Origin of the sequence: Streptomyces yokosukanensis, from assembly GCF_001514035.1 — a bacterium.
Taxonomy (GTDB): domain Bacteria; phylum Actinomycetota; class Actinomycetes; order Streptomycetales; family Streptomycetaceae; genus Streptomyces; species Streptomyces yokosukanensis.
In genome coordinates, this window is record NZ_KQ948206.1 from 115,071 (window position 1) to 345,756 (window position 230,686).

Below are 230,686 nucleotides of genomic sequence, written 5' to 3' on the forward strand. Positions count from 1 at the left end.
TGGTTGAGTTTCCAGACCTTGGGGACGTGAGCGGCTTTGCCGGCCACAGGGTCCTTACCGGCGCCCTTAGCGCCGTAGACACGACCAGCGCGGATGGGCGTCTGTTCTTCCAGATCATCGTGAGCACCATCGCTAACGCCCTGGGCGTGTCCAGGGCGACTCTCTACCGCCACCTCGGAGAGTAGAGCGCAGCAGCACCCAGTACGTACCCCCGTGCCTTCTCGGCCGGGGGTCTTGTTTCGTCGTCCCGGTACGACCGCCTGAGGGATCCACACGGTGCAAACCCCCGGCACACAGGGGAGTCGACAGGTGCCACAGCACAGCTGTCCCTTGCGCGACGGGGGTTACTCGGTCACTCGGAGTGGACCATGACGGCGAACGACGTACGGGGGCGAAAGCCGTAGATCTTGCTCTTCACGGTGGGAGGTCTACCTGGCGGCGGTAGTGGCTGGCTCGGGCCTGGTGGCGGCGTTGGACCGGCACGTAGGGTGCCCGGATGATCGGCGTACCAGAGGTCTTCGCGCGGGGCACTGTCGAGCGTGAAGGAGAGCCCGGAGCAGCGTGGCTTGCCGAACTGCCGAGGATTGTGGACGAGCTGCTGGGGCGCTGGGGGTGTGTGCCGGACGGCGAGGTTATGCACGGTGGTGTCGGGGTCATCGTCCCGGTGCGACGGCGGGGCGAGGGGCCCGCTGTGCTGAAGGTGTCGTTTCCGCATCCCGGCAACGTTCATGAGCCGGACGCATTCGCAGCGTGGGGTGGGCGTGGAGCTGTTCTGCTGCGCGAGCGCGACGACGAGCGTTTCGCGATGCTGCTCGAACGGGTCCAGACGTCGACTCTGGCAGAGGTCGCAGACGGCGATGAAGTGGTGACGGTCGCAGGGCGGATCAATCGCCGACTGGCCGTTCCCGCGCCGCCTGGCCTGCCTCGGCTGCGGAAGCAGGCCGACGCCTGGGAGAGGCAGCTACGCAAGGATGCTGAGGAGCTGACGCACACGCTGTCGCGTCATGTGGTGGACGCCGCCGTGGCGACCGTCCGCGAGCTGGGCCGTGTCCAGCCGGACATGCTCATTCATGGTGACCTTCACGCCCGAAACATCCTGCGCGCCGACCGTGAGCCATGGCTGGCCGTAGACCCCAAGGGGTACGTAGGAGACCCCGCGTACGACGGCGGCACACTGCTCAAGTCGCGCGCGCTGGCGCTCCTCGAAGCGGACGACCTGCGCAAGGCCGTCCACCGCACTCTGGACGTCTTTGCCGAGGCCGCGGAACTCGATCGCGAACGCGTCCAGCGTTGGGCCCAGTTCCATGCCGTCCAGGCTGCGTTCTGGGGCCGTCACCACGGATACCGTATTGCCCGCAGCGGACCACGATTGGACTGGCTCACCGCATTCGCGGACCGCCTGGCGGAGTTGCTCACGGAACACTCGTAGATAGTGATCTTGCCGGTGCGAGCTGGTGCGGAAGAGGCGCGGCCCTCGTTGAACCGTAGAGCGCGACGGTACGAGGGCCATGCACGGCCATCCTTGCGCACTCGCGGCTATGCGCGTTTTCGCCTTATCCGGGAGAGGGGCACAGCGGCGGCCTGCCTCCTGAGTGAGCCACTGGACGGGCTCCGTCGGGGTGAGAGCAGTTGCAACGGCGAGAGCCCCCGGCTGGGTGCCAGGGGCGCCACGCCGCTCAGCAAGGTCAGCTGAGCTTGGTCACGTCGAGCTGCCCCAGCCTATGTTCTTCGCGAATCTTCTTCTTGTCGAACTTTCCCACGCTCGTCTTCGGCACCGACTCGACGATCGTCCAGCGCTCGGGCAGCTGCCACCGGGCGATCTTGGCCTCCTCGGCGAGGAAGGCGCGCAGGGTCGCGAAGTCGGCGGTGGCGCCGTCCCGGAGGACGACCGTGGCCAGCGGGCGCTCGCCCCACTTCTCGTCGGGTACGGCGACCACCGCGGCCTCGGCGATGTCCGGGTGGGACATCAGCGCGTTCTCCAGCTCCACCGAGGAGATCCACTCGCCGCCGGACTTGATGACGTCCTTGGCGCGGTCGGTGAGCGTGAGGAACCCGTCGGGGGAGATGATCCCGACGTCACCGGTCTTCAGCCAGCCGTCCTCGCTGAACTTGTCGGCGGGGCGCAGCGGTTCGCCCTCGGGGCCGTTGTAGTAGGCGCCCGCGATCCACGGGCCGCGCACCTCCAGCTCGCCCGCCGACTCGCCGTCCCAGGGGAGGCGTTCGCCGCCGGGGCCGCTGAGCCGGGCCTCGACACCGGCCGGGAAACGGCCCTGGGTGAGGCGGTAGGCGAACTCCTCCTCGGTGCCGACCGCGTGGGCCGGCGGGCGGGCCACCGTGCCGAGCGGGGAGGTCTCCGTCATGCCCCAGGCGTGGCAGACCCGCATGCCGAGCTTGTCGAAGGCCGCCATGAGGGAGGGCGGGCAGGCCGCGCCGCCGATGGTGACCTGGGTGAGGGAGGAGACGTCCCGGGGGCGGGCGGTCAGCTCGGCGAGCAGGCCCTGCCAGATGGTCGGGACGGCCGCGGCGTGGGTCGGCTTCTCGCGCTCGATCATCTCGGCGAGCGGTGCCGGCTGCAGGAAGCGGTCCGGCATCAGCAGGTTCACACCGGTCATGAACGTGGCGTGCGGCAGGCCCCAGGCGTTGACATGGAACTGGGGCACCACGACGAGCGAGGTGTCCTGGTCGGTCAGACCCATCGACTGGGTCATGTTGACCTGCATGGAGTGCAGATAGATCGAACGGTGGCTGTACACCACGCCCTTGGGGTCGCCCGTGGTGCCGGAGGTGTAGCACATCGCGGCGGCCTGGCGCTCGTCCAGCTCCGGCCAGTCGTAGGTCGTCGGCCGGTCCGCGATCAGTTCCTCGTACTCGTGGATCCGGGCGTGCGTGCCCTGCAGCGGCGAACGGTCGCCGGGACCGGAGACCACGACGTGCTCGACCGTCGGCAGCTTGGACAGCAGCGGTGCGAGCAGCGGGATCAGCGAGCCGTTGACGACGACCACCCGGTCGGCCGCGTGGTTGACGATCCACACCAGCTGCTCGGCGGGCAGCCGCAGATTGAGCGTGTGCAGCACCGCGCCCATGGCCGGGATCGCGAAGTAGGCCTCGACGTGCTCGGCGTTGTTCCACATCAGGGTCGCCACCCGGTCGTCGCCCCGGATGCCGAGTTCGTCCCGCAGGGCGTTCGCCAGCCGCACCGCGCGCGTCCCCACCTCGGCGAAACTGCGCCGCTGCGGCTCGGGCTCCCCGGTCCAGGTGATGATCTGGGACCGGCCGTGCACCAGTGTCCCGTGCGTGAGGATGCGGGTGACGGTCAGCGGTACGTCCTGCATGGTGCTCAGCACGGAGTCCTCCCGGGGCGGCGTTGCCTACGCGGTGGTAGAGGTTCCGCTGATTCTGCTCACATACCACGCGGTATGTCACTAGGTGGAGGACAAATATGCCCGTCCGGCGGTTGCGGACGAGGCGGTCGAGGACACCGGGGCGCTAGCGAACGAGCCCCAGCTCAGGGTCTTCCCGGAGCTTTCCGAGCGCACGCGACACCGCCGACTTCACCGTGCCCACCGACACCCCGAGCACCTCGGCGGTCTGAGCCTCGCTGAGGTCCTCGTAGTACCGCAGGACGACCATCGCCCGCTGCCGCGCGGGAAGCTTGACGACCGCGCGCCACATGGCGTCGTGCAGCGCCTGCCGCTCGGCCGGGTCGTCGTCACCGGGCACGGGCTCCGGCTCGGGCAGCTCCTCGCAGGAGAACTCGTCCACTCTGCGCTTGCGCCACTGCGAGGTACGGGTGTTCAGCAGTGCACGGCGCACATAGCCGTCGAGCGCGCGCTGGTCCTCGATCCGCTCCCAGGCCACATAGGTCTTGGCGAGCGCGGTCTGCAGCAGGTCCTCGGCATCGCTCAGATTCGCGGTCAGTGAGCGCGCGGTGCGCAGCAGGACCGGCTGGCGGGCCCGCACGTACGACGCGAACGACGGGTAGGTGGGAGCCTCCCCGGCCGGACGGAGCCGCGAGTGGGGGAGGGTCTGCCGCCTTGGTGCGGCAGCGGCCGAGGCGCTGGTGCAGACGGGTGTGGTCATGGCTCCACGCTAGGAGCGGACCCCCCTCGCGCGGATCGCCCGCAGGTCCCGAAGCGGAGTCCCCCTCAGGTTGTAGGGGTGGGGCTCGCTGCACCTCCTGAAGGTGGACGGCGGGTGCACCCCGTGTGCGGGTACGACCCTGACACCGGGCCGATCGGACCTGGCCCCGTCCCCGCTCCGCCCCTGAGACCGAAGGCCTACGGGCCGCCTCCGGGCGACCGCATCAGCCCTCCCCTCCCCAAGCACTCAGCCGTCAGCCGTCAGCCGTCAGCCGTCAGCCGTCAGCCGTCAGCCGTCAGCCGTCAGCCGTCAGCCGTCAGGATCAACCCCGAGGTCGGCACCCCCGTACCGGCCGTCACCAGGGTCCTGGCCGCTCCCGCTATCTGGTTCACCGCCGTGCCCCGCAGCTGGCGCACCGCCTCCGCCATGCCGTTCATCCCGTGCAGATAGGCCTCCCCCAGCTGGCCCCCGTGCGTGTTGAGCGGCAGCCGCGCCTCGGCCACGAAGTCCGCCGCCTCCCCCTTCCCGCAGAACCCGAACTCCTCCAGCTGCATCAGCACGAACGGCGTGAAGTGGTCGTACAGGATCCCCACGTCGATGTCGGCCGGGCCGAGCCCGGCGGTGCGCCACAGCTGCCGGGCCACCACCCCCATCTCGGGCAGGCCGGTCAGATCGTCCCGGTAGAAGCTGGTCATCTGCTCCTGCGCCCGGCCAGCGCCCTGGGCGGCCGCCGCGATCACGGCCGGCGGATGCCGCAGGTCCCTCGCCCGCTCCAGGGAGGTGACGACGATCGCCTGTCCGCCGTCGGTCTCCTGACAGCAGTCCAGCAGCCGCAGCGGCTCCACGATCCAGCGGGACGCCGCATGCTCGGCGAGCGTGATCGGACGGCCGTGGAAGTACGCCGCCGGGTTCGTCGCCGCGTATCCGCGGTCCACCACGGCGACATGCCCGAACGCCTCCGGTGTCAGCCCGTACGCGTGCAGATACCGCTGCGCCGCCATCGCCACCCAGGAAGCCGGGGTGAGCAGCCCGAAGGGCAGCACCCAGCCGAGCGCCGCGCCCTCCGCCGACGGCTCCCGGTGCTGCACGCCCGCGCCGAACCTGCGGCCGGACCGCTCGTTGAAGGCGCGGTAGCAGACCACCACCTCCGCCAGGCCCGTCGCCACCGCGAGCGCCGCCTGCAGCACCGTCGCGCAGGCCGCGCCGCCGCCGTAGTGGACCCGGGAGAAGAAGGACAGCTCGCCCATCCCGCAGGCCTGGGCCACGGTGATCTCCGGGTTGGTGTCCATCGTGAACGTCACCATCCCGTCCACGTCCGCCGGCGCCAGCCCCGCGTCGTCCAGCGCGGCCCGCACCGCCTCCACGGCCAGCCGCAGCTCGCTGCGCCCGGAGTCCTTGGAGAACTCGGTGGCCCCGATCCCGACGATCGCGGCGCGCCCGCCCAGCGCGTCACGGGTGCGCACGCTCATGAGCGGCCCTCCGGGGCCGGGGCGGACGGCGGCGCCTGCGTCGGGACCGTGACCGTCACCGTGCCCGTCACATGTCTGCCGAGGGCGTTGGCGCCGACGACCCGCACGGTGGCGGTGTCGCCGTCGACCGCCTCGATCCTGCCCGTCAACACCATCGTGTCCCCCGGATAGTTGGGCACCCCCAGCCTGATGGCGACCTTGCGGAGCATCGCCGTCGGGCCGAAGTGGTCCGTGATGTACCTGCCGACCAGGCCGTTCGTCGTCAGGATGTTCATGAAGACGTCGGGCGAGCCCTTCTGCCTGGCCAGCTCGGCGTCGTGGTGCACGTCCTGGTAGTCCCGCGACGCGATCGCCCCCGCCACGATCAGGGTCCGCGTGACCGGGATCTCCAACGGCGGCAGCTCGGTGCCCGCCGTCGGCTGCCCCGTCGGCGCCGCCGTCATGTCTCACTCCCCATGCGCGATCAACTCCCCCAGCTCTTCGAGCAGTTCGGGCCCGCAGCCCAGATAGGCGTCCAGCTGCCGACCCCACAGAAAGTGCCGGTGCACCGGATGGTCGAGGTCGGCTCCCGCCCCTCCGTGCAGATGCTGGCCGGTGTGCACCACCCGCTGCCCCGCCTCGGACGCCCACCAGGCGGCGGTCAGCGCATGGGTGGCGTACGGCAGCCCGGCGTCCCGCCGCCAGGCGGCCTCGTAGGCGGTCACCCGTATCGCCTCGGTGTCCATGTGCGCGTCGGCCGCGCGGAGCTGGACGGCCTGCCGGGTGGCGAGTGGCCGCCCGAACTGCTCCCTGCCGCCGACATGCGCCACGGCCCGCGCCAGGGAGCCCGCGCACACACCGGCCTGGAGCCCGGCGAAGGCCGTACGGGCGCTGGCGAGGACATCGGCGTGGGCACCCTGGCCGCCGAGCGGCTCGGCCGGAGCCCCGTCGAGGGTGAGACGGCCCGCGGACCAGGGGGCCGTCAGCTCGACCGCGGTGACGTCGGCGCCCCGGCCGAGCGGGGCCAGCCACAACCGGCGCTCGGTGTCGGCGACCAGGACGTGGGTGGCGTCCCGCAGCCACGGGACGACCGGTACGACACCGGTCAGCTCACCCGACGCCGAGGCCCGGACCGCACCCTGCGCGGGGAACGCCCCGGTCACCACCGTCGAGCCGTCCGCCAGGGCCGGGAGCAGTCGGTCCCGCTGCTCGGGGGTGCCGTGGGCGGCGAGCGCCAGCAGGCCGTAGACACAGCTCGCGGCATAGGGCACCTGGGCCGTGGTGCGCCCCTGCTCCTCCAGGAGCAGCACCAGGCCGAGCAGGCCGAGATCGGTGACCGCGCCGACCAGGCCGGCCGCGCACAGGACCTTCCACAGTTCGGGATCGCTGCCGGTGCCGGCCGCCCGCAGGCGCTCGTGCGTGGAGAGGTCGCCGAAGACCCGCGCGGCCAGGTCACGGGCCTCGGTCTGGGCCTCGGTGGGTGTGAAGTCCATGTCAGCCCTCGCCCTCGACGACCCGGAAGACCGGCAGGACCAGCGCACCCTCCGTGTCCTCGTAGGTCCGGAACTCCACCCGGACCGGCAGCCCGATGCGCACCTTGTCGTAGGGCACCCCGACCACATTGCTCACCATCCGCACGCCCTCGGCGAGTTCGACGAGACCGACCGCGTACGGACCCGCCGTGCCCGTGCCCTGATCGGATTCCGTGAAGGCGGGGAAGGGCGGGTGGTGCATCACCACGTACGAGTGGACCGTGCCCGCGCCGCTCGCCTCGACCGTGTCCCAGTCCGGACCGCCGCAGGCGTTGCAGCCCGGCAGCCAGGGGTGGCGCAGGGTGCCGCAGTCCGTGCAGCGCTGGACGAGGAGCCTTCGGTCGGCGACGCCCTGCCAGAAGCCGGCGTTGTCCCGGTTGACCACCGGGCGGGGGCGCGGGGCCGGGGCTTTCCGGCGGGCCGGGGCGTACTTGAGGATGCGGAAGCGGTGCGTGCCGACGAGGTCGCCGTCGACCCGGACGTCCGTGCGGGTCGTGACGAAGTATCCGGTGCCCAGCTTCGTCGTCTTGCGGTCGGAGACCGACTCGATCATCGAGTCGAACGCGACCCGGTCACCCGGGCGCAGGGGGCGCAGATACTCCTGCTCGCAGTCGGTGGCCACGACGGACGTACAGCCCGAGGCGTCGAGAAGGCCGAGCAGTTCGTCGTAGGCGCCCGTGCGGGCTTCGTGTCCGGACAGACCGCCCATCGTCCAGGCCTGGAGCATGGTGGGCGGGGCGATGGCGTCGGGGCCCGAGTAGGCCGGGCTGGTGTCGCCCATGGCCTCGCACCAGTGCCGGATCATCGGCGCGTTCACCGGGTCCTTGCCCGCCCCGGCGAGGGCGGCCGGCGCCCCCTCGTACGCCTTGAGCCGCACACCGAGCGCATCCGCCTCCGGCCGCTCGCCGAGCCCGTCCGACTCCGGCCGCACACCGAGCGCGTCCCTTTCCATCCGCTCGCCGAGCGCGTCGGGATGCGTGCTTGCCGCCGTCCCGGCCCCCGGCACCGCGCCCTTCCCGGCCTCCCCGCTCACCGCCGCCCCCTCGTCATCCCGAGCCGCATCGTCGCGACGATCTCCCGCTGCACCTCGCTCACCCCGCCCCCGAACGTGTTGATCTGCGCCGCTCTGTTCAGCCGCTCCAGTTCGCCGTCCTCGAACGCACCCGGCGAGCCCGAACGGATCAGCCCCGCCAGTCCGTCCGTCCCGAGCACGTGCTGGCACGCCCGATACACCGCGACCGCCGATTCGGTTCCCGCGAACTTCACTCCGCTCGCGTCGCCGGGAGCGAGCCGGCCCGCCCCCACGTCCGCGACGAGACGCCAGTTGAGCAGGCGTGTCGCGGCCAGCCGGGCATGGGCCTCGGCCAGTTGCGAGCGCACCCACGGCTCGTCGATGCGGCGCCGCCCGGTCACCGGATCGGGGACACGGGCGGCGGTGAGCGCGGCGGCGAGGAACTCCTCGGCCTGCATGCCGAGGGCGGCGAGCGCGACCCGCTCGTGGTTGAGCTGGCCGGTGATCAGCGACCAGCCCTCGTTCTCGGCGCCGACCAGGTGCCCGGCCGGGACGCGGACGCCGTCGTAGTAGGTGGCCGTCGTCGTCTGCCCGCCCACCGTCTCGATCGGTGTCCAGGAGAACCCCGGCGCGTCGGTCGGGACGAGGAGGATGGAGATGCCCCGGTGCCGGGGCGCCTCGGGATCGGTGCGGCAGGCGAGCCAGATCCAGTCGGCGTGCTGGGCGCCCGAGGTGAAGACCTTCTGCCCGTCGATCCGCCAGCCGTCGCCCTCGCGCACGGCCCGGGTACGCAGCGAGGCCAGGTCGGTGCCGGCGGCGGGCTCGGTGTAGCCGATCGCGAAGACGGCCTCGCCGCTGAGGATGCGGGGCAGGAAGTAGGCCTTCTGCGGTTCGCTGCCGTACTTCATGAGCGTGGGGCCCACGGTGTTGAGCGTGACCATGGAGACCGGGGCGCCGGCCCGGTGCGCCTCGTCGAAGAACACGAACTGCTCGTCCGCGCCCCGGCCCCGGCCGCCGTACTCGACCGGCCAGCCGATCCCGAGCCAGCCGTCGGCGCCGATGCGGCGCAACAGGGCACGGGCGTCGGCGGGTTCGTGTGGATCGGGCAGCACGTCCTTGAAGTAGGCGCGGAGTTCGGCGCGCAGACGCTGCTGCCGCTGTGTGGGGGCGAGGTGCACGGCGGGGGCCCTCCCGGCCTCGCGTACCTGACGGGGACGGTTTCTGACTGTCCGTCAGATACCGGTGGGTGTCAAGGTGGGTCACCGCGCCCGCGCTCCGCGCCAGGGAGCACAACCGCGGCACAAACGTGTGCGCGGCGGCACCGAAGCACCGCCGCGCAGACGCGTTACGACCCCGAAGCACTCCCCACGAGGGCCCTCACCGGGAGGGACCTCGTCCCAGGGTCACCACAGGTGGGTGAAGTGGATGGCCACGTTCTCGTTGCCCTGCTGGATGGGTGCGAACGCGGAGTCGTTGACCTGAGCGGTGTTGCTCTGGTTCGAGGCGCCGTTGCCGACCGCGTTCTGCTGCGTGGTGGACGAGTTGCCGAAGTTGTCGTGGCCGACTCCGCTGCCGATGATGCCCGCCACACCGGTGTTGGCGCTCGATCCGTTGTCCGCGAGAGAGCCGTTGTCGGCGGTCGCAACACCACTGAAGAGGGCGGCTGCGAGCGGAAGCGCGGCGACGGCGGCGAGAACGCGGGCGGTACGGATGCTTGCCATGTTGTTCCTCCAGAACCAAGAACTCGGCGGCCCTAGGGCCGGAAGTACGTGAAGTACGGCTTGCGTCAGGGCAGTTGGCCGACCGCTCTGACTGTCGTGGCGACGTCGCGAGATCAGAGTTGCCCACCGAATCCCCGGCGAACCACCCTGGAAGACCCGATTCGCACGCAAGCGTGATGACAAGTCGATAAACCTTTATCGCCACCTTTTGCCGTCCACTACCTCAGGACGGTCCAGAGGCCGCTTTCACTCCTCAAGCGACACAACGGACGAATCGTTTCACCGTACATCCGGCCGTTTTCCCCGCCCTCGGCGCGTCACCACCGACCCCTCTTCCCTTTTTCGAACATGCGTACGAACATGGAGCCATGGCCACCACCGACCGGCAGGCCACGACGCTGGCCCTCGCACACGCGCTGTCAGCCGCCGAACGCGGCCTGGCCGTCATCCCCCTGTGCCGGACGAAGCTTCCGGCCCTGCGCTCCCCCCACCGCGACGAACCCGACCCGGCCGGACCGCGCTGCCACGGCGAGTGCGGCCGCTTCGGCCACGGCGTGTACGACGCCTCGACCGACCCGCCGCGCATCCGCGAGCTGTTCGCCGCCGCCCCCTGGGCCACCGGCTACGGCATCGCGTGCGGACTGCCGCCGTACCACCTGATCGGCGTCGACCTGGACACCAAGTCCGGCACCGACTCCTCGACCGCGCTGCGCGAACTGGCCCTGCGCCATCTGTTCACGATTCCGGAGACGGTCGTCGTCCGCACACCGAGCGGCGGGCGCCATCTGTGGCTCACCGGCCCGCCGGACATCGTCGTACCGAACTCCGCCGGCCGTCTCGCCCCCGGGATCGACATCCGGGGCGCCGGCGGCTATCTCGTGGGCCCGGGCTCCCGCACCGAGCACGGCGTGTACACGACCGCCCCGGGCACCACGCACCTGACCCCCGCACCCTGCCCGCCCTCCCTGCTGCGCCTGCTCGTGCCACCACCCCGGCCCCCGCACCCGGCCCCGATCCCGGCCTCGCCCGCTCCCGGCGACCACGGCCGCGGCCTCGTCCAGTTCGTCCTCTCCGCACACGAGGGGCAGCGCAACACCCGTCTGTTCTGGGCGGCCTGCCGCGCCTACGAGAACGGCATCGGCCCCGCTCTGGTCGACCCCCTGACCGAGGCTGCCCTCAACACCGGCCTGTCGGAACGCGAGGCCCGGGCGACGATCGCCTCGGCGGCACGCATGACGGGGCACCAGCCCTGACCACACCCGTACTCACGTCAGGTCCATGCCCAGCTCGGTGTCCGGCCGGCAGAACTCGCACGGCTCGATGTTCGGGTCGGTGAGCGCGGCCCGCGCCTCGTCGGCCCTGATGCGATGCACAGCGCCACCGATCATGGTGCAGTCGGCCAGATGGACGAGGGCGGGCTCCGGCCCGGACGGTGTCCGCTTCTGCTGGACGACGTAACCCGGCATCGCAGCGGGCGGGTTGAAGGCGGGCAGCGGGCCGCCGCCCTTGGCCTTGTGCCGCGGGCGGTGCTGCGGCGGACGCTCGGCCCGGACGAGCGCGGCGAGGATCGCGTCCCGCTGCAGGCGCAGGTAGACGGCGACCGTCTCGTTCGCCGCGAGCTGCTCGTCCAGGTACGCGAGGATCGCCCGCAGCCGGCGCGGATCAGGCGGCAGCAGGGACATCGCGCGCACCGCCCCGGCGCGGGAGGTCGTCGGGAATCCGTCGCATGACCGAATTCAAGCATGTGTTCGATTTTTGGGGCGAGCGGAGCCGTCACATGCCCGTCGTCAGATCGAGGACGTCCCGCGCCGACCAGTGACCGGCCGCACCGGGGCACGCGGCCACGTACGCGGCGACCGCATCCGCGTCCCAGGCGCCGGCCGACAGCAGACCCGTGGCGAGGAAGCGCACGTACGCGCGGGACGGGGCCACCCACGGGACGTCGTCCATCGCCCACGGGGCCGTGAAGGTCACGACCGGCAGGCCGTCGAGCTGACCGGCGCACACGAGCGTCTCGTAGCGGCCCTCGCCCAGGACGGCGCGACCGCTGGAGAGCACTTCCTCCAGGTCCAGCAGCTTCCCGGGGTCCCTGTACATCTCCTGGACGGCGATGTCGGAGAACTGTTCCGCCGTCACCAGATGCGCCCGCGCCATGACGCGCCCCTCGGCACGGGGATCGTAGAAGGCCCTGCCTCCGCCCCATACGGGCGACTCGGTGGCGAAGTACATCGCGCCCGTCAGTTCCACGGGGATCGACCTCGCGGGCATGGCACGGTTCCGGCATCCCGGATAGCTCCTCGCCGCCGCCGGCGGCCGGCCTCCCCGGATGTAGCAGGCGATTCGGTCCAGATGCATGTTGGAGCCGTACGACGTGTACCAGACTCGCTCGGGAGTCGGATCACTCGGCAACGCCGGGTCGATGCTGGGCAGGGCCTTCACGTTCGCCGCTCCCGAAAGGTGCGATCGGCTTCTCGAACTCGGCGCTCGATCTCGGCACTCGATCTCGGCGCGCGTCGCATCCGCGCGCACAAAGGGTGCCCTGGGGCGGGAGACACCCCTTCCGACCGGCACTGGAGTCGAGCTGCCGCGGTGGGTGTGGGACGTGAACCCACGGTGACTCGCGCCACGACGGATTTCAAGGCCTTTCGCCGATCACGAGCGATGGCCACTGCGCGGGCAGGCCGGACCGGACGGCTACGAGCGGCCCGCGGTCAAGACGATGCCTCCGGCGGGGGATCCGCCGGCACCGGGACGGAGCCGCCCAGCACCTGCGGGAAGTCGCTGGGGAAGTCCCCGGGCATGCCACCGTGTCATCGCCGGAAGCACGGCCTCCAACTCCTCAATCCTCAGCATGCCGCCTGCCCGTCCGTGCTGTTCTGGTCACGATGCCGTCGAACTGCACTGGCGCACCGGGCGTCCCGGCGCTTGCCGTCGCCCGGAATCGCACACGGCGAAGGCCTCTGACCTGTGTTGCTGGTCAGAGGCCTTCAACCTGTGCGGTGGGTGTGGGATTTGAACCCACGGTGACTCGCGCCACGACGGTTTTCAAGACCGTTCCCTTAGGCCGCTCGGGCAACCCACCTGGCCGCCGTCCGCCTGGGACGGAGCGGGTACAGCGTACCGGGATCGAACGCCCGGCGGGCGGTGTGGTCCACACCCGGGCCCGGGGAGGGCGCGTGGCCGCTCGCGCGGGCCGCCGTCACCGAGGTGCTCCGGCACGGATACGGCAGGGGCGCCCCTCTGCCGAGAGGCGCCCTCACGCGTGCGTGCCGTCCGCCGCAGGTGTCAGCCGTCGCCCATCCGGGAGCCCAGGGTCAGGTCGACCGTGCGCTCCTGGCCGCTGCGCTTGTAGGTGATCGTGACCTTGTCGCCGGGCTTGTGGGTCCAGATTTCGCCGATCAGGGTCGGGCCGCTGTCGATCACCATGTCGTCCAGCTTGGTGATCACATCGCCGGGCTTGAGGCCCGCCTTGTCGGCCGGGCCGCCCGACTCGACCGCGGCGGCCCCGGCCGCGCCCTGGTCGGTGATCTTCGCGCCGTTGGTGGACTCCTCCAGCGAGACCGAGGCCCCGATCTTGGCGTACACCGGCTTGCCGGTCTTGATCAGCTGCTGGGCGACGTACTTGGCCTGGTTGATCGGGATGGCGAAGCCCAGGCCGATCGAGCCGGACTGGCCGGAGCCGCCGAAACCGCCGCTGCTGCTCGACTGGATCGCCGAGTTGATGCCGATGACCGCGCCGGCGGCGTCCAGCAGCGGGCCGCCGGAGTTGCCCGGGTTGATCGACGCGTCGGTCTGCAGGGCGCTCATGTACGACGCCTTGCTGCTGGAGCTGCCGTCGCTGGAGGCCACCGGGCGGTTCTTGGCGCTGATGATGCCGGTCGTCACCGTGTTGGACAGACCGAAGGGCGCGCCGATGGCGATCGTCTCGTCGCCGACGGCCACCTTGTCGGAGTCGCCGAGGGCGAGCGGCTTGAGGTCCGACGGGGCGTTCTTGAGCTTGATGACGGCGACGTCGTAACCCTGCGCGTGGCCGACGATCTCGGCGTCGTACTTCCTGCCGTCGGGGAACGTGGCCGTGAGCTTGCCGCCGTCGACCGCGTCGGCCACCACGTGGTTGTTGGTGACGATGTGGCCCTGGGTGTCGAAGACGAAGCCGGTGCCCGTGCCACCCTCTCCGTTGTTGCTCTCCGCCTCTATGGTGACCGTGCTGGGCAGCGCCTTGGCGGCGACGTTGGCGATCGTGCCCGGCGCGCGCTTGACCTGCGCGGCGCTGCCGTCGGAGGCGGAGACGGTGGTGGAGCCGTTGTTGTCGTTGTCCTTGGCCAGGGTGTACCCGAGGCCGCCGCCCAGGCCGCCCGCGACCAGCGCGGCCACCAGGACCGCGGCGACGAGCCCGCCGCGCCCGCTGCGCTGCTTGGGGGCGGGCTGCTGGTACGACGCCCCCCAGCCGCCGGCACCGGCCGCGCCGCCGAAGCCAACGGCACCGCCGTGGACCGGGCCCTCGCCGTAGGGCGCGGTGGCCGGCGGCGGAGGCGGCCAGGAGCCGTCGGGCGCGGGGCCGGACGGGTGCGGGGCGGAGGCGGGCGGAGCGTCCTGGGGTACCGGTGGAAGGGGAGCCGTCGGCGCGTTCCCCTCGGGTGCGGAACCCTGCGGGGAGGTGGGAGAGGCCACCGGCACGGGAGGTGCGGACGGGGCCGGGGGTACCTCGTTGCCCTCGTTCTCGGTGCTCACAGCTCTTCTCCTCGATCCACGGCTGTTCCCGTTGTATGTATGCAGTCAGCTTTTCCCACAGGCCGTCAGAGCACCATAAGCGGTGGCTGTGGGTCCGCGACCTTTCCTTATAAGGGAAGTTTCAGGCAAAAGTTATATAAACGAGCAAGGTGGATGTCGTCGTTCGCCGCCCGGACGCATACGCGCCGCCGCGCGTACCCCACGTCGGTGGCACCATGACGCGGTGACCCACGCACCACAGCGCTCCATCCAGGTCGTCGCCCACCGAGGCGCCTCCGAAGACGCGCCCGAACACACTCTGGCCGCCTACAAGAAGGCCGTCGAGGACGGCGCCGACGCCCTCGAGTGCGACGTACGACTGACCGCCGACGGCCATCTGGTCTGCGTCCACGACCGCCGGGTGAACCGTACCTCCAACGGCCGCGGCGCCGTCTCCGCCCTGGAACTGGCCGACCTCGCCGCCCTCGACTTCGGCTCCTGGAAGACGCGCGAGTCCTGGCGCGCACGGGACGAGGAGCCCGACTGGGTGACCCGTCCGGAGGACCCGGCGGACACCTCCGTACTCACCCTGGAGCGGCTGCTGGAACTGGTCGCGGACGCCGGGCGGCGGGTGGAGCTGGCCATCGAGACCAAGCACCCCACACGCTGGGCCGGCCAGGTCGAGGAGCGGCTGCTGGCCCTGCTGAAGCGGTTCGGACTGGACGCGCCGGCCTCCGCCGCCGAGTCCCAGGTCCGGATCATGAGCTTCTCGGCGCGTTCACTGCACCGCGTGCGTGTCACCGCGCCGACCTTGCCGACGGTCTATCTGGTGCAGTTCCTCACGCCGCGACTGCGCGACGGGCGGCTGCCCGCGGGCGTACGGATCGCGGGGCCCTCGATCCGTATCGTGCGCAATCACCCCGCCTATGTGGCACGGCTGAAACGCGCCGGTCACCAGGTCCACGTCTGGACCGTGAACGAGCCCGAGGACGTCGACCTCTGTGTGGACCTGGGCATCGACGCCATCATCACCAACCGTCCGCGCGCGGTCCTGCGACAGCTGGGGCGCCTGTGACCTCAAGAGGGCGGTAAGGAGCCATGCGCACCCCTTGACCCGGCTGTGCGGCTGCTGAATCCTCCAGTCTCAGCCACACCGATGAAATCCAGCCATATGACGACCTGAGGAAGGGCCTTCGTCACAGGGAGTGCTCCGGCGCGTTCGCTCCGTGCAAGGCCGTTGCGAATGCGTCACCGGAACAGGACTGGCCGGTTTCCGGTACAGGCCAATGGGGCATCCACACCGTGGCGTGGGGCAAAGGAGGTCTCGGGGGTGGCGTTGGTGGTGGCACAGGAGGTGCCCACGTCGTCGAGCATGGCCGTACCTCATGGCCCTGCGGGCGTGGGGAAGGCGAGGCACCGGATGCGTTCGCAGCTGCGCAGCGGCGGCGTGTCCGAATCGGTCATCGACGATGCCGTACTGATCCTTTCCGAACTGTTGAGCAATGCCTGCAAACACGGGCGCCCCCTCGGTGACGCGCTCGCCGGTGACGGCGACGTACGCGCGACGTGGCGGGTCGACCCACGGGGACGGCTCACCGTCGAGGTGACGGACGGCGGCGGCCCGACCCGCCCGGCGCCGGCCACCCCTTCGGTGACGGCGCACGGCGGCCGGGGGCTCAACATCATCACGGCCCTCGCCGACGACTGGGGCGTCCGGGACGACGTCCGCGGCGAGGTGACGGTCTGGGTGGTGGTCCACGAGGACGTCCACGATCCCGATGCCGGCTACCGCCGGGACGGCTTCGCTACGCGCGTCACCGCCCCCGCGCTCGCGGACATGGCGGGCCTGGACTTCGCGGACGCGTTCGACGACCTGGGCTGAACGGCCACGGCTGCGGCCACGACCGTGCGGCCGCAGCCGGAGCCGACGGACACGACCGGGGGACACGCCCGAGAGCCGGAGCCGGCGGACACGACCGAGGGTCTGGACCGACGGACGCCGACGAGTCCCCGGGGCAGCGACCCGCTGGGGTCCCGGGAGGCCCAAAGAGGCCCGGAGAGGCCTCGACACGGCCCGGGAACGAACCGCGGGACGCCCCCGAGACCGTCCACAGGTTCACACCTCTGGCGCCGAGCCGACGTGCGTTGTCCACAGGTTCCCGCCGGTCACGGCCTGAACGGCTAGGCTCCCGCCCGTACCAGAAGCGCCGTAACCGGGAGACACCCACCATGGCCAAGAAGCGACCCCAGACGAAGTCCGAGCGGCCGACGCCGATCGACGGGGAGATCCCGGTGGTCGGCGCCCGTGAGCCCTGCCCCTGCGGCAGCGGCCGGCGCTACAAGGCGTGCCACGGCCGCGCCGCGGCACACGCGATGACCGAGCTGGTGCACCGCCCGTTCGAGGGGCTGCCCGGCGAGGGCGACTGGGTCGCGCTGCGCGAGCTGGTGCCGGCCGCGACCGTCGAGCTGACCCTCAAGGACGGCCTGCCCGAGGGCGTTCCCTCGGTCACGCTCGCCACAGTGCTGCCGATGGCCTGGCCGGCGCTGCGCCGCGACGACGGCTCGGTCCTGATCGGCCTGCAGAACGACACGGCCTCCGGCGACCTCAGCCGCGACCTCGCCGACACCCTCCTGCGCGCGCTGCAGGCCGAGCCCGGCACCCCGGTGAAGGGCCGCCGCGCCCCCGCCGACGGTCCGCGGCTGCAGGACGTGCTGGACCTCACGGCGCCCTTCGAGCCGGTCGTGCAGAGCGGCTTCGAGTTCTGGGTGCCGGACGCGGAGAACGCCACGCCGGAGGTGACCGCGTCCCTGGAGCGGGCCAACGCCGCCGCCATCCCGACGGCGAAGCTGACCGGTGTGGACGCCGCGTACTGGTGCGAGACCCCGGAGAAGAACCACCTGCGCTGGGTGATGCAGCATCCCGAGGAGCAGCTTCTGGACGCTCTCGCGCGGCTGCACGCGGCGGGCCGTTCCAACCTGGGCGAGGGCACCCGGCTCGTGGGCTCCTTCCGTGCTCACGCCCTCACCGTGCCGGTCTGGGACCTGCCGAGCGGGGTCACGGCGGACGACGTGGAGAAGCCGGCCGCCGAGTTCGCCGAGCGCCTCGCCGCCGCCCTCGCCACCACCGAGCCGCTCACGCCGGAGGAGCGCCGGGCGCGCGGCGGACTGACCAACCGACAGGTCACGCTCAACTGACGCCGTCGCGGGCGCGCGCCACGACTGAACGGTCGGTGAGTCGGGACCGCGCCCGCGGAACGGGTGACTCCTGTCACAACTCCCCCTGATGACAGGGAAATCGGTGGCCGAATGCCCCGGGCGGAATTTGCGAACCGCCGATCTCTTGTTACCGTTCCAGTAGCCCGGTTGCTGGTGCATCCCCCGTCGCCAGCAACCGGGCCTTTCCATGCCCGCTTACGGTCACAGCCCGTAGCGGAGCGTCAACTGCCGCCCTTGGCCTTGCCGTTGCCGGCGGCGTGCGCCGCGTCGCTGCCCGAGCGCAGCAGCAGCGTGCCGTCGGTCCCGCGCGTGGCGAACTCGTCGACGGCCGTGTAGGCGTCCGGTCCGCCCTTGGTGTGCTCACGGGGCGTCTCGCAGGTGGCGGGCTCGTCGTCGGTGCCCGTGACGCAGTGCATCTGCACACTGCGGCCGCCCGGACCCATCAGGCTCAGCATGGAGTCCAGCGGCTCGCCGGTGACGTTGCGGTAGTAGGTGCGGGCCCAGGTGTCCGTGCCCTGGGTCAGCACACAGGTCTGTGCCTCCAGGCCGTCGGGAGAGGTCAGCTGGGGGCCGCAGCGCGCGGCGGTGGCGAGGCCGAGCCCGAGCAGCCGGGGCGCCTCGTCGGCCGCGGGGATCTTCGCGTCCGCAGACCCGGCGGCGTCCTCGGAGCCGGCCGCCTCCTCCCGCGTCCCGGCGCCGCCCCGGCGGGAGTGGGACCCGGTGCCGTGCTCATGCCCGGAGTCCGCGCCACTCCCCGCGCCGCCCTTGCGCCCCGGCGTCCGTGCGCCGTCCCGCGACTCGCCGACCACCGCATGCCGGGCCGCCTCGCCCACCTGCCCCGCGGACGCCACCGCCAGCGGCAGTACGACCGCGGCCGCCATGACGGCGAGGAGCACGAGCAGCCACAGCGTGCGGTGATCCCGTCCGCGCGCACCCGCCTGCGGCGCGGCGCGCCGCGGCGATCGGCGGCCGTGCCGCCCCGTGTACCGACTGTCCCGTTCCCCCGAAGACCGACGGCCCTGACCCCCAGAAATTCGCAGCATGTGCGGAAGATAACGAGCCCGCGGGGCTCACCCGCCGCGCCCGCGCCGGACACCCTTACAACTCGGGCGCGCTCACACCCGTACGAGTGAGGGCGTCGACCACCGCGTCCACCACGGCCTCGACGTCGGGCACCCAGGGGGCGGCCGAGCCGGGCAGCGGAGCCCGCTCCCAGCGGACGGCACCCTGGCCGGTCTCGGAGGGGGGCAGGGCGAGATAGCCGCCCTCGCCGTGGAAGCGCAGGGAGCCGGGGACGAAGTCCTTGGCGTAGAGCAGTTCCCCCAGCTGCTCCATCGAGTACGGCTTGACCAGCAGCGACCAGCGGTTCGGTGAGGCGATCACCGGGCCGAGGCGCATACCGCGCCGGTCGAGCAGGGCGAGAGCACGCGAGGCGGCGAGCGCCGGCAGGCTGACCGCGCAGGGCGCCTTGCCTCCGGTGGCCAGGACGATCGGCGCGCTCGGCCGGTTGGCCCACCACCAGCGCACCATGCGCGCGTCGGTCGTGGCCGCGAGCAGGCCGGGGTCGAAGGGGTGGGCACCGGGCACCGTGCACTCCGGGTCGGGGCAGGCGCAGCGGGCCCGGCCCTGCGGATCCGGGGCCACGCCCGGGAGTACGGGCCACTGCCATTCGGAGGCGAAGGTCAGGGCCGCGCCGATCAACTCAGGCCTTCCGTCGTTCCGCCTGGACAGGAGCCTGCGTCGCCTTCCGAGGATCTCGCGCATGAGCGCTCGTTCCTTTCCGTTGCACCGCTGGCAACACCGTGGACCACATCACACCATGTGTCGATCACTTCACTGTGCGTACCTGATGGCGCATCACGCCCCTGCGCACGGCAGAGGGAACCCCAAAGGGTCGAGCATGGGCCGCGTCCGCGTCCCCGGTGCGTCTGCCAAAAGCACGGTTGCGGCGCGGGGGTGGCGAAGTGTGGCGTTTTGCCGTCGCGCGTGTTTCTCTCCGCCTCCGCCAGGGAGGATGGGGCTCGGCCGTCGGTGGCTATGACGCCCGGGTCCGTCGCCAGGTTCCGGGTGGCCCCCAACCACCCCTGGCCTTCTCCGAGTACGTACCCATCACGACCGCTGTGACGCTCCGTGGAGCAAGGCCAGTCGACCGCAATGAACCGATACCCGAGGCAGTTTTAAGCCAACTTGGCAGTAAGGCAAGGGGTTCGAAGGAATCCCTCGTCCGCCTCACGGACACCAGGAATCCTCGCAGGACAATGCTGGACATCCCCTCACGAGTGCGTGTACATGTGGAGACACTGCTAGCGGCGCAGAATGACATGGGGGTTTGCGATGCTTTTCAGCAATACGCACCGGTCTGAAGGCCGGACGCCATGAACGCCCCTCACCCTCCGAAAGTGGCCGGAATCGATCCCACGGTTCCGACGCCCGCACACACTGTCGCGCCCACTTCTCCCGCCGCAGGCGCCACCGACTCCCCGGACGCCCCTTCCGTCCCCGCCCCGCAGGCCCCCGCGCCCGGCACCCTCCTCCAGGACCGGCTGGCCGGCTGGGTCTCGGACCTCACGACCCTCCACGAACTCACCGAGCGCCTGTCCCGCACGAACGCGCTGGAACCGGCCCTGCACGAGCTGCTGCGCGCCGGAGCGGCCCTCGTCGGGGCCCGCCGCGGCCTCGTCGCCCTGGAACCCGGCGACGGACTCGGCCCCCGTACCACCCTCGGCCTCGGCCTCGGCCGCGCCGATCTCGGCCACATCGAGACCGTGCCGCGCGGCGCGCTGCCCTACGACACCCGCACGGCCACCGAGATCGTCCACCCCGATCTGCTCGCCGAGGACGGGCTCGACCCGCGCCACCGCGAGGTGGCCGCCCGTCTCGGCTACGCCGCCAGCTACGCCCTGCCCCTCGCCTCCGACTCCGCCGGGCGCCTCGGCGCCGCCGTCTGGCTCTACGACGAACCGGCCGAGCCGCACGAGCGGCAGCGCCACCTCGTCGGCCTCTACGTCCGGCACGCCACCGAGCACCTCGCCCGACTGCTGGAAGTGGAACGCACCCGCGCGCGCGTGGCGACCATCACCGAGGAGCTGCTGCCCACCCGGCTGCCCCGCGTGCCCGGCGTCCAGCTCGCCGCCCGGCACCGCACCGGCCCGCGCGGCGGCGGCGACTGGTACGACGCGCTCCCGCTGCCGGACGCCGCGCTCGGCCTGTCCGTCGGCTCGGTCACCGGCTCGGGGCCGAGCGCCGTGGCCGCGATGGGCCGGCTGCGCGCCTCCCTGCGGGCGTACGCCGTGATGGAGGGCGAGGACCCGGTCGCCGTCCTGTCCGATCTGGAGCTGCTGCTGCGACTGACCGAGCCCGCCCGCTCGGCCACCGCGCTGTTCGCCTACTGCGAGCCCGCCCTGCGCAAGGTCACTCTGGCCGGCGCCGGGCACAGCCCGCCGCTGCTGACCGGCGCGCGGCGCACCGAGTTCGCCGAGACCTCCGTCTCCGCCCCGCTCGGCATGCTCGCCTGCTGGGAGGCGCCCAGCGTGGAGATCCAGGCCGAGGCGGGCGAGACGGTCCTGCTCTACACCGACGGGCTGCTGCACCGTACCGGCGATCCGATGGACCGGGCCTTCGCCCGCCTGCACGCGGCCGCGGCGGGCGTCCCGCGCGCGCTGCGCCACGACCCCGGCGCCATCGCCGACCACGTCCTGCGCACCGTCCTGCCGGACGGCCGGGACAAGGGGGACAGCCAGGAGGACGTGGTGCTGCTGGCGGCCCGCTTCGACTGAGCGCACCTGTGATGACCGGGCATAACAGGGCATCCGGCCCCCACCCACTCCTGGTACGACCGTACGATGATGGAGGTCCCCGCTCGGCCACAAGCAGGAGCGCCGTGGGCCCCGGGGGAGATCACCAGGCGTATCGAGGAGGATCACGTGTCCGACGAGCTCAACCCGGTCGTGCCCGACACCGCTACCGCGGAGGGCCCCCAGACCGAGTCCGAGGAGCCCATAAAGCAGCGGAAGAACGGCCTGTACCCGGGCGTCTCCGACGAGCTGGCCGAGAGCATGAAGTCCGGCTGGGCCGACACGGAGCTGCGTGACCTGCAGCCGATCCCGCAGGCCGCCGAGACCGCGCGCCGCCGTGCCGCGCTCTCCGCCCGCTTCCCGGGCGAGCGTCTCGTCGTCCCCGCGGGCAACCTGAAGACCCGCTCGAACGACACCGAGTACGCCTTCCGCGCCTCCGTCGAGTACGCGTACCTCACCGGCAACCAGACCGAGGACGGCGTCCTGGTCCTGGAGCCCGAGGGGGACGGCCACCAGGCGACGATCTACCTCCTGCCCCGCTCCGACCGCGAGAACGGCGAGTTCTGGCTCTCCGGCCAGGGCGAGCTGTGGGTCGGCCGCCGCCACTCCCTCGCCGAGTCCGAGGCGCTGTACGGCATCCCGGCCGCCGACGTGCGCGAGCTGACGGAGAAGCTGAAGGAGGCCACCGGCCCGGTCCGCGTGGTGCGCGGCTACGACGCCGGCATCGAGACGGCCCTCACCGACAAGGTCACCGCCGAGCGCGACGAGGAGCTGCGCGTCTTCCTCTCCGAGGCCCGGCTGGTCAAGGACGACTTCGAGATCGGCGAGCTGCAGAAGGCCGTCGACTCGACGGTCCGCGGCTTCGAGGACGTGGTCAAGGTCCTCGACAAGGCCGAGGCCACGAGCGAGCGCTACATCGAGGGCACGTTCTTCCTCCGCGCGCGCGTGGAGGGCAACGACATCGGCTACGGCTCCATCTGCGCGGCCGGCCCGCACGCCTGCACCCTGCACTGGGTGCGCAACGACGGCCCGGTCCGCTCCGGCGACCTGCTGCTGCTCGACGCCGGCGTGGAGACCCACAGCCTCTACACCGCCGACGTCACGCGCACGCTGCCGATCAACGGCACGTACAGCGAGATCCAGAAGAAGATCTACGACGCCGTGTACGAGGCCCAGGAGGCCGGTATCGCGGCCGTGAAGCCGGGCGCCAAGTACCGCGACTTCCACGACGCCGCCCAGCACGTGCTCACCGAGAAGCTCGTCGAGTGGGGCCTGGTCGAGGGCCCGGTCGAGCGGGTCCTGGAGCTGGGCCTACAGCGCCGCTGGACCCTGCACGGCACCGGCCACATGCTCGGCCTGGACGTCCACGACTGCGCCGCCGCGCGGACCGAGACGTACGTCGAGGGTGTCCTGGAGCCGGGGATGGTGCTGACGGTCGAGCCGGGGCTGTACTTCCAGGCCGACGACCTGACCGTGCCGCAGGAGTACCGGGGCATCGGCGTCCGCATCGAGGACGACATCCTGGTCACCGAAGACGGCAACAGGAACCTTTCGGCCGGCCTGCCGCGCCGCTCCGACGAGGTCGAGGCGTGGATGGCCTCTCTCAAGGGCTGATCTGCGTTTCAATGGCCGGGTACCGGGGAGGTGCCCGGCCATTCGCGTGCCTGGGGGGAAGGTTCTCGTGAACGACTTCTGGTCCGGTGTCGGTGTCGATCTGCATCTGGAGCCGGACTCCGCGGACGGCCGCCGCACGGGGCTCGAGCGGGCCCTGCGGGACGCCGTGCGCGACGGCCGGCTCGCGCCCGGCACCCGGCTGCCGGCCACCCGGCGCCTCGCGGCCGACCTCGGCGTCTCACGGGGCACGGCGAAGGCGGCGTACGACCAGCTGGTGGCGGAGGGCTATCTGACCGCACGGCAGGGCTCGGGCACCCGAGTCGCCACGCTGCCCCCTTCCCTGGACACCGAGGCGCCGCAGGCACACGCACACACGCGTGCCCCGCTCTTCGATCTGCGCCCCGGCAGCCCCGACGTCGGCGCGTTCCCGGCGGCCGCCTGGCTGCGCGCGCTGCGCCGGGCCATCGCGACGGCACCCTCCCTGGCGTACGACTACGGCGACCCGCGCGGCCGGATCGAGCTGCGCACCGCGCTCTCCGGCTATCTGGGCCGGGCCCGCGGGGTGCTCGCGCCGCCGGAGCGGATCGTCATCACCTCCGGGTACGTCCAGGGTCTCGCGCTCCTCACGCGCGTGCTGGACGGCGCCGCCGTCGCCATGGAGGACCCCGGGCTGCCGTTCCACCGGGAGGTCGTACGGCGCAACGGCGGAACGGTCCTGCCGGTGGCGGTCGACGCGCGCGGGGTGCGCCCCGAGCGGCTGGGCGAGGCGGCCGCCGTGGTGGTCACCCCGGCGCACCAGTACCCGACCGGGGTGACCCTGCACCCGGAGCGGCGCCGGGCGCTCGGCGACTGGGCACGCGCGCGTGGCGGACTGATCGTCGAGGACGACTACGACGGGGAGTTCCGCTACGACCGCCAGCCGGTCGGCGCGCTGCAGGGCATGGCACCCGGCCAGGTGGTGTACCTCGGCACCGCCTCCAAGACGCTCGGCCCGGCGCTGCGGCTCGGCTGGATGGTGCTGCCGCCGCAGCTGGTCGACGCCGTCGCCGACGCCAAGCTGCACAGCGACCACCACACCGAGACCATCGGCCAGCTGGCGCTCGCCGAGCTGATCGACAGCCACGCCTACGACCGGCATGTGCGGGCGTGCCGGCTGCGCTACCGGCGCCGCCGGGACCAGCTGCTGGACCAGCTGGGGGCGAGCCGGAGCGTGCACGGGGTCGCGGCGGGACTGCACGCGCTGATCGACGTGCCCGACGAGGCCGAGGTTCTGGCCCGCGCGGAGGCGCAGGGCCTCGCCCTCGGCGCCCTCGGCGACCACTGGCACACCCCCGGCCCCGGCCGTCCGCAGGGCCTGGTCGTCGGCTACGGCACACCCCGCGAGCGGGCGTACCCGCAGGCCCTGGAGGTGCTGGGGAAGGTGCTGGACGCCTGAAAGGGTTGGACGCCCGAGGCGGTTACACGACCAGCAGCGGCACGTCCTCGCGCCACTTGAGGATCTTGTCGAAGCTGACGACGGTGCCGCCCCGGCCGGGCTTGGCGCCGATCTGGACGTGATCGGCGAGTTCCCGGATGAGACAGAGACCGCGGCCGTGCTCGGCGTCGGGGCGGGCGGGGCGGATCTCCGGGGGACGCGGCAGTCCCGGTCCGGAATCGGCCACTTCGATACGGCACTTCTCGCCGTCGAGATACGCCGTCACCCGGTACGCCCCCGAGGATCCGCCGTGCGGGGCGCGCCCGCCGTGCTCGACGGCGTTCGCGCAGGCCTCGCTCAGGGCGACGGACAGGTCGTAGGAGATCTCGGGGTCGACGCCCGCCGTCTCCATGGTGCCGATCAGCAGCCGCCGGGCGAGCGGCACGCTCGCAGCCTCGCGCCGCAGATGGAGTGACCACCAGATGCTCATGCTCCAGCCTCCTGGCCGCGGCTCGACATACCGTTACGTATTGCCGCCCATACGTGGCCGTAAGCACACCGTTGACGTGACTCCGCCCATACAGCCGATGCGCCGCGGGAGGAATCGGTGTATGAGGGGCGATCCCGCGACGCGGCCCTGCCGTAGGAGAGCGATAAGTCCAGTGCGATGATGGGCCCGCCATGACTGCCCCCCACCCGCGCACGGCGCGCCCCGGAGCCGGGCTCCGGATCCTGCGGGCCGCGGTGTTCTCCGCGGTCTGCGTCGCGCTGGCCGCGTGCGGGCACGCCCTCGCCTCCTGCGCGAGCGTGCCGCTGTGGACACTGGGCGCGGGATTCCTCGGCTGCCTGCTGCTCGTGGTGCCGCTCGCCGGGCGGACCCGCTCGCTGCCGGGCATCGCCGCGCTCCTCGCGTTCGGCCAGACCGCGCTGCACGCGCTGTTCGGGCTGGGCCAGCACGGGGTGGCCATGGCTTCCGGTCCGATGGCGATGGGGTCGACGGGGTCGATGAACTCCACCGGCTCTGCGGGCTCGTTCGGCTCCTCGCTCAGCGACACCGCGCTGGTCGAGCAGGCCGCCCGGTTCCTGTGCGGGGCGAGCCCCGGCGCCCTGACCCCCGGCCGCGCCTTCCACGTCCTGCTCGCCGCACATCTCATCGACGGCACGGGCCGGCCCCTGACCGGCACGGGTGGCATGCGGCACGCGTACGGCGCCACCGGCGCCGCCGCCGCGCTGCTGCCCTCGCTGCCGATGCTGCTCGGCCACGTCCTCGCGGCCGTCGCCGCCGGCTGGCTGCTGCGCCGCGGCGACCTGGCCCTGCTCCGGCTGATCGAGCTGTCGGCGCACGGAGTCGCGGAGGGAGCGCTCGTACGGTCCCTGCGCGCGGCGCTCGCGCTGGTGTGCGCCCTGTGCGCCGGGCTGCTGCCCACCGCCGGACCCGGCCCGCTCGGCCGTCGTACCGCGCGGGACGAGCCGTCCGCCCCGCACACCACCGCGCTCCAGCACACGGTGATCCGGCGCGGCCCGCCCGCCGACCGCTTCCTCCTCGCCGCCTGACGCGACGCGCGCACCACTCCACGTGGAGACCCACGGGAGAGGCAGCCGCCGTCGCGCGGCACGCACGTGTGCGCACCTCCCGCACGCCCGGCCCGGCGCCGAGCGGCACGGCCACGCGCACGCGCACCTCTCTTCGTCACCGGAACTCACCAAGAGTGGAGCTCCTGCCATGCAGGCTTCTCGTATCGCCTCGCGCCTCGCCGCCGCCACCGCCGTCGCGGGCACGGCCGTCCTCGCACTGTCCGTCCCCGCCTTCGCGCACGTCACCGTGCAGCCGGAGGGCACCGCGGCCAAGGGCGGGTACGCGGTCGTCGACTTCAAGGTCCCCAACGAGCGCGACAAGGCCTCGACCACCAAGGTCGAGGTCAACTTCCCGGCCGACCACCCGCTCGCCTCGGTCATGCCCGAGCCCGTCCCCGGCTGGACCGCGAAGGTCACCAAGTCCAAGCTGGACAAGCCGCTGAGCATGCACGGCGAGAAGATCGACGAGGCCGTCACCAAGGTCACCTGGACCGCCGCCGACGGCAAGGGCATCCAGCCCGGCTACTTCCAGAAGTTCCCGCTCTCCGTCGGCGCCCTGCCCGAGAACACCGACCAGCTGGTGTTCAAGGCCCTCCAGACGTACTCCGACAACGAGCTCGTGCGCTGGATCGAGGTGCAGCAGGCCGGCCAGGACGAGCCGCAGAACCCGGCACCGGTCCTGCAGCTGTCCGCCGCGGCCGACGGCCACCACGGCACGGCGAACGGCAAGGACGCCGCCGACAAGACCGAGAACGCGGCCGCCACCACGGACTCCGGCTCCCACGACACCGACACCACCGCGCGCGTCCTCGGCGTGGTCGGCATCGTCGTCGGCGTCGCCGGTGTCGCCTACGGCGTCCTCGCGGGCCGCCGCCGGACCGCCTGAGCCCCACCGTTCCGCACCGCGCACGGGGGCCGTGCCACGCTGTCGTGGCTGTCGTACGACCCCGGTGCGCGCCGGAGTACTCACATCTGGGACATTTTTCTATGCGCAAGAAGACGTTCGCCGCGGCCACGCTGCTCGCCGCCGCCACCCTGACCCTGTCCGCCTGCGGCAGCGGGACCGACGACAAGTCGCCGGTCTCCGTGGTCTCGGAGGAGTCCGACTCGGGCAAGGCCGCCACCGTCCTCGACCAGCCCTTCGAGAAGCCGGACCTCGTCCTCACCGACACCCACGGCAAGAAGTACGACCTCCGCAAGGAGACGAAGGGCCATCCGACCCTGGTCTACTTCGGCTACACCCACTGCCCCGACATCTGCCCGACGACGATGAGCAACATCGCCGTCGCCAAGAAGGCGCTGCCCAAGGCCGAGCAGAACGACCTCAGGGTCGTGTTCGTCACCACCGACCCCGGCCGCGACACCCCGGCCGGGCTGGGCAAGTGGCTCAAGGGCATCGACCCGCAGTTCATCGGCCTGACCGGGGACTTCGCCACCATCCAGGCCGGCGCCCGCTCGGTCGGCATCTCCGTGGAGCCGACGAAGAAGGACAAGGACGGCAAGCTCGTCTCCGTCCACGGCACCCAGGTCATCGCCTTCTCCCCGAAGACCGACAGCGGTTACGTCCTCTACGGCGAGGACGCCACGGTCGACGACTACACCAAGGACCTGCCCAAGCTCATGAAGGGGGCGAACCCGTGAGGCGCCGTTCCGCCGTCCTGACCACGGCCGCCGCGCTCACCGGTGCGCTGGCCCTCGCGGGCTGCTCGGACTCCGGGTCGAAGTCCGGCTCGGGCTCGGGCTCCGCGAAGGCCGAGCTGTCGGTGAGCGGGCCGTACATACCGCAGCCGGTCTCCGCCGACATGGCCGCCGGCTTTTTGACGATCACCAACAAGGGCGGCGCCAAGGACCAGCTGACCTCGGTGAGCAGTGAGGCCGCCGGCCAGGTCACCATGCACAGCACCATGGGCGGCTCGATGCAGGAGGAGACCTCCTTCGCCATACCCGCCCACGGTCAACTCGTGTTCAAAAGCGGTGGCAACCATCTGATGTTCGAGAAGCTGAAGCGCAAGCCGAAGCAGGGCCAGACGGTCACCGTGAAGCTCACCTTCGCCAAGTCCGGGCCCCTCACCGTCGAGATGCCGGTGAAGTCCGCCACGTACAACCCGTCGACCGGCCACTGACGGAGGGAAGGACCACCATGACACGGACCACCACCCCCGAGGGACACAGGCGCGGCCTGCGCATCCTGGTGCTGCTGTTCCTCGCCGTCACCGGCGCTCTGCTCGCGGGTGCCGGGCCGGCCTCCGCGCATGCGGCGCTGACCGGCAGCGACCCCGCGCAGGGGGTGGTGGTCAAGCAGGCACCCAGCCAGGTGTCGCTCACCTTCTCCGAGAAGGTGGCGATGAACGACGACTCCCTGCGCGTCCTCGACCCGCGGGGCAAGCCGGTGCAGAGCGGCAAGCCCGCCGACGTGAGCGGCACGACGTACGCCGTGCGCCTCAAGGGCAGCCTGGGCAAGGGCACCTACACGGTCACCTACCAGGTCGTCTCGGCCGACAGCCACCCCGTCTCCGGTGCCTACACCTTCTCCATCGGGGCGCCCTCGCAGACCGTGGTCTCCGGTACCGGGCCGGTCGCGGGCGGCGGGCTCGTCGGCGCGCTCTACGCGTTCGGGCGGTACGCGTCGTACGCCGGCTTCATCGTGCTCGCGGGCGGCGCCGCCTTCGTGCTCGCCTGCTGGCAGCGCGGCGCGGGGGTACGGGCCTTGCAGCGGCTGGTCGTCGGCGGCTGGCTCACGCTCACCGGAGCCACCCTGTGGCTGCTGCTCCTGCGCGGCTCCTACACCACCTCCGGGAAGTTCGCCGACGTCTTCGACCTCGGACTGCTCGGCCAGGTGCTGCAGACCAAGACCGGTGCGGCCCTGATCTCCCGGCTGCTGCTGCTCGCCGCCGCCGCGCTGTTCATCGCCGTCCTCTTCGGCGCGTACACCAAACGGGAAGAGGACGAGGAGAAGCGCGATCTGACGTTCGGGCTCGCGATCGGCGGTGTCGTCGTCGCGGCCGGACTCGCCACCAGCTGGGCCATGGCCGAGCATGCCTCGGTCGGGCTCCAGCCGGGCATCGCCATGCCCGTCGACGTCGTGCATCTGCTCGCCGTCGCCGCGTGGCTGGGCGGGCTCACCGCCCTGCTCGTCGCCCTCTACCGGGCGCCCGCCGAGACGCCGTTGGAGGCCGTCGCGGTCCGGCGTTTCTCCCGCCTGGCCTTCGGCAGTGTCGTCGCGCTCGTCGTGACCGGCACCTACCAGTCCTGGCGTCAGCTGGGCTCCTGGTCGGCGTTCACCGACACCCGGTACGGACAGCTGCTGCTGGTCAAGATCGGACTGGTGGCGCTGCTGATCGCCATCGCCTCGACATCCCGGCGCTGGACGGGCCGACTCGTCGACAGCTGCGCCGTCACCGCCGAGACGCCCGAGAAGGAACGGGTCGGCTCCGGTGCGGCCAAGCAGTCCGCCAAGGGCAGGACCAGCGGAGACCCCCGGCGCGCCGAGCAGCTCGCCCGCCAGCGGGCGGCCATGGACGCCGCCCGGCAGAAGCGGCTGCGCGACGGTGACACGAACCGCTTCGGGCTGCGCCGCTCGGTGCTCGCCGAGGCGGGCGTCGCGGTCGTGCTGCTGGCCGTCACCACCTGGCTGACCCAGACCGAGCCCGGCCGCACCGAGCTGGAGGCCAAGGCCGCCACGTCCTCCACCGGCTCGGCCGCGGCGCCCTCGAACGGCGCGCTGACCCTGGACATGCCCTTCGACACCGGCGGCACCGACGGCAAGGGCGTCGTCAGCATCGACCTCGACCCCGCGCGCGTGGGCGCCAACGAGATGCATGTCTACGTCCAGCGACCCAACGGCCGGGCCTTCGACATCCCCGAGGTGAAGGTCTCCTTCACCCTCGAGACGAAGAAGATCGGCCCGCTTCCCGTGACCCCCGACCACATCACGACCGGCCACTGGTCGGCGAGCGGCGTGCAGATCCCCATGGCCGGCGACTGGAAGATCGCCGTCACCGTGCGGACCTCCGACATCGACCAGGCGACCGTCTCCAAGAACGCGCAGATCGGCTGAACGACCCATGCCCGACCAGTCCGTCCCTCAGGCCCGCACCTCCGCCGAGGTCGCGCAGGCACCCGATTCCACCGGCGGCCACGGCGTCTCCCGGCGTGCCCTGCTGGGCACCGCGGGCGCCACCGGGCTCGTGCTCGGCGCGTCCGGCGGAGCCGTGGGGTACGCCGCGGCGCCCGCCCAGGCCACCCCTCTGACCTCGGTGGGCTCCGACCGGGGGATGTTTCACGGGAAACATCAGCCCGGCATCACCGAGGGGCTCCAGGCACGCGGCCATCTCGCCGCCTTCGACCTGACGGCGGGCGCGGGCCGCAAGGAGGCCGCGGCCCTGCTGCGCCGCTGGTCGACGACGGCCGAGCGGTTGATGGCGGGCGAGGCGGCTCCGCACGACGACACCGATGTGGCCCGCGACGCCGGACCCTCCTCCCTGACGATCACCTTCGGCTTCGGGCACGGCTTCTTCGACAGGACCGGTCTGGAGAAGCAGCGGCCGAGCGCGCTGGACCCGCTGCCGGACTTCTCCTCCGACCGCCTCGACAAGGCACGCAGCGACGGCGATCTATGGGTGCAGATCGGCGCGAACGACGCCCTGGTCGCCTTCCACGCCCTGCGCGCGATCCAGAAGGACGCGGGTGGCGCGGCGCGCCTGCGCTGGCAGATGAACGGCTTCAACCGCACCCCGGGCGCCACCGCCCATCCCATGACCGCCCGCAACCTCATGGGTCAGCTGGACGGCACCCGCAATCCCAAGCCCTCCGAATCCGACTTCGACCGGCGGATCTTCGTGCCCGCCTCGGGCGATCCCGCCTGGATGGCGAACGGCTCCTACGCCGTCGTACGCCGTATCCGGATGCTCCTGGACGACTGGGAGAAGCTGTCGACGGCGGCCCAGGAGGCGGTCATCGGGCGGCGGAAGTCCAACGGGGCGCCGCTGTCCGGGGGCGACGAGACGACCCCGATGGACCTGGAGAAGGCCGACGCCAAGGGCGAGTACATCGTCCCGCTCAACGCGCACGCCCGGATCACCCGGCCCGACAAGAACAGCGGCGCGGCCATGCTGCGGCGCCCCTTCTCCTACCACGACGGCTTCGACGCGGACGGCACACCCGACGCCGGTCTGCTCTTCGTCTGCTGGCAGGCGGACCCGCTGCGCGGCTTCGTACCGGTGCAGCGCAAGCTCGACCGGGGGGATGCGCTCTCGCAGTTCATCCGGCACGAGGCGAGCGGACTGTTCGCGGTGCCGGGCGGGGCGGCGAAGGGGGAGTACGTGGGGCAGCGGCTGCTGGAGGGGTAGTCCCCCGTTCGGCAGGGACACGGGTGCGACGAAGGTACGGGGTTTACGGCGCTTGCTGGGCTTTCCGGGGCCAAACCACTCGGTCGAGTGGTTGCCGTGAGACAGCGGAGCCGGAGTTGAGCGCGGCCATTAGGGTGAGGGACATGCCAGCGAGCTATGCGTATCTCGGCCCCGAGGGCACCTTCACCGAAGTGGCCCTGCGGACCCTCCCGGAAGCCGCCACCCGCGAACTCGTCCCGTATGTGTCGGTGCAGTCCGCGCTGGACGCGGTGCGGGCCGGCGAGGCCGAGGCCGCGTTCGTGCCGATCGAGAACTCCGTCGAGGGCGGCATCACCACCACCCTGGACGAGCTGGTCGCGGGCGAACCGCTGACCATCTACCGCGAGGTGCTGCTGTCGATCACCTTCGCGCTGCTGGTCCGGCCCGGCACGAAGCTCACGGACATCAAGACCGTCTCCGCGCACCCGGCGGCTCAGCCGCAGGTGCGCAACTGGCTGCGCAAGCACCTTCCGGACGCGGTCTGGGAGTCGGCCGCCTCCAACGCGGACGCCGCCCGCCTGGTCCAGGAGGGCCGCTACGACGCCGCCTTCGCCGGCGAGTTCGCCGCCGCCCGGTACGGCCTCCAGGCCCTGGAGACCGGGATCCACGACGCGGAGAACGCACAGACCCGGTTCGTGCTGGTGGGCCGCCCGGCCCGGCCCGCCGCGCCGACCGGCGCCGACAAGACCTCGGTGGTGCTGTGGCAGCGCGACGACCACCCGGGCGCGCTGCGCGACCTGCTCGGCGAGTTCGCCACGCGCGGCATCAACCTGATGCTGCTGCAGTCCCGGCCGACCGGCGCCGGTATCGGCAACTACTGCTTCTGCATCGACGCCGAGGGCCATGTCTCCGACCGGCGGATGGCGGAGGCGCTGATGGGGCTGAAGCGGATCTGTCTGCAGGTGCGTTTCCTCGGCTCCTATCCCCGTGCGGACATCACGCCGGCGGAGGCCAGGCCGACGCCGCCGGGGACATCGGACGAGGAGTTCATGGCGGCGGCGGACTGGGTGACGCGTTGCGAGGACGGCCGGTTCTAGCCAGTCGTACCTGCATATCATCGTTATCCACAGAAGTTATCCACAGGTCCGCTTCTCGACCTGGGGACAAGTCGACAACGGTATGTGAGTCGGTCGACAAATCACCTCCCACACCTCCCGGGCGGCCACCGCTCGGCACCTCACCCTTCGTCCACCCGTTTCCATTGATTCATCTTTCAGGGTGACCACTTTCCATCCAAAAGTGGGTGTGACCCGGGTTTTCCCTGGGAATTTCTCGATCCGGAGGCAACTTCCGGAGTGATCAATTCCGAAGTCCACAGATCTTCCACACAGCCTGTGGATAACTCTCGGGGGGGTGTGGATTCCTGTGGACAGCGGTGTGGGCAAGTCCCGTTCTCCACAAGGGAATCCGGTCAACCCCACGCCTGGCAGGTGCTCCGTCCCAGGGAGTGAGACACTTTTCCTTGACGCGTTCTGACACGTTCCGCAATTTACGCATAACGGAACGTAAGCGGGTGAACGGCGGCAAATCAGAACTCCACGGAATAGTGATTCGTGAGCCGCGAGCCCGCACCGGTAGCCTTGGCCTCGTGATTGACCTTCGCCTGCTTCGTGAGGACCCCGACCGTGTGCGCGCATCGCAGCGCGCCCGTGGAGAGGACGTCGCGCTCGTCGACTCCCTCCTGTCTGCCGACGAGCGGCGCAGGTCCTCCGGCGTCCGCTTCGACGAGCTGCGTGCCGAGCAGAAGCAGCTCGGCAAGCTGATCCCCAAGGCCTCCGGCGACGAGAAGGCCGAGCTGCTCAAGCGTGCCGAGCAGCTGAAGGCCGACGTGAAGGCCGCCGACGCCGAGCGCGACGCGGCCGACGCCGAGACCCAGCAGCTGCTGCTCCAGCTCGGCAACCTCGTCCACCCCGATGTGCCCGTCGGCGGCGAGGAGGACTTCGTCACGCTGGAGACGCACGGGACCATCCGTGACTTCGGTGCCGAGGGCTTCGAGCCCAGGGACCACCTCGAACTGGGCCAGCTGCTCGGCGCCATCGACGTCGAGCGCGGCGCCAAGGTCTCCGGCTCCCGCTTCTACTTCCTCACCGGTGTCGGCGCCCTGCTGGAGCTGGCCCTGGTGAACGCCGCGATCGCCCAGGCCACGGCCGCCGGCTTCACCCCCATGCTCACCCCGGCGCTGGTCCGCCCGCAGTCCATGGCGGGCACCGGCTTCCTCGGCCAGGCCGCGCAGGACGTCTACCACCTCGACAAGGACGACCTGTACCTGGTCGGCACGTCCGAGGTGCCGCTGGCGGCGTACCACATGGACGAGATCATCGACGCCGAGCGCCTGCCGCTGCGCTACGCGGGCTTCTCCCCGTGCTTCCGCCGCGAGGCCGGCTCGCACGGCAAGGACACCCGGGGCATCTTCCGTGTGCACCAGTTCGACAAGGTCGAGATGTTCACGTACGTCTCGCCGGAGGACTCCCGGGCCGAGCACCAGCGCCTGCTGGAGTGGGAGAAGCAGTGGCTGACCTCGCTGGAGCTGCCGTTCCGCGTCATCGACGTCGCCAGCGCTGACCTCGGCGCCTCGGCCGCCCGCAAGTACGACTGCGAGGCGTGGATCCCGACCCAGGGCAAGTACCGCGAGCTGACCTCGACCTCGGACTGCACCGAGTTCCAGTCCCGCCGGCTGTCGATCCGCGTCCGCGACGGCAAGCAGGTCAAGCCGCTCGCCACGCTCAACGGCACGCTGTGCGCCGTGCCGCGCACGATCGTGGCCATCCTGGAGAACCACCAGCAGGCCGACGGCTCGGTCCATGTCCCCGAGGTGCTGCGCCCGTACCTCGGCGGCCGGGAGGTCCTGGAGCCGGTCGCCAAGTGACCGGCTTCCCGTACCGCCTGATCGCCACCGACCTCGACGGAACGCTTCTGCGCTCCGACGAGTCGATATCTCAGCGCACCCGTGAGGCGCTCGCCGCGGCCACCGCGGCGGGCGCGGCCCACATCGTCGTCACCGGCCGCGCGGTCCCATGGACCCGACACATCCTGGACGACCTCGGCTACGACGGCCTCGCCGTCTGCGGCCAGGGCGCACAGGTCTACGACGCCGGGTCGCACCGCCTGCTGACGTCCGTGACCCTGGACCGGCAGCTGGCGGGGGTCGCCCTGGCCAAGATCGAGGCCGAGGTGGGCCCGCTGTACCTGGCGGCCAGCCGCGACGGCCTGGACGGCGAGGTGCTCGTGGGTCCGGGCTACGCGGTCACGGGCACACTGCCGGCGATCCCCCTCACGGACGCGTCCGACCTCTGGACGGCGCCGCTGAACAAGATCTACATACAGCATCCGACGCTGTCCGACGACGCTCTGGCGGACGCGGCCCGGCAGGCGGCCGGCGGCTTCGTCACCGTGGCCATGGCGGGCGAGGGCATCGTGGAGCTGCTGCCGCTCGGTCTGTCCAAGGCCACGGGGCTGTCCCTGGCGGCCCGCCGCCTGGGCCTGAAGGCCGCGGACACGATCGCCTTCGGCGACATGCCGAACGACATCCCGATGTTCGCCTGGGCCTCCCGGGGCGTGGCCATGGCGAACGCCCACGAGGAACTGCGCTCGGTGGCGGACGAGGTGACGGCGTCCAACGAGGATGACGGCATCGCGGTGGTGCTGGAGCGGTTGCTGGGCTGAGCTTTCTGCTTCTTCTGCGGAGGATGCACGGATCGAACGTGCGCGGGGTTGCCCCCGACCATGGCTTAGCAAGCCAGTGCCTTACCGCTCGGCCAATCCTCCGGGTGGGCGGCCCACGCAAGCGCAGCGCATGCGCTCACGTGCTCGAAGCGGCCGCCCCGGGCTGCCCCTCGGGCTCGACGGTGGCGTAACTACACCGGACCCGGCCTCAGGCTGCCCTGTCGGGAGCTGGACGTACTGTCGTGCATGGACATCGCCCGGCTCCTCTCCCGGAATGCGGCGCCGGGACGTTCCCGGCGGATGGGGTACAACCACTCTGCCCCGCCGCCGAGTTGGGGCGCCACCGAATTAACCGCGGCACGGAATCGACCGGTGTCCACCGATGCCGACCGGTGCGGAGAACTCGCGCTACCGGCGGCCCCATCTGCGCCTGCGCACCTTGCTGAAGAACCAGCCCGCCGGCGGCTCGTCGGAGCGCCACGGCTGCGGCTCGGGCTCCTCGGCCCGCCAGCGGGCGGCGAGCATCCGGGCTCTCGCGGACGGCTCGGAGGTCTCGGCGGAGCGGACGAAGGTCTCGTCCAGGACCAGATCGTCCCAGGCGTCCGCGTCGGACCGCCCGCGCCCGTCGTTCTGCGGTATCTCCTCTGCCATCACCGGCCTCCTAGCCGTACATCCGCTTTGTCCAGTCTGCCCGGGGCGGCGTGAAGTCCCCGTCAAAGCCACCGCGGCCGGACGGGGACCCGCCGGGCGTCTACTCCTCGCCCGCCAGCTTCAGCGTCCGCAGTTTCTGCCCGGCGTACCAGGTGGCCAGCGCGGTGACCGCGACCAGCAGCACGGTGGCCGTCGTCAGGCTCACGTCCGAGGTCACCAGGTCCCCGCCGGCGATCTTGTGGGCGACGGCCAGCGACCACTGCTGGACGCTGAGCGTGCGCGCACCGGGCACCAGCGAGCCGAACAGCGCCTCCCAGACCAACGCGTAGACGAGGCCGAAGACCACCGCGTGCCGGGAGACCGTGCCGAGCAGCAGGAACAGCGCCGAGTAGGCGATGGAGGAGACCAGGGCGGCGACCGTGTAGGCGACGGCGATCTGCTGGCCGTTGCCGTTGAGGATCAGGCCCGCGATCAGGGTCGGCACAGCCGAGAAGACCATGGTCACGGCGATGGCGACGATCAGCTTGGTGAAGATGATCGTGGGGCGCTTCAGCGGCTTGGACAGCAGGTAGACGACGGAGCCGTCGTCGATCTCCGGGCCGATCGCGCCCGTGCCCGCGATGACACCGATGATCGGCACCATCGTGGCGATCGCGAAGCCGCCGAGGACGTCGGAAGCCGTCTGGTCATCGGCCCCGGTCAGGGCACGCACGGCCACGGAGAGCACGATCAGCAACAGCGGCAGCGCGCCGAGAATGAGGGCCCGGCGACGGCCGAGCAGGGCTCGGTAGGTGAGCCGGGCGACGGTGGGGTCGTACATCTTCGGCCTCCTACGCCGCGACCAGATACGAGAAGACGGACTCCAGGGACTCGTCGGACGGCGAGACCGTGAGCAGTCGGATGCCGTGGTCCCGGGCGACCTTCGGCAGCAGGACGGTGAAGCGGCCGAAGTCGACGGCCTGGATGCGCAGCGCGCCCTCGGACATGTCGACCTCGATGCCGGCCGTCGACGGGTCGGCGATCAGCGCCGCCGCGAGGGCCCGGTCGTCGCTGGAGCGGACCAGGTAGCGGTGCGGGCGGTCGGTCATCAACCGGCGGATCTTGCGGAAGTCGCCGCTGGCCGCGTGCCGTCCGGCGACGACGACCTCGATGTGCCGGGCGAGCTGCTCGACCTCTTCGAGGATGTGCGAGGAGAACAGCACGGTGCGGCCTTCGTCGCCCATCTTCCGCAGCAGGTCCATCAGTTGCATGCGCTGGCGCGGGTCCATGCCGTTGAAGGGCTCGTCCAGCAGGAGCAGCGAGGGCTCGTGGACCAGCGCGCTCGCCATCTTCACGCGCTGGCGCATGCCCTTGGAGTACGTGGAGATACTGCGGTCCTGCGCGTACTCCATCTCGACCGTGGCCAGCGCCTTTTGAGCCGCCTTGGCACCGAGGCCGTGCAGCTCGGCGTTGGCGACGACGAACTCGCGGCCGGTGAGGAAGTCGTACATCGCCTCGCGCTCGGGGACGATGCCGATGTGCTGGTAGATCCGCTCGTTGCGCCACACCGGCTGTCCGTCGAGGGTGACCGTGCCGGTGGAGGGGGCGAGGAAGCCGCCCATCATGTTGATCAGGGTGGACTTTCCGGCGCCGTTGGGGCCGAGGAGGCCGGTGACGCCGGGGCCGATGGTCATGGTGATGTCGTTGACGGCGACCACGTTGCCGAACCAGCGGGAGACGTGGTCGATGCTGAGCGTGGTCACAGTCCCACCTTCTTGTAGCGGCGCATCAGCAGGCCGTAGCTGCCGGCGATCAGGGCGAGCACGACCAGGACGTAGACCACGCCCTGCCCGGCCGACGGGTCGACGGCTCCGGGGTTTCGGGCGGTCGCGCCCAGGAAGGCCGATTGGACGCCGTCGATGAGCGTGACGGGCGAGAACAGGCCGATCCACGGGATGGCGGAGGTGTGGTTCTGCACGTTGGCGATGGCCTGGAGCGTGCTGACCGCGCCGTAGGAGATGACCAGCACGGCGATCACGGCGGCGATGCCGAAGCCGCGGCGCGGGGTGACGGCGGCGATGACCAGGCCGATGCCGGCGAAGAGCAGGGAGAGCAGGGCCACGGAGACCAGTCCCTCGGCGAATTCCTTCGTCTGGTGGGCGAAGCCCAGCTTGGACAGCAGTGCGCCCACGTACATCACGAGCAGGGGAGCGGCGGTCAGGATGAAGATCGCCGAGGCGAGTGAGGCGAACTTGGCGCGGACGTAGTCGGCGGTCTCGATGGGCCGTGAGAAGTACAGCGGCACGGTCTTGAAGCGCAGGTCGCGGGAGACGGCCTGGGGTGCCTGCGCGGCGACGTACAGGCTGATCACGGCCTGCATCATGATCGCGTACCGGGTGTACTGCACCGGCAGTTCGTGCGCCTTCGTGGCGACCGCGACGGCCACCATGATGGCCGCGGGCACGCACATCACCGTGAACAGCAGCATCGGCAGCACCTTGGACTTGGCCGAGCGGCCGAGTCCGTAGGCGCCGCGCAGGGACTGCGAGTACAGCGAGCGGCTGGCGTAGGAGCGGCCGAGGCGAGGGCCGTCGTAACCGCGGTAGCCGATGTCGTGGATACGGGTCTGGTCGCCCGTGGGCGAGGTCAGGGGCTGCTCAACCGCCATGGCCGACGGCCTCCTTCCACTGCTCGTCGCTGCCGCGCTCGTCGCTGTCGCGCTCGTCGCTGTCGTTCTCTGCGCCGCTGTTCTCGGCGCCGCCGGTGAACACCTCGGAGATGTGGTGCCGGCGCTGCTCCATGCGGACCAGGCCGAGGCCGAGGTCGGCGACCACGTCCCGGACCAGGTCGTACGTCTCCTCGCCCTGGGCGGTGAGCAACAGGATGTGCCCGGCGCCGGGCAGGCCCGCGCCCTCGGCGTGCGTCTCCACCCCGCGCGCGTGGAGCGCGTCGCGGACCGCGCGGGTGCCGTCCGGGTGGGCGTCGCTGTCGGTGACCTCGATCGCGAGGGTGGTCGTGGTCTGGGTGAAGTCGGTGGTGGAGCTGGAGCGCAGGAGCTTGCCGCCGTCGATGACGACAACGTGGTCGCAGGTGCGCTCCAGTTCGCCGAGGAGGTGGGAGGTGACCAGGACCGAGATGCCGAAGTCGGTGTGGATGCGACGGATCAGGCCGAGCATCTCGTCCCGGCCGACCGGGTCGAGGCCGTTGGTCGGCTCGTCCAGGAAGACCAACTGCGGGTCGTGCACCAGTGCCTGGGCGAGCTTCACGCGCTGCTTCATGCCGGTCGAGTAGCCGCCGATGGGGCGGTAGCGCTCCTCGTACAGCCCGACGTGGCGCAGGGTGTCCGCGGTGCGCTCGCGGGCCGCGGTGGGCGGCAGCCCGGACATGCGTGCCATGTGGACGACGAACTCGGTGGCCGAGACGTCCGGCGGCAGGCAGTCGTGCTCCGGCATGTAGCCGACGCGCTCGCGGATGGCGCCGCCCTTGGTGGCGACGTCGAGGCCGAGCACCTCGGCGCGGCCCTCCGTGGCGGGGGACAGACCCAGCAGGATCTTGATCAGGGTGGACTTGCCGGCGCCGTTGGCTCCGACGAGTCCGGTCACACCGGGCCCGATGTCCACGGACAGCCGGTCGAGAGCGGTCACCCGGGGGAACCGCTTGCTCAGGCTTTCGGTCGCGATCACAGTCACGCATTCGAAGGTAGTGACCCCGGCCACGCGGGTCGTCAGACTTCAGAGCCGTCTTCACGTCAGACCCAGGTATTACGGGTCCCTAAGGGACACCCCACCTCAGGGGTTACCCAGGGTTTTCCACAGCCTGCCGCCGCTCCTATTGACGCCGCCTCTAACAACTGTCACATTCACCAGTGTCAAGTTACGGACGCGTACCGCAGTCGACGGGCGAGTCGGCGGCACGACGGGACGAGGCGGCATGACGACGGCAGTGAGCAGCGAACTCCCCGTGGAGCTGCAGGGATTCAGGCGGGTGCAGCGCCTCGCCTACGAATGCGCGGAGGCGGTCGCGGCGCGGCTGGAGCCGGGCGTGACCGAGCGTGAGGCGGCGCGGATGCAGCGGGAGTATCTGCGCGAGCGCGGGGTGCGGGACTGGTTCCATCTGCCCTTCGCCTGGTTCGGTGACCGCACGGCGTTCGTGAACTTCCGCATCCCCCTGCAGTTCTTCCCCACCGACCGGGCCCTGGAGCCCGGGATGCCCTTCATCCTGGACATGGCGCCGGTGTACGAGGGTCACACGGCGGACATCGGCTACTCGGGCTCGCTCGGTGTGAACCCGGTGCAGGACCGGCTGATGGCCGACCTGGAGGCGCATCGCGAGCTGATCCTGCGCGAGGTGCGCGAGCGGCGCCCGCTGCGCGAGATCTACGAGAACGTGGACCGGCTCATGGCCCGCCAGGGCTACGCCAACCGCCATCGCGCGTACCCGTTCGGCGTGATCGCCCACAAGGTGGACCGGGTGAAGCAGCGCCGCTTCTCGCCCCACCTGTTCGGGTTCGGCACGCAGTCCCTGAAGGGCCTGGCCGCCGACGCGCTGCACGGCCACCGCGAGGGCTGGTCGCCCCTGTGGTCGCCGTACCGCTTCTCGGACCATCCGCCGCAGCCGGGCCTGTGGGCGGTCGAACCCCACCTCGGCTTCCGGGGCACGGGCGCGAAGTTCGAGGAGATCCTCGTGGTGACCGACTCCGAGGACCCCGAGGAGAGCGCGTTCTGGCTGGACGACGATCTGCCGCACGTGCGGCGCTGGGCGGAGGAGAAGTGACGCTGAAAGGTGCGCGGGAGCGCCGGCTGGCGACCGGCGGGGTCGAACTGTGCGTGGCCGAGCTGGGTGATCCGGAGGCGCCGACGGTGGTGCTGGTGCACGGCTATCCGGACAGCAAGGAGGTCTGGTCGGAGGTCGCCGTCCGCCTCGCCGACCGCTTCCACGTCGTCCTGTACGACGTGCGGGGCCACGGCCGCTCGACGGCTCCGAAGCCACTGCGCGGCGGCTTCACGCTGGCCAAGCTGACCGACGACTTCCTGGCCGTCGTGGACGCGGTCAGCCCGGACCGCCCGGTGCACGTGGTCGGGCACGACTGGGGCTCGGTGCAGTCCTGGGAGTTCGTCACGGTCGGCCGCACCGAGGGCCGTATCGCCTCCTTCACCTCGATGTCCGGACCGTCCCTGGACCATTTCGGGCACTGGATCAACGCGCGCGTGAAGCGCCCCACCCCGCGCCGGGTGGGCCAGCTCCTCGGACAGGGCGCCAAGTCCTGGTACGTGTATCTGCTGCACACACCGGTTCTGCCGGAGCTGGCGTGGCGCGGCCCCCTCGGCAGGCGCTGGCCGAAGATCCTCCAGCGGGTGGAGAGGGTCCCGGCCGGCGACTATCCGACCGCCTCGCTGCCCTCCGACGCGGCCCACGGCGCCTGGCTGTACCGGGACAACGTCCGCGCCCGGCTGACCAGGCCGCGCCCCGACGCGTACGCGCACGCGCCCGTGCAGCTCATCACGCCCCAGGGGGACGCGTTCCTCTCCGAGCGTCTCTACGACGACCTGGAGCAGTGGGTGCCCCAGCTGACCCGTCGCACGCTCCCCGCCAAGCACTGGGTCCCGCGCACCCGCCCCGATCAACTCGCCTCCTGGATCGAGGAGTTCATCATGTCCGTGGACGGCGGCCGCCCCGCGCCGAAGGCAACAGGCCGCCACGCCGACCGGTTCGGCGGGCAGTTGGTGCTGGTCACCGGGGCGGGCAGCGGCATCGGCAGGGCCACGACGTTCGCGTTCGCCGAGGCAGGCGCGCGCGTGGTGGCCGTCGACCGGGACGCCGAGGCCGCCGCCCGCACCGCGGAGCTGTCCCGGCTGATCGGCGCGCCGCAGGCCTGGGCGGAGACGGCCGACGTCTCCGACGAGCAGGCGATGGAGAAGCTCGCCGAGAAGGTGCACCGCGAGTACGGCGTGCTGGACGTGCTGGTCAACAACGCGGGCATCGGACTGTCGGGCTCCTTCTTCGCCACCACGTCCGAGGACTGGCGCAAGGTCCTCGACGTGAACCTGTGGGGCGTGATCCACGGCTGCCGGATCTTCGGCGCGCGCATGGTCGAGCGCGGCCAGGGCGGCCATGTCGTCAACATCGCCTCGGCTGCCGCGTTCCAGCCCTCACGGGCCCTTCCCGCCTACAGCACCTCCAAGGCCGCGGTGCTGATGCTCTCCGAGTGCCTGCGCGCCGAACTCGCCGGGCAGGGCATCGGGGTGAGCGCGATATGCCCCGGGATCGTCAACACGAACATCACCTCGACGGCCCGCTTCGCCGGTGCGGACGAGGCGGAGGAGCGCCGCCGCCAGAAGAACTCCGCCCGTCTGTACGGTCTGCGCAACTACCCGCCGGAGAAGGTGGCCGAGGCGATCCTGGAAGCCGTCGTGCACAACAGGGCGGTCGTGCCGGTGACCCCGGAGGCCCGCGGCGCGCATCTGTTGTCGCGCTTGATGCCGGGGGCGTTGCGGGGGCTTGCGCGGGTGGAGCCGAAGGTGTGAGAGCGGCAGGGATCGCACCACGGGGGTGCGGGTCGAGGGCCGAGCGCGGATCCGCGGCCGAGTGCGGGTCCCCGTGACCGAGTGCGGGTCCGTGGCGGGCTGTTCGCGCGGTTCTCCGCACCCCCGGTGAGCTGCGGTGTTCCGTCGGCTCGACCGTCCCGGCACCCGCGAACGGCCCGCCCCGCCCGCACCCCGGCCACCAGCCAAGGGAGCCGAACATGAGCGACCTCCCGGCCCAGCACACCTACCGCATAGAAGACCTCGCCCACCAGACCCGCACCACCGTACGGACCATCCGCGCCTACCAGGACCGCGGTCTCCTCCCCCGCCCCGAACGCCGAGGCCGCGCGAACCTCTACGCCGAGACCCATGTCACCCGCCTCCACCAGATCGCCCACCTCCTCGACCGCGGTTACACCCTGGCCTCGATCAAGGAACTGCTGGACGCCTGGGACACCGGCCGCGGGCTGGGCGGGATCCTCGGTCTGGTCACCGAGGTGGAGGGGCCGTGGACCGACGAGCGCCCCGACCGCATCACCCGCGCCGCACTGGACGCACGCTTCGGCGGCACGCCCGATGACGACGCGGTGAGCGAGGCGGTCGAACTCGGCGTGCTGGAGCGCGTCGACGGCGACCCCGACACGTTCCTCGTACCGAGCCCGCAAGAGCTGTCCGTGGCCGTCGAGTTGAACGCGGCCGGGGTTCCGCTGACCGCGATCTCGGGCCATCTGCGGGAGTTGAGGGGCCAGGTCGAGCACATCGCCGCCCGTTTCCTGGAGTTCACCACCGAGTACGTCTTCGCTCGCTATCTGGACGACCCCGAGCGCCGCACGGACGCGCACGCGGCGGAAGCGGCCTCGCTGGTGCGCCGGCTGCGCCCGCTGGCCCGGCAGACGATGGACGCCGAACTGGCGCGCGCCATGCGGTCCTTGGCGACCCGGCATCTGCGCACGCGCCTCAGCGCGGAGCAGCCTGTTGAAGATCGCTCCGACGAGCGCACCGTGGCTCTTCCCACCAGCACGATCGACGCTGTGGAAAGGCTCGTTGGGCGGGAGCACGTCTGCGAATTCATCACACTGGCGACCGAACGCGAGCTGCGCGCACGGGCCTTGGACCATCTCGCGTCAGATGTCGCACAGGCCAGAGAAGTTCGCGAATCAACCTAAACAGTACGCCACTTGTCCACAGATCCGCCAATTCCCCTGTGGATAACCTCACTTGGTTGTGGATCAAACCTGCGACCAAAAACAACCTGCGTGATCCACGTCTCTCCCGCACGCTGGACTCATGGACGAACGCCACGACTCAAGACGCGAAGAAGGACAAGGCGAAGGACGAGAAGAAGGACAAGACGAAAGCCATATCGACGAGAAACGTACCGTGAAGGTGTCGAAGTACCTCTCCAAACACCTGCGGCACCAGCCCGAGCGCATCGGGCTCACCCTGGACCAGGGCGGCTGGGTGGAGATCGACGCGCTGATCGCCGCGGCCACCGCCCACGGCTTCCGGTTCACGCGCGAGGAACTGGACCATGTGGTGGCCACCAACGACAAGCAGCGCTTCGCGATCAAGGGCGGCCTGATCCGCGCCAGCCAGGGCCACAGCGTCGAGGTCGACCTCGGACTGCCCCCGGCGCCCCCACCGCCACACCTGTACCACGGCACCGTGGCCCGGAACCTGGACGCGATCCGGACGGACGGCCTCAGGCCCATGAGCCGGCACGCCGTCCACCTCTCCGCCGACCGCGAGACCGCCACCCGGGTCGGCGCCCGCCGTGGCCGCCCCGTGGTGCTCACCGTCGATGCCGCAGCCATGCACCGCGACGGCCACGTCTTCCGTGTCAGCGCGAACGGGGTCTGGCTGACCCAGGCCGTACCACCCCGCTACCTGCGCTTTCCCGCCCCCGGCTGACCCCGCTCGGCGCGTGGCCGAGCAGCCGCGTTCGGTGAGCGTTTGGTCCGTTGTCAGTCGGTCCCCTTACCCTCGAACGCATGAGTCTGCGTCTGAGCACCGTGATCCTGCCCTACCGCCGCTGGAGCGAAGGCGGCCGTTCGGCCTGGATGCGGGCCGAGCAGCTCGGCTTCCACACCGGGTACACGTACGACCACCTGTCCTGGCGCAGCTTCCGCGACGGCCCGTGGTTCGGCGCGGTCCCGACGCTGACCGCCGCCGCCGGCGTCACCGAGCGCCTGCGCCTCGGCACACTGGTGACCTCGCCGAACTTCCGCCACCCGGTGACCCTCGCCAAGGAGCTGATCTCCCTCGACGACATCTCCGGCGGCCGGATCACCCTCGGCATCGGCGCCGGAGGCACCGGCTTCGACGCGACGGCGCTCATGAACAGCGGCCAGGAGCCGTGGAGCCCGCGCGAGCGCGCCGACCGGTTCGCGGAGTTCGTGCCGCTGCTGGACCGGCTCCTCACCGAGGACGCGGTCTCGTACGACGGCCGCTTCTACGCGGCGCACGAGGCGCGCAACATCCCCGGCTGTCTGCAGCGGCCCCGGCTGCCGTTCGCGGTGGCGGCCACCGGCCCCCGCGGTCTGAAGCTCGCCGCGCGGCACGGCCAGGCCTGGGTGACCACGGGCGACCCGAAGCTGTACGAGACGGGCACCCCCGAGCAGTCCGTCGAGGCCCTGCGCGGGCAGATCGTCAAGCTGTCCGAAGCCTGCGCGGACGCCGGGCGGGACGTGACCGGCCTGGACAAGATCCTGCTCACGGGCTTCACCCCGGACCGCGCCCGGCCGCTTCAGTCGCTCGACTCCTTCGTGGACTTCGCCGGCCGGCACCAGGAGCTGGGCTTCACGGAGATCGTGATCCACTGGCCCATCCCGGACTCCGACTTCGCTGCGGACGAGAAGGTCTTCGAGCAGATCGCCATGGAAGCCACCGCCCAGCTGGGCTGACCAGGACCGCCGAGGGACCGCCGAGGGCTGACCGGATCGCCGCGGGGCTGAGCGTCATCTGCGTCTCATCTGTGCGGAGTCCCGCACGGTCGTGCTGGCATATGCGCGAGAATGGCGCGGTGACCTCAGCGACCAGACAGCCCGGGACCCCTGCCGCCGCCACACCCCCGCGGCTGATCGCCACCGATCTCGACGGCACGCTGCTGCGGGACGACAAGTCCGTCTCCCCGCGCACGGTCGCCGCGCTGGCCGCCGCGGAGGAGGCGGGCATCGAGGTCTTCTTCGTCACCGGCCGCCCGGCCCGCTGGATGGATGTCGTCAGCGACCACGTCCACGGCCACGGCCTGGCGATCTGCGGCAACGGCGCCGCCGTGGTCGACCTGCACGGCGGCCCCGGCGCCCACCGCTTCGTGAAGGTGCGCGAACTGGCCCGCAAGAACGCCCTGGACGCCGTACGGCTGCTGCGCGAGGCGGTACCCGGCACGGTGTTCGCGGTCGAGCAGACCTACGGCTTCCACCAGGAGCCGGACTATCCCAAGCTGCACATGGAGATACCCGACAACCTCCTGCCCGCCGAGCGGCTTCTCGCCCCCGACGGCCCGGACGCCGACCAGCCCGTGCTCAAGATCCTTGCCTACCACCCGGACCTCGACCCGGACGCCTTCCTCGCCCTCGCCCGGCTGGCGATCGGAGACCGCGCCAACGTCACCCGCTCCAGCCCCAGCGCCCTGCTGGAACTGAGCGGCCCCGACGTCTCCAAGGCCAGCACCCTCGCCCTGTGCTGCGCCGAGCGCGGTATCTCGCACGAGGAGGTCGTGGCCTTCGGCGACATGCCCAACGACGTCGAGATGCTGACCTGGGCCGGCCAGTCGTACGCGATGGGCAACGCCCACCCGGACGTCGTCGCCGCCGCGTCGGGCCGCACGGTCGCCAACAACGAGGACGGCGTCGCGCTCGTGATCGAGCAGCTCCTCGCCACCCGTCTGTAGCGCTCAGCGGGGCCGGAAGCCCTCGTCAGGCGAGCGCAGCCACCCTTCCCGCGCGCACCTCTGGCACGGCCGGCACCACGGGTCCGGCTGGTCCGGCTGGTCCGGCTTCCGGCCAGCACGGCTAATACGGCTAGTACGGCGCCTCCCACACCACCGTCGTCCCGCCGCCGCCCTCTCCGATGCCCGGGCCGAGCCGGCTGTCCCCGCCGAGCGAGTCGGCCCGCCGCTTCAGGTTCCGCAGCCCACTGCGCCGGCCGCCCTCGGGGATGCCGACGCCGTCGTCCGCGACGCTCAGCCGCACCCCCGGCCGACCGTCGGCAAGGGGGACCGTCGCATCGATCACGACATCGATCCGAGAGGCATCGGCATGCCGGAACGCGTTGGACAGCGCCTCCCGCAGCGCCGCGATGAGGTTCTTGCCCGTGAGATCACCGACGGTGTCGACGGGGCCGAGGAAGCGGTGCGAGGGCTTGAACCCCAGCGGCACGGCAGCCATGTTGATCTCCCGCAGCACCCGCGTCCGCAACCCCGACGGCACCTCCGCCGGACCCTGCTGCAGCGCGAAGATCGCGGTACGGATCTCCTGGATGGTGACGTCGAGTTCGTCCACCGCCTTGCCGACGCCCTCACGCACCTCCGGCACCACGGACCGCCGATGTGCGCTCTCCAGCATCAGCCCGGTGGCGAACAACCGCTGGATGACCAGATCGTGCAGATCCCGGGCGATCCGGTCACGGTCCTCGAACACCGCGAGCCGCTCCCGGTCGCGCTGCGCCTCGGCCATCATCAGCGCCAGCGCCGCCTGCGAGGCGAACTGCACGGCCAGCGTGCGCTCGGCCCGCGTGAACGGCCGTCCGCCGCGCGCACGGGGCGTGACCAGCGTGCCCAGCACCCGGCCGTCGCTCTGCAGCGGCACCATCATCGCCGGGCCGTAGCCGCTCGCGTACTGCGTCAGCATCCGGGAGTCGGTGGCCGCGTCGATGACGAACACCGCCTGCCCGTCCAGGAGTTCGGCGACGATCCGGCTCTCCGGCGGAATCACCGCGCCCAGCATGCCCGTCGGCTCGTCCGAGGCCACGGCCACGACCTCCAGACCGCCCTCCTCCGCGGGCAGCAGCACGATCCCGGCCGCCGCTCCGGACAGCCGGCGCGCCTGCTCCGCCACGACCTGAAGGGCGTCGTCGGCGTCCCCGCCCGACAGCAGCGCCGTGGTCACGGCCACAGACCCGTCGATCCAGCGCTCCCGCTGCATGGCCGCCTCGTACAGCCGGGCGTTGCCGACCGCGATACCGGCCTCGGTGGCCAGCACCTGGACCATGGCGAGGTCGTCGTCGTCGAAGGGACGGCCGCCGCGCTTCTCGGTCAGATACAGATTGCCGAAGATCTCTCCCTGCACCCGGATCGGGACACCGAGGAAGCTGCGCATCGGCGGATGGTGCTCGGGAAAGCCGCAGGAGCGCGGATCTTCGCTCAGATCGGCCAGCAGAACCGGCTTCGGCTCCCTGATGAGTGCGCCGAGCAGCCCCCTGCGCCCGTCGGGCAGCCGGCCGATCCGGCGGGCGGTCGCCTCGTCCACCCCCTGGTACACGAAATCGGAGAGCCCGCCGCCCTCCTCGTCGACCACACCGATCGCCGCGTACCGGGCGCCGGTCAGATCCGCGGCCGTCTCACAGATCCGGTCCAGTGTGGAGTGCAGCTCCAGCCCACTGCCCACGGACCGCATCGCCTCCAGCAACTGCGGCACCCGCAGGGCCGGCTCGGCGAGGAGCGGGGGGTCGGCCGACGGCACGGGCTCGGCGGACCCCGAGGGGTCGGAGGGAGACGGGGCGCACATGACCTGAGCGTAATTAGTCCCTTTTGTCACCGAAACCGGAGGCAAGAGCAGGAGTGACCGCCGGTGACCGTCAGGCCGCCTCCACCAGCGACTCCGCCTGCGCCTCCCGCAGCGCCAGCTCCCGTAGGGGCCCGTCCACCGCGAGAAGCTCCGCATACGTGCCCCGCTGCACCGCTCGGCCGGCGTCGAGCACGATCACCTCGTCCACCGCCTCCAGTCCGGCCAGCCGGTGGGTGATCAGCAGCGTCGTACGACCCTCCGTGGCGGCCAGCAGATCGGCGGTCAGCGCGTCGGCCGTCGGCAGATCCAGATGCTCGGCGGGCTCGTCCAGGACCAGGACGGGGAAGTCGGCCAGCAGGGTCCGGGCCAGCGCCAGCCGCTGCCGCTGGCCACCGGACAGCCTCGCCCCGTGCTCACCGACGAGCGTGTCCAGGCCGTCGGGCAACCCCTCCACCCAGTCCAGCAGGCGGGCCCGCTCCAGCGCCCGGCGCAGATCGGCCTCGGTGGCGTCCTTCCTGGCCAGCAGCAGGTTCTCGCGCACCGAGCTGTCGAAGATGTGGGCATCCTGCGCACACAGTCCGACGAGCCCCCGTACGTCGTCACCGGCGAGCGCGTACGCGTCCACACCGGCGAGCGTGTACGAGCCCTCCTGCGGGTCGAGGAAGCGCAGCAACACCTGGGCGAGGGTCGTCTTGCCGGAACCGGACGCCCCGACCACCGCGATCCGCCGCCCCTCGCGCAGGGTGAGGTCGAAGCCGGCCAGCGCCTCGCGGTGCTGCCCCTCGTACCGCGCGGCCAGTGCCTTGACCACCACGGGGAACGGCGAGACCGGCGCCTGCCGGGGCCGTTCCGGCTCGCGTACGGGCTCCGGGGCGTCGAGCACCTCGTGGACACGCTCCGCGCTGCGCCGCACCCGCTGCCGGTAGCGCACGGCGAGCGGCAGTCCCAGTACGGCCTCGAAGGCGGCCAGCGGAGTGAGGACGACCACGGCCATCGCCACACCGCCGAGCCGACCCGCGGCCACCGCCTGAGCGCCGAGCAGTGCGCTCGCCGTGACGGTCAGACCGGAGATCAGCGCGGTGAGTCCGTCACCGAGCGCGGTCACCGCGGCGGCGCGCGAAGCGATCCGGGTCAGGGTTCCGTCGGCTCGGCGGGCCGCGTCCGCACGCGCGGGCAGCGCACCGGCGACGGTCAGCTCCGCGGTACCGGTGAGCAGATCGGTGACACGGGTGGCGAGGGCGCCCCGGGCCGGAGCCAGCCGTTGCTCGGTCCGCCGGGCCACGGTCGCGGTGACGAGCGGCACGCCGACACCGGCTGCGACGAGGCCCGCGGCGAGGGCGGCACCGGCCTCGGGCAGCAGCCAGGCCGTGAAGCCGACGGAAGCGGCCGAGACGGCGACGGCGACCGAGGCCGGAAGCAGCCAGCGCAGCCAGTAGTCCTGGAGGTCGTCCACGTCCGCGACGAGTCGGGTGAGCAGATCACCGCGCCGGGCGGTCCGCAGCCCCGCCGGCGCGAGTCGCTCCAGGCGCCGGTAGACCGCGACCCGGGTGTCGGCCAGCATCCGCAGCACCGCATCGTGCGACACCAGCCGCTCGGCGTACCGGAACACGGCTCGTCCGATCCCGAAGGCCCGCGTGGCCGTCACGGCCACCATCAGATAGAGCACCGGAGGCTGCTGCGAGGCTCGCGAAATGAGCCACCCGGACGTCGCCATCAGCCCCACGGCACTGCCCAGCGCCAAGCTGCCGAGCAGCACGGCCGACAACAGCCGCCCACGCCGAGGCCCGGCAAGCCTTCGAACCCGCGCAAGCACCCGCCGAGCCCGCCCCGAACCCCGCTGAGGCCCTACATCCAGCCCCCGCCCACCGGTCCCACTTCCCGACCCACCCGCGACCAACTCCGCGCCGCCGCTTACCAGCCCACCCGAGACAGGTTCCGCAGCGCCGCTCACCGGCCCACCGAGTCGGGTGGCGGGTGGGCGGGGGTCCAGGGGACGGAGCCCCCTGGTGGCCCGACCGCAGCTCCGCTCGCTCACCGGCTCCGCACTCTCCAGCCGCACCACCCGGTCGGCAACCTCCAGCAAGGCCGGCCGGTGCACAACCAACAGCACCGTACGACCCGCCGCAAGCCGCCGTACCGCCGCCACAACACCCGCCTCCGTCGCCCCGTCCAGAGCAGCCGTCGGCTCATCGAGCAACAGCACAGGCCGGTCGGCCAGAAAAGCCCGCGCAAGAGCCAACCGCTGCCGCTGCCCCGCCGACAGCCCGGCCCCGTCCTCCCCGAGTACGGTCTCGGCCCCCTCGGGCAGCGCATCCACGAACTCCAGCGCCCCGGCGTCCCGCAGCGCCTGGCGTACGGCGGCGTCGTCCGCGTCGGGTCGGGCCAGCCGCACGTTCTCCGCGATGGTCCCGGCATACAGATGCGGCCGCTGCGGCACCCACGCGATCCGTGACCGCCACTGCTCCACATCGAGGTCGGCGAGATCGGCTCCCCCGATCCGCACCCGCCCCTCGCCGGGCTCGACAAACCCGAGCAGCACGTTCAACAGCGTCGACTTGCCCGCGCCGCTCGGCCCCACCAGGGCGACCGTCTCACCGGGCTCGACAGTGAACGACACATCCGTCACGGCATCCGTGGACCGGCCGGGATAGCGGACGGTGACCCCGTCGAAGGCCACCGCACCCGCGGGCACCACACCGGAACCGCACGCCGGAACAGGCGTCTGCAGCACGGTGAAGATCTCCTCCGCCGCGGCGAGCCCCTCGGCCGCCGCGTGGTACTGCGCACCGACCTGGCGCAACGGAAGGTACGCCTCGGGCGCCAGCACCAGGATCACCAGACCGATGTACAGATCCATGTCGCCGTGCACGAGCCGCATACCGATCGTCACCGCGACCAGAGCGACCGACAGCGTGGCGAGCAACTCCAGCGCGAAGGAGGAGAGGAAGGCGATCCGCAGGGTCCGCAGGGTGGCCTGCCGGTACTCGCCGGTGATCCGGCGGATCGACTCGGCCTGCGCCTTGGCCCGGCCGAAGACCTTCAGCGTGGGCAGTCCGGCGACCACGTCCAGGAAGTGCCCCGACAGTCGGGACAGCAGCCGCCACTGACGATCCATCCGGGACTGGGTGGCCCAGCCGATCAGCATCATGAAGAGCGGGATGAGAGGCAGGGTGCCGACGATGATCGCCGCCGACACCCAGTCCTCGGTGACGATCCGCGCCAGCACCGCCACCGGCACGACCACCGCGAGCCCCAACTGCGGCAAATAGCGCGAGAAGTAGTCGTCGAGGGCATCGACTCCGCGCGTGGCCAGGGTGACCAGCGAACCGGTGCGCTGCCCGGCCAGCCATCCGGGACCCAGCGCGGCCGCCCGATCGAGAAGCCGTCCCCGCAGTTCGGACTTCACTGCCGCGCTCGCCCGGTGAGCCGCCAGCTCGGTGAGCCACGCGACAACCGAGCGACCCACGGCGACGGCCGCCAACAACAGCAGGGGAGTGCGCAGTTCAGCTACGGACTGCCCATGCTGGAACGCGCCGACGACGATCTCGGCGATGAGCATCGCCTGGGCGATGAGCAGCCCCGCACCGAGGGCTCCCAGGCCGACGACCGCCACAAGGAACAAGCGCGTGGCACGGGCGTACTTCAGCAGGCGTGGATCGATTGGTTTCACGTGAAACGCGCCCTTCGGTCCAGAGGGTGTGTTTCACGTGAAACACACCCTCGGCGGACTCAGTGTGCGGCGCTGCCCGCAGCATCGGGAGCGATGTGCTGCGTGCCGATCCGCTTGCGGAACACCCAGTAGGTCCAGCCCTGGTAGAGCAGCACCAGGGGCGTGGCGATGGCAGCCAGCCACGTCATGATCTTCAGGGTGTAGGGGCTCGACGAGGCGTTGGTGACCGTCAGGCTCCAGTCCCCGTTGAGCGTGGACGGCATGACATTCGGGAAGAGCGAGAGGAAGAGCATCGCCACGGCGGCCACGATGGTGAGGCCCGACAACGCGAACGCCCATCCTTCACGCCCGAGTTGATTGGCCACCAGGGCGGCCACGAGGGCGACGACCGCTACGACCAGGGCCACCAGGCTCTTGCCGTCGCCACTGTCGGCCTGCGTCCACAGGAGGAATCCGAGCGCCACGACGGCCGTGACGACACCGACCCGCAGAGCCAGCTTCCGTGCCCGCACCCGGATGTCACCCACGGTCTTGAGCGCGGTGAAGACCGCTCCGTGGAAGGTGAACAGCGTGAGCGTCACCAGACCGCCGAGCACGGCGTAGGGGTTGAACAGGTCCCCGAGGCTGCCGACGTACTCGAAGTGCTGGTCGATCTTGACGCCCCGCACGATGTTCCCGAAGGCCACGCCCCACAGGAACGCCGGGATCAGCGAGGTCCAGAAGATCGCCGTCTCCCAGTTGCGCTGCCAGTTCTCCTCGGGGCGCTTCGCGCGGTACTCGAAGGCGACGCCCCGGACGATCAGGCAGACCAGGATGACCAGCAGAGGCAGGTAGAAGCCGGAGAAGAGGGTGGCGTACCACTCCGGGAACGCGGCGAAGGTCGCACCGCCGGCCGTGAGCAGCCATACCTCGTTGCCGTCCCAGACGGGCCCGATGGTGTTGATCAGGACCCGCCGCTCCGGCCGGTTCCGGGCCAGCAGCTTGGTGAGGATGCCGACCCCGAAGTCGAAGCCCTCCAGGAAGAAGTAGCCGGTCCACAGGACCGCGATCAGGACGAACCAGACGTCGTGAAGTTCCATGACTGTTCCCCCGGCCTAGTACGAGAAGGCCATCGGCTTGTCGGCGTCACGGGTGTCGCCGCCGATCTTCGTGGGCGGATTGAGGTCGGCCTCGGTCAGCTCGGGTGGGCCGGCCTTGACGTACTTCGCGAGCAGCTTGACCTCGACCACGGCGAGGATCGCGTACAGCGAGGTGAAGACGATCATCGAGGTGAGGACCTCGGCCTGGGAGACACCGGGGGAGACCGCGTGCCGCGTCTGCAGGACGCCGTACACGGCCCACGGCTGGCGGCCCATCTCGGTGAAGATCCAGCCCCAGGAGTTGGCGATCAGCGGGAAGGCCAGGGTCCAGGTCGCGATGCGCCAGTACCAGGGCGTGAGCTTCGGGCTGAGCGCCTTGCTCTTGAACAGCACCAGATGCGGCACCTCGTCCTCGCCGACCCGGAGATGCTGCGGCAGCATGAACTTCTTGCGGGTCAGCCACAGCCCGGCCAGGCCGATGGCGAAGGAGGCCATGCCGAAGCCGATCATCCAGCGGAAGCCCCAGAAGGCGACCGGGATGTTGGGCCGGTAGTCGCCCGGGCCGAACTTCTGCTGCTCGGCCTTGTTGACGTCGTTGATGCCGGGGACGTACGAGGTGAAGTTGTCGTTGGCCAGGAAGGAGAGCAGGCCGGGGATCTCGATGGCCACGGTGTTGTGGCCCTTCTCCACGTCGCCGTAGGCGAAGATCGAGAAGGGGGCCGGCTTCTGCCCGTCCCACAGCGCCTCGGCGGCCGCCATCTTCATCGGCTGCTGCTTGAACATGACCTTGCCGAGGGTGTCGCCGCTGATCGCGGTGAGCATGCCGGCGATGACCACGGTGATCAGACCGAGCCGCAGCGAGGTCTTCATCTCGCGGATGTGCTTCTTGCGGGCCAGGTGGAAGGCGGCGACGCCCACCATGAAGGCGCCACCGGTCAGGAAGGACGCGGACAGGGTGTGGAAGGCCTGGCTGAGTGCGGTGTTCTGGGTCAGCACGGCCCAGAAGTCGGTCAGCTCGGCGCGGCCCTTCGCCTTGTCGATCTTGTATCCGACCGGGTGCTGCATCCAGGAGTTGGCCGCGAGGATGAAGTACGCCGACAGGATCGTGCCGATCGAGACCATCCAGATGCAGGCCAGATGGATCTTCTTGGGCAGCTTGTCCCAGCCGAAGATCCACAGGCCGATGAAGGTGGACTCGAAGAAGAACGCGATCAGCGCCTCGAAGGCGAGCGGGGCGCCGAAGATGTCACCGACGAAGCGCGAGTAGTCGGACCAGTTCATGCCGAACTGGAACTCCTGCACGATGCCCGTGACCACGCCCATGGCGATGTTGATCAGGAAGAGCTTGCCCCAGAACTTCGTCGCTCTGAGGTACTTCTCCTTGTCCGTGCGCACCCATGCCGTCTGCAGTCCGGCCGTGAGGGCGGCCAGGGAGATGGTCAGCGGGACGAACAGGAAGTGGTAGACGGTGGTGATGCCGAACTGCCAGCGCGCCAGTGTTTCTGGCGCCAGAGCCAGGTCCACGTCGTCACTCTCCTTACTACGGCGTGGTACAGCGGCAGATTGCCCTGTTTATTGCGTACATACAGGACAATCAGGACGCGCTTGTGAACGCGTTCACATTCACAAGCCATTATGACTCACTGATTTTCGGCAACCAACGGGGGGTCCCCCCTTCGCCTTCGCGTCAAGACCTTGGCAGCGACTTCAACATCTTGTTGAATTGCGCGCCATGCAGATTCGTATCTCTTGGCCCGCGGGAAACATCACCGCGACCCTCGACGCAGACACACCGACCGCACAGGCCCTCGCCAAGGCGCTGCCGCTCACCTCCAGCGCCTGCACATGGGGCGAGGAGGTCTATTTCGACACAGGTATCGCCGTTTCACGTGAAACGGACGCCCGGCAGGTCGTAGAGCCGGGCACGGTGGCCTTCTGGACGGACGGCGACGCGCTCGCCCTCCCCTATGGGCCCACGCCGATCTCGCGAGGCGACGAATGCCGCCTCGCGAGCCCGTGCAACGTCCTGGGTCGACTCGACGGAGACCCCCGGGCCCTGGCGACCGTACGCGGCGGTGATCCCATCCGCGTGGAACTGATCGACGACCAGGGCTGACCCCCGCACACCGGGGCCACACCACCCCAGGGGTCACCACACACGCTTCATCGGGAGCCACCGCCCCCGTCCATCAGGAGCTACAGCTCCTTGCGGAACGCCTCCGCCACCTTCAGGAAGATGTCGTTCGCCTCGTTCTCTCCGACCGTCACCCGCACACCCTCGCCCGGGAACGGCCGGACCACCACACCGTGCTGCTCACAGGCCTGAGCGAACGCGACCGTGCGCTCCCCCAGCCGCAGCCAGACGAAGTTCGCCTGCGTCTCCGGCACGGTCCAGCCCTGGGCGCGCAACGTGTCGACCACGCGCGTGCGCTCGCACACCAGCGAACCGACCCGGCCGAACAACTCGTCCTCGGCCCGCAGCGAGGCGATCGCCGCTTCCTGCGCGAGCTGGCTGACACCGAAGGGCACCGCCGTCTTGCGTAGCGCCGCCGCGACCGGCTCATGGCCGATCGCGAAACCGACGCGCAGCCCGGCGAGCCCATAGGCCTTGGAGAAGGTGCGCAGGACACAGACGTTGGGCCGGTTCCGGTACAGCTCGACGCCGTCGGGCACCTCGGGGTCGCGGATGAACTCGCGGTAGGCCTCGTCCAGCACGACCAGAACATCGCCGGGCACCCGGTCGAGGAACCGTTCCAGCTCGGCCCGCCGCACCACCGTGCCGGTCGGGTTGTTGGGGTTGCAGACGAAGATCAGACGCGTCCGGTCGGTGATCGCGTCCGCCATCGCGTCCAGGTCGTGCACATCGCCGGGCGTGAGCGGCACCTGCACCGACCGGGCGCCGCTGACCTGCGTGATGATCGGATACGCCTCGAAGGACCGCCAGGCGTAGATCACCTCGTCGCCGGGGCCGCTGGTGGCCTGGATCAGCTGCTGGGCGACACCCACCGAACCGGTACCGGTGGCCAGGTGGGAGACCGGGACGCCAAAGCGCTCGGACAGCTCGTCCATCAGCCCGGTGCACGCCATGTCCGGGTAGCGGTTGAAGCTGGAGGCCGCCGCCGTCACGCTCTCCATCACACCGGGCAGCGGCGGGTAGGGGTTCTCGTTCGAGGACAGCTTGTAGGCCACCGGCCCATCGGCCGCGGCAGGCTTGCCCGGCTTGTAGGTGGGGATACCCTCCAGCTCGGCGCGCAGCTTGGGGCTCGTCTCGCTCACCGCAGTCCTCCTCGCGACCACCGGCGGACCGTCGACGCCGCCGGCTTCCAATACTCCTCACCTTATGAGGATTCGGCCCCGGTGCGTACAGGTCGCGGTCCTGGAATGCGTGAACCGCATCCCGCCCGACGCCATCAGGGGCATCACCGTACGAAGGCGTACGTTTCAAGGGGCGCGCCGTACATATATCTACGCGCCGGTGGCTCACGCCGTGGCGCGCATCCCCCATGCAGGTGAGTTGAGACCTCTTCGAAACATCGGACACTTGGCAGGTCCATACGCGTTGACAAGTCTCGTCCTAGCGATGGATCGCTCAACTACCTATATTTCTAAGGTAGTTGACCCCAACTGACCATGCAGAAACGTGCCTGTCAACGCGCGCATATGCGTCCGCACTACCCCACCGCATGAGCCCTACTATCGGCTCGCCATGACAGCAGCAGGGAAGCACCAGGTGAGCCGCGCGGAAACCTCACGTCGAGGCAGTCGGCCGGGCCGGGCGGGCATCAGAGACGTGGCCGCCGCCGCCGGGGTCTCCATCACAACCGTCTCCGACGCCCTCAACGGCAAGGGCCGACTCCCGGATGCCACCCGACGCCATGTCCGCGAGGTCGCCGACCGGCTGGGGTATCGCCCCTCGGCCGCCGCCCGCACCCTCCGTACCGGCAAGTCGGGACTGATCGGCCTGACCGTGACGACCTACGGGGATGAACCTTTCACCTTCACAGAGTTCGCATACTTCGCCGAGATGGCCCGGGCCGCCACCTCGGCCGCGCTCGCCCGCGGCTACGCCCTCGTCATCCTGCCCGCGACCTCCCGCCACGACGTGTGGTCCAACGTCGCCCTGGACGGCACGGTCGTGATCGACCCCTCCGATCAGGACCCGGTGGTCAGCGAGCTGGTCCGGCAGGGGCTGCCGGTCGTCTCGGACGGTCGTCCGGCCGGCTCGCTGCCGGTCACCGCCTGGGTCGACAACGACCACGAGGCCGCCGTCCTCGGCATCCTCGATCACCTCGCCGATGCCGGCGCACGCCGTATCGGCCTGCTCACCGGCACGACCACGGACACGTACACCCACCTGTCGACCACCGCCTACCTGCACTGGTGCGAGCGGGTCGGCCAGGACCCGGTCTACGAGGCCTACCCGGCGCACGACCCGTGCGCGGGCGCCGTAGCCGCCGACCGGCTCCTCGCCCGCCCCGACCGGCCCGACGCGGTCTACGGCCTGTTCGACCCCAACGGCACGGACCTGCTGGCCGCCGCCCGGCGCTACGGCCTGCGTGTCCCCGACGACCTGCTGCTCGTGTGCTGCAGCGAGTCCATGGTGTACGCCAGCACCGAGCCGCCCATCACCACACTCTCTCTCAAACCGCGTCGTATCGGCACGGCGGTGGTCCAGCTGCTCATCGACGCCATCGAGGGCCTGGAGTCGGACCAGCCGGTCGAGCAGGTGATACCGACCGAGCTGATCGTGCGCACCTCCTCCCAGCGGCGCCCGCCGCGCACGACGGTCAGCCCGCCACGCACACCGGACGAGAAGTAGCGCGGACGGGAACGCGGGGACGAGAACGGGTGCGGACGAGATCGAGCGGGGGCGAGAACGATCGGGGACGGGCGACACCGCCGAAAAGCGGGGCGCTCGCCCCGTACTCGCACCGTCCGATGAAGGGGGCGTGACGGGCCGGCGACCGCCGAGCCGGGTGTCCGGTCGGTGCGGAGCCGGCCGAACACCTGCCCAAACGGGGCGAAAGCCGCGGTGAACTGGAGTCTTGTTCCGATTCACCACCCCTGGGTCATCACACGGCGCGACGCGCATTCCTATGATGGGCCCACGACACCGCGGACCGCTGCGACCAGGCAGTCCGAAGCGGTGCAGATGCGGCGCGATGGTGGAGGGGTCTGATGACTCAGGGGGCCGGTCAGGGACCCGAAGTGGAGCGGACGGCGACGCTGCGCGACTTCCGGGTACCGGCGTACGTCCACGAGACCGGTCCGTGCACCCGCACCGCCCATCCGGGCGACACCGTGCCGCCGGCCGACGAGTCGTACCCCGAGGACTACACACCCACCCAGCGCGACCTTCCCGTCGTCGTCGACCGGTCGCCGACGCTCCAGGTCCCCGTCGAACCGGCACCCGCCGCTCCGGCCCCGCAGCCCGCGACCGGGCCCGGACCGCTGTTCGTCGTCGGCGACGTCCACGGTTACCTCGACGAACTGGTGACCGCCCTGCAGGAGCAGGAGCTGATCGACGCCTCGGGCCAATGGTGCGCGGGCACCGCCCGGCTGTGGTTCCTCGGCGACTTCACCGACCGCGGCCCCGACGGCATCGGTGTCATCGACCTCGTGATGCGGCTGTCCGCAGAGGCCGCGGCGGCAGGCGGCTACTGCAAGGCACTCATGGGCAACCACGAGCTGCTGCTGCTCGGCGCCAAGCGGTTCGGCGACACCCCCGTCAACTCCGGTGCGGGCACCGCCACCTTCCAGGCGGCCTGGCTGCTCAACGGCGGCCAGAAGACCGACATGGACCGTCTCCAGGACCACCATCTGCAGTGGATGGCTCGCCTCGACGCCATCGAGGAGGTGGACGGCTATCTGCTCGTGCACTCGGACACCACCGCCTACCTCGACTACGGCGACTCCATCGAGGCGGTCAACGACACCGTCCGTGAGACCCTCACCCGCAACGACGCGGACGAGTGCTGGGATCTGTTCCGCAAGTTCACCAAACGCTTCTCCTTCCGCGACGAAGGCGGCGCCGACGCCGTACGATCCCTCCTCGATACGTATGGCGGCACCCGCATTGTTCACGGTCACAGCCCGATTCCCTACCTCCTCGGCGAGGTCGGGTCCGAGGACGGAGAGGAGGGCACCGGCCCGGTCGTGGAGGGACCGCACGTCTACGCCGACGGACTCGCCATCGCGATGGACGGCGGGGTGACCATGGCTGGAAAGCTACTGGCCCGGCAACTGCCTCTGACTACCTGACCGTTCCCTGGGCAGGCGTCCCCCGGCGGTTCACACGCGCGCCGGGGGCAATTTCCGGCAACCCCCTGTCACCGTGTGCCGTCACGGCTCTACCATCGGCTTATCCGTAGCAGGCTCCCCTCCGTTTCTGCCCGACGGCTCGCCGGCGTGCGAGCCCCAAGCCCTACGGAGCATCGGGGGATGCACATGAACAGCGTTCCGCAGCACCTGCAGAGCGAGGACCGCCAGGAATTCGAGCGGCTCCTCGATGAGGTGCTGCGCTCCGCACCGCATCGACCGGAACTGGCCGCTGTCGGACAGCGGCTCAACCTCGAACAACTGCGCACCATGGCGCTCAACGCCACCGCGCTGATCACACCCGCCGCCGCGGCCGAATACGAGCACTATGTGAGGATCCGTGAGGAACTGCGGCATCCGGCCATGGCCTCCTCGGTCGCCGGCGATTCCGGTTCCACGCAGCCGGGTTCGGCCACGACGGGGCTCGTCACCACCTTCGGCGAGGCAGCCGAAGGAACCGGAGCGGGCGCCATCGCTGTCATCGCCGTACTGGCTCCCGTACTCTCCGGAACCGCTGCGGCGATTTTCCTGCTCGTCGGCTACATCCTGAAGACGCTGGGCCCCGGACAGGCCTTCGCCCAGACCATGCTCACCGCCGGCTGGGTGTTCGGCGCGGTGACCGCGGCCGCGTTCCTCGTCGCCGCCGTGGGACTGCTCCTCACCGCCCTGCGCAACGGCAGTTCGGAGCAGGCTCAGGCACTGGACGCGGCGCACCGGGAACTGGACGAGGCCAGAGAGGCCTGGCGGGACGCCCTGCTGGAGCGCGGCATCCTGCCGTTCCTCCGTGAGGCGCTCGCCGAACCCGGACCGGCCGCCGTGCGCCGCACGACACCATCCGGCCCGAGCGGCCGCATGCCCCGCCTGGGGTACGACCGCCCCGGCTTCAGCAGCCCCGGCGACAGCACCGAGTCCGGCCGCCCGAGTTACACGAGCCCGGACTACACGAGCCCGGACTTCGGAGGCCCGGAGCACCAGCCCGAGTAGCCCTCTCATCCGCGGCTGAACAGCCCCGGCTCGCGCCCCGGAACAACAGGGGCCCGACCGGGCGGACCGAGCGGCCAACCGGTGTGGCACCACCACCCCGGTCAGCCGCCACCCCGCCGTTCCTCGACCGCACCGGCCGCCACGACAGGCGATCCGGCGCGGCGAGCTGAGCCCGTCCGACTCAGTCGGCGATCGGCAGGTACACCCGATTCCCGCTGGCCGCGAACTCCTTCGACTTCTGCGCCATGCCGTCCTCGATCTCGTCGCGGCTGCCGCCGTGTTCGCGACGGATGTCCTGCGAGATCTTCATGCTGCAGAACTTCGGCCCGCACATGGAGCAGAAGTGGGCCGTCTTGGCGGGCTCCGCCGGCAGGGTCTCGTCGTGGAACTCCCGTGCCGTGTCCGGGTCCAGGGCGAGGTTGAACTGGTCTTCCCACCGGAACTCGAAGCGGGCGTCGGACAGCGCGTCGTCCCACTCCTGGGCGCCCGGGTGTCCCTTGGCGAGGTCGGCCGCGTGAGCGGCGATCTTGTAGGTGATGACGCCGGTCTTGACGTCGTCCTTGTTGGGCAGGCCCAGATGCTCCTTGGGCGTGACGTAGCAGAGCATCGCAGTACCCCACCAGGCGATCATCGCGGCGCCGATGCCGGAGGTGATGTGGTCGTACGCGGGCGCGATGTCGGTGGTCAGCGGGCCGAGCGTATAGAACGGGGCTTCATCGCAGATCTCCTGCTGAAGGTCGATGTTCTCCTTGATCTTGTGCATCGGGACATGGCCCGGGCCCTCGATCATGGTCTGTACGTGAAAACGCTTGGCGATCTGGTTGAGTTCCCCGAGCGTGCGCAGTTCAGCGAACTGCGCCTCGTCGTTGGCGTCCGCGATCGATCCAGGCCTGAGGCCGTCGCCCAGCGAGTACGTGACGTCGTAGGCGGCGAGGATCTCGCAGAGTTCCTCGAAGTTCTCGTACAGGAACGACTCCTTGTGGTGCGCCAGGCACCACGCGGCCATGATCGAGCCGCCACGCGAGACGATGCCGGTCTTGCGGTTGGCGGTGAGCGGCACATACGGCAGGCGCACGCCCGCGTGGACGGTCATGTAGTCCACGCCCTGTTCGGCCTGCTCGATGACCGTGTCCTTGTAGATCTCCCAGGTCAGTTCCTCGGCCTTGCCGTCGACCTTCTCCAGGGCCTGGTAGAGCGGCACCGTGCCGATGGGGACGGGGGAGTTGCGCAACACCCATTCGCGAGTGGTGTGGATGTTGCGGCCGGTGGACAGGTCCATGACCGTGTCGGCACCCCAGCGGGTCGCCCAGGTCATCTTCTCCACCTCCTCCTCGATGGAGGAGGTCACCGCGGAGTTGCCGATGTTGGCGTTGACCTTCACCAGGAACCGCTTGCCGATGATCATCGGCTCGATCTCCGGGTGGTTGACGTTGGCCGGCAGCACCGCCCGGCCCGCCGCGATCTCTTCGCGGACCACCTCGGGAGAGACGTTCTCCCGAACGGCCACATACTCCATTTCCGGGGTGATTTCGCCCCGGCGGGCGTACGCGAGCTGTGTCACCGCCTGGCCGTCGCGTCCTCGGCGCGGCTGGCGGGGCCGCCCGGGGAAGACCGCGTCCAGGTTGCGCAGTCCGCCACGCGGGGAGGTGTGCTTGATCCCGTCGTCCTCGGGACGAACGGGACGGCCCGCGTACTCCTCGGTGTCACCACGGGCGATGATCCAGTTTTCCCGCAGCGGCGGCAGGCCCCTGCGGACGTCGGTGTCGACGAGTGGATCGGTGTATGGGCCCGACGTGTCGTACAGCGTGACTGCCTGCCCGTTGGTGAGATGCACCTGACGGACCGGCACGCGCATGTCGGGGCGCGAGCCCTCGACGTACGCCTTGTGCCAGCCGATGGACTTCCCGGCCTCCTGGGACTTCTCGTCCTGAGCGGAGGCAGGCGTGCGTGCGTCCTTGTTGGTCATGAGACCTACTCCCTACGCCGGCATTACCCGGTAACAGGTTCGGCGGTCGACGCAGCGGTTTCCGTCTGTCGACGTTTCGTGTGGAACATCGCCTGTTCCACGTGAAACATCGCGTGTACGGAGGTCAGCGCCCTCTCAGCCCGGTGCTCCGAGCTCCCGCGTGTGCAAAGGTGCCTCCACGCTAGCGTCATATGTGGCGCGGTGAACAGTGGGCCCCCTCCCGTTCTTGCAATGATCTGGCGGTGACCAGGATGGAGCAGTACCCGTATCGACCACCCGAACCGCGGCGCCAAGGCGTCGCGGGACAGGGCGGCGGCTACGGCAACGACGGCCATGCGGCCGGCGACCCGTATGGCCACGACGACCGGACGACAGGCACCGGGCAGGACCATGAGCACCCCCGTGCCCTTTCGAGGACCGGCCACACGCAGGGGTCCAGCTTCGACGGGGGCGACGGGCGAGGAGCCGAGCGAGGACCCAGCGGGGACGGCGGCGGTCACGGGCACGGACATGGACATGGGCACAGCCATGGTCCTGCAGCCCCCGTTTCAAAGCACCTGCGCAAGGTCATCGCCGCGATCCTGGTCCCGTTCACGGCGGCGGTCGTCGTCGGCATGCTGGTGCTCTGGCCCGGTGGAGCACCGTCCCACAAACGCACCGGTGTCGGCTTCGACCGGGAGACACAGCAGGCCACGGTCACCAAGGTCGTCGAGGTGAACTGCAAGTCGGTGAATGCCTCCGGCGACACCCCGACCGGCGACACCTCCACTGCCGAGGGCACCTCGGCCGAGCAGGAGGCGAAGGGAACCTGCAAGAAGGCGACCGTCCGGGTCGACACGGGCAAGGACCAGGGGCGTACCTTCACCGAGATCGTGCAGCCGGACCAGCCTCGGCAACTGCACACGGGCGAGAAGGTGGTGGTCGCCTACGAACCCTCGGCGCCGAAGGATCTTCAATACTCGGTGGCCGATGTGAACCGCAAGTTCCCCATGGCGCTGCTCGCGGGGATCTTCGCACTCGCCGTAGTGGTGGTCGGCCGGCTGCGCGGGGTCATGGCGCTCGTCGCCCTGGCCGTGAGTTTCCTGGTGCTGACCCTGTTCATCCTGCCCGCGGTCCTTCAAGGTTCGAACCCGCTGCTCGTGGCGGTGGTCGGGTCGAGCGCGATCATGCTGATCGCCCTGTACATGTGCCATGGTCTGTCCGCCCGCACGTCGGTGGCGGTGCTCGGCACGCTGATCTCCCTGTCACTGATCGGCCTGCTCGGCTCCTTGTTCATCGGCTGGGCCGCGCTGACCGGCAACACGGACGACAACACCGGCCTGATCCACGGCCTGTACCCGTCGATCGACATGAGCGGTCTGCTGCTGGCCGGCGTCATCATCGGTTCGCTCGGCGTCCTGGACGATGTGACCGTGACGCAGACGTCGGCCGTCTGGGAGCTGCACGAGGCCAACCCGGCGATGGGCTGGCGCGGGTTGTACCGGGCGGGCATCCGCATCGGCCGCGACCACATCGCCTCCGTGGTCAACACCCTCGTCCTCGCCTACGCCGGTGCCGCGCTGCCGTTGCTGCTGCTGTTCTCGATCGCGCAGAGCAGTGTCGGGACCGTGGCCAACAGCGAGCTGGTGGCCGAGGAGATCGTGCGCACGCTGGTGGGCTCGATCGGGTTGGTCGCCTCGGTCCCGGTCACCACGGCACTCGCCGCCCTGGTCGTCTCGGCCGACCGACCCGGCCCGGACAGCCCGGCACCCGCCATGGCACAGCCCCTCCCGGCCCGCGGCGGCCGGGGGCGTCGCCGGAAGCGGTGAGGCCGACCACATCGAGGCAGGGCACAGCGAGGCGGGACACAGAACAGACTGCCCACTTCTCGCAGAAGCGTTCCTGCGAGCCTCCACGCGGCACGGAGGAGCACCAGGCGCCCCGTGCCGTAACGCTTCAGCCGGCGCTCTGCTCCTCAGCAAGGATGCGGTCCAGGGCCTCTTCCAGATGGGCGTCGAAGTCGGCCAGAGCGCCCTCCTGACCGAGCGGCACCAGCTTGTCCGTACGGTCCAGGAAGGCCACGAGCGGCGGCACGGAGGAGCGGAACAGGGCCTGGTCACTGCCGACCTGAAGCCTGATCAGCACCTCACCCAGCATCTCCGAATCGGTGGGAGCGATGTGCACATCCCCTTCCCCGCAGGGCCGGCCGACGCCATCGATCAGCAACTCGCGTCCGAACGCCCAGGTCACCGGGGCATCGCCAGGCAGATGAAAAGTGAGTCGCACCGCATAAGGATCACTGGTCTCATAGCGCAACTCCACCGGAATACGGAAGGAGAGCTCCTCTGACACAAGAAAGCTCATCATGACTTCTGCCTGTACGGACTCGCGCATTGTTTACCCCGTCATATGACATCGACTGGCCGGGTTTGATCCCTCTAACGGTGGTCAAATCTTGCTGAACGTACACGGCAGATCACAAGGAGTAAGTTTTCAGATACTGATAGAGAGGCTGAGGGTCCCCAGATGCCGCCCGATCTCAGCCTGCAGTCGGCGGGCCGCGGGCAGCAGCCGGTCGGCCTGGTCGACGGGCAGCGACATGGCCATCGTGGCCACGGTGGTGCCGACCGTGATCGGAACCGCCGCGCAGACCGTGCCGAGCGCGTACTCCTGGCGCTCCACCACCGGTTCCATGCGCGGCATCCGGGCCAGCCGCCGCAGCAGGGCATCGTTGTCACGCACGGTGTACGGCGTAAGGGACTGCACGGGATAGCGCGCGAGATGGTCGCGGCGGGCGTCCTCGTCCAACTGGGAGAGCAGACACTGCCCGATGGCGTGCGCGTGGCCGGTAGCGCGAAAGTCGGCCCACTCCTCGACGGCCGGCGCCTCGGGGGAGTCGGAGACGCACAGGACCTCGATCTCACCGTCCCGGTACATCGCGTAGTAGACCGGGGCACCGATCGAATCGCGCCAGTGCGCGAGCGTGTCGGCCACTGCGCTGCGACGTTTCTGCTGTGCTCCGCTGCTGCCCAGCCGTTCGGCCGCGTCACCGAGGAAGAACAGACCCTTCTCACGCCGCAGATAGCCCTCGTGCACCAGGGTGCGCAGCAGGTGGTACGTCGTCGGGAGGGCGAGGCCGGTCTCGCGGGCGAGCTGCTTGGCGGGGGCGCCGTAGCTGTGCGCGGCGACGGTCTCCAGCAGGCGCATGGCGCGCTGGACGGACCCGATGAGGGTCACGGCGGCCGGTGGGTCGGGAGCGTGGGAGGAATGACCCGGCGCGGAATCGTCCGTGGGGTGCGGTGGGCCGGGGACGTCGGTCGGATGTGGTTGTTCCGGGACGGCGACGGCCGGCGGCGGCTGGGCGGGGGGTGCGCAGGAGCGCGGTGGGGTGGGGGGTGCGTGCGGTTCTGCCGGTACGGTGTCAACCGTGGCCAAGGGTCACTCCCTGAGCGCGAGGGGCAGCCCGTGCCGCGGAACAGCACGGAGGGGTCTGCGCCACCCGCGGGGCCGGACCCCGCGGGAGTTCCGGACTCTAATCGTCCGCCACCGCACCCAGACGGCCTCACGGGGAAACTTCCCTCCCCCGAGGGAAATCGGTGATCTCCTTGCCGGGAACCGGTGGCCCCGTTGCCGGTCACCGGTCCCCGCGTCCGTCACCAGTCGCTGCGCGACGAGGAGTTCGACATGAATTTGCGCACGATGTAGACGAGCCCGCCGACCAGCGCTACGAAGATCAGCGCCTTGAACAGCAGGCTGATCACAAATCCGACCACTGTCGCTATCAGGCCGCCGAACACGACCAGGGCGATGACCGGCACCGCGACCCACTTAATCCACCACGGCAGTCCCGCGAAGATCTCTCGCATCGCCCTTGTCCTTTGCGTTCTCGTACGTCTGGGGTTCTCAGTACAGCGTTGGTGTTCTGCACTCGATGCTAGGGCCGACAAGGGGTCCCGCGGGGCCCTCGCGTCCCTTGTCCTCCCCTGAACCATCCCCTAGGGAACCCCGAGCACCGGGCTCACGCCTCAGGCGGAGAGAAGACGACGAGAACCCTCAGATCCTCGCTGATGTGGTGGAACTTGTGGGCGACGCCCGCCGGCACGTACACGATGCTGCCCCGCGCCACCTCGGTCGTCTCCAGTCCGACCGTGATCGACGCCCGGCCGCTCACGACGAAGTAGACCTCGTCCTGGTTGTGCGGCCTCTGCGGGTCGTGCTCGCCCGCGTTGAGGGCGTACAGGCCGACGGACATGTTCCGCTCCCGCAGGAACTGAAGGTAAGCCCCCTCGTTGGCGGCCCGCTCCGCCTCCAGTTCGTCCAGCCGGAATGCCTTCATCGCCGCTGTCGCCCTCATCTCACTGCTCGGTTCCGATCCGGTCTGCCACGATCAGACACATGAAGAATTTCGTAGTCAAGACGATCGCCAACGCGGGCGCGCTCGCTGTCGCCGTGTGGCTCCTGGACAAGATCACTCTTACCGGTGACAGCACCGCCAAGAAGGCCGGCACGCTGATCGTGGTCGCACTGGTCTTCGGCCTGGTGAACTGGCTGGTCAAGCCGATACTGAAGGTGCTGACCTTCCCTCTCTTCATCCTGACCCTGGGGCTGATCACCCTGGTCGTGAACGCGCTGATGCTGCTGCTCACCTCCTGGGTGTGCGGCAAGCTCGACCTGAGCTTCCATGTGCAGGGCTTCTGGACGGCAGTCATCGGCGGCCTGATCGTTTCCGTCGTCTCCTGGGCACTGCACGTCGTCCTGCCCGACGAGGACTGAGCGCGCCATGGCCTACCGCGTCTGCTTCGTGTGCACCGGAAACATCTGCCGTTCCCCGATGGCCGAATCCGTCTTCCGCGCGCGGGTGGCTGAGGCCGGTCTCGAGGCTCTGGTGGAGGTCGACAGCGCCGGCACCGGCAGCTGGCACGAGGGGGAGCCCGCCGACCCGCGGACCGTCTCGGTCCTCGATGAGCACGGCTACGACGGCGATCACATCGCGCGCCAGTTCCAGCCGTCGTGGTTCTCCCGCCTCGATCTCGTGATCGCCCTCGACACCGGTCATCTCAAGGCCCTGCGCCGCCTCGCGCCCACCGAGGAGGAGGCGCGCAAGGTCCGCCTGCTGCGCTCCTACGACCCCGCTGCCGACGACGACCTCGACGTGCCCGATCCCTACTACGGGCAGCGGGGCGGCTTCGAGGAGTGCCTCGTGATGGTGGAGGCGGCGAGCGCCGGCCTGCTCACCGCCGTGCGCGAGGAGCTGGGAGGAGGAGTCGCATGAGCCCCGCCGCCGAGGACGCGGGGCGTACCGGCGACGGCACGCGCGCGGTACGCGCGGGACTGCCCGAGCCGGTCAAGCACGAGCCGACCCTGCCGGGGCCGGTGTTCGCGGCACACTTCCACCTGCCCGGCGAGGCGACGGGCCCGTATCTGTACGGCCGCGACGAGAACCCCACCTGGACGCTGCTGGAACGAGCCATCGGCGAGCTGGAGGCGCCCGGGTGGGGCGACGTCGAGACGCTCGTCTTCGCCTCCGGCATGGCGGCGATTTCCTCCGTGCTGTTCTCCCAACTGCGCGCCGGGGACGCGGTCGTGCTGCCCTCCGACGGCTATCAGGTACTGCCTCTCGTCCGCGCCCAGCTGGAGGCGTACGGCATCGAGGTGCGCACGGCGCCCACCGGTGGTGACGGCCAGCTGGAAGTCCTCACCGGCGCCCGCCTGCTGTGGATCGAGTCCCCGTCGAACCCGGGACTGGACGTGTGCGACATCCGGCGGCTGGTGGTGGCGGCCCACGCGCAGGGCGCCCTGGTGGCGGTCGACAACACCCTCGCCACACCGCTCGGACAGCGCCCGCTGGAGCTGGGCGCGGACTTCTCCGTGGCCAGCGGCACCAAGCAGCTCACCGGCCACGGGGACCTGCTGCTGGGCTACGTCGCCGGCCGCGACGCCGAGGCGATGGCCGCCGTACGGCGCTGGCGCAAAATCGTCGGAGCCGTCTCCGGGCCCATGGAAGCGTGGCTCGCGCATCGGTCCATCGCCACGCTCCAGCTGCGCGTCGACCGGCAGAACGCCACCGCCCTCGCGGTGGCGGAGGCACTGAAGACGCGGCCCGAGGTGTCCGGCCTGCGATATCCCGGACTGCTCGACGACCCGTCGCACAAGATCGCCGCGCAGCAGATGCGCCGCTACGGCTGCGTGGTCTCCTTCACGCTGCCCACGCGTGCGCGTGCGGAGCGGTTCCTCCAGGCTCTGCGCCTGGTGGAGGACGCGACCAGCTTCGGCGGGGTGCGATCGACGGCCGAGCGCCGCCGCCGCTGGGGCGGGGACGCGGTGCCAGAGGGCTTCATCCGTATGTCCGTGGGTGCCGAGGACCCCGAGGACCTGATCGCCGATGTGCTGCGGGCTCTGGACGAGTCTGCCGGGTGAACCCCTGCCCGTCCGCCCGCCGATGGCGCACGACGGTCCGAGCCTCCCCCCTCGTGGCTCGGACCGTCTTCGGTTCTGCGCGCCAAGAACCGCGCGAACAAGGCTAGTTGACTCTGTGTCAGTGTCCAATCACGCTAGCGACAGAGACCTATCGACTTATTTATAGTTAGGGCCTGCCTGGGAGCCGAAGGAGGGCAGGGATAGGGGAGAGCACGCCATGGATCTGGCCTTGCTGCGCACCTTCGTCACTGTGCACCGGGCTGGTTCCTTCACCCGCGCCGCTGCTCTGCTCGGCCTCTCCCAGCCCGCCGTCACCTCGCAGATCCGCACGCTGGAACGGCAGCTGGGCAAGCCTCTCTTCCTGCGTCAGGCGCGCGGGGTGACCCCGACGACCATCGGCGACGAACTCGCGCACAAGGCAGCACCCCACCTCGACGCCCTGGTGGAGATAGCCGAGAGCGGCTTGGACGACGAGTCCTCGCTCAGAACGCTCCATCTCGCCGGCCCGCCCGAGTTCACCGCCGAGCGCGCCCTGCCCGCCCTGACGGAACTCACCGGTGACGACGGCCAGGGATTCACCCTCCGCGCCTCCTTCGGCACGGCGGAAGAAGCGCTGGAGGGGCTGGCCTCCGGACACCATGATCTGGCCATCAGCACGGCCCGACCGCGTGGTGCTCTGCTGACCGCGACTCCGCTGTGCGACGAGGAGCACGTACTGATCGCGGGCCCGCGCTGGGTGGAGCGGATCGGCAAGGAGGCACTGCGTCTGAAAGGAGCGTCGGCGCTGGAAAATCTGCCCGTCGTCGAGGTCCATGAGTCGCTGCCCTTCGTCTCGCGCTACTGGGCCTCCGTCTTCGACTCCCGCCCTGCCGCCTCGGCCACGATCATCGTCCCGGATCTACGGGCGGTGCTCGCCTGCACGATCGCGGGAGCCGGACTCGCGGTGGTGCCCCGGTATCTGTGCGCCGCGAACCTCGAGGACGGGACGATCGCGGCCCTCAACAACCCGGTGGTGCCGCCCCTGCGCACCTACTTCCTGGTGGTGCGCACCGGCACCCTCGCCATGCCTCATATCGCGCGGGCTCATGAGTGGCTTCAGCGGGCGGCCACCGCTTGGTGCTGAGCCTCTTCGACGCAGCGTCCACGCACGGCGGCCGTCCGGTGACCCCTTGCGATGTTTCACGTGGAACCAGCCGGGCCACATTTCTCCCATGACCGTCCGACCCGTGGTCAAGCGCACCGCCCGTGCCGTTCTTCTGGACGGTGGCGACCTGATTCTGATCAAGCGCACCAAGCCTGGCGTCGATCCCTACTGGGTCACCCCCGGTGGCGGGGTCGAACCCGGAGACCCGACCGTCGTGGACGCCTTGCACCGAGAGGTGTCCGAGGAACTCGGCGCCAAGATCACCGACGTGGTGCCGTGCTTCGTGGACACCGTCGAGCACATCGGCGAAGATGGTGGCGCGACCGGCGTGAAGGTGCAGCACTTCTTCGTCTGCCGGCTGGAGTCCATGGACCCGGCCCTGCGGCACGGCCCCGAAGTGGACGAGCCCATGGGTGAGTACGAGATCGTCCGCGTCCCCTTCACCCGCGTCGGCATCGCCTCCGTCCACCTGGTCCCGCTGTCGCTGCGCCACTATCTGGACGGCAACATCGAGGGTGTACGCGCCATGCACGCTCCCGACCTCGGTTAGCACGTTCAGCTCGTGGCGAGGAACAGTTCCTCCACCGCGTCGTGCCGTATGCGGCTCGACGGGATGCCGATGTCCCGGAGCGTGTCGATGCCGCTGCGGATCATCCCGGGCGGACCAGAGAGATAGGCGTCGTACTCGTTCCAGGGGCCGTAGTCGCGCAGGGCGTCGGGAAGCCGGAGGCGCGCCTGTTGGTCGATGACCGCCCGGACCGCCAGCCAAGGATGGCTCTGCTGGAGCCGGAGCAGGGTATCGATGTCGTAGAGGCCATGGTCGGTGCGGGCGGCGTAGAACACCTCGACAGGCCGACGTGCTCCACGCTCGGCGACATCCTCGACCAGTGCCTTGATGGGAGCTATGCCGGTGCCACCGCCCAGGCAGAGCAGCCCACTGTCGCTCGTGTGGTCGACGGTCATGGAGCCGGTCGGCGGGCCGAGGCGTATGACGTCTCCGGGCCGGGCACGGCGCACCAGCGCGTTGGAGACCCAGCCGGCCGGGACCGCCTTCACATGGAAGGTCAACAGGCCGTCCGAACGGGGTGCGGAGGCGAAGGAGTAGTGCCGCCACACGCGGGGCCACCACGGTGTCTCCACACTCGTGTACTGGCCGGCGAGGAACGGATAAGGCTGGTTCGGGCGGACGGTGAGGATCGCGACGTCGGGGGTTCTGAGGTCGTGGGTGACGATCTCGGCATGCCACCAGGCCGGGGACCGCAGTTCATCGGCCGCCACAGCGTCGATCATGACCTGGGACATGGTCGTGTACGCCCGGACCCAGGCCGCCTCGGTCTCCGGGCTCCACACGGTGGCGGCGTACGTGCTCAGCGCGCCGATCATGCACTCTCCGACGATCGGATAGTGCTCGGCGAGCGTCCCGTACTTACGGTGTCCGCGGCCGAGATTTCGCAGGTAGTCGACCAGGACCGGAGTGTTGTCCAGGTGCTCGGCCGTGGTGAGCAGCGCCTTCAGCAGACGGTCCCGCTGGATGTCCATCGCGGGCGGAAACAGCGCGCGCAGATCGGGACGGCGGACGAAGAGCAGCGCATAGAAGTAGGAGGTGACCTTGTCGGCGACCGGACCTATCTCGGCCATCGTGCGGCGTATGAGGACGGCGTCCGAAGACCCCTCCTCGCCTGCCGACGCCACCCGCTGGGGCAGCACGCGTGGTGGGACCGGTGTGTCCGCAGGCCGTGGGCCTGCCTGCGCTGTGTGGTCTGTGTCCGTCGCTGTGTGGTCTGTGTCCGTAGGCGAAGCCGGCAGTGTTCTGCGTGGCGTGAACCAGTTGTCCCCGCCCGACATGCCGTTCTCCCCCGACGTGGTGGTCGGAGCGTCCATGGTGTGCCCTCGCCTCGAACGTCTTGCGGTCGGTCTGCGCACCTCCACCCCGGAAGGTGCATGCTTTCCCCCGGCGGACGGTCAGCCGTAGCACGGCGTGAACCGAAGTCGACCCTACCGGCCGTCGCCGCACACACAAGTCCCCCCTCGCTCTCTCACCAATCGGACAAGAGGGTGCACCACGCCGTCCGGCAGCTAACGGGCAGAGCGAACCAATGAGTAGGCGTCCCACAGATCCCGGCCCGTGTAGGAGTGGGTCGCGAGTCCGGCCAGATGGGCATCCGCATTGACGGCCACGGAGACCGGTACGGCAGCAAACAGATCCTTGCCCGACGACGAGTCGCCGTACGCCACACAATCCGCCCGCGCCACTCCGAAGTCCTGGCACAGACGGTCCGCGATGGTCACCTTGGCCGCGGCACTGAGCACCCCGGACGGATCGACGGGCTCGGTGAACGGGACGGCCGGGAAGCGTGATCCGTGGGCCGCATGAGCACCCCAGTCGAGAAGGCGTTCCACGAAGAAGGACGGCGAGAGCGACACCACCGCGCAGTAGTCGCCGGCGCTCCTGATCTCTGCCCAGACCTCACGAATGCGGGCCAGCCAGGGAGCCGTCTCGAATGCGGCACTGACATCTGCTTCAGTCAGATCGGCCCACAGGTCGTACACCTGTGCCGCGTACTCCGGCGGGCCGATCCGTCCCTCCGCGATCGCCCGGTCCAGTGCAACGGTCTCCGCTTCCCGTCCCAGCTGGCGTGAAATCTGCACAGGCGCCGTACTGCCGTGCAGCAACGTACCGTCGAGGTCGAAGAGATGAAGTCTCGCCATGGGCCTGAGGCTAACCGGCTGCCGATGTTTCACGTGAAACACTTCCCTACTGTCCATGGGTTGTGCATATGGCTACGGCATGGCCAAAAGCACGTGTGTCTGCGGCGAAACAGGTGGACGCCGGGGCTGCTGGTCGGACAGCCTGACCTGCGTGTCGACTCCTTCCCTCGCTACTCTGCCCATCCGCCGTCTGACGCTTCGCGATCTCACCGCTTGCGCCGACTTGTCCGAGGACCGGGGGTGGCCACGCGAGGAGCACAAGTGGGGCTTCCTCCTCGCGGCCGGAAAGGGCTTCGGTATCGACGACCCCGAGGGCGGACTCGTCGCCGCGTGCGTCGTCACGGAGTACGGCTCGTGGGAGCGCACGGATCTCGGTGCCGTCGGCATGGTCCTGGTGGCCGAACGCCATGCCCGTCGGGGCGTCGGGCGACGTTTGATGAACCATGTCGTGTCGACCATGGGGACCACTCCGCTCACCCTGCACGCCACGCCCAACGGCCGCCCCCTGTACGAAGAGCTGGGCTTCAAGGTGACGGGCCGGGCGGAGATGCTGATGGGCCACTTCGCTCCCGGCGGGCCGAAGTCCGGCGTGCTCACACGCGCCGCTACCGCGGAGGATCTCCCCTCGATCCTGAGGATGGACGAGGAGGTGTTCGGCGTCGACCGCACTCCCCTGATCACCCGGCTCCCTGCCTTCGCCGACCAGTTGCGGGTGGCCGAGGAGGACGGCCGGATCATCGGCTACGCGGCGGCATGGCCCAATATGGACACCCAGGTCGTCGGTCCACTGATCGCCCGGGATACGGAGACCGCACAGGCGCTCATCACATCGCTGGCCGCCCATACCGACCGTCCGCTGCGCACCGACGTCGACGTGCGCCATGAGGAGCTGCTGACCTGGGCGAAGGCGCGGGGGCTGGCCTCTGTCGCGTTCAACGCGGTGATGACGTACGGCATCACCGATCTTCCGGGGGACTGGACCCGTCGGTTCGCGCCGCTGACCGTGGCCGCCGGCTGAGGCGCCGTAGAACGGAGAACGCCGGCTCCGCCGCGTCGTGCGGCGGGGCCGGCGTTTTCCGTGCTCGGTGGCGTGATCAGGCGAGCGCCTGCACGGCCGCGGCGGCGAAGCCGTGGTCCTGCTCCGGCGCACCACCGCCGACGCCGATCGCGCCGATCAGCCTGCCGTCCCGGTGGACGGGCACACCGCCCGCGATGAACAGCAGGGGCCGGTCGAGAGCCGTGGGCAGCGTGTGGAAGAGGCCGCCGGGCTGGACGGCGTCGACCAGGTCGGCGGTGGGGGCATTCAGCTGCAGTGCCGTGTAGGCCTTGCGGGTGCTGGTCTCGCCGGAGATCAGCACCGCACGGTCGTCACGGTGGAAGACGAGCAGATGGCCACCGGCGTCCAGGACGGTGACGCTGACGGTGACCCCGGCGTCCTCGGCCGCACGGCGAGCGGTGGCGACAAGCAGTTCGGCGTCCTCGGTGGACAGCGGGACGACAGCGGTGGTGCTCATGGAGGTTCTCTCCTCGGGTGTTGCTGAGATGGGGTGCTTGCCGTACCGGAGACACGCCCCGGCACAGAGGTATGTGGACTGCGGACGGCGAGGCGCCCTGTGATCCGAAGGACTCAGTGGTGGACCGGGGTCTGCTGACCGGCAGGCGTCCCGGAGGCGACCACGGTGCTGCGGGCTCCGTCGCGCCGCTCCAGGGCCGCCGAGAGGACGGCGAGGACCAGGGCAGCCGCGGCGAGGGCGGCGCCGACCCAGTTGGGGGCCGTGTAGCCGTAGCCGGCCGCGATCACGATGCCGCCGAGCCAGGCGGAGAGCGCATTGCCGAGGTTGAAGGCGCCGATGTTCACGGCCGACGCGAGCGTCGGGGCACCGTGCGCCTGGTCGAGCACGCGCTTTTGCAGCGGCGGTACGGTCGCGAAGCCCAAGGCGCCGATCAGGGTGATGGTGACGGCCGCCGCGATCTTGTTGTGGGCGGTGAGCGTGAACAGGGCCAGGACCACGGACAGGGCGCCCAGGGAGACGTACAGCATCGGCATCAGGGCGCGGTCGGCGAACTTGCCGCCGACGAGGTTGCCGCCGACCATGCCGAGGCCGAAGAGGACCAGCAGCCAGGTGACCGAGCCGTCGGCGAAGCCCGCGATGTGGGTCATCATCGGCGCGATGTAGGTGATGGCCGCGAAGACGCCGCCGAAGCCGAGGACGGTCATCGCCATGGCGAGGAGGACCTGGGCGTTCTTGAAGGCGGCCAGCTCGTGGCGCAGGTGCACTCCCTCGGGCCTCGGCAGCTCGGGCACCAGCTTGGCGACTCCGGCGAGGCCGACGACCCCGAGGGCGGCAACGACTGCGAAGGTGACGCGCCAGCCGACGTGCTGCCCGATGAGCGTGCCCAGCGGGACTCCCACGACATTGGCGACGGTCAGACCGGTGAACATCATCGCGATGGCACCGGCCTTCTTGTGAGGGGCCACCAGCTCCGCCGCGACGACCGAGCCGATGCCGAAGAAGGCACCGTGCGCGAGCGAGGCCACCACGCGCCCGATCAACATGATCGCGAAGGCGGGGGCCACCGCGGAGAGCAGGTTTCCGACGATGAAGAGGCCCATCAGCAGCATCAGCATCCGCTTGCGCGAGACCTTCGTGCCGAGCACGGTCATCAGCGGGGCACCCATGACCACGCCGAGCGCGTAGCCGGTCACGAGCAGGCCCGCGGTGGGGATGGAGACCCCAAAGTCACCGGCGACCTGGGGCAGCAAGCCCATGATCACGAACTCGGTCGTTCCGATTCCGAAGGCCCCGATCGCGAGGGCCAGAAGCGCGAGAGGCATGGAGGGGTACACCTTCCCAGACGATTGCAGGAGCGCTTTGTGTGCGTCCACAATAGTTGCAGACGCGGGTTAATGGCAACCGCACACTATTGCGGACTTGCTCTACCCTGGGAGCAGCCGCTCCGGGACGGAGGAAAACGCCAATGACAGCGACGGACCCCGCGCTCACCGCCCTCGCACAGGGCTGGTGCGCCCTCTCTGCGCTGCACGGAAGGATCGAGGCGCACATCGAGCGCTCCTTGCAGGCAAAGCACGACCTGAGCGTGCGCGAGTACTCCCTGCTCGATGTGCTGAGTCGCCAGCACGACGGTGAGGGCGGCCATCTGCAGATGAAGCAGGTCGCCGACGCGGTCGTCCTCAGCCAGAGCGCCACCACGCGCCTGGTGAGCCGGCTGGAGGACCGCGGTCTGTTGGAGCGCTATCTGTGCCCCACCGACCGGCGCGGCATCTACACCAACGTCACCGAGGCCGGCCTGCGCCTGCTGGAGGAGGCGCGGCCCACCAATGACGCCGCCCTGCGCGAGGCCTTGGACGAGGCGTCCATGAATCCGGAACTGGCGCCGCTGGTAAGGGCCCTGGAGTCGCTGAACGTACCGGCATAGGGTGCGCTCATGGGAGATCTTGAAATACGGCGTGCGACCGTCGACGACCTTCCGGCGATCGTCGCCATGCTCGCCGACGATCCACTGGGCTCTCAGCGTGAGACCCCCGACGACATGGCGCCCTACCGGGCCGCGCTGGAACGCGTGGACGCCGACCCGAACCAGAGCCTCGTCGTCGCTGTCCGCGAAGACCGCGTGATCGGAACCCTCCAGCTCACGATCATTCCTGGGCTCTCCCACAGAGGGGCTGTCCGCGCGCTCATCGAGGCCGTGCGCATCCACGCCGACGAACGAGGCAGCGGGCTGGGCAGTCAACTGATCGAGTGGGCGATCGACGCCTCCCGGCAACGCGGCTGCCTGATGGTGCAACTCACGTCCGACAAGACGCGTACCGACGCCCACCGCTTCTACGAGCGGCTCGGCTTCAGCCCCACGCACGAAGGCTTCAAACTGCGGCTCTGAGGCACGCGGCCACAACGCGACGGGGGGTGTGTTTCACGTGAAACACACCCCCCGTCGCCCAAGGCCTAGCGGATGCCCCGCCACCCTTCCGGGTCCACCCCACCGGGGACCGCGGCCTCGGGGTCGTACGGCTGCCGGGTGAACACGAACGAGCCGAGGTCGAGGTGGCTCACCGCCCCGTCCGCACGTCGTGCGGGCCGCAGAAGCTCCCCGGTGAAGTAGCCCTCCAGCCCGGTCCAGGTGCCGTCACCGTTCGAGCGGAAGCGGGCACGCCGGCCTCCGCCGGTCAGCGGGGCGAGCCGGAGAAGACCGTCTGCGGTCACCCGCAGGCTGAAGGCGTGGGTCCCCCAGTACCACTGGCCCGCGAGCTCCAGGACCGCCGGATCGACTTCGCGCAACGGCCGCCAGGGCTCCGGGATCCTCGGCTCCGCCTCGGCGACGATGCGCACGAGGTCGGCACCCACCGCGCCCAGCAGCGGGCCACTGGTGCAGTTGGCCAGCACCACCGCCGCCACGTCGTCCCCCACGCTGAGGGTGAGGTTCGCCAGAAAGCCGGGCAGCGAACCGGAGTGCCCGACCAGGAGCCGGTCGCCATGGCGGCCGATCTGCAGACCGAGGCCGTAGGCTGCCCCGTCCAGCACATCGGCCGCCTCTGCGGGCGCCGCTGGCGTACGCATCTCCCGTACCGACTCCGCGCTCAGTACCCGGTCGTCCCCCGCTGCCAGAAATGCCGCGAACCTCGCCAGATCCCCCGTGGTCGACCACAACTGACCGGCCGGTGCCATCCTGCCCAGATCCTCAAGCGGCTCCGGCAGTATGGCGTCCGCCCACGGATGCACAGCCCATCCACCGGCGTGCGGGGCCTGGGGCTGCGCGCTCGTACGGTGCAGGCCGAGCGGCTGGAGGATCTCGTTGCGCAGCACGTCCTCCCAGGGAGCACCTCGCAGCTCCTCCACCAGAGCGCCGAGCACCGTGTAACCGGGGTTGGAGTAGTGGTGCCGTCGGCCGACGGGGTGCAGAAGGGGCTGCTCACCGAGCACATCGCTCAGCTGGGGCCGAAGGGTGCCGGGAGTCCGCTCCCACCAGGGCGCGGGCGACTCGGCCGCCAGACCTGCGGTGTGCGCGAGCAGTTCGGCGATCGTCGCCTCGCCCGCGCCGGTGCCCGGCAGATGCTTCTCCAACGGGTCACCGAGGTCGAGCAGGCCTTCGTCGCGCAACCGCATCACCAGAACGGCGGTGAAGGTCTTGGTGATGGATCCGATCCGGTACTGCACGGTCTCGTCCGGCCCGTGCCCGTCCACCGAGGTCCGCGCGCCGTGCCACACCGCACGCCCGCCCCGCACGACGGCCGCGACCAGCGACGGTGCCCGCCCTTCGGCCTGTGCGACGGCGATCCGGTGCAGCAGGGTTCGCCGGGTCGTGGGAAGCAGCTCTTCCTGAGGTGTCGTCATGGCCCCAGTCCACCTGGTCAGGCGGCGGAGGTCGAGTTCATTTCATCATCGCCGTCCGACGGTTCCAGTCTGCCTGAGCCCCTTCAGACGGGGCGATCAGGTCTGGGCCATGTCCACGAAGCGGGAGTAGTGGCCCTGGAAGGCGACCGTGATCGTGGCCGTGGGGCCGTTTCGGTGCTTGGCCACGATCAGGTCGGCCTCGCCCGCACGCGGGGACTCCTTCTCGTACGCGTCCTCACGGTGCAGCAGGATGACCATGTCGGCGTCCTGCTCGATGGAGCCGGACTCACGCAGATCGGAGACCATCGGCTTCTTGTCGGTGCGCTGCTCGGGACCACGGTTCAGCTGGGAGAGCGCGATGACCGGGACCTCCAGCTCCTTGGCGAGCAGCTTGAGGTTACGGGACATGTCCGAGACCTCCTGCTGACGACTCTCGGCGCGCTTGGAGCCGCCGGACTGCATCAGCTGGAGATAGTCGATGACGACCAGCTTCAGGTCGTTGCGCTGCTTCAGGCGCCGGCACTTGGCTCGGATCTCCATCATCGACAGGTTGGGGGAGTCGTCGATGTAGAGCGGTGCGGCCGAGACGTCCGGCATACGGCGGGCGAGCCGGGTCCAGTCCTCATCGGTCATCGTGCCGGACCGCATATGGTGCAGGGCGACCCGGGCCTCGGCGGACAGCAGACGCATCGCGATCTCGTTGCGGCCCATTTCCAGCGAGAAAATGACGCTGGGGAGGTTGTTCTTGATCGAGGCGGCGCGCGCGAAGTCCAGCGCGAGCGTCGACTTACCCATGGCCGGTCGGGCGGCGATGACGATCATCTGCCCCGGGTGCAGACCGTTCGTCAGCGAGTCGAAGTCGGTGAAGCCGGTCGGCACACCGGTCATCTCACCGCTGCGCGAGCCGATCGCCTCGATCTCGTCGAGGGCGCCCTCCATGATGTCGCCGAGCGGCAGATAGTCCTCGCTGGTGCGCTGCTCGGTGACGGCGTAGATCTCGGCCTGCGCGCTGTTGACGATCTCGTCCACATCGCCGTCGGCCGCGTATCCCATCTGCGTGATGCGTGTGCCGGCCTCGACCAAGCGGCGCAGCACCGCCCGCTCATGGACGATCTCCGCGTAGTACTCGGCGTTGGCCGCCGTCGGCACGGTCTGGACGAGGCTGTGCAGATATGCGGCCCCGCCCACCTTGTTGATCTCGCCGCGCTTGGTGAGTTCGGCGGCGATGGTGATCGGGTCGGCCGGCTCGCCCTTGGCATAGACGTCCAGGATCGCCTGGTAGATCGTCTCGTGCGCGGGCTTGTAGAAGTCGTGGCCCTTGAGGATCTCGACGACGTCGGCGATGGCGTCCTTGGACAGCAGCATGCCGCCCAGGACCGACTGCTCGGCGTCCAGGTCCTGCGGCGGCACCCGCTCGAAGGAGGAACCCCCTCCGTCCCAGGAGGCGTTCTCCCGGCCCCGATCGTGCTGTTCGTCACGACCCCGGCCGTCGTCACCGCGGCGACGGGAGGCCGGCAGGCGATCGCTGGGTCCGGCGTCGGCCCACGGATCGTCCAAGGGCTCGGAAATGCTCACCGAGCCACCTCCTCCCGTCCGCACAGCGGACCTCGCCGTGCCCTCTTTTGTACGGCACGACACTGACAGTTGAGAGGCCCAACTCCGGTTCCGGCGCGTCGGTTTTGTGTCGCTTCCAAGGCTCAGGAAACAACGCTTCCCGGGCCGAGAGATGGAGCGGGCGCCGGACAACGGTAGGCCTGTCGGCACCGTCAGCCAATCTGGTTATCCACAGGCCATGTGGACGACGGCCCGGATGCTGTGGAGAACTCGCCGAAACCTGTGCACGACTCAGTGGACAGCCCTGTGAACAAGCCCTCCCTCAAAGCCAGCAGAACGGCTTGACCTGCATGTTTGCCATCCACCGGCTGTGCAGAAGAAAAACTTTCCCAGTCGGACCAAGATCGCTTCGAACGGTGCGCGAAAGGACACACCTCAAGATGAGAAGTAAGGGTCATTCGCCAGTTGCATCACTTACCTGTGGACGGTTAGATTGGTGCTCATGACACAGGCTCTCGCGACACCCAAGGCCACCCGTCGACGGCACGACAGAGAGATCGTCGCGCTGGCCGTCCCGGCCTTCGGCGCCCTCGTCGCGGAGCCTCTCTTCGTCATGGCCGACAGCGCCATCGTGGGCCACCTCGGAACCGCTCAGCTCGCCGGCCTCGGCGTCGCCTCCGCGCTCCTCACCACCGCGGTGAGCGTCTTCGTCTTCCTCGCCTACGCCACGACCGCCGCCGTGGCCCGCCGCGTCGGCGCCGGCCATCTGCAGGCCGCCATTCGACAGGGCATGGACGGTATCTGGCTGGCCCTGCTGCTCGGTGTCGGCGTGATCGCCGTCGTCCTTCCCCTGGCCCCCGGCATCGTCGACCTCTTCGGTGCCTCCACGACCGCGGCACCCTACGCCACCACATATCTGCGGATCTCCGCACTGGGCATCCCGGCCATGCTCATCGTCCTTGCCGCCACGGGAGTGCTCCGAGGACTGCAGAACACCAGGACCCCGCTCTACGTCGCCATAGCCGGCTTCGTCGCCAACGGCGCGCTCAATGCGGGACTCGTCTACGGTGCCGGGCTCGGCATCGCCGGTTCGGCCTGGGGCACGGTCATCGCGCAGTGCGGCATGGCGGCCGTCTATCTGACCGTCGTTGTCCGCGGAGCCCGACGCCACGGGGCTTCGCTCCGCCCTGACGTCGGCGGCATCCGAGCCTCGGCTCAGGCGGGCGTGCCGCTCCTGGTCCGCACACTGTCGCTGCGGGCGATCCTGATGATCGCCACGGCGGTCGCGGCGCATCTGGGCGACGCCGATATCGCCGCTCACCAGATCGTCCTGTCCCTGTGGAGCCTGCTCGCCTTCGCCCTGGACGCGATAGCGATCGCGGGGCAGGCCATCATCGGCCGCCATCTCGGGGCGAACGACGCCCAAGGAGCCCATGAGGCCTGTCGCCGCATGGTCCAGTGGGGCATAGCGATCGGCGTGGTCCTCGGTCTCCTCGTGGTGGCCGCCCGGCCGCTCTTCCTGCCGGTGTTCACGAGCGACTCCATGGTCAAGGACGCGGCACTGCCCGCGCTGCTGATGGTGGCGCTCTCGCAACCCGTCTGCGGGATCGTCTTCGTGCTGGACGGAGTCCTCATGGGCGCCGGCGACGGGCCGTACCTCGCCGGGGCCATGGTCGTCACCCTGGCGGTGTTCGCTCCGGTCGCCCTGCTCGTCCCCACACTCGGCGGCGGGCTCACCGCCCTGTGGGCCTCGATGACACTGATGATGTCCATCCGCATGGTCACCCTGTGGCTGCGCACCCGCTCGGGCCACTGGATCGTCACAGGCGCTATCCGCTGACCGCGGACCGTTTCACGTGAAACACGTCCCCCTGGCCGACTCCAGCCATGTGAAAGGGGCCGCACCCTCGCAAGGGTGCGGCCCCTTTCACCGGCTCAAGCGAGCACAGCGATCACGCGGCGATCAGGCCGCGACGACCTCGATGTTGACCTTGGCGGCAACCTCGGGGTGCAGACGCACGGACGTCTCGTGGGCGCCCAGGGTCTTGATCGGCGAGGTCAGCTCGATGCGGCGCTTGTCGACCTCGGGGCCACCGGAAGCCTTGATCGCGGACGCGATGTCGGCCGGGGTGACGGAACCGAAGAGACGACCGGCGTCGCCGGAGCGGACGGCCAGACGGACCTTCACGCCCTCGAGCTGAGCCTTGACCTGGTTGGCCTGCTCGATGGTCTGGATCTCGTGGATCTTGCGAGCACGACGGATCTGCTCGACGTCCTTCTCGCCACCCTTGGTCCAGCGGATAGCGAACTTCCGCGGGATCAGGTAGTTGCGAGCGTAACCGTCCTTGACGTCGACGACATCGCCGGCGGCACCGAGGCCAGTGACCTCGTGGGTGAGGATGATCTTCATGAGTCGGTCACCCTTCCCTTAGCGCGCGGTGGACGTGTAGGGCAGCAGCGCCATCTCACGGCTGTTCTTGACGGCCGTGGCGACGTCACGCTGGTGCTGCGTGCAGTTGCCGGTCACGCGGCGGGCACGGATCTTGCCGCGGTCGGAAATGAACTTCCGCAGCATGTTCGTGTCCTTGTAGTCCACGTACGTGACCTTGTCCTTGCAGAAAGCGCAGACCTTCTTCTTAGGCTTGCGCACAGGCGGCTTCGCCATGGTGTTTCTCCTGTGTGATCAAGAAGTTGGGGGTACGGCCCGCCCCTGGTCCGAGGACCTAGAAGGGGGGCTCGTCCGAGTAGCCGCCACCGCCGCCGGAGCCTCCGCCCCAGCCGCCGCCGCCCTGGTTACCACCCTGGTTGCCACCGGCGGGAGCACCGCCGGTCGCCCACGGGTCGTCGGCCGGAGCGCCGCCGCCCTGCTGGCCGCCACCGGGGCCTCCGCCCCAGCCGCCGCCCTGCTGGCCGCCACCGCCGCCGTAACCACCCTGGCCACCGCGAGCGCCACCGGCGGTCTTGGTGACCTTGGCCGTGGCGTTCCGCAGGCTGGGGCCGACTTCCTCGACGTCCAGCTCGTAGACCGTGCGCTTGACGCCCTCGCGGTCCTCGTAGGACCGCTGCTTCAGCCGGCCCTGCACGATGACGCGCATGCCTCGCTGGAGCGACTCGGCGACGTTCTCCGCCGCCTGACGCCAGACCGAGCAGGTCAGGAACAGGCTCTCGCCGTCCTTCCACTCATTCGTCTGACGGTCGAAGGTGCGGGGAGTGGACGCGACACGGAACTTCGCGACCGCCGCACCGGACGGGGTGAAGCGCAGCTCGGGGTCGTCGACAAGATTGCCGATGACCGTGATGACGGTCTCGCCTGCCATGGGGGAACCTCTCGGCGGGTTTGCTGCTGGCTGCTTGCTGCTACTCGAAACCCGAGATCAGCTGAGCGGGAAGGCTCAGTGGGTCTCGGGGCGGAGGACCTTGGTCCGGAGGACCGACTCGTTCAGGTTCATCTGGCGGTCGAGCTCCTTGACGACCGCAGGCTCGGCCTGCAGGTCGATGACCGAGTAGATGCCCTCGGGCTTCTTCTTGATCTCGTACGAGAGACGACGACGGCCCCAGGTGTCGACCTTCTCCACCTTGCCGTTGCCCTCACGGACGACGGAGAGGAAGTTCTCGATCAGGGGGGCGACAGCGCGCTCCTCCAGATCGGGGTCGAGGATGACCATCACCTCGTAGTGACGCATGTGGAACCCACCTCCTTTGGACTCAGCGGCCACGGTCGTTCCGTGGCAGGAGGGTTGTGATGCGTACGCAACGGTATCGGCCACCACTGACAATCGGGGGGCCCTGAGGGTTCCCGCAGTGTTACCTGGGCAGGCTTGAGCAGACACCGGTGCAGACGGTACAGACTACCCGCACACCCGCTTCCGGTTGAAATCCGGCCGTGAAGGCCGCCAATCTGTACACGACGGGTGTGTGCGGCGCTACGATGCGCCGCTTTCCGCAGGAGGTGCCCATGGCACAGGCTTTGCATCCCAACACCGCCGGTTCCCTCTTCGCCACGGACGGCAAGCCCCATCCGCTGCAGGACTCGCTGATGGCGGGGACGCTCGTCCTCGGCGTGCTGTCCTTCATCACGTCCTTCTTCCACAGCCTCCACCTGCTGACCTCGTGGACAGGCCTGCTGGGGCTGGTCGTGGGCATCTACGGACAGTGGGTCTCGGTGACCACGCGGCAGCGCTTCGGCCTGATCCTGGGTCTCGGCGCCGCGGGGGTCGGTTTCCTGATCGGCATGGCACACGGCGGACTGTTCGGCGGAATCATCGGCAGCTGAGCACCGGACGACGTCCGCCGACGTCCTCATCTCACCCCACAGGCCGCCCCGGTCGCCCCGCCGACCGGGGTTAAGGCCCGTACGCCCAGTCGGGTCGCGCGCGAGGCGCAGTAGGCTTCGGCGCGAGAGCCGGAGCCCCTGTACCCATGGGGACACACCAGCCCGAGGAGCGCCCCGACATGAGCCTGACCCTGAGGACCATCAGCCGCGAGCAGCATCTGGCCTACATCCAGAGCCTGCCGTCGGCGAGCCACATGCAGGTCCCGGCATGGGCCGATGTGAAGGCGGAGTGGCGCTCGGAGAGCCTCGGCTGGTTCGACGACCGCACCGGCGAGATGGTCGGCGCGGGCCTGGTCCTCTACCGCCAGCTGCCCAAGATCAAGCGCTACCTCGCCTATCTGCCCGAGGGCCCGGTCATCAACTGGTTCGCGCCGAACCTGGACGACTGGATCCAGCCGATGCTGGCGCACCTGAAGCAGCAGGGCGCCTTCTCCGTGAAGATGGGCCCGCCGGTGATCATCCGGCGCTGGAACTCCGAGACCATCAAGAAGGGCATCCAGGACCAGGACGTCAAGCGCCTGCGCGACCTGGAGGCCGACTTCATCGAGCCGCGCGCCTTCGAGGTGGCGGACAAGCTGCGCCGTATGGGCTGGCAGCAGGGCGAGGACGGCGGCGCCGGCTTCGGCGACGTCCAGCCGCGCTACGTCTTCCAGGTGCCGCTGGCGAACCGTTCCCTGGAAGAGGTCCACAAGAACTTCAACCAGCTGTGGCGCCGCAACATCAAGAAGGCCGAGAAGGCCGGTGTCGAGGTCGTCCAGGGCGGTTACCAGGACCTGGCCGAGTGGCAGCGGCTGTACGAGATCACGGCGGTGCGCGACCACTTCCGGCCCCGCCCGCTGTCGTACTTCCAGCGCATGTGGACGGCCCTCAACACCGAGGACCCGAACCGGATGCGGCTGTACTTCGCCCGCCACAACGGCGTGAACCTGTCCGCGGCCACGATGCTGATCGTCGGCGGACACGTCTGGTACTCCTACGGCGCCTCCGACAACATCGGCCGAGAGGTCCGGCCCTCGAACGCGATGCAGTGGCGGATGCTGCGTGACGCCTATGCGCTCGGCGGCACCGTCTACGACCTGCGTGGCATCTCCGACTCGCTGGACGAGACGGACCACCTCTTCGGTCTGATCCAGTTCAAGGTCGGCACCGGCGGCCAGGCCGCCGAGTACCTCGGTGAATGGGACTTCCCGCTCAACAAGCTGCTCCACAAGGCGCTCGACATCTACATGTCGCGTCGCTGAGGCACAGGCGTTTGATTCCATAGGGTTCACAGCTTTCACCTCTCTGATACACCGCAGCCACGAGAAAGGTTCCGGGTCCGGCCATGGCGCTCACGCTCTACGTCGACACCGCGCGCTGGCGGGCGCACCACAAGCACGTGCAGGAGCAGTTCCCGGGTCTCGTCCCGGTCTGCAAGGGCAACGGCTACGGCTTCGGGCACGAACGGCTCGCGGAGGAGGCGACGCGGCTGGGCGCGGACCTGCTCGCGGTCGGCACCACGTACGAGGCCGCACGCATCAAGGACTTCTTCGGCGGTGACCTGCTGGTGCTGACGCCGTACCGGCGCGGCGAGGAGCCCGTGCCACTGCCCGACCGGGTGGTGCGCTCGGTGTCGTCGATCGACGGCGTGTACGGCCTCGTCGGCGCGCGCGTGGTCATCGAGGTGATGTCCTCGATGAAGCGCCACGGCATCAGCGAGCAGGACCTGCCCCAGCTGCACCAGGCCATCGAGAACGTCCGGCTGGAGGGCTTCGCCATCCATCTGCCGCTGGACCGCACCGACGGCTCGGACGCCGTCGAGGAGGTCATCGGCTGGATGGACCGGCTGCGCGCGGCCCGGCTGCCGTTGCACACGATGTTCGTCAGCCACCTGAAGGCCGATGAACTCGCCCGTCTCCAGCAGCAGTTCCCGCAGACCCGGTTCCGTGCCCGCATCGGGACGCGGCTGTGGCTGGGGGACCACGAGGCCACCGAGTACCACGGTGCCGTCCTGGACGTCACGCGCGTGTCCAAGGGCGACCGGTTCGGCTATCGGCAGCAGAAGGCGGCCTCCGACGGCTACCTGGTGGTCGTGGCGGGCGGAACGTCCCACGGGGTGGGTCTGGAGGCCCCGAAGGCCCTGCACGGCGTCATGCCGCGCGCCAAGGGCGTCGCCCGAGCCGGCCTCGCCACGGTCAACCGGAACCTTTCTCCGTTCGTCTGGGGCGGCAAGCAGCGCTGGTTCGCGGAGCCGCCGCACATGCAGGTGTCGATCCTGTTCGTCCCGTCCGACGCCCCGGAGCCGAGGGTCGGCGACGAGCTGGTGGCCCATCTGCGGCACACCACCACGCAGTTCGACCGGATCATGGACCGCTGAACCCGGACCAGGACAGCGAGAAGGCCGTACACGCATCGCTCGTGTACGGCCTTCTTCATGGCCTTCCGACGGCACGTTCGCTCAGAGCGAACGCCCTTCGGGAGAGGGCGGGAGCGGCCTGCCCCAGTCCACCTGAGGTGCTTCGGCGTGGGCGGCGTGCCGCGGCGGATGGGCTGCCGCCCCGAGCACGAAGACGTCCTCGGCCCCGTCGAGCACACCGCCCGAGGGGTCGTCGTCGCCCGACCGGCGCACCACGTCCCGCTCCGGCATGAGGATGTCCCGTACGACGACGGCGCACAGGTACAGCGTGCCCACCAGGTGCAGCACGATGGCCCAGTAATAGCCGTGGGTCGGCAGACCCTTGTGGGCGTCTCCGCTGGTCGTGTAGGCGAGGTACATCCAGATGCCCAGGAAGTACGCCACCTCGCACGCCTGCCAGATCAGGAAGTCCCGCCACTTGGGGCGGGCGAGGACCGCGAGCGGCACCAGCCACAGGACGTACTGCGGGGAGTAGACCTTGTTGGTGAGGATGAAGGCCGCCACGATCAGGAAGGCCAGCTGGGCGAAGCGCGGCCGGCGCGGGGCGGTGAACGTCAGCGCGGCGATGCCGAGGAAGCACAGCACCACCAGCACCATGGCAGCGGTGTTCACGAAGCCGGTGCTGGGCGGATTGCTGGTGTTCTGTGCCCAGATCAGCCAGAACGAGCCGAAATCGACGCCCCGTTCCTGGCTGAACGTGTAGAACTTCGACCAGCCTTCGAAGGCGAAGAGCATCACCGGCGCGTTCACCACGAGCCAGGCGATCGCCGTACCGGCCACGGCCTGTGCGTACTCCCGCCATTTTCCGGCCCGCCAGCACAGCACGAGCAGCGGGGCGAGCAGGAACACGGGATAGAGCTTGGCGGCCGTGGCGAGGCCCAGGAGGACGCCGAAGGCGACGGGACGGCTCCGGGACCACATCAGCATCGCGGCGGCCGTGAGCGCCACCGCCAGCAGGTCCCAGTTGATGGTCGCGGTGAGCATGAAGGCGGGCGCAAGGGCGACCAGCAGGCCGTCCCAGGGGCGCCGACGGTGGGTGCGGGCCACGCAGACGGCGATGACGGCCGCGCACACCATCAGCATTCCGGCGTTGACGAACCAGTACCACTGCTCCTGGTGCTGGATGGTGCCGCTGTGCGGGGTCAGCCAGGACGCCACCTCCATGAACACGCCGGTCAGCACCGGGTATTCGAGGTAGTCCATGTCGCCCGTGAGCTTGTCGAAGTACGGCACGAGATGGTCGGCGAATCCGCGGCCCTGGTAGAGGTGCGGAATGTCCGAGTAGCAGGCGCGCGTGTACTGGCTGCTCGCGCCGAAGAACCAGCCGCTGTGATAGCAGGGCGCCTTCTGGACCAGGCCGAGGGCGAACATGCCGATGGCTACGAGCGCGACGACCCGTACGGGGGTCCACCAGGAGGTCCCGGGCAGGGCACGCCGCCCGAGCGGACCGCCGATCAGCTCACTGCCGGCCCGGGCGATCTCGTCCTCGCCGGTCGGCCGCACCGGTTCTGCCGCGGCGGGCCGCACGGGCTCGGGCTCGTGCCTGCTCGCGGGCGTCATCTCTGCACTGGGCATGGGGCACATCCTGCCGTACCGGCCTGTGGAGGGGCGCGCCGCTCACGGATCCGCCTGCAGCCGCAAACAGGGACAGGGGCCCTCGGGAGACCCGACGACCCCTGTCCGTTCGCCCCACCGCCGGCAGTGCCTACGGCGTGGGGCGACTCACTCAGCCGCCCGGGCCGCCGAAGATGCCTCCGTTGCCGTTGCCTCGGGTATTGCCTCCCGTCGCGGTTCCGGTCGTGTCCGTGGCGCTGGGCGACGGATCGGTGCCTCCGTTGGTACCGCCCGTGTCCGTGCCGCCGTTGCCGTTCGTGTTGCCGTTGGTATCGCCGTTGCAGGGGTTGTCCCAGCTCCACTGGCAGGTGTCGCTCGACGACGGGGACGGGGACGGGGACGTGCGGCTCGGCGACGGGCTCGGCGACGGGCTCGTCGTCCGGCTCTGGGTGGCCGAGGGGCTCGGCGGCGGACTCGGCTCGGCGTTGAGCACCGTGCCGATCGGCGTCGGAGTCGGGAACTTCACGGCCGGCTCGTTCTGCAGCGCCTCGGCCATGTAGTCGTGCCAGATCTCGGCCGGGAACGAGGCGCCGTGGATCTTCTCCTGGCCACCCGTTCCGTACATCTCCAGGAACGTCCGGTTCTTGTTCTTCGCGTTGTCGTCCAGCCGGAACATGCTGATCGCGGTCGACAGCTGGGGGGTGTAGCCGACGAACCACGCGGACTTGTTGCCGTCCGTGGTGCCCGTCTTGCCGGCGACGTCGCGGCCGGGGAGCTGAGCCTTGGTACCGGTGCCCTTGTCCACCACGGTCTTCAGCACGTCGGTCACGTTGTCGGCGACCTGCTGGGTGAAGGCCTCGGTGGACTTGTCCTGGTGCTTGAAGACCACGCCGTCCTTGTCGCTCACCTTCACGACGGAGTAGGGCTCACGCTGCTGACCCCTGGCCGCGAAGGTGGAGTAGGCGGAGGCCATGCGGATGGCGCTGGGGTCCGACGTACCGATCGAGAAGGACGGGTAGTTGGCACTGGCGAGGCTGCCCGGGAGAATGCCGGCGTCCTTGGCGCTCTCCTCGACCTTGTCCAGTCCCACGTCCATGCCGAGCTGGACATAGGCGGAGTTGACCGAGAACTGCATCGCTTCACGCAGGTCGATCTTGTAGTTCGGCGCGTTTCCGACGGACTCACCGCCGTCGTTGGTCTGCAGCCACTCGTTGCCGTCCTTGTCGGTCCAGACCTTCCCGTTGTACTCCTTGATCTTCAGCTTGTTCTGGCCGCTGTACAGACTCTTCGGAGAGGCGACCGTGCGCTCGTCCTGTGCCTGCGACTCCGGCCCGTCCGGGTTGCGCACGCCCCACTGCATGGCCGCCGCCAGCACGAACGGCTTGAAGGTCGAACCCACCTGGGCACCGGTCGAGTCGGCGTTGTCGGTGAAGTGCTTTGTCGCGTCCTCGCCGCCGTAGATGGCCCTGATGGCACCCGAGGTCGGGTCCACGGAAGCCCCGCCGAACTGGACGTTGGTGTCCGTCTTGGGCCGCTGCGCCGGTTTGATGTTCGACTTCTGGACGTTCTTCACGGCGGCTTCCAGCGCCTTGACCTTCTTCTTGTCGAAGGTCGTGTAGATCTGGTAGCCGCCCTTCTGCAGATCGTCCGCGGAGATGTGCGTCGCCGGGTTGTTGACCACGTTCGCCTTGGCCAGGTCGACGAGATAGCCGATCTGGCCCCCCAGCTGGCCGTTCGACCGGGGATTCTGGATCTTGGGGAGGGTCTTGTACTTGGTGCGCTCCGCAGGGCTCAGATGGCCGTATTGGACCATCTTGTCGAGGGTGTCCTGCATCTGCGCCAGAGCCCGCCTGCTGTTGGCCTCCGGAGTCGCAGCGGGGTCGAGGGAGGTCGCGCCCGCCGGGTCGTAGTACGTGGCGCCCTTGACCATCGCGGCGAGGAAGGCGCACTCGCCCGGGTCCAGCTTCGTCGCGTCCTTGTTGAAGTACGCCCGGGACGCGGCCTGGAGACCATAGGCGCCGCGGCCGAAGTACGTCGTGTTGAGGTAGCCCTCCATGATCTTTTCCTTGGGGACCTGGGCTCCCACCTTGATCGAGACGAGGATCTCCTTGAACTTCCGGGACAACGTCTGCGCCTGGTCGTTCAGCATCGCGTTCTTGACGTACTGCTGGGTGATGGTCGAGCCGCCCTGCGTCTGACCGCCGCGTGCCATGTTCAGCACCGCACGCGCGATACCGTTCGGATCGATGCCGCTGTCGGTCTCGAAGGTCTTGTTCTCCTGCGAGATGACGGCGTAGCGCATCTCCTTGGGGATGCTCGCGTAGTTCATGTTCTGGCGGTTGATCTCACCGCCGGTCGCGACCATCACCGAGCCGTCGGACCAGTAGAAAACGTTGTTCTGCGCCTTGGCGACCGCAGCCTCGTTGGGAACGGACACCATCGCGTACGCGATGCCCGCCACCGCCATGAGGCTTCCGACGAACCCGAGGCAGAGTCCGGTGACGAGCTTCCAGGACGGCATCCATCGGCGCCAGCCGTACCTGTCGGCGCGCGGATAGTCGATCATCCGTCTTCTGGAAGGGGGAGCCGTACGGCCCGTACCGCGGCCGGGCCCGCTCGGGCCACCGCGTCGACCGCCACGACCGGTGGGCTCGGCCGCTCGGCGGCGGCCGCCTCTCTGTGCCGCGCGCCGGGCCTCGGCGCGGCCACCGTAGAGCCGCGCCTCGTCCTCCGACCCACGGGGTGCCTCCCCGTACGAGTCGGCCGGAGACTCGGTGGCGCCTCGCGGTGCCGCACGGCGACCGGGGGACGAACCGGACTGGCCGCGTCGGGCCGCGGCACGTCCGCCTCCCTGCGGCGGCGGCGGTTTGCGACGGTGCTCGCTCATCGAACGATTACTCCTCGGGCAGGCGCACCCGTGCGCGCCTGGAACGGCGGCGGTTTTCCGGTCCCCCCGAAGTACGGATGTGGTCGGTCCTGCATTCACCCGTACCGCACCAGGGACGACGACGCCCCCCAGGCGTCGCATGGTTCCCGGTGGTCTGCATGCCGCACAGACTACGCACCGCCAAAACCTGCCGAGCCCTGAAGTTCACCCCAAAACAGGCAACTTGCATCGTATGAATCGGCGATGTGACCCCGTTCACGGCCGTCCCTCTTGTCGCCTGCGGACGGTCGTTCTATCGTCGTGATGTATCGAGTCGATACATCAGCGCGAGATAAAGACGCTGAGAGGCACTGCGAGACCCGCGGGAGCGACCGGCGGGACCGAGAGGAGGCGACGATGAGCCGACGTTCCGGCATCCTCGAGTTCGCCGTGCTCGGCCTGCTGCGCGAGTCCCCGATGCACGGCTATGAGCTGCGCAAACGGCTCAACACGTCCCTGGGTGTGTTCCGGGCGTTCAGCTACGGAACCCTCTACCCCTGCCTCAAGACGCTGGTCGCCAACGGCTGGTTGATCGAGGAACCGGGCAGCACCCACGAGGACGCCGCTCCCCTTGCCGGACGCCGAGCGAAGATCGTGTACCGATTGACGGCAGAAGGTAAGGAACACTTCGAGCAGCTGCTCTCGCAGACGGGCCCCGACGCGTACGAGGACGAACACTTCGCCGCACGCTTCGCCTTCTTCGGGCAGACGTCGCGCGATGTGCGCATGCGTGTGCTGGAGGGCCGGCGCAGCCGCCTGGAGGAGCGCCTGGAGAAGATGCGCGCCTCTCTGGCACGCACGCGGGAGCGCCTCGACGACTACACACTCGAGCTCCAGCGCCACGGGATGGAGTCCGTGGAGCGCGAAGTGCGCTGGCTGAACGAGCTCATCGAGAGCGAACGGGCCGGACGGGACCTGAAGGGTTCCGCTTCCGGGGGGTCCGCTCCGGACACCACCACTGGATCGACGGGCGGCCTGCCCCGTGCCGGAGGCACCTCCGGCACGGATACGCCCGGCGACACCGCCACGTGAGTCCCACCTCAGGGCCTCACTCGTACACACAGGGAGCAACCGGAATGGGTTCGGTTCGCGTAGCCGTCGTCGGCGTGGGCAACTGCGCCGCGTCGCTGGTGCAGGGAGTCGAGTACTACAAGGACGCCGACCCGGCGTCCAAGGTCCCCGGCCTGATGCATGTGCAGTTCGGTGACTACCACGTGCGCGACATCGAGTTCGTCGCCGCGTTCGACGTGGACGCCAAGAAGGTCGGCCTCGACCTCGCGGACGCGATCGGCGCCTCCGAGAACAACACCATCAAGATCTGCGACGTGCCCAGCACCGGTGTCACCGTCCAGCGCGGCCACACCCTCGACGGCCTCGGCAAGTACTACCGCCAGACCATCGAGGAGTCCGAGGCCGAGCCGGTCGACGTCGTCCAGATCCTCAAGGACAAGCAGGTCGACGTTCTCGTCTGCTACCTCCCGGTCGGCTCCGAGGACGCGGCGAAGTTCTACGCCCAGTGCGCCCTCGACGCCAAGGTCGCCTTCGTCAACGCCCTCCCGGTCTTCATCGCCGGCACCAAGGAGTGGGCGGACAAGTTCGTCGAGGCCGGTGTGCCGATCGTCGGTGACGACATCAAGTCCCAGGTCGGCGCCACCATCACGCACCGCGTCATGGCGAAGCTGTTCGAGGACCGCGGTGTCATCCTGGACCGCACGATGCAGCTGAACGTCGGCGGCAACATGGACTTCAAGAACATGCTCGAGCGCGAGCGCCTGGAGTCCAAGAAGATCTCCAAGACGCAGGCCGTCACCTCCCAGATCCCCGACCGGGACCTCGGCGAGAAGAACGTCCACATCGGCCCGTCCGACTACGTGGCCTGGCTGGACGACCGCAAGTGGGCCTACGTCCGCCTCGAGGGCCGCGCCTTCGGCGACGTCCCGCTGAACCTGGAGTACAAGCTCGAGGTCTGGGACTCCCCGAACTCCGCGGGTGTCATCATCGACGCGCTGCGCGCCGCGAAGATCGCCAAGGACCGCGGCATCGGCGGCCCGATCCTGTCGGCGTCCTCGTACTTCATGAAGTCCCCGCCGGTCCAGTACTTCGACGACGAGGCCCGCGAGAACGTCGAGAAGTTCATCCGCGGCGAGGTCGAGCGCTAGCTCGACACAGCATGGCGCGCTAGCTCGACGCGGCACGGCGCGCCGAGGCGCGCGGAACCGCTCGCACGAGAACGCTCCTGCCAGGGCTGTGAAGGTCCCCGGGTTCACCGACCCGGGGACCTTCCGCATGTGTGAGGCTGTGCCCCATGCCCGTCGTCCGTGACCTGCGCGTCCTGCTGCGCCTGCGGTACTTCCGACGCCTGCTGTACATCCGCCTGCTGTCCCAGGGCGCCGACGGCGTCTACCAGGTCGCGCTCGCCGCGTACGTCGTCTTCTCCCCGGAGAAACAGACCTCGGCCACCGCCATCGCCTCGGCGATGGCGGTCCTGCTGCTCCCCTATTCCCTGGTCGGCCCGTTCGCGGGCGTCCTGCTGGACCGCTGGCGCCGCCGGCAGGTCCTCCTGTACGGCAACCTGCTGCGCGCCCTGCTCTCGTCGGCGACGGCCGTGCTGATCATCGCCCAGGTCCCGGACTGGCTGTTCTACGTCTCCGCGCTGTGCGTCACGGCCGTCAACCGTTTCGTCCTCGCGGGCCTGTCCGCCGCGCTCCCGCGCGTGGTCGACGACAAGCGCCTCGTGATGGCCAACTCCCTGTCGCCGACCGCGGGTACGCTCGCCGCGGCCGCGGGCGGCGGCCTCGCCTTCGTCGTACGGCTGGTGGTGGCGGACTCCGACGCCGCGGTGGTGCTGCTGGGCACCGTCCTGTACCTGTGTGCGGCGCTCGCGTCCCTGAGCCTCGCACCCGGGCAACTGGGGCCGGACCCCGAGCTGGTCCAGCCCCGCCTGGCGACGGCACTCACCGGCACCGCCCGCGACCTGATGGCCGCCGTTCGCCACCTCGCCGCACCGCCGCGCCGCGAGGCCGCCTGGGCGCTCTTCACGATGACGCTGATGCGGTTCTGCTACGGCGCCCTGCTGGTCATGTTGCTGATGCTGTGCCGCTACACCTTCGCCTCGAACACGGACGACGGGCTGCGCCTGCTGGGGCTGGCGTTGGGCACGTCGGCCGCAGGGTTCTTCGCGGCGGCCGTGGTGACGCCCTGGGGTGCCGGCCGGCTCGGCCCGGGACGCTGGATCGTCGTGTGCGCCGCGGCGGCCGCGGTCCTGGGGCCCGCCCTCGGACTCCCGTTCGCCGTCGGCCCCATGCTGGTCGCGACCTTCGTCCTGGGCCTGACCACCCAGGGCGCGAAGATCGCGACCGACACGATCGTGCAGTCCTCGGTGGACGACGGCTTCCGTGGGCGGGTCTTCTCCGTCTACGACGTCCTGTTCAACATCGCCTTCGTCGGTGCCGCCGCGGTCGCGGCCTTGATGCTGCCGCCGGACGGCCGCTCGGCGACGCTGGTCGTCACCCTCGCCCTCGTCTACGGAGCGGTTGCTGGCGCTATGGCCCGCTTTGAACGCCGGTGAGTGTCACATCAAAGCCACAGTGTCCCCCTGAGCTACAGGAGTGTCAGTGGAGCCCGGTAACTTACGTGCGTCTTACGCGCGCCTTATGTGCGCTGCTCACCAACTCTTCTAGGGGGACCCCCAAGTGACGACTCCGCCGCCCCAGGGCCAGAACCCATTCGCACAGGGCCAGCAGGCGTACGGCCAGCCCCAGGCCCCGTACCCGCCCCAGGGCGGCTACCCGCAGCAGCCGGGCCAGCCGCAGGCGCCTTACGCCCAGTTCCCCAACCAGGGAGCCCCGGTTCCGCCGGCACCCGCGTCGACCGGGAAGCGCATGGGCAAGAGGGCTATACGCATCGTCGGGATCATCGTCGTCGCCGTCATCGTCGGTCTCCTCAAGTTCGGCGCGGGCTGGTTCCTGACCCGCGATGACGCGGAGACGACGTCGGTGGGTTCCTGCATGCACAACAACGGCTCGACCGCCAAGCCTGACCTGAAGGAAGTGGACTGCTCTTCCAGCGACGCCCAGTACACAGTGGTCCAGAAGTTCGACGGCTCCAGCGACGACAGCAAGTGCGCCGCCGTCACCGGAGCGACGATCTCCTACATCCAGTACGGCGGCGGCCACGATGTGGTGCTCTGCCTGAAGGACGCCAAGTAATCACGCCAGTGCGTTGAGTCGCGGCCGAGGTTTCACGTGAAACATCGGCTGCCACACCTCGGGGTCATGTTTCACGTGAAACATGACCCCGTTCCGCTGACTCAGCCCTGCTCCTGCTCCACCCACCAGTCCTTGAGTGCTGTCACCGCCGCGTCGTGCCCCATCGGCCCGTTCTCCAGGCGCAGCTCCAGCATGTGCTTGTACGCCTTGCCGACGACAGGGCCGGGACCGACACCCAGGATCTCCATGATCTGGTTGCCGTCGAGGTCCGGGCGGATCGCGTCCAGCTCCTCCTGATCCTGGAGCTGGGCGATGCGCTCCTCCAGGCCGTCATAGGCCCGGGACAGCGCGAGCGCCTTCCGCTTGTTGCGGGTGGTGCAGTCGGAGCGGGTCAGCTTGTGCAGGCGGTGCAGTAGCGGGCCCGCATCACGGACGTAGCGGCGCACCGCCGAATCCGTCCACTCTCCTGCGCCGTAGCCGTGGAAGCGCAGATGAAGTTCGACGAGCCGCGAGACGTCCTTCACCAGCTCGTTGGAGTACTTCAAGGCGGTCATGCGCTTCTTGGTCATCTTGGCGCCGACCACCTCATGGTGGTGGAAGGAGACCCGGCCGTCCTTCTCGAAGCGGCGCGTGCGCGGCTTGCCGATGTCGTGCAGCAGCGCGGCCAGGCGGAGCGTGAGGTCGGGACCGTCCTGCTCCAGCGCGATCGCCTGCTCCAGGACGATCAGCGAGTGGTCGTAGACGTCCTTGTGCCGGTGGTGCTCGTCACTCTCCAGTCGCAGCGCCGGCAGCTCCGGCAGCACATGGGCGGCGAGCCCGGTGTCGACGAGCAGGGCCATCCCCTTGCGCGGGTACGCGGAGAGGATCAGCTTGTTCAGCTCGTCCCGGACCCGCTCGGCCGAGACGATCTCGATGCGTCCCGCCATCTCTGTCATCGCGGTGACGACCTCGGGTGCGACCTCGAAGTCCAGCTGGGCGGCGAACCGGGCGGCCCGCATCATCCGCAGCGGATCGTCCGAGAACGACTCCTCGGGCGTACCCGGTGTCCGCAGCACCCGCGCAGCCAGATCCTCCAGGCCTCCGTGCGGGTCGATGAACTCCTTCTCCGGCAGCGCCACGGCCATCGCGTTGACCGTGAAGTCCCGACGGACCAGATCCTCCTCGATGGAGTCGCCGTAGGACACCTCGGGCTTGCGCGAGGTGCGGTCGTAGGCTTCCGACCGGTAGGTGGTGACCTCGATCTGGTACCCACCCTTGTGCGCGCCGACGGTGCCGAAGGCGATGCCGACCTCCCAGACGGCGTCCGCCCACGGCCGGACGATCTTGAGAACGTCCTCGGGGTGAGCGTCGGTCGTGAAGTCCAGGTCGTTGCCGAGCCGGCCGAGCAGCGCGTCGCGCACCGATCCGCCGACCAGGGCGAGAGAGAACCCGGCCGCCTGGAATCGGCGGGCGAGATCGTCGGCGACGGGGGCCACCCGCAGCAGCTCGGCGACCGCGCGCTGCTGCGCCTGGCTCAGGGCAGAGGGAGTGTCTTCGTTGGGGTTCGGCACAACAGAAAAGGGTACGTGCCCCGGCGACCAGGGACGTCCTCCATTTCCTGTGGGGGGCGGCCCCGGGAGAGGCCGCGGACAGCTCCTGGCATACCCGCCGCAAGCACTGCCCTCACGGCGTACGGAAGCTCTCCACTCGATACTGGATATAGAGGACGGGTCGCCGGATCTTCTTCGATCTTGTGGTGGAGACCGCGGCACTTCCCCTCAGCGCGCATCGTTACCATGCGTGGACGCACATTCCGACGACCACTGACGACGACGAGGGACGGGCGAGCGCGTGGCCGAGGCGGCTGACTTCCAGGGGACCAGTGCCTCACCTGCCCGCCGGTGGCTGCGGCGCACCGGCGCGCTGCTCACTGGTGCGCCACTGCTGGCCGGACTGCTCCAGCTGCCCGCCGCTGCGCCCGCCCAGGCCGCGTCCGCGGACACGGTGTCCGTCTCCCTGGACTCGCTGACCCCCAGTGCCCCCACGGACGGGGACACGTTGACCGTGTCGGGCACGGTGACCAACAACGGCAGGCAGACCGTCACCGCCGCCCATGTGGGCCTGCAGGTCGGCCCCATGCTGAACACCCGCTCGGAGATCGACAGCGTCGCCCAGCGCTCCGACGAGCTGCAGGGCGGCACCGGCGTCGAGGTCGGCGGCAAGTACGCGGAGAAGTTCGCCAAGCTGTCCCCGGGCGTCGCGGAGCACTTCAGCATCTCCGTCCCCGTGGACAAGCTCGACCTCGGCGACGACGGCGTCTACGAGTTCGGCGTCTCCCTCTCCGGCCAGACCGCCGCGCAGCCCTGGGACCAGCTCCTCGGCATCCAGCGGACCTTCCTGCCCTGGCAGCCCTCCGAGGCCGACACCAAGACGAAGACGACGTTCCTGTGGCCGCTGATCTCCACCGTCCACATGACGGCGAAGACGGGCGCCGGTGAGCTCCAGACGCCGGTGTTCCGCGACGACACCCTGGCCAGGGAGCTGGCGCCGGGCGGCCGGCTGGCGCAGATGGTGGCACTCGGCAAGGACCTCGACATCACCTGGGTGATCGACCCGGACCTGCTGGCCTCGGTGGACGCGATGGCCACCGGCAACTACCGGCTGCCGGGCGACGGCGGCACCACCACGCCCGGGCCGAAGGACCACCAGGCGATCGCCAAACAGTGGCTGGCGGACCTGCAGGACGCGGTGACGGGCAAAGAGGTCGTGGCGCTGCCTTTCGCCGACCCTGACCTCGCGTCCCTCGCGCACAACGGCACCAGCGTCACCGGCTCGCTCAGCCACCTCAAGGACGCCACCGACGTCGCCGCCATCACCGTCAAGACCGTGCTCCACGTCACACCGAGCACCGACTTCGCCTGGCCGGTGGACGGCGCCGTGGACCCGGCGATCATGAAGGTCGCCACCTCCGCCGGAGCCGACCGTGTGATCGCCCGCAGCGACAGCCTCCAGGAGACCGCCGGGCTGCCGTACACGCCCTCCGCCGCCCGCCCGGTCGGTGGAGGCACCACGGCGGTGGTCTCCGACGCCCGGCTGTCCACGGCCTTCGAGGGCGACCTGACGAAGGCGGGCTCGGCCACGCTGTCCGTGCAGGAGTTCCTGGCCCAGAGCCTCGAGGTGAACGCGCAGACGGACAAGCAGCGCAGCATCGTCGTCGCCCCTCAGCGCATGCCCACGGGGAGCCAGGCGCAGGCGATGGCGGCGGCGCTGAAGACGCTCCAGGACGGGAACTGGTCCCAGTCCCAGGACCTCGGCGCGACGGCCAAGGACAAGCCCGACCCGAACGCCACCACGCGCATCCCGTCGGCGTCCTCCTACCCCTCGTCGCTGCGCTCGCAGGAGCTGCCGCAGGGGGCCTTCGAGCAGATCGCCCGCACCCAGGACAAGCTCAACAGCTTCCAGGTGATCCTCTCCGACCAGTCCCGCGTCGTCACGCCCTTCGGGCGGGCCATAAACCGTGAGATGTCCACGTCGTGGCGGGGCAGGAGCGCGGAGGCGGAGGGCTTCCGCAACGGCGTGGAGAAGTGGCTCGACGAGCTGGCCGACCAGGTCAACCTGATCCAGAAGTCGGAGACCAAGCTCTCCGGCCGCAGCGCCACCATCCCGGTGACCGTCCAGAACAACCTCGTCCAGCCCGTCGGCCATCTGGTCCTGCGCCTCACGTCGAGCATGCCGACCCGCCTGAAGATCGGCGGCAAGGCCTACTCCGAACAGCCGGTGGAGATCTCCGGCGGGCACAGCCAGTCCGTGAAGTTCACCACCTCGGCCAACGCCAACGGCCGGGTCACGGTCGTCGCCCAGCTGTACACCGAGGACGGCCAGCCGTACGGCGACGCCGTCAGCTTCGACGTGAAGGTCACCGAGATCACGCCCACCGTGATGCTGGTCATCGGCGGCGGGGTGCTCCTCCTCGTCCTCGCCGGCTTCCGGATGTACACCCAGCGCAAGCGCGCCGCGGCCCGTCAGGCCGAGGAGGACGGCCCCGGCACGGCGGGGCAGGCCACCGACGAGCCCGGGAACCCCGACGCCCCCGCCGACCGTCTCCCGGAGAAGCCGGCGGAACCGGAGGAAACCGGCTCCGTCTCCGAGGCGGAAGCCCCGGAGCACCCGAGTGACCCTGCGCCGGACACCGCACCGGAAAGCCCCGACCCGTCCGGGACGGGTGAGAGAGTGGACCGTTGAGCGATGTCGTGGCCGGTGGGCCCGGGACGATGAGGTGGGGTAAGCATGAACGCGCCGTACGACGGTGATCGCGGCCAGGGCGCGGCCGGCTCGGGCTACCCCGAGCCGCCGCCGGAGCCCGGTCAGGTACCGCCGCAGCAGCCGGCGGACATGTATCTCCAGGACGCCTACGACCACGACCCCTATCGGGCGCACGACCTGACCGCCCAGGACCCGGTCGCCGAGGCGCTCTACGACCGTGCCGCGCACCCGCCGCCCCCTGCGGGCGCCTACGAGCAGCAGCCGCTCTACGGACAGCCCGCCCAGTCGCCGTACGCGCCCGACCCGCGGGTGTGGGCTCAGACGCCGGCGCCGGAGCCGGACGGCACGACCCCGTACATGCCGTACGGCGACGACCCGCGTACGACCCAGTTCGTGGGCGTGGACGACCTGGTCTCGCACTCGGGCGAGCCGCACCACGAGCCGGACGCCTTCGCGCACCTCTTCAGGGACCAGCAGCAGGGCGGCGGGCAGGCGCCGATGGATCCGCCGGGCTTCTCCGGGCCTGCCGCCGCTCCGGGCGCCGGCTACGGTCCCGCCTCGTATCCGCCGGCCTATGGCCAGGGTCCGCAGCAGGGCAACCCGTACGCCGAGGCCTCCTACCCGGCTGCCCCGACCGCCCAGGGGGCCCCGGCGCAGTCGCCGGTGCCCGCCCCGACCGCGGCGCCGGAACCCGCCGGGCCACGCAGGGACGCGGAACCGGAGGCGACTGCGCCCGCGGATTCCTCCGCGCCCGCGAAAAAGGGCGGGAAAGCCGGTGGGCTGCTGAAGTCCAGTGCGGTGATGGCGGCGGGCACGATGGTCTCCCGCCTCACCGGTTTCGTCCGCTCCGCGCTGATCGCCGCGGCGCTGGGCCTCGGCTTCCTCGCGGACTCCTTCCAGGTGGCCTACCAGCTGCCGACGATGATCTACATCCTCACCGTCGGCGGCGGTCTGAACTCCGTCTTCGTGCCGCAGCTGGTGCGATCGATGAAGGAGGACGAGGACGGCGGCGAGGCCTTCGCGAACCGTCTGCTGACGCTGGTGATGGTGGCGCTGGCGGCACTGACCGGACTCGCGATGTTCGCGGCGCCTCTGCTGGTGCGGCTGCTGTCCAACCCGGTCGCCACCAACCCGGCGGCCAACGAGGTCGCCGTCACCTTCACCCGCTACTTCCTGCCCTCGATCTTCTTCATGGGCATCCATGTGGTGATGGGCCAGATCCTCAACGCGCGCGGCAAGTTCGGCGCGATGATGTGGACCCCGGTCCTGAACAACATCGTCATCATCGTGACGCTCGGCATGTTCATCTGGGTCTACGGCACCGCCGCCAACTCCCACATGGACGTCACCAACATCCCGCCGGAGGGCCAGCGGCTGCTCGGTGTCGGTGTGCTGCTCGGTCTGGTCGTCCAGGCACTGGCGATGATCCCCTACCTGCGCGAGACGGGCTTCCGGATCCGGCTGCGGTTCGACTGGCGGGGCCACGGTCTGGGCAAGGCCGCGATGCTCGCCAAGTGGACCGTCCTGTTCGTCCTCGCCAACCAGGCGGGCGCCATGGTCGTCACACAGCTGTCCACCGCCGCCGGCAAGGACTCCGGCGTCAAGGGCACCGGGTTCGCCGCCTACGCCAACGCCCAGCTGATCTGGGGCCTGCCGCAGGCCATCATCACGGTCTCTCTGATGGCCGCGCTGCTGCCGCGCATCTCGCGCTCCGCAGCCGAGGGCGACGCGGGTGCCGTCCGCGACGACATCTCCCAGGGCCTGCGCACCACCGCCGTCGCCATCGTCCCGATCGCCTTCGGCTTCATCTCGCTCGGCATCCCGATGTGCACGCTGATCTTCGGCTCCGCGGGCACCGACTCGGCCACCAACATGGGCTACATGCTGATGGCCTTCGCCCTCGGCCTGATCCCGTACTCGGTGCAGTACGTCGTCCTGCGTGCCTTCTACGCGTACGAAGACACCCGCACACCCTTCTACAACACCGTCATCGTCGCCGCCGTCAACGCGAGCGCCTCGGCGCTCTGCTACTTCCTGCTGCCCGCCCGCTGGGCGGTGGCGGGCATGGCGGCCGCGTACGGCCTCGCCTACGTGGCCGGTGTGGGCGTCGCCTGGCGGCGGCTGCGCAAGCGGCTCGGCGGTGACCTGGACGGCACCCGGGTGATGCGGACGTACGCGCGCCTGTGCATCGCCTCCGTGCCGGCGGCCCTGCTCAGCGGCGCGGCCTGCTACGGCATCGGGCGCACCCTCGGCCAGGGCGTCATCGGCTCCTTCGCCGCGCTGCTCGCCGGTGGTGCCGTCCTGCTCGGCGTCTTCTTCGTCGCCGCCCGGCGTATGCGCATCGAGGAACTCAATTCGCTCGTCGGCATGGTCCGCGGACGTCTGGGCCGCTGAGGTGGGGGTAGGCGCACAACCATCGTCCGCCGTCGTGTGTCGTGCATAGCGGCAGACTGTGGGCACAATTGGTTTCGGCGTCGGACAGCGTGCAACGGATGGGGAGGCAGGGACGACGGTGGCGGAACGGAGCACGGCTGCCGTCGACGTGGCAGACAACAGTGGCGAGCAGCCGCTGACCGCCAAGGCGGACCAGTCCACGGCCGACGGGGTGGCCAAGAACCCGGAGCAGGACACGGACAGCGACGAGGCACAGGGGAGCGGCGGGACCGAGAGTCCTGGGATGAAGGCCTCGCCTCCCGAACTGCACAGCGGTCACAAGCTCGCCAGACGCTACCGACTGGAGGAGTGCCTCACCCGTCTGGACGGATTCAGCAGCTGGCGCGCGGTCGACGAGAAGCTTCGTCGGGCCGTCGGCGTCCACATCCTGCCCGCGGACCACCCACGGTCCCGTTCCGTCCTGGCCGCCGCTCGTTCCTCCGCCCTGCTCGGCGATCCTCGCTTCGTCCAGGTCCTGGACGCCGTCGAGGAGGACGACCTCGTCTACGTCGTGCACGAGTGGCTGCCCGACGCCACCGAGCTGACCACGCTCCTCGCACCCGGCCCCCTGGAGTCGCACGACGCCTACCAGTTGGTCAGCCAGGTCGCCTCCGCGATGGCCGCCGCCCACCGCGAGGGCCTCGCCCATCTGCGGCTGAGCCCGAACGCCGTGCTGCGCACATCGAGCGGGCAGTGGCGTATCCGTGGCCTCGCCGTGAACGCCGCGCTGCGCGGCATCAGCTCCGACACCCCGCAGCGCACGGACACCGAGGCGATCGGCGCCCTGCTGTACGCGGCGCTGACCCGGCGCTGGCCGTACGAGAGCGACGCGTACGGTCTGTCCGGCCTCCCCAAGGGCGTCGGCCTCATCGCGCCGGACCAGGTGCGAGCCGGTGTGCACCGCGGTCTGTCCGAACTGGCCATGCGCGCACTCGCCAACGACGGGGCCACCGCCTCCCGCCATGAGGCGCCGTGCACCACGCCGGAGGAGCTGGTGAAGGCGATCGGCGAGATGCCGCGCATCCGGCCGCCGGAGCCGGCGTTCACGGCCCCGCCGGAGTACCAGCGCACCACCTACCAGCAGGGCACGTACGGGCGCCCCGCCCCCCGTCCCGGCGCCACCCAGCCGATCGCGCCCCCGCCGCCCCCGCTGCAGAGCCGCACCGGCAAGGCCCTGAAGTGGGCGGTGTCGGCACTCCTCATCGCCGCCCTCGGCCTGGGCAGCTGGCAGCTGGCGGACGCGTTGATGGATCAGGGCGGCAAGTCCGACGACACCAACAAGAGCCGGCAGACGGACGACGGCGACAAGGGTGCCTCGAACCCCAAGCCGACACCGATAAAGATCGAGGGAAGCCAGGAGTTCGTTGCCGAGGGAGGTCCCCAGCGCCCGGGCGACGCCCAGAAGACCTACGACGGCAACCCCTCGACATACTGGCGGACCAGGAGCTTCAACAGCGGGCCGCCCCTCGCGCCGTACAAGCCGGGCGTCGGCATCGTCTACGACCTCGGCTCGGCCAAGACGCTCAGCGCCGCCACCCTCGACATGCGCTACGCCGGTGATCACACGACGATCGAGCTGTATGCGGCCGACTCGCTGACACCGTCGTCGCTCGACTCGATGCAGCAGATCGGTCACCTCACCACCACCGACAAGACCGCTACGGTGAAGGCCACCAAGTCGGTGAAGACGCGGTACGTCCTCGTCTGGCTCACGGCCGTACCGAAATCGGGGTATGACTCCGAGCTGTTCGCCGATGCCGGCTACAAGCAGGCCATCGGCGAAGTGCAGTTCACGGGCTGACGTCTCACCCGGACCGGAGGGGGCAGATGGCGGAAGGCGCCGGATACGACGGGGTGGGCGACAAGGACCTGCTCGCCCGCCACGTGAAAGGCGACCCCGATGCCTTCGGTGAGATCGTGCGACGGCATCGGGACCGGCTCTGGGCGGTCGCGCTGCGGACCCTGGGGGACCGCGAGGAGGCCGCCGACGCGGTTCAGGACGCCCTGGTGTCGGCCTACCGGGCTGCTCATACCTTCCGGGGCCAGTCGGCTGTCACAACGTGGCTGCACCGGATCACGGTGAACGCCTGCCTGGACCGTGCCCGCAAGGTGGCCTCGCGCAAGACCTCGCCGGTCGACGACACGGAGCGACTGGAGCAGCTGCTGGAGCCGCACGAGTCGGCCTCGGAACCGGCCGAGCGCAATGACGTGCACCGCCAGCTCCTCGAAGCGCTGGGCACCCTCCCGCACGAACAGAGGGCCGCCCTGGTCCTGGTGGACATGCAGGGGTATCCCGTGGCCGAGGCCGCCCGGATCCTCGAGGTACCGACGGGCACGGTGAAGAGTCGGTGCGCACGGGGCAGAGCCCGGCTGCTGCCTCTCCTCACCCATCTACGGCCCGAAGCCTCCGGAAGCGGAAAAGAACCCGGCGCGGGACGGAACCGGGTGCACGGGACATCCGTCCCACCTGCAACGGGGTCTTCGGCCGAGGGCCCTGAGGACATGGGACCCAGCGATTCAGCCGTAGTGAAGGGCGGAGGTGGGCGAGCGTGACTTCCACGACGGACACGGCCGGGCACCCGGACGTCGCCGAAATCTCCGACCTCACCGAAGGTCTTCTCCCTCGCGACCGCAGCACGGCCGTACGACGCCATCTGGGGGCCTGTGAGCTGTGCGCGGACGTCCATGCCTCGCTGGAGGAGATCCGGGGGCTACTGGGGTCCGTATCGGGGGCGGAGCGCATGCCGGCCGACGTGGCCGGTCGTATCGATGCCGCCCTCGCCGCCGAGGCACTGCTCAGCGCCGCCGCTCCGGAGCCGCTGAGCGCCCCGCTCCCCTCGAAGACCGAGCGGGGCCGTGAGAACGGCGAGGACGGCCGTGTTTCACGTGAAACATCGCTTCCCTTTTCGCGTGAAACATCGCTTCCCTCGGACCGGCCCACCGGACGACCTCAGGCCGCGACGGGTCCAGGGCGCAAGGGGCGCGAGCGAGGACGGCGACGCAGGCGTGTGGTCCTCGGCGCGGTCCTCACGGCAGCCGTCCTCGGAGCCGGTTCGCTGGTGCTGCAGTCGCTCGGCGACCACTCCTCCGACACCTCCACCGCACATGGAAAGCCGACGTCTTCCGTCGCGCCGTTCTCCGGAACCAGCGTCCAGAGCCAGGTGAAGGATCTGCTCGCCACCAAGAAGAAGTCTCAGCGGGGATCCGGCCAGCGGCCCCGATCGGGCCTTGAGTCCGAGCAGAGCACCCCTGGGTCGACCCAGAGCGCGAACACCTTGCTCCAGACGGACGTCCCGGTCCCTGACTGCGTCCGGGCCGCGCTCCATCGGGGCGACGACGTCCTGGGCGCCAAGACGGGAACATACGGCGGGACGTCCGCCTATCTGGTGGTGGTGCCCGATGCCGGCGACAGCACACGGGTCACGGCCTACATCGTCGACGCGGCCTGTATCCGGCAACCGTCCGGTACCGTCGGCAAGGTGCTTTTGAAGCACTCCTTCCTCCGCCCCTGAGTCTTCTGGGCCTCTCTGTTCAGTCCCCGCGCAGCGGGCGTGTGCCCTGACACACCGGGAATGCACGCCCCGTAGGATCCGTTGGGTGGGGTGAGAGTTCGGAAACGGGCTCCCCCGGTCGACTGACGCAGACCAGAGACGAGGAATCAAGCCGTGAGCGACGTCCGTAACGTGATCATCATCGGCTCCGGGCCCGCCGGCTACACGGCGGCGCTCTACACCGCGCGAGCGTCGCTGAAGCCCCTGGTGTTCGAGGGCGCTGTCACCGCCGGTGGCGCTCTGATGAACACCACCGAGGTGGAGAACTTCCCCGGCTTCCGAGACGGCATCATGGGCCCCGACCTCATGGACAACATGCGGGCACAGGCCGAGCGCTTCGGTGCCGAGCTGATCCCGGACGACATCGTCTCCGTCGATCTGTCCGGTGAGATCAAGACCGTCACCGACACCGGCGGCACGGTCCACAAGGCGAAGGCCGTCATCGTCACCACCGGCTCGCAGCACCGCAAGCTGGGCCTGCCGAACGAGGACGCCCTCTCCGGTCGTGGTGTCTCGTGGTGCGCCACCTGTGACGGGTTCTTCTTCAAGGACCAGGACATCGCCGTGATCGGCGGCGGTGACACCGCGATGGAGGAGGCCACCTTCCTCTCCCGGTTCGCCAAGTCCGTGACGATCGTCCACCGCCGGGAGACGCTGCGCGCCTCCAAGGCGATGCAGGAGCGAGCCTTCAACGACCCGAAGATCAAGTTCGTCTGGGACAGCGAGGTCGCCGAGATCCACGGCGACCAGAAGCTCTCCGGTCTGAAGCTGCGCAACGTCAAGACCGGCGAGCTGTCGGATCTGCCTGTGACGGGTCTGTTCATCGCGATCGGCCACGACCCGCGCACCGAGCTGTTCAAGGGCCAGCTGGAGCTGGACGACGAGGGCTACCTGAAGGTCGCCGCCCCGTCCACCCACACCAACCTGAGCGGTGTCTTCGGCGCCGGTGACGTGGTCGACCACACCTACCGCCAGGCGATCACCGCCGCCGGCACCGGCTGCTCCGCCGCTCTGGACGCCGAGCGCTTCCTCGCCGCCCTCGCGGACGAGGACAAGGCTGAGCCCGCCGCAGTCTGACCTTCCCCTTCCCCTCCCCACCGCACGATCAAGTTGAGGAGCCCGCTGTGGCCAACCTGAAGAACGTGACCGACGCCTCCTTCGACGAGGATGTCCTCAAGAGCGACAAGCCCGTCCTGGTGGACTTCTGGGCTGCCTGGTGCGGTCCGTGCCGCCAGATCGCCCCGTCGCTGGAGGCGATTGCCGCCGAGCACGGTGACAAGATCGAGATCGTCAAGCTCAACATCGACGAGAACCCGGCCACGGCCGCCAAGTACGGCGTCATGTCCATCCCGACTCTGAACGTGTACCAGGGCGGTGAGGTCGCCAAGACCATCGTCGGTGCCAAGCCCAAGGCTGCGATCGAGAGGGACCTCGCCGACTTCATCGCCGAGTGACGTTTCACGTGAAACACGAATGGGCCAACCCCTGCGGGTTGGCCCATTCGCATGAGGGCGTCCGGCTGGCGCCCGCGGCTGCTGCCACGCCTACGACGCTCTCGTCCGCTATAGCGGCCTCAGCGCAGGCTCCTTCTGGACGGCTCCGAGAAGCCGGTCCAGAGCCAGCTCCACGTCCTCTTTCCAGGAGAGCGTCGACCGCAGCTCCAGCCTCAACCGAGGGTGCTTGGGATGCTGTCGGACCGTTTTGAAGCCCACGGCCAGGAGATGGTCCGCCGGCAGTATGCAGGCAGGTTCCTTCCAACGGGCGTCACCAAAGGCCTCTATTGCCTTGAAGCCCCGGCGCAGCAGATCCTTGGCGACAGCTTGCACCAGCACCCGGCCCAGCCCCTGGCCCTGATAGCCGGGCATGACGAACGCCGTCATCAGCTGTACGGCGTCCGGTGACACGGGACTCGTGGGGAAGGCCGTCGAACGCGGGACATAGGCCGGAGGAGCGTAGAGCACGAAACCCACCGGTACGTCATCGACGTACACCAGGCGGCCGCACGACCCCCAGTCCAAGAGGACGGCGGAGATCCAGGACTCCTTCTCCAGCGCCGAGGTGCCCGCTTTTACCGCGGCTTCTCCGCTGACGGGGTCCAGCTCCCAGAAGACGCACGAGCGACAGCGTGGGGGAAGGTCCTGAAGGTTGTCCAGCGTGAGCGGCACGAGCCGACGCCCCATGAAGGCTGTTCCTCGCTTTCTTCGCCCGCCGCATCACGAGCGGCTGACAGAGCGCTCCGCTCCCTGAGCAGGCTGCCGACGAATCCGCCGACCGCTCCAAGGCTCAGGCCCGCGCTCACCAGTCCGGTGCGGTTCATCGATCGCATGGCCCCCGACTCCCCACTCAGAGATGCAGATGCTGGTCCGGTGGATGCGCCATACCCGTTCGCATCGTATCCACGATGTGATTCGCTCGATACCGCCTCAAAGCAAAGAGCGGCCCGTGTTCCGGTACACACCGGACACGGCCCGCTCCCTGCCACGCCGAGAGGGGCAGCGTCAGTCGTCCTGCTCCTCTGTCACGTCCTCCTCCAGTTCCTGGTGCAGCACCGGCCCCTCACCGGGAGCGAGGCTGCCCAGGATCCGCTGGAGATCGTCCACAGAGGCGAACTCGACAGTGATCTTGCCCTTCTTCTGACCGAGGTCGACCTTCACCCGGGTCTCGAAGCGGTCCGACAGACGGGTCGCCAGCTCGTTCAGCGCCGGGGAGAGCCGGGAGCCGGCTCGCGGCCCCTTGGCGCGCTGCGGCTTCTGGGGCCGCGAGCCCATGAGGGTCACGATCTCCTCGACAGCGCGCACCGACAGCCCCTCGGCCACGATGCGGTGAGCCAGGCGGTCCTGCTCCTCGGAGTCCGTCACGGACAGCAGTGCCCGGGCGTGGCCGGCGGAGAGGACTCCGGCGGCAACCCGCTTCTGGACCGTCGGCGAGAGCTTCAGCAGACGCAGCGTGTTGGAGACCTGAGGCCGGGAGCGCCCGATGCGGTCGGCCAGCTGGTCATGCGTGCAGTTGAAGTCCTTGAGCAGCTGGTCGTAGGCCGCGGCCTCTTCCAGCGGGTTCAGCTGCGCGCGGTGCAGGTTCTCCAGCAGCGCGTCCAGGAGGAGCTTCTCGTCCTCGGTGGCCCGGACGATCGCCGGGATGGCCTCCAGGCCGGCCTCACGGCAGGCTCGCCAGCGCCGCTCGCCCATGATCAGCTCATAGCGCGCGGGCCCCAGCTGCCGTACGACGACGGGCTGCAGAAGGCCGACCTCCTTGATGGAGGTGACCAGCTCCTGGAGCGCGTCCTCGTCGAAGACATCACGCGGCTGACGCGGGTTGGGCGAGATCGCGTCGAGGGGAATCTCGGCGAAGTGCGCCCCCAGCGGAGGAGCCGGCGTCTCCCTCATCGGGCTTGCCGGGGGCTCCTCGGTTTCATGTGAAACAGCCGGCAGTGTGGCCACCTTCGCGGCAGCCACCCCGCGGTCGCTCGTCAGTACCGGAACGGCTGCCGGGGAGGCGGAGGCTCCGCCGCCCAGCGCGGCCGGAGCCGGGGTCTTCTCGGTCGGGGCAGCGGGGATCAGTGCGCCAAGGCCACGGCCCAGTCCCCTCCGTCGCTCGCTCACTGGATCCCCTCCACCATGCTCGGGTCGTTCTGGGCGCCGATATGGGCCTGGCTCGCGTCGTAGCTGATGCCGATACCCTTCAGCGCGATTTCTCGGGCCGCCTCAAGATACGAGAGGGCACCGCTCGAACCAGGATCGTAAGTCAGCACCGTCTGCCCATAGCTCGGCGCCTCGGAGATACGGACCGAGCGGGGAATGCTCGTCCGCAGCACCTCGTCGCCGAAGTGGGTGCGCACCTCTTCCGCGACCTGGGAGGCGAGACGCGTCCGGCCGTCGTACATGGTGAGCAGGATGGTCGACACATGCAGCGTGGGGTTGAGGTGACCCCGCACCAGGTCGACGTTGCGTAGCAGCTGGCCCAGACCCTCGAGTGCGTAGTACTCGCACTGGATCGGGATGAGGACCTCCTGGCCCGCGACCAGCGCGTTGACCGTCAACAGGCCGAGCGAGGGCGGGCAGTCGATGAGGATGTAGTCCAACGGCTGTTCATACGCCTGGATCGCCCGCTGCAGTCGGCTCTCACGCGCCACCAGGGACACCAGCTCGATCTCCGCACCGGCGAGATCGATGGTGGCGGGGGCACAGAAGAGGCCTTCCACATCGGGGACAGGCTGGACGACCTCGGCGAGAGGCTTGCTCTCGACCAACACGTCATAGATGGAGGGAACTTCCGCGTGGTGGTCGATCCCGAGGGCGGTGGATGCGTTGCCCTGCGGGTCGAGGTCGATCACCAGGACACGGCCGCCGTGCAGAGCGAGCGAAGCGGCAAGGTTGACGGTCGTCGTCGTCTTGCCCACGCCACCCTTCTGGTTGGCGACCACGATGACTCGGGTCTGCTCCGGCCGCGGCAGACCTTCGCCGGCGCGGCCCAGAGCCTCTACCGCCAGTTGGGCCGCTCGACCGATGGGAGTGTCGTCCATCGGAGGCGGTGTTTCACGTGAAACATCCGCCCCCATCGACTCGGTACGGGGACCGGGGACCGGATCGGTCATCGGTCCCGCGATGTTGGCGTCGGACCGCAAGGATTCACTCTCCTCGACTTCAGGCTCGCAATGAACAGAGCCTCCCATGTCTTCGGGGTCGTGAACCAGTGAGGCCTGGTGTTCTGTGGAGAAATCCACCTCTGTGGACAACTCCGTGCCCCCGGAGAGAGCCGAAGTACCCCGAGAAGCGGGATCCTCTCTCAGGGAACCGAGAGGCTTGCGGTCCCGAGGTTCGGCCGCAGCGCGGCCGCGACTGATGATGCCGTGCAGCAGTGAGCGACGTTTCACGTGAAACACGATGCACAGCGTCGGCGACCGAACCTTCGCGACACTCCGACCTGCGTAGGTTGGGCAGCTTGTGTGGAGTACGTCTCGTCGTCAGGACGGATCAGAAACGCCCACGCCTCCCAGCGTCGGCGCCTCCCTCAGGCTCAGCGATCCCGGAGTCACCTTCGACGACGAGCGCGGCCGGTCCGGGCCGCCTTCGCCCGCTTCGCCGCGAACCGCACACCGCCGGGGCTCTCGCCGACCTCGACCCGTACGACGGTGGACAGAGGATCCACCACTCCCTCACCCACATGCAGGATGGACGTCTCCACCGCGCCCAGCTTGCTGAGTGCGGTGGCCGCGGCCTTCAGCTCCTCCTCGGCGGTGTCCCCCTTGAGGGCGAGCATCTCGCCGTAGGGACGCAGCAACGGGATGCCCCAGGCGGCCAGACGGTCCAGCGGTGCCACGGCCCGAGCGGTCACCACATGGACCGGCGAGAGCGTGCCCAGGACCTCCTCGGCACGACCCCGTACGACGGTGACATGGTCCAGACCGAGCAGCTCGACGACCTCGGTGAGGAAGTTGGTGCGCCGCAGCAGCGGCTCCAACAGGGTGATGTTCAGATCGCCCCGGACCAGGGCCAGCGGAATGCCCGGCAGGCCGGCGCCCGAGCCGACATCGCAGACCGTCACGCCCTCGGGGACCGCCTCGGAGAGCACCGCGCAGTTCAGCAGATGCCGCTCCCACAGGCGGGGCACTTCCCGCGGGCCGATCAGGCCACGCTGCACGCCCGCCTCGGCGAGCAGCTCCGCGTAGCGGACCGCATCGGCGAAGCGATCACCAAACACTTCCCGCGCCTGTTCGGGCGCGGGGGGAAGCTCCGCTGCCTCCGTCACGGGGACCGTCCTTCCGTACAGCGCCGATGCTTCGCGCACCGGCCACCAGAACTACCAGGCTGACAAAGTTCGGCCCCGTCTGCTCTACAGACGGGGCCGGTGGAACGTGGGGGCCGATCAGGCCGGCAGCACGACGACGAAGCGCTGCGGCTCCTCGCCCTCGGACTCGCTGCGCAGTCCGGCGGCCTTGACCGCGTCGTGCACGACCTTGCGCTCGAACGGCGTCATCGGCTTGAGCTTGACCGGCTCGCCGGTGTTCTTCACCTCGGTGGCGGCCTTGGCGCCGATCTCGGACAGCTCGGCCCGCTTCTTGGCCCGGTACCCCGAGATGTCCAGCATCAGCCGGCTGCGGTCGCCGGTCTCCCGGTGCACGGCCAGGCGCGTCAGCTCCTGCAGTGCCTCCAGCACCTCGCCGTCCCGGCCTACCAGCTTCTGCAGGTCCCGGCTGCCGGTCTCGCTGATGATCGACACGGAGGCGCGGTCGGCCTCGACATCCATGTCGATATCGCCGTCGAGGTCGGCGATGTCCAGCAGACCCTCCAGGTAATCCGCCGCGATCTCACCCTCTTGCTCCAGGTGGGTCAGGGTGTCTGCACCCTCGGCAGCGGCGGAGGTGGTGCCTTCCGTCACGGGATGGGCTCCTTCTTACTTCTTGGACGGGGACTTGGGCCGCTGCGGGCCACCCTTGCGCTGGCCGGACTGGGCCTTGCTGCGGGTGCCGGAGCCAGGCTTCCGGGGCTGCTGAGCAGCGGACGGCTTGGTGTCGGCGTCCTCCGGCTCGCCGGACTTCTCCAGCGAGGTGGACTCGCCGGCCGCCTTGGGCCCACCGGACTGACGCTGGGCCTTGGACTGGCGCCTGGGCTGCTGGCGCCGGGCCGTACCGCCGGCTTCGATTGCCGAGGTGCTCTCCGCGCCGTCCGCGATCTGCTCAGCGGCCTGGGCCGCGCTGTTCGCCACGGTGCCGTCGGCCTGAGCGGCGAGCCCGGCCTTGTTCAGCGCGTTGATGAACTTGCGCTCGAACTCGTTGCGGTCGCGACCCTTGGTGACGATTGCCTTGACGATGGTCTTCTCGCTCCGGCGACGGACCTTGCCGTGGTGCGTGACGTGCTTGGTCAGGCGCTCCAGGTAGGCGGCCTGGGCCTTGGAACCCGGGGTCGGGTTGTTGCGGATGACGTACATCTGCTGGCCCATGGTCCACACGTTGGTGGTCAGCCAGTAGACGAGAACACCGACCGGGAAGTTGATACCGAAGACGGCGAACATGACCGGGAAGACGTACATCAGCATCTTCTGCTGCTGCATGAACGGCGTCTTCACCGTCGTGTCGACGTTCTTGGTCATCAGCTGACGCTGCGTGTAGAACTGCGACGCCGACATCAGGACGATCATGATCGCGGTGACGACCCGGACGTTGGTGAGAGAAGCACCGAGCGCGTCCACCTTCGCCGCGCTGTCCGTGAACTTCGCGGCGAGCGGGGCGCCGAAGATGTGCGCCTTGCGGGCACTGGCGAGCAGCGACTCATTGATGACGCCGATCGTCGAGCCCGTCGCGATGCCGTTGAGCACGTGGTACAGGGCGAAGAAGAACGGCGACTGCGCCAGGATGGGAAGGCACGAGGAGAGCGGGTTGGTACCCGACTCCTTGTACAGCTTCATCATCTCTTCGGACTGACGCTGCTTGTCGTTCTTGTAGCGCTCCTGGATCTTCTTCATCTCGGGCTGGAGCGTCTGCATGGCCCGGGTCGCCTTGATCTGCTTCACGAAGAGCGGGATCAGGCAGATGCGGATCAGGATCACCAAGGACACGATGGACAAGCCCCAGGCCCAGCCCGTGTCGGGACCGAAGATCTTCCCGTACACCGAGTGGAACTGGACGATGACCCATGAAACGGGTGTCGTGATGAAGCTGAAGAAGCTGGCAATCGTGTCCACTAATCATGCTCCTTGGGCATGGGACGAGGTCTCTGCGGCCGGGCTCGAAAGAAGCTCGGTAGGAGGCTTCGTTTCGGTGGCCGGTTCGGCGGCGGAGGGCCCGCCCCTGCGTGCGCTCCAGGCGTTGCGCAGCATTTCGTGCCACCGTGGGCGCTTGCGCGGCGGAACATGGTCCACACCGCCCAGCGACCACGGATTGCACCGGAGGATGCGCCAGGCGGTCAGTGCCGTTCCCTTGATCGCACCGTGCCGGTCGATGGCCGTGTAGCCGTAGTGGGAGCACGACGGGTAGTACTTGCACACCGGCCCCAGCAGTGGACTGATCGTCCACTGGTACAGCTTGATCAGAGCCAGCAGCGGGTACTTCATCGCGCGCCCCCTCCCAGTAGCCGCTGAAGAGCGGCATCCAGGTCTCGGGCCAGCTGTGCATGGTCTGCGTCGCCCGCTTCGGGCAGCGCTCGTACGACTACCAGGCTACCGGGGGGAAACAGGGCGACTCGGTCACGCATCAGATGGCGCAGTCTGCGCTTCACTGTGTTGCGCACGACCGCACCACCCACAGCCTTGCTCACGACGAAACCCGCACGCGTCGGGGGAGCGCTCTCCCCAGGCGCGTGCGGGTCCGTGGCACCGCTACGAAGGTGGACGACGAGGGTCGGGCGTCCTGCCCGGCGTCCTCGTCGGACCGCGGTCGCGAAGTCCTCGCGCCGCCTCAGCCGGTTGTCGGTGGGCAGCACGATGGCATGACCTGACCGGAATCAGGCGGACAGGCTGGCGCGACCCTTGGCGCGACGGTTCGCCAGAATCGCGCGGCCTGCACGGGTGCGCATCCGCAGGCGGAAGCCGTGGGTCTTCGCGCGACGACGGTTGTTCGGCTGGAAGGTGCGCTTGCTCACTCGGGGGCTCCAGAAATCAAATCGGTGGTGGCGGGTGCCGTCTTAGCTGTCACCGTGCGCCCACGAGTAGCTCGCTTCACGCCCGATTGCACCGCTTCCCGATCACCTGCAGTGATCTGTGCCCTTCGGAGGCAGGCGGCAGCAGCCATCGACAACTCGACCTGGTTACGGTACGCGGGGCTACGCCATCCGGTCAAACCGAGGGCTGCGGAGAGACACTATCCACAGGCTGGGGACAACAACTTGAACCGTACCCGCCGCGCTGACTACCGTGGCTGAACTCCGATTCGTTCTTTTGTCCCCCGCCCCGGCGGGTTTGACCCACCGACCACCCGATGTACACCCGACCCGTCCCGCGATCACACGTTCGTGGGACCTGTGAGAGAGCGTGCCCTGTGGCTGACGTACCTGCCGATCTTGCCGCAGTGTGGCCACGAGTACTGGAGCAGCTCCTCGGCGAGGGCCGTGGACAGGGTGTCGAGGTCAAGGACGAGCACTGGATCCGCCGCTGCCAGCCGCTCGCGCTGGTGGCGGACACCGCTCTGCTCGCCGTACCGAACGAATTCGCGAAGGGCGTACTGGAGGGCCGTCTCGCACCGATCGTCAGCGAGACGCTGAGCCGCGAGTGCGGCCGTCCGATCCGTATCGCGATCACCGTGGACGACTCCGCCGGCGAGCCGCCGGCTCCCGCGGCGCCGGTGCAGCAGTCGCCCAAGCCGCGTTACGAAGAACCGGAACTGCCGTCCGCGCCGTACGAGGGCTACGGCCGCCACCGCGCCGCCGACCAGCCGCCGGCCGAGCAGCAGTCCCGCGGCGACCAGCTGCCCACCGGCCGCGCCGATCAGCTCCCCGTCGTGCGCCCGGCGTACCCCTCTGAGTACCAGCGCCGCGAGCCCGGCGCCTGGCCGCGTCCCGCGCAGGACGAGTACGGCTGGCAGCAGCCGCGGCTCGGCTTCCCCGAACGCGATCCGTACGCGTCGCCGTCGTCCCAGGACGCCTACGGCTCCGGCTCGGACCCCTACGGCTCGCCGTCCGACTACCGCCAGCAGGGCATGGACCGGCCCTCGTACGAGCAGCAGCGCGCCGAGTACGACAACCCGCGCAGCGAGTACGACAACCCGCGCGGGGACTTCGACTCCGGGCGCCCGGACTACGACTCCGCACGCTCCGAGTACGCCCCCTCCCGCACCGAGTACGACCAGCGCGACCCCGTCCGCCGCGAGCTTCCCGATCAACCGGTGAGCGGTGGCCCGGCGCACCGCGGCGGCACCGGTGCCCCCGGCCCGCTGGCCGCAAAGCCGGCGCCGGCGAGCGGCCCCGGTGAGCCCACGGCACGCCTGAACCCGAAGTACCTCTTCGACACGTTCGTCATCGGCGCCTCCAACCGGTTCGCGCACGCGGCCGCGGTGGCCGTCGCCGAGGCACCGGCGAAGGCGTACAACCCCCTGTTCATCTACGGGGAATCGGGGCTCGGCAAGACGCACCTGCTGCACGCGATCGGACACTACGCGCGCAGCCTCTACCCGGGCACCCGCGTGCGGTACGTCAGCTCGGAGGAGTTCACCAACGAGTTCATCAACTCCATCCGCGACGGCAAGGGCGACAGCTTCCGCAAGCGCTACCGCGAGATGGACATCCTGCTCGTCGACGACATCCAGTTCCTCGCGGACAAGGAGTCGACGCAGGAGGAGTTCTTCCACACCTTCAACACGCTCCACAACGCCAACAAGCAGATCGTGCTGTCCAGCGACCGGCCGCCCAAGCAGCTGGTCACGCTGGAGGACCGGCTGCGGAACCGTTTCGAGTGGGGCCTGATCACCGACGTCCAGCCGCCCGAGCTGGAGACGCGGATCGCGATCCTGCGCAAGAAGGCGGTGCAGGAGCAGCTCAACGCCCCGCCGGAGGTGCTGGAGTTCATCGCCTCCCGGATCTCGCGGAACATCCGTGAGCTGGAGGGTGCGCTGATCCGGGTGACGGCGTTCGCGTCCCTCAACCGGCAGCCGGTGGACCTGGGCCTGACGGAGATCGTGCTGAAGGATCTGATCCCGGGCGGGGAGGACTCCGCGCCCGAGATCACGGCGACGGCCATCATGGGGGCCACCGCCGACTACTTCGGGCTGACGGTGGAGGACCTGTGCGGCACCTCGCGCGGCCGCGCGCTGGTCACCGCCCGGCAGATCGCCATGTACCTGTGCCGTGAGCTGACCGATCTGTCGCTGCCGAAGATCGGTGCGCAGTTCGGCGGCCGCGACCACACCACCGTCATGCACGCCGACCGCAAGATCCGTGCGCTGATGGCCGAGCGGCGGTCCATCTACAACCAGGTCACCGAGCTGACGAACCGCATCAAGAACGGCTGACGCCGGCCGCGTACGCCGGCATCGAGGGCGCCTCCGGGATCCGTTTCCCGGGGGCGCCCTTCTGCGTTCCGGTCCGCTTCGGCTGCGCCCTGCCCGGTGCTGTGGCCTGCCCGGTGCTCTGGCCGCGCGGAGGTGTGCACGGGGTGGCGGGAGGGGTCGCCCACCGGCTCCGGCGAGGTGCCACCGGCCTGTGGAGAGGGGGTCCGCGGGCTGTGGAGTGTTCCTCGCCCGCCATCGGCTGTTCGATTAACTGCCGGGTTACGGCCACTCTCCACAGATTCGCCGACTTTCTTCCGTCCACATCCTGGGGACTGCGAAGTTGTCCCGAACGGCGTCCACAGGGAGCCTGTTCATACGACGTTCGCCCAGCTCAGCTGCCTGTGGAATTGAGGACGAACGATCTCCACAGACTGTGGAAAAACAGAAGATCCACAGGCTGTGCACGGAGTTGTCCACCGACAACCCACAGGCTGGAGCCGGTTGTCCCCAGTGATCCCCGGCTTCTCCACATGGCTGTCCACTGTTCGGCAACGCGACGCACCCGGTCACCGCGTCGAGTGAAAGGCGTCACACGAAGGTGCCGGGTTGGGGTGTGGGAAACGTGGGTAAACCTGGGGACGCAGCTGGGGAGAACTGCCCTCGGGCTGTGGGCGGAGTGTGCAGAACTTTCTGTTCTCCACAGAGACACCTGGTTGTCCACCGCCTCCACCCACAGGCCCGGTGGACAAAATTTGGCCTCTGAGCTGGGAAAACGTGGTTATCCACGGTATCCACAGGCCCTACTACTACTCCCAACTAGAGAGAGTTCGGGAATCGCTTTGAAGCGGGGCCTGTGCACAACTCGCTGTCTCGCGTCCGGCTGCCCCTCCGAGCGACTTGACCCCGACAGGCACCTACTGTCAGTGCGGTGCGTCAGACTGGTCCCCGGTGTCCTTCCCTTCGCAGTGGGTGGTGACACCGAGTCGGAGGACTCAGTAGCAACAGCAGGAGGCGGCTTACGGTGAAGATCCGGGTGGAACGCGACGTACTCGCGGAGGCAGTGGCGTGGGCGGCACGCAGCCTCCCGGCCCGTCCGCCGGCGCCTGTCCTCGCCGGCCTCCTCCTCAAGGCCGAGGACGGCCAGCTGAGCCTGTCGAGCTTCGACTACGAGGTCTCCGCACGCGTGTCGGTGGACGCCGAGGTCGAGGAGGAGGGCACCGTCCTCGTCTCCGGCCGCCTGCTCGCCGACATCTCCCGCGCTCTCCCCAACCGACCGGTGGAGATTTCCACAGACGGTGTACGGGCGACCGTGGTCTGTGGATCCTCCCGGTTCACCCTGCACACACTGCCTGTGGAGGAGTACCCGGCGCTGCCGCAGATGCCGAACGCCACGGGCACCGTCCCCGGCGAGGTCTTCGCGGCCGCCGTGTCCCAGGTGGCCATCGCCGCCGGTCGCGACGACACGCTGCCCGTCCTCACCGGTGTGCGCATCGAGATCGAGGGCGACACGGTCACCCTGGCCTCCACCGACCGCTACCGCTTCGCGGTCCGCGAGTTCCTGTGGAAGCCGGAGAACCCGGAGGCCTCCGCGGTCGCCCTGGTCCCGGCCAAGACGCTCCTGGACACCGCCAAGTCGCTCGGTGCCGGTGACAGCGTGACGCTGGCGCTGTCCGGGTCGGGTGCGGGCGAGGGTCTGATCGGTTTCGAGGGCGCGGGGCGTCGTACGACCACGCGGCTGCTCGAGGGCGACCTGCCGAAGTACCGGACGCTGTTCCCGACCGAGTTCAACACCGTCGCCGTGATCGAGACCGCGCCCTTCGTGGAGGCCGTCAAGCGCGTGGCGCTGGTGGCCGAGCGGAACACCCCGGTACGGCTGAGCTTCGAGAAGGGCGTGCTGATCCTCGAGGCAGGGTCCAGTGACGATGCACAGGCTGTGGAAAGGGTCGACGCCCAGCTGGACGGCGACGACATCTCCATCGCCTTCAACCCGACGTTCCTGCTGGACGGTCTGAGCGCGATCGACTCCCCGGTGGCCCAGCTGTCGTTCACGACGTCCACGAAGCCGGCGCTGCTCAGCGGGAAGCCGGCGGTGGATGCCGAGGCGGACGACGCGTACAAGTACCTGATCATGCCGGTGCGGCTGAGCGGCTGACCGTCCGTCCACAGCGCCGGGTGCCTCTGTGGGTGCCCGGCGCCGCTATGACGACACGTGGAGAAGTTGCAGGTCAGGGGGGTAACGCCTGAGCGCGTATGCCCACAGCTGTGCATGCGCGGGCGGGTCTAGGCTCGGTCCGGCACTTCGGTGCCTGTCACGCCACACAGCGACCTAAGGAACACAACTGATGGAGCTCGGTCTCGTCGGCCTCGGCAAGATGGGCGGCAACATGCGCGAGCGGATCCGCCGCGCAGGCCACACCGTCATCGGATACGACCGCAACGCGGACCTCGCGGACGTCCACAGCCTGGAAGAGCTTGTGGGCAAGCTCAGCGGTCCGCGCGTGATCTGGGTGATGGTCCCGGCCGGCGAGCCCACCCAGTCGACCGTCGACCAGCTCGCCGAGCTGCTCGAACCCGGTGACGTGGTCGTCGACGGCGGCAACTCCCGCTGGACGGACGACGAGAAGCACGCCGAGGAGTTGGCGGCCAAGGGCATAGGCTTCGTCGACTGCGGTGTCTCCGGCGGCGTCTGGGGCCTGGAGAACGGCTATGCGCTGATGTACGGCGGTGACGCCGAGAACGTCGCCAAGGTGCAGCCGGTCTTCGATGCGCTCAAGCCCGAGGGCGACTTCGGATCCGTGCACGCCGGCAAGGTCGGCGCGGGCCACTTCGCGAAGATGGTCCACAACGGCATCGAGTACGCGATGATGCAGGCGTACGCCGAGGGCTGGGAGCTGCTGGAGAAGGTCGACTCCGTCACCGACGTCCGTGCGGTGTTCCGGTCCTGGCAGGAAGGCACGGTCATCCGGTCCTGGCTGCTCGACCTCGCCGTCAACGCGCTCGACGAGGACGAGCACCTGGACGGGCTGCGCGGTTATGCACAGGACTCCGGTGAGGGACGCTGGACTGTGGAAGCCGCGATCGACAACGCGGTGCCGCTGCCCGCGATCACCGCGTCGCTGTTCGCGCGGTTCGCCTCACGCCAGGAGGACTCGCCGCAGATGAAGATGATCGCCGCGCTGCGCAACCAGTTCGGCGGGCACGCCGTGGCGAAGAAGTAGTCCGAAGAAGTAGTCGAGAGAAGTAATCCACAGATCCACAGGCGCAGATCCACAAGCGCGGGATCGCGAGAGCCACAGGGTCGCCCCGCGATCCACAGTCCATCAGCACTCTGGGGAAGGCCGGCGAAACGACCATGCACGTCACGCATCTTTCGCTGGCCGACTTCCGCTCGTACGCCCGGGCCGAGGTTCCGCTCGATGCGGGCGTCACGGCCTTCGTCGGCCCCAACGGGCAGGGCAAGACCAACCTGGTGGAGGCGGTCGGGTACCTCGCCACTCTCGGCAGCCACCGGGTCGCCTCCGACGCCCCCCTCGTCCGCATGGGCGCCGAGCGCGCCGTCGTCCGGGCGCAGGTACGGCAGGGGGACCGCCGGCAGCTGGTCGAGCTGGAGCTGAACCCCGGCAAGGCCAACCGCGCCCGCATCAACCGGTCCTCGCAGGTCAGGCCGAGGGACGTGCTGGGGATCGTACGGACCGTGCTGTTCGCGCCGGAGGATCTCGCGCTGGTGAAGGGGGACCCCGGGGAGCGGCGGCGGTTCCTGGACGAGCTGATCACGGCCCGGTCGCCGCGCATGGCCGGTGTGCGCTCCGACTACGAGCGGGTGCTCAAGCAGCGCAACACCCTGCTGAAGACCGCCGCTCTCGCCCGTCGGCACGGCGGGCGGTCCATGGACCTGTCCACCCTCGACGTGTGGGACCAGCACCTCGCGCGCGCGGGTGCCGAGCTGCTCGCCCAGCGGCTCGATCTGATCGCGGCGCTGCAGCCGCTCGCCGACAAGGCCTACGAGCAGCTGGCCCCCGGCGGCGGTCCCGTCATGCTCGACTACAAGCCGTCCGCTCCCGGTGAGGCGCACACGCGCGAGGATCTCTGCGCCCAGCTCATGGCGGCCCTGGCCGAGGCGCGCAAGCAGGAGATCGAGCGCGGGGTGACCCTGATAGGTCCCCATCGGGACGACCTCGTCCTCAGGCTCGGTCAGCTGCCCGCCAAGGGGTACGCCTCGCACGGCGAGTCCTGGTCCTACGCGCTCGCGCTGCGGCTGGCCTCCTACGACCTGCTGCGGGCCGAGGGCAACGAGCCGGTGCTGGTCCTGGACGACGTCTTCGCCGAGCTGGACGCGCGCCGTCGTGAGCGGCTGGCCGAGCTGGTCGCGCCCGGCGAGCAGGTGCTGGTCACCGCCGCCGTGGACGACGATGTACCGGATGCACTGGCCGGCGCCCGGTATGCGGTGTCCGGTGGGACGGTGGAGCGCGTATGAGCACCGAGGAGCCCACGCCCAAGACCCCCAAGAAGGCGCCCGAACCCTCCGGTGTCGACCTCGCGCGCGTGGCGTTGCGCGCGGCGCGGGAGCAGGCACGCGCGCGTGGGGACGCGGCGCGGCAGAAGAAGCAGGTCCGGCGCGGCGGCGGGCTGCGCTCCGGGGCGCGCGCCGACGGCCGCGATCCGATGGCGCTGGGCGCCGCGATCAACCGTCTGCTGACCGAGCGCGGCTGGGAGGCCCCGGCGGCGGTGGGCGGCGTCATGGGCCGCTGGCCGCAGATCGTCGGCGAGGACCTGGCCAAGCACTGTGTGCCGCAGCGGTACGACGAGGACGAGCGTGTGCTGACCGTGGGGTGCGATTCGACGGCCTGGGCCACCCAGCTGCGCCATCTCGCGCCCGCGCTGGTCGCCCGGCTCAACGAGGATCTGGGGCACGGCACCGTACGGATGATCAAGGTGCTCAATCCGGGCGGTCCGCCCCGTCGCTACGGCCCGCTGCGCGCTCCGGGAAGCTCCGGACCGGGCGATACGTACGCCTGAGGCAGGGTGACGTACCTCACGTCGAGGGGGCGGAGCGGGGTGCCGGTGTGCCTGCGTACACCGGTGCGGGCGGCCGCCGGATCGCGGCCGGAGCGCCATCTGACCCCCCAGTAGCCAAGGGTTGACGGCTCGAAGCGCTGAGTGCCGCTGTGAGCCCCTTGGAGCCCCCATCCGTATATCGGGACCCGGTCGAGGCCGGTTCAGGGCGGCACATGGGGACTCAGGTACCGGCAAACCCCCATCGATGTCAGAGCTACCGGTAGACTGGAAGCCAATCCCGCCCCAATGTGGGGACCGCCCGGGAAAAGCTGAGCAACGCTGATCAAGGCTTACCAACGCAACATGCCGCAGCCGCTCCGGCAACCTGCCGACGAGCCCGGCTCGTGCTGTGCCAGAAAGGGCGCTTCGTGGCCGATTCCGGCAACCCCAACGAGAACATCCCGTCCACCGACGCCGGCGTGAACGGCGAGGCCGCCGAGGCCCCCGTGAGCGGCGAGGCCACAGCCTCCGCCTCCTACGACGCCAGCGCCATCACCGTGCTCGAAGGGCTGGACGCGGTCCGCAAGCGGCCCGGCATGTACATCGGTTCCACGGGCGAGCGCGGTCTGCACCACCTGGTGTACGAGGTCGTCGACAACTCGGTCGACGAGGCGCTGGCCGGGTACGCGGACACGATCGACGTCACGATCCTCCCCGACGGCGGCGTCCGGGTCGTCGACAACGGCCGCGGCATCCCGGTGGGCATCGTGCCCTCCGAGGGCAAGCCGGCCGTCGAGGTCGTGCTGACCGTGCTGCACGCGGGCGGCAAGTTCGGCGGTGGCGGTTACGCGGTCTCCGGCGGTCTGCACGGTGTGGGCGTGTCCGTGGTGAACGCGCTGTCGACCAAGGTGTCCGTCGAGATCAAGACGGACGGTCGCCGCTGGACGCAGGAATACAAGCTCGGCGTCCCGACCGCCCCCCTGGTCGAGCACGAGGCCACGGACGAGACCGGCACCTCGGTGACCTTCTGGGCCGACCCGGACATCTTCGAGACCACCGAGTACTCCTTCGAGACGCTGTCGCGGCGCTTCCAGGAGATGGCGTTCCTCAACAAGGGCCTGACGATCCGGCTCACCGACGAGCGCGAGTCGGCGAAGGCCACGAGCGGCGCGGACGAGGCGGGTGCGGACGAGAAGGCCGAGGTCAAGTCGGTCACGTACCACTACGAGGGCGGCATCGTCGACTTCGTGAAGTACCTCAACTCCCGCAAGGGAGAGGCCGTCCACCCGACGGTGATCGACCTGGAGGCCGAGGACAAGGACAAGAGCCTGTCCCTCGAGGTCGCCATGCAGTGGAACAGCGGCTACAGCGAGGGCGTGTACTCCTTCGCGAACATCATCCACACCCACGAGGGCGGCACGCACGAGGAGGGCTTCCGCGCGGCGCTCACCTCGCTGATCAACAAGTACGCGCGCGACAAGAAGCTGCTGCGCGAGAAGGACGACAACCTCACCGGTGACGACATCCGTGAGGGTCTGACCGCGATCATCTCGGTCAAGCTGAGCGAGCCGCAGTTCGAGGGCCAGACGAAGACCAAGCTGGGCAACACGGAGGCCAAGACCTTCGTGCAGAAGGCGGTCTACGAGCACCTCAACGACTGGCTGGACCGCAACCCGGTGGAGGCCGCGGACATCGTCCGCAAGGGCATCCAGGCGGCCACCGCGCGCGTGGCGGCCCGCAAGGCGCGCGACCTGACCCGCCGCAAGGGCCTGCTGGAGTCGGCGTCCCTGCCGGGCAAGCTCTCCGACTGCCAGTCGAACGACCCCACCAAGTGCGAGATCTTCATCGTCGAGGGTGACTCCGCCGGCGGCTCGGCCAAGTCCGGCCGCAACCCGCAGTACCAGGCGATCCTCCCGATCCGCGGCAAGATCCTCAACGTGGAGAAGGCCAGGATCGACAAGATCCTGCAGAACCAGGAGATCCAGGCGCTGATCTCGGCCTTCGGCACGGGTGTGCACGAGGACTTCGACATCGAGAAGCTCCGCTATCACAAGATCATCTTGATGGCGGACGCCGACGTCGACGGCCAGCACATCAACACCCTGTTGCTGACCTTCCTGTTCCGCTTCATGCGGCCGCTGGTCGAGGCCGGGCACGTGTTCCTGTCCCGTCCGCCGCTGTACAAGATCAAGTGGGGCCGGGACGAGGTCGATTACGCGTACTCCGACCGCGAGCGCGACGCACTGCTGGAGATGGGCCGTCAGCGCGGCAAGCGCGTCAAGGAGGACTCGATCCAGCGCTTCAAGGGCCTCGGCGAGATGAACGCCGAGGAACTGCGCGTGACCACGATGGACCAGGAGCACCGGGTCCTCGGCCAGGTCACCCTGGACGACGCCGCCCAGGCCGACGACCTGTTCTCGGTCCTGATGGGCGAGGACGTCGAGGCCCGCCGCCAGTTCATCCAGCGCAACGCCAAGGACGTCCGCTTCCTCGACATCTGAGTCGGTCTCAGCTGACCGCACCAGGAAGGATCTTCACCAGCAATGGCCGACGAGAACACTCCGGAAAACCCCGAGACCGAGGGCGGCGAGACCGTCATGCGCGTCGAGCCCGTCGGGCTCGAGACGGAGATGCAGCGCTCGTACCTGGACTACGCGATGTCCGTCATCGTGTCCCGCGCGCTGCCCGACGTCCGGGACGGCCTCAAGCCCGTCCACCGACGCGTGCTCTACGCGATGTACGACGGCGGCTACCGCCCCGAGCGCGGCTTCTACAAGTGCGCCCGTGTCGTCGGCGACGTCATGGGCAGCTACCACCCGCACGGCGACTCCTCGATCTACGACGCGCTGGTCCGCCTCGCGCAGCCGTGGTCGATGCGGATGCCGCTGGTGGACTCCAACGGCAACTTCGGCTCTCCGGGCAACGACCCGGCGGCGGCCATGCGCTACACCGAGTGCAAGATGGCGCCGCTGTCGATGGAGATGGTCCGTGACATCGACGAGGAAACCGTCGACTTCATGGACAACTACGACGGCCGCTCCCAGGAGCCGACCGTCCTGCCCGCCCGCTTCCCGAACCTGCTGATCAACGGCTCGGCCGGCATCGCGGTCGGCATGGCGACCAACATCCCGTCGCACAACCTGCGCGAGGTCGCGGCCGGCGCCCAGTGGTGCCTGGAGAACCCGGAGGCCTCGCACGAGGAGCTGCTCGACGCCCTCATCGAGCGCATCAAGGGCCCGGACTTCCCGACCGGCGCCCTGGTGGTGGGCCGCAAGGGCATCGAGGAGGCGTACCGCACCGGGCGCGGCTCCATCACGATGCGCGCGGTGGTCGAGGTCGAGGAGATCCAGGGCCGGCAGTGCCTGGTCGTGACCGAGCTGCCCTACCAGGTCAACCCGGACAACCTCGCGCAGAAGATCGCCGACCTGGTGAAGGACGGCAAGGTCGGCGGCATCGCCGACGTCCGTGACGAGACGTCGTCGCGCACCGGCCAGCGCCTGGTGATCGTCCTCAAGCGGGACGCGGTCGCCAAGGTCGTGCTGAACAACCTGTACAAGCACACCGACCTGCAGACCAACTTCGGCGCCAACATGCTGGCGCTGGTCGACGGCGTGCCGCGCACGCTGTCCCTGGACGCGTTCATCCGCCACTGGGTGACGCACCAGATCGAGGTCATCGTCCGCCGGACCCGGTTCCGGCTGCGCAAGGCCGAGGAGCGCGCGCACATCCTGCGCGGTCTGCTGAAGGCTCTGGACGCCATCGACGAGGTCATCGCGCTGATCCGGCGCAGCGAGACCGTCGAGATCGCGCGCAGCGGCCTGATGGGCCTGCTGGAGATCGACGAGATCCAGGCCAACGCGATCCTCGAGATGCAGCTGCGGCGCCTCGCGGCCCTGGAGCGGCAGAAGATCGTCCAGGAGCACGACGAACTCCAGGCGAAGATCAACGAGTACAACGCGATCCTGGCCTCGCCGGTCCGCCAGCGCGGGATCGTCAGCGAGGAACTGGCCGCGATCGTCGAGAAGTACGGCGACGACCGCAAGACCATGCTGGTGCCCTACGACGGCGACATGTCCATCGAGGACCTGATCGCCGAGGAGGACATCGTCGTCACCGTCTCGCGCGGCGGCTACGTCAAGCGGACCAAGGCGGACGACTACCGTGCACAGAAGCGCGGCGGCAAGGGCGTGCGCGGCACGAAGCTGAAGGAAGACGACATCGTCGACCACTTCTTCGTCTCCACGACCCACCACTGGCTGCTGTTCTTCACCAACAAGGGCCGGGTGTACCGGGCGAAGGCGTACGAGCTGCCCGAGGCCGGCCGGGACGCGCGCGGCCAGCACGTGGCGAACCTGCTCGCCTTCCAGCCGGACGAGGCGATCGCCGAGATCCTCGCGATCCGCGACTACGAGGCGGCGCCGTACCTGGTCCTGGCCACCAAGTCCGGCTTGGTCAAGAAGACGCCTCTGAAGGATTACGATTCGCCCCGTTCCGGCGGTGTGATCGCGATCAACCTGCGTGAGCGCGAGGACGGAAGCGACGACGAGCTGATCGGTGCCGAGCTGGTCTCGGCCGACGACGATCTGCTTCTGATCAGCAAGAAGGCCCAGTCGATCCGGTTCACGGCCACGGACGACTCGTTGCGTCCGATGGGCCGCGCCACCTCCGGTGTGAAGGGCATGAGCTTCCGCGAGGGCGATGAGCTTCTCTCGATGAATGTCGTTCGACCCGGTACGTTCGTGTTCACTGCCACGGACGGTGGGTACGCGAAGCGGACCGCCGTCGACGAGTACCGCGTCCAGGGCCGCGGCGGCCTCGGTATCAAGGCCGCCAAGATCGTGGAGGATCGCGGTTCGCTCGTCGGCGCGCTGGTCGTCGAGGAGACCGACGAGATCCTCGCGATCACCCTGTCCGGCGGTGTGATTCGTACGCGAGTCAACGAGGTCAGGGAGACGGGCCGTGACACCATGGGCGTCCAACTGATCAACCTGGGCAAGCGCGATGCCGTGGTCGGCATCGCACGTAACGCCGAGGCGGGGCGCGAGGCGGAGGAGGTCGACGGTGCGGACGTCGTCGACGAGTCCGCCGAAGGTGCCCAGGCCCCCGGCACGGACGAGGGTGATTCGCCCTCGGCCGAGTAGCACGAGGAGAGAGTCATCGTGAGCGGAGCCACGGGCGCCGGATCGGCCGGTACCTCCACGGGTACGGAGACGAACGGCGGCGGCCGTGGCTCCGCCGCGCACGGGGTGGGCGCGGGGAGCACGACCGACCCGCACACGACCAACCTGAAGCCGGTGAAGGTGTCCGAGAACGGCTCCTCCGGCACATCCGGATCCCAGGGGGGAACTGTGACCGACACCCGAGGCCCGGCCGCGCCCGGCGAGGCGCAGTCGCCGTCGCCGCTCCCCGGGGAGCGGCGCCAGGAGCAGCCCGCCGCGCCCTACCACCCGCCGCAGGCCTATCCGGCGCAGCCCCCGGCCGGCGCCGTACGGCGGCCGCGTACCGGCGCCCGGACGGCGCCGCGCACCCGCAAGGCGCGGCTGCGGGTGGCCAAGGCCGACCCCTGGTCGGTGATGAAGGTCAGCTTCCTGCTCTCCATCGCGCTCGGCATCTGCACCATCGTCGCCTCGGCGGTGCTGTGGATGGTCATGGACGCGATGGGCGTGTTCTCGACGGTGGGCGGCACGATCTCGGAGGCGACCGGTTCGAACGAGGCCAACGGCTTCGACCTCCAGGCGTTTCTGTCGCTCCCCCACGTGCTGACGTTCACGACCATCATCGCGGTCATCGACGTGGTCCTGGCCACCGCGCTCGCGACACTCGGCGCGTTCATCTACAACCTCTCCGCGGGCTTCGTGGGCGGCGTCGAGCTGACCCTGGCCGAGGACGAGTGAGACGCTCCGCATGCCCTGCGGGTCCCTGACCTGATAGTCCCCCGACAACCGATTTTGGGACTGACGTGGTCGTGCGCTAATCTTCAGGAGTCAGCGCGCGGGACACACACCGCAGAGCGCGGCGGGGCTATAGCTCAGTTGGTTAGAGCGCATCCCTGATAAGGATGAGGCCACAGGTTCAAATCCTGTTAGCCCCACAGTGTGAAGACCCCCGGTCCGGATGGATCGGGGGTCTTCTGCATCTACGGCTGCCCGTCCCGTGCTTGGCTGCTGGGATCCGGTGCTCGCCTCATAAGAAAAGGCCCGATCGCTGGCGACGGGGGATGCACCAGCGATCGGGCTGTGGCCAAGGGTAACAAGTTTGAGCGCCTTGCGGGGGCAAGTCGGCTGGGAATCAGTCAGGTTGGCCGATCATCGACCGCACGGGGGGTCGTAGGACAGGCGGGGCAGGTACTCGTGCCACTTCTGCTGGGTCAGCACGCCCCGGGTGACGGAGCAGATGTGTGCGATCGCCGCGTCGGAGTCCAGGTTCCACAGGCGGACCGTGTCGGTGCCGCTGGAGACGCCGAGGACGTTGCTCCCGATGCTGAAGGAGAGGAACGTACCCGACCTGGCGTTGGGGCTCATCGACTGGCCGATGGGGTCCGCGGACGCGGGGTGGCTGACGTTCCACAGCCGAACGGTGTTGTCACTGCCGCCGCTGGCCAGAACGTGCCCGTCCGGGCTGAAAGTCAGCAACTTGACGGCCTCGGTGTGACCGGACAGCGGCGCACCCAGCGCGGTCGCCGAGGCGGGATCGGTGACGTTCCACAGCCGGACCGTGTCGTCGTCGCTGCCGCTGGCCAGCACGTGTCCGTCCGGGCTGAAGGCGAGCGTGTTGATCGGACCGGAGTGCTTCGTGAGCCGGCCGAGCCCGGTCGGGCGGGCCGGGTCGGTGACGTCCCAGAGCCGGATGGTGCTGTCCGCGCTGCCGCTGGCCAGCGTGTGTCCGTCGGGGCTGAAGCCGAGCGCGTTGATGTACCCCCGGTGGCCGGTGAGCGGCTTGCCGCGCGCGACGGGGTGCGCGGGGTCGGCGACGTTCCACAGCTGAAGGGTGTAGTCGTCGTAGGAGGTGGCCAGGGTGCGCCCGTCGGGGCTGAAGGCGAGCGCGGGCCCCGCGAAGCGCGTCCGCAGGCGGATGGGCTTGCCGGTGACCGGGTGGGACGGATCGCTGATGTCCCACAGGTACACCAGGTGGTTGTTGGTGAGGACGGCGAGGGTGCGGCCGTCGGGGGAGAACACCAGCGGCGCGCGATGGCCGCCGTCCGCCTGCATGAAGGGTTTGCCCAGCGGCTCGGGCTGCCCGGGCCGCGTCACGTCCCACAGCCGCAGCCTGCCGTCCCGCGCCCCCGTGACCAGCACCCGCCCGTCCGGCCGGAACGCGCCGGTGCGGCCGACGATGTCCGACGTCGACAGCGACCACAGGCGGACCTTGCTGTCACCGCTGCCGGTGGCGAGGGTCCGCCCGTCGGGGCTGAAGGCCAGGGCGTACATCTCCCCGCTGCTCCCCGCGAGCGGCTCCCCGACCTGCGAGGGAGCCGTCGGATCGGCGACGTTCCACAGGGTGGCCGTGCTGTCCGCGCTCGCCGCGGCGAGCCGGCCGCCGTCCGGGCTGAAGGCCACCGACCAGATCGGGCCGGTGTTCCCGGTCAGGGGTGGGCCCAGCGCCGACGGGTCCGCGGGGTTGGAGACGTTCCACAGCCGGATCGTGTCGTCCGCGCTGCCGCTGGCCAGGGTGTGCCCGTCGGGGCTGAACGCCACCGAGTGCACGAGGTCCGTGTGGCCCCTCAGCACCGTGCGGTACGGCTTCGGACGGCGCGGGTCGGCCGTGTTCCACAGCAGGATCGTGTCGTCGTCACCGCCCGCCGCGAGAGTGCGGCCGTCGGGGCTGAACGCGACGCTGCGCACCGCGGCGGAGTGGCCGGTCAGGGGTGAGCCCAGCGCGGAGGCGTGGGCGGGGTCGGCCACGTTCCACAGTCTCACCGTGTGGTCCTCGCTCGCCGAGGCCAGCGTGTGTCCGTCGGGGCTGAAGGCGACCAGGTAGATCGTGCCCCTGTGGCCGGTGAGCGGTGTGCCGAGCGGCTTGGGGTGGGCGGGGTCCCGCACGTCCCACAGCCGGACGGTGCCGTCGTCACCGGCGCTCGCGAGGGTGTGCCCGTCCGGGCTGAAGACCGCGCTGCTCACCCAGCTGGTGTGGCCGGTCAGCGGCTTGCCGAGGGGCCTCGGGCGGCTCGGGTCGGCCACGTTCCACAGCCGGACCGTCCGGTCGTAGCTGGCCGTTGCCAGGGTTCTGCCGTCGGGGCTGAAACTGGTGAGGTACACGGCGCCGGTGTGGCCGGACAGGGGGGTGGCCAGCGGCGCGTTCACGATCGAGAGCAGCCTGCTGTACGTCCCCTCGTCGTGCGGGCGCAGCTGATGGGCGACCAGGTCGAGCTGTGCCGCCAGGGACGGATCCGTGTGCTGGGCCCGGTCCGCCTCGGCGAGCACCTGCTCGAAGACGGCGTCGTCCCGCTGCTGCCGGGCGATGATCGCCGAACCGCCCGCGACCAGCGCCAGCACCACCAGCGCCGCCACCGCGGCCCGGCTGATCCACACCGTGCGCTTGCGCAGCCGTACCGAGGCGGCCAGGAACTCCACCGCGCTGCGGGTCAGGAAGATGTCCCCGGCCGATCCGGCCCAGTTGCGCGCCTGCTCCAGCCGGGAGCCCCGGTACAGCAGCGAGCTGTCCCGGTCCGAGTCCTCCCAGGACCGGCCGTCCTCCTCCAGCCGCTGGCGCAGCAGTTGGTCGCCCCGGTCGTCGTCGATCCAGTGCCGCAGCCGGGGCCAGGCGTGCAGCAGCGCCTCGTGGGTGATCTCCACGGTCTCCGCGTCCAGCGTCACCAGCCGGGCCCGGACCAGCGCCTCCAGGGACTCCTCGGTCTTGCCGGGGTCCGCCGACTCCTCCGCGAGCTGGCGCCGGGTGCCCCGCCGGCGCGTGGCCTGGGTGTCCTCGCCCAGCCGGACGAGGCGCAGCAGAAGCAGCCGGGCGGCCGTACGGGCCGCCGGGTCCAGTCCCGACCAGGCACGCTCGGCGGTCGCCGCGACGGCCCCCTGGATGCCGCCGGCCGCGCGGTAGCCGGCCAGCGTCAGCCGGCCGGCCTTGCGGCGCTGCCAGGTGGCGAGCAGGGCGTGCGAGAGCAGCGGGAGCACGCCCGCGTCGTGCGCCCCGCGCGGGCCGTCGGCGCTCACCTCGCGGACGATCAGCTCGGCGAGGCCCGGTTCCAGCTCCAGACCCACCGCCTTGGCCGGTCCGGTCACCGCGTCGCGCAGCTCGGCGCTGGTCAGCGGGCCGAGCACCATGTGCCGGTGCTGGAGCGCGTCGGCCAGCTCCGGGTAGCCGAGGCACTGCTCGTAGAAGTCGGCGCGGATACCGAGGACGACGAGGACGGGAACGGGCCCGTACGAGCCGGCGGGCGGGGTGCAGGCGGCGCGCAGGAGCTGGATGAACGTACGCCGGTCGGCCTCGTCCGGGCAGAGAGTGAACGCCTCTTCGAACTGGTCCACGATGACGACGGGCCGGTTCCCGGCGGGCACCTCCCGGCGGGCCCACTCCGCCATGGCCTCGCGCGCCGCCCGGGCCAACCGGGGCGAGTCGGAGCCGGGGAGTGCCGGATTCTCCGTCGCCTCCTGCTCGGCCCGGCGTGCCTCGGCGGCGACACCGGTCAGATCGGGGATGCGGCGGACCAGCTCACCGAGGGGGTCGGCGCCGGGGACGAGATGCAGGACGCAGTCGGCCTGGTCCCTGCCGCCGACGGCGGTGCCCGTGGCGGCGGGGGCGGCGTCCGCCGAGGCGCCGGGCGCCTCGCGCAGGGCGCCGCCGCGCAGGGCCGGTACCAGACCGGCGTTCAGCAGCGAGGACTTGCCCGCTCCCGAGGCGCCGACGAGCATCACCAGACCGCCGGTCCGCTCCGCGGCGAGCAACTGGTCGACGAGCGCGCTCGTGCTCCGCTCCCGGCCGAAGAACCACCGGGCGTCCTCCTGCCGGTAGGGGGCCAGACCGCGGTAGGGGCACACGCCGCCGGCGACGGGCGGGGCCGGGGCGGCGGGCGGCTGCTGCTCCTCCTCGGCGGGCGGTGCGGGCCGGTCGCCGACCGGGTCGGCCAGCGCGCGCTCCCACAGCCGCTGCCAGTGCGCGAGGTCGTACAGGCCCGTGGACACCGCGGCGGGCCGCAGTCGGCGCGCCTCCGGGATCAGGATGTGCAGCACCGCCGCGAGGGCGGTGAACTGGGCCGGCACGTTCTTGGCCCGGCGCCAGTCGCTGATCCGCTGCGCGGACACCCGCACGGGCCGACCGCGCTCGTCGATCCGCTGCAGCCTTACGACCGCTTCGGCGACGCTCTTGAGGGGCGGGTTTCCAGCCTCCTTGTAGAGCAGTGCCAAGCGCTCGGCGAAAGCCGTGCGTGTCCCTGAGTCGGAACCCAAGGCCCCACCCCTTTACTTCCCCCCGCATCTGGACGTCCGGACCGGAAAACCCACCTTATATGGCTGACCTGCGGATAAGCACTGGACCGGAAGCGGCGGTCTCCTCCCGGGAGGGCAACAGATGGCAGGATCCGGACCGGGTAGTCGGCCCGTCACACACGGTCCGAACTGGCCACGGCCCTGTGCCCGCCGAGAGAGCGGCACGGCGCCGATGCATCTCGGCCAACCTGCATCAGCGATGAGCGAGCGGAACCCGCCGACGGCGGCTTCCCTCTTCGACCCGCGCCGAGCCGACGCGGTACGGGTCGACACTCCGCACCGTTCGGCACCGGTCCCCACGAGGGGAGGGACCGGTGCCGGGCGGGTGGGGCATTTCGAGAACGATCCGATTCAGCTGTTCACCGGGAGCCATCCGGCCGCGCGGGCCGTCGCCACGGCATGCCGCTCGGCCTCCTCGGCGGTGGAGTTCAGGGCCGCGTCCTGGCCCCGCGCGCTGCCGGCCGCCGCGGCCGCGGCGGCCTGGGACGCGGTGAGCGCCGCGCGCAGGGCCGTGGCGGCCGCCGACGGCGACTCCGATCCCGGTTCAGATCCCGATCCGTACGCCGATCCCGATCCCGCCGTAGCCGTAGCCGTAGCCGCGGCCGTGCCGTCATCGTCCCGGGCCGCGGCCACCTGGGCGGCCAGCGCCGCGGTGGCCGCGGCGTTGCGGGCGCAGCGGGCGTCCGCCGCCGGGTCCGGGGCGGACCCGGTCAGCGCGGCCAGCGACTCGGCCGACAGCCGCAGCGCGTTGGCGGCCCGCCCGACGGGATCCCTCGGCACGGCCTCGGCCGCGTCCTGTCCGACCCCGGCGTACCGGCACGCGGCGACCGCGCGGTCGTAGGCGCTGTGGGCACGGGCCCCGTGGCGTCTGCGCAGCGCCTCGGCCCGCGTGACCGCCGCGGCGGCCCCCTCGGTCCGTTCCTCTGTCCGTTTGCTCATCCTCGGCCTCCCTGCTCCGGGACGACGTGGTACCCCTGCTCTGGGGTGCCGGCAGGGTGCCACGTCGGTCGTGAAGAGACCAGAAGCACGGGTCCCGGCCGGTGGGCCCTGGTTATCTGACGTACCGTCAGATATGGTGCCTGCGCCGGTAGTTCCCGAAGGGGTGAGTGCCATGCCGAAACATCCCCCGTGCCCGACGCCGCCCGGCGCCCCGCGCTGGGTCGCGATGTTCCACCAGCCCGCCCAGGACTCCTGGACGGTGGGCGCCGAGTCCCCCGACCGGGCGCCCGTGCTGTTCGCCGTGGGAGACATGACCCAGACCGTGCGGGCGCGCGGCGAGGAGGTGTCGGTCGCGCTGTGGGGGCCCGAGAACGGCACCTGGCACCTCTTCGACGCTCCGACCGCCAGGGACACCACCCCTGCCCCCGCCGCCCCGACCGGTACGCCCGCTGCCGGCGCCGGTGGACCGGCCAAGCTCGTGGAACGCATGACGGGCCGCCGCCACCAGGTCCTCCTGGCCGGTCTGAGCAGGGCGGGCCTGTACGACCTGAGCGCCGAGGACGGCGAGGCGGTGCGGGCGATGGCCGAGCTGCTCGACGAACCCACGGTCCGCCGGATGGCCCACTGGCTCTCGGTCGCGGGCGGGGAGCGGTAGGCGGCGGGCGGGCCGCAGGCGGGTGGCGGGCAGCCGCAGGCAGGCGGCGGGCCGGTTCACGGCGGTCGGGCCGGCTCGGGAGCGCCGTGTCGGTTCAGGGTGTGCCGCGCCGGGCAGGGACGTCCTGGAGGTCACCGAGTCGACCCGCGGCCGGCCCCGTCGGCCGGGCTCGTTGACGACTGGAGGACGCATGAAGGTGTCCGTCGACCGCGCCCTGTGCTACGGCTCCGCCGAGTGCGCGCACCGGGTGCCGGCCGTGTTCGCGTTCGAGGACGGATACGGCGTCGTACGGCCCGGCCGGGAGGAGTCCGCCGACGACCCGCGCCTCGTGGAGGCGGCCGAGAAATGCCCCTCACAGGCGATCGTGCTCACGGAGTAGCCCTCACCGAGGTGTCGTCCGGGTGAGGTGAGGTGCCGAGCGGTGCGGAGCGGCTCACGCGGTGTCCGCCGGGTAGGCCCACCGCAGGCCGGCCAGGGCGAGGGCGCGGGCCTCGGCGACCGCCGTACGGGCCGCGCGCTCGACGGGGTCGGCATGGGTCGCCTGGGCCGTGACCTGGCCTTCCCACTTGCGGTACAGCAGGCCGACCTCCGCCGAGAACCAGCCGCGGCTCACCGCGTCCAGCGCAAGCAGCAGGCCGGTGTCCGCGGAGGCCGGCAGCGCCATCCAGCCGCCGAGGGCGACGAGCAGCTCCCGCCGGACACACAGGGTCGCCGGATGGACCGGCGGCAGGAAGTCGTTCCGCTTCCAGCGGTCGAGCACGAAACCGCGTTCCAGCGGGCCCTCGGCCGGGTCGTCGGGGAAGCCCACGGTCGAGCCGTCGGGCAGCAGGTCCAGGGCCCGGGACGTCGTCCAGCCGACGGTGCGGTCCGCCTCCAGCACGGTGAGATCACGGGCCAGCGCGCCCGGCGCGAGCCGGTCGTCGGCGTCGAGGACCTTCACGTACGGGCCCTCGGCGCGCGCCAGCGCCATCGTGCGGGCGACTCCGGACCCGCCGGGCCGGCTCTGGCCGAAGCTCACGCGCGCGTCGTGCGGGACATGAGGACGGACCTCGTCCGTCGTGCCGTCCTCCTGGAGCACCCACTTCCACTCCCAGCCGCTGGGCAGCCGCTGCTCGCACAGGGACGCGTAGGCGTCCGGCAGGAACCGCGCGGACGGGCCGTGGACAGCGGTGATGACGGTGACCTGCCTGGTGTCAGTCATGCCCATAGGTAACAGGAGGAGAGGCCCCGGAGGTAATAGGTAATAGGAGGAGAGGTCCAGGGGGGTAACAGGAGGAGAGGCCCCGGGCGGAGAAGCCCGGGGCCAACGCGCGAGACCCCCGGCCGAACCCGGCCGGGGGTCTTTCCGTGTCGACTGATGCGTACGCAAGTCGCCCAGAAGTCGAGACGTCGCGCTCCTGCGGGAGGCTCAGCAGTCGAGACTGGCCGCCGCGGCTTCTTCGGGTACGGCCGTGCTCTCCGTCAGGCTGTCGGTGGGGGGCCGGTGCCGGCAGCTCGGGGACTTTCCGTGGGCCTCGGCCCGGATCCGCTGCTTCATCGTGGGGGGAAGGGCTCTGCCGTGGGACCAGGCCCAGTGGCGTGGCGCCGGGACCGTCGGGGCGGTTCGTTGCACGGTGCTGGTGCGGGGGCCCTCGGGCTGCGGAGTGGCCGTCGAGGCCGTCGCGGCCGTGGCGGTCGTGGTGATGAGTCCGAGCGCCGTGCACAGCGCGACGATGGCGGTGCCGATGGCGGTCCACAGCTTCATGACCTTGTTCTGGGTCATGGCCCCTCACTTTCAGGTTGGGCGATTTGCGTACTTTCCTCATGATGTGTATGCGGGCCGAGAAGTGGTGGACCTGCGGCCGTGGCGCGTCGATGTTCAGATCAACACCACCCGGATGGCGGCAAGAGGGCCGGAAAACCCCAAAAGCTGGTGAGAGACAGCGAAGGGGGAGCAAAGTAACCGTCCGTGGAGGTGTGATCACCCTCCGATCGGACAGGCCTCGGACCTGGGCTATTGCGCTGCCGGAGGCGGGAGTTGGGGCCCTGCGCAGATCACCGATCGGTATCGGTCGGTGTGTATAGTCGGGCGCCAGAGGTCCCCTACGTCAAGGAAAGACGAGGTCGCGCGGTGAAGAAGCTGCTCCTGGTCGCACTGGCCGCCATCGGCGGGCTCCTCGTGTACCGCCAGATCCAGGCGGATCGCGCCGAGCAGGATCTGTGGACGGAGGCCACTGACTCCGTGCCCACGGGTTCGTGAGTGCCGATACCAGAATCTGAACAGACCCCGACCGCCCGCGCGGTCGGGGTTTTGTGTTGTCCGGGTGCGCGCGGGCGGCGCGTGTTCTCCGTGTCACGCGGTGTTGCGGGGGCTCGAAGGGTGCGGTAGGCGTTCGGGAGGGCGCCCGGCCGTCGCGCGCACGCCCGCCCCGGCAGTGCCGGGCGTTTCGGACGGCCGTAGGCGTTGCCCGGATGACACAGGGGCGCCCGGGGCAGGATGGGGCGCGGTCCGGTACGGCGAGAGCGACCGCGCGGTCACGGCGAGTGCGAGCGCCGCGGTGCGGCGACAGGGAGGACGGCACGTGCGGGGGCGAGGGCGACGTACGGCGTGGCGGCGGCTGACGACAGCGCCGACGACACCGCTGACGACAGGGCTGAGGACGGCTCTGTGGACGGTTCTGCGGATGGTCCTGCTGCCGGGGCTGTGCGCGTTGCTCGTCCTGCCGGTCGGCGCCTCGCCCGCGGCCGCGGCCGAGGACGCGCGGCTCCAGGCGTACGCCTTCGCGCCCGGCGCCCGTGCCGTCTCGGGCACGACGGGCACCGCGACGGCCGAACGGCTGGACCCCGGCCGCGACTACCGCAGCTCCCTCCCGAGGAACGGCAAGCTCTTCTACCGCCTCGAACTCGGCTCGGCCGACACGGCGTACGTCCCCGTCACCGCCGTACCCCCGGCGAACGCGACCGTCTCCGCGACCGACGGCATCAGGGTGTCGGTCCAGGACGCGCACGGCACGCCCTGCGCCTACGCCTCCGCCCACTTCGGCGCGGGCCTCAGCCCGCGCCCGATCACCGCGCTGGCGCAGCGGGAGGCCGGCAAGTCGCTGTGCCAGGGCGGCGGGACGTACTACGTGCTCGTCCAACGCCTCGACGCCGGGGGCTTTGGCGCGTCGGCCCCCGCACAGCGCTGGGATCTGGAGATCGCGCCCGCCACGGAACCGCGCCCTGCGCGGGCCGGAGCCACCTCCGCGCCGCAGACCTGGGACTCCGCCACCCCCGAGCCGCTCGGCGGCGAGCCCAGCGAGCGGGCCGGCGGCACCGGGTTCGCCTCGGCGCGCCCGCTGGGCCAAGGGGTGTGGCGGACCGCTCTCGTGCCCGGTGAGACCCGGTTCTACAAGGTGCCGGTCGACTGGGGCCGGCAACTGAACGCCTCCGCCGAACTGGACGGTGCCGCCGGGCACGGGTACGTCGGCGGCGCCCTGAACCTCTCCGTCTACAACCCCGTGCGCGGCTACGTCGAGGACACCGCCCTCGGCTACACCGGCATCCGCAAACCCGCCGTGCTCGCACCGCTCCCGCCGGTGGAGTACTCCAACCGCTACGCCGCGCCCGCCGGAGTGACGTCCGTCCGCTTCGCCGGTGACTACTACCTGGTCCTGCACCTCAGCGAGCAGCTGTCCGGCACGTTCGGAGGGGGGCCGTACGGTGTGACGCTGCGGGTCCGGGTGGCGGGGCGGGCGCACGCGGGGCCCGAGTACGCCGGGCGGCCCGTACCGGGTGATGCGTTCAGGGTCACCGAGCTGGCCCATGAGGCGGCGCTCTCCGGGAGCACCGGGAACTCGCAGAACGCCGGGGGCCGGGACGACGTCGGGATGGAGCTCGTCGCGGTCGGCGGGATCGGCCTGGGGACCGCGTTGTCGCTGGTGCTCGTCCTCTGGACGGTGTCGGCGCGGCGGGCTCAGACGCGGGCCAACGCCCAGAAGCCCACGGCGTAGCAGGCCAGCGCCAGTAGCAGGAGCGGGACCGCGACCTTGGCCGGCGGCCCGGGCCGCCGGTTCCGCCGCGCCCGACGTGCCCGGCCCGCCCTGTGCCCTCGCGCGGGCGGGCCCGGCATCGGCTGCGCCGGGGGCGGAACCCGGACGTCCTGAGCGGTGTACGAAGCGGTGGAGGTATCGACACGATGCGCCGCCATCGCGCTGGGGGAGACGTCGTTGGGGGAGAAGTACGGCTGATGGGGCGGGAGTTGGGGGGCGCTTCGGGAAGGGGGTGCGGACGGCGGTGCCGAAGGGGTCCGGGGTTGCTGGACGTGGGGAGGGTAGAGGGAGGGGGTCGCGTCCTGGGGTGTCTGCTCGGTGGTGTGCCGCGGTGGCTGAGGGGGGTACGGCACGTGGTCCGGCGGCTGTTGGACACCCGTCGAGGGTTCTTGGGGAGGCGGCAGGCGGAAACTGCCGGTGTCCGAGAGGGAACCGGTGCCTGGGTCGGCGTCGACACCTGGGTCGGAAACGTCACCTGAGCCGGTGGCGTCACCTGAGTCGGCAGCGGGGCCGGAATCCGGTGCCGGAGTCGTGTCCGCACCCTCGACCGGTTCCAGGCTCACTCCGGAGGCTCTCTTGAGAGGGCCGTCGGGGGCGAATCCGGGAGGAAGCGGGCCGAGTTGGTCGAAGATCTCGATCAGCTCGTCGTCGGGTTCGGGCTCCGGCAGGAGTTCCACGGCGGACGCGAGGGCCTTGCGCGCACCTGTGGCGGTGCGGAAACGCGCGGCCGGGTCGGGCTGCAGCAGCGTGGCGACGACCTGCCAGAGCGGTTCCGGGATGCCCTTGGGCGGGCCGGGCGTCCCGTGTTCCGCGAAGTGCTGCACGAGCGCCTTGGCGTCGGGCTTGGCGCCTTCGAGGAGATACAGCGCGACCAGGCCCACGGCGAACAGGTCGGCCGGGAAGTCGGGTTCGGAGCCGAGCATCTGCTCGGGCGCGAGATATCCGGGCGTGCCCACCACCAGGTTGGTCTCCGTCAGACGGGGTTCGCCCAGGCGCATGGCGATGCCGAAGTCGGACAGCCGCAGCCGCGGCCGGCCCGTTCCGGTGGCCTCGAGGAGGACATTGGCGGGTTTGACGTCCCGGTGGATGACGCCCTCGGCGTGGACGGCGGCCAGACCGGACAGGAGCTGGTCGAGCAGGGTGCACACGAACCCCGGCGGCAGGGGGCCGTAGTCACCGACGAGGTGCACCAGGGAGCCACCGGTGACCAGGTCCATGGTGAAGAGCACCTTGTCGTCGTCGGCGGCCCAGCTGGCCGGGGCGAGGACATGAGGATGATCGATCCGCAGCGCCTGCTCGCGTACGAAGCGCAGCAGGGAGTGGGCGTCGCGCTGCTGGAGCACCTTGGCGGCCACATAGCGCCGTCGGCGGTGGTCCCAGACACGCCATACGGCGCCCACGCCACCGCGACCGATCGGGTCGGCCAGCTCGTACCGCCCGGCGAAGACCTCACCCATGGCAGCCCATCACTCCTCCCCCTGGACCCCGCCAGTCCCACCTGCCCCTTGTTTTCCCCCCTACCCCTCGCTTCCCCCTGCTCTCCCGTCCCTGATCTCTCCCCCGTGATGAGTGATACGACCCCGGCGCCGCACGAACCTGGGCCCCGGCCCGGCCCCCGGACCCCCTCCGTGAACCGGGCCGCGGCTCCTAGTTCTGGTGCGACTGGTAGTGCGTGACGGCGTCGGAGGTGCGGCCGGCGCCGTAGACGCGCAGGAACTCCGCCAGTTCCGGATGGGCCGGGGCGAGGCTGTCCGCAGCGTCGATGATGTCGCCCGCGGCGGCCACCGAACGCAGCAGCGACTGGATCTCACGCACCACCCGCTTGACCGTCGGCGCCCCCGAACCGCTGGTGGTCTGGGTGGTGTTGCTGAGCACGGAGCCCCCCTGCGACTTCTTGATCTCGTCCATGCGCTGGGTCGCCTCTGCCGCACTCACGCTGCCGTCCGCGACCTGGGCCGCCAGCTCCTGCAGCAGCTGCACCCGCTGGACCACGGCAGGATTGCCGATCTTCGCGCGCTGGCCGCTCATCAGCTGCGAGAGCATCGGAGCGGACAGCCCCAGGACCGCCGCGAGACGGGCCTGGTTGAGCCCGAGATCGTCGATGAGCTTACGGAAGAGCGCCCCCAACGGCTCTCCGTACCAGTTCCGCTGCAGCTCCCGCGCTCTCGCGGTGGCTTCCTGCTGTGCGGCGTCCATTGCGTCTCCCCATCGCTTCCCCTGAAAAACCGCGGTTCGCTGTAGCGAACCACGTCGAGCATCCTACGGAGAGTGGTCATCTGCGGGGACCCCCCAATCTTTTTGCGGGATACGGGGGGTGACCCGGTACTCTGGTCTGCGGCGCCCACCGGAACGCGACACCTCCGGCAGGTCGCTGCTTTCCGGGGCCTTAGCTCAGTTGGTAGAGCGCCGTCTTTGCATGGCGGATGTCAGGGGTTCGACTCCCCTAGGCTCCACCCGGTAAATGCCCCCTGACCTGCGGAGACGCGGTTTCAGGGGGCATTTTTGGTGCGCACACGGTGCGCGCGTGTGCGCACATGGGGCGGGGGAGGGTGGGCGAGAGCCCTTGAAATTCAATGGCTTTGAGTGATCTGTGCTCCCCTGCTGTTCCCCCGGTACTCCCCTCCTGTGGCGCGCGAGGGGAGGCCGGTCCGGTTCTCCGCGGGTGGAGTGCTTGCTCGCTGGTGAGGAACGGGAGGGCGAGCAGGACGGAACCGCGCCGACGTTGGCTGGCAGATCCGGCTATGGCTGCTGTGCGGCCCTTCCGCCTGTGCGGGCGCTGTCCACACTGCCCGTGAGGGGACTGGACCGAGGGATGCGGATGCGCAGGCGCCGGAACCAGTGCAGCAGCGCGATGGCGCCCTCTACGACCCAGCGGTGGACTCCGAGGCCGGAGCCGTGTTCGGCGCCGCGCTCACCGTCGACCGCACTCGACCCGGACCACCCGGACGTCAACAGAGACTCCCTGCGCATGGGCCTGCCCGACGGACTGACCTTGGAGGGGCTGCGCCAGGACCGCATCCTCGACGAAGCCTTCGCCACCGGTGACCCGCTCAAGCTCATGAGGCTCTTCGGGATCACCGAAGCGACCGCCATGCGCTACGTCACCGCCGCTTACCCGGCGCGCACCGCGAAGCTGCCCTGGTAGCCACTAATGCGGATGGCGTCTCAGCCGGGGCGCAAGATTTTGCTGTTCCGTGATCGGCAGGGCGGGCTCCACCGCGCCTGCGGCGGAGGTGAACGCGGACCGTAGCTACTCCTTCGGCGCGATCCGCGAACACAGTCGCGGACGATCACCTCGGGGCGTTTGCCGCCATCGTGGCCGTAGAGGACGTCCAGGGCGTAGAAGGAGTCGCAACGGGCTCACTGGTCGTCCGGCTGGAGGGCGGGTGCGATGGCCTGCGCGTCGACTGCTGTGGCGGTGAGGCTGCCGAGGAGTTTGACCCGTTCCTCGGTCGGGGACCCTGCCGCGCTCGTGTAGACGTACATCATCCATCCGGGGTGGTCGGGCAGTTCGACACCCTCATAGACGAATTCGAGGTCGCCGACGTCGGGATGGTGGATGTGCTTGGTGCCGGTGCGGTGCAGGCGGACGTCGTGGGCGGACCAGCGGCTGCTGAAGGCGTCGCTGCGGGCCGCGAGTTCCCCGATGAGGTCGGTCAGGGCCTTGTCGCGCGGGTTTCGTCCTGCGGCTGTGCGCAGGTTCGCGGCGGAGGCGTCCGCGGCGCGCTCCCACTGCGGGTAGAAGGTGCGCGCGGCAGGGCTGAGGAAGATGAACCGCGCGCTGTTGTTCCGGGCGTCCGGGTCCGCGAGCAGCGGGGCGAGCAGGGCCCGGGCGAGCGGGTTGGTGGCGAGGATGTCGGCCCGCTGGTTGACGATCCATGCGGGTGCGCCGGTGATCGCGTCGAGGAAACGCTGGAGCGAGGGCCGGATCGTCGCTTGTGCGGGGCGGGAGCGGCGTCGGCTCGGTGCGGGGTTCGCGGCCCTGGCGAGGTCGTGCAGGTGCTCGGTCTCCGCCTCGTCGAGGCGAAGCGCCCGGGCCAAGGCGTCGAGTACCTCGGGGGAGACGCCGGCGAGGTTCCCGCGTTCCATCTTCGCGTAGTAGTCGCTGCTCATTCCGGCCAGCATGGCGACTTCCTCGCGGCGCAGGCCGGGCAGGCGGCGACGGCTGCCAGCGACGATCCCCGCCTGCTCGGGGGTGATGCGGTCGCGGCGTGTGCGCAGGAAGTCCCGCACCTCGGCCTGGTTGTCCATGTCGTCCACGGTACGGCCGGTCGAGGATCTGGAGGAGTGACTGCCAGTACACGTATAAGCCGTCCCTCGCGCCCTCTGCGGGCCGGTGCTGCAATGGCTACGTCGGGGCGATCCGGACCTTTCGGGCCGCCGAGCGTCGACCGCCACCGGGCGGTCGGCCACGCAACGTCACCACGAAGGACAGGAAACACGATGAGCCAGGACCAGAAGCAGGGGCGCGTCGCCGTCATCACCGGGGCCTCCTCCGGAATCGGCGCCGCGACCGCCCGGTCCCTGCACGCAGCGGGCTACCGGGTCGCGCTTCTCGCCCGCCGCACGGACCGCATCAAGGCCCTCGCCGACGAGCTCGGCGACGGTGCGATCGCCATCTCCGCCGACGTCACCGACCGCGGCGCCCTCGTCGCGGCGGCCGAACAGGTGAAGCAGGAGTTCGGCGGCACGGACGTGCTGGTCAACAACGCCGGGGTCATGCTGCTCGGCCCGTTCTCCGCCGAGCAGCGCGACGACTACCGCAAGATGATCGAGGTCAACCTGCTCGGCGCGATCACGGCCACCGAGGTGTTCCTCGACCAGCTCAAGGACGGCGGCGGCGACCTGGTGAACATCTCCTCCGTCGCCGGCCGGGTCGCCAACGTCGGCAGCGGCGTGTACGCGGCCACCAAGTTCGGCATCAATGGCTGGTCGGAGTCGCTGCGCAAGGAGCTGCTGCCCGACGTCCGTGTCACCGTGATCGAGCCGGGCGTCGTCGCCACCGAGCTGCCCACCCACATCACCCATGAAGCGACCCGCCAGGGCGCCCAGCAGCTTTACGGCGTCGCCGAGGTCACCGCGGAGGACGTCGCCGAGGTCATCACCTTCGCCCTCCAGCGCCCCCGCCACCTGGCCATCCACGAGATCCTTCTTCGCCCCGCCGGCCAGGCCTGACCTGCTCACCCCTCGCTCCCCGTGAGCGGCGTACGTGCCCGTGGGGAACCAGGGAACCACGCTGCGGCACCGACGCCGGCCGCGGCGCGGGAGTCCTTCGGGGTTTCCCGTATCGGTCGCCCGCGCGCAGCCGGCCCGTACCCGGTGCTCGGCGAACCGTCATCGACCAGCGAACGAACAGGATTTCTCGTGAAGCACATCCACCTGCGCGATCTGGACGTCTCCCGCATCGGCCTGGGAGCCATGGGCATGTCCCACGGCTACACCGGCGCCGGCACCGACGACGACCAGTCCGTGCGCACCATCCACCGCGCCCTGGACCTGGGCGTCACCCTCATCGACACCGCCGAGGTCTACGGCCCCTACACCAACGAGGAACTCGTCGGCCGCGCCCTCAAGGGCCGCCGCGACCAGGCGGTGCTCGCCACCAAGTTCGGCCTCATCTCCCACACCGGCCGCCCCGGTGCCACCGACAGCAGCCCGGCCAACGTCCGCGCCGCCGTCGAGGGCTCCCTCGCCCGCCTGGGCACCGACCGCATCGACCTCTACTACCAGCACCGCGTCGACCCCGGCACCCCGATCGAGGAGACCGTTGGGGCCCTGGCCGAACTGGTCGCCGAGGGCAAGATCCGGCACATCGGCCTCTCGGAAGCCGGCCCCGAGACCATCCGCCGCGCCCACGCCGTCCACCCGATCACCGCGGTGCAGTCCGAGTACTCGCTGTTCACGCGCGACCCCGAGGCCCGCGTCCTGCCCGTGCTACGGGAGCTGAACATCGGCTTCGTGCCCTTCTCGCCGCTCGGGCGCGGCTTCCTGACCGGCACGATCCGCTCCACCGGGCAGTTCGACCCCACCGACTTCCGCGCCGACAACCCGCGGTTCACCGGCGAGAACTTCCAGCAGAACCTGCACCTGGCCGACCAGGTCGCCGCCATTGCGACCGACATCGGCGCCACCCCGGCACAGGTGGCGCTGGCCTGGCTGCTCGCCCAGGGCGACTTCATCGCGCCCATCCCCGGCACCCGCCGTGTGGCCCGCATCGAGGAGAACGCCGGCGCCGACACTGTCCGCCTCACCGCCGGCCAGCTCACCGCTCTGAGCAGCCTTCCCCCGGCCGCCGGCGACACCCACAACGAAGCCGGCATGCGGATGATGGAGCGCTGATGACCGGGACCAACCCGCGCGTCGCACCGGACCTCGTCCGCCGCCACGCCCCGAAGCTCGCCGACCTCACCGACGACGTCCTCTTCGCCGACGTCTGGGAGCGAGCCGACCTGTCCCCCCGCGACCGCAGCCTGATCACCGTCGCAGCCCTGGTAGCTCTCGGTCGTGACGCCCAGCTGACCGGCCACCTGCGCCGTGCCCTCGACAACAGCCTCAGCCCTGGCGAACTCGCCGAGGCGATCACCCACCTCGCCTTCTACGCCGGTTGGCCGGCCGCCATGAGCGCCACCGGCATCCTGGCCGCGGTCACCGAAGCCGCCGACTGACCCGCCATCACCTCCCGACCATCAGTTCCTCCAGGAGAGTCCCCCGTGCAGCACGTCGCCCTGAACAACGACGTCCGGATGCCGATCCTCGGCTTCGGCGTCTACCAGATCCCGGCCGAGCAGACCGAGCAGGCTGTAGCCGACGCTCTCGCCGCCGGCTACCGGCTGCTGGACACTGCCGCCGCCTACGGCAACGAGGAAGCCGTCGGCCACGCGATCAGGAACAGCGGCATCCCCCGCCAGGAACTCTTCGTCACCACCAAGCTGTGGGTCCAGGACGCGCCCGCACAGGACAACACCCGCCGCGCCTTGGAGACCTCCCTGGCCAAGCTCGGCCTGGACTACGTCGACCTGTACCTGATGCACCAGCCCTACGGCGACGTCTACGGCCAATGGCGCGCAATGGAAACTGCCAGCCGCGAGGGCCTGGCCAAGGCGATTGGCGTCGCCAACTTCTACCCCGACCGCCTCCTGGACCTGATCCTCAACAACGAGATCACCCCGCAGGTCAACCAGATCGAGACCCACCCCTTCTTCCAGCGCAACCCCGACCACGACCTCATGCGCGAGCACGGAGTCCAGCACCAAGCGTGGGGCGGCTTCGCCGAAGGCAAGAACGACCTGTTCACCCACCCCGTCCTCAGCAAGATCGGCGAGGCGCACGGCAAGTCCGCGGCCCAGGTCGTGCTCCGCTGGCTGATCCAGCGCGACATCGTCACCATTCCCAAGTCGGTCAACCCCGACCGGATGGCGCAGAATATCGACGTCTTCGACTTCACACTCACCGACGACCAGATGTCCGGCATCGCTGCCCTCGACACCGGCGCCACGCTGTTCTTCGACCACCACGACCCCGAGATGGTCGCCTGGCTCAGCAATCGCCGCCTGGACAGCTGAGCCAGAGCACCGGGATCAGCTCGCCGCACGGGTTCCTGCCGTTGGCCATCCGAGAAGATGCGAACCCGCGCGCTTCGATCCGGCCGGACACGAAGGCGAAGCCGGCCGTGACATCACCTACCTGCCCACCGCCGCAGGGATATGAGCCGCCGCGTCGATCGAAGCGGAACTGCTTCACCGTACGGGCTGGTCACGCTGGTACTCACCATCGCGCTCGCGATGCCAGCGCTGCGTCTGCTGTCCGGCATCGTCCAGCAGGAGGGACGGCGATGACCGCCACGGCCACACCCCGTCCAGAAGCAGACCGCCTCTCCCGGGCCGCAAAGGCGCCCGCGCCGGCAGGGCGCCCCGACCAGCGCCGCAGCATGGCCAGCCGCAACTCGTGCGGGGCCAACGGCGTGGCCGAGTCGAGATACGGTCTTGTCACCAGGACCACCTCCAGATTGCGCGGCCCGTGCACCTCCTCGACTCGGTTCAGCTCGATGTCGCTGGTCACCGAAGGGCCGAAGCCTGGGGGACGGAGGAGGCGACCTGGTCAAGGACGTGGACGATCCAGAAGTGGTGGTCAATGGGCCGCGGCTGGTAGTCAGGCGCGGCACGCGGCGGCTTCCCGAGAACGTCACCACCCTTGCGCCCGCGATACTTCAGTAGCTAAAACAACGGCACGGCATTGCCGTATCGCCTTCAGACGGCGGTGCAGCAGGCCGACGAGGCGGTTGACGGTGCGCGCGGACAGCGGCAGACGGCACTGGTAGACAAGCGAGCAGGTGTCGTCGGCGCGTTCTTCGGTCTTCGTCGCACAATTCCAACAGCCGCTGGCGGTTACTCCTGCGGTGCATCGCTCCGGGCGGCAGCGTGCCCGGTTACAGGCGGGTGGTGAGCCGATCGTCGGAAAGCTGCCGCAGCCAGCCGCGATCGATGACTCTGAACCAGCCTTCCGCGCAGCGGTCCCAGCTGGCTCGCACGCCGGCGTTCGCTCCCAACATCTCGCCGACCTGCCGAGCCATGACTGGTCCGACGGCCCGCCGCACCGCGGCCAGGATCCGCTGGTAGTCCGGCGGGACCATGGTCTCCTCCGCATCCGGCTCGCTCACCCGCTCAAGGAGCCGTTCCGTGACGGCGAGTTCGTCCCACTCTGCCCGCCCCTCCGCCAACTGCGGGTCGCGGATCGTGGCGCCTGCCGATCGAAATCAACGCCGCCATGACGCGCGAGACCGGCAAGCCGGATCACGACCTGCTCGGCTGGCCCATGGGGCACTCCGCCACCGGCCGGACCGTCACGGACTTCCGGGGCGTCGCCGAGGCCCTGCGGCAGGTGGTGGCCACCGGCGAATCCGTGACGACGGAACTGCACGGGATGGGCCCTGGCGATGCCGCCAGGCGGGTCTGGCTGCTGTCACCAGTCACCGCTGATGCCGGCATCTGTGTGGGCGGGCAGACAGCGGGAGGCGACCTCGATGGCGGGGTGCTCCAGTGCGGGGTGTGGCGGTAGTGCTGGTGCCGGTGGAGGCCTTGCGGTCGACGGCGAAACGCCTCGGTGCCCGCGGCTGACCCGTAGGTCGGCACGGTCCGCTCGGCAGGTGACCGACGGTCAGGTTGCGGGCACGAGGGTGTTGAGGTCGATGTCGAGGGGGAAGGGGACGGGTACCTTCAGGCGGTCCCGATGGATGCCGGTGGCTACGTAGGTGCTGGTCATCGGGTCGAGTTCGTAGCTGTGGACGGTGGGGGAGCCGGCCTCGTCCTCGATGCGCCAGAAGTGGGGGATTTTGGCCTGTGCGTATTTGAAGGGCTTGAGAGACCGGTCGCGGTCCGCCGACTCCTCCGAGACGACCTCGATGACCAGGGCGATGTCGGCGGGCGCGTACCAGGTGCGATCGGGATCGTACGCGGCGGTGGTGACCAGGACGTCCGGCTCGGGGCGGCTCTTCTTGTCGAGGCGAACGGTCATCTCACGCTCGGTCTCGAATCCCTCGGGGGCCGCCTGCCGCAGGGCGAAGGTCAGGTTCTCCACGAGCCGGGAGTGCCAGGACCGCTGCGGCGACATCATAAAGATGAGGGCTCCGTCGATAAGTTCCGTGTGGCGCGGTGCCTGGGGGAGATGGTCGAGGTCGTCGGCTTCCCAGCCGCTCGGCCTGGGCGGGATCATCCAGTCGGGGAACTCGGCGGTCACGGCTTCCTCCAAGCGCCTCATGGGCCGGTCAGGGGCCTTGATCCCGGCTCGCGGGCACGGGCCGTACGGCTGGTGTCAGCGTAGTTGATGCCACCATCCGACGAGCGACACATGACGCACCGCTGGCTGCGAGGTGTGCCGCTCCATTTGCTGCATGATCGGTGCGATCTCGCCCCGGCATTCCCCTTTGGACGGCACTTTCCCGCACGCCGGTGCTGCAATTCGTGCAAACACCCCTGGGCTCCCCCCTCAAATGCCCTCTGACCTGCGAAAACGTGGTTTCAGGGGGCGTTGTTCGTGCCCAGCCCGTCCCACCGCCGCTCACCGGTAGCGGGCCCGTCCCACCGCCGCGGCCACGGTCAAGGGTGCGGTGAGGAGTGCCGCCAGCCAGAACAGTTGCCGGAAGTCGTGCGCCTGGGCGGTGGCGGCGGCCAGCCAGCTGGCCAGGGCGCTGCCCACGTAGAGAGCCACACCGAACATGGCCACCCCGGTCGCGCGGGCCGTCGGGGTCAGGGCCGTTGCCCACGACTGGATCGTGGAGTGCATGAAGGACCAGCCACCACCGAGGAGCAGCGCGACCACGACGAGCGCCCCGGTGGACTGGCTGTACCCGGCGAGCAGGTACGCCACGGTGATCTGGACACCGCCGGTCGCGATCAGGCGCACCGCGGACCACTGTCCGACGAGCCGCTTGACCACCTGGGCCGCGGTCATGGAGCCGACCCCGTACAGGGCGGCCACCGCGCCGGCCGAGGTGGTGGGGACTCCGTGTGCTTCGAGGGCCGGAGCCAGGTAGGTCAGGAAGCCGAGCAGCACCGCTCCTTCCACGAACGCCACCGCCATGACGTACCACTGCCACGGCGAGGACAGAACCACGCGGAAGGGAGCCAGCAGCGACCCGGAGGGCGCCCGCTCGGGCTCGGGCAGGCGGCGCAGTGCCACCACCAGGTAGGCGGCGAGGACGCCGGGCAGGGCGAACACCAGTCGCCAGCTGAGGTAGTGCGCCAGCGCCCCGGCGACCACCGTGGCCACGGCGGTGCCCAGCGCGAAGGCGGTCATCAGCTCGCTGAGGGGCCGCTGCCGTATCGCGACGGGCACCGTGTCGCCCACGTACGTCAGGGATGCCGCGATGGAGGCGGCGAAGAACGCGCCGGCCAGGGCGCGGGCCCCGATCAGCACGGGCGCGTCGGGAGCGAGGGCCGAAGCCAGGGCGGCCAGCGCCGCGCCGGTCAGCGACACCCGCATCACCCACACGCGGCCCCGCCGGTCGCTGGCCACACCCCACACCGGCTGCATCAGCCCGTACATGAGGTAGTAGCCGCTCGCGGCCAGGACCACGGTGGGGAGCGGGGCCCCGAGCCGCGGTCCGATGAGAACCAGCATGGGCGCGATGCAGAAGCGGTCGAAGTTGCTGACGAAACCGGCGGTCCGCAGCAGCCGCAAGGAGGACCTCGGCAAAGTCGCCATCGGAGCCGACGCGGTGGTGGTCACAAGGGGACGCTCCCTTCCGAGGGGTTCGACGAGAACAGGTGGCACAGGGGGACCGACCTGGACGGCCGCGGTCTGGCACCAGTTCAGCACCGGGCCCCTCGGGGCGAAGGTCGCCGGCTATTACCATCACTCACACCCTGACGGCCCGGCCCCGCGCCGGGCGACGGCAGCATCGAAGGACGGCGCCCGCGTTCGGGCGGACGCCCGTTGTCGGAGGAGAGGCACGATCCAGTGAGCGCCGCACGCACACCCCCCGGCGCGTTCCCCCAGTACGAACTGGGGGCCTTCCTGCGCTCCCGCCGAGAACGGCTCACGCCGCGAGAAGCGGGGCTGCCGGACGGACCGGGCCGCCGGACACCGGGGCTGCGCCGGGCCGAAGTGGCCGAGCTGGCCGGCATCAGCCTGTCCTGGTACACGTGGCTGGAGCAGGGCCGGGTGCGTACCTCTGAGCAGGTGCTGCGCGCGGTGGCGCGGGTACTGCGCCTGGATGCCGCGGAAACCGCGCACGTACTGTCGTTCGTGGAGGAGAACAGACAGCCCGCCGACGCTCCCACGTGGGTGTCGCGGAACCTGCTCAGCCTGGTGCAGGTCATGACGCCGCACCCGGCCGTGGTGCTCGATCCGCACTGGGACCTGCTGGCCTGGAACGCCGGGTACGCCGCGCTGCTGACCGATCCGGCGCGGCTGCACCCCAAGCAGCGCAATCTTCTCTGGCTGGTGTTCCGTTGGCCGCCGGCCCGGACCCTGCTCGTCGACTGGGAGGACGATGCCCGGGCGCTGCTCGGCCAGTTCCGCTCCCGGGCCGCTCGCCGTCCGCACGATCCGCGGTTCGCCGAACTCGTCGACGAGTTGCTGTCCGACTCCGACGCGGCCCGCTGGTACGAGCGTCGGGAGACAGCCGGATTCCAGCCCTCGGTACGTCGCTTCCGGCATCCCGGCGTGGGCGAACTGCGCCTGCGGTACGTGAAGTTGGCCGCGGTCGACGAGCCCGGTCATCACTTCTTGGCCTACTTGCCCGATGACCAGGTCTCCGAAGACGCCCTGCGCCGGATGCCTGTTTCACGTGAAACAGGCCGTGGTGACTCGGCGAGCGTCAACTCTCCGTGTCCCACGGCCCGTTCGGTGCCTTAGGTGTTCAGGTGGTTCCAGTGGTACCCGCTCGACCGGGCTACTGGTCGTCGCGGTCCGCGGACTCCTCCCCGGCCTGCTTCGCCTGGACCTCGGGGTCCAGGGTCGAGGCGTCGCTGCCGTCCACCGAGCTGAGCCGCCCGCCCGACTCGGGTACCTCCGTCGCGGCGGGAGGCTCGACCAGCCAGTCGGGGTTGGCCTGCCTGTCCCACCACTTCCAGGCCGCGACGGCACCGGCGGTCAGCACGGCCAGCACCGCCAGCATCTTCACGGCGCGGCCGGCCCTGCACCGGCGCTCGTTCCTGCGTGCCAGCTTCTGGATCTCCTCCGCCGAGACCTGACCACGCAGCGCGGCCAGGGCGGCGGCGCCCCGCGCGGCGGCCTCGTCGCGGACCGGACCGGCCGCCGCTACGGCGTGCTCGATCCTCGGGCGCGAGTACTCGGCGGCCTGCCGGGCAGCCTTGCGGGCACGGACGGCGGCCTCCTGCGCCGCCACGTCCATCATCGGCGGCACATGCGCACGAGCCTGCTCCAGACGCGGGGCGAGCCGGGCGTCGTACTGCACACGAGCCTGTTCGGCGGCCTGCGACACCACGGGTGCCAGCCGTACGCGTGCCTCTTGCGCATAGAGTGCGGCACGCTCCTTGGCCGTGTCGGCGTAGGGCGCCACCACTTCCGCGGCGTGCAGCACGCTGTCCTTCGCCGAGCCGGCCGCGGCGCGCACGCTGTCTTTGCGGGTCACGGGTTCCTCCTCCACGGTGGCGTACGGTATTTCGACTTTCCACCCTTTTACGGATCATGCCTGCCAACAGCCCGTGCGGCATGTGAGGGCGGGCATATGGGTGCCGATCGTTCCCTCAGACTCGATTACGGATGAATACCGGGCAACCCGAGCCCGTCGTCGACACTGCCACGAATCCCCGCAGAACGCTGCCTTCCGTGCGGAACTCGTGGCTGCCGGGGGCCTCGGAAGGTCGACCGTGCGAGGATCGGAGGGTCACAGGAAGACAACGGAAGGCAGATCGTGGCCGAGCAGCTTTACGCCACCCTGAAGACCAACCACGGCGACATCGTGGTCCAGCTTTTCCCGCACCACGCGCCGGAGACGGTCAAGAACTTCGTCGAGCTGGCCCAGGGCCAGCGCGAGTGGAGGAACCCCGAGACGGGGCAGAAGAGCAACGACCGGCTCTACGACGGCACGATCTTCCACCGTGTCATCAGTGGCTTCATGATCCAGGGCGGCGACCCGCTGGGCAACGGCACCGGCGGCCCCGGCTACCAGTTCAAGGACGAGTTCCACCCGGAGCTGTCCTTCAACAAGCCGTACCTGCTCGCCATGGCCAACGCCGGCCCGGGCACCAATGGCTCGCAGTTCTTCATCACCGTCTCCCCGACGACGTGGCTGAACCGCAAGCACACCATCTTCGGTGAGGTCACCGACGCGGCCAGCCAGAAGGTCGTCGACACCATCGCCGGCGCGCAGACCAACCCGCGCAACGACCGCCCGGTCAACGACGTCGTCATCGAGTCGGTCGTCGTCGAGTCGCGCGAGGGCTGAGCCCACCGCTCCCGGGATCATCCCGTGGACAGGCTCCGGTGCGTCCCGCAGCGACACACCGGAACATCCCGCAGGGAACCAAACGCCCCGCTCGTCCGTACCAAGGATGAGCGGGGCGGGGCATTGCCAGGGGCAGTCCCACGAAGAGCAAGGGGAAGAGATGGACGAGGCCGCAGCCGGTCCCGGTATGCAGGACGCCCACCGGGTGCCGATGTGCTACCGGCACCCGGACCGCGAGACCGGCGTGCGCTGCACCCGCTGTGAGCGCCCCATCTGCCCCGAGTGCATGGTCAGCGCCTCGGTCGGCTTCCAGTGCCCCGAGTGCGTGCGCGGCGGCAGCGGTACGGGGCACGCCCCGACGGCGTCCCAGCCGCGCACGATCGCCGGCGCCACGATCACGTCGGACCCGCGGCTGCTCACCAAGCTGCTGATCGGGATCAACCTCGCCGTCTTCCTGGTGCAGCTCTCCCTGGGTGACAGCTTCACCAACCATTTCGAGCTGATCGGCCGGGCCCAGTACTCCCTGTTCGGCCCCGTCGAAGGCGTCGCCGAGGGGCAGTACTACCGCCTGCTGACCGCGATGTTCCTGCACGGCGGCTACACCCACATCCTCTTCAACATGCTCAGCCTGTGGTGGATCGGCGGCCCCCTGGAAGCGGCCCTCGGCCGTGCCCGCTATCTCGCGCTGTACTTCGTCTCGGGCCTGGCCGGCAGCGCGCTCACCTATCTGCTCGCCGAGCCCAACATGCCCTCGCTCGGCGCCTCCGGAGCGATCTTCGGGCTCTTCGGCGCGACCGGCGTGCTGATGCGCCGCCTCAACTACGACCTGCGCCCGCTCGTCGCCCTGCTGGTGATCAACCTGATCATCACCTTCAGCCCCGGCTTCAACATCGCCTGGCAGGCCCATATCGGCGGTCTCGTCGCGGGCGTCGCCGTGGGTTACGCGATGGTCCACGCTCCGCGCGAGCGGCGGACACTGGTCCAGTACGGCGCCTGTGCGGTCGTGCTCGCCGTCGTGGTGGTGCTGACGCTGGTCAGGACCACTCAGCTCACCTGATCCACACCTGATACCGAACCGTTGTCCACAGCGTGTGCCGGATCTTGTGCACCGCGTGGGGGCACAGCTGTGCCCCCTGCCGCTCGGATGTGTTTCCGCAGGTCGGGCAGGGGGCGAACAGGTGTGTGAGCGTCGGTAGGGCAGTCACACCGGCGTCAACACCCGATGAGTTATCCACAGATCGTCGTTCTTTTTCCCCACTGTGGAAAACGGCTGTGGATAACTCAGTGGATAGCCCTGGGTAGAGCTACTTCCACTGGGTGGAGACACCGAAGCCGGCGGCGATGAAGCCGAAGCCGACGACGATGTTCCAGTTGTCCAGCGCGTCGATGGGCAGCGAACCGTCAGTCACATAGAAGACGACGATCCAGGCCAGACCGATGACGAACATGGCCAGCATGACGGGGGCGACCCAGGCTCGGTTGCTCAGCTTGATCGCCTGCGCCTGCTTCGCCGCAGGCGGCGAGTAGTCGGCCTTCTTGCGGATACGTGACTTCGGCACGAGGGTCTCTCCTGTCGATGCGCTGCGTGGCCGCGCAGGGAACTGGGTCGGGCTCGGGGCAGCGTACAAGGGCTCAACATGACGACTCTGTGTGCTCCCCCGGGCGTCCGTTAGCGTAGTGCTTCCGTGGCGCCGAAGGAGATAAGGGTACGTTGAGCAATTCTGCCGACTCCCCCGGGACGCAATCAACGGGCTCCGGCCCTGGCCGCAGGCCGCGTCTCCGCCCTGTGCGGATGCTGACGGCGGCCGTCTTCGCCCTCGCGGGGCTCATCTTCTTCACCAGTTTCAACACGGCCAAGGGCACCGACATCCGTCAGGATGGCTCATTGCTGAAGCTGTCCGACCTGATCCAGCAGCGCAGCCGCAAGAACAAGGACCTGGACGAGTCCAACGCGGCGTTGCGCGGGAACCTGGAGTCGCTCGCCGAGAGCGACGACGGCAGCAGCAAGGCGCAGGACCGCAGGCTCAGCGGCCTGGAGAAGAGTGCCGGCACCCAGAAGCTCACCGGCCACGCCCTCAGCGTCACCCTGAACGACGCCCCGCCGAACGCCACCGCCAAGCTCCCCGGCTACCCCGAGCCGCAGCCCGACTATCTGGTCATCCACCAGCAGGATCTGCAGGCCGTGGTGAACGCCCTGTGGCAGGGCGGCGCCCAGGGCATCAAGGTCATGGACCAGCGGCTGATCTCGACCAGCGCGGTGCGCTGCGTCGGCAACACGCTGATTCTCCAGGGCCGGGTCTACTCACCGCCGTACAAGATCACGGCGATCGGGGATCCGGACAAGCTGCAGCAGGCGCTCGCGGCGAGCAAGGCGATCCAGACCTACATGGTGTACGTCAACGTGTACGGCCTCGGCTGGAAAGTCACCGACGACGGAACGGTGACTCTTCCCGGCTACTCGGGCACAGTGGATCTGCACTACGCGAAGCCCGTGCAGTAGCCATCCGTCAGCCGCCCTTCACGGAGGCGCCGGTGCGCGTGATCGTCCGGACCGTCAGCGAGCTGTGCATCACCGTCGGCACCCTGATCGTGCTCTTTGTCGCCTACGTCTTGTTCTGGACGGGCGTGCGGGCCGACGGCGCCATGAGCGACCAGATCGACCAGCTGCACCGGCAGTGGTCCCAGGGAAGCGTGCCGAAAGCGGGCAGCTCGGGCGAGCGCTCGGTGTCCGTGGCGAAACCGGCGCCGTACCACTACGGCAAGGCCTTCGCGATCATGTACATCCCGCGGCTCGGTTTCACGTGGAACAAGCCGGTTCTGGAGGGCACCGGCCGAGACGTGCTGGCGAAGGGCCTCGCCCACTACGCGGGCACCGCCCAGCTCGGCCAGGAGGGGAACTTCGCGGTGGCCGGTCACCGGCGGACGTACGGCGACCCGTTCAAGGACTTCCCCGAGCTGCGCCCCGGTGACGCCGTCGTCCTCACGGACGGAACGACCTGGTTCACGTATCGGATCGACCAAGGGCCCTACAAAACCGTGCCGACGGACGTTGAGGTGATCGACCCTGTGCCACGTAAGTCCGGGTATACGCGTCCGGGCCGTTATCTGACGCTGACCACGTGCGATCCGGAATGGGGGCACAGTCACCGACTGATCGTCTGGGCGCACCTGGACTCCACACAGTCTGTGGAGGCAGGCGAACCGAAGGCTCTGCGCCGTTAGTCTGGTGGCGTACGGCGTGAGTCTGGTGCCGTGGGGAGACGGAAGGAACGGCATGTACGGCTGGATCTGGCGGCATCTGCCGGGGAACGTGTGGGTGAGGGCGCTCATCTCGCTCGTACTGGTCCTGGCCGTGATCTACATCCTCTTCCAATACGTCTTTCCGTGGGCCGAACCGCTGCTGCCCTTCAACGATGTGACGGTGGACAACCAGTGAGTGCGCGGATTCTCGTCGTCGACAACTACGACAGCTTCGTCTTCAACCTCGTCCAGTACCTGTACCAGCTGGGTGCCGAGTGCGAGGTACTGCGCAACGACGAGGTGTCGACGGCGCACGCCCAGGACGGCTTCGACGGTGTGCTGCTCTCGCCCGGCCCGGGGACGCCGGAGGAGGCGGGCGTGTGCGTGGACATGGTCCGCCACTGCGCCGCGACCGGGGTACCGGTGTTCGGCGTCTGCCTCGGCATGCAGTCGATGCAGGTGGCGTACGGCGGTGTGGTGGACCGGGCGCCCGAGCTGCTGCACGGCAAGACCTCGCAGGTGGAGCACGAGGGCAAGGGCGTCTTCGCGGGTCTGCCCTCCCCCTTCACGGCGACCCGCTACCACTCCCTGGCGGCCGAGCCGGCGACGGTGCCGGCCGAGCTGGAAGTCACCGCCCGCACCCACGACGGCATCATCATGGGCCTGCGGCACCGTGAACTCCTGGTCGAGGGTGTGCAGTTCCATCCCGAGTCGGTACTGACCGAGCACGGTCACCGGATGCTGGCCAACTGGCTGGTGGAGTGCGGCGATCAGGGTGCCGTGGCGAGGTCGGCGGGGCTCGCCCCGGTGGTGGGCAGGGCCACGGCGTGACCGCGCTGCGCCCGGAGCGCGAGACCGATGCCTCGTACGGGGATCAGTCGTACGAGGCTTCCGGTGCGCTTGGGGACTACGGGCAGTCGAGCGAACAGTCGTACGGCGAACCGTATCGGCCCGTCCTGGACGACGAGACGATGGCGCTGCGGATTCCGGATGCGCCGCACGGCCGCGAGAGCGAGCCCATACGGGCCTCTGCGGCCTCTTCCGCCTCCTTGGCCACAGCGCCCACCGCCGGTGGGCGTGCTGCCCGCAGAAAGGCCGCCAAGCGGCGCGGAGGGCGCCATGGCGGCGGCCGGGAGGCGGCACCCGCCGAGACGCCGCCGGGGGACGCGGAGCCCGGCCGGCCGCTGTCCCGGGTGGAGGCGCGGCGGCAGGCGCGGCTGCGCAAGGCGAGCCCGGGCGTCATCGCGAGCCGGGTGGTCGGCGAGGCCTTCATCACCACCGGTGTGCTGATGCTGCTGTTCGTCACCTATCAGCTGTGGTGGACCAACATCCGCGCCCAGGCCCAGGCGGGCAGCGAGACGCACCAGCTGCAGAACGACTGGGCCAGCGGCAAGCGCAATCCGGGTGTCTTCGCGCCGGGGCAGGGCTTCGCCATCCTGCACATCCCCACGCTGGACGTGGTCGCGCCGATCGCGGAGGGCGTCAGCACCGAGAAGGTGCTCAACAAGGGCATGGTCGGGCACTACGGCGAGCCCCCGCTGAAGACCGCGATGCCCGGCGACAAGACCGGCAACTTCGGGCTCGCCGCCCACCGCAACACGCATGGCGAACCGTTCCGGTACATCAACAAGCTCAAGCCCGGCGACGCGGTCGTGGTCGAGACGCAGGACAAGTACTTCGTGTACAAGGTGACCAGGACGCTGCCGGTGACGTCGCCGTCCAACACCAGTGTGCTGAATCCGGTTCCGCCGGGCTCGGGCTTCACCGAACCCGGCCGCTACATCACCCTCACCACGTGCACGCCGGAGTTCACCAGCAAGTACCGGTTGGTTGTCTGGGGCAAGATGGTCGAGGAACGCCCGCGCAGCAAGGGCAAGCCGGACGCGCTCATCGAGTAGGGCTTCAGCGAGTAGGGGCAGAGGAAACTGTGGCAGCGACCACCGACGACACCGCAGAACACACGGACGCGTCCGACCCGAGTCCCGCCCCGCGCGACCGGCGTCCCGGCCGGATCGCGAAGGCGGTCAGCGTCTTCGGTGAACTCCTCATCACGGCAGGGCTGTTGCTCGCCCTGTTCGTCGTCTACTCGTTGTGGTGGACAAATGTAATAGCGGATCGCAAGGCGGACAAGCGCGCCGACAAGGTCCGCGACCACTGGGCGCATGCGACGGACACCGGTCCGGGGGCGCTGGACACCAAGGACGGCATCGGCTTCCTGCATGTACCGGCGATGAAGAACGGCGAGGTCCTGGTCGAGAAGGGCACGGGCACGGACGTCCTCAACGACGGCGTGGCCGGCTACTACCTGGACCCGGTCAAGGCCACGCTCCCCACGACCGGCAAGGACGGCAACTTCACCCTCGCCGCCCACCGGGACGGGCACGGGGCGAAGTTCCACAACATCGACAAGCTGAAGACGGGCGACCCGATCGTCTTCGAGACGCGGGACGACTGGTACGTCTACAAGGTCTACTCGATCCTTCCGGAGACCTCGAAGTACAACGTCAAGGTCCTCTCGTCGGTCCCGAAGGAATCCGGCAAGCAGAAACCGGGCCACTACATCACCCTGACGACCTGCACCCCTGTTTACACCTCGGAGTACCGCTACGTGGTGTGGGGCGAGCTGGTGCGGGTGGAGAAGGTGGACAGCAAGCGGACGCCGCCGAAGGAACTGCGAGGCTGACAGCGACGGGAAAAGGGTCCGCCCCGGGAACGCGCGTTCCCGGGGCGGACCCTTTTGACGGTGGCCGGGTCAGCCGTTGTTGCCGCCCAGGAAGCCGCCGTTGTCGTTGCCGCCACCGCCGAGGTCCAGGGTGGTCAGGACGATCTGGGTGGTGCTCGGGTCGGCCTGGGTTCCCGCCGTCGGGGTCTGCTGGATGACCCGCGCCTTGTCGTCGTTGGCTCCGCTGACCTGGATGTTCGTGTAGCCGCTCTGCTGCAGGATCTGCTCGGCCTGCTTCAGGGTCTGGCCCGTGACGCTCGGCACCTGGCCCTGGGTCTGGCCGCCGCCCTGGAACTTGCCGACGTTGATGGCGACCGGCGTGTTCTTGTCCACCTGCTGGCCCGCCGCCGGGTTGGTCGAGAGGACCTTGCCGTCCTGGGTCTGGTCGGTGGTGGGAGTGTCGGTGCAGTTGCCCGGGGCCAGGCCCAGGTTCGTCAGCTCGGACTTGGCGTCGTCGCAGGACTTGCCGACGATGTCGGCGGGGATGGTGACCTTCTCCGCGGCCTTGGCGATGGTCAGCGTGATCGTGGAGCCCTTCTGGCGCTGCTTGCCGCCGATGGGGTCCTGGTCGAGGACGCTGTTCGGGTTCTCGGTGGAGACACGGGTCTGCGTCTTCACCACGAACTTGTAGTCATCGCTTTCCAGCTTCGCCTTGGCGTCGTCCAGGCTCAGGCCGATAACGCTGGGTACGGTGACCTTCGGTGCGCCCGTCGAGACCACCAAGTCGATCGTGTCGCCCTTCTTCGCCTCCGTCTTGGGCTGGGGGTCCTGGCTGCAGACGTTGCCCTTCGCCTGGGCGTCGCAGGGCTTTTTGGTGATCGACACCTTCAGGTCGACGTTGTCGGCCATCCCCCTGGCCGTGCTCTCGGACACGCCGACGAAGTTCGGCACCGGCACCTTGCCGTCCCCGGCGTTGTGTCCGCTGGCCACCCACTTGCCGATCAGGATCGCGCCGATCAGGACCAGGATGCCCGCGACCACCAGCAGGATCGTGGAGGTGTGGGACTTCTTCTGCTGCCGGCCGCGGCGGCCGGGGCCGTCGTCGTAGCCGTAGCCACCGTCGTCCGGGTTCATCGGCGGGAGCATCGTGGTCGCTCCGCCGCCGGCGTCGGGGCGCAGGGCCGTCGTCGGCTGGTCGTCGGGGTAGCCGCCGTAGCCCACCGCGCCCATCGCGGCCGTCGCCGCGACCGGCTGGCCGTCCAGGCAGGCCTCGATGTCGGCGCGCATCTCGTCGGCCGACTGGTAGCGGTAGTCCGGGTCCTTGACCAGCGCCTTCAGGACGATCGCGTCCATCTCGGGGGTGATCTCGGGGTCGAAGACCGACGGGGACTGGGGTTCCTCGCGGACGTGCTGGTAGGCCACGGCCACGGGGGAGTCGCCGATGAACGGCGGGCGCACCGTCAGCAGCTCGTAGAGGAGGCAACCCGTCGAATACAGGTCCGAGCGGGCGTCCACCTGCTCGCCCTTCGCCTGCTCCGGCGAGAGGTACTGGGCCGTGCCGATGACCGCGGCAGTCTGGGTCATGGTCATACCGGAGTCGCCCATGGCGCGGGCGATACCGAAGTCCATCACCTTGACCTGGCCGTTGCGGGTCAGCATGACGTTGGCCGGCTTGATGTCGCGGTGGACGATGCCGCTGCGGTGGGCGTACTCCAGGCCCTGGAGGATGCCGACGGTCATCTCCATCGCGCGCTCGGGCAGGAGCTTGCGACCGGAGTGGAGGAGTTCGCGGAGCGTGGAACCGTCTACGTACTCCATCACGATGTACGGGATGGAGACCCCGTCGATGTAGTCCTCGCCCGTGTCGTAGACCGCGACGATCGCGGGATGGTTGAGCGAGGCGGCCGACTGGGCCTCCCGGCGGAACCGAGCCTGGAAGGAAGGGTCGCGTGCCAGGTCGGCGCGCAGCGTCTTCACTGCCACGGTGCGGCCGAGCCGGGTGTCATGCGCGAGGTAGACCTCCGCCATGCCACCACGACCGAGCACCTGGCCCAGTTCGTACCGGCCGCCGAGGCGACGCGGCTCTTCCATAGCTACCTACCAGCCCTCTCCGTCGGTCCCGGCCACGCACCGTCGTGCGCCGCCGGAGGCTGCCGTCCGGGCCTACCGTACCCGGCTCGCTTTGTGTGACCTGGCCAAGCCCGCAACCCGATACAGGACCGGTATCGCAACGTGCAACGATGTGAAGGAGACGTGACGGGGGTCACTTCTTCGATTGGATGACCGCCTGCATGACGTTCTTCGCGATCGGTGCCGCGAGGCCGCCGCCGGAGATGTCGTCGCGGTTGGCGCTCTCGTCCTCGATGACCACGGCCACGGCTACCGGCGAGCTGCCGTCGGGCAGCTTGGCGTAGGAGATGAACCACGCGTACGGGTTGGCGCTGTTCGCCACACCGTGCTGCGCGGTACCGGTCTTGCCGCCGACCATGACGCCGGGGATCTTCGCGTTCGTACCGGTGCCCTTGTCGACCACCGTCTGCATCATGTCCTGCAGGACCTGCGCGTTGGCCGAGGTGAGAGGCCGGCTCATCTCCTGCGGCTCGGTCTGCTCGACGGTGTCGACGTTGGAGGACTGGAGCTTGTCCACCATGTACGGCTTCATCAGCTTGCCGTCGTTGGCGACCGCCGAGGCGACCATGGCCATCTGCAGCGGGGTCGCGGCGGTGTTGAACTGGCCGATGGAGGACAGCGCGGTCTGCGAGTGGTTCATGTTGTCGGAGAACACCGACGCGTTGGAGCGGACCGGGGTGAACTGCTCGGAGTCGAAGCCGAACTTCTTCGCCTCGTCCAGCATCTTCTCGTTGCCGAGGTCGGAACCGATCTTGCCGAAGACCGAGTTGCAGGACCAGCGCAGCGCCTCACGCAGGGTGGCGTTCTTGCACGGGATGTTGCCCTCGTTCTTCAGCGGGGTCGTGGTGCCCGGCATGATCCACGGCAGCGGGGAGTCCGTCTGCTCGTCGGCCGACTTGTACAGCCCGTTCTCCAGCGCGGCCGCCGCGGTGACCACCTTGAACGTGGAGCCCGGCGGGTAGGTTTCGCGCAGCGCCCGGTTCAGCATCGGCTCGGCCTTGTTGCTCTTCAGGTCGTTCCAGGCCTTGGCGTCGCTGTTGCGGTCGCCCGCGAAGGACGAGGGGTCGTACGACGGGTAGGAGGCCAGCGCGAGGATCTTGCCGGTGGATGGATCCAGGGCGACGACCGCGCCCTTGCCGCCCTGCTTGGCCAGGCCGCTGTACGCCGCCTTCTGCGCGGCCGCGTTCAGCGTGGTGACGACGTTGCCGCCCTGCTTGGTCTTACCCGTGATCATGTCGAGGGTGTTGCGGAAGAACAGCCGGTCGTCGTTGCCGGTCAGGATGCCGTCGTCGATCTTCTCAAGCTGGCTGCCGTCGAACGCCTGCGAGGAGTAGCCGGTCACCGGAGCCCACATGGGTCCGTCCTTGTACGTGCGCTTGTACTTGAACTGCCGGCCCGTGGACTCGACGGAGCCGGTTATCGGATTGCCGTCGACGATGATGTCGCCGCGTGGGTTGGCGTAGCGCTCGATGGAGACCCGGCGGTTGTCCTTGTTGCTGGCCAGCTGGCCGGCCTCGACGTACTGCAGATAGTTGTCGCGGATCAGCAGGGCCAGGACGAGGAGGCCGCAGAAGATCGCGATCCGGCGCAGGGGCTTGTTCATGACGGGCGGACCACCTGGGTCATCTCGGCGTCGGGATTGGCGGCGGGGGCGGGCGCCGGGCGGCGGGCGGTGTCGCTGATGCGGATGAGGATGCCGATCAGCGCCCAGTTGGCCAGCACGGAGGAGCCGCCGTAGGCGACGAAGGGCATCGTCATACCGGTCAGCGGGATGAGCCCCATCACACCGCCGGCCACCACGAAGACCTGGAGGGCGAAGGCGCCGGACAGGCCGACGGCGAGCAGCTTGCCGAACGGGTCACGGGCGGCGAGGGCGGTGCGCATGCCGCGCTCCGCGATCAGGCCGTAGAGCAGCAGCATCGCCATGATGCCCGCGAGCCCCAGCTCCTCGCCGAAGGTCGCGAAGACGAAGTCGGAGTTCGCGGCGAACTTGATCAGGTCCGAGTGGCCCTGGCCCCAGCCGGTGCCGAGGGTGCCGCCGGAGCCGAACGCCCACAGGGACTGCTGCAGCTGGTCGGAGTGGAGGATGCCGTCATGGGTGATCTGGCGGCTGAGCTGGTACTCGCGCATCGGGTCGAGCCAGGCGTTCACACGCGTCTGGATGTGCGACTCGAAGCTCGCCACACCGACGGCGCCGACGGCGGACATCAGCAGACCGAAGACGATCCAGCTGGTCCGCTCGGTGGCGACGTACAGCATGATGACGAACATTCCGAAGAACAGCAGCGAGGTGCCGAGGTCCGTCTCGAAGACCAGGATGAGGATCGAGATCGCCCAGACGACCAGGATCGGACCGAGGTCACGGCCGCGCGGCAGGTACAGGCCCATGAAACGGCGGCTGGCCAGGGCCAGGGCGTCGCGCTTCACCATCAGGTAGCCGGCGAAGAAGATGGCGAGGACGATCTTGGCGAACTCGCCGGGCTGCAGGGAGCCCAGGCCGGGGACGCGGATCCAGATCTTGGCGCCGTAGATGTCGGCCCCGAGGCCCGGCACCAGCGGCAGGATCAGCAGGGTCAGGGCGCAGAACATCGAGATGTACGTGTACCGCTGCAGGACGCGGTGGTCCTTCAGGAAGATCAGCACGGCCGCGAACAGGGCGATGCCGAGCGCGGTGTAGAGCAGCTGGCGGGGAGCAGCCGGTGAGAAGCCCTTCAGCGACTGCAGCAGCTTGGACTGGTCCAGCCGCCAGATGACGACGAGCCCGAGCCCGTTGAGCAGTGTGGCCAGAGGCAGCAGCAGCGGGTCGGCGTACGGCGCGAACTTCCGTACGGCGAGGTGGGCGACGCCGGCCAGCAGACCGAGGCCGAGGCCGTACTCCAGCAGCCCGGCGGGCACATGGTTGTTGATGGCCAGGCCCACGTTGGCGTAGGCGAACACCGGGATGACCACGGCGAAGACCAGCAGGGCCAGCTCGGTGTTGCGGCGGCTCGGTGCGCCGATCGCGCCGATCGTGGAGGTGTGGTGCGTCGGCGAGTTAGTCGTACTGCTCATCGTGTGACAGGGCCTCTCGCGGCTTCGCTACTGCTTGCCGCACTGATCGACGACCTTCTGCTCATCCTCGGAGAGGCTCGGGCCGGGGTTCGGAGTGGCGGTCGGGGACGGGGGCTTCGAGGATGTCGGGGGCTTCTTCGAAGTCGAACCCGTCGACGGGTTCGGCGTCGGTGATGCCTTGGACGTGAAGGCGGTACGGGTGGTTCCCGTGGTGCCTCCGGCCTCGCCCTGGCCCGAACTGGCGTTGCGCTCGGACTCGGCGGTCTGGCGCTCCGCCTGCTTCCGGCATGCGGAGGCCTGCACGGACAGCGCCTCGACCTTCGCCTGGGCCTGCTGCAGACCGCCCGCGGTGATCGTGGCCTTCACCTGCTTCTGCTGGTACGGAGGCAGGTACTTGAGTTCGATCTCGGGGTGGTCCTTCTCGACCTTCGACAGCGACACCCAGGCCAGGTCCTGGCTGATCCCGCGGTACAGCGCCACGTGCGCGCCGTTGGCGCCGACGTAGTACTGCGTCTGCGTCCAGCGGTAGCCGCCGTAGAGGCCGCCGCCGATGACGGCGAGCGCGAGGGCGCTGTAGAGGGTGCCCTTCAGCCACTTGCGGCCCCTGCGCGGCTTGGTGAAGTCGTCGTCCGCGTAGTCGTCGAAGTCACCCGCCGGGACGTATCCGGTGGTGTCGCCGGAGCCGGGCGGGCCGAACTCGCCGCCGCCGTGCCCGGGCGTCTGGCGGCCCAGGTGGGAGGCGCGGCCGGCCGGGGTCTGCATGATGCCGTTGTCGTGCAGGTGGTGCTGGTTCTCGGCGACCGCGCCGACCACGACCGGCTGGTCGGACAGCTGTCCGGCGAGGGTGTCGCCGGTGTCCAGGTCGAGGACGTCGGCGACGATGACGGTGATGTTGTCGGGGCCGCCGCCGCGCAGCGCGAGCTGGATCAGCTCCTGCACGGTCTCCTGCGGGCCCTGGTAGCTGGCGAGGGCCTCTTCCATCGTCTGGTGGGAGACGACACCGGACAGGCCGTCGGAGCAGATGAGGTAGCGGTCGCCGGCCCGGACCTCGCGGATCGACAGGTCGGGCTCGACGTGGTCGCCGCTGCCGAGGGCGCGCATCAGCAGGGAGCGCTGCGGGTGGGTGGTGGCCTCTTCCTCGGTGATCCGGCCCTCGTCGACCAGCCGCTGCACCCAGGTGTGGTCCTGGGTGATCTGGGTGAGGACTCCGTCACGCAGCAGATAGGCGCGCGAGTCGCCGACGTGGACCATGCCGAGGCGCTGCCCGGTCCACAGCAGGGCGGTGAGCGTCGTGCCCATGCCCTCCAGCTGGGGGTCCTCCTCGACCATGGCACGCAGCTGGTCGTTGGCGCGCTGCACGGCCTCGCCGAGGGAGGTGAGGATGTCGGAGCCGGGCACGTCGTCGTCGAGCGTGACCAGGGTGGAGATCACCTCGGAAGAGGCGACCTCGCCGGCCGCCTGGCCGCCCATGCCGTCGGCGATCGCGAGCAGACGGGGACCGGCGTAACCGGAGTCCTCGTTGCCCTCGCGGATCATGCCCTTGTGCGATCCGGCGGCGAAGCGCAGTGACAGACTCATGCGCACCTCGCCCGTCGGCTCAGAATGCAGCCGGTCGTGTCGAGCCACACTGCCCACCCTCCGGTCGGGAGCGCGCCGGAGACCGGGGTGCGGCCTCCCGCTGCGTGCTCGCTCCGCTCGCGCTCACTCATGATGTAGCACTACTTCCGCAGCTCGATGACGGTCTTGCCGATGCGGATCGGCGCGCCCAGCGGGATCGGCGTGGGGGTCGTCAGCCGGGACCGGTCCAAGTAGGTGCCATTGGTGGAGCCCAGGTCCTCGACGATCCACTGACCGTCGCGATCCGGGTAGATCCTGGCATGGCGGCTGGAGGCGTAGTCGTCGTCCAGCACGATCGTGGAGTCGTGCGCCCGGCCCAGCGTGATCGTCTGGCCCTGCAGCGCGACCGTGGTGCCGGTCAGTGTGCCTTCGGTCACGACCAGCTTGGAGGGGGCGTTGCGACCGCGTCGGCCGCCGCCCTGCTGGCCGCGCTGCTGCGGGGGCGCGGCGGGCTGTTGCCGGGGCGCCTGCTGCTGGCGCCCGGCCTCCCTGCGCGATCCGCGCTGGGTGACGCGCGTACCGAACAGGTCGCTCCGGATGACCTGCACGGCCACGATCACGAACAGCCACAGTACGGCCAGGAAACCCAGCCGCATGACCGTGAGGGTCAGCTCTGACATTGCCCCCGCTTCACCCTTCGGCTTGCCTATAGATAACGGTGGTGCTGCCCACGACGATCCGCGAGCCGTCGCGGAGCGTAGCGCGGGTGGTGTGCTGTCCGTCCACCACGATGCCGTTGGTGGAGCCGAGATCCTGGATCGTCGAGGGCGCTCCGGTCCGGATCTCGCAGTGCCGGCGGGAGACGCCGGGGTCGTCGATCCGCACGTCGGCGTCGGTGCTGCGCCCCAGCACCAGCGTCGGGCGGGAGATCTGGTGGCGGGTGCCGTTGATCTCGATCCAGAAACGGGCGCGTCCGCCACTCGTGGGGGCGGCCGGGGGCCGCTGGCCGGTGGGCTGGCCGTAGCCGCCGGGGCGGGCGCCGGGCGGCGGCGCGGAGGGCATCGGGGGTGCGCCGGTGGGCGGGGCGGCGGGCGCGGCGGCGGGCGGGTAGCCGTAGCCGCCGCCCGGGGCGCCCTGTGGGTCCTGCGCGGGGCGGCCGGAAGCCGGGGCCGCCTGACTGCTGGAGGAGGCGAGGGTGCGCGAGCGCACCCGGTACAGGCCCGTGTCGAGGTCGTCGGCCTTCTCCAGGTTGACCTTGATCGGGCCCATGAACGTGTAGCGCTGCTGCTTGGCGTAGTCGCGCACCATGCCGGCCAGCTCGTCGCCGAGCTGCCCCGAGTAGGGGCTGAGCCGCTCGTAGTCCGGCGCGCTCAGCTCCACGATGAAGTCGTTGGGTACGACAGTCCGGTCGCGGTTCCAGATGGTCGCGTTGTTGTCGCACTCACGCTGGAGCGCGCCGGCGATCTCCACGGGCTGGACCTCGGACTTGAAGACCTTGGCGAAGGTGCCGTTCACCAGACCTTCGAGACGCTGCTCGAACTTCTTCATGACTCCCATGGGGCACCTCCTCCGTCCCTGCCGTCGTCTTGCGCTGCTGTGTGGCCGTTGCCTTGCCTGTACTGCCTGCTCTGCTGGTGCTGCTCACTGATCGTATCTACGCGCCCGGCAATCAGCCGGTTCCCCCAGCGGCTCCCCTTCGAACTCCCGACGCGCACTCCTGCTGCCATGGATCGTAGAGGGGGGCGAAGACCAGTGTCCCGCACCTGGCTGTGGACCCGGCCCGCCTCATGGGGAGATGCCCGTCACCGGTACGAGGTTGATACGTGAAGCGGGTCTCCCTGAGACGTACGGAGGGGACGGCGGGGGCGGGTGACCGCGGGCGGCGGGGCGGGTGTGGGTGCAGGTGGCGGGTGGGTGGGGCGGGCGCCGGAGGTGCCGGTCGGCGGGCAGGAAGGGATGTGAACCCACCCCGTACGACGTGCTAATGTTCTGGGTGTCGGAAGGGGCCGGACCGAAAGGGACGGAGCCGGAAGACACACCCAATGCGCGGGTGGCGGAATAGGCAGACGCGCTGGATTCAGGTTCCAGTGCCCGCAAGGGCGTGGGGGTTCAACTCCCCCCTCGCGCACCGATGAAACGGTCGGCATCGTGATCACGATGCCGACCGTTTCTCTTTGTGCCCCCTCGGCGTGGTCCGGTGGTGCGGCGCGGTGTGGTGCTGCGCCGCGGGGTGTTGTACCTCACTTCTCTTCTTCGGTGCCGTGCCGAATGTTTCACGGCTGTGCCGGATGTGAGTTCTCTCTCACGCCGAGGATCCGGGCGGTGAACTCCGCCAGTTGTGCCCGCATCGTGTCGCGGGGCAGTCCCTTCTCTCCGGCCAGGTGTTCGACGAGGTCGGCTCGGGTGGCGGCGAGCAGGGCGTGGGCCGTGAAGTCCCTGTCGGGCAGCCCCGGGATCCGCTCCAGCAGGGTGCGCAGCAGGGTGTGCCACCGCTCGTAGTGCTCCGCGCTGTAGGGGCTGCCGCTCCCCGTCTGCTCCAGGGCGAGGGCGAGATGGCGGTTGTCGAGCTTGAAGCACAGGACGGCGTCCAGCAGGGCCGGCACGCGCTCCAGGGGCTCGGCGTCGGGTCCCAGTGGCGGCGGGCCCTGTTCGACCGCGCTTCTGATCGGTTCGAGGCGCGCTTCGTACAGTGCGCGGATCAGTCCCGTGCGATCGCCGAAGGCGCGGAAGAGGGTCGCCTTGCCGACGCCGGCCTCGGTCGCGATGTCGGCCATGGTGACGCTGTCGGGGCTCTGGCGGCGGGCGAAGAGCGCGTCGGCGGCGGCGAAGACGGCCGCGCGGTTTCGCAGGGCGTCCTTGCGGGGTCTGCGCTCGGTCACGTGGTTCCTCCCTTTCACGGGTCTCTTTGCGAGGTGTGCGCCCCTTGAGGGGGTGGTCGGCGTCTTCCTTGCGAACCGGACCCGCGGTCCGTATCGTCTACTGAAGCGGACCGCCGGTCCGTATCGTACGGGACGGAGGAATCCATGCCCATGCCCACACACACCTCACCGGAAGCGCTCTACCGCCACAGCCTGCGTCTGCTCCTCGACAAGGACATCGCCGGCTGGGTCGGCCTGTGGGCCGAGGACGGCGTGATGGAGTTCCCCTTCGCGCCGCCGGGCTGGCCCGGCCGGCTGGAGGGCCGGGACGCGATCGCCGCCTACATGCGCGACTACCCCGACCACATCGACCTGCACGACTTCCCCGACCTGCGCATCCACCGCACCACCAGCCCGCAGACCATCGTCGTCGAGATGCGCGGCGTGGGCCGTCTGGTCGAGACCGGGGCGCCCTTCGACATGACCTACATCGCCGTCGTGTCCGCCCAGGACGGGCACTTCACCTCCTACCGCGACTACTGGAACCCGCTCGCCGTCCAGCAGCCCGGCCTGGACTTCGCCGGGGACGGTGCCCGATGAACGCCACCGGCACCGTCCTGGTCATCGGGGCCACCGGCACCACCGGCAGCCGTACCGCGGCGCAGCTGATCGCCGCCGGCCGTCGCGTCCGAGCCGCGAGCCGCCGGGCCACCCGGCTCCCGGGAGCGGACGCGGTCCGCTTCGACTGGTACGACCCCGACACCCACGGCGCCGCCCTCGCCGGAGCCGGCGGCGTCTACCTCGTCCCGCCGGTCGGCGATCCGGACCCGGCCGCCGTCATGCTGCCCTTCCTCCACCGGGCCCGTGCCGCGGGAGTGCAACGCGCCGTACTCCTCAGCTCCTCGGCCATCCCCGAGGGGGGCCCGGGGGTCGGGGCGGTGCACCAGGCCCTGCCCGGCCTGTTCGAGCAGTGGGCGGTCCTGCGGCCCTCCTGGTTCATGCAGAACTTCACCGGTGCGCACGTCCACGCCCGCAGCATCCGCGAGGACGGCGTCATCCTGACCGCGACCGGGACCGGCCGGGTCGGATTCGTCGACGCCGACGACATCGCCGCCGTCGCGGTCCGCGCGCTGACCGACGACCGGGCGCCGGACACCGACCTCGTCCTGACCGGACCGGAGGCGCTCGGCTACGACGACATCGCCGCCGTCGTCACGGAGGTCACCGGCCGGCCCGTGGTCCACCGGCAGCTGACGTACGAGCAGATGCGCGACCGTCTGGCGGCGCAGATGCCGCTGGAGTTCGCCGCCATGCTGGCCGGGATGGACCGCGCCATCGCCGAGGGCGCCGAGGACCGCACCACCGACGCCGTCCAGCGCCTCACCGGCCGCCCGGCGCACAGCTTCCGGGCGGTCGCCGAAAGGGAGTTGAAAGACCCCTGGCCGGCCCCGGGCACCAGCCCGGCCCGGTAGCCGAGGACGACCGTCTGCGCTGCGTTCGCCAGACGCTCGGGCGGCCGGACGGCGCGGTGAGGGCGAGCCCGGCCTCCTTCAGCCGGCGGCGGCGGATGTACGACGTCAACGGCTCGCCCACCGTCGTGAACGCCCGCTGCAGGGTGCGTACGGAGACGTTGAGCCGACGCGCCAACAGGGCCGGGGACAGCCCGGGTTCGACGAGCAGGTCGTCGGCGAGGCCCTTGGCGGCCTGGGCGGGGGCGGGGGCGGGGGCCGGCAGGGGCTCCGCGTCGTCGAAACGGCGCCGGGCCACCGCCTTCGCCAGCTCGATCAGCGCGCCGTGGGCGGCCTGGACACCGGCGGGGCCGGGGTCGGTCAGGTCGTGTGGATCATGCGGGCGTGGGCCGCCAGCAGCCGCACCTCGGCCGCGTCCGCCGGCCCGGTGACGATCCGGTTCCCGAGCGGGGGCGTGAGCGCGGTTGCGGGCAGGACGATCACCCTGGCCGTCGTACCGGGTGCCGTCTCGTCCTGACCCGGAAGTCGTCGATCGTGCCCCGTCCCCTTGTGCATCGGTGCCGGTCATGGCTCCTCCCGCCGTGCCCCCATCAGCCCGCCGCCCCGCTGGCGCCGATGTCCCATCAGGACGGCGCCGTGGTCCAAGCGTGCACCGTGCCGGACTTCTTAGCGTCGTGCGTCCAAGGACGAGGAAGAGGAAGGCGAGGGATTCGTGAATCATCAGCAAGCGGGGCGTGTGGCCGTCGTCACGGGTGCGGGTTCCGGCATCGGGGTCGCCATCGCGCACCGGTTCGCCGCCGACGGGTACACCGTGGTGCTCGTGGGCCGTACCGAGGCCACGCTGCGGCAGACCGTCCAGGACGGGCCGGCCGCCGCGGACATGCACCCCCGGGTCGCGGACGTCTCGGACCCGGACGCCGTCACCGCGGTCATGGACGGCGTCGCCGCACGGTTCGGACGCCTCGACGTCCTGGTCAACAACGCGGGCGTGGCCATCCCCGGCACCGTCGAACAGACCGCCCCGGACAGCTACCGGACCATGATGAGCACCAATGTCGACGGCGTCTTCCACGCCTCGCGAGCCGCCCTGCCCCATCTGCGCGAGATCCGCGGCTGCATCGTCAACGTCGGATCCGTCGGAGGACTGCGCGGTGACTGGGGTCAGGCCGTCTACGACATGACCAAGAGCGCCCTGGTCGGCCTGACCAACGCGATGGCGCTGGACCACGGCCGGGAGATCCGGGTCAACGCCGTCCACCCCGGTGTGACCCTCAGCAGCGGGTTCCTGCGCGACGCGCTCGCCGAGGGAAGCGCACTGCACCGCCGCTTCGCGGAGCGCGTACCCATGGGCCGGGCGGGCGAGCCGGCCGAGGTCGCCGCCGCCGTCGCGTTCCTCGCCGGCCCCGACGCGGCGTACCTCAACGGCGTGCACCTCCCGGTGGACGGCGGCCTGACCGCGTCCAACGGCCAGAGCGACCTGTACCGGACCGGCGGCTGACGGATCGATGACTGGCGGATCGACGGCTGACGGCCCGACTCGACGGCTGAGGGCCCGACTCGACGGCTGAGGGCCCGACTCGGCGGCTGAGGGCCTGACGACCGGCGCCCGACGGCCTGGTACGTGACTGGCCGGTGCGGCGGAAACTGCCGAATCAGCCGGAATTGCCCCCTGGTCTGCCCCACCGGGTCTGACGCATGTCGGCCGTCGGCTGTACGGTCTGCACGAATTGATGTTCGTGCCGAAGGTCGAGGTCGAAGGCTTGAGGCCGAAGATCGAAGGTCGAAGGCCGAAAGCTGACGGTTGTACGGGGGAGGCGGTCGCGGTGACCGGTGCCGGTGGGGAAGCGACGGACGCGACGGAGCGGGGCACGCGCCGGCTGCCCCGGGTGAGCGGCTTCGCCCGGTGGCCGAGGCAGGGCTCGCCCAAGGACGAGGGCAAGGCGCTGCGCACGAGCGTGCCGCGCAGCGCCCACGACGCCCTCGACGTGGACGCCACCCGCCCCGACGCCGTACGCGCCGTCACCGAGTCCAACACCGGCCGCATCCCCGAGCTGACCCCCATCCGCGTCGGCCGGATGGCGGCCACCCCCTTCGCCTTCCTGCGCGGCTCGGCAGGACTCATGGCGTACGACCTGGCCCGCACCCCCATGACCAGAATCGGCACCCAGATATGCGGAGACGCCCACGCGGCCAATTTCGGCCTCTACGGTGACCCCCGCGGCGATCTCGTCATCGACCTCAACGACTTCGACGAGACCGTGCACGGCCCCTGGGAATGGGACCTGAAGCGGCTCGCCGCCTCGCTGGTGCTCGCCGGACGGGAAGCCGGCGCCGACGAGGACACGTGCCGTGCGGCCGCACAGGACACGGTCGGCGCCTACCGCCGCACCATGCGGCTGCTGGCCAAGCTGCCGGTGCTCGACGCGTGGAACGCCATCGCCGACGAGGAACTGGTCTCCCACACCGACGCCCACGATCTCCTCGGCACCCTGCAGCGGGTCTCGGAGAAGGCCCGCGCCAACACCAGCGGCCGGTTCGCGGCCAGGTCGACCGAGGCCGTCGAGGACGGCGGACGCCGCTTCGTGGACGCCGCGCCGGTGCTGCGCCGCATCCCCGACGAGGAGGCCCACGCGGTCGCCGCGTCCCTCGAGTCGTACATCCACACGCTCAGCGAGGACCGCCACCCCCTGCTCGCCCGGCACGCGGTGCACGACGTCGCCTTCCGGGTGGTCGGCACCGGCAGCGTCGGCACCCGGTCCTACGTCGTCCTCCTCCTCGACCACCGCGAGCAGCCGCTGGTGCTCCAGGTGAAGGAGGCCCGGCCCTCCGCGCTCGTCCCGCACCTGGCCACGGCCGGGTTCGAGGCGGCGCCGGTGGAGCACGAAGGCCGCCGCGTGGTCCTCGGGCAGAAGCGCATGCAGGTCGTCAGCGACATCCTGCTCGGCTGGACCACCGTCGACGGACGCCCCTTCCAGGTGCGCCAGTTCCGCAACCGCAAGGGCAGCGTCGACCCCGCCGCCCTCACCGTCGACCAGATCGACGACTACGGCCGGATGACCGGCGCCCTGCTGGCCCGCGCCCACTCCCACAGCGCCGACCCGCGGCTGATCGCCGGGTACTGCGGCAAGAACGAGGAACTGGACGAGGCGATAGCCGCCTTCGCCGTCGCCTACGCCGACCGCACGGAGGCCGACCACGCCGAGCTGGTGGCGGCGGTGCGAGCGGGAAGGATCGCGGCCGAGTCGGGGGTGTGAAGGGTTTGAGGGGGCGGGACCGCGGCCCCCTATGCTGTTGGCGTGACGACCCCGGAACCCGATCAGAACCAGGCGCCGCGGCCCGAGGAACGGCTCGAACAGGCCGTACGGGCCGCCGAGCAGGCGTTGATCGAGTATGAGATCGCCGTCGAGACGTTCCGGGTCGAGGTCGAGAACTTCTCCCGGCTGCACGAGCAGAAGCTCGGCCCGCTCTACCTCCGCATCGAGGAGCTGGACGCCGAGATCGCCGAGGCGAAGGCCGCCCGCACCGGCGACCCGGAGGACATCCGCCGCGCCGAGGAGGCCCGCGCCCGCGTCCTGCCGATCCCCGGCGTCGAGGAACTGCTGCACGGCTGGATGGACGGCCACGGCCTGTTCCCTGAGGCCGCCGCCATGCTCACCGACCAGGCCGTACGGCCCCCGGAGCGAGTGCGGCCCAGCGAGGAGGCCCGCAAGCTCTACCGCGAGCTGGCCCGCAAGGCCCACCCCGACCTCGCGCAGGAGGAAGCGGAACGGCAACGGCGTGAGGAGTTCATCACCCGCGTCAACGCCGCCTACGCCCGCGGCGACGAGACCCTGCTGAAGGAACTGGCCGAGGAATGGGCGGCCGGCCCGGTGCCCCCCGAGCGGCGTCCGAGCCCCGCCGAGGAGCTGTACGCCCGCCTCGAATGGCTCGCCGAGCGCAAGGAACTGCTCACTCTCGTCGCCCGCGAACTGGAGGAGGGGGCGATCGCCGGCATGCTCCGGCTCGCCCCGGACGACCCCGACGGGCTCCTCGACGAGATCGCCGGCCGGATGCGCGCCGACATCGCCCAGCGGGAGGCGGAGCTGGCTGCCCTGCTGGAGCAGGGCTGAGCCACGGCTCGCTCTCCTGGCGCCCGGCGCCTTCGGGTAGCGTCGGAGACATGAATTTCGCAGCTCGTGTACCCACGGTCGAGGTCACGGACCTCAAGGACGGCGACTTCCTGCTGGACGTCCGCGAGGACGACGAGTGGCAGGCGGGCCACGCCGAGGGGGCGCTGCACATCCCCATGAGCGACTTCGTGGCCCGCTACGGCGAGCTGACCGAGGCCGCCCCGCAGGACGGCCGCGTCCACGTCATCTGCCGCTCCGGCGCCCGCTCGGCCCAGGTCACCGTGTACCTGGTCCAGCAGGGCATCGACGCGGTCAACGTCGACGGTGGCATGCAGGTCTGGCAGACGGCGGGCCGCCCGGTGACCACGGACGACGGCCAGCCGGGCTTCGTGCTGTAACTCCTGTCCGGGAGGCTTCCGCTCGCGGGCGCCTCCCGTCCCGGAAGGCGCGGCGGTCAGCCCAGTGGATGGGCGGCCAGCAGGTCTCCGAGCCTCTCCTCGTGCGCCGCCGCCGGGCCGAGCGCCAGCTCCAGGTGCTTGGCCCAGGCGTGGTAGCGATGCAGCGGGTAGTCGGTGTCGGCACCGAACCCGCCATGCAGATGCTGTGCTGTCTGCACCACCCGGCGAACCCCCTGTGCCGCCCAGATCTTCGCCACCGCGACGTCCCCGGCGGCGGGCAGCGCCCCCGGCGCACCCGAGGCGATCCGCCAGGCGGCCTGCCAGAGAGTGGCTTCCATGGCGCGCAGATCTATGTACCGGTCCGCGGCCTGCACCGCCACTGCCTGGAACGTCGCGATCGGATACCCGAACTGCTCCCGTTTCCCCGTGTACTCGGCCGTCATGCCGAGCACCCGCTCGCCCAGCCCGAGGGCCAGCGCACAGGTACCGGTGGCGAGCAGTGCATACAGCCACTCCCAGGCGCCGTCCGCCTCGATGACGTCACCCGCGTCGATCCGCACGGACGTGAGCCGCAGCTCGGCCAGCCGCTCCCCGCTGGTGGACACCTGCTCGGCGAGGACCACCCCGTCCAGCTCACGCGGCACCAGCGCGAGCACGGTCCGCTCGGCGGCCGTCCCCGCCAGATGCGCCGGTACGACGACGAAGTCCGCGTCGTACGCCCACGGCACCGCCGTCTGCACCCCGTCCAGCACCCAGGCCGTACCGTCCCGCCTTGCGCCGACGGCCAGTTCGGCCGGGTCGTGGCCGGTGCGGCCGTTCGCCGCGACCGTCAGCACCAGCTCGCCCCGCCCGGCCCGCAAAAGCAGCCGCCGCCCCAACTCCGGCCCGCCGTAAGCCTGTACGGCCGCTGCCGCCGCGCTGTGCTCCAGCAGCGGAACCCGGGCGAGCACCTTGGCGGACTCGCGCAGCACCAGGCACAGCGCGATCGCGTCCAGGGCGGAACCGCCGTGCGCCTCGTCGAGCAGCAGACTCAACAGGTCCGCCTCGGCCAGCCGGGACCACAGCTCCCGGTCGAGGCCCTCGGCCACGGCACCGGTGGTGAGCGCCGGGCTGGGCACCGCGTCCGGTGCCACGCCGGCGAACACCCCGCGCGCCGCCTCGGCCGCTGCCCGCTGCTCCTCGGTGAAGGTGAAGTCCACGGCCTGTCCTTCCGGCGAGTCCGGTGAGCTGACGGTGCGTCAAGATAGAACAGGTTCTAGAAGAAGGGAATGGTACGGAGTCGCGGTGTTCCTGGGGGACCTTCCAGCCCTCAGCGGTCGAAGTCCAGCTCTACTCGCTCCGTCAGCGGATGCGACTGGCAGGCCAGTACGTATCCGGCTTCCGTCTCCTCGGTCTCCAGGGCGAAGTTGCGGTCCATGCGGACCTCGCCGGAGACGAGGAAGGCGCGGCACGTCCCGCAGACGCCGCCCTTGCAGGCGTAGGGCGCGTCGGAGCGGTTGCGCAGGACCGTCTCCAGCAGGGACTCGCCCTCCTGCACCGGCCAGGTGCCGCCGCGTCCGTCGAGCCGGGCGGTGACCGTGCTGTGCGCGGGGGTCCGGGCGGCGGTGGCCGGTGGTGAGCCCGCGTCCACGTGGAAGATCTCCTGATGGATGCGGGAGCGGTCCACGGACAGCTCGCGCAGCACCTGCTCCGCGCCCCGCACCAGCCCGTACGGCCCGCACAGGAACCAGCCCGCGACCCGGTCGACCGGCAGCAGCGCGGGCAGCAGCTCGCCGAGCCGCTCGCGGTCGAGCCGGCCGGACGGCAGGCCGGCCTGCTGCTCCTCGCGGGAGAGGACGGTCACCAGCTGAAACCGCTCGGGGTAGCGGTCCTTCAGGTCGGCGACCTCCTCCAGGAACATCGTCGAGGCCGCCGTGCGGTCACTGCGTATCAGGCAGAACCGGGCCGCCGGCTCACGTGCCAGCAGCGTGGAGACGATGGACAGCACCGGGGTGATGCCGCTGCCGCCGACGATCGCCGCGTACAGCCCGGGCTCCGGGGTCAGGGTGAATCGGCCGGCCGGGGTCATCACGTCCAGCACGTCGCCGACGCCGATCTCCTTCAGCGCGTAGGCGGAGAACGCCCCGCCCTCCACGAGCCGTACACCCACCCGCAGCGTGTCCGGGCCGGCACCGGCCGGGTCGGGTGCGGGGGAGCAGATCGAGTAGGTGCGCCGGACCTCGGTGCCGTCGACCTGTCGGCGCAGCGCCAGGTGCTGGCCGGGCGCGTGCCGGTACTCCTCGCGCAGCTCGGCCGGGACGGTGAAGGTGAGAGCGACGGAGTCGTCGGTGATCCGGTCGACCGCGGCCACCGGGAGCGGGTGGAAGCGTGCCATCACAACTCCTTGAAGTGGTCGAACGGTTCACGGCAGGCGAGGCAGCGGCGCAGTGCCTTGCACGCGGTGGAGGAGAACCTGCTCAGCAGCTCGGTCTCGGCGGAGCCGCAGTGCGGGCAGCGGACGGGACCGGTGAGATCGCTGGGAGCAGCGGGATCGGTGAGAGCGGCGGGATCGGTGAGAGTGGCGGGACCGATGGGGGCCGTGGGATCGGTGAGAGTGATGGGACCGGTGGGAGCCGTGGGGGCGGCCGGCCTGGTGGGGCCGTCCTCGGTCCTGGTCGGGGCGAGGGTCAGCGGGACCGGACCGGAGGCGCCGCCTCGCACCCGAGGGGGAGCGATGCCGAACTCCTGGAGTTTGCGCCGCCCTTCGGGGCTGATGTCGTCGGTCGACCAGGCGGGTGTCAGCACCGTGCGGACCGTGACCTCGCGCATGCCGTGGGCGCGCAGCACCTGTTCGATGTCGACGCTCATCGCCTCGATGGCGGGGCAGCCGGTGTAGGTGGGGGTGAGGTCGACCTCGACGGTGTCGCCGTCGTGGAGGTGCACCGCGCGCACGACGCCCAGCTCCTGGAGCGTGAGCACCGGCAGTTCGGGGTCGGGCACCGAGCCGGCCAGCTCCAGCAGCTCCGCCTCCAGGGCGGTGGCCGTCACCATGACGCCCCCGGGTGGCTGCGGTGCAGATGCTGCATCTCGGCGAGCATGCGTCCGAACGGTTCGGTGTGCAGGCCCTGTCGGCCGGCGCCGGCCGACCAGGCGCCGGTGCGCGGCCCCTCGGGCAGGGGGAGCGTGGCGCGGCCGAGGACGTCCGCGACGGACTCCTGCCAGCGCCGGTCCAGGCCGGCCCAGTCGGCGTCGAGGCCCTCGACCGGCTGGAACATCTCACCGGTGAACTTCCACAGGGCCTCGCAGGCGCGGCGCATCCGCTCGTGGCTGGTCTCCGTGCCGTCGCCGAGGCGGAGGGTCCACTGCTCGGCGTGGTCGCGGTGGTAGGTGACCTCCTTGACCGCCTTCGCGGCGAGGGGCGCGAACGGGCCCTCTCCGGCGGCCAGTTCGGCGTAGAGCAGCTGTTGGTAGGTGGAGAAGTACAGCTGGCGGGCGATCGTGTGGGCGAAGTCGCCGTTCGGCTGCTCGGCCAGCTGGAGGTTGCGGAAGGCCCGCTCCTCGCGCAGATAGGCCAGTTCGTCCTCGTCGCCGGCCATGGAGAGCAGGAACCGGGCCTGGCCGAGCAGGTCGAGGGCGATGTTGGCGAGGGCGACCTCCTCCTCCAGGACGGGGGCCTGCCCGGCCCACTCCCCCAGTCGGTGGGAGAGAACCAGGGCGTCGTCGCCGAGGGCGAGCGCGGCGGTCACCGGGACGGTGGCGGGACCGGTGGCGGTCACAGGTGCTTCACCCCTTCCGGGATCTCGTAGAAGGTCGGGTGCCGGTAGGGCTTGTCGGCGGCCGGTTCGAAGAACGGGTCCTTCTCGTCCGGCGAGGACGCGGTGACGGCGGCGGCCGGGACGACCCAGATGGACACGCCCTCGCCGCGGCGGGTGTACAGATCGCGGGCGTTGCGCAGGGCCATCTCCGCGTCGGGGGCGTGCAGGCTGCCGGCGTGGGTGTGGGAGAGGCCGCGCCGGGATCGCACGAAGACCTCCCACAGGGGCCAGTCGGTGGTGCTCATGCTCGCTCCGCTTCTGTCTCGCCTGTCGTGTCTGCTGTGCCACTGGTGGTGCCGGTGTGCTTGGCCGCGTGGGCTGCGGCTGCTTCGCGGACCCAGGCGCCCTCGTCATGCGCGCGCCTGCGCTGGGTGATCCGCTGTTCGTTGCACGGGCCGTTGCCCTTGAGGACCTCCCAGAACTCCGTCCAGTCGATCGGGCCGAAGTCGTGGTGCCCGCGCTCCTCGTTCCACCTGAGGTCCGGGTCGGGGAGGGTGAGGCCCAGGGACTCGGCCTGGGGGACGCAGATGTCGACGAAGCGCTGGCGCAGCTCGTCGTTGGAGTGGCGCTTGATCTTCCACTCCATCGACTGCGCGGAGTGCTGGGAGGCGTCGTCGGGCGGGCCGAACATCATCAGCGAGGGCCACCACCAGCGGTCCACCGCGTCCTGCGCCATCGCGTGCTGTTCCGGCGTGCCCTTGCTGAGGGCCAGCAGCAGTTCGTAGCCCTGGCGCTGGTGGAAGGACTCCTCCTTGCAGATCCGGACCATCGCGCGGGCGTACGGGCCGTAGGAGCAGCGGCACAGCGGGACCTGGTTGGTGATCGCGGCGCCGTCCACCAGCCAGCCGATCGCGCCGACGTCGGCCCAGGTCAGGGTCGGGTAGTTGAAGATCGAGGAGTACTTCTGGCGGCCGCTGTGGAGCTTGTCGAGCAGTTCGTCACGGCCGGTGCCGAGGGTCTCGGCCGCGCTGTACAGATACAGGCCGTGGCCGGCCTCGTCCTGGACCTTGGCCATCAGGATCGCTTTGCGGCGCAGGGAGGGGGCGCGGGTGATCCAGTTGGCCTCCGGCTGCATGCCGATGATCTCGGAGTGCGCGTGCTGGGCGATCTGCCGGACCAGGGTGGCGCGGTAGGCGTCGGGCATCCAGTCGCGTGGTTCGATGCGCTCGTCGGCGGCCACGGCCGCGTCGAAGGCGTGCTGATAGGCCGCCGTGTCGACGGTGTCCGGTGCGCCGGCCGCCTGTGTGCGGGCCGTGCGCTGCGGCGCTGCTGTGGCCATGCGGTCCCCCTGACCTCGGGCTCTTTGGTGAATCCGTCCCGACCGATCGTTCGGTCCGTGCGCATCAATGGTGTGCCGGGGCGCCGTGGGGTGTCAACCGCTGTGGAAAACTCCGGCGGGCAGCCCGTGGACAACGTGCCGGAGGCCTGCCGGACGAGGGCGCGGTCCGTGTCGGCGCCGTACGGCGTGGCGAGGACCACGGCCGTGGCCCGTACCCGGGGCTGCGCCCGGTGGCCGGGGCTGAGTACCGTTCCGTGCGGACGCCATTCAGTGGCGTGCGTGCAGCGTGGGGCGCCCGTGGCGGCGCCGCATCACTGAGCTGGACACTGAGCCGAACGACTGAGCCGAAACGGGGGACGGGGCGGAATGGACGCGTACGACGAGGACTCGGGGGCCCGACCCGGCCCCGACGGGTCGGCCGGGACGCGTCTCCCGGAGACTCCCCCGGCCGACCCGGACTCCGTGACGGAATCCATGGCATCCGAGTCGAGCGGGTCCGCCCGGCCGGTCCCGCCGCCCGCGCCCGGCGCCTCCGCCCAGGCGCCCGCGCCCGACGCATCCGTCCCGTCGTCCGCACCCGACGCTCCCGTGCCGCCCGGCGTGGCCCGTACCGGTGTGGCGGCCCTCTCGCCCCGGTACCAGGTCGTCGCGGCGCTGGCGCTCGCCGTGGTCGGTGTCGCCGCCTGTGTGCATCTGCTGATGGTGTTCCTCAGTCTCGCCCCCGCGAACACGGTGACCAAGCAGCACGGCAAGGCGGTCGAGGAGTGGGTGTACCCGGAGTTCGAGCAGAACTGGAAGCTGTTCGCGCCGAACCCGCTGCAGCAGAACATCGCCGTCCAGGTGCGTGCCGTGGTGCGGTCCAAGGACGGCGCACTGCGCACCACCGGGTGGACCGACCTCTCCGCCCAGGACGGTGCCGCGATCGACGGCAACCTGGTGCCGAGCCACACCCAGCAGAACGAGCTGCGCCGCGCCTGGGACTTCTTCACCGCCACGCACGGTGCCGACAACCGGCCCATGGGCATGCGCGGCTCTCTCTCCGAGCAGTACCTGCGCCGGATCGTGGTGATGCGTCTGTACCGGACCTGTCCAGCCGACCGGGAGGGCGTCATCCAGCGCGTGCAGATCCGTTCCAGCACCACCAATGTGCAGCCGCCCGAGTGGAGCCGTGAGCGCGTGTCCGACAAGCCCGTCTACCGCATGCTGCCCTGGTGGACCGTGACGGCCGGCGAGGCAGCGGGAGGCGTGCGGTGAACAAGGTCTCCCTGATCCTCTCGCGCGGTATCGCCCGAGTCACCGGATCGGCTCTCGGGCCGTATCAGAGCGCCGTGATCCGCATCGGGTTCGCCGGGACCTGGCTGCTGTTCCTGCTGCGCGAGTTCCCCCACCGCCAGGAGTTGTACGGCCCGAACGGACCGTGGGGCTGGAGCCTCGCCAAGGAGCTGACGGCGGACAACCACGCCTTCACCGCTCTGCTGTGGTCCGACGGGCAGGCGTGGTTCGAGTGCTTCTACCTGCTGGCGATCGCCGCCGGCGCGGCACTGCTGCTCGGCTGGCGCACCCGGACCGCGTCCGTGCTGTTCATGGTGGGTGTGCTGTCGCTGCAGAACCGCAGCGTCTTCGTGGGTGACGGCGGCGACAACGTCCTGCACCTGATGTCCTTCTACCTCGTCTTCACACGCTGCGGTCAGGTGTGGTCGCTGGACGCGCGGCGGGCGACGCGCGCGGCGGCGGCACGCGCGCGTGGGGAGCGGGTCCCCGCCGACCGGGTGGGACCACTCCTGTGGGCGGTGCTCGGTCTGGGGCTCCTCGTCGCGACGTTCACCGGCCGGTTCGACAACGGCTGGCTGATCCCCGCGCTGCTGTGGACCGCCTGGGTGGTGCTCGCGATGTGGTGGGCCGTCGGCCGCTGGGCGAAGTCGCCGGAGCCGCGGATCCTGCTGGACGTCATCGCCAACGTCCTGCACAACGCCGGACTGCTCGTGATCATGGCGGAGGCCTGTCTGATCTACGCGACGGCCGGCTGGTACAAGATCCAGGGTTCGCGCTGGCAGGACGGCACCGCCGTCTACTACCCGCTCCACCTGGACTACTTCTCGCCCTGGCCCGGACTCGCGGATCTGATGTCCTCCAGCGGCACGATCATGATGATCGTGGCCTACGGGACGGTCATGGTGCAGGTCGCCTTCCCGTTCACCCTGTTCAACCGGCGGGTCAAGAACGTCCTGCTGGTGCTGATGATGATCGAGCACGCGGTGATCGCGGTCGTGCTCGGGCTGCCGTTCTTCTCGCTCGCGATGATCACCGCGGACGCGGTCTTCCTGCCGACGCCGTTCCTGCGCCGGCTGGGCGCGCTGGCGGCACGCGCGCGTGGGCGGGTCGTCCGGCGCGGCGAGCGTACGGTGCCGGGGCCTCGCTCCCCGCAGGAGAGCCCGCAGGGGGCCGCGTAGGGTGCACGGCATGACGGACCCGCTGACCTGCTGGCGCGCGCACGCCGATGCCTGTGTGCTGCTCGACGGCTTTCATGCCCTCAAGCACGCGCTGCGCTTCGGGGCCGAGGTCCCGGTGGCGGTCACCACCGACCGGGCGGCCGCGCTCGCCCTGGCCGAGGAGCTGGCCGGGGACGTACGGGAGGCGCTGGACACGCTGCTCACCGAGGTGCCCGCGAAGACCTACGCCTCACTCGTCCCGCGGCCCCACCCGACCGGTGTGGCCGCGCTCGCCGTACGGCCTTCGCGCGAGGCCAACGTGCGGGCTCTCGCCCGCACCCCGCGCACCGCGCCCGTCGTGGTCCTGGACAACCCCCGCAACCTGGGCAACGCCGGCGCCGTGATCCGGCTGGCGGCCGGTTTCGGGGCGACCGGAGTGGTCACCACGGGCACACTCGACCCCTGGCATCCCACGGTGGTGCGTGGTGGAGCCGGTCTCCACTTCGCGACCGCCGTGGAGCGCCTCGGCGTCGACGAGCTGCCGGCCGGGCCGTTGTTCGCCCTCGACCCGGAGGGTGAGGACATCCGCGGCACCAAGCTGCCCGACGACGCCGTCCTGGCGTTCGGCTCCGAGCGCAGCGGGCTGTCGGCCGAGCTGCGCGCGCGTGCCGACCACCTGCTGGCCCTGCCGATGCGCCCCCAGGTCTCCAGCTACAACCTCGCCACCAGTGTGGCGATGACGCTGTACCACTGGAGCGCGACCGGGGGCGCGCCCGCCGCTTCCTGAACGGCCCTTCCTAAGCCTCCCGGCGAACCTCCACCACCCGGAACCGGTTGGCCACGAACGCGCCGTCCGTGAGGGCGGCGTTGGCCGCCGGGTTGCCGCCCGAGCCGTGGAAGTCGGAGAAGGCCGCGGTCTGGTTCACGTACACCCCGCCGGTCAGGTTGAGCGACAGCTGGGCCGCCTCCTCCAGGCACGCCTCCTCGATCGCCTGCTCGACCTCGGCGTCGGTGGTGTAGGCGCCGACCGTCATCGCGCCCTTCTCGCGGACCGTGCGGCGCAGCAGCTCCACCGCGTCGGCCGCCGAGTCGACCGCGACGGCGAAGGAGACGGGCCCGAAGCACTCGCTCATGTAGGCGGCCTGGTCGTCAGGCTTGGCGCCGTCCAGCTTGACGACGACCGGGGTGCGCACGACCGCGCCGGGGAACTCGGGGTTGCTGATCTCCCGTGAGGCGAGGGCGATTTCGCCGAGGCCGGCGGCGGCCTCCAGGCGGGCCTTGACGTCCGGGTTGACGATCGCGCCGAGCAGGGCGTTCGCGCGCGCGTCGTCGCCGAGGAGACCGTCGACCGCACGGGCGAGGTCGGCAGCGACCTCGTCGAAGGTCTTGGGGCCCTCGTCGGTGCGGATGCCGTCCCGGGGGATGAGCAGGTTCTGCGGGGTCGTGCACATCTGGCCGCTGTACAGGGACAGCGAGAACGCCAGGTTCGACAGCATGCCCTTGTAGTCGGCCGTGGAGTGCACGATCACCGTGTTGACGCCGGCCTTCTCCGTGTAGACCTGCGCCTGGCGGGCGTTGGCCTCCAGCCAGTCGCCGAAGGCCGTCGAGCCGGTGTAGTCGATGATCCGGACCTCGGGGTGGGTGGCGAGGGTCTTGGCGATGCCCTCGCCCGGGCGCTCGGCGGCCAGCGCCACCAGGTTCGGGTCGAAGCCGGCCTCGGTGAGCACCTGGCGCGCGACCTGCACGGTGAGGGCGAGCGGCAGCACCGCGCGCGGGTGCGGCTTGACCAGGACCGCGTTGCCGGTCGCCAGGGAGGCGAACAGGCCCGGGTAGCCGTTCCAGGTCGGGAAGGTGTTGCAGCCGATGACCAGGGCGAGGCCGCGCGGCACCGCGGTGAACCGCTTGGTGAGGGCCAGCGGGTCGCGCTTGCCCTGGGGCTTGGTCCACTCGGCCGTCTCGGGCGTGCGGACCTGCTCCGCGTACGCGTACGCCACCGCCTCCAGGCCCCGGTCCTGGGCGTGCGGGCCGCCCGCCTGGAACGCCATCATGAAGGCCTGCCCGCTGGTGTGCATGACCGCGTGCGCGAACTCGTGGGTCCGGTCGCTGATCCGCTTGAGGATCTCCAGGCACACCACGGCCCGGATCTCCGCGCCCGCGTCCCGCCAGGCTCGCCGGCCCGCCCTCATCGCGGGGATCAGCACGTCCAGGTCCGGATGCGGATAGTCGACGGCCAGCTCGATGCCGTACGGCGAGACCTCGCCGCCGACCCAGTCGTCCGTGCCGGGCTGTCCGAGGTCGAGCCGGGTGTTCAACACGGCGTCGAAGGCGGCCTTGCCCGCCGCCGCGTCCAGGCTGCCGTTCTCGCCGTAGGCCTTCGGGTGCTCGGGGTGCGGGGACCAGTACGCGCGTGTGCGGATCGCCTCCAGCGCCTGGTCCAGGGTGGGCCGGTGCTTCGCGATCAGATCGTGGGCGGTCAGTTCGGCGGCCATGCGGGACCAACTCCTCGTCTGGGGAACTCGTCGTCGAGTTCACAACCTGGGAAGAAAGCGGCGCGGTTGAGTAAAAAGTGTGGCGCGAAGCCCCTCGTAAGGGGCGGTGGCGAGCGGCGGGTGGGCGGTCAGAGCTAGAGTAACCGAACGATCGGTCGGGACAAGGGGGCCTGCCGCATCTGTGGACAACGTCGTGCGGGAGGATCGCGCACATGACAGCAATCGACCTCAGCAGCCCCGTGGCCGTCGTCGGCACCGGCACCATGGGCCAGGGCATCGCCCAGGTCGCGCTGGTCGCCGGCCACCCCGTGCGCCTCTACGACACCGTCGCCGGGCGCGCCCGGGACGCGGCCTCGGCGATCGGCGCCCGCCTCGACCGGCTCGTGGAGAAGGGCAGGCTCGGCGCCGCCGACCGGGACGCCGCCCGCGCCCGTCTGCGGCCCGCGGAGAGCCTCGGCGAGCTGGCGGACTGCGGACTGGTCGTCGAGGCCGTCCTCGAGCGGCTGGACGTCAAGCAGCAGCTCTTCGGCGAGCTGGAGGAGATCGTCGCCGAGGACTGCCTGCTCGCCACCAACACCTCGTCGCTGTCGGTGACGGCCATCGCCGGCGGTCTGCGCCGTCCCGGCCGTTTCGTGGGCCTGCACTTCTTCAATCCGGCCCCGCTGCTGCCGCTGGTCGAGGTCGTCTCCGGGTTCGCGACCGACGTCACGTCGGCCACGCGCGCGTACGAGACCGCCCGCGCCTGGGGCAAGACCCCGGTGGCCTGCGCCGACACCCCGGGTTTCATCGTCAACCGGATCGCCCGGCCCTTCTACGCCGAGGCGTTCGCGGTCTACGAGGCCCAGGCCGCCGAACCGGCCACCATCGACGCGATCCTGCGCGAGTCCGGCGGCTTCAGGATGGGCGCCTTCGAGCTGACCGACCTCATCGGGCAGGACGTCAACGAGTCGGTGACCCACTCCGTGTGGCAGTCCTTCTTCCAGGACGTGCGCTTCACCCCCTCCCTGGCCCAGCGCAGGCTCGTGGAGTCCGGCCGCCTCGGCCGCAAGAGCGGACACGGCTGGTACGACCACGCCGCCGACGCCGAGCCGCACGAACCGCACACCGCCGACAAGGAGCAGCCGCCCGCCTACGTCGTCGCCGAGGGCGACCTCGGCCCCGCGGCCGAGCTGCTCAGGCTGATCCGCGAGGCGGGCATCCAGGTCCGCGAGGAGGACGAGGACAACGGCACCCGCCTGGTGCTGCCGAGCGGCGGCCAGCTGGTCCTCGCCGACGGGCAGACCTGTGTGGAGTTCAAGGACGTCGTCCACTTCGACCTCGCCCTGGACTACCGCGCGGCCACCCGCATCGCCCTGTCCGCCTGCCACGACACCGCGCCGCGGATCCTCGCCGAGGCCACCGGCCTGTTCCAGGCCCTCGGCAAGGACGTCAGCGTCATCGGCGACGTCCCGGGCATGATCGTGGCGCGCACGGTCGCCCGGATCATCGACCTCGCCCACGACGCCGTCTCCAAGGGCGTCGCCACCGAGGAGGACATCGACACGGCCATGCGCCTCGGCGTGAACTACCCGCTCGGCCCCTTCGAGTGGGACCGCAGGCTCGGCCGCGAGTTCGCCTTCGACGTCCTGGACGAGATGCACGAGCGCGACCCCTCCGGACGCTATGCGCCCTCCCTCGCGCTCTACCGCCACGCGTACGCCATCGACAAGCGGGAGAGCACGTCATGACCACGGTCAAGCGCGACACCTACACGCCGGAGACGCTGCTCTCCGTGGCCGTCCAGGTCTTCAACGAGCGCGGGTACGACGGCACCTCCATGGAGCACCTGTCCAAGGCGGCCGGAATCTCCAAGTCGTCGATCTACCACCACGTCAGCGGCAAGGAGGAGCTGCTGCGCCGGGCCGTCAGCCGTGCCCTGGACGGCCTGTTCACGATCCTGGGCGAGGAGCACGCGCGCGTGGGGCGGTCGGTCGACCGGCTGGAGCACGTCGTGCGGCGCATGGTCGAGGTGCTCATAGGCGAGCTGCCGTACGTGACGCTGCTGCTGCGGGTGCGCGGCAACACCGAGACCGAGCGGTGGGCGCTGGAGCGGCGCCGCGACTTCGATCACCGGGTCGCGGAACTGCTGAAGGCCGCGGCGGCCGACGGAGACGTCCGCGGTGACGTGGAGGTCCGCCTGGCCACCCGGCTGGTCTTCGGCATGATCAACTCGATCGTGGAGTGGTACCGGCCGGACCCGCGGGGCGTCGGCGAACGCGAGGTCGCCGACGCCGTGGTCCGGCTGGTCTTCGCGGGCCTGCGCCGGGACTGACCCCAGGTCTGCGGCGCGGCTCCGCTCACGCCTCCGGCTCCAGGTCCTCCTCCTCGAACACCAGCAGCGTGCGGGTGCTGAGCACCTCCGGGATCGCCTGGAGCCGGGTGAGCACCAGCTCGCGCAGCGCCCTGTTGTCGGGCGTGTGCACCAGCAGCAGCACATCGAAGTCGCCGCCCACAAGTGCGATGTGGGAGGCGCCGGGGAGCTGCCTGAGGTGCTCGCGAACCGTGCGCCAGGTGTTCTGGACGATCTTCAGGGTGACGTACGCCGATGTGCCGTGCCCCGCCCGCTCATGGTCCACGCGCGCGCTGAAACCGCGGATGACGCCGTCCTCGACGAGTCGGTTGATGCGCGCGTACGCGTTGGCGCGCGAGACGTGCACGCGTTCGGCGACGGACCGTATCGAGGCGCGGCCGTCCGCCTGCAGAATCTTCAGGATGTCCTGATCGATGGCGTCCAGCGGGCGCGGCGGCGGCAGTGGGACGCCGTCCTGCGGTCCTTCGGCCATTTGTTCAGCTGCCATTGCCCCCCGCTCCCTCGCCGTGGACGTCCTGCGTTCATTCCAGGCTGTGGAGAACCGTTTGTCCACAGCCTGGAGGGGGCTGTAGCCAAAATGCGTCGACGACCGAACAATCGGTTGGTGAGGCGCCTCACAGTCGACGCGCCTCCCGTAGTCACTCCCACGAGGAGGTGCCGTCATGACGGTCATGGAGCAGCGGGGCGCGTACCGGCCATCGCCGCCGCCCGCCTGGCAGCCCCGTATGGACCCCGCGCCGCTGCTGCCCGACGCCGAGCCCTACCGCGTCCTCGGCACGGAGGCGGCCGCCAAGGCCGACCCGGACCTGCTGCGCCGGCTCTACGCCCAGCTGGTGCGCGGCCGCCGCTACAACACACAGGCCACCGCGCTCACCAAACAGGGCCGCCTCGCCGTCTACCCCTCCAGCACCGGCCAGGAGGCCTGCGAGGTCGCCGCCGCCCTGGCCCTCGAAGAACGCGACTGGCTCTTCCCCAGCTACCGCGACACCCTCGCTGTCGTCGCGCGGGGCGTCGATCCCGTCGAGGCCCTCACCCTGCTGCGCGGCGACTGGCACAGCGGCTACGACCCCCACACCCACCGCGTGGCCCCTCTCTCCACCCCGCTGGCCACCCAGCTGCCGCACGCCGTGGGCCTCGCGCACGCCGCCCGCCTCAAGGGCGACGACGTGGTCGCGCTCGCCCTCGTCGGCGACGGCGGCACCAGCGAGGGAGACTTCCACGAGGCGCTGAACTTCGCCGCCGTCTGGCAGGCGCCCGTCGTCTTCCTCGTGCAGAACAACGGCTTCGCGATCTCCGTCCCGCTCGACAAGCAGACCGCCGCCCCCTCCCTGGCCCACAAGGCCGTCGGGTACGGCATGCCGGGCCGGCTGGTCGACGGCAACGACGCGGCGGCCGTCCACGAGGTCCTCACCGACGCCGTACGGCACGCCCGCGCGGGCGGCGGTCCGACCCTGGTGGAGGCGGTGACCTACCGGATCGAGGCCCACACCAACGCGGACGACGCCACCCGCTACCGCGGCGACGCGGAGGTCGAGGCCTGGCGGGCGCACGACCCCGTCCACCTGGTGGAGCGGGAGCTGACCGCGCGCGGCCTGCTCGACGAAGCCGGTATCGAGGCCGCCCGGCAGGACGCCGAGGAGATGGCCGCCGACCTGCGCACACGCATGAACCGCGACCCCGAACTCGATCCGATGGCCCTCTTCGACCACGTCTACGCCGAGACCACCGCCCAACTGCGCGAACAGCGAGCCCTGTTGCGAGCCGAACTGGAAGCCGAGCAGGACCGGCACGACGAGCAGGAAGGCGGCGCCCGATGACCACCGTCGCCGTCAAGCCCGCCACCATGGCGCAGGCCCTCACGCGCGCGATGCGCGACGCGATGGCCGCCGACCCCGCTGTGCACGTCATGGGAGAGGACGTCGGCACCCTCGGCGGTGTCTTCCGGGTCACCGACGGCCTCGCCAAGGAGTTCGGCGAGGACCGCTGCACCGACACCCCGCTCGCCGAGGCCGGCATCCTCGGCACCGCCGTCGGCATGGCCATGTACGGGCTGCGCCCGGTCGTGGAGATGCAGTTCGACGCCTTCGCCTACCCGGCGTTCGAGCAGCTCATCAGCCATGTCTCCCGGATGCGCAACCGCACGCGCGGCAGGATGCCGCTGCCGATCACCGTCCGCGTCCCCTACGGCGGCGGCATCGGCGGCGTCGAGCACCACAGCGACTCCTCCGAGGCGTACTACATGGCCACGCCCGGACTGCACGTCGTCACGCCCGCGACCGTCGCCGACGCCTACGGCCTGCTGCGCCAGGCCATCGCCTCCGACGACCCGGTCGTCTTCCTGGAGCCCAAGCGGCTGTACTGGTCCAAGGACAGCTGGAACGCCGACCGTCCGACGGAGGTCGAGCCCATCGGGCGTGCGGTCGTCCGGCGCCCCGGCCGCAGCGCCACGCTCATCACCTACGGCCCGTCCCTGCCGGTCTGCCTGGAGGCCGCCGAGGCCGCGCAGGCCGAGGGCTGGGACCTGGAAGTGGTCGACCTGCGCTCGCTGGTGCCGTTCGACGACGAGACGGTCTGCGCGGCCGTCCGGCGCACCGGACGCGCGGTCGTCGTCCACGAGTCCACCGGGTTCGGCGGTCCGGGCGGCGAGATCGCGGCCCGGATCACCGAGCGGTGCTTCCACCACCTGGAGGCGCCGGTGCTGCGCGTGGCCGGCTTCGACATCCCCTACCCGCCGCCCATGCTGGAGCGGCACCATCTGCCCGGCGTCGACCGCATCCTGGACGCCGTGGCCCGGCTGCAGTGGGAGGCCGAGGGCTGATGGCACAGGTGCTGGAGTTCAAGCTCCCCGACCTCGGTGAGGGACTCACCGAGGCGGAGATCGTCCGCTGGCTGGTCCAGGTCGGCGACGTCGTCGCCGTCGACCAGCCGGTCGTCGAGGTCGAGACGGCCAAGGCGATGGTCGAGGTGCCCTGCCCCTACGGCGGCGTGGTCACCGCCCGCTTCGGCGAGGAGGGCACCGAACTGCCGGTCGGCGCACCGCTGCTGACGGTGGCCGTGGGCGAACCGGCGGCGGAACCGGAGGGTTCCGGCAATGTCCTGGTCGGCTACGGCACCTCCGAGGCACCGGCGCGGCGCCGCCGGGTGCGAGCGGTCGCCGCCGCCAACGGGCAGGCGAAGCCCGCGCCCGCGGCGTCCGCCCGCGTGCCCGTGGCGCCCGCCCCCGTCGTACCCGCCCCCGGGCCCCCGCGGCCCGAAGGCCCCGTGCCCGTGATCTCCCCGCTGGTGCGCAAGCTCGCCCGTGAGGGCGGCGTGGACCTGCGGCAGCTGGCGGGCTCCGGCCCGCACGGGCTGATCCTGCGCGCGGACGTCGAGGACGTACTGCGGGCCAACGCGGCCCCGCGCGGCCGTACGGCCGAGGCGCCCGGCGCGGCGGCCCACGCCGTCCAGGCCCCGCCCGCTCCCGCCACATCGGCCACCCGCGCCACGGGCATCCGCGTCCCCCTCAAGGGCGTGCGCGGTGCCGTCGCCGACAAGCTCTCCCGCAGCCGCCGGGAGATCCCCGACGCCACCTGCTGGGTCGACGCCGACGCGACCGAACTCATGCGCGCGCGTGCCGCGATGAACGCCTCCGGCGGCCCGAAGATCTCCCTGCTCGCACTGCTCGCCCGTGTCTGCACGGCGGCGCTCGCCCGGTTCCCCGAGCTGAACTCCTTCGTCGACACCGAGGCTCGCGAGGTCGTCCAGCTCGACCATGTCCACCTCGGCTTCGCCGCGCAGACCGAGCGCGGACTCGTCGTGCCGGTCGTGCGGGACGCCCACGCACGCGACGCCGAGTCGCTGACCGCCGAGTTCGCCCGGCTCACCGAGTCCGCCCGCACCGGGACACTGACCCCTGGGGAACTCACCGGCGGGACTTTCACGTTGAACAACTACGGGGTCTTCGGCGTCGACGGCTCCACCCCGATCATCAACCACCCCGAGGCCGCCATGCTCGGTGTCGGCCGCATCATTCCCAAACCCTGGGTGTACGAGGGCGAGCTGGCGGTGCGTCAGGTCGTCCAGCTCTCGCTCACCTTCGACCACCGGGTGTGCGACGGCGGCACGGCCGGCGGCTTCCTGCGGTACGTGGCGGACTGCGTGGAGCAGCCGGCGGTGCTCCTGCGCACGCTGTGAGGCATGCGGGGCCCGGAAGGAAGGCCCCGCGGACGAATACAAGCAGCGCCCCCCGGGACATACTCGGGGGGTGAGCGACAACGCCCCCGAGGCCCCCGGGCAGCCCGTGCCGTACGACGCCGTCGTGCTGGCGGGCGGCGCCGCCCGGCGCCTCGGCGGGGCCGACAAGCCGGGTCTGCGAGTCGGGGGCCGGGCGCTCCTCGACCGGGTGCTCGCGGCCTGCGCGGGCGCCGGTACGACCGTCGTGGTGGCCACCCGGCGGACCACCGTGCGGCCGGTGCGCTGGGCGCGCGAGGAGCCGCCCGGCGCCGGACCGGTCGCCGCGCTGGAGGCCGGCCTGCGGCTCACCACCGCCGAGCACACCGTCGTCCTCTCCGCCGACCTGCCCTTCCTCCGACCGGCCACCCTGCAGCGCCTGTTGACCGCCCTGGGCGCGACCGGAGCCGACGGCGCACTGCTCACCGATGCCGACGGCCGCGACCAGCCGCTCGTGGCCGCCTACCGCACCGCCGCGCTCCGCCGCGAGCTGGCCACCCTCGCCACCAGGCCCGACGGACTGGCCGGACTGCCCCTGCGCCGGTTGACCGGCGCTCTCCGCCTCACCCGCGTCCCGGACCCGCTCGCGTCCTTCGACTGCGACACCTGGGACGACCTCGTCAACGCCAGGGCACGCATCAGGGAGCATGGGCACGTGTTGGATGAATTCATCTCCGCAGTCAAGGAAGAGCTGGGTATCGACCTGGACGTCGACACCGGCGTCCTGCTCGACCTCGCCCGGGACGCCGCGCACAGCGTGGCCCGGCCCGCCGCCCCGCTGACCACCTTCCTGGTCGGCTATGCCGCGGCCCAGGGCAAGGGCGGCCCCGACGCGGTCGCCGAAGCCGCCCGCAAGGCGGCCGCGCTCGCGCTGCGCTGGGAGGAAGAGAGTGGGGAAGAGAACAACGGGGGCGGGAAAGACGACAGCGGGGGCTCGAGCGCCCCGGACGCCGGATGACCGCCCCCGGAACGCGGGCCGGGGCGCCCGCCGAGGACAGCGACGACCTCGACGTCGAGGAAGCCCTGGCCCTGGTGAGGCATGCCAAGGACGACCCCCTGGGCCAGGGCCAGGTGCCCGCACCGGCGCCCGAAGCGGACGGCGAGGGGCACCGGGCCACCCCATGGCGCCAGGCCCGTGAGATCGCCGCCCGTGCCGCCCGCGCCCACGTCCGCCGCGCTCCCGTCACCGTTCCGCTCGGCGACGCCCTCGGCCTGGTCCTGGCCGCCCCACTCGAAGCGCTCACCGACCTGCCCTCCTTCGACACCTCCGCGATGGACGGCTGGGCGGTCGCCGGGCCCGGCCCCTGGGACGTACGGGACGAGGGCGTGCTCGCCGGGCACGTGCAGCCGGAGCCGCTCACCGACGGCGAGGCGGTGCGGATCGCCACCGGCGCCCGTATCCCCTCCGACACCACCGCCGTCCTGCGCAGCGAGCACGGCCGCACCGACGCACAGGGACGGCTGCACGCCACCCGGGAGGTGGCACACGGCCAGGACATCCGCCCGCGCGCCCAGGAGTGCCGCAGCGGTGACCAGTTGCTGCCCATCGGCACCCTGGTCACCCCCGCCGTCCTGGGCCTCGCCGCGGCGGCCGGGTACGACGCCGTCACCGCCGTACCGCGTCCGCGTGCCGAAGTCCTCGTCCTCGGCGACGAATTGCTGACCGAGGGCCTGCCGCACGACGGGCTGATCCGGGACGCGCTCGGGCCCATGCTGCCGCCCTGGCTGCGTGCGCTCGGCGCCGAGGTCGTCGCGGTGCGCCGGATCGGCGACGATGCCGAGGCCCTGCAGCAGGCCGTCACCGGCTCCGAAGCCGACCTCGTCGTCACCACCGGCGGCACCGCGGGCGGACCCGTCGACCACGTCCATCCCGTCCTGGCACGCATCGGCGCCGAACTCCTCGTCGACGGCGTCAAGGTGCGCCCCGGCCACCCCATGCTGCTGGCCCGCACCAAGGAGGGCCGGCATCTCGTCGGCCTGCCCGGCAACCCCCTCGCGGCCGTCACCGGCCTGCTCACGCTCGCCGAGCCGCTGCTGCGCACCCTGGCCGCCCACCCCGCCCCCGAGCCGTACACGCTGCCGCTCAAGGAGACGATCCAGGGGCACCCGTACGACACCCGGCTCGTCCCCGTGGTGCTGCGCGGCGACCGTGCCGCACCGCTGCACTTCAACGGTCCGGCCATGCTCCGTGGCATCGCGGCCGCCGACGCGCTCGCCGTCGTACCGCCCGGCGGGGCTGGGCAGAGCGAGGAGACGGAGCTGCTGGACCTGCCGTGGGCGGCGGCCGGGATCGAGGTGTGTTTCACGTGAAACTTCCGGGCCACGACGCCATCGCCCGCCAGGCGGGCGATCATCTGGTGACCCATCGGGTGAAACTCCCGAGGAAAGTGGTGGAGCGTCCGATCCGCCAGGTCGCCAAACGGGTGCTCATGGCCCTGCTCGTGCTGGTCGCCACCGCACTGATCGTCTACGCCGACCGCGACGGCTACAACGACAACGCCGACGGCCCGGTCGACCTGCTCGACGCCTTCTACTACGCCACCGTGACGCTCTCCACCACCGGATACGGCGACATCACCCCGGTCAGCGACGGTGCCCGGCTCACCAACATCTTCGTCATCACGCCCCTGCGCGTGCTGTTCCTGATCATCCTGGTCGGCACCACGCTGGAGGTCCTCACCGAACGCACCCGGGAGGAATGGCGCCTGAACCGCTGGAGGTCCACCTTGCGTGACCACACCGTCGTCATCGGCTTCGGCACCAAGGGACGGTCGGCGGTCCAGACCGTCTGCGCGACGGGGCTGAAGAAGGAGCAGGTGGTCGTGGTCGACCCGAGCGCCAAGGCCGTCGACGCGGCGACCGCCGAGGGCTATGCGGGCGTCATGGGTGACGCCACCCGCAGCGATGTGCTCAAGCGGGCCGAACTGCACAGGGCCCGGCAGATCATCGTGGCCCCACAGCGCGACGACACCGCCGTCCTCGTGACACTGACGGCCCGGCAGCTCAACCGGAGCGCGAAGATCGTGGCCGCCGTGCGCGAGGAGGAGAACGCGCCGCTGCTCAAGCAGTCCGGTGCCGACGCCGTCATCACCAGCGCCAGTGCGGCCGGCCGACTGCTCGGCCTCTCCGTGCTCAGCCCCGCCGCCGGCATGGTCATGGAGGACCTGATCCAGCAGGGCAGCGGGCTGGACCTCGTCGAACGTCCCGTGGTCCGCGCCGAGGTGGGCAAGCGGACGCGCGAGACCGACGACCTCGTCGTCAGCGTCGTCCGCGGACACCGGGTGCTCGGATACGACGATCCGGCCATCGGCACCCTGCAGTTGACGGACCGGCTGATCACGATCGTCCGCGCGTCCCCCGGCGCCCGGGTCACCCCGGACAACCGTCCGCTGCCGCACGACTGACGCGGTGCCCCGGGCATCCGGGAGCGAGCGGGTCTGCCCCGAAGAGGCCACCCGCGGGGAGTAGCGTCGCAGGCATGTATGCGATCACGATTCCCGAACCTGGTGGTCCCGAGGCGCTGGTGTGGGCGGAGGTCCCCGACCTGGTGCCCGGCGAGGGCGAGGTGCTGGTCGAGGTGGTGGCCAGCGCCGTCAACCGCGCCGACATCCTGCAGCGGCAGGGCTTCTACAACCCGCCGGCCGGCGCCTCCCCCTACCCCGGCCTGGAGTGTTCCGGCAGGATCGCCGCGCTCGGCCCCGGAGCCTCCGGCTGGGCCGTCGGCGACGAGGTGTGCGCGCTGCTCGCGGGCGGCGGATACGCACAGAAGGTCGTCGTACCGGCCGGGCAGCTGCTGCCCGTGCCCGAGGGCGTCGACCTCACGCAGGCCGCCGCACTGCCCGAGGTGGTCTGCACGGTCTGGTCCAACGTGTTCATGATCGCTCACCTGCGCCCCGGCGAGACGCTGCTCGTGCACGGCGGATCCAGCGGCATCGGCACCATGGCGATCCAGCTCGCCAAGGCCGTCGGCGCCAAGGTCGCGGTGACCGCCGGTACGAAGGAGAAGCTGGAGCGGTGCGCCGAACTGGGCGCGGACATCCTCATCAACTACCGCGAGCAGGACTTCGTCGCCGAGATCAAGCAGGCCACCGGGGGCGCGGGGGCCGATGTGATCCTCGACAACATGGGTGCGAAGTACCTGGACCGCAACGTTCAGGCGCTCGCCGTCAGCGGGCGTCTCGCGATCATCGGTATGCAGGGCGGGGCCAAGGGCGAGCTGAACATCGGCACGCTGCTCGGCAAGCGGGCCGCGATCAGCGCGACCTCGCTGCGGGCACGGCCGCTGAGCGAGAAGGCGGCCATCGTGGCCGCGGTGCGTGAGCATGTGTGGCCGCTGCTGGCAGCAGGCCATGTGCGACCGGTCGTGGACCGTGAGCTGCCGATGTCGGACGCGGCCGAGGGCCACCGGGTGGTGGAGGCGAGCGGCCACGTCGGCAAGGTGCTGCTGGTGACGTCGTAGGACTGCGGCGGGCGCATGAGCGGCTGCCCCGTGCCACGGGTACGGGGCAGCCGCCGCTCCTGTCAGTCTCTGCGGAGTTTCAGGCCCAGGAAGGCAAGGGCCAGGCCGAGGCCGATCAGGACCAGGCCGGTGCCCAGCGGGAGGATCTGCAGGACCGGTCCGGTGGTGGTGTCGCCTTCCTGGCCGGCGTTCTCGGCGGGGGACGGGTCGAGAGGGGCCCGATCGGGGACGTCCGAGGCTTGCGGCGCAGGAGTCGCGGGCGGGAGTTGTGCGGTCTCCGGTTCCTCGGGCCGACCGGTGCCGGGTGCCTGGGTGGACGCGGGGTCGTCGTCGCCCTCGTCGTCGGCCCCGGGTCCGTCCGGCCGGCCCGGCCGCATCCGCCCCTCGCCGGGCCGGCTGCCCTCGCGGGTCGGCTCGACGGTCCGCCCCGGGCGGTACGAGGCGGAGGCGGAATCGGAGGGCATGGGACTGCGCGAGAGGCCGTTGCCGGGGGAGTCGCCGTGAGCGTGATCCGGATCGGCGGAGCCGCCGTGATCATGATCGTGATCGTCGGAGTCCGGGCGCCCGGGGTCGAGCCCGTCCGGGTCCCCGTGGGCCGCGCCCCCCGAATCGCCGGGCGGGACCGGGCGGTCCGCGTCCGCCGGGGCGTGGCGGAGCCGATCTGCCGGCGCGGCGGAGCCTGCGGAGCCGTGCTCCGCGGCGTACGCGGACGTGGCGTACGCGGTGGCAGCGCCGTACGCGGGCAGGGCCGCCGCGAGGACGAGCAGCAGCCGTACGAAGGGGAGCGTGGTGTGCAGCCATGGAGTCACGTCGGTGACCTCCCGGGAGCCCGGATGTCGTGATCGATGGATGACCGACGCAAACAAGCCTCACATTCATGGGCGTACAGGGCATTTCAGAATGCGCCGTCGGGTCTAAACGGTGGATCAGCCCTATGAGGGGGCACCACGGTGATGAGGTGTACAGGTGCGAGAGAATGGCGGCATGGAGATGCCGAGGAACGAACGGTCGCCGGAGAATCCCCAGATCTTCGTCGTGGGCCAGGACGGGATGGCACTCGGCGGCGGCAACGGGGACGACGATTCCCGCGAGATCCCGGTCACGGAGCAGGTGGAACAGCCGGCCAAGGTCATGCGGATCGGTAGCATGATCAAGCAGCTTCTCGAGGAGGTGCGCGTGGCTCCTCTGGACGAGGCGAGCCGGGTGCGCCTGAAGGAGATCCACGCCAGCTCGGTGAAGGAGCTGGAGGACGGCCTCGCGCCGGAGCTGGTCGAGGAACTCGAACGGCTCTCCCTGCCGTTCACCGACGAAGCCACCCCCAGTGACGCGGAACTACGGATCGCGCAGGCGCAGTTGGTGGGCTGGCTGGAGGGCCTCTTCCACGGGATCCAGACCACGCTGTTCGCCCAGCAGATGGCCGCGCGGGCTCAGCTGGAGCAGATGCGTCGCGCGCTCCCGCCGGGAGTGGGCGGCCACGAGGGCGACGACCCGCACACCGCGGGCCGCACGGGCGGGCCGTACCTGTAGGGGCTGTTCACAGCAAGACCTTCAAAACCATGTGCGGCGTACCTGTGACTCCGCACACCACAAGGGCCCGGCGGACGAACGCCGGGCCCTTCTCGTCGCGTCCTGCGCGGCGGTCATCTCGTCGCGGCCTACGCGGTGATCTGCGTCGTCACTGCGGCGGATTGCCGGTCGAGACGGTCAGCTCGATCGTGCCCGGATTCTTCGGGTCGATGTCGGAGTTCTCGGACGGGAACTGGTCGAGGACGGTGCCGTCGCCCCAGGTGTTGTCGTCCTCTTTCTTGATCTTGTACTCCCAGTGGGCGGCCTGGAAGCACGCCTTCACGGAGTTGATGTCCTTGTACCGGAAGTCGGGCAGCAGGATCTTCTTCGAGTCGTTCCAGGACTCCGTCGGATCCGTGCACTTGGCCTTGTCGATGCGCCGCGTGGGGTCCGGCCCGCGGTAACCCGCCTTGTGGGCGGAGGACGGCGAGGGGCTCGATCCGCCTCCGCCGCCCTTGTCGTCACTGCCGCCGTTGCTCATCGTCAGCGCGACGACCAGGGCGACGACCGCGACGAGCGACACCACGACCGAGCCGATGATCACCGGCTTGTTGCTCTTGCCGCCGCCGGAGACCGGTGCGGACGGCTGTGTGGCCGACTGCGACGCGATCCCGTACGGCGGCGGGGTCTGCGCGGCCTGCGGGCCGTAGCCCACCGGAGGCGGCGTCTGGTAGCCACCCTGCTGCGGGTAGCCGTAGGCGGGGGCCGGGGCGGGCGTCTGCGGCGTGGCGTACGGGCCCGGCTGGTACGGCGTCTGGACCGGGCCCGGGGGCACCGGGGCGGTCCGGTCGACCGGCGGGAACACCGCGGAGCCGACACCCGCGCCGCTCTGCGTGGGCCCGACGCCCGGCACGATGCTCGGCGCGGAGGCCTGGAAGGAGGCGGCGACCCGCAGGCACTCGTCGCGCATGGCCTCGGCGGTCGGGAAACGCTCGTTCGGGTTCTTCTTCAGTGCGCGGGCGACCAGCGCGTCCACCGCGGGCGGCAGGGAGCGGTTGATCGACGAAGGAGCCACCGGCTCCTCCTGCACATGCGCGTAGGCGATCGCGAGCGGCGAGTCCGCGTCGAACGGCAGCCGCCCGGTGACCAGCTGGAACAGCATGATGCCGACTGAATACAGGTCGGAGCGGGCGTCCACACCGCGGCCGAGGGCCTGCTCGGGCGAGAGGTACTGCGGCGTGCCGACGACCATGCCGGTCTGCGTCATCGACGTCACGCCGGACTGCATGGCGCGGGCGATGCCGAAGTCCATGACCTTGACGACGGCGCGCTTGGTCATCATCACGTTGCCCGGCTTGATGTCGCGGTGGACCAGCCCCATCTCATGGCTGATCTCCAGCGCCGCCAGCACGTCCGCGGTGATCTTCAGCGCCTTGTCGGCGGGCATCGCGCCGTACTGCCGGACGTCCTCGTCGAGGACCGAGCCCAGCGGGCGGCCCTCGATGTACTCCATGACGATGTACGGCGTCGTCAGACCGCCGAGATCGTCCTCGCCGGTGTCGAAGACCGAGACGATGTTGGTGTGCGTGAGCTTGGCCACGGACTGGGCCTCGCGGCGAAAGCGCTCGCGGAAGGCCTGCTCCCGGCCGAGCTCCGTGTGGAGCGTCTTGATCGCGACCTGGCGGTCGAGCACGGCGTCGTACGCCAGGTGCACCGAGGCCATGCCGCCCTCGCCGAGCAGGTCCCGCAGCTGGTAGCGACCGCCGGCCAGCGACTGCCCCGTGTACCGGCCGTGTGCGCCGTCCTGGCTCATCTCTCGGTGTCCCCCACTGGCCTTGCGGCGCCTCAGCTCATCGCACGGGCCTTGATCGAATGTGTCATTCCCGGCCAAGTCTGCCCCAGGGCACTGACACGTCAAGCTCGGTGCCCGTTCCGTGACCGTACGCGCAAGAAGCGTCGCGCAAGCGTTACAGGGGCCGTACCAGCAGTACACAGAATTTGCACGACAGCGCGTGCTAGGGGTTTCATGGCCGGTCCGGCTTCGGCCGGTCCCGGTTCCGGTTCCGAACCGGTGGCTCACGCTGAGGCTGTAGCGTGGCCGACGGAGACCCGTGACAACACCGCGCGTATCGCGGGCAGAAACGACGGCGAGGACCGATGGCACAGACGCACAGCGCCCAGGGCCCGTCCGACCCCGAGGCGACTGGCGGCGGTATGTCAGACACGCCGGAGATGTGGGGCAACGGAGGGCTCGTCGGCGACGGCCGGTACCGGCTGACCCACCGGCTGGGCCGAGGCGGCATGGCCGAGGTCTTCGCGGCCGAGGACGTCCGTCTGGGACGCACCGTCGCGGTCAAGCTGCTCCGCGCCGACCTCGCCGAGGACCCGGTCTCCAAGGCTCGCTTCACGCGCGAGGCGCAGTCGGTCGCCGGCCTCAACCACCACGCGATCGTCGCCGTGTACGACTCCGGCGAGGACTTCGTCGGCGGTCAGTCCGTGCCGTACATCGTGATGGAGCTGGTCGAGGGCCGAACCATCCGCGATCTGCTCATGAACGCCGAGGCGCCGGGTCCCGAGCAGGGTCTGATCATCGTCTCCGGGGTGCTGGAGGCGCTCGCCTACTCGCATCAGCACGGCATCGTGCACCGCGACATCAAGCCCGCGAACGTGATCATCACCAACAGCGGTGCCGTCAAGGTCATGGACTTCGGCATCGCGCGCGCCCTGCACGGCGCGTCCACGACGATGACGCAGACCGGCATGGTCATGGGCACGCCACAGTACCTCTCCCCGGAGCAGGCGCTCGGCAAGGCCGTGGACCACCGCTCCGACCTGTACGCCACCGGCTGCCTGCTGTACGAACTCCTCGCGCTGCGGCCCCCGTTCACCGGCGAGACCCCGCTGTCGGTCGTCTACCAGCACGTCCAGGACATCCCGACCCCGCCGTCCGCCACCTCCGACGGCTGCCCGCCGGAGCTGGACGGCCTGGTCATGCGCTCACTCGCCAAGGACCCGGACGACCGGTTCCAGACGGCCGAGGAGATGCGCGGCATGGTCCAGTACGGCCTGCAGATGCTGTACGAGCAGGGCGGCCACACCGGCACCTGGAACACCGGCGTGGTGGAGGCGCACGACGGTCGGCACACCCCGGCGGGCGGCTTCACGGGGACGACCGCGATGCAGCACCCGGGTGACTACGGCGCCGGGACCGCGCAGATCCCGCAGTCGATCCTGCCGTCCGGTTACGGCAACGGCGACGACGGCGGCTTCGAGGGGCACGGCAACAAGGGCAGCGGTCGCGGCAAGCTGTGGATCCTCGCCGTCCTCGCGGTCATCGCGATCGCGGCGGGTGTCGCGCTGGCACTCAAGGGCACCAGCGGCACCGCCGGCACCGGCTCCGACACCAACAAGCCGACGACGTCGCACTCGAAGTCCTCGCACAAGCAATCGGACACGCCGACCCCGTCGGGCGACACCACCGACCAGCCGTCCAACCCCGCCACCGACAACGGTTCGGACGCGAGTTCGGGTGGGTCCGGCTACACCCCGTCGTACACGCCGTCGCAGCCGGAGACCACGGATCCGACCGGCGAGCCGACGGACCCGCAGACCTCCCCGTCGGAGTCCTCGGACCCGACGACCGGTGGCACGGACGCGGGCACCACGACCGGTGGCACGGACGCCGGTACCACTGACGGTGGCACGGACACCGGTACGACGAACGGCGGCACGGACACCGGCGCGACGAACGGCGGCACCGACGTCGGCACCACGGCGGACGGCGGCGCCGCGGGCGTCCCCACCGGTTGAAGGACACCTACGGCGCCAGTGTCGGCCTCCCCTTGAGCCGGTGCGCGGGCGCGTGCGTGAACGGGTCCGCCGGGGCGTGCGCGTGAGCCGGTCCGCCCGGGCGTGCGCGTGAAGCGATGCGCCGGCGCGTGCGTGAACTGATCCGCCCGGCGCGTACGTGAGTCGACCCGCCGGCGCGTGAGCTGATCCGCCCGGCGCCACCCGAGCCACCCGCCGGCGCTCGCCTGCGCCGGTACGCCCGCGCTCGCCTGCGCCGGTCCGCCCCGCGCTCACTCCACGAACGCGTCGCACACCGCGTCGTACTCGCGGGTCCACCACACCACGAGCGCCGACGCGGCCGGGAACTGGCAGTCCGCGCGTGTGTCACCGCGTTCGTAGTGCCAGCGCAGCATCCAGAAGTCGTTCAGGCGCTCCCACCACACCCGGTGCACGGCCGCCGCCAGCTCGGAGGGCGTGGCCCCGGCCGCGCGCCGGTACGCGCGTGCGTAGGCGCGCACTTTCGGCAGGTCCAGGGCGCCCACGGGCCGTACGAAGAAGATCACGGCGGCCCGTACGGCCTCCTCGGCGCGGGGCTGGACGCCCAGCCGGTCCCAGTCGACGATGGCGGCCGGAGTGTCGTCCTTGTAGAGCACGTTGAACGGGTGGAAGTCGCCGTGCACCCAGCCCACCGAGGCGCCGCGCGGCGGGCGCCGGTCCGCGTGCTGCTCCACGAGCGCGCGGCGCTCCAGCAGCCGGTGCCGGGCCAGCTCGTCGAAGGCGTCGGCGGGGCGGTGCCGGCGCACATGGGCGAGCAGATCGTCGATGAGGGCGAAGGTGTCGGTGGGGTCGGCGCTCTCCACCGGGTGGGGGCTCGTGGCCGGGCGCGTGCGCCCCTTGGGGGGCATCACGCGCTCCAGACAGGCGTGCACGGCGCCCAGGAGCGCCCCCAGGCGTGCGCTCTCCCCACGCGTGAGCTGGCCGCCGTGGCGGTGCCTGCCGTCGATCCAGGGGTGCAGGGCGTAGGCGTGGCCGCCGACGACGGCGACCGTGCGGCCCTCGCGGTGCGCGAGCGGCACGGAGACCGGGACGCCGAGGTCGGCCAGGCGCTGGGTGGCGCGGTGCCGGCGCTCGATGGCGACCGGGTCGGCGGTGTCGGGGTCGAAGTGGTGCTTGAGGAAATAGCGGCCGCGGGTGGTGCACAGCCGGTAGCCGCGGTTCAGCAGGCCCTGGTCGACCGGCTCGCATGTGAGGGCGGTACCGGCGGCGTACAGGCGGAGCAGGGCGCCCAGAGGGGGCGCGTGGGAGACAAGGGGTGGTACACATGAGCGCGGCACGCCGCAGATGTTAGGGCACGAAAAGCGGCCGTGAGCTGGGAGTTGTCACAGGCAGTCGCCGACGATCGCTTTCGGTCACAGGGCATGTCGCACGCGGCAGGCTTTATCAAAGATTTCCGTTACTGCCGCCGCTTCCGCTCTTTTCCGCCTGCATGCGGGCGACATAAGCGGCGGCCTGGGAGCGGCGCTGCATACCGAGTTTGGAAAGCAGACTCGAAACGTAATTCTTGATCGTTTTCTCGGCCAGATGCAATCGCTCGCCGATCTGGCGGTTGGTGAGTCCTTCGCCGATCAGGTCGAGGATTTTCCGTTCCTGCTCGGTGAGCTGCGCGAGCTTGTCGTCCGTGCGCGTGGGGCCGCCGTCGCGCAGCCGCTCCAGCACGCGCGCGGTGGCGACCGGATCCAGCAGGGATTTCCCGGCGGCGACGTCCCGCACCGCCTGCAGCAGTTCGTTGCCGCGGATCGCCTTCAGGACGTACCCCGAGGCGCCGGCCATGATCGCGTCGAACAGTGCCTCGTCGTCCGCGAACGAGGTCAGCATCAGGCACCGCACCGTCTCGTCCGTGGAGCGGACCTCCCGGCACACCTCGACCCCGCTGCCGTCCGGCAGCCGTACGTCCAGCACCGCCACGTCGGGTCGGGTGGCCGGAATGCGTACCAGTGCGTCGGCCGCCGTGCCGGCCTCGCCGACCACCTCGATGTCCGGCTCCACGGAGAGCATCTCGTGGACTCCCCGGCGGACCACCTCGTGGTCATCGAGGAGGAATACCCTGATTTTTCCCTCTTCGCGCACGAAGTCAGTCTCACACACAAACTCTTCCCGTGACCTGGGTCAGCGGGATAACGTGCGGTTGCTCCGGCCTTTCGCAAGGCTGTGACCAGCACGCTTGCGCACCTTCTCGATTTACTTGGAAATCCAAGCAAAATCGCAGGTCAGGTGGGGTTTCACAGAAATGTGGAGCACTGGGTAACGTGATGGTTGCAGGGCGCTCGCCGGGGCACCTGTCACGCCTGTTCCCGGCCGAGTGGCACCCACCCCGTGCCCGGTGGTCGAGACAGGTGAGCCGCACTGGCCTACCGGCAACCCCGGGGGCCGGAACGACGGAGGAGCACACGTGACCGTGGACAGCAGTGCCGCGCGCAAGCCGCGACGCAGCGCCGCAGGCAAGGCCGGCACCACCGGCAGCAAGACCGGCACCACCGGGTCGAAGACCGGCACGGCCGGGAACGCGTCCGGAGCCACCGGCACCAAGCGCACCACCCGCGCCGCGGCGAAGACGAGCGCCGAACCGCAGCTCGTACAGCTGCTGACGCCCGAGGGCAAGCGGGTCAAGAACGCCGAGTACGACGCCTACGTCGCCGGCGTCACCCCCGAAGACCTGCGCGGCCTGTACCGCGACATGGTGCTCACCCGCCGCTTCGACGCCGAGGCCACCGCCCTCCAGCGCCAGGGCGAACTGGGTCTGTGGGCCTCCCTGCTGGGCCAGGAGGCCGCCCAGATCGGCTCCGGCCGGGCCCTGCGCGACGACGACTACGTCTTCCCGACCTACCGCGAGCACGGCGTCGCCTGGTGCCGCGGGGTCGACCCGACCAACCTGCTCGGCATGTTCCGCGGCGTGAACAACGGCGGCTGGGACCCGAACAGCAACAACTTCCACCTGTACACCATCGTCATCGGCTCCCAGGCGCTGCACGCCACCGGCTACGCGATGGGCATCACCAAGGACGGCGCGGACAGCGCCGTGATCGCCTACTTCGGCGACGGCGCGAGCAGCCAGGGCGACGTCGCCGAGTCGTTCACCTTCTCCGCGGTCTACAACGCCCCCGTGGTGTTCTTCTGCCAGAACAACCAGTGGGCGATCTCCGAACCGACCGAGAAGCAGAGCCGGGTGCCGCTCTACCAGCGGGCACAGGGCTTCGGCTTCCCCGGCGTACGCGTCGACGGCAACGACGTCCTCGCCTGCCTGGCGGTCACCAAGTGGGCGCTGGAGCGCGCCCGCAGCGGCGAGGGCCCCACCCTGGTCGAGGCCTACACCTACCGCATGGGCGCCCACACCACTTCCGACGACCCCAGCCGCTACCGGGGCGACGACGAGCGTGCCGCCTGGGAGGCGAAGGACCCGATCCTGCGCCTTCGCCGGTACCTGGAGACTTCAAACCACGCGGACGACGGATTCTTCGCGGAACTCGAGGCCGAGTCCGAGACGTTGGGCAGGCGAGTGCGCGAAGCGGTCCGTGCCATGCCGGACCCGGACCACTTCGCGATCTTCGAGAACGTGTACGCGGACGGGCACGCGCTCGTCGACGAGGAGCGAGCGCAGTTCGCCGCCTACCAGGCGTCGTTCGCGGACGCAGCTGAAGGGGGTCGCTGAGATGGCCGAGAAGATGGCGATGGCGAAGGCCATCAACGAATCGCTGCGTCGTGCCCTGGAGGAGGACCCCAAGGTCCTGGTCATGGGCGAGGACGTCGGCAAGCTCGGCGGCGTGTTCCGGGTGACGGACGGCCTGCAGAAGGACTTCGGCGAGAGCCGCGTCATCGACACCCCGCTGGCGGAGTCCGGCATCGTGGGCACGGCGATCGGCCTGGCCCTGCGCGGCTACCGCCCGGTGGTGGAGATCCAGTTCGACGGCTTCGTCTTCCCGGCCTACGACCAGATCGTCACCCAGCTCGCGAAGATGCACGCGCGTTCGCTGGGCAAGGTCAAGATGCCGGTCGTCGTCCGCATCCCCTACGGCGGCGGTATCGGCGCGGTCGAGCACCACTCGGAATCCCCTGAAGCCCTGTTCGCGCACGTGGCGGGCCTGAAGGTCGTCTCCCCGTCGAACGCCTCCGACGCGTACTGGATGATGCAGCAGGCCATCCAGAGCGACGACCCGGTGATCTACTTCGAGCCCAAGCGGCGTTACTGGGACAAGGCCGAGGTGGATGCCGAGGCGATCCCGGCCCCGCTGCACAAGGCCCAGGTCGTCCGCGCGGGCACCGACCTCACCCTGGCCGCCTACGGCCCGATGGTGAAGCTGTGCCAGGAGGCCGCGGACGCGGCGGCCGAGGAGGGCAAGTCCCTGGAGGTCCTGGACCTGCGCTCGGTCTCCCCGCTGGACTTCGACGCCATCCAGGCATCGGTGGAGAAGACCCGCCACCTGGTCGTGGTGCATGAGGCGCCGGTGTTCTTCGGCTCCGGCGGGGAGATCGCCGCCAGGATCACCGAGCGCTGCTTCTACCACCTGGAGGCCCCGGTCTTGCGGGTGGGCGGTTACCACGCCCCGTACCCGCCGGCCCGCCTGGAGGAGGAGTACCTGCCGGACCTGGACCGCGTGCTCGACGCCGTCGACCGCTCGCTGGCGTTCTGAGGAGAGGGTCGTGACGACGATGACGGAAGCGTCCGTACGCGAGTTCAAGATGCCGGACGTCGGCGAGGGACTCACCGAGGCCGAGATCCTCAAGTGGTATGTCCAGCCGGGTGACACGGTCACCGACGGCCAGGTGGTGTGCGAGGTCGAGACCGCCAAGGCGGCCGTCGAACTGCCCATCCCCTACGACGGCGTGGTCCGCGCGCTGCACTTCCCCGAGGGCACCACGGTGGACGTGGGCACGGCCATCATCGCCGTGGACCTGGCGGGCGGCGCGGCGGCCGAGGCACCGGCCGAGCAGCCGAAGGCGGCACCCGTCACCGTGGCGGAGGAGCCGAAGCCGGAGGGCCGCCAGCCGGTCCTCGTCGGGTACGGCGTGGCCACGTCCTCCACCAAGCGCCGCCCCCGCAAGAGCACCGAGGCCGGCGTCCCGGCGGCGGCCCAGGCGATCCAGACCGAGCTGAACGGCCACGGCCACGGCACGGTCGCCGAGAAGCCCCGCCCGCTCGCGAAGCCACCGGTGCGCAAGCTGGCCAAGGACCTCGGCGTCGACCTGGCCACGGTCACCCCGTCCGGCCCGGACGGTGTCATCACGCGCGAGGACATCCACGCGGCGGCCACGCCGCAGCCGGCCGGGACGATCGAGCAGGCCCCCGCGGTCGCCGTGCCCGCCGTGCCGCAGGCACCGGTCGCGTCGTACGACGGTGCGCGCGAGACCCGTGTCCCGGTCAAGGGTGTCCGCAAGGCGACGGCGACGGCGATGGTCGGCTCGGCGTTCACGGCACCGCATGTCACGGAGTTCGTGACGGTGGACGTGACCCGGACGATGAAGCTGGTCGAGGAGCTGAAGCAGGACAAGGAAATGCAGGGCCTGCGGGTCAACCCGCTGCTGCTGGTCGCCAAGGCCCTGCTGGTCGCCATCAAGCGCAACCCGGACATCAACGCGTCCTGGGACGAGGCGAACCAGGAGATCGTGCACAAGCACTACGTCAACCTGGGCATCGCGGCGGCCACCCCGCGCGGTCTGATCGTGCCGAACATCAAGGACGCGCACGCCAAGACGCTCCCGCAACTGGCCGAGGCCCTCGGTGAACTGGTGACGACGGCCCGCGAGGGCAAGACGTCCCCGGCCGCGATGCAGGGCGGCACGGTGACGATCACCAACGTCGGCGTCTTCGGTGTCGACACCGGTACGCCGATCCTCAACCCCGGGGAGTCGGCGATCATCGCGATCGGCGCGATCAAGCTCCAGCCGTGGGTGCACAAGGGCAAGGTCAAGCCGCGCCAGGTGACCACCCTGGCGCTGAGCTTCGACCACCGCCTGGTCGACGGCGAGCTGGGCTCGAAGGTCCTGGCAGACGTGGCGGCGATCCTGGAGCAGCCGAAGAGGCTGATCACCTGGGCCTGACGGCGCCGGGCAGCAAGCCTCGAAGCGCTGAGGGGACGGACGCACCTACGACGTGCGACCGTCCCCTCTTCCATTGAGGCCCGGTTTCCGCATGCGATCTTGTTGTCACAACTGCCGTAGATTTACGGCATGGTGACGGGGGAGAAGACCACAGGTCGGCGTGTGAAGCCTCGGGCGGCGGGGCGCGGCGGGGCCGGGCGGGCCTCCGTGCTCATGGCCGGGGGGACCGTCGTCTCGCGGGCGAGCGGGCTGGTCCGGCAGGTACTGCAGGGGGCCGCGCTCGGCACCGGGCTGCTCGCCACCACGTACAACACGGCCAACACCGTGCCGACCAGCCTGTACACCCTGTTGATCGGCGGTGCGCTGAACGCCGTACTGGTGCCGCAGCTGGTGCGCGCCCGGGCCACGCACGCCGACGGCGGGCGGGCGTACGAGCAGCGGCTCGTGACCCTCGTCGTCAGCGTCCTGGCCGTCGGGACCGTGCTGGCTGTCTGGGCGGCGCCCGAGATCGTCAGCCTGTACATCCGGGACACCCCCAAGGAGCACGACGCGTTCCGGCTGACCGTCGTCTTCGCCCGGTTTCTGCTGCCGCAGATCTTCTTCTACGGACTGTTCGCCATCTACGGCCAAGTACTCAATGCCCGCGAGAAGTTCGGCGCCATGATGTGGACGCCCGTGCTCAACAACGTCGTCCTCGTCGCCATGTTCGGCGTCTATCTCGGGATGATGACCGTCCCCCGCTCCGTCGCCGACGTCACCGGCACCCAGGTCCGCTGGCTCGGTGTCGGTACGACCCTCGGGATCGCCGTACAGGCTCTCGCGCTCATCCCGTTCGCCCGCGCCGCCGGCTTCCGGTTCCGGCCCCGTTTCGACTGGCGCGGCACGGGACTCGGCTCCGGGATCCACGCGGCGAAGTGGACGCTGATGTTCGTGCTGACCAACCTGGTCGCCCTCACCGTCGTCACCCACTACGCCAATGCCGCCGACGCGCGGCTGCCGACGGCAGGCATCGGCTACACGGCGTACAGCTATGCGCAGACCATCTGGATGCTGCCCCAGTCCATCGTCACCGTCTCGCTGGTCACCGCGCTGCTGCCACGTATGAGCAAGGCGGCGGCCGAGGGGCGGATCGGCGATCTGCGCGCCGATCTCTCCCGGGCGCTGCGGGTCAGCGCAGTCGCCATCGTCCCGGCCGCCTTCCTCTTCACCGCGCTCGGACCGGACATCGCCGTCCTCCTCTTCGCCCATGGCGCGGCCGACGCCGCCACCGCCCAGCCCCTCGGCCACATGCTCCAGGCCTTCGGGCTCGGACTGATCCCGTTCTCGGCGCAGTACCTGCTGCTGCGCGGCTTCTACGCCGTCGAGGACACCCGTACGCCGCTCTTCACGGCCGTGTGGATCGGCGTCGTCAACATCGCGCTCGCCACCGCCTGCCATCTGCTGCTGCCCGCGCGCTGGGCGGTGACGGGCATGGCCGGTGCCTACACCGTCTCCTACTTCGCCGGACTCGTCCTCACCGCCCGGCTGCTGGCCCGGCGCACCGGCGGCCGGCTCGACGACGGCACCCTGCGCGGGACCTACGCCCGGCTGCTGTGCGCCGGTGGCGTCGGTGCCGTGGCGGGCTGGGCGGCGGCGCGGGGCTGCGCCGGTGTGCTGGGGGACGGCACGGCGGGGGAGATCCTGACCACCACGGCCGGCACGCTCGTCCTCGCCCTCGTCTATCTGGTGCTGGCCAGGATGCTGAAGGTCGCCGAGCTCCGACGGATTCCGGGATTCGGCTGACAGCACCGGTCCGGCTGATCCCTGATGACGCATCAGGGTCCGGTCGGGGCCGGGTCGGGGATGTCACGGATGGTGGTGGAGCGGCTACGGCGGCACGCTGGTGACATGACGAAATCCGCTGCTCCCCGCCTCGGTTCCACCCCCGTCCGCCGTGTCGCCGGCCTCGCGGGAACCGCCGCCGCCCTCGCCGTTACGGCGGCGCTGTGCGGGCCGGGAACCGCGTCCGCCACGCCCGGCGCCCCCTCCCCGTCAGCAACGGCTCCCTCCTCGCTCCCTTCTTCCTCACCCTCTTCCGCCACTGCTTCGCCGTCCACGACCGACTTCGGGGACTGCCCCGCTCTCCCCGACGGCGTCGACCCGACCCGATGGAGATGCGAAGTGCACACGGCCGCCCCTCGGTTGACCGTCGGGAAGGTCGCGGTGAACCTCGCCCCGATCACCATGACGCATGCCGAAGGCCCGCTGCCGGACAGAAGCAACGGGCAGGTGTGGGGTGCGATGCACAGCTCCCCCACCGCCGTACCGGGAGGGCTGACCGGCACCCCCGCAGGCGATCGCACGGCCGTCCTCGGGCTGGCGATACAGCCGGAGTACGGCGGCCGGTCGGACTTCTACACCGGGCAGTTCAGCCTTCGCTTCCGGCTCGTCGGCCCGTTGGTGCCGCACGGCTGCGCCATCGGGGCCGGCGATCCCCTCGACTTCCAGCTGAAGCGCTCGGGCCCCTCGAAGTGGGTCTCCCAGGATCCCCCGGTGATCGAATTCTCGGCGTACGACGACACGTTCACGGCCCCGGCGACCGAACACTGCGGACCGCTCGCCGGCCCCCTCGACCGACGGCTCGGCCTGCCGTCCGCCACGGGGAACCTGCTGTCGTACGACGCCTCGTACACCTTCAAGACCTACGACCAGCTCCCGGCGAAGGACGCCAAGGCACAGAGAGAAGGAGGGAACCTTTCGCACTGACCCCGACTCCTGCCCCGGCGATGCGGACCCGGCAGGGGACCGCACCGGCCGAGAGGGGCCAGGCATGGCACCGCACACCGAGCGTCCACTGCCGAAGGACGAGCGCGCCGGGCACCGCCTGCTCGACGTCCGCGGGACGCGGCTGCATCTCGCCGAATACGGCGGCAGCCGGGTCACATAGGGCGTCACCAGCGTGAGCAACTCGTCCATGGCCAGCGCGTCCCCGCCCTGCGCGGCCCGGACCGGCGGCGGCCGTGTCCCAGGGCGCTGTGTCGCCGTCGTCCTCCCCCCCGGACGTCCATGGCGGCTCAGCCCTGCCGGCGCAGTGCGTTCAGCAGGGCCGCGCCCCGCTCGGCGTCGTCCACGCTCACCGCGAAGTCCGCGTGGCGGCCACGGGGGCGTATGACCAGACAGTCGCCGGCGCGGAGCATGACCGTCGTGCCGAGGCCGCTGAGGCGGTAGCCCCAGCCGCCGACCTGGGACGGCAGCCGGTGTTCGGCGCGGGCGGACTCGATGGCGGCCGGGGACCAGCGGCGGGTCGGCCAGCCGAGCGGACCGAACGACACCTCCAGGCCCGCTTCCGACACCTTCGCCTGGACGGAGGAGAAGGCGGCGCCGGCGAGCGAGGCGACGGCGCAGACCGCGCACACGGGCCACAGCCCGGAGGGTCGGGCCAGACCGACGGCCAGGGCCACCAGGGCTCCGGCGGCGATCAGGCCGGTCAGCGTGGCCACCAGTTGCAGCCAGGGGTTGGCGGTGCGGGAGAACCACACCAGCCGCTGGCCCTCGGGCAGTCTGAGTTCAGGGGCGGGGGTGGCCGGCGTGGGGGTGGAACGGGTGCTCGACAGCCAGGCCACCACTCCGGCGACCGCCGCCGACGCCAGGATCAGCACGATGTCCAGGGCGGGCTCGCGGGCCGCGTGCCAGTCCGTGCGGTCGAGATTCGCGCGGACGACGGACGCCTGCGCGCCGACGAGGACCGTCGCCGTGGGCGCCAGCGCGAGCGCCCGCCATGGGCGTACGGCCGGCCAGGAGCAGCGCCAACGCACGCTCACCGCGACGGCGATCAGCAGCCAGAAACCGGCCGGGAACAGGGCGGCCGCCCATAGCGGCATCGAGCCGTCGGGAGTGTCACCGCCGCTCCAGTGGGTCGCCAGCCGGTCGGGCAGTCGGCCGTGGGCGGCCCAGGGCAGGGCGGCGAGCAGTGCCGCGACGGCCGCGACGGATCCCGCGCGCACCCAGCGCGCGGCGCGGCCGTGGCCGCCTTTGCCGCCGCCCCCGTTGGGTGCGGCTGCGTGTCCCCCGGTCGTCATCGCGTCGTGTTCCCGTTCGTCATGTGGTCGTCCCCCGGATCATGTCGATGAGGTCGGTGCGGCTGTAGCCGAGCCGGGATGCCTCCGCGATCAGCTCCCGCACCTTGATCTGCAGTCCGGAGCGTGCCGGCGCCCCCTCGGCGACGCTGATCCCGCGGCCCCGGCGGAACTCCAGCAGGCCCTCGTCCCGCAGTTCACGCAGGCCGCGCAGGACGGTGTTGACGTTGATGTCCAGGGTCGCGGAGAGATCGCGGGCCGAGGGCAGCCGGTCGCCGGGGCGGCACTCGCCCTCGGCGACGGCCCGCCGGATCGCCGCCGCGACCTGCTCGTGCAGCGGGCGGGTGTCGGTCTTGTCCAGACGCAGCAGCATGGTGCCAATGACACTAGCACCATCAGCTTCATTGTCGTGAGGGCGGACAGCAGAACGGGCCCGCCGCGTGTCGCGACGGGCCCGTGGGGTGCCGAGGGTGTGTCAGCCGAGCTTGGCGAAGCCGTAGCTGAGCAGCTTCTTGGCGTCCGCCTCGCGCTGGGGGATGGAGGTGGAGGCGAGGACGGTGCCGATGACCGTCTTGCCGTTCCGGGTCGCGGCGAAGACCAGGCAGTACTTGGCCTCCGGGCCGGAACCGGTCTTCACGCCGATGGTGCCGCTGTAGCTGCTGAGGAGCCCGTTGGTGTTCGTCCACGTGCTCATCGTGCGGGTGCCGCCCGTCTTGGTGACGGTCTTCGCGGTGTACGACTTCGTCTTCACGATCGCGCGGAACGTGGAGTTCTTCATCGCGCTGCTGGCGATCTTCGTCAGGTCGCGCGGCGTCGAGAAGTTGTTGCCGTTGCCGATGCCGTCGAACGAGTCGAAGGTCGTGTTCTTCAGGCCCAGGCTCTTGGCGGCGGTGTTCATCTTGCCGATGAAGTTCTTCACGCGCGCGTCGCGGGTGGAGCCCGAACCGTAGGTGTCGGCGAGCGCGTAGGCGGCGTCGCAGCCGGACGGCAGCATCAGGCCGTACAGCAGCTGGCGGACGGTGACCTTGTCGCCGACGATCAGGTGCGCCTGGGAGGCGTTGTTCTTGACGACGTAGTCGCTGTACGCCTTCTGGATCGTCACCTTTTTGTCGAGGTTGAGGTTCGACTGCGCGAGCACGACCTTGGCAGTCATGATCTTGGTGGTGGAACCGGTGGAGCGCTTGGTGTCCGCCGCCTTGGTGTAGAGCGTCGTGCCGCTCGCGTTGTTCATCACGTAGCCGCCGGCGGCCACGATCGAGGGCGCCGTGACGGCCTGCGCGGGCGCCGCGGCGAGAGCGCCGGTGGCGAGCAGTGCGCCGGAGGTGACGGCGACGGCGGCGGCTCTGCGGATGCGCGTGCTGCGGGTGCCCTTAATGCCGGTAATCAAAGTGATGTACCCCGATTGTGTTGAATGCCCCTGGAGTGCGGCCGAGTTGAGGTGGCAGGAGCAGAGGACCGCACGTGTGAGACACGTAAGTAGCACAGAAGGTTGTGCGGCTGCTGCGGGCGAAATCGGTCACGTCCGGATGCTGGACGTCGCTGCCGTATGCGTACGTGTTGTATCTATCCTGTGGGCATGAAGACGGCCGTACAGCAGACCACCCGCCGGCACGAGAAGCCGCCGCCCGCCGCCGATCGCGTGTACGCCCACGTCAAACAGGGCGTCCTGGGCCGTCTCTACGAGGGCGGCACCCTGCTCACCGAGGGCGAACTGGCCGAGGCCGTCGGCGTCTCGCGCACGCCCGTGCGGGAAGCGCTGCTGCGGCTGGAGGTCGAGGGTCTGATCCGGCTCTACCCGAAGAAGGGCGCCCTGGTGCTGCCCGTCTCCGCGCAGGAGATCGCCGACGTGGTGGAGACCCGCCAGCTGGTCGAGGAGCACGCCGCCCGCAAGGCCGTACCCGCCCCGCCCGGCCTGCTCCAGCGGCTGACCGAGCTGCTGGAGCTGCAGAAGACGCAGGCCGCCGCGGGTGACCTGGCCGCGGCCGCGGTCACCGACCGCTCCTTCCACGCCGAGATCGTGCGCAGCGGCGGCAACGAGATCCTGTCCCGGCTCTACGACCAACTGCGCGACCGGCAGCTGCGGATGGGCGTCGCCGTCATGCACTCCCACCCCGACCGGATCGCCAAGACGCTCGCCGAGCACGAGGAGATACTGGACGCGCTGCGCGCCGGGGACGCGGAGGCGGCCGTCGAGGTCGTGCACCGGCACGTGAGCTGGTTCGAGCACCTCGCCCGGGGTGAGGTCCGATGAGCAGCCCGGCGCGGAACGTCACTCTTCCGGGTGATCCGCCGGGCGGCCGACGCGCCGTCACCGTGTGGTCCATAGGCGTCGCCGTCTACTTCGTCGCCGTCATTTTCCGTACGTCGTTGGGTGTGGCGGGACTGGACGCGGCGGATCGCTTCCATGTCAACGCCTCCGCCCTGTCGACGTTCTCCATACTTCAGCTGCTGGTCTACGCCGGCATGCAGATACCCGTCGGCCTGCTGGTCGACCGGCTCGGCACCAAGAAGGTGCTGAGCATCGGCGCCGTGCTGTTCACGGCCGGACAGCTGGGTTTCGCCTTCTCCCCGTCCTACGGCACCGCCCTCGCCTCCCGCGCCCTGCTGGGCTGCGGTGACGCGATGACCTTCATCAGCGTGCTGCGGCTGGGCACCCGCTGGTTCCCGGCCCGGCGCGGCCCGCTGGTCGCCCAGTTCGCGGGACTGGTCGGCATGGCGGGCAACCTGGTCTCCACCCTGGTCCTCGCCCGGCTGCTGCACGGCATCGGCTGGACCCCGGCGTTCGCCGGCAGCGCGCTCGCGGGTGTCGTCGTCCTCGTGCTGACGCTGCTGTTCCTGAAGGACCACCCCGAGGGCTTCGAGCCCGAGCCGTCCCCGCACCAGGGCGCGGCCTACGTCCGCCGGCAGATCGCGGCGGCCTGGCGGGAGCCCGGCACCCGCCTCGGACTGTGGGTGCACTTCACCACCCAGTTCCCGGCGATGGTCTTCCTGCTGCTGTGGGGTCTGCCGTTCCTGGTCCAGGCGCAGGGGCTGAGCCGGACCACGGCCGGCGAACTGCTCACCCTCGTCGTCCTGTCCAACATGGTGATCGGGCTGGTCTACGGCCAGATCGTCGCCCGGCACCACGCGGCGCGGCTGCCGCTGGCCCTGGGCACGGTGGGGGCGACCGCGCTGCTGTGGGCGGCGACGCTGGCGTACCCCGGCGCGCAGGCGCCGATGTGGCTGCTGGTGGTGCTGTGCTCGGTGCTGGGCGCGTGCGGGCCGGCCTCGATGCTCGGTTTCGACTTCGCACGGCCGGCCAACCCGCCCGAGCGACAGGGGACCGCGTCCGGCATCACCAACATGGGTGGCTTCATCGCCTCGATGACGACGCTGTTCGCGATCGGGGTGCTGCTGGACGCGACCGGGGACGACTACGACACGGCCTTCAGCGCGGTGTTCGTGCTGCAGGCGCTCGGGGTGTCCCAGATCCTGCGGCTCCGCGGGCGTGCGGCCCAGCGGGAGCGCGAGCGGTTGGTGGCCAGCCGGGTGGAAACGGTGCACGTGCCCGCGTGACAGCGCGCTGCGCCGGTGCGGGCCCCATCGCGGGCGTCACGGGGGCCCGGACCCCCGCCACCGCCCTGAACGACTACGGCGTCACCGCGAAGTGGTTCAGGATCGCCGTCGTCAGGTCCGGGTCGCCCTCCGTCTTGACGCGGTCCGCCACCGCCTCCGGGGTGACGCGGCCGCAGGCGAGGCGGACGTAGGTCTCCCAGTCGAGGGTGAGGGTGGCGGCCGGGCCGAGGGCCGGGGCGGTTTCCAGGCTGCCGCGGCCCTGGATGTCGACGCGGATCGTGCGCAGGAACTCCACCGGGCCGTGCACGTCGAAGACGATCGCCGAACTGCGCGGCGCTTCCGCGTCCTTCGCGACGACCTTGGGGAGCGCTTCGAGAAGGACGTCCCGCACGACATGAGCGCCGGGCGAGTCCAGGTTGCCGGGGCGGCCGAGGGCCGTACGCAGGTCCTGCTCGTGCACCCACACGTCGAAGGCCCGGGTCCGGTAGGCCTGTTCCACCGTGATCTCCGTGCCCAGCGGGCCACGCACCGTGGCGCCGGGGTCGCGGGACTCGTTGCGGAGCTGGCGGTTGCGGCGGATGACCGTGTACTCCAGCTCGGCCGTCATCTCCGGCGCCGTGTGGTGGCGGCGGACGTCGACCTGCATCTCCATGTACCGCTGGTACTCGGTGGTGACGTGGAAGAGGTCACGCGGGAGCGAGTGGATCGGACGCGGGTCGCCGAGCATCTCGCAGTCCATGCCGATCACATGGGACACGATGTCCCGCACGGACCAGCCGGGGCACGGGGTCCGCCGGTTCCACTCGCCGTCCGCGAGCGACTGGACCATCTCGGATATCGCTTCGATGGAGTGCGTCCAGGCGTCGGCGTAGGGCTGGAGGGTGGGATGCAGACTCACGGAACGGGACCCCTCGGCGGTCGGTACACGGGCAGGTTGTGGCGGCGTTGCCAGCGGGCGTCGGCGCGGCGGCGGCGTCTGAGCCTCCCCCAGTTCTCGGCTGCGCTCGAACCGTGGGGACCCCCAAGTTACGCTGCTTGCAGGCACCCCGGCAGTGCTTTCGTGTGACGATCGTAGGCCTGTGTGGACGACTCGAATGCCAGGACGGTGGTAGTGTGCGCGCCTCGCTGATCCAGATTGCCGTGAACGAGGATGAATCGGTCGACTCCCGGCGGCAACGGGCGGCCGCGCTGGTCCGGCAGCAGGCCGGGGCAGATCTCGTCGTCCTGCCCGAGCTGTGGACGACGGGCGCCTTCGCCTACGAGGAGTTCGGCCCCGAGGCCGAGCCGCTCGAAGGGCCGACGTACGAGACGATGGCCAAGGCCGCGAGCGACGCGGGCGTGTGGCTGCACGCCGGGTCGATTCCCGAGCGGGCCGTGTCCGGCACCGGCTCCGCCACGGCGGACGGGCCGCTCTACAACACCTCTCTCGTCTTCTCCCCCTCCGGTGAGCTGGCCGCCGTCTACCGCAAGATCCATCGCTTCGGCTTCGACAAGGGCGAGGCCGTGCTGATGGGCGCCGGGCGGGACCTCGTGACGGTCCGGCTGCCCGGGACCACGCTCGGCGTGGCCACCTGCTACGACCTCCGTTTCCCCGAACTCTTCCGCTCCCTGGTCGACGCCGGCGCCGAGACGCTGGTGATCCCGGCGGGCTGGCCCGAGCGGCGACGCGCGCACTGGACGCTGCTGGCTCAGGCGCGGGCGGTGGAGAACCAGGCGTTCGTGCTCGCCTGTGGAACGGCCGGGACCCATGCGGGAGTTCCGCAGGCGGGTCACTCGATCGTGGTGGATCCCTGGGGCGAGGTGCTCGCCGAGGCGGGCCCGGACGAGGAGGTCCTCACGGTCGACTTCGACCCGGCGAAGGTGGCGACGACCCGCGAGCAGTTCCCGGCGCTGAAGGACCGCGTACTGGGCCTGGAGCCGCCGCAACGCCAGGGCCTGCCCGCATCCGGGATCGGGCCGGGCTCCCTCAGTGGTCCTCCCGCTCCTTCTGCGCCAGGTGGATCACACACACCGCCACCGCGATGAGCAGGGCCGGATCCGCGTCGTCGCGCACGATGTCGACGCCGTACGTGTCCCTCAGGTGCAGCCAGCGCCGGGAGATCACCGCGAGGAGTTCACCGTCGTACTCGATGGCGAACTCGTGGTCGAGGATCTTGCCGCTGACGTCCAGCTCGGTGCCCTCGGCCAAGGACACCCGGTAGTGGTTGCGCAGCAGGGACAGCCGTTTGCGCCTGATGGTGGCAAGGCCCTCGCCGTCCCGCTCGATCACCATGGTGTCGCGCAGGGCGAGCATCTTCTGGTGGATGTCGATCAGGACGCGTCCGTGGGCGTCCTTCAGCTGGAAGGTGTCGCGCAGCCGCATGGCCTTGCCGTCGACGAGGAACACCTTCCGGCCGTGCTCGTCCTCGATCCAGTAGTCGTCACCGATGCCGAGGAGCCGGTCGCGTACGAGGAGTCTCATGCGGGTACCGTTCCCCGCCACGGCGTGATCATCACAGAGCCGGAGGAAGGCGACCGTCACGGGGACGGAAGGAGCGGGGTCGCAAGGAGCGGGGACGGAGGGAGCGGGGACCGGGGGCCGAAGCGGCGCCGGTAGTCCGACGGGCTCAGGCCCGTCTCCCGGCGCAGCCGGGCCCGCAGATTGGCCGCCGTACCCAGTCCGCTGCGCGCCGCGACGACGTCGAGGCGCTCCTCGCCCCGCTCGATCAGCCGGCACGCCAGCGCCACCCGCTCACCGGTGAGCCAGGCCAGCGGCGTCGTCCCCAGCTGGGAGCGGAAGCGGCGGTGCAGGGTGGCGGGGCTGACGGCCGCGCGGGCGGCCAGGTCCGCCACCGTCAGCGGCTCGCCCAGCCGTTGCTGCGCCCAGGCCAGCAGCGGGCCGAGCGACTCGTCGGGCACCTCGGGCACCGGACGCTCCACGAACTGCCGCTGCCCGCCGTCCCGGTGGGCGGCGAAGACGAGGCGCCGCGAGACGGCGGCCGCGAGTTCGGCGCCGTGGTCGCGCCGCCAGACGTGCAGGCCGAGGTCGAGCGCGGCGGCGCTGCCGGCGGCGGTGAGGACGTCGCCCTCGTCCACGAACAGCACGTCGGGTTCCAGCAGCACCTGGGGATGCAGCTCCCGGAAGACGTCCGCCCACATCCAGTGCGTGGTGGCCCGCCGGCCGTCGAGCAGTCCGGCCTCGGCGAGGGCGAAGCTGCCGGTGCAGAAGCTGATGACACGGGCCCCGCGCGCGTGGGTGCGCCGGATGGCGTCCAGGACGTCGGCACCGCGCGGTACGACGTTGTCGGGGCGGCCCGGTACGACGAGGGTGTCGGCCTCGTCCGCCGCCTCCAGTCCGGGCACGCCGGTCAGGGTGAAGAAGCCGTGGTTCATCCGCACCCCGCGGCCGGGCGTGCACAGCGTCACCTCGTACAGCGGCCCCTGGACGTCCAGTTCGGGCCTGGGCAGACCGAACAGTTCGGTGGCGACCCCGACCTCGAAGGGGTTGGTGCCCTCGTCGACGATCACGGCGACCCGATGCGTCCGAAGCGGACGCCGAGCCCGATGAGCGCGATGCGAACGCTGAGCCGGTTGCGGGCGCTGGTGAGAGGATTCTTGCGGCATGTGCGATTCCTAGCACTCGTACGGCGGCTGCGCCCGGCCGCACGATGAACCCATGGAACCGATCTCCGCACCCAGGCAGCCGATCTCTCTCGCGAAGGCCCTCGCCTCCTTCACCGAGCAGTGGAGCCCCCGCATCGTCACCACCGTGAACGACTACGACGTACGTGTGGCCAAGGTGGCGGGCGAACACCTCTGGCACGCCCACGACCACACCGACGAGTTCTTCCTGGTCCTCGACGGCGAACTGCACATCGGTCTGCGCGAGCCGGCCGGGGAGCGCACGGTCGTGCTGCCCAAGGGCTCGGTGTTCACCGTCCCGCGCGGGATCGAGCACAAGCCGTACGCGCGCGTACCCACCGAAATCCTCGTCCTGGAGCCCAGCGGCACCCTGTCGGTCGGCGACCGGCACGAGGAGGTGCCGGACCACGTGGACACGACCACCGGCCACACCCTGGCCTGACGGTTCATCGCAGTCCATCGGGCGTTCGGGTGTCACGCAGGTGAATTTCCGCTACGTGCACGGAAGTTGACCAACCATGGGCGGTGCCCCCGAGTCGGACGTCGCGTAAGGCTCACCACTGCCCACGCATCTTCCGGAGGACCACCCGTCATGACCCGCATACCGTCTGCACGCGCGCTGGCCCTGACTCTCGGTGCCGCCCTGGCCCTGCCCCTCACCCTCGCCGGTACGGCCGGCGCCGCCACCTCGCCGGCCACCGCCGCGGTCAACCAGTACGACTGGCAGCTCACCTACAAGGCCGCCGCCGGGCAGGCCAACAAGGCGACCGTCACCGCGTCGCCCACCGCGGACCGCAAGGGCATCACCTATGTGATCGACGACGTCGTGCGGATCAGCGCCGGCCACGACTGCGTCTACCCCGACAGCGCGGACCGCACGAAGGTCTCCTGCACGGTGACCGACGTGGACAGCCAGGACCCGTACCCCGCGCTGGTCATGGACCTCGGCGACCGCGACGACACGGTCACCTACAAGAACGCCACCGACCAGGTCTACTCCTACGCCCAGATCGCGCTCGGCGCGGGCAACGACAAGGCGACCGACTCCGGCCGTCTCGACGGCGCCTACGTCTCGGGCGACGCGGGCGACGACACCATCACGGTGGGCAAGCTGGGCCTGGCCTGGGGCGGCGACGGCAACGACACGATCAACGCGAGCGGTGGCGACAACATCGTGAAGGGCGGCAACGGCGACGACGTGCTGCGCGGCGGCGCCGGCGACCAGGACCTGTCCGGCGACGACGGCAACGACACGATCACCGGCGGCGCCGGCGCCGACACCCTCTACGGCGGCAAGGGCAACGACGCCCTGTACGGCGGCAGCGGCAACGACCGGATGTACGGCAACAGCGGCAACGACAAGCTCTACGGCGGCGCCGGCCAGGACACGCTCTCCGGCGGTCCCGGCACGGACGTGGTCCACCAGGACTGACGGCCCCGAGCCCGGCCGGGCCAGACGCCGGTCAGGGTTTTCCACAGGCACCGAAACGGCTGTCGGAGTCGGGTGGCACCCTTGGATCCATGACCGACTCCGCACCCCGACGCGTCCGCGTCCGCGCCCCCGAACTGATCGGCAAGGGCGGCTGGCTGAACACGGGCAACACCCAGTACACCCTCGCCGACCTGCGCGGACGTGTCGTCGTCCTGGATTTTTGGACCTTCTGCTGCATCAACTGCCTGCATGTCCTCGACGAGCTGCGCGAGTTGGAGGAGAAGCATCGGGACACGGTGGTGGTCATCGGTGTGCACTCTCCGAAGTTCGTGCACGAGGCGGAGCATCAGGCGGTCGTCGACGCGGTGGAGCGTTACGGCGTGGAGCATCCGGTGCTGGACGACCCGGAGCTGGCGACCTGGAAGCAGTATGCGGTGCGTGCCTGGCCGACGTTGGTCGTGATCGACCCGGAGGGGTACGTCGTCGCGCAGCACGCGGGCGAGGGGCACGCTCATGCCATCGAGCGGCTGGTGACGGAGCTGGAGGCCGAGCACGAGGCGAAGGGCACCCTGCGCCGCGGCGACGGTCCGTACGTTGCGCCGGAGCCGGAGCCGACGGCCCTGCGCTTCCCGGGCAAGGCGCTGTCGCTTCCGTCCGGGCACGTGCTGGTCAGCGATACGACCCGGCATCAGCTGGTGGAGCTGGAGGCGGACGGGGAGACGGTCGTACGGCGGATCGGCTCGGGCAGCCGGGGGTTCGCGGACGGCGGTCCGCTCGACGCTTCGTTCAGTGAGCCGCAGGGCCTCGCCCTGCTCGACGACGGCTCGGTGGTCGTGGCGGACACCGTCAACCACGCCCTGCGCCGCCTGGACCTCGCCACCGGTGCGGTGAGCACCCTGGCCGGCACCGGAAAGCAGTGGTGGCAGGGGTCGGCCACCTCCGGTCCGGCCCGCGAGGTCGACCTCTCCTCCCCGTGGGACGTCGCGCTCTTTTGCGGCAAGGTGTGGATCGCCATGGCAGGTGTCCACCAGCTGTGGACGTACGACCCCGTCACGGGCACGGTGGCGGTGGCGGCGGGCACGACCAACGAGGGCCTGGTCGACGGGCCCGGCGCGGAGGCCTGGTTCGCCCAGCCCTCCGGCCTCGCGGCCACCGCCGACCGGCTCTGGCTCGCCGACTCCGAGACGTCCGCGCTGCGCTGGGTGGACCTGGACGGACAGGTCCACACGGCGGTCGGCACCGGCCTGTTCGACTTCGGCCACCGCGACGGCGCCGCCGACCAGGCCCTGTTCCAGCACCCGCTCGGCGTCACCGCGCTGCCGGACGGCTCGGTGGCGGTCGCCGACACGTACAACCACGCCCTGCGGCGCTACGACCCGGCGACCGGCGAGGTCACGACTCTCGCGACCGATCTGCGCGAGCCCAGCGACGCCGTCCTCGACGGCGCGGACATCGTGGTCGTGGAGTCGGCCCGGCACCGGCTGACCCGGCTGCGGCTGCCCGAGGAGGCGGTGAGCGTGGAGTCGGTCGCCCATCGCACCCGGCGCGCGGCGACCGAGGTCGCCCCGGGCCGCCTGCGCCTGGACGTGATCTTCCAGGCCCCGGCCGGCCAGAAGCTGGACACCAGGTACGGCCCCTCGACCCGGCTGCTGGTCTCCGCCACCCCGCCGGAGCTGCTGATCGAGGGTGAGGGCGCGGACCCGGACCTGAGCCGCGAGCTGGAGCTGAACCCGGCGGTCACGGAAGGCGTGCTGCACGTCTCGGCGATGGCGGCCTCCTGCGACGACGATCCGGCCAACCCGTATCCCGCCTGCCATGTCCACCAACAGGACTGGGGTGTTCCGCTCCGGCTCACCGAGGGTGCGACGGATCGGCTGCCGCTGGTGCTGGCCGGGATGGACGAGTAGGCCTGCGTCGGGCCGGGGGGCTACGTCGGTGCGTCGCCGCCCGGCCGGTCGCGCGGTCGCCCGCGCCCCCCGGGGTGCTGCCGCGCCCCAGGGGGGCGCGGACCCATCGGACAGGCCCTAGCCCTGCAGGAACGCCACCAGCGCGTTCGCCAGGAGGAACGGGTCGTCGGCGCCGCACAGTTCGCGGACGCTGTGCATGGACAGGATCGCGACGCCGATGTCGACCGTGCGGATGCCGTGCCGGGCCGCGGTGATGGGGCCGATCGTCGTGCCGCACGGCATGGAGTTGTTGGAGACGAAGGTCTGGAACGGGACGTCGGCCTTCTCGCAGGCGGCGGCGAAGACCGCGCGTCCCGAACCGTCCGTGGCGTAGCGGTTGTTGACGTTGACCTTGAGGATCGGGCCGCCGTTGACGCGCGGGTGGTGCGTCGGGTCGTGCCGCTCCGCGTAGTTGGGGTGGACGGCATGGCCCGTGTCGGAGGACAGGCACACCGTGCCGGCGAAGGCGCGGGCCCGGTCCTCGTACGAGCCGCCGCGGGCGAACACCGAGCGCTCCAGGACGGTTCCGAGCAGCGGGCCGTCCGCGCCGGTGTCCGACTGGGAGCCGTTCTCCTCGTGGTCGAAGGCGGCGAGCACGGGGATCCGGGTGAGCGGTGCGCCGGAGGTCGCGACGGCGGCCAGCGCGGCCGTGGCCGCGTGCACCGACAGCAGGTTGTCCATCCGCGGGCCGGCGACCAGGTCCCGGTCCCGGCCGAGGTAGGCCGGGGCCTCCACGGGGTGGGTCATCAGGTCCCAGCCGGTGACCGAGCCGGCCGCGAGCCCGGCTTCCTGCTCCAGGAAGGCGATCAGATCGCCGTCGCGCACATCGTCGCCGAGACCCCAGATCGGCTGCAGATGGCGCTGCTTGTCGAGCTTGAGCCCCTCGGTGCTGACCGAGCGGTCCAGGTGGATGGCGAGCTGGGGCACGCGCAGCAGGGGCCGGTCCACACCGACCAGCACCGTGGAGCCGTCGCGCAGGCTCAGCCGGCCGGCCAGGCCCAGATCGCGGTCGAGCCAGGAGTTCATCAGCGGGCCGCCGTAGATCTCGACGGCGACCTGACGCCAGCCGTGCGCCCCGCTGTCGGGCCGCGGCTTGATCCGCAGGTTCGGGGAGTCGGTGTGGGCGCCGACGATGTGGAACGGCGTGTGCGCCTCGGCGCCCTCGGGGACGTACCAGGCGACGATCGCGCCGCCGCGCAGCACGTACTTGCCGCCGCTCGAGGCGTCCCAGGCGTCCGTCTCCGCGACCTGCCGGAAACCTGCCTTCTCCAGCCGCTCGGCGGCATTGGCCACCGCGTGGTACGGCGACGGGCTGGCCGCCAGGAAGGACATCAGGTCGTCGGTGTGGCCGCGGTCGAAGCGGGGAGGTGCGCTCATGGCATTCACCTTAACGACGTGCGCGAGCCCGCTCCCGGAAAGGAGCGGGCCCGCACATGGAATCCACAAGGATCTTCCATGGCCGAGGATCTTCCAGGGCCGGGGATCTTCTAGAACGCGGCCTCGTCCAGCTCCATCAGGTCCAGCTCGACGCCCTCGGCGACCTTGCGGGCGAGCGTGACGCCCGGCAGGACGTTCGCAGCGAAGAACTTCGCCGCGGCGATCTTGCCGGTGTAGAACGCCTGGTCCTTCGCGGAGCCGGCCGCGCCCTTCTCCGTGAGCTTCTCGGCGGCGATCGCGGCGCCCTTCAGCAGGAGGTAGCCGACGACGACGTCACCGGAGGCCAGCAGCAGGCGGCTGGTGTTCAGGCCCACCTTGTAGATGTTCTTGGTGTCCTGCTCGGTGGCCGCGAGGTCGGTCAGCATCAGGCCGACGATCGCCTCCAGCTCCACGGCCGCCTTGGCCAGGTGCTCACGGGCGCCGGCCAGCTCCTCGCCGCCGGTGCCGAGCGCCAGGAACTTCTTGATGTCCTCGGCGAGGGAGTTCAGCGCGGCGCCCTGGTTGCGGACGATCTTCCGGAAGAAGAAGTCCTGGCCCTGGATCGCGGTGGTGCCCTCGTACAGGGTGTCGATCTTGGAGTCCCGGATGTACTGCTCGATCGGGTACTCCTGCAGGAAGCCGGAGCCGCCGAAGGTCTGCAGCGACTGGGCCAGCTGCTCGTAGCCCTTCTCGGAGCCGTAGCCCTTGACGATCGGCAGCAGCAGGTCGTTCAGCGCGTGCTCGGCGGAGGCGTCCTCGTCGGCCGCCTCCTTGACCTGGATCGCGTCCTGGACGGAGGCGGTGTACAGCACCAGGGCGCGCATGCCCTCCGCGTACGCCTTCTGCGTCATCAGCGAGCGGCGCACGTCCGGGTGGTGGGTGATGGTGACCTTGGGGGCGGTCTTGTCCAGGAAGTTCGCCAGGTCGGGGCCCTGGACGCGCTCCTTGGCGTACTCCAGCGCGTTCAGGTAGCCCGTGGACAGCGTGGAGATCGCCTTCGTGCCGACCATCATGCGGGCGAACTCGATGATGCGGAACATCTGGCGGATGCCCTCGTGCTTGTCGCCGATGAGCCAGCCCTTGGCGGGGTGCTGGTCGCCGAAGGTCATCTCGCAGGTGTTGGAGGCCTTCAGGCCCATCTTGTGCTCGACGTTGGTGGCGTAGACGCCGTTGCGCTCGCCCAGCTCGCCGGTCTCGAAGTCGAACTCGTACTTCGGCACGAGGAAGAGGGACAGGCCCTTGGTGCCGGCGCCGGCGCCCTCGGGACGCGCGAGCACGTAGTGGAGGATGTTCTCCGACATGTCGTGCTCACCGGAGGTGATGAAGCGCTTCACGCCCTCGATGTGCCAGGAGCCGTCCTCCTGCTGGATCGCCTTGGTGCGGCCGGCGCCCACGTCGGAGCCCGCGTCGGGCTCGGTGAGCACCATCGTGGAGCCCCACTGCTTCTCCACGGCGATCGAGGCGATGTGCTTCTGGACCTCGTTGCCCTCCTCGAAGAGGATGCCGGCGAACGCCGGGCCCGAGGAGTACATCCACACGGCCGGGTTGGCGCCCAGGATCAGCTCGGCGTAGGCCCAGATCAGGGAGCGGGGCGAGGTGGTGCCGCCGATCTCCTCGGGCAGGCCGAGCCGCCAGTACTCGGAGTCCATGAAGGCCTGGTAGCTCTTCTTGAAGGACGCCGGGACCGGCGCGGTGTTGGTCTCCGGGTCGAAGACCGGCGGGTTGCGGTCGGCGTCGGTGAAGGACTCGGCCAGCTCGTTCTCCGAGAGGCGGGTCATCTCCTCCAGGATGCTCGTGGCGGTGTCGACGTCCATCTCCTCGAAGGGGCCGGTGCCGTACACCTTGTCGCGCCCCAGTACTTCGAAGAGGTTGAACTCGATGTCGCGGAGATTCGGCTTGTAGTGCCCCATGACGACGGCTCCGTAGAGAGATCGGCGAGGCACTGGCTCCTCGCACTTAGTTCACGTACCAACAAGTAGCTACGATGATGCTACCCGTCGGTAATAAGACGCAACCCCTATCGGCCCGAGTGTGAGAAGGGTCTACTCCGCAGGGGTCCTGCCGCTCCGTCCCTGTGCCGCGCCGGGCCTCGGTACGCTTGCGCCCATGTACGGATACGGCCAGTCCATGGACGGCGGCGCCGCGCAGCAGCAGTACGCCCCGCCGCAGCAGCCGGGCGGTGTCGGCGGGTACGGCCAGCCGCCGCCGCTCTACCCGGAGCCGTCCCCGCCCTCGCTCGCGGACGCGGTGCGCGCCTTCACCACCGGGCAGATGTCCGCCGAGGACTTCCAGCAGATCTTCGCCACGTCGAAGGTGTACTGCCCGCGCGGCGACACCCCCGGCTTCCTCGCCCTGCACAACACCCAGCAGCCGGTGATCCCGATGTTCACCTCGCTCAAGGAGCTGCGCCGGTACGCGGGCAAGGAGTCCAAGTACTTCGTGATCACCGGCGCGGAGGTGATCGACCTGCTGCCCACCGGCTACGGCTTCGTCCTGGACATGGAGGGCGAGCACCGGATGGTGTTCGACGCGAAGGCGGTCGAGCAGATGGTCGACTTCGCGATGCGGCGGATGTACGGCTGATCCGCGGGCTCCTGACAGTGAGCCGATCGAGGGCCCGGAGGGAATTCTCTCCGGGCCCGTCGTGTTGGGGGTGGCAGAAAGTTCAACGCTCAACTAAAGTGGGCGCACAAGGAGGTACCGACCATGCCTGCAGTGACCGTCGAGAACCCGCTGACGCTCCCCCGGGTGACCGCTCCCGCCGATGTCGTGGCACGTCCCGTGCTGACCGTCACGACCGCTCCGAGCGGTTTCGAGGGTGAGGGTTTCCCGGTGCGCCGGGCGTTCGCGGGGATCAACTACCGCCACCTCGACCCGTTCATCATGATGGACCAGATGGGTGAGGTGGAGTACGCGCCGGGCGAGCCCAAGGGCACCCCCTGGCACCCGCACCGGGGCTTCGAGACCGTCACCTACATCATCGACGGGATCTTCGACCACCAGGACTCGCAGGGCGGTGGCGGCACCATCACCAACGGCGACACCCAGTGGATGACCGCGGGCTCCGGCCTGCTGCACATCGAGGCCCCGCCGGAGTCCCTCGTCATGTCCGGCGGTCTCTTCCACGGCCTGCAGCTGTGGGTGAACCTCCCGGCCAAGGACAAGATGATGGCCCCGCGCTACCAGGACATCCGCGGCGGCAACGTCCAGCTGCTGACGACGCCGGACGGCGGTGCGCTGCTGCGCGTCATCGCGGGCGAGCTGGACGGGCACCAGGGCCCCGGCATCACCCACACCCCGATCACGATGATCCACGCGACCGTCGCCCCGGGCGCCGAGGTCACCCTGCCCTGGCGCGAGGACTTCAACGGCCTGGCCTATGTGCTCGCGGGCCGCGGCAGCGTCGGCGCGCAGCGCCGGCCGATCCACCTCGGCCAGACCGCCGTCTTCGGCGCCGGGTCCTCGCTGACCGTCCGCGCGGACGAGAAGCAGGACTCGCACACGCCGGACCTGGAGGTCGTCCTCCTCGGCGGACAGCCCATCCGTGAGCCCATGGCCCACTACGGCCCGTTCGTCATGAACACCAAGGACGAACTGATGCAGGCCTTCGAGGACTTCCAGAAGGGCCGCCTGGGGACCATCCCGGCGGTGCACGGGATGACCGAGGGCGGCCCGCAGGGGCAGTAGGCCCGCAGGCTGGTTGAGACGAGGCCCCGTCCGGCATCCGGACGGGGCCTCGTGTGTGCCGGGGGAGAGCCGGGGCAAGACGGCACGCCGACACGGATGGACCAACTCCGCAAGGCGTCGCACCGGACGGGCCCATAGCGTCGCAAGTGCGCTACTCGTTCCAGTGCGCGCATGAGTGGTCGCTCTTGGTGGTCGACACCTCGCACACAACCAGTTCAGGAGACACATATGAGCAGCATCCGCAGGGCCGTGGCGTGCACGGCGGCAAGCGTCCTCCTCTCCGTCGGCGGCCTCGCGCTGGCCGCCCCCGCCCAGGCCGACGACCAGGCGCCGACGGCTTCCGTCCAGCAGAGCGCGCCCTCGGGCCTCCTCGGCAACGGCGAACAGGCCAGCTGCGGCCTCCTGGGCCTGGGTTGCATCCTGCACGGGCTCCTCGGCATCCTCTGAGGAAACTCGCCGGCACCGATCAGCCGACGCATGAGCGGCCGCCTCGCACCGAGGCGGCCGCTCACGCCTGTGCGGGCGCACCGAGCGGCCCCCGCCACGACGCGGCAACGGGCCTCACCCGCCCGGCCCGTACGCCAGGACATCAGCCGGCGCCCGTGATCGGCTGGACGTGTGCAGCTGTTGCCCGATCCCGTACGCCGTGTCGCCGCCTGGTGCGCCGTGCTGCTGCTCGTCGCCGGGGTGGGATGGGTCGCGGTGCGGCTGTGCGGAGAGTTCCGTACGGCCGTCACCCCGGTGCTGCTCGCCCTGCTCGGGACCGCGCTGCTCGGTCCGCTGCACCGGCGGCTCGTACGGACCGGTGTGCAGGCGTCGGTGTCGGCCGGGCTCACCTGCGTCGCCGTCCTGACCGTCGTCGGCGGTGCCGTGTACATCGTGGTCGCCGCGCTCATCGACACCGGCGACCAGATCATCGCCTCGCTCCGCAACGCCGCCAAGGCCGTCTCCCAGCACTTCGGGGCCGCCGGCACCGGACTGGACGACCTCGCCGCCAACTCCCGCAAGCTGCTGAGCAGGTTCGGCGGCACGGCCGCGTCCAACGTCATCAGCGGGGTCAGCGTCGTCGGCGAGAGCATCGCGATGGCGGTGCTCGCCCTGCTGCTCGTCTTCTTCTTCCTGCGCGACTCACACCGGGCCGTCGAGACCATCCGGTCCATCGCGCCCGGCGGCACCGCCGACACCCTGGAGGCCATCGCGCGGCGCGCCTTCGAGGCGGTGGAGGGGTTCATGCGCGGGACGACCCTCATCGCGTTCATCGACGCCGTGTGCATCACCGTCGGCCTGCTGATCCTTCAGGTGCCCGGCGCGATCGGGCTCGGCGCGCTCGTCTTCGTCGGCGCCTACATCCCCTACCTCGGCGCCTTCATCTCCGGCGCGGTGGCCGTCCTCGTCGCCCTCGCCGACCGCGGCTTCGTCATCGGGCTGTGGGCGCTCGGGGTGGTGCTCGCCGTGCAGGTGCTGGAGGGGCATGTGCTGCAGCCGGTCATCCAGAGCCGGACCGTGCAGATGCACCCGGCCGTGGTGATGCTCGCCATCACCGCCGGCGCCTCCGTAGCGGGCATCCTCGGCATGCTCCTCGCCGTACCGCTGACCGCGGCCGGCTTCGGGGTCGTACAGGAGCTGCGGACCCGCTACGCGGCGCCCTCCGACGGCTCGTCCTGCGGATCCTCGTCGTCCGCCGCGCCGCCCTCCGACGCGCCTTCCGGTTCGTAGAGCTCGAACCAGATGCTCTTGCCCTCGCCGCGCGGGTCCACCCCCCAGGCGTCCGCGAGCAGCTCGATCAGCATCAGGCCGCGTCCGGAGGAGGCCAGTTCGCCGGGCCGGCGCCGGTGCGGGAGGTCGTCGCCCACGTCGGTGACCTCCACCCGCAGCCGCCGCGCGCCCACCTCGCCGGCCACCTCGGCGAGCAGCAGCGCGTCGGCGTCGGTGTGCACCAGGACGTTGGTGACCATCTCGGAGACCAGCAGCACCGCCGAGTCGACCTGCTCGCAGGCGGCCCAGTCGTGCAGCAGCTCGCGCAGATGCCGGCGGGCCTCGGCGATCCGGTCCGGCTCGTCCTGCGCCACCGACAGCAGGGTGCGCCGCACCTGCGGTCGTACCGTCGCCGTGGCGCCGTAGCCGCGGCCGTCTCCCGGGCGGCAGAGCAGCACCAGGGCGATGTCGTCCTCGCGCCGGTCGGTCAGCGGGCCGACGGTGTGGTGCGAGGACGGCCCGTGCACACCCTGCACCAGCGCGTCGGCCAGCGACTCCAGATCGTCCTCGTCGTCTCGCGGATGGGCCTCGAGGATCGCGCGCAGCCGGCGCCAGCCGCTCTCCAGATCGTGCCCGCCCGTCTCGATCAAGCCGTCGGTGCACAGCGTCAGCGTCTCGCCGGCCTCCAGGGTGAACCGGGTCGTCGGATAGTCCGCGTCCGGGTCGATGCCGAGCGGCAGCCCGCCCGCCGTCAGCCGCTTCATCACCGTGCCGTCGGCCATCCGGATCACGGGGTCCGGGTGTCCGGCACGGGCGACCTCCAGCAGGCCGGTCTCCGGGTCGGCCTCCACATAGACGCAGGTCGCGAAGCGGAGGTCGGTCAGCTCGTCGTCGTGTGTGATGCCGTGCAGAAACCGCGAGGCGCGGGAGAGCACGGCGTCCGGGCGGTGGCCCTCACTGGCGTAGGCGCGCAGGGCGATGCGCAGCTGGCCCATGAGGCCCGCGGCCCGTACGTCATGGCCCTGTACGTCGCCGATGACCAGCGCGAAGCGGCCGGACGGCAGCGGGATCATGTCGTACCAGTCGCCCCCGACCTGGAGGCCGCCGCCGGTCGGGATGTACCGGGCGGCCACCTGCATCCCGGGGATCTCCGGGCCGAGCGAGGGCAGCATGGAGCGCTGCAGGCCCTCGGTCAGCTCCCGCTCGGAGGCGGTGGCCTCCGCCCGGGACAGCGCCTGGGCGAGCATCCGGGCCACCGTCGCGAGGACGGCGCGCTCGTCGGGGGTGAAGGCGACCGGATAGGTGAAGGCGGCCATCCAGGCGCCCATCGTGCGGCCGGCCACCGTCAGCGGCAGAAAGGCCCAGGAGCTGCGGCCGAAGCGCCGGGCGAGCGGCCAGGCCGCCGGGTAGCGGGCCCGGTACTCCTCGGGGGAGGACAGATACACCGCGCGGCCCGTGCGGGAGACCTGGGCCGCCGGATAGTCGGTGGTCAGCGCCATGTTCGAGAACGGGCCCAGATCGCCGGGCTGGTGTCCGTGCTGGCCGATGATCGTCAGCCGGTCGCCCGCCACACCGAACACCACCAGGCCGTCCGGGGAGAACCCCGGCATCGACAGCCCGCCGGCCACCCGCAGCACCTCTTCCGTGGACCGCGCCTCCGCGAGCGCCCGGCCCGCGTCCAGCAAGAACGCCTCCCGCGAGCGCCGCCAGTCGCCGGTGACCGCGCTGCGGGCGGCCTGCGTGCCCGGGGTGGGTTCGGTGACCTCTTGGAGGGTGCCGATCAGCTGGTAGGCCTGTCGCTCGGGGTCGTAGGCGGGTTTCGAGCGGCTGCGGACCACTCGCAGGATGTTGCCCCGCTCGTCCATGATCCGGATGCGCACCTCCGCGAGCGTGCCCTCGGCGACCGCCAGCGGGATCACTCCGGTGATCTCGTTCCAGTCGACCGGGTGCAGCCGGGCCCGGGTCTGGGCCTCGGTGAGAGTGGTCGCCTCCTCGGGCAGCCCGAGCAGTCGCGCCGCCTCCGCGTCCACGGTGACCAGTCCGGCAGCGGTGTCCCAGTGCCACAGTCCGGTAGCGAGGGCGGCGAGGACGTCCCCGACGGACGGGAGAGGCTCGCCTGTACGCATTGCCCCACTTTAGGAAGATGTGGGCGGCGACTGCCACCGTAGGAAAGGAGGATCCTGCCCACCCGTGTATACGGAGGATCCTCCAGCGGGAGCGCGGGAAACGGTGGAGAGCCGATCTTTGGGTGCCCGGTACCCTTGATGGGTCCGGGCCCCGTGCCCGTTCTCGCCGGGGAGAGCACCCCCGCCGCAGACCCACACACGAAGGACGATGAACGACGATGCATCGGTACAGGTCCCACACCTGCGGCCAGCTCCGCGCCTCTGACGTCGACACCGACGTCCGGCTGAGCGGCTGGCTGCACAATCGGCGCGACCTGGGCGGCATCCTCTTCATCGATCTGCGCGACCACTACGGCATCACGCAGCTCGTCGCCCGCCCCGGCACGCCCGCGTACGAGGCCCTGGACAAGACCTCCAAGGAGTCCACGGTCCGCGTCGACGGTCGCGTTGTTTCACGTGGAACCGAGAACGTGAACGCCGATCTGCCGACCGGTGAGATCGAGGTCGAGGTCGCCGAGGTCGAGCTGCTGGGCGCCGCCGCCCCGCTCCCCTTCACCATCAACGCCGAGGACGGGGTCAACGAGGAGCGGCGCCTTGAGTACCGCTTCCTGGACCTGCGCCGCGAGCGCATGCACCGCAACATCATGCTGCGCACGGCGGTCATCTCGGCGATCCGCCACAAGATGACCGCGCTCGGCTTCAACGAGATGGCGACGCCGATCCTGTCCGCGACCTCCCCCGAGGGCGCCCGCGACTTCGTCGTCCCCTCCCGTCTGAACCCGGGCAAGTTCTACGCCCTGCCGCAGGCCCCGCAGCAGTTCAAGCAGCTGCTGATGATCTCCGGCTTCGACCGCTACTTCCAGATCGCGCCCTGCTTCCGCGACGAGGACGCCCGCGCCGACCGCTCGCCGGGCGAGTTCTACCAGCTCGACGTCGAGATGAGCTTCGTCGAGCAGGAGGACGTCTTCCAGCCGATCGAGCAGCTGATGACCGAGCTGTTCGAGGAGTTCGGCAACGGCCGCCATGTCACCTCCCCCTTCCCGCGGATCCCGTTCCGCGAGGCGATGCTGAAGTACGGCTCCGACAAGCCGGACCTGCGCGCCAAGCTGGAGCTGGTGGACATCACCGATGTCTTCGAGGGCTCGGAGTTCAAGGCCTTCGCCGGCAAGCACGTGCGCGCCCTGCCGGTGCCGGACGTCTCCGCGCAGCCCCGCAAGTTCTTCGACCAGCTCGGCGACTTCGCCGTCTCGCTGGGCGCGAAGGGCCTGGCCTGGGTCCGCGTCGGCGAGGACGGCGCGCTGTCCGGCCCGATCGCGAAGTTCCTCACCGAGGAGAACGTCGCCGAGCTGACCAAGCGCCTCTCGCTCGCCCCCGGCCACGCGATCTTCTTCGGCGCGGGTGAGTTCGACGAGGTCTCCAAGATCATGGGCGCGGTCCGCGTCGAGGCCGCCAAGCGTGCCGGCCACTTCGAGGAGAACGTCTTCCGCTTCTGCTGGATCGTCGACTTCCCGATGTACGAGAAGGACGAGGAGACCGGCACGATCGACTTCTCGCACAACCCCTTCTCGATGCCGCAGGGCGGCCTGGAGGCACTGGAGACCCAGGACCCGCTGGACATCCTGGGCTGGCAGTACGACATCGTGTGCAACGGCGTCGAGCTGTCCTCCGGCGCGATCCGGAACCACGAGCCGGACATCATGCTCAAGGCCTTCGAGATCGCGGGTTACGACCGTGAGACCGTCGAGGAGAAGTTCGCGGGCATGCTCCGCGCGTTCCGCTTCGGCGCCCCGCCGCACGGCGGCATCGCCCCCGGCGTGGACCGCATCGTCATGCTCCTCGCGGACGAGCCCAACATCCGCGAGACGATCTCCTTCCCGCTCAACGGCAACGCCCAGGATCTGATGATGGGCGCCCCGACCGAGCTGGAGGAGACCCGCCTGCGCGAGCTGCACCTGAACATCAGGAAGCCGCAGCCGAAGTAGGCAGGCGCACGGCGGGTGGCTCAGCCGCCCCGAGCACCGTCGCCGCTGCCGTCGTCCTCGTCGTCGTCCTCGCGGTCGTCGTCATGGCTGTCGGGGGACGCGCCGTCCTCCAGCAGCCGCTCGGCGATGTCGTCGGACCACTCCTGGGCCCAGGTGCGCAGGGCGCCGACCTGGGCCTCGTCCAGCCCGTACCGGACGAAGTCCAGGACGGAGTAGAAGTCCGTGCCGGTCAGCCGGGACTGAAGGGTCGGCAGGTCGAAGGGGTCGTGGGCGTGACGGCGGCCCAGTTCCTCCAGTTCGGGCAGTGAGAACCGGGCCGCGGCGGCCCGCGCGTCGATCAGGTCGACGGCCGTGCCCCGGTCGTACAGCGCCCGGATCTTCGTACCGACGGCGTCCTCGAGGGAGAGCGCCGGACCGTACCCGGTCAGCTCCGGAGGCTGCCAGAACGCCTCCTTGTGGAGCGCGAGGGTGCAGGGTTCGCCGGTCGGCGGGTCGGCGACCGACAGCTGGGCGGTGAGCGCCGTGACGGCGGCGATCCGCACCTGGCGCCCCCGTGCCTCCAGGGTGGCGCCGACGGCATGGGCGATC

General features: G+C 70.3%; 206 protein-coding genes, 5 tRNA genes and 4 pseudogenes (1 of these 215 running past the window's edge). 118 read left to right on the forward strand and 97 right to left on the reverse strand.

The features are described 5' to 3' along the window. The first annotated feature begins 496 nt into the window (after positions 1-496). On the forward strand, positions 497-1,429 hold the full coding sequence (locus tag AQI95_RS00550) for an aminoglycoside phosphotransferase family protein (protein ID WP_067115444.1): 933 nt from the start codon (positions 497-499) through the stop codon (positions 1,427-1,429). Between the two features lie 256 nt (positions 1,430-1,685). Here AQI95_RS00550 and AQI95_RS00555 read toward each other — a convergent pair whose 3' ends face one another. From AQI95_RS00555 to AQI95_RS00590, 8 genes are all read right to left on the reverse strand, one after another. Continuing rightward, a complete protein-coding gene (locus AQI95_RS00555) occupies positions 1,686-3,344 on the reverse strand; it encodes a long-chain fatty acid--CoA ligase (protein ID WP_067115446.1) in 1,659 nt (552 codons plus the stop codon). A 142-nt stretch (positions 3,345-3,486) separates the two neighbouring features. After that, complete coding sequence (locus AQI95_RS00560; protein WP_067115449.1) at positions 3,487-4,080, reverse strand: SigE family RNA polymerase sigma factor; 594 nt, start codon at positions 4,078-4,080, stop codon at positions 3,487-3,489. A 302-nt stretch (positions 4,081-4,382) separates the two neighbouring features. Continuing rightward, entirely contained in the window at positions 4,383-5,549 is a 1,167-nt protein-coding gene (locus tag AQI95_RS00565) for a lipid-transfer protein (RefSeq protein ID WP_067115453.1), read from the reverse strand. Next, the gene (locus tag AQI95_RS00570; protein ID WP_067115456.1) at positions 5,546-5,992 is read right to left on the reverse strand and encodes a MaoC family dehydratase; all 447 of its coding nucleotides are present in this window, start codon (positions 5,990-5,992) and stop codon (positions 5,546-5,548) included. The genes AQI95_RS00565 and AQI95_RS00570 overlap by 4 nt, the downstream gene beginning before the upstream one ends. 3 nt (positions 5,993-5,995) lie before the next feature. Beyond that, positions 5,996-7,021 carry an acyl-CoA dehydrogenase family protein gene (locus AQI95_RS00575; protein WP_067115459.1) on the reverse strand — a complete coding sequence of 342 codons (1,026 nt, stop codon included), beginning with the start codon at positions 7,019-7,021 and terminating at the stop codon, positions 5,996-5,998. A gap of 1 nt (position 7,022) precedes the next feature. Next, positions 7,023-8,012, reverse strand: a complete 990-nt coding sequence (locus AQI95_RS00580; RefSeq protein ID WP_079071010.1) for a bifunctional MaoC family dehydratase N-terminal/OB-fold nucleic acid binding domain-containing protein — start codon at positions 8,010-8,012, stop codon at positions 7,023-7,025. A gap of 77 nt (positions 8,013-8,089) precedes the next feature. Further along, positions 8,090-9,250 carry an acyl-CoA dehydrogenase family protein gene (locus AQI95_RS00585; RefSeq protein WP_067115464.1) on the reverse strand — a complete coding sequence of 387 codons (1,161 nt, stop codon included), beginning with the start codon at positions 9,248-9,250 and terminating at the stop codon, positions 8,090-8,092. Between the two features lie 225 nt (positions 9,251-9,475). Beyond that, positions 9,476-9,793, reverse strand: a complete 318-nt coding sequence (locus AQI95_RS00590) for a hypothetical protein (RefSeq protein ID WP_067115467.1) — start codon at positions 9,791-9,793, stop codon at positions 9,476-9,478. Between the two features lie 368 nt (positions 9,794-10,161). On the opposite strand from AQI95_RS00590, the gene AQI95_RS00595 reads away from it, so the two are divergent. Continuing rightward, positions 10,162-11,046, forward strand: a complete 885-nt coding sequence (locus AQI95_RS00595) for a bifunctional DNA primase/polymerase (protein ID WP_067115470.1) — start codon at positions 10,162-10,164, stop codon at positions 11,044-11,046. 12 nt (positions 11,047-11,058) lie between these two features. On the opposite strand, the gene AQI95_RS00600 is transcribed toward AQI95_RS00595, so the two are convergent. The 4 genes from AQI95_RS00600 to AQI95_RS00615 form a co-directional block, all read right to left on the reverse strand. Further along, complete coding sequence (locus AQI95_RS00600) at positions 11,059-11,475, reverse strand: DUF6233 domain-containing protein (protein WP_067115473.1); 417 nt, start codon at positions 11,473-11,475, stop codon at positions 11,059-11,061. A gap of 91 nt (positions 11,476-11,566) precedes the next feature. Continuing rightward, the gene (locus tag AQI95_RS00605; protein WP_341849445.1) at positions 11,567-12,061 is read right to left on the reverse strand and encodes a histone deacetylase; all 495 of its coding nucleotides are present in this window, start codon (positions 12,059-12,061) and stop codon (positions 11,567-11,569) included. 729 nt (positions 12,062-12,790) lie between these two features. Next, positions 12,791-12,875: transfer RNA gene (locus AQI95_RS00610), tRNA-Ser, on the reverse strand. Between the two features lie 203 nt (positions 12,876-13,078). Continuing rightward, positions 13,079-14,524, reverse strand: coding sequence for a S1C family serine protease (locus tag AQI95_RS00615; RefSeq protein ID WP_067115478.1), 1,446 nt, complete (start codon positions 14,522-14,524; stop codon positions 13,079-13,081). Between the two features lie 223 nt (positions 14,525-14,747). Here AQI95_RS00615 and AQI95_RS00620 point away from each other — a divergent pair, with 223 nt between their 5' ends. The 3 genes from AQI95_RS00620 (at position 14,748) to AQI95_RS00630 (ending at position 17,698) form a co-directional block, all read left to right on the forward strand. Further along, positions 14,748-15,578, forward strand: a complete 831-nt coding sequence (locus tag AQI95_RS00620; protein WP_067115479.1) for a glycerophosphodiester phosphodiesterase — start codon at positions 14,748-14,750, stop codon at positions 15,576-15,578. A 168-nt stretch (positions 15,579-15,746) separates the two neighbouring features. After that, the gene (locus tag AQI95_RS00625) at positions 15,747-16,385 is read left to right on the forward strand and encodes an ATP-binding protein (RefSeq protein ID WP_067115482.1); all 639 of its coding nucleotides are present in this window, start codon (positions 15,747-15,749) and stop codon (positions 16,383-16,385) included. A 347-nt stretch (positions 16,386-16,732) separates the two neighbouring features. Continuing rightward, a complete protein-coding gene (locus AQI95_RS00630) occupies positions 16,733-17,698 on the forward strand; it encodes a DUF5926 family protein (protein WP_067115485.1) in 966 nt (321 codons plus the stop codon). A gap of 242 nt (positions 17,699-17,940) precedes the next feature. Here AQI95_RS00630 and AQI95_RS00635 read toward each other — a convergent pair whose 3' ends face one another. Beyond that, positions 17,941-18,615 (reverse strand): hypothetical protein, encoded by a 675-nt coding sequence (locus AQI95_RS00635; protein WP_244188583.1) that lies wholly within the window; start codon positions 18,613-18,615, stop codon positions 17,941-17,943. A gap of 202 nt (positions 18,616-18,817) precedes the next feature. Continuing rightward, complete coding sequence (locus AQI95_RS00640; RefSeq protein WP_067115488.1) at positions 18,818-19,483, reverse strand: bifunctional DNA primase/polymerase; 666 nt, start codon at positions 19,481-19,483, stop codon at positions 18,818-18,820. Between the two features lie 611 nt (positions 19,484-20,094). Here AQI95_RS00640 and AQI95_RS00645 point away from each other — a divergent pair. The 3 genes from AQI95_RS00645 (at position 20,095) to pdxR (ending at position 24,562) form a co-directional block, all read left to right on the forward strand. Next, complete coding sequence (locus AQI95_RS00645) at positions 20,095-21,495, forward strand: PP2C family protein-serine/threonine phosphatase (protein ID WP_067115491.1); 1,401 nt, start codon at positions 20,095-20,097, stop codon at positions 21,493-21,495. A gap of 147 nt (positions 21,496-21,642) precedes the next feature. Further along, positions 21,643-23,127, forward strand: a complete 1,485-nt coding sequence (locus AQI95_RS00650) for an aminopeptidase P family protein (RefSeq protein WP_067115494.1) — start codon at positions 21,643-21,645, stop codon at positions 23,125-23,127. A 67-nt stretch (positions 23,128-23,194) separates the two neighbouring features. Next, entirely contained in the window at positions 23,195-24,562 is a 1,368-nt protein-coding gene (pdxR, locus tag AQI95_RS00655) for a MocR-like pyridoxine biosynthesis transcription factor PdxR (RefSeq protein WP_067115497.1), read from the forward strand. A gap of 22 nt (positions 24,563-24,584) precedes the next feature. Here pdxR and AQI95_RS00660 read toward each other — a convergent pair whose 3' ends face one another. Continuing rightward, entirely contained in the window at positions 24,585-25,031 is a 447-nt protein-coding gene (locus AQI95_RS00660) for an ATP-binding protein (protein ID WP_067115500.1), read from the reverse strand. A 191-nt stretch (positions 25,032-25,222) separates the two neighbouring features. On the opposite strand from AQI95_RS00660, the gene AQI95_RS00665 reads away from it, so the two are divergent. From AQI95_RS00665 to AQI95_RS00705, 9 genes are all read left to right on the forward strand, one after another. After that, positions 25,223-26,095 carry a hypothetical protein gene (locus tag AQI95_RS00665; protein ID WP_067115503.1) on the forward strand — a complete coding sequence of 291 codons (873 nt, stop codon included), beginning with the start codon at positions 25,223-25,225 and terminating at the stop codon, positions 26,093-26,095. Between the two features lie 169 nt (positions 26,096-26,264). After that, the gene (locus tag AQI95_RS00670) at positions 26,265-27,002 is read left to right on the forward strand and encodes a YcnI family copper-binding membrane protein (RefSeq protein WP_067115506.1); all 738 of its coding nucleotides are present in this window, start codon (positions 26,265-26,267) and stop codon (positions 27,000-27,002) included. Between the two features lie 101 nt (positions 27,003-27,103). Beyond that, positions 27,104-27,757: an SCO family protein gene (locus AQI95_RS00675; protein WP_067115507.1), complete on the forward strand. Its 654-nt coding sequence runs from the start codon at positions 27,104-27,106 to the stop codon at positions 27,755-27,757. Next, entirely contained in the window at positions 27,754-28,239 is a 486-nt protein-coding gene (locus tag AQI95_RS00680) for a copper chaperone PCu(A)C (RefSeq protein ID WP_067115510.1), read from the forward strand. Before AQI95_RS00675 ends, AQI95_RS00680 begins: the two co-directional genes overlap by 4 nt. 17 nt (positions 28,240-28,256) lie before the next feature. Next, entirely contained in the window at positions 28,257-30,173 is a 1,917-nt protein-coding gene (locus AQI95_RS00685; protein ID WP_067115518.1) for a copper resistance CopC/CopD family protein, read from the forward strand. A 7-nt stretch (positions 30,174-30,180) separates the two neighbouring features. Continuing rightward, complete coding sequence (gene efeB / locus AQI95_RS00690; RefSeq protein WP_067115521.1) at positions 30,181-31,464, forward strand: iron uptake transporter deferrochelatase/peroxidase subunit; 1,284 nt, start codon at positions 30,181-30,183, stop codon at positions 31,462-31,464. A 143-nt stretch (positions 31,465-31,607) separates the two neighbouring features. Then, entirely contained in the window at positions 31,608-32,540 is a 933-nt protein-coding gene (pheA, locus tag AQI95_RS00695; RefSeq protein WP_067115524.1) for a prephenate dehydratase, read from the forward strand. Between the two features lie 551 nt (positions 32,541-33,091). Next, positions 33,092-34,369, forward strand: coding sequence for a serine--tRNA ligase (serS, locus tag AQI95_RS00700; protein ID WP_067115527.1), 1,278 nt, complete (start codon positions 33,092-33,094; stop codon positions 34,367-34,369). After that, on the forward strand, positions 34,366-35,166 hold the full coding sequence (locus AQI95_RS00705; RefSeq protein WP_067115530.1) for an HAD family hydrolase: 801 nt from the start codon (positions 34,366-34,368) through the stop codon (positions 35,164-35,166). The genes serS and AQI95_RS00705 overlap by 4 nt, the downstream gene beginning before the upstream one ends. Positions 35,167-35,183: 17 nt before the next feature. Here the strand turns inward: AQI95_RS00705 and AQI95_RS00710 are convergent. The 6 genes from AQI95_RS00710 to AQI95_RS00735 form a co-directional block, all read right to left on the reverse strand. Next, positions 35,184-35,268: transfer RNA gene (locus tag AQI95_RS00710), tRNA-Ser, on the reverse strand. 306 nt (positions 35,269-35,574) lie between these two features. Continuing rightward, on the reverse strand, positions 35,575-35,817 hold the full coding sequence (locus AQI95_RS00715) for an SGM_3592 family protein (RefSeq protein ID WP_067115533.1): 243 nt from the start codon (positions 35,815-35,817) through the stop codon (positions 35,575-35,577). A gap of 100 nt (positions 35,818-35,917) precedes the next feature. Further along, positions 35,918-36,637 (reverse strand): ABC transporter permease, encoded by a 720-nt coding sequence (locus AQI95_RS00720; RefSeq protein ID WP_067115536.1) that lies wholly within the window; start codon positions 36,635-36,637, stop codon positions 35,918-35,920. A gap of 10 nt (positions 36,638-36,647) precedes the next feature. Continuing rightward, entirely contained in the window at positions 36,648-37,559 is a 912-nt protein-coding gene (locus AQI95_RS00725) for an ABC transporter ATP-binding protein (RefSeq protein ID WP_067115539.1), read from the reverse strand. Beyond that, on the reverse strand, positions 37,556-38,464 hold the full coding sequence (locus tag AQI95_RS00730) for an ABC transporter permease subunit (RefSeq protein WP_067115541.1): 909 nt from the start codon (positions 38,462-38,464) through the stop codon (positions 37,556-37,558). Before AQI95_RS00730 ends, AQI95_RS00725 begins: the two co-directional genes overlap by 4 nt. Continuing rightward, a complete protein-coding gene (locus AQI95_RS00735; protein WP_067115544.1) occupies positions 38,454-39,479 on the reverse strand; it encodes an ABC transporter ATP-binding protein in 1,026 nt (341 codons plus the stop codon). The genes AQI95_RS00730 and AQI95_RS00735 overlap by 11 nt, the downstream gene beginning before the upstream one ends. Before the next feature lie 247 nt (positions 39,480-39,726). Between AQI95_RS00735 and AQI95_RS00740 the strand changes: the two genes are divergently transcribed. The 7 genes from AQI95_RS00740 to AQI95_RS00765 all read left to right on the forward strand — a co-directional run bounded on the left by AQI95_RS00740 (position 39,727) and on the right by AQI95_RS00765 (position 46,212). Then, positions 39,727-40,569 carry a M24 family metallopeptidase gene (locus AQI95_RS00740; protein WP_067115547.1) on the forward strand — a complete coding sequence of 281 codons (843 nt, stop codon included), beginning with the start codon at positions 39,727-39,729 and terminating at the stop codon, positions 40,567-40,569. Next, a complete protein-coding gene (locus AQI95_RS00745; protein WP_208614032.1) occupies positions 40,566-42,320 on the forward strand; it encodes an SDR family oxidoreductase in 1,755 nt (584 codons plus the stop codon). The genes AQI95_RS00740 and AQI95_RS00745 overlap by 4 nt, the downstream gene beginning before the upstream one ends. Before the next feature lie 218 nt (positions 42,321-42,538). Then, positions 42,539-43,486, forward strand: coding sequence for a MerR family transcriptional regulator (locus AQI95_RS00750; protein WP_067115550.1), 948 nt, complete (start codon positions 42,539-42,541; stop codon positions 43,484-43,486). A 38-nt stretch (positions 43,487-43,524) separates the two neighbouring features. Continuing rightward, positions 43,525-43,704 carry a hypothetical protein gene (locus AQI95_RS48645; protein WP_244188603.1) on the forward strand — a complete coding sequence of 60 codons (180 nt, stop codon included), beginning with the start codon at positions 43,525-43,527 and terminating at the stop codon, positions 43,702-43,704. Next, positions 43,683-44,231, forward strand: coding sequence for an RNA 2'-phosphotransferase (locus AQI95_RS00755; protein ID WP_067116921.1), 549 nt, complete (start codon positions 43,683-43,685; stop codon positions 44,229-44,231). Before AQI95_RS48645 ends, AQI95_RS00755 begins: the two co-directional genes overlap by 22 nt. 80 nt (positions 44,232-44,311) lie before the next feature. Continuing rightward, complete coding sequence (locus AQI95_RS00760; RefSeq protein WP_067115553.1) at positions 44,312-45,223, forward strand: LLM class flavin-dependent oxidoreductase; 912 nt, start codon at positions 44,312-44,314, stop codon at positions 45,221-45,223. Between the two features lie 119 nt (positions 45,224-45,342). Beyond that, complete coding sequence (locus AQI95_RS00765; protein ID WP_067116922.1) at positions 45,343-46,212, forward strand: Cof-type HAD-IIB family hydrolase; 870 nt, start codon at positions 45,343-45,345, stop codon at positions 46,210-46,212. 130 nt (positions 46,213-46,342) lie between these two features. Here AQI95_RS00765 and AQI95_RS00770 read toward each other — a convergent pair whose 3' ends face one another. The 4 genes from AQI95_RS00770 to AQI95_RS00785 form a co-directional block, all read right to left on the reverse strand. Beyond that, a complete protein-coding gene (locus tag AQI95_RS00770; RefSeq protein WP_079070968.1) occupies positions 46,343-48,046 on the reverse strand; it encodes a GAF domain-containing sensor histidine kinase in 1,704 nt (567 codons plus the stop codon). A 70-nt stretch (positions 48,047-48,116) separates the two neighbouring features. After that, positions 48,117-51,716, reverse strand: a complete 3,600-nt coding sequence (gene cydD / locus AQI95_RS00775) for a thiol reductant ABC exporter subunit CydD (RefSeq protein WP_067115569.1) — start codon at positions 51,714-51,716, stop codon at positions 48,117-48,119. A 59-nt stretch (positions 51,717-51,775) separates the two neighbouring features. After that, the gene (cydB, locus tag AQI95_RS00780; RefSeq protein WP_067115570.1) at positions 51,776-52,795 is read right to left on the reverse strand and encodes a cytochrome d ubiquinol oxidase subunit II; all 1,020 of its coding nucleotides are present in this window, start codon (positions 52,793-52,795) and stop codon (positions 51,776-51,778) included. A gap of 15 nt (positions 52,796-52,810) precedes the next feature. Continuing rightward, positions 52,811-54,319: a cytochrome ubiquinol oxidase subunit I gene (locus AQI95_RS00785; RefSeq protein ID WP_067115573.1), complete on the reverse strand. Its 1,509-nt coding sequence runs from the start codon at positions 54,317-54,319 to the stop codon at positions 52,811-52,813. Positions 54,320-54,527: 208 nt separating this feature from the next. Between AQI95_RS00785 and AQI95_RS00790 the strand changes: the two genes are divergently transcribed. Beyond that, the gene (locus AQI95_RS00790) at positions 54,528-54,911 is read left to right on the forward strand and encodes a cyclophilin-like fold protein (RefSeq protein WP_067115576.1); all 384 of its coding nucleotides are present in this window, start codon (positions 54,528-54,530) and stop codon (positions 54,909-54,911) included. Positions 54,912-54,991: 80 nt separating this feature from the next. On the opposite strand, the gene hisC is transcribed toward AQI95_RS00790, so the two are convergent. Continuing rightward, positions 54,992-56,071 carry a histidinol-phosphate transaminase gene (gene hisC, locus AQI95_RS00795; RefSeq protein ID WP_067115579.1) on the reverse strand — a complete coding sequence of 360 codons (1,080 nt, stop codon included), beginning with the start codon at positions 56,069-56,071 and terminating at the stop codon, positions 54,992-54,994. A 430-nt stretch (positions 56,072-56,501) separates the two neighbouring features. Here hisC and AQI95_RS00800 point away from each other — a divergent pair, with 430 nt between their 5' ends. The 3 genes from AQI95_RS00800 to AQI95_RS00810 all read left to right on the forward strand — a co-directional run bounded on the left by AQI95_RS00800 (position 56,502) and on the right by AQI95_RS00810 (position 60,097). After that, a complete protein-coding gene (locus tag AQI95_RS00800) occupies positions 56,502-57,614 on the forward strand; it encodes a LacI family DNA-binding transcriptional regulator (protein ID WP_079070969.1) in 1,113 nt (370 codons plus the stop codon). A gap of 359 nt (positions 57,615-57,973) precedes the next feature. Next, positions 57,974-59,056 carry a metallophosphoesterase gene (locus AQI95_RS00805; RefSeq protein ID WP_067115585.1) on the forward strand — a complete coding sequence of 361 codons (1,083 nt, stop codon included), beginning with the start codon at positions 57,974-57,976 and terminating at the stop codon, positions 59,054-59,056. A gap of 180 nt (positions 59,057-59,236) precedes the next feature. Next, positions 59,237-60,097, forward strand: a complete 861-nt coding sequence (locus AQI95_RS00810) for a hypothetical protein (RefSeq protein WP_067115588.1) — start codon at positions 59,237-59,239, stop codon at positions 60,095-60,097. 181 nt (positions 60,098-60,278) lie between these two features. Here AQI95_RS00810 and thiC read toward each other — a convergent pair whose 3' ends face one another. Then, complete coding sequence (thiC, locus tag AQI95_RS00815) at positions 60,279-62,063, reverse strand: phosphomethylpyrimidine synthase ThiC (protein ID WP_067115591.1); 1,785 nt, start codon at positions 62,061-62,063, stop codon at positions 60,279-60,281. 251 nt (positions 62,064-62,314) lie between these two features. Between thiC and AQI95_RS00820 the strand changes: the two genes are divergently transcribed. Further along, complete coding sequence (locus tag AQI95_RS00820; protein WP_425264850.1) at positions 62,315-63,871, forward strand: YibE/F family protein; 1,557 nt, start codon at positions 62,315-62,317, stop codon at positions 63,869-63,871. Positions 63,872-63,998: 127 nt separating this feature from the next. Here the strand turns inward: AQI95_RS00820 and AQI95_RS00825 are convergent, their stop codons facing one another. From AQI95_RS00825 to AQI95_RS00840, 4 genes are all read right to left on the reverse strand, one after another. After that, positions 63,999-64,436 (reverse strand): SsgA family sporulation/cell division regulator, encoded by a 438-nt coding sequence (locus AQI95_RS00825; protein WP_067115596.1) that lies wholly within the window; start codon positions 64,434-64,436, stop codon positions 63,999-64,001. A 99-nt stretch (positions 64,437-64,535) separates the two neighbouring features. Continuing rightward, positions 64,536-65,477, reverse strand: a complete 942-nt coding sequence (locus AQI95_RS00830) for an IclR family transcriptional regulator (protein WP_425264846.1) — start codon at positions 65,475-65,477, stop codon at positions 64,536-64,538. Positions 65,478-65,695: 218 nt separating this feature from the next. Further along, positions 65,696-65,908: a DUF5326 family protein gene (locus tag AQI95_RS00835; protein ID WP_067115598.1), complete on the reverse strand. Its 213-nt coding sequence runs from the start codon at positions 65,906-65,908 to the stop codon at positions 65,696-65,698. 152 nt (positions 65,909-66,060) lie between these two features. Then, a complete protein-coding gene (locus tag AQI95_RS00840; RefSeq protein ID WP_067115601.1) occupies positions 66,061-66,378 on the reverse strand; it encodes a cupin domain-containing protein in 318 nt (105 codons plus the stop codon). A gap of 59 nt (positions 66,379-66,437) precedes the next feature. On the opposite strand from AQI95_RS00840, the gene AQI95_RS00845 reads away from it, so the two are divergent. From AQI95_RS00845 to AQI95_RS00865, 5 genes are all read left to right on the forward strand, one after another. After that, positions 66,438-66,815 (forward strand): phage holin family protein, encoded by a 378-nt coding sequence (locus AQI95_RS00845; RefSeq protein ID WP_067115604.1) that lies wholly within the window; start codon positions 66,438-66,440, stop codon positions 66,813-66,815. Positions 66,816-66,822: 7 nt separating this feature from the next. Further along, positions 66,823-67,314 carry a low molecular weight protein-tyrosine-phosphatase gene (locus AQI95_RS00850; RefSeq protein ID WP_067115607.1) on the forward strand — a complete coding sequence of 164 codons (492 nt, stop codon included), beginning with the start codon at positions 66,823-66,825 and terminating at the stop codon, positions 67,312-67,314. Beyond that, a complete protein-coding gene (locus AQI95_RS00855; protein WP_067115609.1) occupies positions 67,311-68,459 on the forward strand; it encodes a cystathionine gamma-lyase in 1,149 nt (382 codons plus the stop codon). Before AQI95_RS00850 ends, AQI95_RS00855 begins: the two co-directional genes overlap by 4 nt. A 217-nt stretch (positions 68,460-68,676) precedes the next feature. Then, positions 68,677-69,582, forward strand: a complete 906-nt coding sequence (locus tag AQI95_RS00860; protein WP_067115612.1) for a LysR family transcriptional regulator — start codon at positions 68,677-68,679, stop codon at positions 69,580-69,582. 88 nt (positions 69,583-69,670) lie between these two features. After that, entirely contained in the window at positions 69,671-70,153 is a 483-nt protein-coding gene (locus tag AQI95_RS00865; RefSeq protein ID WP_067115615.1) for an NUDIX domain-containing protein, read from the forward strand. 5 nt (positions 70,154-70,158) lie between these two features. Here the strand turns inward: AQI95_RS00865 and AQI95_RS00870 are convergent, their stop codons facing one another. Both AQI95_RS00870 and AQI95_RS00875 read right to left on the reverse strand, forming a co-directional pair. Beyond that, positions 70,159-71,484, reverse strand: coding sequence for a globin domain-containing protein (locus AQI95_RS00870; RefSeq protein WP_208614035.1), 1,326 nt, complete (start codon positions 71,482-71,484; stop codon positions 70,159-70,161). Between the two features lie 195 nt (positions 71,485-71,679). Beyond that, positions 71,680-72,312, reverse strand: a complete 633-nt coding sequence (locus AQI95_RS00875) for an HAD family hydrolase (protein ID WP_067115617.1) — start codon at positions 72,310-72,312, stop codon at positions 71,680-71,682. A gap of 151 nt (positions 72,313-72,463) precedes the next feature. On the opposite strand from AQI95_RS00875, the gene AQI95_RS00880 reads away from it, so the two are divergent. Beyond that, positions 72,464-73,330, forward strand: coding sequence for a GNAT family N-acetyltransferase (locus tag AQI95_RS00880; protein WP_067115620.1), 867 nt, complete (start codon positions 72,464-72,466; stop codon positions 73,328-73,330). Positions 73,331-73,406: 76 nt separating this feature from the next. Here AQI95_RS00880 and AQI95_RS00885 read toward each other — a convergent pair whose 3' ends face one another. Together AQI95_RS00885 and AQI95_RS00890 are read right to left on the reverse strand one after the other, a co-directional pair. Then, complete coding sequence (locus AQI95_RS00885) at positions 73,407-73,826, reverse strand: GlcG/HbpS family heme-binding protein (RefSeq protein ID WP_067115623.1); 420 nt, start codon at positions 73,824-73,826, stop codon at positions 73,407-73,409. A 113-nt stretch (positions 73,827-73,939) separates the two neighbouring features. Further along, positions 73,940-75,148: an MFS transporter gene (locus tag AQI95_RS00890; protein ID WP_067115625.1), complete on the reverse strand. Its 1,209-nt coding sequence runs from the start codon at positions 75,146-75,148 to the stop codon at positions 73,940-73,942. Positions 75,149-75,291: 143 nt separating this feature from the next. Here AQI95_RS00890 and AQI95_RS00895 point away from each other — a divergent pair, with 143 nt between their 5' ends. Then, positions 75,292-75,750: a MarR family winged helix-turn-helix transcriptional regulator gene (locus AQI95_RS00895; protein WP_067115628.1), complete on the forward strand. Its 459-nt coding sequence runs from the start codon at positions 75,292-75,294 to the stop codon at positions 75,748-75,750. Positions 75,751-75,759: 9 nt separating this feature from the next. Continuing rightward, entirely contained in the window at positions 75,760-76,212 is a 453-nt protein-coding gene (locus AQI95_RS00900) for a GNAT family N-acetyltransferase (protein ID WP_067115630.1), read from the forward strand. Positions 76,213-76,277: 65 nt separating this feature from the next. On the opposite strand, the gene AQI95_RS00905 is transcribed toward AQI95_RS00900, so the two are convergent. Beyond that, positions 76,278-77,663: a serine hydrolase domain-containing protein gene (locus AQI95_RS00905; RefSeq protein ID WP_067115633.1), complete on the reverse strand. Its 1,386-nt coding sequence runs from the start codon at positions 77,661-77,663 to the stop codon at positions 76,278-76,280. 96 nt (positions 77,664-77,759) lie between these two features. After that, the gene (gene dnaB, locus AQI95_RS00910; protein ID WP_067115637.1) at positions 77,760-79,238 is read right to left on the reverse strand and encodes a replicative DNA helicase; all 1,479 of its coding nucleotides are present in this window, start codon (positions 79,236-79,238) and stop codon (positions 77,760-77,762) included. Positions 79,239-79,710: 472 nt separating this feature from the next. On the opposite strand from dnaB, the gene AQI95_RS00915 reads away from it, so the two are divergent. Further along, positions 79,711-81,057: an MATE family efflux transporter gene (locus AQI95_RS00915; protein ID WP_079070970.1), complete on the forward strand. Its 1,347-nt coding sequence runs from the start codon at positions 79,711-79,713 to the stop codon at positions 81,055-81,057. Between the two features lie 123 nt (positions 81,058-81,180). On the opposite strand, the gene rplI is transcribed toward AQI95_RS00915, so the two are convergent. From rplI to rpsF, 4 genes are all read right to left on the reverse strand, one after another. Further along, positions 81,181-81,627, reverse strand: a complete 447-nt coding sequence (rplI, locus tag AQI95_RS00920) for a 50S ribosomal protein L9 (protein WP_067115643.1) — start codon at positions 81,625-81,627, stop codon at positions 81,181-81,183. A gap of 18 nt (positions 81,628-81,645) precedes the next feature. Beyond that, positions 81,646-81,882, reverse strand: coding sequence for a 30S ribosomal protein S18 (rpsR, locus tag AQI95_RS00925; RefSeq protein ID WP_003949403.1), 237 nt, complete (start codon positions 81,880-81,882; stop codon positions 81,646-81,648). 58 nt (positions 81,883-81,940) lie between these two features. Next, positions 81,941-82,534 (reverse strand): single-stranded DNA-binding protein, encoded by a 594-nt coding sequence (locus AQI95_RS00930; protein ID WP_067115646.1) that lies wholly within the window; start codon positions 82,532-82,534, stop codon positions 81,941-81,943. A 75-nt stretch (positions 82,535-82,609) separates the two neighbouring features. Further along, positions 82,610-82,900: a 30S ribosomal protein S6 gene (gene rpsF / locus AQI95_RS00935; protein WP_005482942.1), complete on the reverse strand. Its 291-nt coding sequence runs from the start codon at positions 82,898-82,900 to the stop codon at positions 82,610-82,612. Between the two features lie 272 nt (positions 82,901-83,172). On the opposite strand from rpsF, the gene AQI95_RS00940 reads away from it, so the two are divergent. From AQI95_RS00940 to AQI95_RS00950, 3 genes are all read left to right on the forward strand, one after another. Then, the gene (locus AQI95_RS00940; RefSeq protein ID WP_067115654.1) at positions 83,173-83,490 is read left to right on the forward strand and encodes a hypothetical protein; all 318 of its coding nucleotides are present in this window, start codon (positions 83,173-83,175) and stop codon (positions 83,488-83,490) included. Positions 83,491-83,669: 179 nt separating this feature from the next. Beyond that, positions 83,670-84,791 (forward strand): peptidoglycan bridge formation glycyltransferase FemX, encoded by a 1,122-nt coding sequence (gene femX / locus AQI95_RS00945; RefSeq protein WP_067115655.1) that lies wholly within the window; start codon positions 83,670-83,672, stop codon positions 84,789-84,791. Positions 84,792-84,874: 83 nt separating this feature from the next. Continuing rightward, on the forward strand, positions 84,875-85,906 hold the full coding sequence (locus AQI95_RS00950) for an alanine racemase (protein ID WP_067115659.1): 1,032 nt from the start codon (positions 84,875-84,877) through the stop codon (positions 85,904-85,906). An 81-nt stretch (positions 85,907-85,987) separates the two neighbouring features. Here AQI95_RS00950 and AQI95_RS00955 read toward each other — a convergent pair whose 3' ends face one another. After that, complete coding sequence (locus tag AQI95_RS00955) at positions 85,988-87,520, reverse strand: glycosyltransferase family 87 protein (protein WP_208614036.1); 1,533 nt, start codon at positions 87,518-87,520, stop codon at positions 85,988-85,990. 718 nt (positions 87,521-88,238) lie between these two features. After that, positions 88,239-90,527 (reverse strand): annotated as a pseudogene (locus AQI95_RS00960) (transglycosylase domain-containing protein); the annotation flags it as partial. A 255-nt stretch (positions 90,528-90,782) separates the two neighbouring features. Between AQI95_RS00960 and AQI95_RS00965 the strand changes: the two are divergent. The 4 genes from AQI95_RS00965 (at position 90,783) to AQI95_RS00980 (ending at position 94,633) form a co-directional block, all read left to right on the forward strand. Then, positions 90,783-91,457, forward strand: coding sequence for a PadR family transcriptional regulator (locus tag AQI95_RS00965; protein ID WP_067115666.1), 675 nt, complete (start codon positions 90,783-90,785; stop codon positions 91,455-91,457). A gap of 44 nt (positions 91,458-91,501) precedes the next feature. Next, entirely contained in the window at positions 91,502-92,584 is a 1,083-nt protein-coding gene (locus AQI95_RS00970) for an inositol-3-phosphate synthase (RefSeq protein ID WP_067115669.1), read from the forward strand. 146 nt (positions 92,585-92,730) lie between these two features. Continuing rightward, positions 92,731-93,993, forward strand: coding sequence for an MFS transporter (locus AQI95_RS00975; protein WP_067115673.1), 1,263 nt, complete (start codon positions 92,731-92,733; stop codon positions 93,991-93,993). Between the two features lie 124 nt (positions 93,994-94,117). Next, a complete protein-coding gene (locus AQI95_RS00980) occupies positions 94,118-94,633 on the forward strand; it encodes an LppU/SCO3897 family protein (protein ID WP_067115676.1) in 516 nt (171 codons plus the stop codon). 101 nt (positions 94,634-94,734) lie between these two features. Here AQI95_RS00980 and AQI95_RS00985 read toward each other — a convergent pair whose 3' ends face one another. Then, complete coding sequence (locus tag AQI95_RS00985) at positions 94,735-96,183, reverse strand: CCA tRNA nucleotidyltransferase (RefSeq protein WP_067115679.1); 1,449 nt, start codon at positions 96,181-96,183, stop codon at positions 94,735-94,737. 280 nt (positions 96,184-96,463) lie between these two features. Here AQI95_RS00985 and AQI95_RS00990 point away from each other — a divergent pair, with 280 nt between their 5' ends. The 7 genes from AQI95_RS00990 to trxA all read left to right on the forward strand — a co-directional run bounded on the left by AQI95_RS00990 (position 96,464) and on the right by trxA (position 106,313). Next, on the forward strand, positions 96,464-98,854 hold the full coding sequence (locus AQI95_RS00990; RefSeq protein WP_067115682.1) for a DUF6049 family protein: 2,391 nt from the start codon (positions 96,464-96,466) through the stop codon (positions 98,852-98,854). Between the two features lie 45 nt (positions 98,855-98,899). Beyond that, complete coding sequence (murJ, locus tag AQI95_RS00995; protein WP_067115685.1) at positions 98,900-101,269, forward strand: murein biosynthesis integral membrane protein MurJ; 2,370 nt, start codon at positions 98,900-98,902, stop codon at positions 101,267-101,269. Positions 101,270-101,387: 118 nt separating this feature from the next. Next, positions 101,388-103,109 (forward strand): protein kinase family protein, encoded by a 1,722-nt coding sequence (locus AQI95_RS01000; RefSeq protein ID WP_067115688.1) that lies wholly within the window; start codon positions 101,388-101,390, stop codon positions 103,107-103,109. 26 nt (positions 103,110-103,135) lie between these two features. Then, the gene (sigM, locus tag AQI95_RS01005) at positions 103,136-103,861 is read left to right on the forward strand and encodes an RNA polymerase sigma factor SigM (protein WP_067115690.1); all 726 of its coding nucleotides are present in this window, start codon (positions 103,136-103,138) and stop codon (positions 103,859-103,861) included. Next, a complete protein-coding gene (locus tag AQI95_RS01010; RefSeq protein ID WP_067115693.1) occupies positions 103,858-104,820 on the forward strand; it encodes an anti-sigma factor in 963 nt (320 codons plus the stop codon). The genes sigM and AQI95_RS01010 overlap by 4 nt, the downstream gene beginning before the upstream one ends. A gap of 153 nt (positions 104,821-104,973) precedes the next feature. Further along, positions 104,974-105,936: a thioredoxin-disulfide reductase gene (trxB, locus tag AQI95_RS01015; protein ID WP_067115696.1), complete on the forward strand. Its 963-nt coding sequence runs from the start codon at positions 104,974-104,976 to the stop codon at positions 105,934-105,936. Positions 105,937-105,983: 47 nt separating this feature from the next. Further along, complete coding sequence (gene trxA / locus AQI95_RS01020) at positions 105,984-106,313, forward strand: thioredoxin (protein ID WP_067115699.1); 330 nt, start codon at positions 105,984-105,986, stop codon at positions 106,311-106,313. Between the two features lie 108 nt (positions 106,314-106,421). On the opposite strand, the gene AQI95_RS01025 is transcribed toward trxA, so the two are convergent. The 9 genes from AQI95_RS01025 to rpmH form a co-directional block, all read right to left on the reverse strand. Further along, positions 106,422-107,039: a GNAT family N-acetyltransferase gene (locus tag AQI95_RS01025; protein ID WP_067115702.1), complete on the reverse strand. Its 618-nt coding sequence runs from the start codon at positions 107,037-107,039 to the stop codon at positions 106,422-106,424. Positions 107,040-107,357: 318 nt separating this feature from the next. Continuing rightward, positions 107,358-108,458 carry a ParB/RepB/Spo0J family partition protein gene (locus AQI95_RS01030; protein ID WP_067115705.1) on the reverse strand — a complete coding sequence of 367 codons (1,101 nt, stop codon included), beginning with the start codon at positions 108,456-108,458 and terminating at the stop codon, positions 107,358-107,360. Then, a complete protein-coding gene (locus AQI95_RS01035; RefSeq protein ID WP_079071013.1) occupies positions 108,455-109,528 on the reverse strand; it encodes a ParA family protein in 1,074 nt (357 codons plus the stop codon). The genes AQI95_RS01030 and AQI95_RS01035 overlap by 4 nt, the downstream gene beginning before the upstream one ends. Before the next feature lie 359 nt (positions 109,529-109,887). Next, positions 109,888-110,604, reverse strand: coding sequence for a 16S rRNA (guanine(527)-N(7))-methyltransferase RsmG (rsmG, locus tag AQI95_RS01040; RefSeq protein ID WP_067115711.1), 717 nt, complete (start codon positions 110,602-110,604; stop codon positions 109,888-109,890). A 117-nt stretch (positions 110,605-110,721) separates the two neighbouring features. Next, on the reverse strand, positions 110,722-111,234 hold the full coding sequence (locus tag AQI95_RS01045; protein ID WP_067115714.1) for a Jag family protein: 513 nt from the start codon (positions 111,232-111,234) through the stop codon (positions 110,722-110,724). A 15-nt stretch (positions 111,235-111,249) separates the two neighbouring features. After that, positions 111,250-112,536 carry a membrane protein insertase YidC gene (gene yidC / locus AQI95_RS01050; RefSeq protein WP_067115717.1) on the reverse strand — a complete coding sequence of 429 codons (1,287 nt, stop codon included), beginning with the start codon at positions 112,534-112,536 and terminating at the stop codon, positions 111,250-111,252. A gap of 3 nt (positions 112,537-112,539) precedes the next feature. Beyond that, complete coding sequence (gene yidD / locus AQI95_RS01055) at positions 112,540-112,905, reverse strand: membrane protein insertion efficiency factor YidD (RefSeq protein WP_067115719.1); 366 nt, start codon at positions 112,903-112,905, stop codon at positions 112,540-112,542. Continuing rightward, positions 112,902-113,273 carry a ribonuclease P protein component gene (rnpA, locus tag AQI95_RS44320; protein WP_079070972.1) on the reverse strand — a complete coding sequence of 124 codons (372 nt, stop codon included), beginning with the start codon at positions 113,271-113,273 and terminating at the stop codon, positions 112,902-112,904. The genes yidD and rnpA overlap by 4 nt, the downstream gene beginning before the upstream one ends. Positions 113,274-113,294: 21 nt before the next feature. Beyond that, positions 113,295-113,432 carry a 50S ribosomal protein L34 gene (gene rpmH / locus AQI95_RS01065; RefSeq protein WP_015659252.1) on the reverse strand — a complete coding sequence of 46 codons (138 nt, stop codon included), beginning with the start codon at positions 113,430-113,432 and terminating at the stop codon, positions 113,295-113,297. 395 nt (positions 113,433-113,827) lie between these two features. Between rpmH and dnaA the strand changes: the two genes are divergently transcribed. The 9 genes from dnaA (at position 113,828) to AQI95_RS01110 (ending at position 126,857) form a co-directional block, all read left to right on the forward strand. Next, the gene (dnaA, locus tag AQI95_RS01070) at positions 113,828-115,792 is read left to right on the forward strand and encodes a chromosomal replication initiator protein DnaA (protein WP_079070973.1); all 1,965 of its coding nucleotides are present in this window, start codon (positions 113,828-113,830) and stop codon (positions 115,790-115,792) included. Positions 115,793-116,792: 1,000 nt separating this feature from the next. Further along, the gene (gene dnaN, locus AQI95_RS01075) at positions 116,793-117,923 is read left to right on the forward strand and encodes a DNA polymerase III subunit beta (RefSeq protein ID WP_067115728.1); all 1,131 of its coding nucleotides are present in this window, start codon (positions 116,793-116,795) and stop codon (positions 117,921-117,923) included. Between the two features lie 190 nt (positions 117,924-118,113). Next, positions 118,114-118,989 (forward strand): phosphogluconate dehydrogenase (NAD(+)-dependent, decarboxylating), encoded by an 876-nt coding sequence (gnd, locus tag AQI95_RS01080; protein WP_067115731.1) that lies wholly within the window; start codon positions 118,114-118,116, stop codon positions 118,987-118,989. 134 nt (positions 118,990-119,123) lie between these two features. Continuing rightward, entirely contained in the window at positions 119,124-120,245 is a 1,122-nt protein-coding gene (gene recF, locus AQI95_RS01085) for a DNA replication/repair protein RecF (protein WP_067115734.1), read from the forward strand. Further along, positions 120,242-120,787, forward strand: coding sequence for a DciA family protein (locus AQI95_RS01090; RefSeq protein ID WP_067115737.1), 546 nt, complete (start codon positions 120,242-120,244; stop codon positions 120,785-120,787). The genes recF and AQI95_RS01090 overlap by 4 nt, the downstream gene beginning before the upstream one ends. 383 nt (positions 120,788-121,170) lie before the next feature. After that, the gene (gene gyrB / locus AQI95_RS01095) at positions 121,171-123,267 is read left to right on the forward strand and encodes a DNA topoisomerase (ATP-hydrolyzing) subunit B (protein ID WP_067115740.1); all 2,097 of its coding nucleotides are present in this window, start codon (positions 121,171-121,173) and stop codon (positions 123,265-123,267) included. Between the two features lie 42 nt (positions 123,268-123,309). After that, a complete protein-coding gene (gene gyrA, locus AQI95_RS01100; RefSeq protein ID WP_067115743.1) occupies positions 123,310-125,907 on the forward strand; it encodes a DNA gyrase subunit A in 2,598 nt (865 codons plus the stop codon). Between the two features lie 18 nt (positions 125,908-125,925). After that, a complete protein-coding gene (locus AQI95_RS01105; RefSeq protein WP_067115745.1) occupies positions 125,926-126,660 on the forward strand; it encodes a DUF3566 domain-containing protein in 735 nt (244 codons plus the stop codon). Between the two features lie 123 nt (positions 126,661-126,783). Then, positions 126,784-126,857, forward strand: a tRNA-Ile gene (locus AQI95_RS01110). A 214-nt stretch (positions 126,858-127,071) separates the two neighbouring features. On the opposite strand, the gene AQI95_RS01115 is transcribed toward AQI95_RS01110, so the two are convergent. Then, a complete protein-coding gene (locus tag AQI95_RS01115; RefSeq protein ID WP_067115748.1) occupies positions 127,072-131,160 on the reverse strand; it encodes an nSTAND1 domain-containing NTPase in 4,089 nt (1,362 codons plus the stop codon). Positions 131,161-131,550: 390 nt separating this feature from the next. Then, complete coding sequence (locus tag AQI95_RS01120; RefSeq protein WP_067115750.1) at positions 131,551-132,138, reverse strand: hypothetical protein; 588 nt, start codon at positions 132,136-132,138, stop codon at positions 131,551-131,553. A 172-nt stretch (positions 132,139-132,310) separates the two neighbouring features. Between AQI95_RS01120 and AQI95_RS01125 the strand changes: the two genes are divergently transcribed. Together AQI95_RS01125 and AQI95_RS01130 are read left to right on the forward strand one after the other, a co-directional pair. After that, positions 132,311-132,793, forward strand: coding sequence for a hypothetical protein (locus AQI95_RS01125; RefSeq protein ID WP_067115752.1), 483 nt, complete (start codon positions 132,311-132,313; stop codon positions 132,791-132,793). Positions 132,794-132,983: 190 nt separating this feature from the next. Next, positions 132,984-133,172, forward strand: coding sequence for a ferredoxin (locus AQI95_RS01130; protein ID WP_067115755.1), 189 nt, complete (start codon positions 132,984-132,986; stop codon positions 133,170-133,172). A 54-nt stretch (positions 133,173-133,226) separates the two neighbouring features. Here AQI95_RS01130 and AQI95_RS01135 read toward each other — a convergent pair whose 3' ends face one another. Further along, complete coding sequence (locus AQI95_RS01135) at positions 133,227-133,994, reverse strand: glycosyltransferase family 2 protein (protein ID WP_107121532.1); 768 nt, start codon at positions 133,992-133,994, stop codon at positions 133,227-133,229. Between the two features lie 207 nt (positions 133,995-134,201). Continuing rightward, positions 134,202-134,555, reverse strand: coding sequence for a DUF6344 domain-containing protein (locus tag AQI95_RS01140; RefSeq protein WP_067115761.1), 354 nt, complete (start codon positions 134,553-134,555; stop codon positions 134,202-134,204). Between the two features lie 348 nt (positions 134,556-134,903). Between AQI95_RS01140 and AQI95_RS48650 the strand changes: the two genes are divergently transcribed. Beyond that, complete coding sequence (locus tag AQI95_RS48650) at positions 134,904-135,032, forward strand: DLW-39 family protein (protein WP_003999697.1); 129 nt, start codon at positions 134,904-134,906, stop codon at positions 135,030-135,032. A 424-nt stretch (positions 135,033-135,456) separates the two neighbouring features. After that, on the forward strand, positions 135,457-136,764 hold the full coding sequence (locus AQI95_RS01145; RefSeq protein ID WP_067115763.1) for a hypothetical protein: 1,308 nt from the start codon (positions 135,457-135,459) through the stop codon (positions 136,762-136,764). Here the strand turns inward: AQI95_RS01145 and AQI95_RS01150 are convergent. Continuing rightward, positions 136,728-138,260, reverse strand: coding sequence for a serine/threonine-protein kinase (locus tag AQI95_RS01150; protein WP_067115766.1), 1,533 nt, complete (start codon positions 138,258-138,260; stop codon positions 136,728-136,730). The two genes, AQI95_RS01145 and AQI95_RS01150, sit on opposite strands and share 37 nt — an antisense overlap. Positions 138,261-138,450: 190 nt before the next feature. Next, positions 138,451-138,999 (reverse strand): helix-turn-helix domain-containing protein, encoded by a 549-nt coding sequence (locus AQI95_RS01155; RefSeq protein WP_067115769.1) that lies wholly within the window; start codon positions 138,997-138,999, stop codon positions 138,451-138,453. Between the two features lie 184 nt (positions 139,000-139,183). On the opposite strand from AQI95_RS01155, the gene AQI95_RS01160 reads away from it, so the two are divergent. Continuing rightward, positions 139,184-139,256, forward strand: a tRNA-Ala gene (locus AQI95_RS01160). Positions 139,257-139,602: 346 nt separating this feature from the next. Here the strand turns inward: AQI95_RS01160 and AQI95_RS50270 are convergent. After that, positions 139,603-139,713 (reverse strand): annotated as a pseudogene (locus tag AQI95_RS50270) (IS5/IS1182 family transposase); the annotation flags it as partial. Positions 139,714-139,771: 58 nt separating this feature from the next. Here AQI95_RS50270 and AQI95_RS47825 point away from each other — a divergent pair. Next, positions 139,772-139,948, forward strand: coding sequence for a hypothetical protein (locus AQI95_RS47825; RefSeq protein WP_167361917.1), 177 nt, complete (start codon positions 139,772-139,774; stop codon positions 139,946-139,948). A gap of 215 nt (positions 139,949-140,163) precedes the next feature. Here the strand turns inward: AQI95_RS47825 and AQI95_RS01165 are convergent, their stop codons facing one another. After that, entirely contained in the window at positions 140,164-141,054 is an 891-nt protein-coding gene (locus tag AQI95_RS01165; RefSeq protein WP_067116927.1) for a helix-turn-helix transcriptional regulator, read from the reverse strand. A 192-nt stretch (positions 141,055-141,246) separates the two neighbouring features. Here AQI95_RS01165 and AQI95_RS01170 point away from each other — a divergent pair, with 192 nt between their 5' ends. The 4 genes from AQI95_RS01170 (at position 141,247) to AQI95_RS01185 (ending at position 144,365) form a co-directional block, all read left to right on the forward strand. Further along, positions 141,247-141,978 carry an SDR family oxidoreductase gene (locus AQI95_RS01170; protein ID WP_067115773.1) on the forward strand — a complete coding sequence of 244 codons (732 nt, stop codon included), beginning with the start codon at positions 141,247-141,249 and terminating at the stop codon, positions 141,976-141,978. Between the two features lie 189 nt (positions 141,979-142,167). Continuing rightward, positions 142,168-143,142 (forward strand): aldo/keto reductase, encoded by a 975-nt coding sequence (locus tag AQI95_RS01175; protein ID WP_067115776.1) that lies wholly within the window; start codon positions 142,168-142,170, stop codon positions 143,140-143,142. Beyond that, the gene (locus AQI95_RS01180; protein WP_067115779.1) at positions 143,142-143,468 is read left to right on the forward strand and encodes a carboxymuconolactone decarboxylase family protein; all 327 of its coding nucleotides are present in this window, start codon (positions 143,142-143,144) and stop codon (positions 143,466-143,468) included. The genes AQI95_RS01175 and AQI95_RS01180 overlap by 1 nt, the downstream gene beginning before the upstream one ends. 45 nt (positions 143,469-143,513) lie before the next feature. Next, positions 143,514-144,365, forward strand: a complete 852-nt coding sequence (locus AQI95_RS01185) for an aldo/keto reductase (protein ID WP_067115782.1) — start codon at positions 143,514-143,516, stop codon at positions 144,363-144,365. 421 nt (positions 144,366-144,786) lie between these two features. Here AQI95_RS01185 and AQI95_RS48655 read toward each other — a convergent pair. Both AQI95_RS48655 and AQI95_RS47090 read right to left on the reverse strand, forming a co-directional pair. Next, a pseudogene (locus AQI95_RS48655) lies at positions 144,787-144,959 on the reverse strand (lactate utilization protein C); the annotation flags it as partial. A 269-nt stretch (positions 144,960-145,228) separates the two neighbouring features. Then, positions 145,229-145,459: a hypothetical protein gene (locus tag AQI95_RS47090; RefSeq protein WP_159056439.1), complete on the reverse strand. Its 231-nt coding sequence runs from the start codon at positions 145,457-145,459 to the stop codon at positions 145,229-145,231. A gap of 107 nt (positions 145,460-145,566) precedes the next feature. On the opposite strand from AQI95_RS47090, the gene AQI95_RS01195 reads away from it, so the two are divergent. Beyond that, positions 145,567-145,857 carry a PAS domain-containing protein gene (locus AQI95_RS01195; RefSeq protein WP_067115785.1) on the forward strand — a complete coding sequence of 97 codons (291 nt, stop codon included), beginning with the start codon at positions 145,567-145,569 and terminating at the stop codon, positions 145,855-145,857. A gap of 99 nt (positions 145,858-145,956) precedes the next feature. On the opposite strand, the gene AQI95_RS01200 is transcribed toward AQI95_RS01195, so the two are convergent. Next, positions 145,957-146,556 (reverse strand): Uma2 family endonuclease, encoded by a 600-nt coding sequence (locus AQI95_RS01200; RefSeq protein WP_425264847.1) that lies wholly within the window; start codon positions 146,554-146,556, stop codon positions 145,957-145,959. 300 nt (positions 146,557-146,856) lie between these two features. Further along, a complete protein-coding gene (locus AQI95_RS01205; protein WP_244188585.1) occupies positions 146,857-148,026 on the reverse strand; it encodes an MFS transporter in 1,170 nt (389 codons plus the stop codon). Between the two features lie 231 nt (positions 148,027-148,257). Between AQI95_RS01205 and AQI95_RS01210 the strand changes: the two genes are divergently transcribed. Beyond that, on the forward strand, positions 148,258-149,157 hold the full coding sequence (locus AQI95_RS01210) for a helix-turn-helix transcriptional regulator (protein ID WP_159056440.1): 900 nt from the start codon (positions 148,258-148,260) through the stop codon (positions 149,155-149,157). A gap of 37 nt (positions 149,158-149,194) precedes the next feature. On the opposite strand, the gene AQI95_RS01215 is transcribed toward AQI95_RS01210, so the two are convergent. Beyond that, a complete protein-coding gene (locus tag AQI95_RS01215) occupies positions 149,195-149,896 on the reverse strand; it encodes a DUF5324 family protein (protein WP_067116944.1) in 702 nt (233 codons plus the stop codon). Positions 149,897-150,178: 282 nt separating this feature from the next. On the opposite strand from AQI95_RS01215, the gene AQI95_RS01220 reads away from it, so the two are divergent. Both AQI95_RS01220 and AQI95_RS01225 read left to right on the forward strand, forming a co-directional pair. After that, positions 150,179-150,712 (forward strand): peptidylprolyl isomerase, encoded by a 534-nt coding sequence (locus tag AQI95_RS01220; RefSeq protein ID WP_067115786.1) that lies wholly within the window; start codon positions 150,179-150,181, stop codon positions 150,710-150,712. Positions 150,713-150,872: 160 nt separating this feature from the next. Further along, complete coding sequence (locus tag AQI95_RS01225) at positions 150,873-151,769, forward strand: rhomboid family intramembrane serine protease (RefSeq protein WP_067115789.1); 897 nt, start codon at positions 150,873-150,875, stop codon at positions 151,767-151,769. Between the two features lie 247 nt (positions 151,770-152,016). Here AQI95_RS01225 and crgA read toward each other — a convergent pair whose 3' ends face one another. Next, entirely contained in the window at positions 152,017-152,271 is a 255-nt protein-coding gene (gene crgA, locus AQI95_RS01230; RefSeq protein WP_067115792.1) for a cell division protein CrgA, read from the reverse strand. Positions 152,272-152,423: 152 nt separating this feature from the next. On the opposite strand from crgA, the gene AQI95_RS01235 reads away from it, so the two are divergent. From AQI95_RS01235 to AQI95_RS01255, 6 genes are read left to right on the forward strand one after another with little or no spacing between them, the layout of a single operon-like run. Further along, positions 152,424-153,212 carry a DUF881 domain-containing protein gene (locus AQI95_RS01235; protein ID WP_067115795.1) on the forward strand — a complete coding sequence of 263 codons (789 nt, stop codon included), beginning with the start codon at positions 152,424-152,426 and terminating at the stop codon, positions 153,210-153,212. 32 nt (positions 153,213-153,244) lie between these two features. Continuing rightward, positions 153,245-153,934 carry a class E sortase gene (locus tag AQI95_RS01240; protein ID WP_067115798.1) on the forward strand — a complete coding sequence of 230 codons (690 nt, stop codon included), beginning with the start codon at positions 153,245-153,247 and terminating at the stop codon, positions 153,932-153,934. 52 nt (positions 153,935-153,986) lie between these two features. Further along, positions 153,987-154,148 (forward strand): hypothetical protein, encoded by a 162-nt coding sequence (locus AQI95_RS44350; RefSeq protein ID WP_208614037.1) that lies wholly within the window; start codon positions 153,987-153,989, stop codon positions 154,146-154,148. After that, the gene (locus AQI95_RS01245; protein ID WP_067115800.1) at positions 154,145-154,783 is read left to right on the forward strand and encodes an aminodeoxychorismate/anthranilate synthase component II; all 639 of its coding nucleotides are present in this window, start codon (positions 154,145-154,147) and stop codon (positions 154,781-154,783) included. The genes AQI95_RS44350 and AQI95_RS01245 overlap by 4 nt, the downstream gene beginning before the upstream one ends. Next, positions 154,780-155,850, forward strand: a complete 1,071-nt coding sequence (locus tag AQI95_RS01250) for a class E sortase (protein ID WP_067115803.1) — start codon at positions 154,780-154,782, stop codon at positions 155,848-155,850. The genes AQI95_RS01245 and AQI95_RS01250 overlap by 4 nt, the downstream gene beginning before the upstream one ends. Before the next feature lie 29 nt (positions 155,851-155,879). Further along, positions 155,880-156,635: a class E sortase gene (locus AQI95_RS01255; protein WP_067115807.1), complete on the forward strand. Its 756-nt coding sequence runs from the start codon at positions 155,880-155,882 to the stop codon at positions 156,633-156,635. 69 nt (positions 156,636-156,704) lie between these two features. Here AQI95_RS01255 and pknB read toward each other — a convergent pair whose 3' ends face one another. The 6 genes from pknB to AQI95_RS01285 all read right to left on the reverse strand — a co-directional run bounded on the left by pknB (position 156,705) and on the right by AQI95_RS01285 (position 164,909). Beyond that, positions 156,705-158,705 carry a Stk1 family PASTA domain-containing Ser/Thr kinase gene (gene pknB, locus AQI95_RS01260; RefSeq protein ID WP_067115810.1) on the reverse strand — a complete coding sequence of 667 codons (2,001 nt, stop codon included), beginning with the start codon at positions 158,703-158,705 and terminating at the stop codon, positions 156,705-156,707. 172 nt (positions 158,706-158,877) lie between these two features. Beyond that, complete coding sequence (locus tag AQI95_RS01265) at positions 158,878-160,347, reverse strand: peptidoglycan D,D-transpeptidase FtsI family protein (protein ID WP_067115813.1); 1,470 nt, start codon at positions 160,345-160,347, stop codon at positions 158,878-158,880. After that, entirely contained in the window at positions 160,344-161,795 is a 1,452-nt protein-coding gene (locus AQI95_RS01270; protein ID WP_067115816.1) for an FtsW/RodA/SpoVE family cell cycle protein, read from the reverse strand. Before AQI95_RS01270 ends, AQI95_RS01265 begins: the two co-directional genes overlap by 4 nt. A 27-nt stretch (positions 161,796-161,822) precedes the next feature. Further along, entirely contained in the window at positions 161,823-163,373 is a 1,551-nt protein-coding gene (locus tag AQI95_RS01275; RefSeq protein ID WP_208614038.1) for a Stp1/IreP family PP2C-type Ser/Thr phosphatase, read from the reverse strand. 140 nt (positions 163,374-163,513) lie between these two features. Beyond that, a complete protein-coding gene (locus AQI95_RS01280) occupies positions 163,514-164,032 on the reverse strand; it encodes an FHA domain-containing protein FhaB/FipA (RefSeq protein WP_067115823.1) in 519 nt (172 codons plus the stop codon). 10 nt (positions 164,033-164,042) lie between these two features. Beyond that, entirely contained in the window at positions 164,043-164,909 is an 867-nt protein-coding gene (locus tag AQI95_RS01285) for an FhaA domain-containing protein (protein WP_067115826.1), read from the reverse strand. Between the two features lie 487 nt (positions 164,910-165,396). Here AQI95_RS01285 and AQI95_RS01290 point away from each other — a divergent pair. Further along, positions 165,397-165,480 (forward strand) — tRNA-Leu (locus AQI95_RS01290). A gap of 145 nt (positions 165,481-165,625) precedes the next feature. On the opposite strand, the gene AQI95_RS01295 is transcribed toward AQI95_RS01290, so the two are convergent. After that, positions 165,626-166,231 (reverse strand): TetR/AcrR family transcriptional regulator, encoded by a 606-nt coding sequence (locus AQI95_RS01295; RefSeq protein ID WP_067115829.1) that lies wholly within the window; start codon positions 166,229-166,231, stop codon positions 165,626-165,628. Between the two features lie 150 nt (positions 166,232-166,381). Here AQI95_RS01295 and AQI95_RS01300 point away from each other — a divergent pair, with 150 nt between their 5' ends. Further along, a complete protein-coding gene (locus AQI95_RS01300; RefSeq protein ID WP_067115832.1) occupies positions 166,382-166,810 on the forward strand; it encodes a nuclear transport factor 2 family protein in 429 nt (142 codons plus the stop codon). Further along, positions 166,807-167,682 carry an NmrA family NAD(P)-binding protein gene (locus tag AQI95_RS01305; RefSeq protein WP_067115835.1) on the forward strand — a complete coding sequence of 292 codons (876 nt, stop codon included), beginning with the start codon at positions 166,807-166,809 and terminating at the stop codon, positions 167,680-167,682. Before AQI95_RS01300 ends, AQI95_RS01305 begins: the two co-directional genes overlap by 4 nt. A 357-nt stretch (positions 167,683-168,039) precedes the next feature. Here the strand turns inward: AQI95_RS01305 and AQI95_RS47095 are convergent, their stop codons facing one another. After that, positions 168,040-168,234 (reverse strand): hypothetical protein, encoded by a 195-nt coding sequence (locus tag AQI95_RS47095; protein ID WP_159056441.1) that lies wholly within the window; start codon positions 168,232-168,234, stop codon positions 168,040-168,042. A gap of 157 nt (positions 168,235-168,391) precedes the next feature. Here AQI95_RS47095 and budC point away from each other — a divergent pair, with 157 nt between their 5' ends. From budC to AQI95_RS01325, 4 genes are all read left to right on the forward strand, one after another. Further along, positions 168,392-169,177, forward strand: coding sequence for a meso-2,3-butanediol dehydrogenase (gene budC / locus AQI95_RS01310; RefSeq protein ID WP_067115838.1), 786 nt, complete (start codon positions 168,392-168,394; stop codon positions 169,175-169,177). A gap of 232 nt (positions 169,178-169,409) precedes the next feature. After that, positions 169,410-170,933, forward strand: coding sequence for a DUF2252 family protein (locus tag AQI95_RS01315; RefSeq protein WP_107121516.1), 1,524 nt, complete (start codon positions 169,410-169,412; stop codon positions 170,931-170,933). A 42-nt stretch (positions 170,934-170,975) separates the two neighbouring features. After that, complete coding sequence (locus tag AQI95_RS01320; protein ID WP_067115844.1) at positions 170,976-171,788, forward strand: hypothetical protein; 813 nt, start codon at positions 170,976-170,978, stop codon at positions 171,786-171,788. Positions 171,789-171,838: 50 nt separating this feature from the next. Next, the gene (locus AQI95_RS01325; protein WP_067115847.1) at positions 171,839-172,186 is read left to right on the forward strand and encodes a rhodanese-like domain-containing protein; all 348 of its coding nucleotides are present in this window, start codon (positions 171,839-171,841) and stop codon (positions 172,184-172,186) included. A 56-nt stretch (positions 172,187-172,242) separates the two neighbouring features. Here the strand turns inward: AQI95_RS01325 and AQI95_RS01330 are convergent, their stop codons facing one another. The 6 genes from AQI95_RS01330 to paaA form a co-directional block, all read right to left on the reverse strand. Continuing rightward, positions 172,243-173,385: an acyl-CoA dehydrogenase family protein gene (locus AQI95_RS01330; RefSeq protein WP_067115850.1), complete on the reverse strand. Its 1,143-nt coding sequence runs from the start codon at positions 173,383-173,385 to the stop codon at positions 172,243-172,245. 110 nt (positions 173,386-173,495) lie between these two features. Further along, positions 173,496-174,560 carry a 2Fe-2S iron-sulfur cluster-binding protein gene (locus AQI95_RS01335; protein ID WP_067115853.1) on the reverse strand — a complete coding sequence of 355 codons (1,065 nt, stop codon included), beginning with the start codon at positions 174,558-174,560 and terminating at the stop codon, positions 173,496-173,498. Next, positions 174,560-175,216 (reverse strand): 1,2-phenylacetyl-CoA epoxidase subunit PaaD, encoded by a 657-nt coding sequence (paaD, locus tag AQI95_RS01340; RefSeq protein ID WP_067115856.1) that lies wholly within the window; start codon positions 175,214-175,216, stop codon positions 174,560-174,562. The genes AQI95_RS01335 and paaD overlap by 1 nt, the downstream gene beginning before the upstream one ends. After that, the gene (paaC, locus tag AQI95_RS01345) at positions 175,210-175,941 is read right to left on the reverse strand and encodes a 1,2-phenylacetyl-CoA epoxidase subunit PaaC (protein ID WP_079070979.1); all 732 of its coding nucleotides are present in this window, start codon (positions 175,939-175,941) and stop codon (positions 175,210-175,212) included. The genes paaD and paaC overlap by 7 nt, the downstream gene beginning before the upstream one ends. Then, positions 175,938-176,225, reverse strand: coding sequence for a 1,2-phenylacetyl-CoA epoxidase subunit PaaB (paaB, locus tag AQI95_RS01350; RefSeq protein ID WP_067115859.1), 288 nt, complete (start codon positions 176,223-176,225; stop codon positions 175,938-175,940). Before paaB ends, paaC begins: the two co-directional genes overlap by 4 nt. Next, positions 176,222-177,259, reverse strand: coding sequence for a 1,2-phenylacetyl-CoA epoxidase subunit PaaA (gene paaA / locus AQI95_RS01355; RefSeq protein ID WP_067115861.1), 1,038 nt, complete (start codon positions 177,257-177,259; stop codon positions 176,222-176,224). Before paaA ends, paaB begins: the two co-directional genes overlap by 4 nt. A 366-nt stretch (positions 177,260-177,625) precedes the next feature. Between paaA and AQI95_RS01360 the strand changes: the two genes are divergently transcribed. The 3 genes from AQI95_RS01360 to AQI95_RS01370 are packed head-to-tail and all read left to right on the forward strand — an operon-like array spanning position 177,626 to position 180,475. Next, the gene (locus tag AQI95_RS01360; RefSeq protein ID WP_067115863.1) at positions 177,626-178,513 is read left to right on the forward strand and encodes a DUF5819 family protein; all 888 of its coding nucleotides are present in this window, start codon (positions 177,626-177,628) and stop codon (positions 178,511-178,513) included. Further along, complete coding sequence (locus AQI95_RS01365) at positions 178,510-179,709, forward strand: HTTM domain-containing protein (protein ID WP_067115866.1); 1,200 nt, start codon at positions 178,510-178,512, stop codon at positions 179,707-179,709. Before AQI95_RS01360 ends, AQI95_RS01365 begins: the two co-directional genes overlap by 4 nt. A gap of 10 nt (positions 179,710-179,719) precedes the next feature. Then, positions 179,720-180,475, forward strand: a complete 756-nt coding sequence (locus AQI95_RS01370; RefSeq protein ID WP_067116951.1) for a TrmH family RNA methyltransferase — start codon at positions 179,720-179,722, stop codon at positions 180,473-180,475. A gap of 10 nt (positions 180,476-180,485) precedes the next feature. On the opposite strand, the gene paaN is transcribed toward AQI95_RS01370, so the two are convergent. Next, on the reverse strand, positions 180,486-182,177 hold the full coding sequence (paaN, locus tag AQI95_RS01375; RefSeq protein ID WP_067115868.1) for a phenylacetic acid degradation protein PaaN: 1,692 nt from the start codon (positions 182,175-182,177) through the stop codon (positions 180,486-180,488). Between the two features lie 212 nt (positions 182,178-182,389). Here paaN and AQI95_RS01380 point away from each other — a divergent pair, with 212 nt between their 5' ends. Both AQI95_RS01380 and AQI95_RS01385 read left to right on the forward strand, forming a co-directional pair. Next, positions 182,390-183,904 carry a 3-hydroxyacyl-CoA dehydrogenase gene (locus tag AQI95_RS01380; protein ID WP_067115871.1) on the forward strand — a complete coding sequence of 505 codons (1,515 nt, stop codon included), beginning with the start codon at positions 182,390-182,392 and terminating at the stop codon, positions 183,902-183,904. Further along, the gene (locus AQI95_RS01385) at positions 183,901-184,488 is read left to right on the forward strand and encodes a TetR/AcrR family transcriptional regulator (protein WP_067115874.1); all 588 of its coding nucleotides are present in this window, start codon (positions 183,901-183,903) and stop codon (positions 184,486-184,488) included. Before AQI95_RS01380 ends, AQI95_RS01385 begins: the two co-directional genes overlap by 4 nt. Before the next feature lie 25 nt (positions 184,489-184,513). On the opposite strand, the gene AQI95_RS01390 is transcribed toward AQI95_RS01385, so the two are convergent. Further along, positions 184,514-184,999 (reverse strand): Lrp/AsnC family transcriptional regulator, encoded by a 486-nt coding sequence (locus AQI95_RS01390; protein WP_067115877.1) that lies wholly within the window; start codon positions 184,997-184,999, stop codon positions 184,514-184,516. Positions 185,000-185,189: 190 nt separating this feature from the next. On the opposite strand from AQI95_RS01390, the gene pdhA (AQI95_RS01395) reads away from it, so the two are divergent. The 7 genes from pdhA (AQI95_RS01395) to AQI95_RS01425 all read left to right on the forward strand — a co-directional run bounded on the left by pdhA (AQI95_RS01395) (position 185,190) and on the right by AQI95_RS01425 (position 193,195). Beyond that, on the forward strand, positions 185,190-186,344 hold the full coding sequence (gene pdhA, locus AQI95_RS01395) for a pyruvate dehydrogenase (acetyl-transferring) E1 component subunit alpha (protein ID WP_067115880.1): 1,155 nt from the start codon (positions 185,190-185,192) through the stop codon (positions 186,342-186,344). After that, complete coding sequence (locus AQI95_RS01400; protein WP_067115883.1) at positions 186,341-187,345, forward strand: alpha-ketoacid dehydrogenase subunit beta; 1,005 nt, start codon at positions 186,341-186,343, stop codon at positions 187,343-187,345. The genes pdhA (AQI95_RS01395) and AQI95_RS01400 overlap by 4 nt, the downstream gene beginning before the upstream one ends. Next, complete coding sequence (locus AQI95_RS01405; RefSeq protein WP_067115886.1) at positions 187,345-188,700, forward strand: dihydrolipoamide acetyltransferase family protein; 1,356 nt, start codon at positions 187,345-187,347, stop codon at positions 188,698-188,700. The genes AQI95_RS01400 and AQI95_RS01405 overlap by 1 nt, the downstream gene beginning before the upstream one ends. Positions 188,701-188,770: 70 nt before the next feature. Continuing rightward, positions 188,771-189,694 carry an NTP transferase domain-containing protein gene (locus AQI95_RS01410; protein ID WP_067115889.1) on the forward strand — a complete coding sequence of 308 codons (924 nt, stop codon included), beginning with the start codon at positions 188,771-188,773 and terminating at the stop codon, positions 189,692-189,694. Continuing rightward, positions 189,691-191,046 carry a molybdopterin molybdotransferase MoeA gene (locus AQI95_RS01415; protein WP_067115892.1) on the forward strand — a complete coding sequence of 452 codons (1,356 nt, stop codon included), beginning with the start codon at positions 189,691-189,693 and terminating at the stop codon, positions 191,044-191,046. The genes AQI95_RS01410 and AQI95_RS01415 overlap by 4 nt, the downstream gene beginning before the upstream one ends. Beyond that, a complete protein-coding gene (locus AQI95_RS01420; protein WP_067115896.1) occupies positions 191,043-192,140 on the forward strand; it encodes a potassium channel family protein in 1,098 nt (365 codons plus the stop codon). Before AQI95_RS01415 ends, AQI95_RS01420 begins: the two co-directional genes overlap by 4 nt. 74 nt (positions 192,141-192,214) lie before the next feature. After that, positions 192,215-193,195 carry an NAD(P)H-quinone oxidoreductase gene (locus AQI95_RS01425; protein ID WP_067115899.1) on the forward strand — a complete coding sequence of 327 codons (981 nt, stop codon included), beginning with the start codon at positions 192,215-192,217 and terminating at the stop codon, positions 193,193-193,195. A gap of 62 nt (positions 193,196-193,257) precedes the next feature. Here AQI95_RS01425 and AQI95_RS01430 read toward each other — a convergent pair whose 3' ends face one another. Next, complete coding sequence (locus AQI95_RS01430) at positions 193,258-194,004, reverse strand: hypothetical protein (RefSeq protein ID WP_067115902.1); 747 nt, start codon at positions 194,002-194,004, stop codon at positions 193,258-193,260. Positions 194,005-194,179: 175 nt separating this feature from the next. Between AQI95_RS01430 and AQI95_RS01435 the strand changes: the two genes are divergently transcribed. Further along, the gene (locus AQI95_RS01435) at positions 194,180-194,722 is read left to right on the forward strand and encodes a bacterial proteasome activator family protein (protein WP_067115905.1); all 543 of its coding nucleotides are present in this window, start codon (positions 194,180-194,182) and stop codon (positions 194,720-194,722) included. Between the two features lie 148 nt (positions 194,723-194,870). Here the strand turns inward: AQI95_RS01435 and AQI95_RS01440 are convergent, their stop codons facing one another. Continuing rightward, positions 194,871-196,514 (reverse strand): Stk1 family PASTA domain-containing Ser/Thr kinase, encoded by a 1,644-nt coding sequence (locus tag AQI95_RS01440; RefSeq protein ID WP_067115908.1) that lies wholly within the window; start codon positions 196,512-196,514, stop codon positions 194,871-194,873. Positions 196,515-196,858: 344 nt separating this feature from the next. On the opposite strand from AQI95_RS01440, the gene AQI95_RS01445 reads away from it, so the two are divergent. Continuing rightward, entirely contained in the window at positions 196,859-198,511 is a 1,653-nt protein-coding gene (locus AQI95_RS01445; RefSeq protein ID WP_107121517.1) for a protein kinase domain-containing protein, read from the forward strand. Positions 198,512-198,780: 269 nt separating this feature from the next. On the opposite strand, the gene AQI95_RS01450 is transcribed toward AQI95_RS01445, so the two are convergent. Together AQI95_RS01450 and AQI95_RS01455 are read right to left on the reverse strand one after the other, a co-directional pair. Next, positions 198,781-199,824 carry a phosphotransferase gene (locus AQI95_RS01450; RefSeq protein ID WP_208614039.1) on the reverse strand — a complete coding sequence of 348 codons (1,044 nt, stop codon included), beginning with the start codon at positions 199,822-199,824 and terminating at the stop codon, positions 198,781-198,783. Positions 199,825-199,930: 106 nt separating this feature from the next. Further along, entirely contained in the window at positions 199,931-200,617 is a 687-nt protein-coding gene (locus AQI95_RS01455; protein ID WP_067116956.1) for a response regulator, read from the reverse strand. Between the two features lie 322 nt (positions 200,618-200,939). Between AQI95_RS01455 and pdhA (AQI95_RS01460) the strand changes: the two genes are divergently transcribed. The 5 genes from pdhA (AQI95_RS01460) to AQI95_RS01480 all read left to right on the forward strand — a co-directional run bounded on the left by pdhA (AQI95_RS01460) (position 200,940) and on the right by AQI95_RS01480 (position 207,328). Next, positions 200,940-202,196 carry a pyruvate dehydrogenase (acetyl-transferring) E1 component subunit alpha gene (gene pdhA, locus AQI95_RS01460; protein ID WP_067115911.1) on the forward strand — a complete coding sequence of 419 codons (1,257 nt, stop codon included), beginning with the start codon at positions 200,940-200,942 and terminating at the stop codon, positions 202,194-202,196. 1 nt (position 202,197) lies between these two features. Continuing rightward, positions 202,198-203,175 carry an alpha-ketoacid dehydrogenase subunit beta gene (locus tag AQI95_RS01465; RefSeq protein ID WP_067115913.1) on the forward strand — a complete coding sequence of 326 codons (978 nt, stop codon included), beginning with the start codon at positions 202,198-202,200 and terminating at the stop codon, positions 203,173-203,175. A 10-nt stretch (positions 203,176-203,185) separates the two neighbouring features. Next, positions 203,186-204,583, forward strand: a complete 1,398-nt coding sequence (locus AQI95_RS01470) for a dihydrolipoamide acetyltransferase family protein (protein ID WP_067115915.1) — start codon at positions 203,186-203,188, stop codon at positions 204,581-204,583. 129 nt (positions 204,584-204,712) lie between these two features. Continuing rightward, a complete protein-coding gene (gene murJ, locus AQI95_RS01475; protein WP_067115918.1) occupies positions 204,713-206,365 on the forward strand; it encodes a murein biosynthesis integral membrane protein MurJ in 1,653 nt (550 codons plus the stop codon). 378 nt (positions 206,366-206,743) lie between these two features. Then, complete coding sequence (locus AQI95_RS01480; RefSeq protein WP_244188586.1) at positions 206,744-207,328, forward strand: hypothetical protein; 585 nt, start codon at positions 206,744-206,746, stop codon at positions 207,326-207,328. A 308-nt stretch (positions 207,329-207,636) separates the two neighbouring features. Here the strand turns inward: AQI95_RS01480 and AQI95_RS01485 are convergent, their stop codons facing one another. From AQI95_RS01485 to AQI95_RS01495, 3 genes are all read right to left on the reverse strand, one after another. Then, complete coding sequence (locus AQI95_RS01485; protein ID WP_107121518.1) at positions 207,637-208,641, reverse strand: DUF1648 domain-containing protein; 1,005 nt, start codon at positions 208,639-208,641, stop codon at positions 207,637-207,639. Between the two features lie 19 nt (positions 208,642-208,660). Continuing rightward, positions 208,661-209,011: a GntR family transcriptional regulator gene (locus AQI95_RS01490; RefSeq protein ID WP_067115925.1), complete on the reverse strand. Its 351-nt coding sequence runs from the start codon at positions 209,009-209,011 to the stop codon at positions 208,661-208,663. A gap of 102 nt (positions 209,012-209,113) precedes the next feature. After that, positions 209,114-210,025, reverse strand: a complete 912-nt coding sequence (locus AQI95_RS01495) for a D-alanyl-D-alanine carboxypeptidase family protein (protein WP_067115929.1) — start codon at positions 210,023-210,025, stop codon at positions 209,114-209,116. Positions 210,026-210,214: 189 nt separating this feature from the next. On the opposite strand from AQI95_RS01495, the gene AQI95_RS01500 reads away from it, so the two are divergent. Both AQI95_RS01500 and AQI95_RS01505 read left to right on the forward strand, forming a co-directional pair. Then, complete coding sequence (locus AQI95_RS01500; protein WP_067116962.1) at positions 210,215-210,889, forward strand: GntR family transcriptional regulator; 675 nt, start codon at positions 210,215-210,217, stop codon at positions 210,887-210,889. Next, entirely contained in the window at positions 210,886-212,193 is a 1,308-nt protein-coding gene (locus tag AQI95_RS01505; RefSeq protein ID WP_067115932.1) for an MFS transporter, read from the forward strand. Before AQI95_RS01500 ends, AQI95_RS01505 begins: the two co-directional genes overlap by 4 nt. A 73-nt stretch (positions 212,194-212,266) precedes the next feature. Here the strand turns inward: AQI95_RS01505 and AQI95_RS01510 are convergent, their stop codons facing one another. Next, positions 212,267-213,091, reverse strand: coding sequence for a maleylpyruvate isomerase family mycothiol-dependent enzyme (locus tag AQI95_RS01510; RefSeq protein ID WP_067115935.1), 825 nt, complete (start codon positions 213,089-213,091; stop codon positions 212,267-212,269). A gap of 215 nt (positions 213,092-213,306) precedes the next feature. Between AQI95_RS01510 and AQI95_RS01515 the strand changes: the two are divergent. Continuing rightward, positions 213,307-214,119, forward strand: a pseudogene (locus AQI95_RS01515) (carbon-nitrogen family hydrolase); the annotation flags it as partial. Positions 214,120-214,159: 40 nt separating this feature from the next. Here the strand turns inward: AQI95_RS01515 and AQI95_RS01520 are convergent. Then, positions 214,160-214,654: an LURP-one-related/scramblase family protein gene (locus AQI95_RS01520; protein ID WP_067115936.1), complete on the reverse strand. Its 495-nt coding sequence runs from the start codon at positions 214,652-214,654 to the stop codon at positions 214,160-214,162. A gap of 56 nt (positions 214,655-214,710) precedes the next feature. Then, the gene (locus AQI95_RS01525; RefSeq protein ID WP_079070980.1) at positions 214,711-215,796 is read right to left on the reverse strand and encodes a GlxA family transcriptional regulator; all 1,086 of its coding nucleotides are present in this window, start codon (positions 215,794-215,796) and stop codon (positions 214,711-214,713) included. Between the two features lie 52 nt (positions 215,797-215,848). Here AQI95_RS01525 and AQI95_RS01530 point away from each other — a divergent pair, with 52 nt between their 5' ends. The 3 genes from AQI95_RS01530 to AQI95_RS01540 all read left to right on the forward strand — a co-directional run bounded on the left by AQI95_RS01530 (position 215,849) and on the right by AQI95_RS01540 (position 219,153). Then, positions 215,849-216,256: a cupin domain-containing protein gene (locus AQI95_RS01530; protein ID WP_067115942.1), complete on the forward strand. Its 408-nt coding sequence runs from the start codon at positions 215,849-215,851 to the stop codon at positions 216,254-216,256. A 150-nt stretch (positions 216,257-216,406) separates the two neighbouring features. Next, positions 216,407-217,246, forward strand: a complete 840-nt coding sequence (locus AQI95_RS01535) for a calcium-binding protein (RefSeq protein ID WP_067115945.1) — start codon at positions 216,407-216,409, stop codon at positions 217,244-217,246. A gap of 89 nt (positions 217,247-217,335) precedes the next feature. After that, a complete protein-coding gene (locus AQI95_RS01540; protein ID WP_067115948.1) occupies positions 217,336-219,153 on the forward strand; it encodes a thioredoxin-like domain-containing protein in 1,818 nt (605 codons plus the stop codon). Positions 219,154-219,270: 117 nt separating this feature from the next. On the opposite strand, the gene AQI95_RS01545 is transcribed toward AQI95_RS01540, so the two are convergent. Continuing rightward, positions 219,271-220,569 (reverse strand): M18 family aminopeptidase, encoded by a 1,299-nt coding sequence (locus AQI95_RS01545; RefSeq protein WP_067115951.1) that lies wholly within the window; start codon positions 220,567-220,569, stop codon positions 219,271-219,273. Positions 220,570-220,679: 110 nt separating this feature from the next. Continuing rightward, positions 220,680-222,518, reverse strand: coding sequence for an acyl-CoA dehydrogenase (locus AQI95_RS01550; protein ID WP_067115954.1), 1,839 nt, complete (start codon positions 222,516-222,518; stop codon positions 220,680-220,682). A gap of 196 nt (positions 222,519-222,714) precedes the next feature. On the opposite strand from AQI95_RS01550, the gene AQI95_RS01555 reads away from it, so the two are divergent. The 4 genes from AQI95_RS01555 (at position 222,715) to AQI95_RS01570 (ending at position 226,011) form a co-directional block, all read left to right on the forward strand. Then, positions 222,715-223,191 (forward strand): SseB family protein, encoded by a 477-nt coding sequence (locus AQI95_RS01555; protein ID WP_067115957.1) that lies wholly within the window; start codon positions 222,715-222,717, stop codon positions 223,189-223,191. Positions 223,192-223,314: 123 nt separating this feature from the next. After that, on the forward strand, positions 223,315-224,295 hold the full coding sequence (locus AQI95_RS01560; protein ID WP_067115960.1) for a pirin family protein: 981 nt from the start codon (positions 223,315-223,317) through the stop codon (positions 224,293-224,295). A gap of 228 nt (positions 224,296-224,523) precedes the next feature. Further along, positions 224,524-224,742 (forward strand): hypothetical protein, encoded by a 219-nt coding sequence (locus tag AQI95_RS01565; protein ID WP_067115963.1) that lies wholly within the window; start codon positions 224,524-224,526, stop codon positions 224,740-224,742. Positions 224,743-224,913: 171 nt separating this feature from the next. Next, positions 224,914-226,011, forward strand: a complete 1,098-nt coding sequence (locus tag AQI95_RS01570; protein ID WP_067115966.1) for an AI-2E family transporter — start codon at positions 224,914-224,916, stop codon at positions 226,009-226,011. Here AQI95_RS01570 and AQI95_RS01575 read toward each other — a convergent pair. Then, on the reverse strand, positions 225,930-228,116 hold the full coding sequence (locus tag AQI95_RS01575) for a SpoIIE family protein phosphatase (protein WP_067115969.1): 2,187 nt from the start codon (positions 228,114-228,116) through the stop codon (positions 225,930-225,932). The two genes, AQI95_RS01570 and AQI95_RS01575, sit on opposite strands and share 82 nt — an antisense overlap. 218 nt (positions 228,117-228,334) lie before the next feature. On the opposite strand from AQI95_RS01575, the gene aspS reads away from it, so the two are divergent. Further along, positions 228,335-230,098, forward strand: coding sequence for an aspartate--tRNA ligase (gene aspS / locus AQI95_RS01580; protein WP_067115972.1), 1,764 nt, complete (start codon positions 228,335-228,337; stop codon positions 230,096-230,098). Between the two features lie 20 nt (positions 230,099-230,118). On the opposite strand, the gene AQI95_RS01585 is transcribed toward aspS, so the two are convergent. Beyond that, on the reverse strand, positions 230,119-230,686 hold the 3' portion of the coding sequence (locus AQI95_RS01585) for a nucleotidyl transferase AbiEii/AbiGii toxin family protein (RefSeq protein WP_067115975.1). 167 nt of this gene lie beyond the right edge of the window; 568 of the gene's 735 nt are visible here — the last part of the coding sequence; the start codon falls outside the window, past its right edge; the stop codon is at positions 230,119-230,121.

Coding starts and splice junctions, on each gene's coding strand:
- AQI95_RS00965 (WP_067115666.1), top strand. CDS start 90,783: ATGAGCCGACGTTCCGGCATCCTCGAGTTCGCCGTGCTCGGCCTGCTG.
- sigM (WP_067115690.1), top strand. CDS start 103,136: ATGGCGGAAGGCGCCGGATACGACGGGGTGGGCGACAAGGACCTGCTC.
- AQI95_RS00890 (WP_067115625.1), bottom strand. CDS start 75,148: ATGCCTCTCGCGCTTCTGGCCCTCGCGATCGGGGCCTTCGGAATCGGA.
- AQI95_RS00630 (WP_067115485.1), top strand. CDS start 16,733: ATGGCCAAGAAGCGACCCCAGACGAAGTCCGAGCGGCCGACGCCGATC.
- AQI95_RS00575 (WP_067115459.1), bottom strand. CDS start 7,021: ATGGACTTCACACCCACCGAGGCCCAGACCGAGGCCCGTGACCTGGCC.
- AQI95_RS01550 (WP_067115954.1), bottom strand. CDS start 222,518: ATGGGGCACTACAAGCCGAATCTCCGCGACATCGAGTTCAACCTCTTC.
- cydB (WP_067115570.1), bottom strand. CDS start 52,795: ATGGAACTTCACGACGTCTGGTTCGTCCTGATCGCGGTCCTGTGGACC.
- AQI95_RS01125 (WP_067115752.1), top strand. CDS start 132,311: ATGCCGAAACATCCCCCGTGCCCGACGCCGCCCGGCGCCCCGCGCTGG.
- AQI95_RS00855 (WP_067115609.1), top strand. CDS start 67,311: ATGAGCCCCGCCGCCGAGGACGCGGGGCGTACCGGCGACGGCACGCGC.
- AQI95_RS00885 (WP_067115623.1), bottom strand. CDS start 73,826: ATGAGCACCACCGCTGTCGTCCCGCTGTCCACCGAGGACGCCGAACTG.
- AQI95_RS01415 (WP_067115892.1), top strand. CDS start 189,691: ATGACCGCCCCCGGAACGCGGGCCGGGGCGCCCGCCGAGGACAGCGAC.
- AQI95_RS01025 (WP_067115702.1), bottom strand. CDS start 107,039: ATGGGGCGTCGGCTCGTGCCGCTCACGCTGGACAACCTTCAGGACCTT.
- murJ (WP_067115918.1), top strand. CDS start 204,713: ATGGTGACGGGGGAGAAGACCACAGGTCGGCGTGTGAAGCCTCGGGCG.
- AQI95_RS01540 (WP_067115948.1), top strand. CDS start 217,336: ATGACCGACTCCGCACCCCGACGCGTCCGCGTCCGCGCCCCCGAACTG.
- AQI95_RS01140 (WP_067115761.1), bottom strand. CDS start 134,555: ATGACCCAGAACAAGGTCATGAAGCTGTGGACCGCCATCGGCACCGCC.
- AQI95_RS00590 (WP_067115467.1), bottom strand. CDS start 9,793: ATGGCAAGCATCCGTACCGCCCGCGTTCTCGCCGCCGTCGCCGCGCTT.
- AQI95_RS00685 (WP_067115518.1), top strand. CDS start 28,257: ATGACACGGACCACCACCCCCGAGGGACACAGGCGCGGCCTGCGCATC.
- AQI95_RS00550 (WP_067115444.1), top strand. CDS start 497: ATGATCGGCGTACCAGAGGTCTTCGCGCGGGGCACTGTCGAGCGTGAA.
- rpsF (WP_005482942.1), bottom strand. CDS start 82,900: ATGCGTCACTACGAGGTGATGGTCATCCTCGACCCCGATCTGGAGGAG.
- pknB (WP_067115810.1), bottom strand. CDS start 158,705: ATGGAAGAGCCGCGTCGCCTCGGCGGCCGGTACGAACTGGGCCAGGTG.
- AQI95_RS01270 (WP_067115816.1), bottom strand. CDS start 161,795: ATGAGCAGTACGACTAACTCGCCGACGCACCACACCTCCACGATCGGC.
- AQI95_RS00560 (WP_067115449.1), bottom strand. CDS start 4,080: ATGACCACACCCGTCTGCACCAGCGCCTCGGCCGCTGCCGCACCAAGG.
- AQI95_RS00565 (WP_067115453.1), bottom strand. CDS start 5,549: ATGAGCGTGCGCACCCGTGACGCGCTGGGCGGGCGCGCCGCGATCGTC.
- rplI (WP_067115643.1), bottom strand. CDS start 81,627: ATGAAGATCATCCTCACCCACGAGGTCACTGGCCTCGGTGCCGCCGGC.
- AQI95_RS00670 (WP_067115506.1), top strand. CDS start 26,265: ATGCAGGCTTCTCGTATCGCCTCGCGCCTCGCCGCCGCCACCGCCGTC.
- AQI95_RS00645 (WP_067115491.1), top strand. CDS start 20,095: ATGAACGCCCCTCACCCTCCGAAAGTGGCCGGAATCGATCCCACGGTT.
- AQI95_RS01145 (WP_067115763.1), top strand. CDS start 135,457: ATGGTCCTGCTGCCGGGGCTGTGCGCGTTGCTCGTCCTGCCGGTCGGC.
- recF (WP_067115734.1), top strand. CDS start 119,124: ATGCACGTCACGCATCTTTCGCTGGCCGACTTCCGCTCGTACGCCCGG.
- paaD (WP_067115856.1), bottom strand. CDS start 175,216: ATGGTGACGGCCACCGCCCTGGAGGCGGAGCTGCTGGAGCTGGCCGGC.
- AQI95_RS01525 (WP_079070980.1), bottom strand. CDS start 215,796: ATGCCGCAAGAATCCTCTCACCAGCGCCCGCAACCGGCTCAGCGTTCG.
- AQI95_RS01155 (WP_067115769.1), bottom strand. CDS start 138,999: ATGGACGCCGCACAGCAGGAAGCCACCGCGAGAGCGCGGGAGCTGCAG.
- pdhA (WP_067115880.1), top strand. CDS start 185,190: ATGACGGTCATGGAGCAGCGGGGCGCGTACCGGCCATCGCCGCCGCCC.
- AQI95_RS00875 (WP_067115617.1), bottom strand. CDS start 72,312: ATGGCGAGACTTCATCTCTTCGACCTCGACGGTACGTTGCTGCACGGC.
- AQI95_RS00625 (WP_067115482.1), top strand. CDS start 15,747: ATGCGTCACCGGAACAGGACTGGCCGGTTTCCGGTACAGGCCAATGGG.
- AQI95_RS01120 (WP_067115750.1), bottom strand. CDS start 132,138: ATGAGCAAACGGACAGAGGAACGGACCGAGGGGGCCGCCGCGGCGGTC.
- AQI95_RS00660 (WP_067115500.1), bottom strand. CDS start 25,031: ATGAGCATCTGGTGGTCACTCCATCTGCGGCGCGAGGCTGCGAGCGTG.
- AQI95_RS00595 (WP_067115470.1), top strand. CDS start 10,162: ATGGCCACCACCGACCGGCAGGCCACGACGCTGGCCCTCGCACACGCG.
- AQI95_RS01135 (WP_107121532.1), bottom strand. CDS start 133,994: ATGACTGACACCAGGCAGGTCACCGTCATCACCGCTGTCCACGGCCCG.
- AQI95_RS00580 (WP_079071010.1), bottom strand. CDS start 8,012: ATGGAAAGGGACGCGCTCGGTGTGCGGCCGGAGTCGGACGGGCTCGGC.
- AQI95_RS01165 (WP_067116927.1), bottom strand. CDS start 141,054: ATGGACAACCAGGCCGAGGTGCGGGACTTCCTGCGCACACGCCGCGAC.
- AQI95_RS00840 (WP_067115601.1), bottom strand. CDS start 66,378: ATGAAGGCATTCCGGCTGGACGAACTGGAGGCGGAGCGGGCCGCCAAC.
- AQI95_RS00870 (WP_208614035.1), bottom strand. CDS start 71,484: ATGGACGCTCCGACCACCACGTCGGGGGAGAACGGCATGTCGGGCGGG.
- AQI95_RS00750 (WP_067115550.1), top strand. CDS start 42,539: ATGAGCGACCTCCCGGCCCAGCACACCTACCGCATAGAAGACCTCGCC.
- AQI95_RS01435 (WP_067115905.1), top strand. CDS start 194,180: ATGGAGATGCCGAGGAACGAACGGTCGCCGGAGAATCCCCAGATCTTC.
- AQI95_RS01440 (WP_067115908.1), bottom strand. CDS start 196,514: ATGAGCCAGGACGGCGCACACGGCCGGTACACGGGGCAGTCGCTGGCC.
- paaB (WP_067115859.1), bottom strand. CDS start 176,225: ATGAGCACCACCGACTGGCCCCTGTGGGAGGTCTTCGTGCGATCCCGG.
- AQI95_RS47825 (WP_167361917.1), top strand. CDS start 139,772: ATGGGCCTGCCCGACGGACTGACCTTGGAGGGGCTGCGCCAGGACCGC.
- AQI95_RS00665 (WP_067115503.1), top strand. CDS start 25,223: ATGACTGCCCCCCACCCGCGCACGGCGCGCCCCGGAGCCGGGCTCCGG.
- AQI95_RS01325 (WP_067115847.1), top strand. CDS start 171,839: ATGAATTTCGCAGCTCGTGTACCCACGGTCGAGGTCACGGACCTCAAG.
- AQI95_RS00950 (WP_067115659.1), top strand. CDS start 84,875: ATGGCGCTCACGCTCTACGTCGACACCGCGCGCTGGCGGGCGCACCAC.
- AQI95_RS01380 (WP_067115871.1), top strand. CDS start 182,390: ATGACAGCAATCGACCTCAGCAGCCCCGTGGCCGTCGTCGGCACCGGC.
- AQI95_RS00740 (WP_067115547.1), top strand. CDS start 39,727: ATGACGACGGCAGTGAGCAGCGAACTCCCCGTGGAGCTGCAGGGATTC.
- AQI95_RS00850 (WP_067115607.1), top strand. CDS start 66,823: ATGGCCTACCGCGTCTGCTTCGTGTGCACCGGAAACATCTGCCGTTCC.
- AQI95_RS01170 (WP_067115773.1), top strand. CDS start 141,247: ATGAGCCAGGACCAGAAGCAGGGGCGCGTCGCCGTCATCACCGGGGCC.
- AQI95_RS47095 (WP_159056441.1), bottom strand. CDS start 168,234: ATGCACAAGGGGACGGGGCACGATCGACGACTTCCGGGTCAGGACGAG.
- gyrA (WP_067115743.1), top strand. CDS start 123,310: ATGGCCGACGAGAACACTCCGGAAAACCCCGAGACCGAGGGCGGCGAG.
- AQI95_RS01225 (WP_067115789.1), top strand. CDS start 150,873: ATGGACGAGGCCGCAGCCGGTCCCGGTATGCAGGACGCCCACCGGGTG.
- AQI95_RS00640 (WP_067115488.1), bottom strand. CDS start 19,483: ATGCGCGAGATCCTCGGAAGGCGACGCAGGCTCCTGTCCAGGCGGAAC.
- AQI95_RS01280 (WP_067115823.1), bottom strand. CDS start 164,032: ATGTCAGAGCTGACCCTCACGGTCATGCGGCTGGGTTTCCTGGCCGTA.
- thiC (WP_067115591.1), bottom strand. CDS start 62,063: ATGACCAACAAGGACGCACGCACGCCTGCCTCCGCTCAGGACGAGAAG.
- AQI95_RS00715 (WP_067115533.1), bottom strand. CDS start 35,817: ATGGCAGAGGAGATACCGCAGAACGACGGGCGCGGGCGGTCCGACGCG.
- AQI95_RS00805 (WP_067115585.1), top strand. CDS start 57,974: ATGACTCAGGGGGCCGGTCAGGGACCCGAAGTGGAGCGGACGGCGACG.
- AQI95_RS00810 (WP_067115588.1), top strand. CDS start 59,237: ATGCACATGAACAGCGTTCCGCAGCACCTGCAGAGCGAGGACCGCCAG.
- AQI95_RS00865 (WP_067115615.1), top strand. CDS start 69,671: ATGACCGTCCGACCCGTGGTCAAGCGCACCGCCCGTGCCGTTCTTCTG.
- AQI95_RS01445 (WP_107121517.1), top strand. CDS start 196,859: ATGGCACAGACGCACAGCGCCCAGGGCCCGTCCGACCCCGAGGCGACT.
- AQI95_RS00970 (WP_067115669.1), top strand. CDS start 91,502: ATGGGTTCGGTTCGCGTAGCCGTCGTCGGCGTGGGCAACTGCGCCGCG.
- yidD (WP_067115719.1), bottom strand. CDS start 112,905: ATGAAGTACCCGCTGCTGGCTCTGATCAAGCTGTACCAGTGGACGATC.
- AQI95_RS01180 (WP_067115779.1), top strand. CDS start 143,142: ATGACCGGGACCAACCCGCGCGTCGCACCGGACCTCGTCCGCCGCCAC.
- AQI95_RS00845 (WP_067115604.1), top strand. CDS start 66,438: ATGAAGAATTTCGTAGTCAAGACGATCGCCAACGCGGGCGCGCTCGCT.
- AQI95_RS01555 (WP_067115957.1), top strand. CDS start 222,715: ATGTACGGATACGGCCAGTCCATGGACGGCGGCGCCGCGCAGCAGCAG.
- AQI95_RS44350 (WP_208614037.1), top strand. CDS start 153,987: ATGTACGGCTGGATCTGGCGGCATCTGCCGGGGAACGTGTGGGTGAGG.
- pheA (WP_067115524.1), top strand. CDS start 31,608: ATGCCAGCGAGCTATGCGTATCTCGGCCCCGAGGGCACCTTCACCGAA.
- AQI95_RS00955 (WP_208614036.1), bottom strand. CDS start 87,520: ATGCCCAGTGCAGAGATGACGCCCGCGAGCAGGCACGAGCCCGAGCCC.
- AQI95_RS01265 (WP_067115813.1), bottom strand. CDS start 160,347: ATGAACAAGCCCCTGCGCCGGATCGCGATCTTCTGCGGCCTCCTCGTC.
- AQI95_RS00975 (WP_067115673.1), top strand. CDS start 92,731: ATGCCCGTCGTCCGTGACCTGCGCGTCCTGCTGCGCCTGCGGTACTTC.
- AQI95_RS01370 (WP_067116951.1), top strand. CDS start 179,720: ATGACGGACCCGCTGACCTGCTGGCGCGCGCACGCCGATGCCTGTGTG.
- AQI95_RS00760 (WP_067115553.1), top strand. CDS start 44,312: ATGAGTCTGCGTCTGAGCACCGTGATCCTGCCCTACCGCCGCTGGAGC.
- AQI95_RS00720 (WP_067115536.1), bottom strand. CDS start 36,637: ATGTACGACCCCACCGTCGCCCGGCTCACCTACCGAGCCCTGCTCGGC.
- AQI95_RS01565 (WP_067115963.1), top strand. CDS start 224,524: ATGAGCAGCATCCGCAGGGCCGTGGCGTGCACGGCGGCAAGCGTCCTC.
- AQI95_RS00930 (WP_067115646.1), bottom strand. CDS start 82,534: ATGGCAGGCGAGACCGTCATCACGGTCATCGGCAATCTTGTCGACGAC.
- AQI95_RS01575 (WP_067115969.1), bottom strand. CDS start 228,116: ATGCGTACAGGCGAGCCTCTCCCGTCCGTCGGGGACGTCCTCGCCGCC.
- AQI95_RS00675 (WP_067115507.1), top strand. CDS start 27,104: ATGCGCAAGAAGACGTTCGCCGCGGCCACGCTGCTCGCCGCCGCCACC.
- AQI95_RS01200 (WP_425264847.1), bottom strand. CDS start 146,556: ATGAGGCGCTTGGAGGAAGCCGTGACCGCCGAGTTCCCCGACTGGATG.
- AQI95_RS00730 (WP_067115541.1), bottom strand. CDS start 38,464: ATGGCGGTTGAGCAGCCCCTGACCTCGCCCACGGGCGACCAGACCCGT.
- AQI95_RS01275 (WP_208614038.1), bottom strand. CDS start 163,373: ATGAGTCTGTCACTGCGCTTCGCCGCCGGATCGCACAAGGGCATGATC.
- femX (WP_067115655.1), top strand. CDS start 83,670: ATGAGCCTGACCCTGAGGACCATCAGCCGCGAGCAGCATCTGGCCTAC.
- gnd (WP_067115731.1), top strand. CDS start 118,114: ATGGAGCTCGGTCTCGTCGGCCTCGGCAAGATGGGCGGCAACATGCGC.
- AQI95_RS01465 (WP_067115913.1), top strand. CDS start 202,198: ATGGCCGAGAAGATGGCGATGGCGAAGGCCATCAACGAATCGCTGCGT.
- paaA (WP_067115861.1), bottom strand. CDS start 177,259: ATGGCCACAGCAGCGCCGCAGCGCACGGCCCGCACACAGGCGGCCGGC.
- AQI95_RS01335 (WP_067115853.1), bottom strand. CDS start 174,560: ATGGCACGCTTCCACCCGCTCCCGGTGGCCGCGGTCGACCGGATCACC.
- AQI95_RS01485 (WP_107121518.1), bottom strand. CDS start 208,641: ATGACGACCGGGGGACACGCAGCCGCACCCAACGGGGGCGGCGGCAAA.
- AQI95_RS01545 (WP_067115951.1), bottom strand. CDS start 220,569: ATGAGCGCACCTCCCCGCTTCGACCGCGGCCACACCGACGACCTGATG.
- AQI95_RS01425 (WP_067115899.1), top strand. CDS start 192,215: ATGTATGCGATCACGATTCCCGAACCTGGTGGTCCCGAGGCGCTGGTG.
- AQI95_RS00605 (WP_341849445.1), bottom strand. CDS start 12,061: ATGCCCGCGAGGTCGATCCCCGTGGAACTGACGGGCGCGATGTACTTC.
- AQI95_RS01505 (WP_067115932.1), top strand. CDS start 210,886: ATGAGCAGCCCGGCGCGGAACGTCACTCTTCCGGGTGATCCGCCGGGC.
- AQI95_RS00895 (WP_067115628.1), top strand. CDS start 75,292: ATGACAGCGACGGACCCCGCGCTCACCGCCCTCGCACAGGGCTGGTGC.
- AQI95_RS01530 (WP_067115942.1), top strand. CDS start 215,849: ATGGAACCGATCTCCGCACCCAGGCAGCCGATCTCTCTCGCGAAGGCC.
- efeB (WP_067115521.1), top strand. CDS start 30,181: ATGCCCGACCAGTCCGTCCCTCAGGCCCGCACCTCCGCCGAGGTCGCG.
- AQI95_RS01500 (WP_067116962.1), top strand. CDS start 210,215: ATGAAGACGGCCGTACAGCAGACCACCCGCCGGCACGAGAAGCCGCCG.
- AQI95_RS00905 (WP_067115633.1), bottom strand. CDS start 77,663: ATGACGACACCTCAGGAAGAGCTGCTTCCCACGACCCGGCGAACCCTG.
- AQI95_RS01035 (WP_079071013.1), bottom strand. CDS start 109,528: ATGGGAGGCTCTGTTCATTGCGAGCCTGAAGTCGAGGAGAGTGAATCC.
- murJ (WP_067115685.1), top strand. CDS start 98,900: ATGAACGCGCCGTACGACGGTGATCGCGGCCAGGGCGCGGCCGGCTCG.
- AQI95_RS01360 (WP_067115863.1), top strand. CDS start 177,626: ATGGACGCGTACGACGAGGACTCGGGGGCCCGACCCGGCCCCGACGGG.
- AQI95_RS00860 (WP_067115612.1), top strand. CDS start 68,677: ATGGATCTGGCCTTGCTGCGCACCTTCGTCACTGTGCACCGGGCTGGT.
- AQI95_RS01535 (WP_067115945.1), top strand. CDS start 216,407: ATGACCCGCATACCGTCTGCACGCGCGCTGGCCCTGACTCTCGGTGCC.
- AQI95_RS00940 (WP_067115654.1), top strand. CDS start 83,173: ATGGCACAGGCTTTGCATCCCAACACCGCCGGTTCCCTCTTCGCCACG.
- AQI95_RS01490 (WP_067115925.1), bottom strand. CDS start 209,011: ATGCTGCTGCGTCTGGACAAGACCGACACCCGCCCGCTGCACGAGCAG.
- AQI95_RS01520 (WP_067115936.1), bottom strand. CDS start 214,654: ATGAGACTCCTCGTACGCGACCGGCTCCTCGGCATCGGTGACGACTAC.
- AQI95_RS01385 (WP_067115874.1), top strand. CDS start 183,901: ATGACCACGGTCAAGCGCGACACCTACACGCCGGAGACGCTGCTCTCC.
- AQI95_RS01130 (WP_067115755.1), top strand. CDS start 132,984: ATGAAGGTGTCCGTCGACCGCGCCCTGTGCTACGGCTCCGCCGAGTGC.
- AQI95_RS01560 (WP_067115960.1), top strand. CDS start 223,315: ATGCCTGCAGTGACCGTCGAGAACCCGCTGACGCTCCCCCGGGTGACC.
- AQI95_RS00770 (WP_079070968.1), bottom strand. CDS start 48,046: ATGTGCGCCCCGTCTCCCTCCGACCCCTCGGGGTCCGCCGAGCCCGTG.
- AQI95_RS00600 (WP_067115473.1), bottom strand. CDS start 11,475: ATGTCCCTGCTGCCGCCTGATCCGCGCCGGCTGCGGGCGATCCTCGCG.
- AQI95_RS01150 (WP_067115766.1), bottom strand. CDS start 138,260: ATGGGTGAGGTCTTCGCCGGGCGGTACGAGCTGGCCGACCCGATCGGT.
- AQI95_RS01305 (WP_067115835.1), top strand. CDS start 166,807: ATGAACGCCACCGGCACCGTCCTGGTCATCGGGGCCACCGGCACCACC.
- AQI95_RS01405 (WP_067115886.1), top strand. CDS start 187,345: ATGGCACAGGTGCTGGAGTTCAAGCTCCCCGACCTCGGTGAGGGACTC.
- AQI95_RS01285 (WP_067115826.1), bottom strand. CDS start 164,909: ATGGGAGTCATGAAGAAGTTCGAGCAGCGTCTCGAAGGTCTGGTGAAC.
- AQI95_RS01300 (WP_067115832.1), top strand. CDS start 166,382: ATGCCCACACACACCTCACCGGAAGCGCTCTACCGCCACAGCCTGCGT.
- AQI95_RS00800 (WP_079070969.1), top strand. CDS start 56,502: ATGACAGCAGCAGGGAAGCACCAGGTGAGCCGCGCGGAAACCTCACGT.
- aspS (WP_067115972.1), top strand. CDS start 228,335: ATGCATCGGTACAGGTCCCACACCTGCGGCCAGCTCCGCGCCTCTGAC.
- AQI95_RS01090 (WP_067115737.1), top strand. CDS start 120,242: ATGAGCACCGAGGAGCCCACGCCCAAGACCCCCAAGAAGGCGCCCGAA.
- AQI95_RS00790 (WP_067115576.1), top strand. CDS start 54,528: ATGCAGATTCGTATCTCTTGGCCCGCGGGAAACATCACCGCGACCCTC.
- paaN (WP_067115868.1), bottom strand. CDS start 182,177: ATGGCCGCCGAACTGACCGCCCACGATCTGATCGCGAAGCACCGGCCC.
- AQI95_RS00570 (WP_067115456.1), bottom strand. CDS start 5,992: ATGACGGCGGCGCCGACGGGGCAGCCGACGGCGGGCACCGAGCTGCCG.
- AQI95_RS01400 (WP_067115883.1), top strand. CDS start 186,341: ATGACCACCGTCGCCGTCAAGCCCGCCACCATGGCGCAGGCCCTCACG.
- AQI95_RS00835 (WP_067115598.1), bottom strand. CDS start 65,908: ATGCGAGAGATCTTCGCGGGACTGCCGTGGTGGATTAAGTGGGTCGCG.
- AQI95_RS00900 (WP_067115630.1), top strand. CDS start 75,760: ATGGGAGATCTTGAAATACGGCGTGCGACCGTCGACGACCTTCCGGCG.
- rpsR (WP_003949403.1), bottom strand. CDS start 81,882: ATGGCGAAGCCGCCTGTGCGCAAGCCTAAGAAGAAGGTCTGCGCTTTC.
- AQI95_RS01195 (WP_067115785.1), top strand. CDS start 145,567: ATGACGCGCGAGACCGGCAAGCCGGATCACGACCTGCTCGGCTGGCCC.
- AQI95_RS01390 (WP_067115877.1), bottom strand. CDS start 184,999: ATGGCCGAAGGACCGCAGGACGGCGTCCCACTGCCGCCGCCGCGCCCG.
- AQI95_RS00820 (WP_425264850.1), top strand. CDS start 62,315: ATGGAGCAGTACCCGTATCGACCACCCGAACCGCGGCGCCAAGGCGTC.
- AQI95_RS00825 (WP_067115596.1), bottom strand. CDS start 64,436: ATGCGCGAGTCCGTACAGGCAGAAGTCATGATGAGCTTTCTTGTGTCA.
- AQI95_RS01315 (WP_107121516.1), top strand. CDS start 169,410: ATGTTCGTGCCGAAGGTCGAGGTCGAAGGCTTGAGGCCGAAGATCGAA.